The organism is Microbacterium sp. W4I20 (assembly GCF_030816505.1).
GTDB lineage: Bacteria > Actinomycetota > Actinomycetes > Actinomycetales > Microbacteriaceae > Microbacterium.
Window position 1 is genome coordinate 3,559,617 of record NZ_JAUSYB010000001.1, and the last position, 222,003, is coordinate 3,781,619.

The window sequence follows — 222,003 nt, forward strand, 5'->3', positions numbered from 1 at the left end:
CTCTACGCGTTGGTCAGCCCCGCCGCCCCGTACTGGCTCGGCGTCGCGCTGATGATCCTCGCCATCATCGTGGTCGCCCGCGCGCACATCGCGAACACCGCCAAGGGTGCGCCGATCGACGCGCCGGATGCTCCGGCCGAGGCCCTGCCCGCGCCCACTCGCTGAAAACGTCGCAGGACGACACGAACCTCGCAGCAACCCCCGGGATTCCTGCGAGGTTCGTGCTGTGCTGCGCGTCTTCTGCACGGGCGAAGAGGATGATGGATGCATGGCCGCTCCTCACCGCCCCGGTCTCCGGGTGAACTCGGGGGTCACGATCCCGGAGTCGGAGCTGTCGTGGCGGTTCTCCCGGTCGTCCGGCCCCGGCGGACAGGGCGTGAACACCGCGGACTCCCGCGTCGAACTCCTCTGGGATGCCGCGCGATCGGCGGCGCTGTCGCCGGTGCAGCGCGAACGGCTCCTCGAACGGCTCGCCGGTCGCCTCGTCGACGGGATGCTGACGATCGCGGCATCCGAGCACCGTGCGCAACTGCGAAACCGGGAAGCCGCCCGCGAACGGCTGGCCGCGCTGGTCGCCGAAGCCCTGCGTCCGCCGGCATCCTCGCGGCGTGCGACCAAGCCGAGTCGAGGTTCGAAGGAGCGCCGGCTGAAGGCGAAGCAGCGCCGCACCGACGTCAAGCAGCTCCGGCAGCGGCCCCGCGACTCCTGACCCGCTAGTCCGTCCCGCCGCGCACGAGCTCGAGACCTGCCCCCGCGAACTGCCGCAGGGTCGCATCCGGCAGGAAGGCCCGGGTGAGTGCGCCGCCGATGCGGGTGAGGTCGCTCTCGTCGCGGAACAGGAGATACATGGTCTCGTACCGCGGGTGGAACTTCTGCTTGAAGCGGTGTGCAGCGACCCGAAGCCGTAGACGGGCTCGAGGGCGTCGGCGAGCTTGTCGCTGAGGGCCGCGATCACACCGGCATCCGGTGGATAGTCGTGCGCGAGCGGGGCGCCGGAGAGGGACATGATCTCGGCGCCCTCCTCGGAGAACTGCTTCGCCGAGGAGCCGATCAGGTACTCCATGACCGGGCCGAAGCCGCCGTCGCGCCGTCGCATGAGGTCGAGTGTCCAGCCGCGCACGACGCCGTCACCGCCGTAGACGGGAAGCCAGGAGAGGAACCCGTCGACGTCGCCGTTGGGTGCGAGCGCCAGTGCCAGCCGCACGGCCGGGTCCTCGGCCTCGTCGAGGGTGCCGAGGGTGAAGCGCATCTCGGGCAGGTCCTTATCGCCGACCCAGGCCTCCGAGATCGCCCGCACCTGCTGCTGCACACCCCACGGCTCGACCTTCAGCTGCGTCATCCGGAAGGTCATCGACTCGCGGCCCGCCCGGTTGAGGGAGGAGCGCACGGAGTTCCACCGCTTGCCGGTGAACTCCAGTCCTGCGAGGTCGACGATGGTGTCGTCCGCGACGACGATGCTCCGCCAGGTGGAGGGGACCGCGGCGCGCGTCGCCTCGTCGGCGCTGAAGTAGCAGGGCACGAGTCCCGCCTGCTCGGCCGCGCGGATGAACTCCGCGACAGCATCCGCCCTGTCTGCCGCCGGCCCGATCGGATCCGCGAGGGCCAGCGCGACCCCGTTCCGGCGCTGGTAGGCGACCACGCCGCCGGCGACCCGCGCGTAGCTGTTGCCCTCCCAGGTCGTCATCCACGACAGCGTCCCTCCGCCGTGGGCGCGCAGTTCAGTCTTCACCTCGTCGATGGTCGGCGCGGGCTGGATGCCGAGCGTCGACTTGCGTTTGGCATGGAACGCACGCCGCACCCACACCAGGTACACGAGCATGATCAGCCAGAGGAAGCCGTTCGCCAGCGGCAGCTCGGTCTCGCCGTCCCAGCGCACGTCGAGCTCGGCCTGACTGGTCAGTGTGATGAGCGCCAGCACCAGCGCGGCGGTCAGGAGGTTGTAGAGCCCGAGCAGGATCGCCATGATCCAGGCCCACCGGCGCCCTCGACGCAGGCCGGTGACGAGCAACAGGATGACGACGAGGTCGACCGCGAGATCGATGAACCCTCCGGATGCCGGCTCCGTCGGACCGAACGGGCCGTCCGTGGGGACGAACACGCTGATGATCTCGATCGCCCCGAGGACCATCACGGCGACCACGGCGATCAGGCGCTGCTCGCGGACGGTCGTGCGCCGCACGCGCAGCGACCGATCGACGACCAGGATCAGCAGCACGGCCAGCAGGTGCTCGAGGTCGGCGACCTTGCCCCAGAACAGCATCGCGATGAACACGAAGCCGAGCAGGATGAGCCAGCCGCGCACGCGCCACGGCGGCCGGAACAGTCCGACCGCCGCCGCGATACAGGCCATCGTGCCGCCGGAGGCGCCGACATCCAGCGCCTGCGCCTGTGTCGCCGCCCACGCCCACGGAACCTGCGAGGCCAGCAGCAGCACGAGCGCGGTGGCGAGGATCGCGAACAGCTGCCCGATCCAGTAGTACGCGAGCGCCACGCGCGAGCCGCGGACGAACTCCAGGTACGCCATGCCCCAGAAGCCGGAGATCGTGAACACGTACACCCACGGCTCGTTCACGAAGAAGGTTCCGGTCAGCGGCGTCCACCACTTCCCGTCGGTCAGATTCGGCAACCCGTAGGCCACGTTCCGGAACAGCGCGGTGTCCTCGAACGGCGCCCACAGACCCTGCCAGATCACTCCGACGGCGAGGATCAGCAGCACCATCGTCACGGTCGCCGGAATCCGCCGCACGACCGAGAGGACGGGGTGGGTCGTGCGCGCGGGGGCCTCGTTCATGCGCTCAGCGTAGCGAGGGCGGGGCGGCCGTTCGGAGAATTCGGCCGCGGCTGTGGACGTTTCGCCCGGTGCTGCACATATACAGGTATGGAACGCATCGAGGAGAACACCATGTCGGGGGATGGCGAGGATCAGGGCGACCGTGCCCTGCGCGACGCAGGCGCGCTGATCGCACCGCGCTCGCCAGAGCTAGAGGAACAGCTCGCGCGCCTGACGGTCGCCACGAGGTCGGCGGCTCGGTCGCATCGATACCGTCGCCCCGGCATGGTGGCCGCCGGGGCAGGTCTCGCCCTGCTCTTCGCCGGCGGCGCCGTGGCAGCGGCGGCGACCGGACTCTGGCACCCTTGGGCGGAGAGTCCGGACGGCACGTTCCGATACAGCCTCCCGAGCGGTGTCTCGTGCGAAGAGCGAGTGGGCGACATCCGCGCCGAGAACCCCGAGGTGCAGACCGCGATCCAGGAGATCTTCCGGTCCATCGACGTGGTGGCCGCCGCCGACGTCGAAGGAGCCGAGAAAAGGCTGCGCGGCGAGCCGGAAGCGATCGCGATCGCCGAGGACTGGATCGACGCGGGGCACACCGAGCTCACGACCACAGACGACGTGCTGGCGCAGATGGCCACGTCCCGCGCGGTGAACGACGTCGTGATGGCCGAGCTCGAAGAGCGCGGATTCGACACCGATGTTCCGGAGAACATGATCTCCGTCCGCGGTCAGGCGATCTGCGACGGGGGAGCGCAGTGATCCGGCCTGCCTCCCGCGACTCCTCGCCTCGCGGGCTCGACAGCATCGCCGCGAACGCCTCCGACCTGCTCGCGTACTTCGAACGGCGCACGGAGCGGGCGGATGCCGCCGACCTCCTCTCCGAGACCATGCTCACGGCCTGGCGACGCATCGATACCCTGCCCGACGACGAGACCGAGGCGCGGATGTGGCTGTTCGGGGTCGCCCGGGGCATCCTCGCCAACGCTCAGCGCGCGTCGGTGCGTCGGTGGAAGCTCGCGGAGCGGTTGCGCGGTCACCTGGAGTCGCACCCGGCGCACCACGACGATGCCTCGGCGATCGACGTGCGGGATGCCGTACGCCGACTGCCCGATGATCTGCGCGACCTCATCGGCCTGGTGCACTGGGAGGGGTTCACGATCGAGGAGGCGTCGACGATCATCGGCATCCCGTCGTCGACGGCGCGGGGGCGGTATCAGAATGCGCGACGACTTCTGGCGCAGACGCTGTCGCCGGCGCTCACCGACTCAGGTGCTCCCTCGCCGGGAGGCGCCTGAGCCGGTGACGCTGATCAACCGTCGACGGCCTTCTCGATCGCCTGCTCGAGGTCGTCCCAGTCCTGCAGTTCGACCGGCGCCCCGTCGATGAAGAACGAGGGGGTGCTGCTCACGCCGAGCTTCTCGCCGTCGGTCTTGTCCGCCTGCACGCGCTGCAGGGTGGCCGGATCGGCGATCGCCGCGTCGTAGGCGGCCATGTCCAGTCCGAGATCCTCAGCGATGCCGCGGAATGCCGCCGGAGTCTCCACGTCGCTGTGCGCCCACTCGGTCTGGGTCTCGAACAGTGCGTGATACATGTCCTCGAAGCGATCCTGCTGCGCTGCCGCCTCGGCCGCGAGCGCCGCTTGGGTGGAGTTCACGTGACCGGGCAGCGGGAAGTAGCGCACGACGTAGGTGATGTCGCCCTCGAAACTCGCGCGCAGGTCTTCGACGATCGGATAGAAGGCCGCGCAGGCCTCGCACTCGAAGTCGAGGAACTCGACCACGGTCACCGCATCCGCCCCTCCCTCGTCGAGCACGTGCGAGTCGGTGCGGACGGTCTGCAGCTGCCCGCCCTCGGGCGATTCAGGGGTGGCGGCACGTTGGCTGAGGGCGTAGACGATGCCGACGATCAGCAGTACGACCGCGACGGCGATGGCGATCAGGGTCGCCTTGACAGAGGTTTTCATGAGGTCTCCAGACACAGGGTTCGACGAGGAAGGATGCCGCGCGGGCGGCCCGATGCATTCGTCGACGTTCAGGTGCGGGAGATCGAGAGCTGCGTGAGGGTGAGTGCGGAGAAGAAGGATGCCGGACCGGCGCGCCTCAGCCGGATCGCGACGATCCGCGGGCGACCGCGCTCGCCCATGCCGCGTCCGCGGAGCATCCGGTACAGCAGCACGAGCGCGACCACGCAGAGGATGGCGACCAGGCACAGAGCCGTATCCGGCGTCGGCAGGTCGACCGCGGCGCCCGCGTGATCCTGATCCCCGGCGGAGACGCCGGAGTGGGAGACACCGGCCGCGAGGCAGAGCGACGCGTGCACGTGTGCCTTCCCGTGCGCGGTCGACCATGCGCCGACGACCAGCAGGAGTGCGAGGCCGACGGCGATGACGATCCGAGCGATCAGCATCCGTTCGGCACGCACCCGCGGCAGGGGATCAGGCGAGGGAGGGAGCATGTGCGGCGCAGTCTAGCAACGCCGCCTCTGCCCGACGCGGACCGACCCCTTCCCGCACGCTTACACTGGAAGGGTGGCGAGACTACTGATCATCGGCGGCTTCCTGGCGGCGGTGTTCTGGGTGTTCAGCATCGTGGACTGCGCCGTACAGCCGGCGACGCGGCACCGTGGCGTGCCCAAGGCCGCCTGGATCGCGATCGTCGTGCTCATCCCCGTGATCGGCGGCATCCTGTGGTTCGTGATCGGCCGTCGCCGCACGAACGACCAGGGCACCCGCCGGGTGCTCGCCCCCGACGACGATCCCGCGTTCCTGAACAGCATCAGCAAGACCGAGCAGGACGCCCGCATCAAGCGCCTCGAAGAGGAACTCGCCCGCCTGGACGAGGAGACCGACGAGCCTCCCGCCGCGGACCCGCGCCCGTGACCTCATCACCGGCGACGGATGCTGCGGCATCCCTGATCGCCGATCTCGTCGCGCACGGCGTGCGCGACATCGTGCTCTCGCCGGGTTCGCGTTCTCAGGCGCTCGCGCTCGCCGCGGTGCGGTTCGCCGGTGACGGAGCACTGCGCGTGCATGTGCGCGTCGACGAGCGGGTCGCCGGATTCACCGCGCTGGGCATCGGTCGCGAAAGCGGTGTGCCGGCGGCCGTGATCTGCACCTCCGGCACCGCGGTGGCGAATCTGCTGCCCGCGGTCATGGAGTCGTTCCACTCCGGCGTGCCGCTGCTGCTGCTCACCGCCGACCGCCCGCCGGAACTGCGCGGCGTCGGGGCGAACCAGGCGACCCTGCAGGTCGGCCTGTTCGACCGCTGGGTGCGGGAGCAGATCGATGCTCCGGTCCCCGGCGAGGGCGATTGGACCGGTCTCGCCGCGCGCGCCGTCGCCGCTGCCCTGGGCGCGACGGATGCCGCGGGCAAGGTGCCGGGCGTCGCCGGACCCGTGCACCTGAACCTTCCGTCGCGCGAACCGCTCTCCGGTGTTCTGCCTGACATCGCGGCCGCGCCGGGCGATGCCCCGCGGTCTGCAGCGCCCGAGCCATTCCTGCTCGAGCGCGGGCCCCGCACAGTCGTCGTCGCGGGTGCCGATTCCGGACCCGACGCCGAGGAGATCGCCCATGCGGGCGGCTGGCCGCTGATCGCCGAGATCGTGAGCGGCGCACGGTTCGGACGGCAGCTCGTGCACGGCTACCGCTCACTGCTGCGCCGTGAAGAGCTGGGCGGACGGATCGAACGCGTCGTCGTGCTGGGCCATCCCACGCTCAGCCGCGAGGTCACCGGTCTGCTGTCCCGCGCCGAGGTCGATATCGTCGCGGTGCGCCACGGTGGGGAGGAACTCAACCTCAATGGACGCACCCGCGCGGTCGCGGCCGTCGCCGTCGAGCCGGGCGCGACCGATCGGGAATGGCTCGGCGAGTGGCTGGCAGCCTCCGCCGCAGAGGTCATCGACCTGAGCGAGCACGCGCCCGATGCGGATGCCCTCGCCTCGAAGGACTTCAGCGCTCGCCGGGAGGCCGTCAAGGCGGAGCTCGATGCGGTCCGCCGCCCCCTCGACCGAGAGCTGCTCGTCGATGCGGTGTGGCGCGCGACCTGGCCGCACGACCGGCTGATGTTCGGATCGTCGCGGCTGGTTCGGGTCGCCGACGCCGTGCTCGGCGGCAAGAAGGTCCCGGTGCACGCGAACCGCGGTCTCGCCGGCATCGACGGCACCATCGCCACCGCCACCGGCATCGCTCTCGCCAGCCAGGCGGCCGGAGCCCCCGGGATCACTCGTGTGCTGCTGGGCGACCTCGCGTTCCTGCACGACGTCGGCGCCCTGATGCTCCCGCCCGACGAGACCGAACCGCGGCTGCAGGTCATCGTCGGCAACGACGGCGGCGGCACGATCTTCGACGCGCTCGAGGTCGCGGCATCCGCGGCACCGGCCGATCTCGACCGCGCCTTCTACACCCCGCACACCGTACGACTCGAGCAGCTCGCCCTCGCCTACGGCTGGGAGTATCAGCGGGTCACCACGCGCACGGCTCTCGACCAGGCGCTGACAGCGCCGCGCGGCGGTCGCCAGATCATCGAGGTCCCGCTGGCCCGATGACTGGCAGGATGTGCGTATGGACGCGCACACCTGGACCCAGACGCTGCGAGTCGGCGACGGATTCCGCCTCGCCGACATCGACCCCGACGGCAAGCCGGGGTACGACCGGGGCAAGTCCCACGGGGTGAAAGACCTCGCCGCGGGCCTCGAGAAGCTCAACGTCCTGCAGGAGCGCCTCTTCGCCGAGAGCCGCGTCGGCGTGGCGAAGGACTCCGTGCTGCTCGTCCTGCAGGCGATGGACTCCGCCGGCAAGGGCGGCATCGTGCGGCACGTGGTCGGCGGCGTCGATCCGCAGGGCATCTCGCTCGCCGCCTTCAAGGCGCCGACCGAGGAGGAGCGCGCACACGACTTCCTCTGGCGCATCGAGAAGCGCCTGCCGGAGCCCGGATTCATCGGGGTCTTCGATCGGTCGCACTACGAGGACGTGCTGATCGGACGCGTGCGGCAGCTGGCCGAACCGGTCGAGATCGAACGCCGCTTCGGCGCGATCCGCGAGTTCGAGGCGCGAGTCGCCGCATCCGGCACCCGCATCATCAAGGTCATGCTGCACATCTCGCCCGACGAGCAGAAGTCGCGGCTGATGGAACGCCTCGAGCGCCCGGACAAGTACTGGAAGTACAACCCCGGCGATGTCGACGAGCGGATGCTGTGGCCGCAGTACATGGAGGCCTACCAGGCCGTGTTCGATCGCACCTCGACCGACGACGCACCCTGGTACGTCGTGCCGGCGAACTCGAAGTGGTTCGCGCGCCTCGCGGTGCAGGAGCTGCTGCTGGCCACCCTCGAGGACATCGACCCGCAGTGGCCGGGAGCCGACTTCGACGTCGAGGCCGAGAAGAAGCGCCTCGCCGCCAGCTGATCCTTCGTCTCGCGGAGACTCGCGCTGAGCGAGCGGAGCGAGACGAAGTGTCGCTCAGGAACCGCCCTTCGTCTCGCTGCGCTCGCTCAGGAACCGGAGTGCAGGTCAGGCGAGGGCGTCGACCAGCGGGCGGAACTTCACCCGGGTCTCCAGCAGCTCCGACTCGGGGTCGGAGCCGGCCACGATGCCCGCCCCGGCGTAGGCCGTCACGCGGATGTCGTCGGCCGCGGTCGTGAACTGGGCGCACCGCAGCGCGATCGCCCACTCGCCGTTGCCCGCGGCATCCACCCATCCGACCGGTCCGGCGTAACGGCCGCGGTCGAAGGGCTCCAGGTCGCGGATCGCGGCGATCGCCGCCGAGGTCGGCGTGCCGGCGACGGCCGCCGTCGGATGCAGCGCACGCACGAGGTCGAGCGCCGATTCGCCAGTCGCGAGCTCGCCCTCGACGTCGGTCGCGAGATGGAACAGGTTCGGCAGCTTCAGCAGGAACGGCTGCTCGCTCGCGGCGAGGGCGCGAGTGTGCGGTCGCAGCGATGCCAGCACGCTCTGCACGGCGTACCCGTGCTCGTCGAGGTCCTTGGTGCTCGACGCCAGATGAGCGGATGCCGCGGTGTCGGCATCCGCATCCGCGCCGCGCCCGATCGTGCCGGCGAGCACCCGTGCCGTCACCGTGCCGCCCTGCACGGTGACCAGGGTCTCCGGGCTCGCGCCGATGAGTCCGTCCACGGCGAACGCCCACGTGTCGGGGTAGCCGGTCGCGAGCGCGCGCACGAGCCGTCGCAGATCCGAGCCGGCGGGGATGCTGCCGGTGAGGTCGCGCGCGAGCACGACCTTGCTCAGCTCGCCGTCGGCGATGCGGTCGAGGGCGCGGCGCACCGAGTCCTGGTAGCCCTGCGGGCTCTGTGCCCCGGGTCCGACGGTGCCCGCCCAGTGCGGTCCGTACGGCTGCTCGGCGAGTGCCTCTCCGCTCGCGGGCATCGAGGCGAGGCGGATGCGCGTGCGCCAGAAGCGGTCGCCGTGGCGTCCGAGCACCTGCGTCGGCACGATCAGCACACTGTCGGCGGCCGAGTCCTCGTCGAATGCGAAGGCTCCGAAGGCGACGAGGCCAGACCCGGGCAGTCCGACGGCGTCGTCGATCTCGGCGTCTGCCGCCATGTCGCGCCAGAGTGTCGCGAGCGCCGCCCCGCGTGACTCGTCGGCTCCGGTCTGCGGACGGATCTCGGCGAGCGGCTCACCGACCGCGACGATGCCGTCGCCGCGCCGCAACCAGGCGAGCGGCCGGCCGGGATCCGCGTAGGCCAGGAGGTCTTCGACCGGGTCTATCTCGCGGGTCTCCACGACCAGATGGGAGGTGTGCACGCTCCCAGCCTAAGCGGCGCGACCGACGTGCCATCACGCGGTCGTAGGGTGGGCGGATGAGCGATGCACGTCCCGCGGTCGGCGCCGAGATGATCTTCCAGTGGCGCAAGTGGGACGGCTCGCCGCACTGGCGGCACGAGTGCATCTACCTCGGTGCGGACGAGTGGGGCGACTGGATCGGCCAGCCGATCGGATGGCGCAGCGCCCGCCCGGGCGCGGAGTTCGTCGCGGCCGGACCCAACGTCACACTCGTCCCGCCGGCCGGAGACTACGCGCTCACGGTGAATCGCGACCATCCGAAGGGCATGCGCATCTACATCGACCTCGGATGGGACATCCGATGGTCGGACGACCCGTTGCTGGCCACCGGCATCGACATGGACCTCGACGTCGTGCGGGTCGAGGGGGAGCGCGGCACCTGGGTCGACGACCGCGACGAGTGGGCGGAGCACAGCATCCGCTACGGGTATCCGGCCGACGTCATGGCGCGTCTCGAGGCCCTCGCTCTCGACCTCGAGGAGCGCGTGCGGGCGCAGGTCGCGCCCTTCGACGATGCCACCGCCGATCCGTGGCTCGATCGCCTCGAGCGACTCGCCCTCGCGCCTAGACTGGACCCGTGACCTCGAACGAGAAGAACCGCGCCGATCTGGGCAAGGACCCCGCTCGCGTGAGCGGCATGTTCGACCAGGTCGCCGCCGGCTACGACCGCACGAACACCGCGATGACCTTCGGCAACGACGCCCTGTGGCGTGCGGCCACGACGCGGGCCGTCGCACCGAAGCCGGGGGAGCGCATCCTCGATCTCGGAGCCGGAACTGCCTCATCGTCGGCGTCGCTGGCTCGCAGCGGGGCGCAGGTGGTCGCCGCCGACTTCTCGCCGGGGATGCTCGCCGAAGGCCAGCGTCGGCACGGCGCCCTGCGCAATCTCTCGTTCGTGCAGGCAGACGCCACCGATCTGCCGTTCGACGACGCCCAGTTCGACGCCGTCACGATGTCGTATGCGCTCCGCAACGTGAGCGACCCGAAGAAGGCGCTGCGCGAGCTGCTACGCGTCACGAAGCCCGGCGGCCGACTCGTGATCAACGAGTTCTCCACCCCTCCGGGCAAGCTCTTCCGCGGGGCCTACCGCTTCTACAACGACCAGGTGCTCCCGCGGGTGGCGCGGGTCGCCGGCACCAACGGCGAGGCCTACGACTACCTGAACGAGTCGATCAGGGACTGGCCGAACCAGAAGAAGCTGTCCGCGTGGATCCGGGAAGCCGGGTGGACGGACGTCGCCTATCGCAACCTCTCGTTCGGCATCGTCGCCCTGCACAGAGCCCGTAAGCCCGAGTGACACCGCCCGGCGCAGATCGCCGCGCACGACGAAGGTAGGCTGGGACCGTGACTTCGAGCCCCATCGCCCCGGGTTCGCGACTGGCGAGCCGACTGGGCTTCAGCGACCGTGTCTTCATCGGTCCTGCCGCCCGTCGCGTCGCGCGCGCCATCGAAGACGGCCTCGAGCGGGTCGAGACAGGACTGGCGGACGACGTGCGGGTCGCTGATCCGCTGGCCGACGCCGCGAGCCGGTACCTCTACGAGGCCGGTGGCAAGCGCATCCGTCCGGTCCTGACCCTCCTCGCAGCCCAGCTGGGCGACGGCAACACCGATGAGGTGATCGACGTCGCCAAGGCGCTCGAGATCACGCACCTCGGGTCGCTGTACCACGACGACGTCATGGACGGTGCCGACCGCCGCCGGGGGGTTCCCGCGGCGCACGCGGTCTGGGGCAACAGCATCGCCATCCTCACCGGCGACATCCTTTTCTCCCGGGCGAGCCAGCTCATGTCGCGACTCGGTGAGCGGGCGATCCGCCTGCAGGCCGACACGTTCGAGCGCCTCGTGCTCGGGCAGATGCATGAGACCCTCGGTGCGCAGCCCGACGACGATCCCATCGCGTTCTACATCCAGGTGCTCGCTGACAAGACCGGCTCCCTGATCGCCGCGGCGACCCAGGGCGGTGTGATCTTCTCGAACGCTCCGAGCGAGTACGAGGAGCCGATGCGGCTCTACGGCGAGAAGATCGGGGTGGCGTTCCAGCTGCTCGACGACGTGATCGACCTGTCGGCCAAGCCCGAAGACACCGGCAAAGTGCCCGGCACCGACCTGCGCGCCGGTGTCCCGACCATGCCGTACCTCCTGCTGAAGGCCGAATCCGACGCGGCATCCGTCGACCTCGCCGCACGCATCGACGACGGCGTCGCGCTGATCGCCGACGGCGCCGACCCGGCGATCCTCGACGGCCCCCTCGACGAGCTGCGCGACCACGCAGTCACGCAGAAGACCCTGGAACTCGCCCACTCGTGGACTCAGGGCGCGATCGACGCGCTCGGACCCCTGCCGCGCGGCACCGTGCGTGAGGCGCTGACCCGATTCGCAGAGACCCTCGCCGAGCGCTCCAGCTGATCCTGCTCGCGCGGCCGGATGGCTGCGTGACGGACGCGCCGGCATACGAAAGGACCTCCCATGACCAAGCTCAGACTGGCCATCGTCGGTGCGGGCCCCGCCGGCATCTATGCGGCGGACATCCTGCTGAAGGCCGAGCGCAAGTTCGACGTGTCCATCGACCTGTTCGAGCAGCTGCCGGCACCGTACGGACTCGTCCGCTACGGCGTCGCACCCGACCACCCGCGCATCAAGGGCATCATCTCGGCTCTGCGTGACGTGCTGGACCGCGGTGACATCCGCCTGTTCGGCAACGTCCGCTTCGGTGAGGACATCACCCTCGACGACCTCAAGCACCACTACAACGCCGTGATCTTCGCGACCGGCGCGATCCGCGACACCTCGATGGAGATCCCGGGCGTCGATGCCGTCGGTTCCTACGGCGCCGCCGACTACGTCAGCTGGTTCGACGGCCACCCGGATGTGCCGCGCGAGTGGCCGTTGGACGCCGAATCGGTCGCCGTGATCGGCAACGGCAACGTCGCTCTCGACGTGGCCCGGATGCTGGCGAAGCACGCCGAGGATCTGCTCGTCACCGAGGTCCCGGCGAACGTCTACGAGGGGCTCAAGGCCAGCGCCGTCACCGATGTGCACGTGTTCGGTCGCCGCGGCCCCGCGCAGGTGAAGTTCACCCCACTGGAGCTCCGTGAGCTGGGCGAGCTGCGCGACGTCGACATGGTCGTCTACGACGAGGACTTCGACTACGACGAGGCTTCGAAGGAGGCCGTCGCCAGCAACAAGCAGGTCATGGTCATCGACCGCGTGCTCCAGTCGTGGCGCAAGCGGGACTCGGTGAACAATGCCGGCGGCACGGCCTCGCGTCGCCTGCACCTGCACTTCTGGGCGCGCCCCGTCGAGGTGCGCAAGGACGAGAACGGCCGGGTCGCCGCCCTCGTCTACGAGCGCACGCAGCCCGACGGCGAAGGCGGTGCGGTCGGCACCGGCGAGCTGCGTGAGGTCCCGATCCAGGCGCTCTACCGCGCGATCGGCTACTTCGGGTCGCCGCTGCCCGGCGTCCCATTCGACAAGCGGCACGGCGTGATCCCGAACCGCGAGGGCCAGGTGCTCGCGAAGGACTCCAACGAGCGGGTCTCCGGCATCTACGCGACCGGCTGGATCAAGCGCGGCCCCGTCGGCCTGATCGGGCACACCAAGTCCGACGCCATGGAGACCGTCCGTCACATCATCAACGACCAGGGTTCCTGGTGGCACCCGGAGGACCCGTCCGAGGAATCGATCCCGGCACTGCTGCAGGAGCGCGGCGTGAAGTGGACCGATCTGGAGGGGTGGCACCGGCTCGACGAGCACGAGATCGCCCTCGGCGCTCCCGACGAGCGTGCTCGCGTGAAGGTCGTTCCGCGCGACGAGATGGTGCGGGTCTCACGCGGCGAGTGACTCTTCGGATCCGCGCGGGTGCCTGTGCGGCCCGCGCCCTGTGAGGGGCCTCGGCTAGCCTGGCAGCGGGGGTGACCGCATGACCGAGTGGATGGCCGACGTGCTCGGCGACGAGTTCGAACAGCTCACGCTCGAGCTCGGCGACGACGAGCAGGGTCCGGTCGTCGCGACCCTGGTGCGCGCGCTGCCGCCCGAGCAGGAGTGGTGGGACCGCGTCCGTGGGCACCGTCGTCTCCTCGAAGATGTCGACGTGCTCTACGTGCACGGCTGGTCGGACTATTTCTTCCAGAAGCGCCTCGCCCGGTTCTGGACCGCGAGAGGGGCGCGCTTCTTCGCCCTCGACCTGCGCAAGTACGGGCGCAGTCTGCGCGACGGGCAGACCCCTGGTTACATCGCCGACCTCACCACCTACGACGAGGACATCGCGGCGGCTCTCGCGGCGATGGGCCACTCCGCCGAGGGCTCGGGAGGCGGTCGGCGGCTCGTGCTGCTCGGGCACTCGACGGGCGGTCTGACCCTCAGCCTCTGGGCGTCTCGCCATCCGGATGCCGTCGACGCGGTCATCCTGAACAGTCCGTGGCTGGAGTTCCAGGTCGCGCCCGTGCGCGCGGCGATCGCCCCGATGGTCGAGTTCCAGGCGCGGATCCGGCCGCTCGATGTGGCTCCGCAGATCGACCTGGGCTTCTACACGAGGGCGCAGCAGGAGGTGGCGGATGCCGATGATCCGGTCGAGGTCAATCCGCTCTGGCGTCCCGCGCAGACGATGGCCGTGTACGCCGGGTGGCTGCATGCGATCCTGTCCGGCCACAAGAAGGTCGCGGATGGACTCTCGATCGCGGCGCCCGTGTGCGTGCTGCTCTCCGCCCGGTCAGCGCCGCCCACCCGATGGTCCGAGGAGCTCACGTCCGTCGACTCCGTCCTGGTCGTCGATGACATCGCGCGTGCCGCGCTCCGGCTGGGGTCTTCCGTCACGGTCGAGCGGATCGACGGGGCGTTGCACGACGTCTTCCTGTCGCGGCACGACGCCAGAGAAGACGCCTATCGACGCCTGGATCGCTGGGTCACGGGATGGCGCGCGGTCGACGGGACGCCGGTCACACGTAGTGCATCGCGCGGGTGAGGCGCTCGGCTTCGATCCCGTCTCCGCGGAGGACCGCCTCGCGGAAGTCGACATAGATCTGCAGCATGCGCTCGCGGTCTTCGACCGGCACCGTCCACTCGCGCAGGTTGCGGAGCAGTGCCATGGTGTTCTCCTCGATCAAGACGCAGTGCTGCGCGTTTCCGCTGTGCTCGCCGAGGAAGGCGAACACTGCCCAGCGCGTGTCCATCGTCCGGGTGCTGTCGGCGAGCGAGTCGTACATCTGCTCGATGAGCTTCGCGGCGTACTGGCGCTGCGGAGCCGTGAGGCGCGGAACGGCGAGGCGTGCGGCGATGCCGGCCTGGTAGCCGCCGAAAGCCAGCGACTGGGCGACGGTGTCGGATGTGACTTCGGTGACCTCCGTGTACCGGCTGGGGTACATCATGACCATGCCGAGGCGCTCGAGTCGCTGCAGCGCTTCGCGCACCGGCGTGCGTGACACATGGAGCTGCTCGGCGACGTCGAGGTCGCGGATGCGCTGCCCCGGCCCGAGGGTTCCCTCGACGATCTGACTTCCGATGTGGTGGAAGACCTCTTCGGCGAGCAGTTGCTTGCTCTCGCCGATGTTCTTCGCTGCCAGGTTCTCCATGGGTCCGCCCCCAGTTGCACTCTCCGCCCGAGCGCCCCGTGATGCGCCCGGGAGGGCAACTACATCACAGAGCGCGCAGGAAACCAACACTCCACGCGCACCACCGTAGCCGCGCGCAGATGCCCGCGGAGACGACGTCGTGCCGCATTACATACCAAGCTCTCTGTGGCCGACGGACGCGGAGCGCCCGCCGACCACAGACGACGCGAACGCGCGGAACCACCGTGAACCCCGTCCCCACGGGGGGAGGCCCACAATTCGTAGAGCGTGGAGCCGTTCGACGGCAGTGCGTCACATCGGACGCGTCGTCGGCCGCATCGAGAAGCGACCTTGACCAGTCTTGACCACTTGTTCCGATATATCAGAATGCAATTTCTTTGCGACAAACACGATCTCCGGAGGGTGCCGACAGATCGTGCTTGTAGAGTGCCCGCATGAGCGACTCGATCACACTCGAAGACCTTCCCGACCGCGTGACCGAATGGAGCAACGCCAACAACACCTACCGGTTCACCAACGTCGCGCCGGGCGTGTGGGACGTGCACCGGGCGCACGACATCGACTACGTCGCCCACCTCCGACGCTCGGGCGACCTCTACGACTTCGAGGTCGAGGAGGGCGATCCCGCCGGCAGCGGCCTGACGATCTCCCTCGATGATCTGAAGAAGCTGCTCCTCTGATAGGGGCGGTCTTCGTCGGTAGAGTACGGACATGCGCGAACACGACCCGGAAGAGCTCGAAGGCCTCGACGAAGCGATCGCGGAGCGCCTTCGCGACGGTACTGCTACGAAGCTCGACGAGATCGCGAAACTCGAGCACCTGCGGCAGGCTGCGATGGATCACGGAGACGCCGCGCGGGTGCAGGAACTCGACGTGCAGCTGAGCACGATGCGCATCGGCGAATAGCCCTAGGTGCTCGCCGGTATGCCCCGGGTAAGGCCGGCGGGCTCTACCGGTAGTTGATGAACTGCAGATCGACGTCGAGGTCCGATCCCCGAAGCAGCGCCATGACGGCCTGCAGATCGTCGCGGCTCTTGGACTGCACCCGCAGCTCATCGCCCTGGATCTGGCTCTTGACGCCCTTCGGGCCCTCGTCGCGGATGATCTTGTTGATCTTCTTCGCGTTCTCCGACGAGATGCCGTCCTTGAGGGTGGAGACGATCCGGAAGAGCTTACCGCTGGCGAACGGGTCGCCGGACTCGAGGCTCTTGAGCGAGATGCCGCGGCGGACCAGCTTCGACTGGTACACGTCGAGGACGGCCTTCGCGCGCTCCTCGGAGTTGGCGATGATGAGCACCTGCTCGCCGCTCCACGCGATCGAGGCCTCGGTGCCCTTGAAGTCGTAGCGCTGCTCGATCTCCTTGCGCGTCTGATTGAGGGCGTTGTCCGCCTCCTGGTGGTCGACCTTGGAGACGATGTCGAAAGAACTGTCAGCCATGCCGAGAGTCTACCGAGCGCAGCGTTTTCCCGGAGGCCCGGCGGCTGATTCCGCCGGCTGCAGATCGTGCAGGGCTATCCGAGAGCAGGTAGCATGCGTGGCATGCTACCTTGTCATGCATGACAGCCGATGTCGGAGCGCAGATGCGCAAAGGGGTGGTCGAGTACTGCGTGCTCGGCCTTCTCGCGGGCGAGCCGATGTACGGCTGGCAGCTCTCCGACGCGCTCACCCGCGCCGGACTGATCGCCAGCATCGGCACGCTCTACCCCCTGCTCGGCCGGTTGCGCGACAACGGTTGGGTGAGCACCTTCGACCTGCCGTCCGAGAGCGGCCCGGTGCGCAAGTACTACCGCCTCACGGATGTCGGGATCGAGCAGCTCGAGCGCTTCCGCATGCAGTGGAGCCCATTCGCCCGTGTCGTCACGGGCATCGTCGGAGAGGGACGACCATGACAGACACCACCGCTGAACAGCTCCGTGCGGACTACCTCGCTCGGCTCGACGAGGCCATGCGCCACCTGCCGCACGGCGTCGCGTCCGACATCCGCGGCGGAATCATCGAAGAGCTCGAAGGGCTGGATGCCGACGCCACGGCTGCGAAGATCGCGCAGCTGGGCCATCCCGAGAGCATCGCGGAAGAGGCGCAGCGCGAGGTGCCGGCGGGCACCGCCTACGCGGCCGCACCGCCCGTCGCCCCGGCGGTGCGGCGCCTGCCCGCCACCGCCACGAGAGGATTCGCGATCACGGCCGCGCTGACGCTCAGCTTCGGCGGTTTCGTGCTGCCCGTGCTCGGATGGATCGTGGGGATCGCCCTCGTCACCTCGGCGACGCTGTGGAGGAGATGGGAGAAGGCCGTCGCGATCGCGGTGCCGTTCGCGTTCACGGGGCTGTCGCTCTTGATCTCCTGGATCGTGTCCGGCGTCACGGGCGCGGGGCCGGGCGGCGCCTCGTCGGGCGCGTTCGAGGCCCCGGGGAACAATCCGCTCGTTCCCGGCCTGGGGGAGTGGCACCTCCTGATCCTTCTCGGGTTCCTGCTCATCCCGGCATCCGGACTCTGGCTGCTGTGGCGGCTGCGAGGACGCGCCGCCCGCTGACCGGCGTTGCTCCCCGATGACCGCGGGCGTCCGTCGTACCGTGGAGACATGGCACGCGTCGCGGGACGGAACCTCGGGTTCAGCTGGTTCGTCGGCGTGCTGTGCGCGGGCATCATCGCGGGGCTGATGTGGCTGTCGCTGCCCATGCTCCCGTTCCTCGCCGAGTTCGCCGGGAATGCTCTGCGCAGCGCGCTTCCCTGACCAAGACCGCGGCGCCAGGGCGGTGCCGAATGGCGACACGTCGGCACGCCTCCGGGAGCCGCTGCATGCGCGGCGGTAATCTCACAGAGCACATACCCGATGAGAGGCGCACCCCATGAGCGATCCTGAGGTTCACAAGACCGACAAGCCGGCGAACGTCGACGACGTGGTCGGCAGCGCCAACGCGAGCCTCGACGACGCCGCAGCCGCAGGTGCGGACGTTCCGGGCGCCGGCGCCGACGCGCCGCAGAGCACGCCCGCCGACCCGGACCTCGCCGCCTTCGAAGAGGCCGAGCGGGACCACCCCGGCCTGTTCTCCTCTGCGACCCCCGCGGCAACGCCTCCGTCCGACGCGAGCGATCGCTACGCCGACGCCGACGCGACGGCGGTATTCGCTGCGCCCTCCCGCGACGAGTACCGTGCCCCGTCCGCCGACGAGTACCGTGCCCCCGCCGCGAACGAGTACCGAGCTTCGGCGGATGACGAGTACCGCGCCCCGGCGGCCCGCGACCACGAGGACTCGACGCTGGCAGGCAGCGCCTACTCATCGACGGCCGACGACACCGAGACCCGCATCGTCCCGTCCGAGCCGCTGGTCGTCGCCACCTCGCAGGCGCCGCAGCCGATCTTCGTGCAGGCGCCCGAGCCGCCGCGCGACCGGGGCAACCGCGGCACCGCCGGTGCGATCGGGCTCCTCGCGACCCTCGTCTTCGCGATCCTGTACCTCGGCGCCACCCTCGGTCTCGGCGCCCTCGCCGGTGACGTCACGGGCGAGAACATCGGCGAAGCCGTGGTCGCTCCGCTCGTCACCTGGGGCTTCTGGACGCCCGTGGTCGTCTTCTTCCTCGGGTTCTGGCTGCTCGGTGCGATCATCAACCGAGGACGCTGGGGCCTCTGGGTCGTGTTCGGCATCCTGGTCGGTGTCATCGCGTATGCCGGGCATATCCTCGGGCAGCTGTTCGAGGAGCCCTTCTGGAAGCTCACCTCCGCCCAGGGCCTCGAACTCGTCGGCACGCAGCTGCTGGCCCCGCTGGCGATCGCCGCGTTCGTGTTCGCCCGGGAGCTGACCATCTGGTTCGGCGCCTGGGTCGCACGCAGTGGCGCCCGCAAGACCGAGCTGAACGCCGAGGCGCAGCGCGAGTACGAGCGCACCCTCGAAGCCGGTCCGACGCTGGCGAGGTAATCACGGACTCCACCACGCCCGACCCCCGCGGACCCGAGTCCGCGGGGGTTTCGGCTGTCCTCGCGCTGGTGCTGGCCACAGTCGGCTACTTCGCTCTCGCGGTCTTCGGACTCGGAGCGCTGAGCCTGCTGACCGACGCCGACATCATCGCGGTCCCCGGATTGGGCCAGATGCCGGGAGTCATCGGCATGCTGGCGTCGGTCGTCGCGTTCGCTGCGATGCTCTGGTCGACCCTCCGACGCGGGAAGCCGTCCTTCCTCGCCGCGATCACGATCTCGCTGACGGCTGCCCTCGCCCATCTCATCGGCGTGTGGGTCGCCGTCCTCGCAGGTGTTGGCAACGCGGTGATCGCCACGGCGGTCGCCGGCGACCTCGTGCGAGGCGGGGCGAGCGCCGTGCTTCTCCTGGCCGCGGCGGTCGCCGCGTGGGGCGGGATCGCTCTGCGACGGACCCGCGCGGAGAGGCCGCGCTGGCGGTGGGAGCGCGACGACGAGGAATGACGCCCCGCCGCGACGGGGAAATCGCGACGGTGGCGGGCGACGCGCCGTACGCTGGTGGGGTGGAGCGCTCGTTGGAGACGCAGGTGGACCAGGCCGTCGAGGCCTGGCTGCGCTGGGTGCCGCGCTGGGAGCCGGCGACTCATCGCGGCCGCGTCGCGCCCTGCCGTCGCTGCCTGGGATCCCCGATCCTGTCCGCGGCGGGCATCGGCGCCAACACCCCGCACGGCGTGCAGCACGGACTCTCCACCCGCATGAAGACGATCGTCGATCATGCCGTCGCCGATTACACGGCCCGCAACCTTCCGATGCTGCAGCGCGAGCTCGATCAGCAGGCCGCGCGCAATCGTGCGCGGAGCTACCGTCCGGCGGAGAACCTGGAGCCCGAGTTCGACGGGCTTCCGCTCGACCCCGAACCGGTGCCGGGGGCGCCCTTCCTCTTCACGATCGCCGGGATGGCGGACGAGGCAGCCGACGAACTCCCGCCGCTCCCGCCGCTGACCGAGGAGGCCAAGGTCGCGCTGCGGCAGGAGGTGGCCCTCGCCGACGAGTACGCCAACATGATCGGACGCGAGATCTGCGGCATCCTGCTGCGGCATCGGCTGTACATCCAGGCCGCCATCTCACAGCACATCGAGCCGCAGATCGAAGCCCTTCTGGCTGAGCTCACCCAGTCCCTGGACTCGCCCTTCGACCCCGAGGCGCCCTAGTCGCGCCCTGGCGCTCATTTGACCGCCAGGTTACGCGGCATTACACTTGTTCAGGTGTGTGCACGTCTTGACGTGCGCACTGGGCGTCGGCACCTTGCCGGTCCGCCTCCACGGCATACCCACCACACGAAAAAGCACGCCGATTCCGGCGTGCCGGTGGGGCATGATGTGAAACCCATCACGCTGTCACCGTGCAGCACTATGAGGAGAGAACGTGCCAACCATTCAGCAGTTGGTTCGCAAGGGTCGCTCGCCGAAGGTCACCAAGACCAAGACGCCTGCCCTGAAGTCGAACCCGCAGCAGGCCGGGGTATGCACCCGCGTCTACACCACCACCCCGAAGAAGCCGAACTCGGCGATGCGCAAGGTCGCTCGTGTGAAGCTCCGCAACGGGACCGAGGTCACGGCCTACATCCCCGGTGAGGGCCACAACCTCCAGGAGCACTCGCTGGTGCTCGTCCGCGGCGGTCGTGTGAAGGACCTCCCCGGTGTGCGTTACAAGATCGTCCGCGGCGCCCTGGACACCCAGGCTGTCAAGAACCGTAAGCAGGCTCGTTCCCGCTACGGCGCGAAGAAGGGTTGAGTTAGATGCCTCGTAAGGGTCCCGCCCCCAAGCGCCCCGTGGTCAACGACCCGGTATACGGCGCCCCGATCGTCACCTCGCTGGTGAACAAGATCCTCGTCGACGGCAAGAAGTCGATCGCCGAGGCCATCGTCTACGGCGCCCTCAGCGGCGTCGAGGCGAAGAACGGCGGCCAGGACGCCGTCGCCACCCTGAAGAAGGCGCTCGACAACGTGCGCCCGACTCTCGAGGTCCGCAGCCGCCGCGTCGGTGGCTCGACCTACCAGGTTCCGATCGAGGTCAAGCCGCACCGCGCGAACACCCTCGCGCTGCGCTGGCTCGTGAGCTACGCCAAGGGTCGTCGTGAGAAGACGATGACCGAGCGTCTCCAGAACGAGATCCTGGACGCGTCGAACGGCCTGGGTGCCGCGGTCAAGCGCCGCGAGGACACTCACAAGATGGCCGAGTCGAACCGCGCGTTCGCTCACTACCGCTGGTAAACACTTCGCCCGCTCCCGGCCGATCGCCGGGAGCGGGCACCCCCTCCGCGCAGTACCCCTGCACGAAAAGATAAGGACACTCCTGTGGCACAAGACGTGCTCACCGACCTGAGCAAGGTCCGCAACATCGGCATCATGGCGCACATCGATGCCGGCAAGACGACGACGACCGAGCGCATCCTGTTCTACACGGGCGTCAACCACAAGCTCGGCGAGACGCACGATGGCGCCTCGACCACGGACTGGATGGAACAGGAGAAGGAGCGCGGCATCACGATCACGTCTGCCGCCGTCACCTGCTACTGGGACAAGAACCAGATCAACATCATCGACACCCCCGGTCACGTGGACTTCACGGTCGAGGTGGAGCGCTCGCTCCGCGTCCTCGACGGTGCCGTCGCCGTCTTCGACGGCAAGGAGGGCGTCGAGCCCCAGTCCGAGACCGTCTGGCGTCAGGCCGACAAGTACAACGTCCCCCGCATCTGCTTCGTCAACAAGATGGACAAGCTCGGCGCGGACTTCTACTTCACGGTCGACACGATCATCAACCGTCTCGGCGCCAAGCCGCTGGTCATCCAGCTGCCCATCGGTGCGGAGAACGACTTCATCGGCGTCGTCGACCTCGTCGAGATGCGCGCGCTCGTCTGGGCGGGTGACTCCAAGGGTGATGTGACCATGGGCGCCTCCTACGAGATCCAGGAGATCCCGGCCGACCTCAAGGAGAAGGCAGACGAGTACCGTCAGACCCTTCTCGAGACCGTCGCCGAGACCGACGACGCTCTGCTGGAGAAGTTCTTCGGTGGCGAGGAGCTCACGGTCGCCGAGATCAAGGGTGCGATCCGCAAGCTCACCGTGGCTTCGGAGATCTACCCGGTCCTCTGCGGCTCGGCGTTCAAGAACCGCGGCGTGCAGCCGATGCTCGACGCGGTCGTGGACTACCTCCCGAACCCGCTCGACGTGGGCTCGATCGAGGCGCACGACCCCAAGGACTACGACACGATCATCGAGCGTCACCCCGACGCCAAGGACCCGTTCGCGGCCCTGGCGTTCAAGGTCGCGGTGCACCCGTTCTTCGGTCGTCTCACCTACGTGCGCGTCTACTCGGGTCACCTCGACTCCGGCGCGGCCGTCATCAACTCGACCAAGGGCAAGAAGGAGCGCATCGGGAAGATCTTCCAGATGCACGCCAACAAGGAGATCCCGGTCGCCTCGGTCACCGCGGGCAACATCTACGCGGTCATCGGTCTGAAGGACACCACCACCGGTGACACCCTGACCGACCCGGCGCACCCGGTCGTCCTCGAGTCGATGACGTTCCCCGAGCCCGTCATCGAGGTCGCCATCGAGCCGAAGACCAAGGCCGACCAGGAGAAGCTGGGTGTCGCCATCCAGAAGCTCGCTGAAGAGGACCCGACCTTCCGCACGGAGCTCAACCCCGAGACCGGTCAGACGACCATCAAGGGTATGGGCGAGCTGCACCTCGACATCCTCGTGGACCGCATGAAGCGCGAGTTCAACGTCGAGGCGAACGTCGGCAAGCCGCAGGTGGCGTACCGCGAGACGATCAAGAAGGCCGTCGAGAAGCACGACTACACGCACAAGAAGCAGACCGGTGGCTCCGGCCAGTTCGCGAAGATCCAGTTCACCATCGAGCCGATGGACCTGGACTCCGAGAAGACCTACGAGTTCGTGAACGCCGTCACCGGTGGTCGCATCCCGCGTGAGTACATCGGCTCGATCGATGCCGGTTTCCAGGACGGGATGAACGTCGGCGTGCTCGCCGGCTACCCGATCGTCGGAGTGAAGGCCACCATCGTCGATGGTGCCGCTCACGACGTCGACTCCTCGGAGATGGCGTTCAAGATCGCAGGTTCGATGGGCTTCAAGGAAGCCCTCCGTCGCGCGAACCCCGTGCTCCTCGAGCCGCTCATGGCGGTCGAGGTGCGTACTCCGGAGGAGTACATGGGTGACGTCATCGGCGACCTGAACTCGCGTCGTGGTCAGATCCAGTCGATGGAGGACGCCGCAGGCGTCAAGGTCGTCCGCGCACACGTCCCGCTGTCCGAGATGTTCGGATACATCGGCGACCTGCGCTCGAAGACCTCGGGTCGCGCCGTCTACTCGATGGAGTTCAACAGCTACGCTGAGGTTCCCCGCAACGTGGCCGACGAGATCGTCCAGAAGCACCAGGGCGGCGAGTAGTCATCTTCCTGGGAGCCGGGTTACTCCTGAGCCTGTCGAAGGGCCGGCTCCCAGGTCCCCTACAACTTCACATTCCCTCTCTACTAAACTGAGATTCACACCCGTAGAGAACCGGTCGCAAACCAGTGCCCGGCACCCTCTACATGACGTCCTGAGGAGGACCTAGTGGCTAAGGCCAAGTTCGAGCGGACCAAGCCGCACGTCAACATCGGAACCATCGGTCACGTTGACCACGGCAAGACCACGCTCTCCGCAGCGATCTCGAAGGTGCTTGCTGACAAGTTCCCGTCTGACACCAACGTGCAGCGCGACTTCGCTTCCATCGACTCGGCGCCGGAAGAGCGCCAGCGTGGAATCACCATCAACATCTCGCACATCGAGTACGAGACCCCCAAGCGCCACTACGCGCACGTTGACGCCCCCGGCCACGCCGACTACGTCAAGAACATGATCACCGGTGCTGCTCAGATGGACGGCGCGATCCTCGTGGTCGCCGCCACCGACGGCCCGATGGCTCAGACGCGTGAGCACGTTCTGCTCGCCAAGCAGGTCGGCGTGCCGTACCTGCTGGTCGCGCTGAACAAGGCCGACATGGTCGACGACGAGGAGATCCTGGAGCTCGTCGAGCTCGAGGTCTCCGAGCTGCTCGCCTCGCAGGGCTTCGCTGAGGACGCTCCTGTCGTGCGCGTCTCCGCTCTCAAGGCCCTCGAGGGTGACGAGAAGTGGACGCAGTCGATCCTCGACCTCATGGAGGCCGTGGACGAGCACGTTCCGGACCCCGTGCGCGACAAGGACAAGCCGTTCCTGATGCCGGTCGAGGACGTCTTCACGATCACCGGTCGTGGAACCGTCGTCACGGGCCGCGCCGAGCGTGGCACGCTGGCCATCAACTCCGAGGTCGAGATCGTCGGACTGCGTCCGACCGTCAAGACCACGGTCACGGGTATCGAGATGTTCCACAAGCAGCTCGACGAGGCCTGGGCCGGCGAGAACTGCGGTCTCCTGCTCCGTGGTACGAAGCGTGAGGACGTCGAGCGCGGTCAGGTCATCGTCAAGCCGGGTTCGGTCACGCCGCACACCGACTTCGCGGGCACCGCGTACATCCTGTCCAAGGACGAGGGTGGGCGTCACAACCCCTTCTACACGAACTACCGCCCGCAGTTCTACTTCCGCACCACCGACGTCACCGGCGTCATCACGCTGCCCGAGGGCACCGAGATGGTCATGCCCGGCGACACCACCGACGTGACGGTCGAGCTGATCCAGCCGATCGCCATGGAGGAGGGCCTCGGCTTCGCCATCCGTGAGGGTGGACGCACCGTCGGCGCCGGTACGGTCACGAAGATCATCAAGTAAGCATCTGCTTCCTCGCAGAGGGGTCGGGCCTTCGGGCCCGGCCCCTCTGTCGTGCCCGGACCAGCTTCGAAGACTCAGAGGTTCCGTTTCTCCGGGCCTGCGGGCACAATGAGTGGTGCCGCCCCTCCCGGTCGGCGGAACACACCTGAGAAGGGGAATCATGGGTATCGACGACGCCGTGAACAAGGGCAAGGACCTGTACGAGCAGAACAAGGACAAGATCGCCGAGGCCGTCAAGAGCGACCAGGCCGAGGACATCAGCGACAAGGTGCTCGACGGCGTCGCCGACTTCGCCAAGAAGATCGCCCCGGGTGCGGCCGACAAGATCGACGAGATCCGCGACAGCGCGGACAAGTCCATCGGCAACGAGTAGATCTCGACGCAGCCTCCGAACGGCGGTCCACCTCACGGTGGGCCGCCGTTCCTGCATCCCACCAGCGCGCCGGTTCGACCGGACTCGCATTTTGGGTGCCGAACCACGTAGGATGTTCGGGACCGCCTGGGGATCTTGCGGTCGGGGTAGCCGAAGGGGTTCGGCTCCCGAAACACGCGGCTTCCGCGTACAAACTGGGGATAAACGATCTTGGGGATCATCGTGCGACGCGCGCACTCCGTGCGCCTGAGCGTCTCCCTGCCTGCGCGGCGGGTACTCCGCCGCGCCCTCGAACGAGGATCCTGGCGTCCCTTCACGCCGGCATCCTCGCGTTCGGTGTGCCCCCTCGCACTGAACGTCCTCCCCAAGCGGGGCGAGGCATGGGGATGCCTCGCCCCGCTCTCCTTCGCTTCCTGACGCGCAGGCGGGCGCTTTCCGAGGACCTCGGACGGAGCGCGACACGCCCGGGTTTGCAGAAGTGAAATCAGGCATGGCAGAATAGACAGGTTCGATATTCCGTCTGCGCTGTGCGCGTGATGGATCACTGCCAGGGCAGTGCATAGACGGCGTCTCCTCCGGGAGGTGCAGGGTTCTAGGCCGCGGGTAGCAGAACAAATCCCCGACACCTTCTTCCGAGGAGGTTCGCCGTGCGCGGCGGAGGTCGGCATCCGCACGTCCCCGATGTGCGGCTGATACAAGAACAGTGGTGCAGCCCTTCGACAGGCTCAGGAACCCCGGTCCCTGGCCCGAGAAGACGAGTGCCGAAGGCGCGAACAGCGCCGACGTGCGTCCAATGCCCCTGGGTCACCCGGCTCAGGACGGTAAGACGCTTAAAGAGAGTGAGCAGACAATGGCGGGACAGAAAATCCGCATTCGCCTGAAGTCGTATGACCACGAGGTCATCGACTCGTCGGCACGCAAGATCGTCGACACCGTGACCCGTGCGGGCGCGACCGTCGTCGGGCCCGTGCCGCTTCCGACCGAGAAGAACGTCGTGTGCGTCATCCGGTCGCCCCACAAGTACAAGGACAGCCGCGAGCACTTCGAGATGCGCACCCACAAGCGCCTCATCGACATCGTCGACCCGACGCCCAAGGCCGTCGACTCGCTGATGCGCCTCGACCTTCCTGCCGATGTCAACATCGAGATCAAGCTCTGAGGCCCGGCATGGTTGACATCAACTCCAAGATCTCCAAGGGAATGCTGGGCACGAAGCTCGGTATGACCCAGGTGTGGAACGAGAGCGGCAAGCTCATTCCCGTCACCGTCATCGAACTCGCACCCAACGTGGTCACGCAGGTCCGCACCCCCGAGAAGGACGGCTACAACGCCGTTCAGATCGCGTACGGCCAGATCGACCCGCGCAAGGTGAACCAGCCCCTCACGGCTCACTTCGAGGCAGCCGGCGTCACGCCGCGTCGCCACGTCACCGAGATCCGTACGGCTGACGCTGCTGACTACTCACTCGGTCAGGAGCTCACGGTCGACGGCACGTTCGAAGCCGGCCAGCTCGTCGACGTCGTCGGCACGAGCAAGGGCAAGGGCTTCGCCGGTGTCATGAAGCGTCACAACTTCAAGGGCGTCTCGGCATCGCACGGTTCGCACCGCAACCACCGCAAGCCCGGCTCCATCGGCGCATCGTCGACCCCGAGCCGCGTCTTCAAGGGCATGCGCATGGCCGGCCGTATGGGTGGCGAGCGCGTGACCGTCCTCAACCTCACGGTGCACGCCATCGACATCGAGAAGGGTCTGCTGCTCGTCAAGGGCGCCGTCCCCGGTGCTCGTGGCCGCATCGTCTACGTCCGCAACGCAGTGAAGGGTGCCTGATCATGGCTGACTCCACTCTCGCGCTCGACGTCCTCAAGGCAGACGGCAAGAAGGCAGGCTCCATCGAGCTTCCCGCCGCTCTGTTCGACGTCAAGACGAACATTCCGCTCATCCACCAGGTCGTGGTCGCGCAGCTCGCTGCGGCCCGTCAGGGAACCCACTCGACCAAGCGTCGCGGTGAGGTCTCCGGTGCCGGCCGCAAGCCCTTCAAGCAGAAGGGCACGGGTAACGCCCGTCAGGGCTCGATCCGCGCGCCGCACATGACCGGCGGTGGCATCGTCCACGGCCCGAAGCCGCGCGACTACTCGCAGCGCACGCCCAAGAAGATGATCGCTGCCGCCCTCCTGGGTGCGCTGAGCGACCGCTTCCGCGGCGACCGCATCCACGCCATCGAGTCCTTCGGGATCGACGGTGCGCCTTCGACCAAGACCGCGGTGAGCTTCCTCACCAACGTCGTGTCGTCGAAGAACGTGCTCGTCGTGATCGAGCGCGACGACGACGTGACGCTGAAGAGCATCCGCAACCTGTCGAACCTGCACGTGCTGACGTTCGACCAGCTCAACGCCTACGACGTGCTCGTCTCCGACGACATCGTCTTCACCCAGGCCGCTCTCGAGGGCTTCGTCGCCTGGAAGACCGGCGCCAACCAGGAGGTCTCCGCATGAGCGAGCAGGCATCTGTTCTCCAGACGGCCCTGAACAAGGACCCGCGCGACATCATCCTGAAGCCGGTCGTGTCCGAGAAGAGCTACGGACTCATCGACGAAGGCAAGTACACCTTCCTCGTCGACCCGCGCGCTTCGAAGACCGAGATCAAGCTCGCCATCGAGAAGATCTTCGGCGTCAAGGTCGCGGGGGTCAACACCCTCAACCGCGTCGGCAAGGCTCGCCGCACCCGCTTCGGCACCGGCAAGCGCAAGGACACCAAGCGCGCCATCGTCACCCTGAAGTCGGGCACCATCGACATCTTCACGGCAATCGGCTGATCCGGGGGATAAGGACAATAATGGCTATTCGCAAGTACAAGCCCACGACCCCGGGCCGTCGCGGCTCGTCGGTGGCTGACTTCGCCGAGATCACTCGATCGACGCCGGAGAAGTCGCTGCTGCGCCCGCTCTCGAAGACCGGTGGTCGCAACAACCAGGGCCGCATCACGACCCGTCACATCGGTGGTGGCCACAAGCGCCAGTACCGCGTCATCGACTTCCGTCGCAATGACAAGGACGGCGTGGACGCCCGTGTCGCTCACATCGAGTACGACCCCAACCGCACCGCGCGCATCGCGCTGCTGCACTACTTCGACGGCGAGAAGCGCTACATCCTCGCGCCGGCGAAGCTGAAGCAGGGCGACGTCGTCGAGTCGGGTGCCGGGGCGGACATCAAGCCGGGCAACAACCTCCCGCTGAAGAACATCCCCACGGGTACCGTCATCCACGCGATCGAGCTCCGCCCCGGTGGCGGCGCGAAGATGGCTCGTTCGGCGGGCGCCTCCGTGCGTCTCGTCGCGAAGGACGGCAACTACGCCCAGCTGCGTCTGCCCTCGGGTGAGATCCGCAACGTCGATGCGCGCTGCCGCGCGACCATCGGTGAGGTCGGAAACGCCGAGCAGTCGAACATCAACTGGGGCAAGGCCGGCCGCATGCGCTGGAAGGGCGTCCGCCCGACCGTGCGTGGTGTCGCCATGAACCCGGTCGACCACCCGCACGGTGGTGGTGAGGGCAAGACGTCCGGTGGACGTCACCCCGTCACCCCCTGGGGCCAGGCTGAGGGTCGTACCCGTCACGCCAACAAGGAAAGCGACAAGTACATCGTGCGTCGTCGTAACGCCGGCAAGAAGCGTAAGTAGGAGTAAGAGAAGATGCCTCGCAGTCTTAAGAAGGGCCCCTTCGTCGACGATCACCTGCTTCGCAAGGTGGTCGTGCAGAACGAAGCCGGTACCAAGAACGTCATCAAGACCTGGTCTCGCCGGTCCATGATCATCCCGGCCATGCTGGGTCACACGATCGCGGTCCACGACGGACGCAAGCACATTCCTGTGTTCGTGTCCGAGACCATGGTCGGTCACAAGCTGGGCGAGTTCGCGCCCACCCGCACCTTCCGCGGCCACGAGAAGGACGACAAGAAGGGGCGGCGCCGCTAATGGTCGAATCGATCGCACGCGTGCGACACATCCGCGTGACCCCTCAGAAGGCTCGTCGTGTCGTCGCGCTCATCAAGGGCAAGCAGGCCCAGGAGGCTCTCGCGATCCTGAAGTTCGCGCAGCAGAGCGCCAGTGAGCCGATCTACAAGCTTGTCGCGTCGGCCATGGCCAACGCGCAGGTCAAGGCGGATCGCGACGGCGAGTTCCTCGACGAGCAGGACCTGTACGTGGCTAACGCCTACGTCGACGAGGGCACGACGCTCAAGCGTTTCCAGCCCCGTGCACAGGGTCGCGCTTTCCAGATCAAGAAGCGCACGAGCCACATCACGGTCGTGCTCTCGACGCCTGAGGCGGCTCCGGCCGCTACGGGCGACAGCAAGAAGAAGGCGAGCAAGTAATGGGACAGAAGGTAAACCCGTACGGCTTCCGCCTCGGCATCACGACGGACCACGTCTCGCGTTGGTTCTCTGACTCGACGAAGCCGGGTCAGCGTTACGCCGACTACGTGGCCGAAGACATCAAGATCCGCAACCTGCTCAAGACGCAGCTCGACCGCGCCGGAGTCTCGAACATCGAGATCGAGCGCACCCGTGACCGCGTCCGCGTCGACATCCACACCGCCCGTCCGGGCATCGTGATCGGTCGTCGTGGAGCCGAGGCCGAGCGCATCCGCGGCGACCTCGAGAAGCTCTCGGGCAAGCAGATCCAGCTGAACATCCTCGAGGTGAAGAACCCCGAAGCTGACGCTCAGCTCGTCGCGCAGGGCGTCGCCGAGCAGCTCTCTGCTCGCGTGGCTTTCCGTCGTGCGATGCGCAAGGGCATGCAGGGTGCACAGCGCGCAGGCGCCAAGGGCATCCGCATCCAGGTCGCCGGCCGCCTCGGCGGCGCCGAGATGAGCCGGTCGGAGTTCTACCGCGAGGGTCGTGTGCCGCTGCACACGCTCCGTGCGAACATCGACTACGGCTTCTACGAGGCGAAGACCACCTTCGGCCGCATCGGCGTGAAGGTCTGGATCTACAAGGGCGACCTCACCGCGAAGGAGCTCGCTCGCGAGCAGGCCAACGCACCCAAGGCTCGTCGTGACGACCGTGGTGGCGACCGCCGCCGTGCCCCGCGCAACGAGGCACCTGTTGCAGAAGGAGCGTCTGCCTGATGCTTATCCCCCGCAAGGTCAAGTACCGCAAGCAGCATCACCCCAAGCGTGATGGTGCGGCGACCGGTGGCACGAAGGTCTCCTTCGGCGAGTTTGGCATCCAGGCTCTGACGCCCGCGTATGTCACGAACCGTCAGATCGAGTCCGCTCGTATCGCCATGACCCGTCACATCAAGCGTGGCGGCAAGGTGTGGATCAACATCTACCCCGACCGTCCGCTCACGAAGAAGCCGGCCGAAACCCGCATGGGTTCCGGTAAGGGTTCGCCGGAGTGGTGGGTCGCGAACGTCAAGCCGGGCCGCGTCCTCTTCGAGGTCGCCGGTGTCAACGAGGAACTCGCTCGTGAAGCACTGACCCGAGCAATTCACAAGCTGCCGCTCAAGGCACGCATCATCAAGCGCGAGGAGGGCGACGCGTAATGGCGATCGGCACCAAGGAGCTCGCTCCGGCAGAGCTCGACACGTTCGAAGACCAGCGCCTCGTTGAGGAGCTGCGCAAGGCCAAGGAGGAGCTGTTCAACCTCCGTTTCCAGTCGGCCACCGGCCAGCTGGAGAGCCACGGCCGCATCCGCGCCGTCAAGCGCGACATCGCGCGCCTCTACACCGTGATCCGCGAACGCGAGCTGGGCATCCGTGCGACGCCCGCTCCCGTCGAGGCTCCGGCCAAGAAGGCGACCAAGTCGAAGGCGAAGAAAGCGGATGCCGCTGACGACGCCGTGAAGGAAGAGGCTGAGTGATGGCCACCAAGAAGGAAGCGACTGTGGAGACGCAGGCCGCAGGACACGAGTCGTCCGCACACGATGTGCGCGACGAGGCGGCCCGCGGTTACCGCAAGACGCGTCGCGGCTATGTCGTCAGCGACAAGATGGACAAGACCATCGTGGTCGAGGTCGAGGACCGCGTGAAGCACCCGCTTTACGGCAAGGTCATCCGCCGCACCTCGAAGGTCAAGGCGCACGATGAGGCGAACACCGCCGGCATCGGCGACCTGGTCCTGATCAACGAGACCCGGCCCGCTCAGCGCCACGAAGCGCTGGCGTCTGGTGGAGATTCTGGAGAAGGCCAAGTGATTCAGCAGGAGTCCCGCCTCAAGGTCGCCGACAACACCGGCGCCAAGGAGCTGCTCACCATCCGTGTTCTCGGCGGTTCCAAGCGCCGTTACGCGGGTCTGGGCGACACCATCGTCGCGACCGTCAAGGACGCGATCCCGGGCGGCAACGTCAAGAAGGGCGACGTCGTCAAGGCGGTCATCGTCCGCACCAAGAAGGAGACGCGCCGTCCCGACGGCTCGTACATCAAGTTCGACGAGAACGCCGCCGTCATCCTGAAGACCGACGGGGAGCCCCGCGGCACCCGTATCTTCGGACCGGTCGGTCGTGAGCTTCGCGACAAGAAGTTCATGAAGATCGTCTCGCTCGCGCCGGAGGTTATTTAGTCATGGCGAAGATCAAGAAGGGTGACCTGGTTCAGGTCATCACCGGAGCCACGCAGGAGCGTGGCGGCGATCGCGGCAAGCAGGGCAAGGTCCTCGAGGTCCTCGCCGAGAAGAACCGCGTCATCGTCGAAGGCGTGAACTACGTCACCAAGCACACCCGCGTCGGCCAGACGCAGCGTGGCACGAAGACCGGTGGCCTCGAGACCGTCGAGGCCTCCATCCACATCTCGAACGTCGCAGTCGTCGACCCCTCGACCAAGAAGCCGACCAAGGTCGGCCACCGGGTCGAGGAGCAGACCAAGGACGGCGTCAAGCGCACCGTCCGCGTGCGCTTCGCGAAGAAGAGCGGTAAGGACCTCTGATGAGCACCGACACTGCCGCGCCGGCTGGCAAGATCCAGCCGCGCCTGAAGCAGAAGTACAACACCGACATCAAGAAGGCACTGCAGGAAGAGTTCGGCTACTCGAACGTCATGCAGATCCCCGGCTTGGTCAAGGTCGTCGTGAACACCGGTGTCGGTGAAGCGGCACGTGACAGCAAGGTGATCGATGGTGCGGTCGACGACCTCACCAAGATCACCGGCCAGAAGCCGATCGTGACGAAGGCCCGCAAGTCCATCGCGCAGTTCAAGCTGCGCGAGGGCCAGGCCATCGGCGCGCACGTCACCCTCCGTGGTGACCGCGCGTGGGAGTTCGTGGACCGCCTGGTCTCGCTCGCCCTGCCGCGCATCCGCGACTTCCGCGGCCTGTCGCCGAAGCAGTTCGACGGCAACGGCAACTACACCTTCGGTCTCCAGGAGCAGAGCGTGTTCCACGAGATCGATCAGGACAAGATCGACCGCGTTCGCGGTTTCGACATCACTGTCGTCACCACCGCGAAGACGGATGACGAGGGTCGGGCACTGCTCCGCCACCTCGGCTTCCCGTTCCGCGCGGACGACGCACAGGCGTAAGCCTTCGACGGGCTCAGTGGTCACTGGTCACTGAGCCCGTCGGTCTGCACGTACAATTGAAGATTGCGTGTCATCGCAGGCCGTCTGTCGTGTAACGGCAGCCGGAACCTCATGAACAAAGGAAAACAACAATGACAATGACAGACCCGGTCGCAGATCTGCTGACCCGTCTGCGCAACGCGAACTCGGCGCACCACGATTCCGTGACCCTGCCGTCGAGCAAGCTCAAGACGCACATCGCCGAGATCCTCCAGCAGGAGGGCTACATCGCCGGCTGGGAGACCTCCGACGCACGCGTCGGGAAGAACCTCACGCTTTCGCTGAAGTACGGCCCGAACCGCGAGCGCTCGATCGCAGGCATCAAGCGTGTCTCGAAGCCCGGCCTCCGCGTCTACGCGAAGTCCACGGAGCTCCCCAAGGTGCTCGGCGGTCTCGGCGTGGCCATCCTGTCCACTTCCTCCGGTCTTCTCACCGACCGTCAGGCTGAGCAGAAGGGCGTGGGCGGAGAAGTTCTCGCCTACGTGTGGTAATCCCTCATGTCGCGTATTGGACGACTTCCCATCGACGTGCCTGCGGGCGTCACCGTTTCGGTCGACGGCCGCGAGGTCGCGGTGAAGGGCCCCAAGGGTGAACTCACCCTCACGGTGGCCGAGCCCATCGAGGTCGCGGTCGAGGAGAACCAGGTTCTGGTCTCTCGTCCCGACGACGAGCGCGAGTCGCGGTCGCTTCACGGCCTGACCCGCACGCTCATCAACAACAACATCATCGGCGTGACCCAGGGGTACACCAAGGGTCTCGAGGTCGTCGGAACCGGTTACCGCGTCGCGCAGAAGGGGAGCTCGGTCGAGTTCGCCCTCGGCTTCTCGCACCCGGTCCTGATCGACCCGCCCGCCGGCATCACGCTTACGGTCGAGGGCACCAACAAGCTCACCGTCAGCGGGATCGACAAGCAGGCTGTCGGCGAGGCAGCTGCCAACATCCGCAAGATCCGCAAGCCCGAGCCGTACAAGGGCAAGGGTGTGCGCTACGCCGGCGAGAACGTGCGTCGCAAGGCCGGAAAGAGTGGTAAGTAACCATGGCTCTCAAGTCAAAGTCTGACGCCCGCGCGCGTCGTCACGCCCGCCTTCGCAAGAAGGTCGTCGGCACCGAGGTGCGTCCGCGCCTCGTCGTCAACCGTTCGGCCCGCCACGTCTTCGTGCAGCTGGTCGACGACAGCAAGGGTCACACCGTCGCGTCGGCTTCGACGCTCGAGACCGACCTGCGCTCGCTCGAGGGTGACAAGACCGCCAAGGCACGCAAGGTCGGCGAGCTCCTCGCCGAGCGCGCGAAGGCCGCAGGCGTTTCCGAGGCAGTGTTCGACCGTGGCGGCAACCGCTACGCCGGTCGTGTCGCCGCCATCGCCGACGGCGCCCGCGAAGGGGGTCTGGCACTGTGAGTGACAACAAGGAGAACGAAGTGACCGATACGGCTGCTGCCGCTCCCGAGACGGCTCCTGTCGTCTCCGAGACGGCCGCCGGTACGACCCAGGCCGAGCCGGCTCGCGAGGGCCGCCGCGGCGGCGGTCGCGATCGCAACCAGGGTGGCGGCCGTGACCGCAACTCGCGTGACCGTGGCGACAACCAGTTCCTGGAGCGCGTCGTCACCATCAACCGCGTCTCGAAGGTCGTCAAGGGTGGTCGTCGCTTCAGCTTCACCGCTCTCGTGGTCGTCGGTGACGGCAACGGTCTGGTGGGCGTCGGCTACGGCAAGGCCCGTGAGGTCCCTCTGGCGATCTCGAAGGGTGTCGAAGAGGCCAAGCGCAACTTCTTCCGCGTCCCGCGCGTCGGCAGCACCATCCCGCACCCCGTGCAGGGTGAGGCAGCCGCCGGTGTCGTGCTGCTGCGTCCGGCTGCCGCCGGTACCGGTGTCATCGCCGGTGGTCCCGTCCGCGCCGTGCTCGAGTGCGCCGGCATCCACGACGTGCTGTCGAAGTCGCTCGGCTCGTCGAACACGATCAACATCGTGCACGCGACCGTCGCTGCCCTGAAGCAGCTCGAGGAGCCCCGTGCGGTCGCCGCACGTCGTGGCCTCGAGTTCGACCAGGTTGCTCCGGCGCGTCTCGTCCGTGCGGAGGCCGACGCCATCGCCGCACAGAAGGTAGGTGCCTGATGGCTTCGCGCCTCAAGGTCACGCAGATCAAGTCCAAGGTGAGCGAGAAGCAGAACCAGCGTGACACGCTGCGCAGCCTCGGTCTGAAGCGCATCGGTGACAGCACCGTGCGCCCCGACGACGCGCAGAATCGCGGGTACGTCAAGACCGTCGCACACCTCGTCAAGGTTGAGGAGATCGACTAATGGCTGAGAAGAACGACGCCGTCGAGGCCGAGAAGAAGGCCCCGAAGAAGGCTGCTGCTCCCAAGGCTGCCGCCGAGAAGAAGCCGGCTGAGAAGAAGCCCGCCGCGAAGAAGGCGCCGGCCAAGACCGCCGCTGCCGACGCCAAGGCCGACGCTCCTGCCAAGAAGCCCGCCGCCAAGAAGGATGCGCCGAAGAAGGATGCTCCGGCATCCCGCCCCGGCGTCCTGAAGGTGCACCACCTGCGTCCGGTCCCCGGATCCAACACCGCCAAGACTCGCGTCGGCCGTGGTGAGGGTTCCAAGGGTAAGACCGCTGGTCGTGGAACCAAGGGCACAAAGGCTCGCAACACCGTTCGCGTCGGTTTCGAGGGTGGGCAGATGCCTCTGCACATGCGCACCCCGAAGCTGCGCGGGTTCAAGAACCCGTTCCGCGTCGAGTACCAGGTCGTGAACCTGGAGAAGCTCGCCGAGCTGTACCCGAAGGGCGGAGACGTCACCGTCACCGACCTGGTCGCCAAGGGTGCCGTTCGCAAGAACGAGAAGGTCAAGGTTCTCGGAAACGGCGACATCGCCGTCAAGCTCACCGTCGCGGTCGACAAGGTCTCGGGTTCCGCCGAGCAGAAGATCGTGGCTGCGGGCGGTTCCGTCAAGTAACCACTGCACAAGAGGGGCCGGAGATTCTCCGGCCCCTCTTGTGGTTACACCACGCGGGTCAGGTTCGGCCCACGCAGTCCGGGGTTCCCGGATGGGTTACCCTGGTCTTTCAGCCGTCCTTCGGGAATCGGCAACTTTTCAGGAGGAACGTTCTTGTTCAGCGCCATCGCGCGGATCTTCCGCACGCCCGACCTGCGTCGGAAGATCGGTTTCACTCTCGCCATCGTCGCGATCTACCGACTCGGGTCCAACGTCCCCGCACCGTTCGTGAACTTCCCGAACGTCGAAGAGTGTCTGGCGGCCAACAACGGCGCCGACGGCCTCCTCGGGCTCGTCAACCTCTTCTCCGGTGGCGCGCTCCTCCAGCTCTCGATCTTCGCGCTCGGAGTGATGCCGTACATCACCGCGACGATCATCACGCAGCTGCTGCGTGTGGTCATCCCGCACTTCGAGGCACTGCACAAGGAGGGCCAGGCCGGTCAGGCGCGGCTCACCCAGTACACGCGGTACCTCACCATCGCGCTCGCTCTGCTCCAGTCGACCACGCTCGTCACGGTCGCGCGCAGCGGTCAGCTCTTCGGCTCGACCGATCTCGCCGCCTGCCAGCAGCTGCTGACCAACGACGTCTGGTGGGCGCAGCTGCTCATCATCATGGCGATGACCGCCGGCACCGGCCTGATCATGTGGTTCGCCGAGCTCGTCACCGAGCGCGGCATCGGCAACGGCATGTCGCTCCTGATCTTCACGTCGATCGCCGCCACCTTCCCCGGCGCCATGGGTCTCATCTGGCAGACCAAGGGCTTCGAGGTGTTCCTCCTGGTACTCGCGGTCGGCATCATCGTGATGGGTCTCGTCGTCTTCGTCGAGCAATCGCAGCGCCGTATCCCCGTGCAGTACGCCAAGCGCATGGTCGGACGCCGCACCTACGGCGGCACCAACACCTACATCCCGATCAAGGTGAACATGGCGGGTGTGATCCCCGTGATCTTCGCCTCGTCGCTGCTCTACATCCCGGCGCTGATCGCGCAGTTCAACACGCCTCAGGACGGCTCCGTGCCGGCACCCTGGGTGACGTGGATCAGCGCGAACTTCACGACCGGCAACCACCCCGTGTACATGGCGGCGTACTTCCTGCTGATCATCGGGTTCACCTACTTCTACGTCGCGATCACGTTCAACCCGGTCGAGGTCGCCGACAACATGAAGAAGTACGGCGGCTTCATCCCCGGCATCCGCGCAGGACGCCCGACGGCCGAGTACCTCGACTACGTCCTCACCCGCATCACGCTTCCCGGCTCGCTGTACCTCGGCCTGATCGCGCTCATCCCGCTGATCGCCCTGGCCACCGTCGGCGCCAACCAGAACTTCCCGTTCGGTGGCGCATCGATCCTGATCATCGTGGGCGTCGGCCTCGAGACGGTCAAGCAGATCGATGCACAGCTGCAGCAGCGTCACTACGAAGGGCTCCTCCGGTGACCTCATCCGCACGTCTTCTCATCGTCGGCCCGCAGGGCTCGGGCAAGGGCACGCAGGGCGTGCGCATCGCCGAGACCTACGGCATCCCGGTCGTCTCGACCGGAGACATGTTCCGCGCGAACATCAAGGAGGGGACGCCGCTCGGCCAGCAGGTCACGGCCATCCTCGACTCGGGTGATCTCGTGCCGGATGAGCTGACGAGCGAGATCGTGCGCGATCGCCTGGCTCAGGCGGATGCCGCGAACGGTTTCCTGCTCGACGGGTACCCGCGCAACGTCGCCCAGGTGGCGCACCTCGAGGAGTTCCTGGCGGGCCGGGGCGAGTCGCTCGACGCGGTCATCGTGCTCGACGTGCCGCGTGACGAGAGCATGTCGCGCCTCGCGCTGCGTGCTTCCGAGCAGGGGCGATCGGATGACACCATCGAGGCCATCGCGCACCGTCTCGACATCTACGAGCACGAGACGGCCCCGATCATCGAGGTCTACGGCGCTAAGGGCATCGTCGACCGCATCGACGGCGTGGGCTCGCTGGATCAGATCACCGAGCGCATCTCGGCGGCCCTGGCCGCTCGCGGCCTGCGCCTCGCGGCCTGAGGCTCGTGTGATGTTCCGCCGGTCGATCTACAAGACCCCGGCTCAGCTGAAGGCCATGGTCGAGCCCGGGCTCATCACGGCGGCGGCGCTCGACGCCGTGCGCCCGCTGATCCGTCCGGGAATCACGACGCTCCAACTCGATGAGGCCGCGAATCGCGCGATCGTCGAGCGCGGGGCGGAGTCGAACTTCCAGCTCGTGCGCGGCTACCACCACACCATCTGCGTGTCGGTGAACGAGCAGGTCGTCCACGGGATCCCGGGGGAGCGGGTGCTGCAGGCCGGCGACATCGTCTCGGTCGACTGCGGCGCACAGTTCCAGGGATGGAACGGCGACAGCGCCATCAGCGTGGTCGTACCCGACCCGGAGCGCCCGCAGCTCGTCGCACAGCGCGAGGAGCTGTCGCGGGTGACCGAGGGGTCGATGTGGGCCGGGATCGCCGCGATGGCGTCGGCGTCGTACATCGACGAGATCGGCGCCGCGATCCAGGGCTACATCGAATCTCAGGGGCTGTCCGCGGTGTCGGGGGAGCCGTACGGCATCCTCCGCGAGTACGTCGGCCACGGCATCGGACGCAAGATGCACGAGGCCCCCAGCGTCTTCAACTACCGCACGCCGGACCGGGGCGAAGAGATCAAGCCCGGCCTCGTGCTGGCGATCGAACCCATGGTCACCGCGGGTGGCGAGGCCACCTACGTCGAGGACGACGACTGGACCGTCACCACCGTCGACGGCACTGACGGCTCACATTGGGAACATAGCGTGGCCCGGCATGATGGGGGTATCTGGGTGCTGACTGCGCCCGATGGCGGAAAAGCCGGACTCGCCCCGTTCGGGGTCGAGCCTCGAGAGATCGGAAAGTAATGGCAGCGGCGAAGAGCAACACGAACTGGTTCGCGATCGGGGTATCGGCGGCCGTCGTCGTCATCCTCGTCGTTCTCGGCGGACTCGTGGTGTTCCTCAACAACCAGGCCACGAGCCCTGGTGCGACGCCTGGCAGCAACCAGACCTTCAACTCCGAGACGGGTGCGGTCACCGTCGGTGACGGCAAGGCCGAGGACGAGGTCAAGGTCTTCGTCGACTTCCAGTGCCCCGTCTGCAAGAGCTTCGAGGACCAGTACGGTGCCGCGCTCGAGTCCAAGGCTGAAGACGGCAGCATCGTTCTCGAGTACCACCCGATCGCGATCCTCGACCGCTATTCGCAGGGCACCGAGTACTCGTCTCGTTCCGCGGGCGCCGCTGTGTGCGTCGCCGAGTCGAACCCGGAGCTCTACCTCGACTACGCCAAGGCGCTGTTCGCGAACCAGCCCGCAGAGAACTCTTCCGGTCTCACGACGGACGAGCTCGCGGCAATGGCCACGCAGGTCGGCGCGGATGACTCCGTCGAGTGCATCACCGATGAGACCTACCGGAAGTTCGGCGCCGCGCAGGCGAAGAGCAACGACATCCGCGGTACGCCGACCGTCGAGGTCAACGGCACCCGGCTGGACCTGCAGAACCCCGCCGACATGAAGACGTTCACCGATCTGCTCGGTTGACCCGGATCTGCTGACTCGCGCATCCGGCTCAAGTTGCCGGACGGCCACAGAGGGTCTAACATAGATCTTTGGTGCCTTGTGCCTTGATTCGGCGTGTCCGATCGGTTCGGCATCACACACCACCCACCCACCGCAGATCGACCGGTCTGCAGAAGCGTCAGCGAGGCTATGGCTAAGAAAGACGGTGTCATCGAGATCGAGGGCGTGATCTCCGAGGCTCTGCCCAACGCGATGTTCCGCGTTGAGCTCAGCAACGGACACAAGGTCCTTGCAACGATCTCCGGCAAGATGCGGCAGAACTACATCCGCATCATCCCCGAAGACCGCGTGGTCGTGGAGCTCAGCCCCTACGACCTCACCCGCGGCCGTATCGTCTACCGCTACCGCTGATCGGTCGAGAAGTAACGGCCTGCCTCGGTTCCGGGGCGGTACGAAGACAGCGATAAGGAAACATCATGAAGGTCAACCCGAGCGTCAAGCCGATCTGCGATCACTGCAAGGTGATCCGCCGCCACGGCCGCGTCATGGTGATCTGCAAGAGCAACCCGCGTCACAAGCAGCGCCAGGGCTGACCTGCGCTGCGCGGCACTGCTCGCGCACATCTCACAACTCAATACGAAACGGCAGGATCAGATCCCGTGAAAGCGGGGGACACCTCGGGGCGGAGGCCCGGGCACCGATCCTGTTCCATACCTCCACTACATCCAGGAGAACCGCATGGCACGTCTTGCCGGCGTTGACATCCCGCGCGACAAGCGCGTGGTGATCGCCCTTACCTACATCTACGGCGTCGGCCGTACCCGCTCGGTCGAGATCCTCAAGGCGACCGAGATCGACGAGAGCATCCGCGTGAAGGACCTCAGCGACGACCAGCTGATCGTCCTCCGCGACTACATCGAAGGCAACTACAAGGTGGAGGGTGACCTCCGTCGCGAGGTCGCCGCAGACATCCGCCGCAAGGTCGAGATCGGCTCCTACGAGGGCATCCGCCACCGTCGTGGTCTCCCGGTCCGTGGTCAGCGCACCAAGACCAACGCCCGTACCCGCAAGGGCCCGAAGCGCACCGTCGCCGGCAAGAAGAAGGCCCGCTAAACGCGGCCTCAGGGACTAGGAGAACATTTTCATGGCTGCACCCAAGGCCGCCGCGCGCAAGCCGCGCCGCAAGGAAAAGAAGAACATCGCGCTGGGCCAGGCCCACATCAAGTCGACGTTCAACAACACGATCGTCTCGATCACCGACCCGTCCGGTGCTGTCATCAGCTGGGCATCGTCGGGTGGCGTGGGCTTCAAGGGCTCCCGCAAGTCGACCCCGTACGCCGCAGGTCTTGCTGCCGAGTCTGCTGCGCGTCAGGCGCAGGAGCACGGCGTCAAGAAGGTCGACGTCTTCGTGAAGGGTCCGGGCTCCGGCCGCGAGACCGCGATCCGCTCGCTTCAGGCCGCCGGCCTCGAGGTCGGCTCGATCTCGGACGTCACCCCGCAGGCGCACAACGGCTGCCGCCCGCCGAAGCGTCGCCGCGTCTGATCCGGCTTAGTCGAGCCGCTCGGCCCTCCGGGGTCCGAGCGGCTCGACGCCCGCCCTGGGCCATGCTCAGGGGTCGGGCATCGACTTCCACAATTGAAGACCTCACCACACCACATGTCATATAGCGGGCATGTGATCGAAAGGAACACAGAGTGCTCATTGCACAGCGTCCCACACTGACCGAGGAAAAGATCGTCGAGAACCGTAGCCGGTTCATCATCGAGCCTCTCGAGCCCGGCTTCGGTTACACGATCGGCAACGCGCTGCGTCGCAGCCTGCTGTCGTCGATCCCCGGTGCCGCAGTCACCAGCGTTCGTCTCGACGGCGTGCTGCACGAGTTCAGCACCATCCCCGGCGTGAAGGAGGATGTCACCGAGATCATCCTCAACATCAAGCAGCTCGTGGTCTCGTCGGAGCGCGACGAGCCCATCACCGCGTACCTGCGCAAGACCGGTTCGGGCGAAGTGACCGCCGCTGACATCTCGGCTCCGGCCGGTGTCGAGGTCCAGAACCCCGAGCTCGTCATCGCGACGCTCAACGAGACCGCCAAGTTCGAGCTCGAGCTCACGATCGAGCGCGGCCGTGGATACGTCTCCGCGACGCAGAACCGCAACGAGTACGCCGAGGCCGGTCAGATCCCGATCGACTCGATCTACTCGCCGGTCCTCAAGGTCAGCTACCGCGTCGAGGCGACTCGTGCCGGTGAGCGCACCGACTTCGACAAGCTCGTCCTGGACGTCGAGACCAAGTCGTCGATCAGCCCGCGCGACGCTGTCGCTTCGGCTGCGAAGACGCTCACCGAGCTGTTCGGTCTCGCCCGCGAGCTGAACGTCGAGGCTGAGGGCATCGAGATCGGTCCGGCACCGGTGGAGGCAGTGAACTCCAGCGAGCTGTCGATGCCGATCGAAGACCTCGACCTCTCGGTCCGGTCGTACAACTGCCTGAAGCGTGAGGGCATCAACACTGTTTCCGAGCTCGTCGCCCTGTCGGAGACGCAGCTCATGAACATCCGCAATTTCGGCCAGAAGTCGGTCGACGAGGTGCGCGACAAGCTCATCTCGCTCGGTCTGTCGCTCAAGGATTCGGTGCCCGGTTTCGACGGCGCCCACTTCTACGGCGGCAGCGAAGACGAGTCCTTCTGAAACCCGACCTTCCGACCAGGAGTTAGATCATGCCTAAGCCCACCAAGGGTCCCCGCCTCGGAGGCGGCCCCGCCCACGAGCGTCTGCTGCTTGCCAACCTCGCGGCGGCTCTCTTCACCCACAAGTCGATCAAGACGACCGAGACCAAGGCCAAGCGCCTGCGTCCGCTCGCCGAGCGACTGATCACCTTCGCCAAGCGCGGCGACCTGCACGCACGCCGTCGCGTGCTGTCGGTCATCGGTGACAAGAGCGTCGTGCACACTCTCTTCACCGAGATCGCACCGCTCGTCGCCGACCGTGAGGGCGGCTACACCCGCATCACGAAGGTCGGCAACCGCAAGGGCGACAACGCTCCGATGGCTGTCATCGAGCTCGTCCTCGAGCCGGTCAACCCGAAGCCGAAGTCCGCCAAGAAGACGGCTGCCGCCGCTTCGAAGGCCGACAAGCCGGCCGAGGTCGTCGAGGAGGCTCCCGCTGAGGAGGCTCCCGCCGAGGACGCCGCTGTCGAGGAGGCACCCGCGGCTGACGCCGGTGCCGAGTCGCAGGCCGAGGGCGAAGCAGCCGAGGCTGCCGCCGAGGACGCTGTCGAGAAGTAAGCACCTCTCACGACGAAGCCCGCCGCCCCATCCGGGGTGGCGGGCTTCGTCGTTTCTGGGCCGGTTCTGCCGCTGCTGCCGGGACAACTTCTGCGGCCATCCCGAACTTCTGCGGCCGATCGGCCGACAGATGGCCGCAGAAGTTCGGATCGGCCGCAGAAGTCGGGGGCCAGGGCGGGCGAGGTCAGCGGGCGCGGAGGTCCTTGCGGAGGATCTTCCCCGACGCCGACTTCGGGATCGCGTCGATGAACTCGACCTGCCGCACCTTCTCGTGCGGTGCGACGTGGGCGGCCACGTGCGCCATGACGGTATCCGCGTCGAGATCGGCATCCGCCTGCCGCACCACGAACGCCTTCGGGACTTCCTGACCGTCGTCGTCGTGCACGCCGATGACCGCGGCGTCGGCGATGGACGGATGCTCCAGCAGCACGGCCTCGAGAACCGCGGGCGCGACCTGGTAGCCCTTGTACTTGATGAGCTCCTTGAGTCGGTCGACGATCCGGAACACCCCGTCGTGGGTCACGGTGGCGACGTCGCCGGTGTGCAGCCAGCCGTCGGCATCGAGCATCTGCGCCGTCGCATCCGGACGGTTGAGGTAGCCCTTCATGACCTGCGGGCCGCGGATGAGCAGCTCGCCCGGTTCGCTCGCGCCCTCGTCCGGCACGGTCACGTCGACGCCGGTCTCCGCGTCGATCAGTCGCGCCTCGGTGCTGCGGAGCAGCAGTCCGACGGAGGAGCGGTCGATGTCGTCGCGGTCGGCGGGGATGGCATGGGTCACGGGGCTGGTCTCCGTCATGCCGTACCCCTGGCAGACGGTGCAGTTCAGCCGGGTCGCCACCGCGGAGGCGAGGGCGCCGTCGAGCGGAGCCGCACCCGAGAAGATGACCTTGACCGCCGAGAGGTCGAATTCGTCGACCAACGGATGCTTCGCCAGCGCGACCGCGATCGGCGGGGCGATGAACACCCAGGTCGTGCGGTGCTCGGCGACCACCCGCAGGAAGTCGATGAGATCGAACCGCGGCATCGTCACCAGGGCCGCCCGCTGTCGCAGCGCGAAGTTGAGCAGTACCGTCATGCCGTAGATGTGGAAGAAGGGGAGCACCGCCAGGACGCGGTCGTCGTCGGCCAGTGAGATCGTCGACTGGCACTGGCTCACGTTCGCGACGAGATTGCGGTGCGTGAGCATGACGCCCTTGGGGCGCCCGGTCGTGCCCGACGAGTACGGCAGCACCGCGAGGTGCTCGTCCGGATCGAACGTCACAGAGGGGGCGGCGTTCCCTTCGCCGAGCAGCGCGGCAAGGGACGGATGCCCTTCGACACCGTCGAGGACGATGAGGTGGTCGGCGGCGATCCCGACCTTCGCGGCCGCCGCCTCCGCGCCGGGGAGGAGCGGTGACACGGTGATCAGCCAGTCCGCTTCGGCGTCGGTGAGCTGATTGGCGACCTCGTCGGGGGTGTAGAGCGAGTTGATCGTGGTCGCGGTGGCCCCTGCGCGCAGGATGCCGTGGAAGACCGTCGCGAACGCCGGGATGTTCGGGCACAGCACGCCGACGCGCGTCCCGACGGCGACCCCGCGCGCGGCGAGAGCGCCGGCGAACAGGTCGATCTGGGCGATCAGCTGCCGATAGGTCGTCTCGGCGCCGCTGGTGCCGTCGACGAGCGCGGTCGCGTCGAGTCGGGTCTCGTCGAGATCGCCGAAGAGGTATTCGTACACCGAGACCGCGGGGATCTCCGCATCCGGGTAGGTGCTGCGAACCATGAGATCTCCTTCGATCCGGGTGAGGCGGCGGCGGCGCGCGCTGGCATTCAGTGTCGCACAGGGCGGCATCGCGTACCAGGGCGCGAATGCGAAGCCGCGACGCCGATCAGACTACGTCGTTCGCCCGGTAGCGCGTGCTCGGACGCCCCTTCGTCGAGTAGTCGAGCGTGCGGATCGCCCTGCCGGAGCTCGCGAGGTGCTCGAGATAGCGACGCGCGCTGACCCGGGAGATCTGCACGTCGTCGCCGATCTCGGTGGCCGACGCATCGGGGCGGGCGGTGAGGGCGGCGGCGACGCGATCGAGCGTCTCGGCACTCAGACCCTTCGGCAGGCCGAACCGCTGGCGGAACGCGATGATGGCATCGGCCGCTTCGACCCGCCGCACCACGTCGTGCAGCTCGGTGTGGTCGCGCAGCAACAGCGTGGCCTCGACATCGGCGCCGTCGTGGCGGCTTCCGGTACTGCGGGCGACGAGCACATGCGAGCCGACGATCACCGGCCGCCCGGCATCCTCTCCCTCGTGCAGCACCGCCAGCAGGGGTGCGTCGAGCACGTCGGCGGCGACGGCGTCGTCGAGCTCTTCGGCGCTGCGCTCGAGGAGTCGCGCCGCGGCGTCGTTGGCGAGCGTGATGCGACCGGCACCGTTCACCGTGATGACGCCCTCGCTCAAGCGATGCAGAGTCGTCTCCTGGTTCTTCACCAGCGCCGCGATCTGGTGCGGCTCGAGCCGATAGATGCGACGCCGGATCACGGAGGTCACCCACGCAGAGCCGAACACCCCCAGCACAGCGGCGGCGAGCATGGCCGAGATGAGCCAGGAGAGGTTGGCCGTGAACTCCTCGTTGAGCTCGGATTCCAGGATGCCCACGGAAGCTGTGCCGATGACGACGCCGTCGTCGTCGCGGATCGGCACCTTCACCCGCCACGAGGTGCCGAGCGTCCCCGTCTGGGTGCCGACATAGATCTCGCCGGAGAGGGGGATGGACGGGTCGGTCGACACCTTCTCGCCGATGCGGTCGGGATTCGGATGCGAATAGCGGATGCCGTCCTCGTCGGCGACCACGACGTACGCGAGATCGGATGCTTCGCGAATGACCTCCGCGATGGGCTGGATGGCCTCGGCGGGGTCCGCGTCGTCGAAGGCGGCCCGCACCGGGGGCAGCGCGGCGACCGACTGTGCGACCGCCTGCATTCGCTCCTTGTAGGCCTCGCGGAGAGCATGCTCCTGGAACGCGCCGGCGACGATGCCGGTCGCCAGGGTCACCAGGAACACGATCAGCGCCTGCAACAGCAGCAGGTGCACCCGGAGCGTCATCTTCGAGGCCACCTGCTCATTCTCCTCGCAGGTCGCACCGCCCGCGAGACGCGGTCGCCGCCGTTCGCGACCAATAGTTTCAGAACGCGACCAATGGTTTCCGAAGCTTGAGAGCCCGCCCTCACGCCTCCAGAGTGATCCGACACAGCAACACCGACGCTCAAGGAGGAGCGCACATGAAGCACACACGTCTGGCGGCGACAGCCGTCTTCGCCGCCGCCGCATTGGCATTGACCGCATGTTCGGGCGGAGGCACCGGGTCGGGAGGCGGGGGAGGCGACGAAGCCGCGGCCATCGACGATGTCAAGATCATCGTCCCGGCCGACCCCGGCGGCGGATGGGATCAGACCGGACGCGCGATGTCGGAGGTCCTGACCGCAGACAAGGTCGTCGGATCAGCCCCGGTGTCGAACGTCGGCGGCGCGGGCGGCACCGTCGGCCTCGCCCAGCTCGCGAACGAGAAGGACCCGGCGACGCTCATGGTCATGGGGCTCGTGATGGTCGGAGCGATCGAGACGAACGCGTCGACCGTGCGGCTCGAGGACACCACCCCGATCGCCCGGCTCACCGACGAGGCACTCGTCATCGTGGTGCCGGAGGACTCCAAGTACGACACCCTCGAGGATCTCGTCGGGGACATCGTCGAGAAGGGACAGGAGGTGACGGTGACCGGCGGTTCCGCCGGCGGCGCCGACCACATCCTCGCCGGCCTCCTCCTCGAAGCCGCCGGCCTCGATGCGGGTGAGATCCCGGAGAAGCTCAACTACACACCCAACTCCGGTGGTGGCGAGGCCGTCTCGCTCCTCGTCGGCGACAAGGTCTCGGCCGGCATCTCCGGGGTCGGAGAGTTCCTCCAGTACATCGAGGACGGTTCGATGCGGGCGCTGGCGGTCTCGGGCGCCGAGCCGGTCGAGTCGCTGCCCGACGTGCCGACCATCACCGACGAGGGGTACGACGTCGAGCTGACCAACTGGCGCGGGGTGATCGCTCCGGGCGGGATCTCCGACGCGGAGCGCGCCGAGCTCGAGCGCATCGTCACCGAGATGCACGAATCCGGCGCGTGGAAGGACGAGCTCGAGACCAAGGGCTGGGCGGATGCCTTCCTGACCGGTGACGAGTTCGACAGCTTCCTGAAGGACAACATCACCGAGGTGACCGGCACGCTCGAGAACATCGGACTGATCTGACATGAACACCCCGATCCTCGGGGTGAGCGGGCGGGCCGAGACGACTCGGCCCGCCTCGCGGGTTCCCCTCGGTGAACTCGTCTTCGCTCTCCTCATGCTCGCCCTCGGCGTCTTCGCGCTCGTGGGGGTCTTCACGATCCACGTCCCGGTCGGTGTGAAAGCCGGGCCCACGATCTTCCCGCTCTTCGTCTCGATCATCCTGCTGGCGTCGGCCGTGGCCGTGCTGGTGAACGTGCTGCGCGGAAAGCGCGCGGAGGTCGAGGAGGGCGAGGACATCGACCCGAACGCCCAGACCGACTGGCTCACGATCGCCAAGATCGTCGGCGCCGTGGTCGCTCACCTGCTGCTGATCGACCTCATCGGCTGGGCCCCGGCGGCCACCGTGCTCTTCGGCGTGGTCGCGTGGGCGCTCGGTGCCAAGCGCTGGTGGCTGGCCTTCGTCATCGGGCTCGGTGTGAGTCTGGTGATCCAGGTGGTCTTCGGCGGCCTGATGGGGCTGTCGCTGCCCTGGGGACCGGCTCTCGGATGGCTCGGGGAGGTGTTCTGATGGACAGCTGGACCCTGCTTCTCGAAGGCTTCGCGACGGCGCTGCAGCCGCAGTACCTCGGATTCGCGTTCTTCGGCGTGCTCGTGGGAACGGCGGTCGGCGTGCTGCCCGGCATCGGGCCGGCGATGACGGTCGCGCTCCTGCTGCCGCTCACCTACACGCTCGACCCCACCGCGGCACTGATCACCTTCGCCGGCATCTACTACGGCGGCATGTACGGCGGCTCGACCACCAGCATCCTGCTGAACACGCCAGGTGAATCGGCATCCATCGTCACAGCCATCGAAGGCAACAAGATGGCGAAGCTGGGGCGCGGGGCCGCTGCCCTCGCCACCGCCGCGATCGGCTCGTTCGTCGCCGGCACCATCGCCACCGTCGGCCTCACGCTGCTCGCACCCGTGCTGGCGCAGTTCGCCGTCAACCTCGGCCCCGCCGACTACGTCGCGCTCATCGTGATCGCGTTCATCACGGTCGGGGCCCTCATCGGCAGCTCCGTCCCGCGCGGGATGCTGTCGCTCGGCGTCGGCCTGTTCCTCGGACTCGTGGGCACCGACACCCTCACGGCACAGCAGCGCTACACGCTGGGTCTGCTGCCGCTGTCGGACGGGATCGACATCGTGCTCGTCGCGGTCGGACTCTTCGCCGTGGGCGAGACGCTGTACATCGCGGCCCGCTTGCGCCACGGCGGCGTCGACGTGATCCCGGTCACCCGCGGGTGGCGCAGCTGGATGACCAAGAGCGACTGGAAGCGCTCGTGGAAGCCCTGGCTGCGCGGCACGGCGATCGGCTTCCCGATCGGCACCATCCCCGCGGGCGGTGCCGACGTCGCGACGTTCCTGTCGTACGCCACCGAGCGCAAGCTCTCGCGGCACAAGAGCGAGTTCGGGCGCGGAGCGATCGAAGGGGTCGCCGGTCCCGAGTCCGCGAACAACGCGGCGGCGGCCGGTGTGCTCGTCCCGCTGCTCACGCTCGGCCTGCCCACGACCGCGACGGCGGCGATCATCCTCGTCGCCTTCCAGGCGTACGGTCTGCAGCCGGGACCGCAGCTGTTCCAGAATCAGCCGGCACTCGTCTGGGCGCTGGTGGCGAGCCTGTATGTCGGCAACGTCATCCTCATCATCCTCAACCTGCCGCTCGTCGGCATGTGGGTGAAGCTGCTGCAGATCCCGCGGCCGTACCTGTACGCGGGCATCCTGCTGTTCGCCGCCTTCGGCGCCTACGCGCTGAACTTCGCGGTCGTCGACATCCTGATCCTGGCGATCATCGGAGTCCTCGGCTACTTCATGCGACGGTACGGCTATCCGGTGGCTCCGCTCGTGGTCGGCATGATCCTCGGGCCGATGGGGGAGGAGTACCTGCGCAAGGCGCTGCAGTTGAGCCAGGGCAACCTGTCGACGCTGTTCGTGCAGCCCTTCGCCGCGACGGCCTACATCGTGCTGGCGCTCCTCGTCGTCGGTGGGCTGTGGCTGCGTCGGCGTCAGCGTCGTTACGAGCAGGCACTGACCGAGTCGATCGCCGTGCCGATCAGGACCGATTCGGAGGTCTGACGTCGAGAGCGGGAGAGCCCCGCGAGTAGGCTGATCCGGTGAGCGATGCAGAGACCCTGACCCGAGGGCCTCGCGCCTACCTGGCATTCATCGGGATCGGCCTCCTCGCGGGGCTCCTGTCCGGACTCTTCGGCGTCGGCGGCGGCACGGTCATCGTCCCGCTGCTCGTGCTTCTCCTGCAGTTCGACCAGCGCCTCGCGGCCGGCACCTCGCTCGCGGCGATCGTGCCGACCGCCAGCGTCGGAGTCATCTCCTATGCCGTGTCGGGATCCGTGGCGTGGGTCCCCGCCATCATCCTCGCCGCGGGAGCCGTGGTGGGGGCACAGATCGGCACGCGCCTCCTGCCGCGAATCTCGCAGACGGCCCTGCGCTGGGGCTTCGTCGGCTTCCTGCTCGTGGTCATCGTCAGCCTCTTCCTCGTCATCCCCTCGCGGGATGCGGTGCTCGAACTCTCCTGGATCACCGGCATCGCGCTGCTGGTCGTCGGCGTCGGCACCGGCATCCTCGCCGGGCTCATCGGGGTCGGCGGCGGCGTGATCGTCGTGCCGGTGCTGATGCTGGCGTTCGGCACGAGCGACCTCATCGCGAAGGGCACCTCACTGCTGATGATGATCCCGACCGCGATCTCGGGAACCGTCGGCAACATGCGGCACCGCAACGTCGACCTGCGGGCCGCCGCGGTGATCGGCGTCTCCGCGTGCACGACGACCGCTCTCGGCGCGTGGCTCGCGACGCTCCTCGACCCCGCGGTGGGGAACATGCTGTTCGCGGCATACCTCGTCGTGATCGCGGTGCAGATGGCGCTGAAGGCGATCCGGGGGCGCAAGAAGGATGGACCCGCGTCGCCGAAGTAGGATCGAGGGGTGGCAGTGAACCAAGATCTTGTCGGCCGGGAGTTCCCGCCGACCGCCCCGTACCTCGTCGGCCGTGAGAAGGTGCGCGAGTTCGCTCGTGCCGTCTTCGCCGATGCCCCGCAGCACACTGACGTCGAGGCCGCGCGCGCCCTCGGGTTCGCCGACGTGGTCGCTCCGCCGACGTTCGCGATGGTCATCCAGGACCAGACGCTCCAGCAGCTGCTCGCGCTGGAGGACTCGGGCATCGTGCTGGCCCGCACGATCCACGCCGAACAGCGCTTCACCTACACGCGACCGATCGTCGCGGGGGACGAACTCACCGGACAGCTGCGGGTCACGGCCATCCGGATGATGGGCGGCAACGCCATGATCACCAGCGAGGCCGCCATCTCGGATACCGCCGGCGAGCACGTGGTGACCGCGACCAGCGTCCTGCTGGTCGGCGCGGACGAGGGGGAGGGCGCCTGATGGGCTACACCGTCGGAGACGTCATCGCCGAACGCGACGTCCACCTCACCCGGGAGTCGCTGGTGCGCTACGCCGGGGCATCCGGAGACTTCAACCCGATCCACTACCGCGACGACATCGCGGCATCCGTCGGTCTTCCCGGCGTACTCGCCCACGGGATGCTGACGATGGGGGTCGCCTCGTCCGTCGTGGTCGCCGCCCTCGAGCCCGGTGCGAAGATCCTCGACTACGGCGTGCGCTTCACGAAGCCGGTCGTCGTCGACCCGGTCGACGGCGCCGACATCCGCATCGTCGCGACGGTCGGCGCAGTCGATGACACGACGGCCCGCATCGATCTCAAGGTCACGTTCGGCGAGACCACCGTGCTCGTCAAGGCGCAGCTGCGCGTCGCGATCGGATGACGCCCGCCGAGATGCCCCGGACTGAGCCCCTCCGTCTCTCGCAGCTGACGACGCTGCGCACCGGCGCCGCCCCCGAGCGGATGCGGGAGGCCTCGACGACCGCAGCGCTCGTGGAGGCTCTGCGCGAGACCTGGGCGAGCGGCGACGACTGGTTCGTGCTCGGCGGCGGTTCGAACCTGTTCGTCGGGGACGACGAGTTCGAGGGCACCGTGATCCGCGTGCGGACGAGTGGGATCGAAGAGCTGCCGTCGCCGCACGCCGGCCGCATCCGTCTGCGGGTGCAGGCAGGGCACGGCTGGGACGACCTGGTGGCCTACGCCGTCGGCCACGGCTACGCCGGACTCGAGGCGATGTCCGGGATTCCGGGAACGACCGGTGCCGCCCCGGTGCAGAACATCGGCGCCTACGGGCAGGAGATCCAGGAGACCCTGGTCGAAGTCGAACTGATCGATGAATCTTCGGGCGAGATCTCCGTCGTGCCGGCATCCGAACTGGGCCTCGGCTTCCGCACCTCCGTGCTCAAGCACCACTACGGCAGCGTGCCGGCGCGACGGGCGGTCATCCTGTCGGCGACGTTCGACCTGCTCGTGGCCGACGAGCGCGTCGTGCGCGGCGAGCAGCTGCGGCGGGCACTCGGACTGGTCGACGAGGCACCGGTGCCGCTGAGCTGGGTGCGTGAACGCATTCTGGCGACTCGCGCCTCGAAGGGGATGCTGATCGATGACGGCGACCCCGACACCCACGGCGTAGGCTCGTTCTTCCAGAACGCGATCGTCCCCGAGGCGGTGGCCAGGGCCCTTCCGCCGGAGTGCCCGCGCTGGCCTGTCGCGCCCGACCTCGACACCGTAACGGTCATCCCGCTGGCCTCCTACGACGGCCTCATCCCGACGGCGAAGACCGCGGCTCCGGATGTGAAGGTGAGCGCGGCGTGGCTCATCGAGCAGGCCGGCATCCGCAAGGGGTTCAAGCTGCCGCGCTCGCGGGCGGGAGTGTCGACCAAGCACGCGCTGGCCCTGACCAATCGCGGCGGTGCCACGGCCGGTGAGGTCGCCGAGCTCGCACGGTTCATCCAGAGCCGCGTGCACGCCGAGTTCGGGCTCGTGCTGCAGCCGGAGCCCGTCCTCGTCGGCGTCGAGCTGTAGGGGCGTCGGAACCCGGGGCTACACTCGCGGCATGAGCGCACCCATGCCCTACCTCCTGTTCCCCGGCAACGCGGCGGAGGCCCTGCGCCACTACCAGTCGGTCTTCGGCGGCGCGCTGCAGCTGAGGGACTACGCGCAGGCCGGGCGGCACGACGGCCCTGGCGACGCGATCGCTCACGGTCAGCTCAGCGGACCGGTGGCGCTCGCCGGGGCAGATGCCGGCGTCGACGACGACGCCGTGCAGATGAACGGCATGTTCCTGTCGCTGCTGGGCACGGCGGATGCCGTCACTCTCACCGGATGGTTCGACGCGCTCGCAGACGGCGGCCGAGTGATCGACGCGCTGCAGAAGCGGCCATGGGGCGACTTCGACGGCACGCTCAGCGATCGCTACGGCATCCGCTGGCTCGTCGGATTCCGGCTCGAGGACTGACAGGCCGGGCCGCCAGCCCGGCCGGGCCGGTCGGGTTCAGGAGAACAGTCGCTGCAGGCGCTGCACGCCCTCGAGGAGCTGGTCGTCGCCGAGCGCGTACGACATGCGGATGTAGCCCGACGGGCCGAACGCCTCGCCCGGGACGACCGCGACCTCGGCCTGCTCGAGGATGAGATCGGCGAGCTCGAGCGACGTCGTCGGGGTCACGCCGCCCCAGGTGCGACCGAGCAGGCCCTGCACATCGGGGTAGACGTAGAAGGCGCCGAGCGGGTTCGGCACGACGAGGCCGTCGATCTTCGACAGCTCCGACACGATGAGCGTGCGGCGGCGGTCGAAGGCCTCGCGCATCTGCTCGGCCTCGGTCTGCGGCCCGTTGAGTGCCGCGATCGCCGCCTTCTGAGCGACGTTGTTCACGTTGCTCGACAGGTGCGACTGCAGGTTGCCGGCGATCTTGATGGCGTCGACCGGGCCGACCATCCAGCCCACGCGCCACCCGGTCATGGCGTAGGTCTTGGCGACCCCGTTCACGAGGATCGTCTGGCCGGCGACCTCGGGCACGGCCTCGACGATGGACGTCGCCTTGACGGCGGTTCCTGAGCCTGACGAAGCATAGGTGAGGTTCTGATAGATCTCATCGCTGATGATCCAGATGCCGTGCTCGAGCGCCCACTCGCCGATCGCCTTGGTCTCGTCGGCGGTGTAGACGGATCCGGTGGGGTTCGACGGTGACACGAACACGAGCGCGGTCGTGCGCTCCGTGCGGGCGGCCTCGAGCTGCTCGACGGTGACCTTGTACTCCTGCTCGGCTCCGGCGAACACCTCGACCGGGGTGCCGTCGGCGAGGCGGATCGCCTCGGGGTACGTGGTCCAGTACGGGGCGGGGAGCAGGACCTCGTCGCCCGGGTTCACGACCGCCTGGAAGGCCTGGTAGACGGACTGCTTGCCGCCGTTCGTGACGATGACCTGGCTGGGGGAGACCTCGAGTCCCGAGTCGCGGAGCGTCTTCGCCGCGATCGCCTCGCGCAGAGCGGGAAGGCCTGCTGCCGGGGTGTACCGGTAGTTGGCCGGGTCGGCGAGAGCCTCGGCTGCGGCATCCACGATGAACTGCGGCGTCGCGAAGTCGGGCTCGCCGGCGGCGTAGGAGACGACATCCTTGCCTTCGGCCTTGAGAGCCTTCGCCTTGGCGTCGACCTTGAGGGTCGCGGATTCGGCGATCGCGGACAGTTTGCGGGAGAGGGGAGCGCGTTCGGTCACGACTACGAGCGTACTCGGGTCGGTGGTGGGTCCGCCGGGCGAGTCGGCACGAAGAATCCGGGTTCTTTCGTGAGAGCGGTCTGGATCAGAATTGTCGCTGCGCGGACTCGCGGAGCGACAATTCTGATCCAGGCTGCGTTCCGGGAGAACTCAGGCGGTCGCGAAGCCGTGGGCCTGGGCGACAGCATCCAGAGTGATGCGTCCGCCCTGCACGTTGAGCCCCTTCGCGAGTGCCTGATCCTCGGATGCCGCGCGCTCCCAGCCCTTGCCGGCGATCGCGGACACGTAGGGCAGCGTCGCGTTGGTCAGGGCGCGGGTCGCCGTCTCGGGCACGGCGCCGGGCATGTTCGCGACGCAGTAGTAGATGGCGTCGTGCACCGCGAAAGTCGGGTCGTCGTGCGTGGTCGGACGGGAGCCCTCGAAGCATCCGCCCTGGTCGATCGCGATGTCGACGAGCACGGCTCCCGACTTCATGCCGGCGACCATCTCGTCGGTGACGAGCTTCGGGGCAGCAGCGCCGGGGATCAGCACGGAGCCGATCACGAGGTCGGCCGTCGCGAGCTCCTCCGCGATGTCGTAGCGGCTCGAGGCGCGAGTCTCCAATGCCCCGCCGTAGCGGTGCTCGAGCTCGCGCAGGCGCGGCAGCGAGATGTCGATCACGGTGACCTTCGAGCCGAGGCCGAGGGCGTTCGCCGCGGCGTGCTCTCCCGCGACACCGCCGCCGATCACGACGGTCTTCGCGCGAGGGGTGCCGGCGATGCCGCCGAGCAGCGTGCCGCGCCCACCGTTGGAGCGCAGCAGCGAGTAGGAACCCATCGTGACCGAGAGGCGGCCGGCGATCTCGCTCATCGGGATGAGGAGGGGAAGGCTGCGGTCGGGCAGTTGCACCGTCTCGTAGGCCACGGCGGTCGTGCCGGCGTCGATCAGAGCCGTGGTCAGCGCGCGGTCCGCGGCGAGGTGGAGGTAGGTGAAGAGCGTCAGGTCGGGGCGCAGGAAGCCGTACTCCTGGGCGATCGGCTCCTTGACCTTGATCACCAGATCCGCCTCGCCCCACGCCTCGGCGGCAGTCGGAACGATCTCGGCGCCGGCGGCACGGTACGCGTCGTCGTCGATGCGCGACCCCACGCCTGCGCCGGACTGCACCAGCACGCGGTGACCCTCGTGAACCAGGCGGTCAGCACCGGCCGGAGTCAGGGCGACGCGGTTCTCGTTGTTCTTGACCTCGGTGGGCACGCCGATCTTCATCGATCCTCCAGAGTGGGGTGGTGCGCGGACGGTGATTCAGAATCGCAGAAACGTCGACTGCGCACCAGATTCAGTGAAGAAGATTCGCTCAGAGACCGCATCCTGCATAATCATTCGTATGGAGACTGCTGCATCGGCCCCGGAGACGAATACTCTTCGGGCCCCCGCACTGGACGCGATCGACACCAGGATCGTGCGATTGCTCTCCACAGACGGGCGGATGACGAACGCCGAGTTGGCGGGTCACCTCGGGGTCGCGCCGTCGACCGCCCATGCGCGCCTCCGCGCCCTCGTCGACCGGGGCGTCATCAGCGGATTCCACGCGAGTGTCGACGAACGGATGCTGGGCGCAGGACTCCAGGCCGTCATCGGAGTCACGCTGCGCCCGAGCGGGCGCCGGGAGAGCATCGTCGAGTTCGCGGAGCGCGTCCGCGTGCTGCCGCAGGTGATCCAGCTGTTCTTCCTCGGCGGCGATGACGACTTCCTGCTGCACATCGCGGTCGCGGACTCCTCGGAGATGCGCGAGTTCGTGCTCGAGCACCTCTCAGCGCAGAGCAGTGTCGCCTCGACGCGCACCAGCATCGTGTTCGACTATCACCGCAACTCGGTCGCGGCGTCGTTCACCTGATGCCGATCGGCGCTGTGCTGTGAATTGCTCTGGCGTCAGGCGCCGTACGACGCCGGCAGGGCGCAGTAGTCCGCGAAGCGCCGCGTCGGATTCTCCGGATCGGTGACGTCGACGAGGGCGGATGCCACGCTGTGCGGCGGCTCGTCGCCTGCGAGCTGCCACAGGGTGAAGTTCCACATGCCCCGCGCGGTCTCGCTGAGGAGAGCCGCAGGACCCGAGACGACCAGCACGCGATCGTCTCGCGGTGCGGCGCGGAAGGGGGCGATCACGTCCGCGCGGAGCCCGGTCTCATCGCCGTCGGCGCTGTGCGCCCGCGTGACCTGCTGACCCGTCGCTGCGAGGGCGGCGGCGAGAGAGTCGGCGGCGCGACGAGAGCGCTCCGGGTCCTGTCCCGCGACCGCGACTGCTCGCACGCCGGAGCGGGAGAGGTGCAGGAACTCGTCGGCGATGGTCGTCCAGACGTCGGTCATGGATTCAGGCTACGCCTCGGGGAGGACAGCGGGATCGGATCCCCAGGATCACAGGGAGACGCTGCGGAGGAACGCGCTCAGCTCGAAGAGCCGCGGCACGAGATGGCAGAGGAAGGTCAGACCGATCGCGACGATCCCGAGCACGACCGGAAGCGCGTGGAGCTGTCTTCGACGGGGCAGGCCCGCCACGAGCACGAGCGCGACGATGGGTGGCGCGAGCCAGTACGCGGAACTCACATCGAACACCATCATCAGTGCGGTCGCCGCAGACGGCATGAACAGGTCACGCTCCGGTTCGAACACCTGCAAGGCCAGCACCGTCGCGGATGCGACGGCGGCCACCGTGCTGAGAGCGATCGACGACGCGAGGCGGACGCGGATCGCGGCGGGAGTGAGACGGGGCAGTGGGGGTGCTGGCGGGATCGTCATCCGCCGAACCTACGGAGAACGGAGACCGGCGGCAGGCGTTCTCCACAGGTTTCGCAAGGGCGCAGGGAGAAGCCCCCGGCCGATCCGCAGCAGACGGACGACCGGGGGCTTTTCTGGGGAGGATCAGTCCTCGTCGACGAGGAACCGGCTGTATGCGCCCAGGGTCAGGAAGGTGGGGAACTCCTCCCGCAGCGCGACCTCGCGGAAGATCTCCGCTGCGTCATCGAACCGATCCCCGGCGCTCCGGGTCGCCATGCCGAGCACCTGGGCGATGAGGCCCTCGACGTACTCCACGGTGATCGGTGTGCCGTCCTGGGTCGTGCGGTCCTGGTGGATCCACTGCCACACCTGCGAGCGGCTGATCTCGGCCGTTGCAGCATCCTCCATCAGGTTGTCGATCGCGACCGCGCCGAGGCCGCGCAACCAGGCCTCCAGGTAGCGGATCGCGACGGACACGTTGTCACGAACGCCCCGATCGGTGACCGCGCTGCCGATCCGCAGGTCGAGCAGGTCGCGCGCCTCGACGTGCACGTCGTCGCGCTGCCGGTCGACCTGGTTGGGCCGATCGCCCAGCACCGCGTCGAACTCGGCCTGCGCAGTCGCGATCAGGTCGGGATGCGCCACCCAGGTGCCGTCGAAGCCGTCGCCGGCCTCGCGCTTCTTGTCGGCCGACACCTTCTCGATCGCGCGGGCGGTCACTTCGGGGTCGCGGCGGTTCGGGATGGACGCACTCATGCCGCCGATCGCGAAGGCTCCCCGCTTGTGGCAGGTCTGCACCAGCAGATCGGTGTACGCCCGCATGAACGGCACGGTCATCGTGACCTCGCTGCGGTCGGGGAGCACGAAGCGTGCGCCGCGGCCACGGTAGTTCTTGATGATCGAGAAGATGTAGTCCCAGCGTCCGGCGTTGAGGCCGGCGCAGTGGTCGCGCAGCTCGTAGAGGATCTCGTCCATCTCGAAGGCTGCGGGCAGCGTTTCGATGAGCACCGTCGCGCGGATCGTGCCGTGCGGGATGCCGATGTACTCCTCGCTGAACGAGAAGACGTCGTCCCACAGCTTCGCCTCCTCGCTCGACTCGAGCTTGGCGATGTAGAAGTACGGACCGCGCCCGCCGTCGATCAGTGCCTGCGCGTTGTGCAGGAAGTAGAGCCCGAAGTCGACCAGCGAGCCGGATGCCGCGGTGCGGCGGCCCGCCCGATCGATGAACTGCACGTGCTTTTCGGGCAGATGCCAGCCGCGCGGGCGCATCACGATCGTGGGCGTGCGCTCGGCGGTGACGCGGTACTCACGACCGTCGGCGTTCGTGTAGGAGAGCTCGCCGCGGATCGCGTCGCGGAGCGACAGCTGCCCCTCGATGACGTTCTTCCAGGTGGGGCTGGTGGCATCCTCCTGGTCGGCGAGCCAGACCCGCGCGCCGGAGTTCAGCGCGTTGATCGTCATCTTCGGATCGGTCGGACCGGTGATCTCGACGCGGCGGTCCTCGAGCCCGGGACCTGCACCGGCCACGCGCCAGTCCGCATCGTCGCGGATGTGACGGGTGTCGTCACGGAAGCGCGGGTCGTGCCCGTTGCCGATCTCGAAGCGGCGGCGCATCCGGTCGGCGAGCCGGTCATGGCGACGCGACGCGAAACGGTGATGCAGCTCGGTGAGGAACGCGACGGCCTCCGGCGTGAGGATCTCCTCGTAGCGGTCGCGGAGAGGGCCGGTGACGGTGATCGCCGGACCCTGCTGAGTGGTCTGGATGGGAGCGGTGGTGGTGGGAGTGGTCATGATCTGAAGTCCTTTGCGTGGTGGCCCTTCGTCTCGTCGCTGCGCTCCTCGCTCAGGAACCGGTTCCTGAGCGAGCGGAGCGAGACGAAGGATTCGGCTTAGTGGAACTGCGCGGCTTCGGTGGAGCCGGCGAGGGCGAGGGTCGCGCTGTCGGGGTTGAGCGCGGTGGAGATGACGTCGAAGTAGCCGGTGCCTGCCTCGCGCTGGTGCTTGGTGGCGGTGTAGCCGTGGGCCTCGGCGGCGAATTCGGCCTCCTGCAGCTCGACGTAGGCGCTCATGGCGCGTTCGGCGTAGCCGCGGGCGAGGTCGAACATCGAGTGGTTCACGGCGTGGAAGCCGGCAAGGGTGATGAACTGGAACTTGTAGCCCAGGTCGGCCAGCTCCTGCTGGAACGTCGCGATCTCGGCATCCGACAGGTGGCTCTTCCAGTTGAAGCTCGGCGAGCAGTTGTACGCGAGGAGCTTGCCGGGGAACTCGGCGTGGACGGCCGCGGCGAACTCTCGGGCGAGCGCGATGTCGGGCTCGCCCGTCTCCACCCAGAGCAGGTCGGCGTAGGGGGCGAAGGCGAGGCCGCGGCTGATGACCGATTCGATGCCGGGGCGGATCCGGTAGAAGCCCTCGTTCGTGCGCTCGCCGGTGGTGAACTGCTGGTCGCGCTCGTCGACGTCGCTCGTGAGCAGGTCGGCGGCGAGAGCGTCGGTACGGGCGATGATGACGGTCGGCACGCCGGCGACGTCGGCCGCGAGACGGGCGGCGTTCAGGGTGCGGATGTGCTGCTGGGTGGGCACGAGCACCTTGCCGCCGAGGTGGCCGCATTTCTTCTCGCTGGCCAGCTGGTCCTCCCAGTGGATGCCGGCGGCGCCCGCCTGGATCAGCGACTGCGCGAGCTCGTAGGCGTTCAGCGGCCCGCCGAACCCGGCTTCGGCATCGGCGACGATCGGAGCGAGCCAGTCCTGGGTGATCTCGCCCGCGCCGTCGAACGACTCGGCGTGCTCGAGCTGGTCCTGCCGGATCAGCGCGTTGTTGATGCGGCGGACGACCGCCGGCACCGAGTTCGCCGGGTACAGGGACTGGTCCGGGTAGGTCTGGCCCGCGAGGTTGCCGTCGGCGGCGACCTGCCACCCCGAGAGGTAGATGGCCTTGAGTCCGGCCCGCACCTGCTGCACGGCCTGGCCGCCGGTGTAGGCGCCGAGTGCCCGCACGTAGTCCTCGGTGTGCAGGAGGTTCCAGAGGTTCTCGGCGCCGCGGTGGGCGAGCGTCGACTCCTCGCGGACCGAGCCGCGGATGCGGATGACGTCCTCCGCGGTGTAGGTGCGCTCGACGCCGTCCCAGCGGGGGTCGGTCTCCCAGATCTCCTGGAGTTCCGCGGCGGTCTGCACCTGGTCGCCGGCTCGCAGGCCGGCGGGGCGGGGTGCGGGGGTTCCTGTGGTGTTCGTCATGGTGTCTCCTCGGTGAGAGTGGGTGGCTTGGCATCCACTCTGTGTGAAGTTCCGACTCCTGGCTGACCGATCAGGGAGTGAAGAATGCTGGAAATTCTGTTTCTGTGACAGAATCGGCGCCATGGTCACCGCTGACGCCGCAGAAGACACCGACGCCCTCACGATCGGCCGGCGTATCCGCCAGCTGCGCACGGCGCGGGGGATGACCCTCGAAGACCTGGCTGCGGCCGTCGACCGCGCCCCGAGTCAGCTGTCGATGATCGAGACCGGCAAACGCGAGCCGAAGCTCACCCAGCTGCAGGCGATCGCTCGGGCTCTCGGCGTCACGCTCGATGCCCTGCTGGAAGGAGAGCCTCTGGATGAGCGGAGCGCGATCGAGATCGCCCTGGAGCGCGCGATGAAGGGGCAGACCTTCCAGGCGCTCGGCATCGACCCGTTCCGCATCGCCAAGTCCGTGCCGACCGAGGCGCTCAAGGCGCTGCTCGCGCTGCACGGCGAGATCGACCGCCTCCGCGACGAGCGGGCAGCGACTCCGGAAGAGGCCCGCCGCGCCAACGTCGAACTCCGGCACCTCATGCGGCGGCAGGACAACCACTTCGCGGACCTCGAGGCGAAGGCCTCCGAGATACTCGCCGCCGTGCGGCATCCGGGCGGACCGCTCACGCAGCGCACGGCATCCGAGATCGCCGCGTATCTCGGCTTCTCGCTGCACTACGCACCCGACCTCCCGCAGACCACCCGCAGCGTCGCGGATCTGGCGAACGGCCGACTGTATCTGTCGAGCAGCGTGCCCGCGAAGGGGGATGCGCGCACCGCCGTGCTGCAGGCGCTCTCCAGTCGGATGCTGGGGCATGCAGAGCCGCGGAGCTACGCGGAGTTCCTGCGTCAGCGCGTAGAGACCAACTACCTCACCGGCGCCCTGCTCATCCCGGAGGCCCACGTGGTTCCCGCATTGCAGGAGGCCAAGACGCGCCGTGCGATCTCGATCGAAGACCTGCGCGACGCCTACTCGGTGTCGTACGAGACGGCGGCGCACCGTTTCACGAACCTCGCGACCCGCCATCTCGGCATCCCGGTGCACTTTCTGAAGGTGCACGAATCCGGCACGATCACCAAGGCGTACGAGAACGACGACGTCAACTTCCCGACCGACCGGCTCGGCGCCATCGAGGGGCAGATGTGCTGCCGCCGGTGGACCAGCCGCGTGGTCTTCGACGAGGACGACCGCTTCAATCCGTACTACCAGTACACCGACACGGGGAACGGCACGTACTGGTGCACCGCCCGCGTCGAGTCGTCCAGCGAAGGACTGCACTCCGTGAGCGTGGGTGTGCGCTTCGACGACACCAAGTGGTTCGTCGGGAGGGACACTCCGCATCGCGGGGTGTCGAAGCACTCGGTCGAGGTGTGCTGCCGCCGGGCGCCGGCCGACCTCGAGGAGCGCTGGCGGGAGAATTCCTGGCCGAACGTGAAGACCCCGCGCACCCTGCTGGCGACGTTGCCGACCGGCAGCTTCCCCGGGGTGGACACCACCGACGTGTACGAGTTCCTCGAGGCGCACGCGCCGCGCTGAGGGGGAAAGGCTCAGCCGGCGATGGCGGCCGGCGTCCACGCCGGCCAGTCGACTGCGCCCACCGGCGTTCCCTGTTCGTACGTCGCGACGAGGCGGAACGGCGCGCGCGCGGTGCTGTTGTCGAAGAACTCCACGCGATCTGCGACACGACGGGCCTGCGCGATCAGTTCCCACAGCCGAGCATGCCTCTCGCGGATCTTGTGCTCGGGAACATCGTGCCCGCCTGCTCGCACGCGTTCGGCCACGCGGGCCACGCTCACGTCCACCGGAAGCAGCATGACGTGAAGATGCACGAGATAGCCGCGACCGACCGCTTCGGCGACGAGGTCGACCTTGCTGGGGTGGCTGAAGACGGTTTCTGTGATGAACGATCTCTGCGCGACCAGCAACTCGGTGCGAGCGTCGGCCGCACGCCGCGATGCCTCATAGGCATGCTCGGCCGGGTCGGCGGGCCAGTGCTCCGCTGCGATCAGATCTGCGTTGACGAAAGGGAGACCGGTCGCGGGCCCGAGGATGTGGTCGACGTAAGTGGACTTGCCGGAACCGTTCGGTCCGGCGAGCAGGTGGAGGACCGGCACGCGTCAGGAGTCCGCGCTGTCGCCGAGAGTGACGGCGTTCCCGTCGGCATCCGCTTCTGTCCAGCTCCGGCCCGCCCTGGTGAACTCTGCGGCGAGATCGAGCCGAGCGCGCCGGTCGACGATCTGTTCATCCCAGGCTGCTCGGACCACGGCTTGATCGCGTTCGCCGAGATCGTCATAAGAGGCTTCGCCCGCGAGCACGCGACGGATATCGCGGTGGCTCACCCGCGGTGAGGCTTCCAACTCACGCCCGATTCGCGCCCAGTGGTTGATCTGTTGGGCCGCGCTGCGACTCGACTCGGCGCCGATCGACTTCGCGACCTCGAACAGGTCGCCATCCACTCGAGTGGGCATCGTGCTGCTCATGGGTGCCATTGTAGCAAGCTGCTACAGCTCCGAGAGGGGGTTGAGCGAACACTTAACACGTGTTAGGTTTTCGCACATCGGTGCGCTTATTCTGCGGCGCCGTTCTCGATGAGGAGACACGATGAAGCGTTGGATGAGCACAGTGGCGACCGTCGGACTGGTCGTCTCCGGACTGACTCTCGCCGGCCCCGCGGCGGCGGGCGACGACCGATCGGGCACCCGCGACCTGAAGCGATGGGCAGAGGACACCTGGCAATCCCTGGTGGCGATGACCGATGAGGAGACGGGGCTTCCGGCCGACAACGTCACCGGTGACCTCGAGACGGCGAGCGCATACACCTCGCCCACGAACATCGGCGGCTACCTCTGGTCGACCGTCACGGCGCGCGACCTCAAGGTCATCAGCGCCGCCGAGGCGCGCTCCCGCCTCTCGGCCACCCTCGACACCCTGTCGGAGCTCGAGCGCAACGACGCGAGCGGCATGTTCTACAACTGGTACTCCCCGACGACGGGGGAGAAGCTGACGACCTGGCCCGACTCCGGAGACCCCGTGTACCCGTTCCTCAGCACAGTGGACAACGGATGGCTGGCGGCCGCGCTGCGCATCGTGCGCGAGGCCGAGCCCCGGCTCGCGGCCCAGGCCGATGCCCTCTACGACTCGATGGACTTCGCCTCGTTCTTCGACCCCGCGGGTGCGGCCGGGCTCCCCGCCGGCACGAACCGGGGCGGATTCTGGGATGCGGCGCCCCCGGACTGCAGCGTCGAGGCGCCGATGTACAACGGATCGGGCGAGACCGCCTACTACACGTGTCATCACTACGACACGACGGTGAGTGAGAGTCGCATCGCGACCTACCTCGGCATCGCCAACGGGCAGATCCCCGCGAAGGCGCTGAACGGCACGCACCGCACGATGCCCCCTGGCTGCGACTTCGCCTGGCAGGAGCAGCTCCCGCAGGGGGAGTACCGCACCTACGACGGCGTCGAGGTCTGGGAGGGCGCGTACAGCTACGACGGCATGTCCTTCGTGCCCAGCTGGGGCGGCAGCATGTTCGAATCGCTGATGCCCGACCTCCTCGTCCCCGAGACGAAGTGGGGACCGAAGTCCTGGAAGCTGAACCACCCGATCACGGTCGCCGTGCAGAAGCAGCACGGACTCGATGAGGCCGGCTACGGCTATTGGGGCTTCTCGCCCGCCAGCAACCCGTTCGGCGGGTACGCCGAGTACGGGGTCGACATCGCGGGGATGCGGTCCGACGGCTACACCTCCGACGCCGAGCAGACCGACGTCGACATCGACCGCCCCGGGTGCACGGCAGGCACGAATCCCGCGCCCGAGTTCGGCGACGGCGTCGTCACCCCGCACGCCGCGTTCCTCGCCCTGCCCTACGACCGCAAGGGCGTGATGAGCAACCTCCGCGGCATCGAGCACGACCTCGGCGCCTACGGCCCCGGCGGGTTCTACGACGCCGTGGCGGTGCACAGCGGCACGATCGCGGAGCGGTACCTGTCGCTCGACCAGTCGATGATCATGGCGGCGATCGGCAACGAGCTCACGAAAGATAAGCTCAAGGACTACTTCGTCGATCGCGACATGGAGAAGCGTCTTCGGCCCGCGATGAAGCAGCAGGATTTCGGATCGTCGTGGGGCGCCGGAGGCGGCCACAAGGGCTGAAACTCCGCGTCGGCCACGCCGAGGACAGGAGCGCGCAGTGGTCACGGACGATCAGCCCGCGGCGGGTCGTGGGCCGCGAGGGTCCTACGCCACAGGTCAGGCGCGACGGCAGGCGATCGTCGACGAAGCACTCGTGGTGTTCTCCCGCACGGGATTCCATGGCGGATCCCTGCGGGAGATCGCCAAGCGCGTCGGAGTGACGCCCGCCGGCCTGCTGCATCACTTCGCCGACAAGGAGGAGCTCTTCGCCGAGGTGCTCCGTCAGCGTGATGAGAAGGTGCGCGATGCTGCCGGCGATCCCGCGGAGCACACGCTGATCGGGCAGGCGAAGCGGGTCGTCGCCCACAACCAGACCTCTCGAGGGCTCACCTCGCTGTACGCGATCGTCTCGGCGGAGGCGACCGACCCGGAGCATCCCTCGCACACCGACTTCGCCGCTCGTTACCGCACTCGGGCCGAGGAGGCGGAAGAGATCCTCCGCCGCGGTCAGGAAGCCGGCGAGGTGCGGGACGACATCGACCCCGCGCTCGCCGCCCGCCTGATCAGTGCCGTGATGGACGGGATCCAGCTGCAGTGGCTGCTGGACGAGACCGTCGACATGGTCCCGCTGTTCGACGAGTTCGTGCAGCAGTATCTGAACCCCGCCCATCCGTCCTGATCAATCGCGGGCGGTCTGCAGCAGCGTCCAGAGCTCGGCGCGTGCGGGGAACGACGACAGGTCGCCGCCGAGCAGGTCGCCCGCCTGGGCGATCCGCGAGCGGAGCGTGTGACGGTGCACGCCGAGGGCAGCGGACGCCGGCTCGGCTCGGGCATCATGCTCCAGCCAGGTGCGCAGCGTGCGTTCGAGCTCGGCGCCGGTGCGCGCGTCGTGCTCGCGCAGCGGTGCCAGTCGTGACTCGGCGACGAGCCGCGCCTCGTCGGTGGCCAGCGCGGTCAGGATGCTGGAGCCCACGGTGTCGGAGTAACGCACGGCGCCGTGCTCGGCCCGCTGGCGCAGCACGGTCAGGGCCTGGGCGTGTGCGCGGGCGAACGCGTCGTATCCCTCCGGGTCGGAGATCCCGATGCGGACGCCGAAGCGGGACGCGACCTCGTCGAGCAGCGGTTCGTCGTCGCTGGACACGCACATGGTGATGCCGTCCTCGGTCTCGGCCACGAAGAAGGGCGTGCCGTGGTCGGAGCGCTGCCGTTCCCACCAGTCCGTCAGCGGGCCGGCCGGTGCATCCGCCGCCACCGCGACCACGACAGGAGCGGGTGGGAGGCCACCGAGCACACGCCGGGCGAGCCCGGGATCGTCGGCGAGGAGAGACCCGAGCAGCTGAGCGTGCAGACGGCGGCGGCTGCGCGCCAGCTGCTCGTTCTGCTCGAGCGCGAGTCCCGCCATCGCGATGACCGATGTCACGACCGAGCGGGCCTCCGAGTCGAGCACGTCGACCTCGAGCGCGATGACTCCGCGGAGATGACCGCCACGGCCGACCGTGAAGAGCATGAAGGTGTGGTCCTCGAGAGTGAGCGACTGGCCGGCCTCGAGTCCGCGGGTCAGGATGTCGATCACCCGCTCGCCGAGCTCGTCGAGCGCGTGCGTCTCGACGGCATCGCGCGGATGTGAGACGAGAAGCGCCCCCGCCGCGTCGAACATCCCCGCCCAGGCATCGAGGCGCCGGCCGAGTTCGGCGATGGTCGCGTCGAGGCCGCGGGGGCGGAGTGCCGCGAGGGCGAGGGCGCGCTGCGTGTCGAGCGCCCACGATCGTCGGGCGTATGCCTGCGCGGCGATGGCCTCGGAGTGCGCGCGGGCGACAGCGATGAACGGTGTCCGGTAAGGGACCTCGAACAGCGGCATCCCGTTTGCCGCACAGGCTGTCACCAACTCGTCCGGGATGCCGGCTCGATGCACCTCGCTGCCGAACCCGAGTCCCAGCACGCCCCGGTCGGCGAGGCGCCCGACGTAGGTGTCGACGTCGACCGCATCGTCGAACTGCGTGCCGGTCGTGAGGAGCGCGAGGTCTTCGGACAGGAATGGCGTGGGATCGGCGAGGTCGGAGCTGTGCACCCAGCGCAGCGCGCGATCCAGCGAGCCGTCCGGGAGCTCATCTTCACGGGAGACCAGGGAGAGACCGAGGTCGCGCCGGCCGAGGAGCGCACGCAGCGTCGGATCCTCGGCGACGGCCATCCGCACTCCTCCGTTGTACAGTCGGGCGACATCTCTCCCCAGATTGTACAAGCCGGCGAGTGCGGGAGGGTTCAGAGCCGCCGTACGCTCGCGAACATGGCTCTCCTCGACACCGCAGCTGTTGCAGTTCCCCTCGGCGGACCCGAACTCCCCCAGGAGCGACGCCTCGTCACCGAACTCCCCGGCCCTCGGTCGGCCGCGATCCTCGCCCGCAAGGCGGATGCCGTCGCGGCAGGCGTCGGGCACACCGTCCCGGTCGCGACCGTCGCCGCCGGTGGAGGCGTCGTGGTCGACGCCGACGGCAACTCGCTGATCGACCTCGGCTCGGGCATCGCCGTGACGACCGTGGGCAACGCCCACCCGAAGGTCGCCGCCGCCGTCGCCGCGCAGGCCGCGCAGTTCACGCACACCTGCTTCATGATCTCGCCGTACGAGTCCTACATCGAGGTCGCCGAGGCCCTCAACCGGGTCACCCCCGGTGACTTCGCCAAGAAGAGCGCCCTGTTCAACTCGGGCGCCGAGGCCGTCGAGAACGCGATCAAGATCGCCCGCAAGCACACCGGTCGCCAGGCCGTCGTCGCCTTCGACCACGGCTACCACGGCCGCACGAACCTGACCATGGCGCTCACAGCCAAGTCGATGCCGTACAAGAGCGGCTTCGGTCCGTTCGCGCCCGAGGTCTACCGCGCGCCGATGTCCTACCCGTTCCGCGACGGACTGGCCGGCCCCGAGGCCGCCGCCCGCGTGATCCTGCAGCTCGAGAAGCAGATCGGCGCCGACAACCTCGCCGCCGTCATCATCGAGCCCATCCAGGGCGAGGGCGGCTTCATCGTCCCGGCCGAAGGCTTCCTCCCGGCGATCGTCGACTGGTGCCGCGCGAACGGCGTCGTCTTCATCGCCGACGAGGTGCAGACCGGCTTCGCCCGCACCGGACACATGTTCGCCAGCGAGATCTTCGGCATCGAGCCCGACCTGATCACGACGGCCAAGGGCATCGCGGGCGGCCTGCCCCTCGCCGCCGTCACCGGCCGCGCCGAGATCATGGATGCCTCGCACGCCGGCGGCCTCGGCGGCACCTACGGCGGCAACCCGATCGCCTGCGCTGCGGCGCTCGCCGCGATCGACGTCTTCGAGAACGACGGCGTCATCGAGCGGGCCCGCGAGATCGGCGAGATCCTGCTTGCGCGCCTCGGCACCCTCCAGGCCGGTGATGCCCGCGTCGGCGACATCCGCGGTCACGGAGCCATGATCGCCGCCGAGTTCGTGAACCCCGAGACCAATGCACCGGATGCCGCACTCACGGCCGCCGTCGCGAAGGCGTGCATCGCCCAGGGCGTGATCGTGCTCACGTGCGGCACCTACGGCAACGTCATCCGCTTCCTCCCGCCGCTGTCGATCGGCGACGAGCTGCTGAACGAAGGCCTCGACGTCGTCGCCGAGGCGCTCGCCGCCCACTGACGACACACACGTCCGGTCGCGACCCTGAATCGGGGGATTGCGGGTCGCGACCGGCACTTCATCCCCCCAACGAAGGAGTTGCACATGGCTGAGATCACCCGCGACGTACTGATCATCGGCGCCGGAGCCGCAGGCCTCACGGCCGCGAACGACCTGCGCAGGGCCGGACTCTCGGTCGCCGTCCTCGAGGCGCGCGACCGCGTCGGCGGGCGCCTGTGGACCGATGTGATCGAGGGCGCCATGCTCGAGATCGGCGGGCAGTGGGTCTCTCCCGACCAGGATGCTCTCAAAGACGCCATCGAGGAGCTGGGCCTCGAGACGTACAGCCGCTACCGCGAGGGCGACAGCGTGTACGTCGGCCCCGACGGCCAGTCGCACCGCTTCACCGGCGAGATGTTCCCTGTCTCGCCCGAGACCGAGGCGGTCATCGCCGAGATCACCGAGCGCCTCGATGCGATGGTCGCCGAGATCGACCCGGACCGCCCCTGGGCGCACCCCCGGGCCGAGGAGTGGGACACGGTCACCTGGGACGGCTGGCTGCGCGCCCAGACCGACGACGACGAGGCCGTGCGCAACCTGGCCTTCGCCACCGGCAGCGCGATGCTGACCAAGCCCACGCACTCCTTCTCTCTCCTGCAGTCGCTGCTGATGGCAGCATCCGCGGGGTCGTACTCGAACCTCGTCGACGCCGACTTCATCCTCGACAAGCGCGTCGTCGGAGGCCTGCAGCAGGTGCCGCTGCGACTTGCCGAGCGCCTGGGCGACGATGTGCTGCTGAACCAGCCGGTGCGGAGCCTCGAATGGGGCCCTTCGACGGGCTCAGGGACCGAGTACGTCCGCGCCACGACCGACGACCTCACCGTCAGCGCTCGCTACGCGATCCTCGCGCACGCGCCGGTGCTGTACAGCCGCATCTCCTTCGTGCCCCCGCTCCCGCGCCGACAGCACCAGATGCACCAGCACCTCTCGATGGGCTTCGTGATCAAGGTGCACGCCGTGTACGAGAAGCCCTTCTGGCGTGAGCAGGGTCTCAGCGCCACGGCCTTCAGCCCCTACGAGCTGGTGCACGAGGCGTACGACAACACCAACCACGGCGACGACCGCGGCACGCTCGTCGGGTTCGTCTCCGACGCGAACGCCGACGGCGTCTTCGAACTCTCGGCCGAGGAGCGCAAGGAGCGCATCCTCGAATCGCTGTCGCACTACTACGGCGACGAGGCGAAGAACCCCGTCGTGTACTACGAGAGCGACTGGGGCACCGAGGAGTGGACCCGCGGTGCGTACGCCGCGAGCTTCGACATGGGCGGTCTGCACCGCTACGGCGCGGACCTCCGCACCCCCGTCGGCCCGATCCATTTCGCCTGCAGCGACCTGGCCGGCGCCGGATACCAGCACGTGGACGGCGCGATCCGGATGGGGCAGCTCGCCGCAGCGAACATCGTCGACGCCATCCGCGACGCCGCTCCCGCCGAGAGCCGCGGCTGATGACCGGCTCGGTCGTCGTCGGGTACACCGCGACGGACAGCGGAGCGGATGCCGCCGCCCTCGGCGCCCGGCTCGCCCGCAGCCTCGACGCGACGCTGCACCTGGTGATCGTGCTGCCGAACGAGGGCACGCGCAACGCCGCGGTGCCGCCGGAGCGCGCCTACGAGGAGCACATCCGCGGTCAGGCGAAGAAGTGGCTCGCCGACGCCGTGGTGCGTCTCCCGCAGCAGCTCACCCGCACCGGGCACGTGCGCTTCGCCGAGTCGTTCGCCGAGGGGCTCATCGCCGCCGGTGAGGAATTCGACGCCCGCGTGATCGTGGTCGGCGCAGCCGGCGGCGGCATCTTCGGTCGGCACCGGCTCGGCAGCGTGGCCTCCGAGCTGCTGCATTCCTCGACGATCCCGGTCGCCCTCGCGCCGGCCGGATGCGCGCAACAGGACGATCATGTGCTCCCGCGCGTGACCGTCGCCGTCGGCACCCGTCCGGGAGCGGATGCGCTCCTCGATGAGGCGGTGTCGCTCGCCGGTGACAGCGGGGTCGACCTGCGGCTGGTCTCCCTCGTGCCCTTCGACGTTCCTCCCGGGCTCGACACCGGCGCGATCCGCCTGGTCGGCGACGAGCACTCGCAGGAGGTGCTCGCCGTCGCCTCCGAACTGCTGCCCGACGGCCGCACCGCCGCTGTCGAGAAGGCACCGGGCGACAGCGTCGAAGACGCCGTCGCGAACCTCTCCTGGCTCCCCGGCGAGGTCATCCTCGTCGGCTCCAGCCGGCTCGCACAGCCGCGCCGGCTGTTCCTGGGCTCCACGGCAGCGAAGATGCTGCACGAGCTGCCCGTCCCGATGATCGTCGTCCCGCGCACCCGCGCCGAAGCAGGAGTCCGCTGATGAGCAGCACGAATCGGGCGACGGAGCCCGAATCCGGTGTCACCACCGGCATCTCCACCAAGGGCCTGAGGGCCGGCGCCGTCGGCGTGCTCGGCGCCGTCGTGATCGGCGTCTCCACCATCGCTCCCGCGTACACGTTGACCGCGTCACTGGGCCCGACCGTGGCGGAGGTCGGCACCCAGGTGCCGGCGATCATCCTGGTCGGCTTCATCCCGATGCTGCTGACCGCCTTCGGCTACCGCGAGCTCAACCGGGTGATGCCCGACTCCGGCACCTCGTTCACCTGGGGCGTGCGCGCCTTCGGCCCGTGGATCGGGTGGATGACCGGGTGGGGGCTGATCGCCGCCACCGTCATCGTGCTGTCGAATCTCGCCGGCATCGCGGTGGAGTTCCTCTTCCTCCTGATCGCCCAGCTGACCGGCAACGCCGAGATCGCAGACCTCGCGTTCAACCCGATCATCAACGTGGTCGTGTGTCTGCTGTTCATGCTCGGCGCGACCCTGGTGTCGTACCGCGACATGCAGACGACCCAGAAGTTCCAGTACATCCTGGTGACGTTCCAGCTCGTCGTGCTCGTGGTCTTCGCGGTCGTCGCGATCATCAAGGCGGTGTCCGGCGGGGCGCCGGAGCCCACGGCATTCGACTGGGCGTGGTTCAACCCGTTCGAGGTGCCGTCGTTCAGCGCCTTCGCCGCCGGGCTGTCGCTGTCGATCTTCATCTTCTGGGGCTGGGACGTCGTCCTCACCATGAACGAGGAGACCAAGGACCCCGACAAGACCCCCGGCCGTGCCGCGATGCTCACGGTGTTCGTCGTCGTCACCCTGTACCTGCTGCTGTCGATCGGACTCATCATGTTCGCCGGCGTCGGCACCGGCGCCTTCGGACTCGCGAACGAGGACATCTCCGCGAACGTGTTCTTCGCGCTGTCGGATCCGGTGCTCGGACCGCTCGCATTCCTCGTCTCGCTGGCGGTGCTCTCGAGTTCGGCGGCATCTCTCCAATCGACGGCGGTGGGACCCGCGCGCACGCTCCTCGCGATGGGGCACTACGGCGCGCTGCCGAAGAAGTTCGCACAGGTGAGCCCGCGGTTCTTCACGCCGGGCTACTCCACGATCGTGGCCGCCGTCGTGGCGTCCGCGTTCTACGCCGTCATGCGCCTCGTGAGCGAGAACGTCCTCACCGACACGATCCTCTCGCTCGGCATGATGATCTGCTTCTACTACGGCCTCACCGCGTTCGCGTGCGTGTGGTACTTCCGCAAGCAGTGGTTCGACTCGGCGCGGAGCTTCTTCTTCACGTTCCTGTTCCCGCTCGTCGGCGGCGGCATCCTGGCGGTGCTGTTCGTGACGACCCTCATCGACTCGATGGACCCGGCGTACGGCAGCGGCTCCAGCGTCGGAGGTCTCGGCCTCGTGTTCGTGCTGGGTGTGACGATCATCCTCGTCGGCGTCGTGATCATGATCTGGCAGCGGTTCGCCCGCCCCGCCTTCTTCCGCGGCGAGACGCTGAGCATGGACGCCCCGCCCAGCCGCCGCCGTCGCTGACCCGCAACTCCCCACAGAAAGAGAACCCATGAGCACTCAGACCGAGCAGGCGCTGCTCGACAGCATCCCCACCGGCCTCTTCATCGGCGGCGAGTGGACGGATGCCGAGACCGGCGGCACCTTCGACGTGCAGGACCCGGCGACCGGGAAGGTCATCCGGACGATCGCGGACGCGACGCCCGTCGACGGCAAGCGGGCGCTCGACGCCGCGGTCGCCGCGCAGGACTCGTGGGCGGCGACGGCGCCTCGGGTGCGCAGCGAGATCCTGCGCCGGGCGTTCGACCTCGTGCAGGTGCACAAGGAGGACCTGGCGCTGCTGATGACGCTCGAGATGGGCAAGCCGCTCGCCGAGGCGCGCGGTGAGGTCGGATACGGCGGCGAGTTCCTCCGCTGGTTCAGCGAGGAGGCCGTGCGCATCAGCGGCCGCTACGGCATCAATCCCGAGGGCACCGGCCACATGGTCGTGTCGCAGCGTCCGGTCGGACCGTCGTTCTTCGTGACGCCGTGGAACTTCCCGTTCGCGATGGCGACACGCAAGATCGCGCCCGCGCTCGCGGCCGGCTGCACCGTGGTCATCAAGCCCCCGGCACTCACTCCGCTGACGACCATGTTCTTCACCAAGCTGCTCGAGGAGGCGGGTCTCCCCGCCGGTGTCGTCAACGTCGTGCAGACCTCGAAGTCGAGCGCGCTGTCGGCGCCGATCATCGCCGACCCGCGTTTGCGCAAGCTGTCGTTCACCGGCTCCACGGAGGTCGGCCGCAAGCTCATCGCCCAGGCCGCCGAGGGCGTGCTCCGGGTGTCGATGGAGCTCGGTGGCAACGCCCCGTTCGTGGTGTTCGAGGATGCCGATCTCGATAAGGCCGTGGAGGGCGCGCTGCTGGCGAAGTTCCGCAACATCGGTCAGGCGTGCACGGCGGCGAACCGCTTCATCGTGCAGGCATCCGTCGCCGAGGAGTTCGCGCGCAAGGTCACCGAGCGCGTGAACGCGATGAAGATCGGGCGCGGCACGGAAGACGGCGTCGCTATCGGACCGCTCATCGATGCGGATGCCGTCGCCAAGGCGGGCGAGCTCGTCGGCGACGCGGTCGACCGTGGAGCGAAGCTGCTCGCCGGTGGCAAGGCCGTCGAGGGGACCGGAACGTTCTACGAGCCCACCGTGCTGACCGACGTGGTGCCGGGATCCGCGATCCTCCGCGAGGAGATCTTCGGACCGGTGCTCGCCATCGCGACCTTCGAGACCGAGGAAGAGGCGGTCCGCCTCGCGAACGACACCGAGTACGGGCTCGTCTCGTACGTCTTCACCGAGAACCTGCAGCGCGGCCAGCGGATGATCGATGGGCTCGAGACCGGCATGATGGGCCTCAACGTGGGTGTGGTCTCGAACGCCGCGGCTCCCTTCGGAGGCGTCAAGCAGTCCGGCGTCGGGCGCGAGGGCGGCTTCGAGGGCATCCACGAGTACCTGTCGACGAAGTACACGCTGATCCCCGTCTCCTGACCGGCATCCGAACGAGAGGACGAAACATGACCGACTACGCCGTCATCAACCCCGCCACCGGAGAGACCCTGGCGTCCTTCGACACGTTCACCGACGCACAGATCGACGAGGCGGTCGCCGCCGCCGACGAGGCGCACCGCGAGTGGTCGCGCTCATCGACCGTCGAGGAGCGTGCGGCTCTGCTCCGCCGCGCGGCCGAACTGCACCGGGAGCGCCGCGAGGAGCTCGCCGACGTGTTCGTGCGCGAGATGGGCAAGCCCCGAGAGGCGGCTCTCGGCGAGGTGGACTTCGCGGCCGACATCGCGGAATACTACGCCGATCAGGCCGAGGCCATCATGGCGGACCAGCCGATCTCGATCCTCGGCGACGGGTCGGCGATCATCCGCCGTTCGTCGCTCGGCGCGCTCGTCGGGATCATGCCGTGGAACTTCCCGGCGTACCAGATCGTGCGCTTCGCCGCCCCGAACCTGATCGTGGGCAACACGATCCTGCTGAAGCCCGCGCCGCAGTGCCCCGAGTCGTCGACGGCCCTCGAGGCGATCTACCACGACGCCGGCTTCCCGAAGGGTGCCTACCAGAGCGTCCTCGCCACGAACGAGCAGATCGCGACGATGATCGCCGACCCGCGCGTGCAGGGCGTCTCGCTCACCGGTTCCGAGCGGGCGGGCGCGGCTGTGGCCGAGGTCGCCGGTCGCAACCTGAAGAAGGTCGCGCTGGAGCTCGGCGGATCCGACCCGTTCATCGTGCTCTCCACCGACGACCTGGATGCCACCGTGCAGGCGGGCGTGGACGCGCGTCTGGACAACAACGGCCAGGCCTGCAACGGAGCCAAGCGCTTCATCATCGTCGACGGCCTCTACGACTCCTTCGTCGAGAAGTTCACGGCGGCGATGGCGGCGGTGACCGCGACCGATCCGACGCTCGACGACACGGTCCTCGGGCCGGTGTCGTCCGAGACGGCGGCGGAGAACCTGCAGAAGCAGATCGACCAGGCCGTCGAGCAGGGTGCCACGCTGCTCACCGGAGGAACCCGTGAGGGAGCCTTCTTCGCGCCGACCGTGCTCGCCGATGTGACGCCCGAGATGAACGTCTACCGCGAAGAGCTCTTCGGCCCGGCAGCGGTCGTGTATCGCGTGGCCGATGAGGACGCGGCGGTCACGCTCGCGAACGACACGACCTTCGGGCTCGGTTCGTATGTCTTCACGACGGATGCCGAGCAGGCCGAGCGCGTCGCCGACAAGATCGAGGCCGGCATGGTCTACGTGAACCTGGTGCTCGCCGACAGCCCCGAGCTGCCGTTCGGCGGAGTCAAGCGCAGCGGCACGGCGCGTGAGCTGGGCCACCTGGCGGCTGACGAGTTCGTGAACAAGAAGCTCATCCGCATCGGCTGAGCGTTCGGGGCGCGTCCTTCGTCTCGCTGCGCTCGCTCAGGAACCGGAAGTCTCGGTTCCTGAGCGAGGAGCGCAGCGACGAGACGAAGGGCGCGCCCGATCCGCTGTCGTCGGGCGGGCGTAGGGTCGAATCATGGCCAACGTCGCTGAGAACATCGTCAAGACTCTGCACGCCAACGGGATCGAGCGCGTCTACGGGCTCCCCGGCGACTCGCTGAACGGCTTCACGGACGCGATCCGCAAGGACGGCAGCATCCGCTGGGTGCACGTTCGTCATGAGGAGGCCGCCGCCTTCGCCGCCGCTGCGGATGCCGCGACCACGGGCGAGCTCGCCGTCGTCGCAGGCTCCTGCGGTCCCGGCAACCTGCACCTCATCAACGGCCTGTACGACGCGAATCGGTCGCGCGTGCCGGTGCTCGCGATCGCCGCGCACATCCCCACGACCGAGATCGGCACCGGCTACTTCCAGGAGACCCACCCGCAGGAGCTCTTCCGCGAGTGCAGCGTCTACGTGGAGTACGTCGCCGACCCGAAGCAGATGCCGCGACTCCTCGAGATCGCGATGCGTGCCGCCATCGAGCAGCGCGGCGTCGCCGTGCTCGTGATCCCCGGCGATGTCGCGCTCGCCGAGATCGCCGACGACCGCGCCGTCGTGATCGAGCGCGCCCGCCCGGTCATCGTGCCGAGCGGCGCAGAGCTCGACAAGGCGGCGACGCTGCTGAACGCGGCGAAGAAGGTCACGATCCTCGCGGGTGCCGGTGTCGAAGGAGCGCATGACGAGGTCGTCGCCCTCGCCGATCGGCTGGGGGCGCCGATCGTGCACGCCCTCCGCGGCAAGGAGTTCATCGAGTACGACAACCCGTTCGACGTCGGCATGACGGGGCTGCTCGGCTTCGCGTCCGGCTACCGCGCCATGGAAGCCGCTGACGCGCTCCTGGTGCTCGGAAGCGACTTTCCCTACGAGCAGTTCTATCCCGAGAACGCCACGACCATCCAGGTCGACATCCGCGGATCACAGCTCGGCAAGCGGCATCCGCTCGACCTGGGACTCGTCGGCGATGTGCGGGCGACGGCCGAGGCCCTCCTCCCGCGGCTCGCGTCGCGCGACGACCGCGGACACCTCGACGACTCCACCGCGCACTACCGGAAGACCCGGGCGAAGCTCGACGAGCTGGCGGTGCCGGCGAAGGGCAAGCGGCCCATCCATCCGCAGTATCTCGCGCGCCTGTTGAACGAGCAGGCCGACGACGACGCCATCTTCACCGCCGACGTCGGCTCGCCCACCGTGTGGGCCGCGCGCTACCTCTCGATGACCGAGGACCGACGCCTGATCGGATCCTTCACGCACGGTTCCATGGCGAACGCCCTGCTGCACGGCATCGGCGCGCAGGTCGCGCATCCGCACCGCCAGGTGGTCGCGCTCGCCGGAGACGGCGGATTGTCGATGATGCTCGGCGAGCTGATCACGCTCACCCAGAACAAGCTGCCGGTGAAGACGATCGTGGTGAACAACTCCTCGCTGAACTTCGTCGAGCTGGAGATGAAGGCGGCCGGGTTCGTCACGTACGGGACAGGCCTCGAGAACCCGAGCTTCGCGGCGATCGCGGAGGCGATGGGCATCTTCGCGCGGCGCGTGGAGCGCAGCGAAGACCTGCCGGATGCTGTGCGCGAAGTCCTCGCCCACGACGGGCCCGCGCTGCTCGACGTCGTCACCGAGCGGCAGGAGCTGTCGATGCCGCCGGCGATCGAGGCCGCGCAGGTCAAGGGGTTCGCGCTGTACGCCATCCGCACCGTGATGTCGGGGCGCGGCGACGAGCTGCTCGACCTCGCCAAGGCGAACTGGCGTCAGCTGTTCTGACGTCCTTCGTCTCGCTGCGCTCGCTCAGGAACCGGGGGCGCTCAGCTGTCGGCGAGCGCCCGCACCTCGGCGGCCTCGCCGGTCCGGCCGAGTGCCTCGAGGACGTCGCCCAACTCGAGCGCGGTGACCTGTCGCAGCGGCGGGTGCTCCGCGCCGTGCTCGAGGGCGCTGCGGTAGACCGGGACTGCATCAGCGGGGCGTTCGTTCCCGGCGAGCACGCGGGCCGCGAACAGCTCGGAGCCGCCGGCCGCCCCGGTGTCGCCGAGCCCGGCGAATCCGTCGGCCGCGGTCAGCGCCGCGGCCACCGCTTCGTCGATCCGGCCGAGCTGGGCGAGAGCCCGGCCGCGGGAATCCGTCACATCGGCCAGCAGCCAGTGCGCCTCGTGCTCCTGCGCGAGGGCCGCGACCTCGTCGAACAGGCCGAATGCGCGCTCGTCTCCGCGGCCGCCGTACGCCTGCCCGAGGCTGTGCAGCACCTCGGTGAGGGCGCCCGCGGCATCCGGCGCTTTCCGAACGATCTCCGCAGCCGCCTCCAGCAGCGAGATCGCGTCGTCGTTCTCATCGAATCGCGCGAGGATCTTGGCCTGCTCCGTCATCGCCATCGCCTGGTCGGCGTGCTCCTCGGCCTCGCCGAACAGCTGAGCCGCGTATCCGTGCGCGCCGACCGATTGTCCGAACTCGCCGGCGGCGCCGAGCGCTCTGGCGAGCAGAGAGGCGGTGACCGCCCGTGAGCCGGGGGAGACCTCGGCCTGGTCCTCCTGCTGCAGCACCTCGCCGAACAGCTCGGCTGCCTCCTCCGCGTCTCCGGCGCGCAGCATCGCACGCGCGAGGCGGAAGTTCACCGCGGTGGAGTCGCCGCCCTCTTCGCCCAGTCGCGCGGCCAGCCGGTAGCGGGACACGGCCTTCTCGGGCTGGTCCGCGTCTTCCCAGAGAGCGCCGGCGAGCAGATGCGCCTCGGCGAGGGCCCGCGTGGCGCCGAGCTCGGCGAGAAGACGGCATGACTCATCGGCATCCGTCGCACCGTCGTCGTAGGCCCCGCCCCCGCCCCGTACGCGCGCACGTGTCTGGAGCGCCTGCGCGCGGTGGCCCGCGCTCAGGTCGTCCTGCTCGAGGAACCGGTCGAGCAGCGAGGCGCCGGCCTCGAGATCGCCCTTGCTCAGCACGGCCGAGATCGCGACCAGCGTCGTCGTGTTCGACAGGCGGATGTCCTCGGCCTCCGCGAAGGCGCGCGCCGCCACCTCGGCCAGGTCGAGTGCGGCATCCGGCTCGTCGTCCTGCAGGTGCAGGGAGGCGCGACTGATCGCCAGGTCACCGCGCGACCACGTCGGGAGCGCGGCACCGGCCGCGCCGAGCTCGTCCTCCAGGGCCGCCTTCGTCTCGGCGGTGTTCGCGCCGAACGTCGCCAATCCCAGCCGCTCCTCGAGGTCGGCCTGCTCGTGCCGCCCGGCCGCGCGCAGTGCCGCGATCCGCTCGGGGAGCACCGTCAGAGCCTCGTCGGCACGGTCGAGCGCGATGAGGATGCCGAGCCGCATCGAGTGGAGCTGCGCGAGCTTCGCGGGGTCGTCGACCTCCAGGGCGTGCGGCAGAGCCTCGAGCGTCTCGTGCTCCGCGCCGAACTGGGCGAGCTGCATCGCGCGGTCGAACCAGCCCTCGGCATCCGTCGGGGTGGACGATGGCGCCTGCGGGACGAAGGCGTCGGAGCGGATCGGCACATCATAGTTCTCCGCCTCGAGCGCCCGCATGCGCGCCAGGCTCCGGGCATGACCGTCGGTGCCGTCGCGCCGATCGAACTCGGCACCGATCCGCTCGGCCGCGGCCCAGGCGGATGCTGCGAGGTCGGCCGCGTTCCAGACGCCGTCGTGCTCGCCGAAGAACGGGACGAGGGATGCCGCCTCGGCACCGCGTACCGGCGTCTCGCCATGACCGGTGGCCGTGACCCGGTCCAGAGCGACCGCGAACGCCGCCAGCGCCGCGAAGTGCGCGTCCACGTTCAGACCGTCGTGCCCCAGCCACGCGATGTGCCGCTCGACCATCGCGAGCGCGCGGGCCTCGTTGCCGGTGAGTGCCGCGAACACGATGTTGTTCGCCACGATGCGCAGGTTGTCGGGGTTGTCCTTCGCGAGCCGGTAGCTGCGCAGGTGCGCCGTCTTCGCCTCGTCGAAGCGGCCGGCGCGCAGGTAGGGCAGCAGCACGCGCGACAGCGCATGCTCGGGCTCCTCACCGCAGGAGAACCCGCCCTCGATCATCTCCTCGACGAGGCGGATGGCGTCCTCATCGCGGTCGGTCTCGGCGAAGAACCCGGCGAACTGGCTGCGCCCGCAGGCGTCGCAGTGGCTGTGGTCGTCGCGCGGGGTCGCGTCGAGCTGCACGCGGAGCTTCTCGGCGTCGTCGAAGCGACCGGCATCCCAGCGCGTCCTCGAAACGCGCCGTCAGCACGCCGCTCACACCGAGACCGGCAGCGCGGTAGTGCGTCTCCATGTCGTCGAGCACCGCGGCGATCTGCTCCTGCGAGAACGCGGGGGAGGAGCGCAGCGAGGAGGCCATCCACTTGAACTGCCACATCAGGTCGGCGCCGCCGTTGTCGAGGTCGGCGGGGAAGCGCTGCGGGTCGGCGTCATGATGCGCCAGGCACCAGGCGAAGGAGTTGAGCATCACGTCGGTCGCGCCGCCCATGTTGGCGGAGGCCGTCTGCCGCATGCGCGCCTCGTACTCGAGCCGGTCGTCGCCGATCTCGACGGCCAGCGCGACCGCCTCCGAGACCAGTGCCTGCTCGGCCGGCCCCCAGGGCGTGCGGTCGATCTCCTCGATCAGCTGCTGGAAGCGCTTCTTCGGTCGTGCCATGGCGGGGTTCCTTCGAGGGAGGGGTCAGCGGGCTTCGTCGAAGGGGATGGTGTCCCCTTCGAGTCCGGCCGAGAGCGAGACGAGATCGGAGAGCGCAGTGGTCATCAGCGCGCGGTCGGCGTCGCTGAGCGGATGGTGTCCGGCGAGCAGCGCCTGGATGTAGAGCAGCTGCACGGTGCGGGCGAAGACGGCGTCGTCCTGCACGCGCACGAGGGCGCGGACGACGCGGTTGGACCAGTTCAGGCAGAGCCGCGCACTGAGGTCCTCCTCGCGGGAGGACGAGAACGTCTGGTCGATGCGATCGAGCACGCCGCCCCACAGCGCTCCGGTGATGCCCTTGGTGCGGCTGCGGTCGATCGCCCGCAGCACCTCGGGGTCGGCGACGTACAGCGCCGCGAGATCCGGGCGGTCGATCGAACGCACCACGACGGAGCAGTCGGATGCCGTGAGCACGGCACCCGCGCGGGCCTCCAGGGCGACGGCGGCGTCGCGGTCATCGAGCGGCGGAGGGTCGAGCCGGTCGAGCTCGCCGGTCACGTCGACCTGCTCGACCAAGACGTGCGGATGCAGTTCCGGCAGCATCCGCACCAGGTCGGCGTCGTACAGGTAGCCGCCGTTGACGAGCACCTCGTCGGCGGGCGAGATGCCGGCCACCTGCCGGAACTCGTCGACGGTCTGCGCGTAGCGGATGTGCGGATACCGCTCGACGAGGTCGCCGACCCGGATGGTCCCGTGCGTGGTCTCCACCGTGAGCCAGCGGGTGATGAACCGGGCGAGCTCCTCGTCGTGGCGCACCAGCGACTTGAGGCCCACCTCGTGCACCGCGACGAACTGCGCGAGACGGTGCGGTTCGCGCAGACCCAGCTCGAGCACCCAGCGGCGGATGCCGGCGCCGAGCTGTTCGCGGACCCGTTCCAGCGCCGCATCCTCCACCAGCGATTCACGGCTCGCGGTGGGGGCGAGCCCGGTGGAGTCGATGACCGCCCGCACGAAGAACGCCCAATCGGGCAGCACGTCGTCGACACGCTCGGAGAGCAGCATCCGTCCGAGGTACATCCGGGTCGCCTGCCGGGCTCCGGGCGGCGGGGCATAGGGCAGCACGTAAGCGAGGCCACGGGTACCGGTGGCCGGCTCGCTCAGCTCGATCACGTCGAGAGGGCTCGCGCCGAGGAGGTCCCGGCCGTACCGCACCGCCGCCTCGAGGTCTTCGGCCGCGTCGAGGAACGGCGGGTCTCTCGTGATGTCCTGGTCGCCGCCGACGGTGTCGATCGTGACGCGCACCGGAAGGAACTCCCCGAAGGTCGTCGCCAGCTCCCGCACCGCCGCGGGCCGCAGCAGCTCGTCGGCGTCGAAGCGGGGCACGAGGTGCACGCTGGTGCCGATCGGCAGCTCTTCGTCGAGCTCCGCGACCTGGAAGGTGCCGTCGGCGCTGCCGGTCCACTCGACGGATGCTCCGCCCCGGGCGCTCCGGGTGCGGATGACGATCGTGTCGGCGACCATGAAGCAGCTCAGCAGCCCGATCCCGAACTGGCCGAGGTAGTCGCTGCGGGGCAGGTCGAAGATGTCGCGCTTCGAGCTGCGGCCGACGGTCGCGAGCAGATCCGCCACCTCGGACGCGGTCAGGCCGACGCCGTCGTCGCGCAGCACGAACTCGCCGTTCTCCGCCGTCAGCGGGGTGATCCGGATGCGGCCGCCCCCGCCGTCGACCTCGCGGCGGGCCGTGATCGCGTCGCGGGCGTTCTGCAGAAGCTCCCGCAGATACACCCGGGGGCTGGAGTAGATGTGCCTGCTGAGCAGGTCGACGACTCCGCGCAGGTCCACCTGGAACTGCTGCACTTCAGCGCTCACCGGCGCTCCCTCCCACTGCATCCGCTCGCCGAGCCTAACAACAACACCGAGCCTGGCCCGGTTCGGCTTCGTCCGGAGGATGCCGTATGCTGGATCAGCAGTTGTTGTCTGCATTCTTTCGCCGTGCCTGGGGTCTCCCGATCACAGTCCGGTGGCAGGATGAAGGGAACACCCCGAGACTCTCCGGTCTCTAGGGCGGTAGCTCAATTGGCAGAGCAGCGGTCTCCAAAACCGCAGGTTGCAGGTTCGATTCCTGTCCGCCCTGCGCGTCAGCGCAACGCTGACACACGAAAGGTACATTCAGGATGGATCAGGAAGACCCTCGCGGCGAGCTGGTCGCGGCCGGCGGCACGCGTGAGAAGAAGCTCGGCTTCTTCGCGGGTATCGCCCTGTTCCTCCGTCAAGTCATCTCCGAACTGCGCAAGGTCGTCACTCCGACGCGCAAGGAGCTGTTCAAGTTCACCGGTGTGGTGCTCATCTTCGTCGTGATCGTCATGGGCATCGTCTACGGCTTGGACACGCTGTTCGCGTACGTGACGCACTGGGTGTTCGGAATCCCCGGCTGATGACGCCCGCGGCTCACGCCGCAGCTATGGAGAAGAAACAACGTGTCTGAACGATATTCCGACGACGCCGACTGGGCGACCGCCGCAGAGCAGTCCAGCGAGGAAGACGAAGCCCAGGAGGGCAACGTCCTCGCTGCAGAGGAACTCTCGGTCACCTCGGCTGAGCACGTCGCCGTCCACGTCGAAGACGAAGACGGTGACGACGACTCCACGGAAGACCTCGACATCGACATCGACGACCCGGAGGCCGACGCCATCGTGAACGACGCCCTGAACCTGGACGAAGCCGCCGAGACCGAAGCAGCAGCCGAGGTCCTCAACGACGCGGTCGCCGAAGAGACGGCCGAGCACGAGGCCGCCGAGGCCGAAGAGGTCACCCCCTACGACGGTCCCGACGTGAACGGCGAGGACGACCGTCCGGTCGTCGACGCCGACGACGCGGATGACCCCGTGGCCGCCGCCGTCGAGGCGGAAGAGGCTGAAGAGGCGGCCGACGCCTCCGACGAGGACGCCTCCGACGAGGACGCCGCCGACGAGGACGAGGACGCCGAGGAAGACCCGTACGAGGCCTTCCGCATGGATCTCCGCATGCTTCCGGGCAAGTGGTACGTCATCCACTCCTACGCCGGTTTCGAGCGCAAGGTCAAGGCGAACATCGAGCAGCGCAAGTCGACGCTCGAGGTCGAGGACGAGATCTACCAGATCGAGGTCCCGATGGAGGACGTCGTCGAGATCAAGAACGGCCAGCGCAAGATGGTCACCCGCGTGCGCATCCCGGGCTACGTGCTCGTGCGCATGGAACTGACGGAAGACACCTGGTCGGTCGTCCGTCACACTCCGGGCGTCACCGGCTTCGTGGGCAACGCTCACAACCCGACGCCGCTGCGGTTCGAAGAGGCCTTCAACATGCTGAAGTCCCTCGTCGAGGTCAAGGACCTCCCGACCGCCAAGAACATCGCGTCGAAGGGCGGCGTCGCCGTCGCTCGCACGCTTCCCGCCGAGGTCGACTTCGAGGTCGGCGAGACCATCACGATCAAGGAGGGCTCGTTCGCGGGTCTTCCGGGTTCGATCAGCGAGATCAAGCCGGAGAGCGGCAAGCTCACCGTCCTCGTCTCGCTCTTCGAGCGCGAGACCCCGGTCGAGCTGTCGTTCGACCAGGTCACCAAGATGGTCTGACACCCAGACGCACGAGAACGGCCGTCCCTTTCGGGGCGGCCGTTCTTGCGTCGAGGGTCAGTCAGCGTGCTGAGCGGCCCAGTGGGGGCTCTGGATCAGACCCAGCAGGTTGCCGAACGGGTCGCTGACGGATGCCGACCACCAGCCCTCTCCGCGCTGGGTGACCGGGTCGAACGCCGTGGCGCCGAGCTCGATGAGGCGATCGAACGTCGCGCGGACGTCGTCGACGTGGATGCTCATCAGCGCACCGCCCGGCTGGGCGAGGGCCGGACGGAAGCGCGCATCCATCAGGGCGAGCTCGTCGTCGTCATCGCCGAAGCGCCACTCCGCGTACTGCACGGGACCCTGCTCGGGGCGGACGAAGTAGGGCGGGGAGCCGAAGACTTCCGCATACCAGGCGACGGCGGCCGTCATGTCTTCGGCGACGAGGTTGAGGTTTGCGAGACCACGGAACATGATTTCTCCTTCGGTTGAGCGGCTGATACTTCTATGCTTTCGTCTGAAGTGATCACCTATTGATCACTTCAGAAAAGAGTTCGAGATTCGCGCCGACCGCCTCATCCAGGCACTGCTCTTCCTGCAGGGCAAGCCGCAGATCACGGCTTCCGAACTCGCCAGGGAGCTCGAGGTCTCCGTGCCGACCGCCCGTCGAGACCTCGAGGCTCTCGCGATGTCGGGAGTCCCGATCTATCCGACCCGGGGGAGAGGTGGAGGATGGCGCCTGATCGGCGGAGCGCGCACCGATCTCACCGGCCTCACCCAGAGCGAGGTCAGCTCGCTGCTCGTCGCGCTGACGCAGAGCGGCGCAGCGACGCCGGAGCGGATCGCCGCGATGCGCAAGCTGGTCCGGGCAGTGCCCGAGCCGTTCCGGGAGGGCGCGCAGCGCGTCGCAGCGGCGACCGTGCGTGATGCGCCCTGGGGGATCACCGACGGCGACGAACCACCCGTGGTGGTGGCGGAGCTGCAGCGAGCGATCGCCGGATCGTGGCGGGTCGCGCTGCAGTACGAGGGCTCGTCCGGATCGAAGACCTCTGAGCTGGTGCCGCTGATGGTCGGCAGCAGGGGACCGCGCTGGTACCTGATCGCCGCGCCGATCGTGGCGCGGACGGATGCCGCGGACGCCGGGCGACTGCGGACCTATCGGGCCGACCGGATCGTCGACCTGCGCCTGCTGAGCATGCGGGGGACTGCCCCGACCGGGTTCGACCGCGCCCGGGCCTGGTCGGAGATGGTCGAGCGCGTCGAAGGCTTCCGTGGCGCCGCACGCGCGATCGTGCACGTCGAGCCCTGGGCGGTGAGGGCACTCACCGACCGCTTCGGCGCGCAGGCGCGGATGCTCGACGAGGCACCCGATGATGCCGGACGAGTGCGTATGGAGGTGCGCGCGCACCGCGTCGATGCGCTCGCCGAGCAGCTGGCCGGCTGGACCGGCGCCGCCGAGGTCGTCGAGCCCGCCGAGGTACGAGACGCACTCCGCGCTCTCGGCGAGCGGATGGTCGCCCTGTATCGCGAACATCCGTCTCCCTGACATTGCCCGCGACCCGCCCTTTTGTGTGCGACCCGCCCCTTTGTGAACGCGCACAAGGGGGCGGCTCGCACAGAAGCGGCCGGGTCGGTGACTCGCCCGTTCATCGGGTAGACTTGTGTGGTTTGTGCGATACCCGCATGGGTCCCTGAGCTTGTCGAAGGGTGCGCAGACGACCGCAGCCCGGAGATGCCGGGTTCGCGGGAGAAACGGATCGCTTCGGCATCCGATTCGAAGAAAGGAAAGAGAATGGCACCGAAGAAGAAGGTGACCGGCCTGATCAAGCTTCAGATCAACGCCGGTGCAGCCAACCCGGCGCCGCCGATCGGCCCCGCGCTCGGTCAGCATGGCGTCAACATCATGGAGTTCTGCAAGGCGTACAACGCCGCGACCGAGTCGCAGCGCGGCAACGTCATCCCCGTGGAGATCACCGTCTACGAGGACCGCAGCTTCACGTTCATCCTGAAGACCCCGCCGGCAGCGGAGCTCATCAAGAAGGCCGCCGGCATCCCCAAGGGATCCGCGACCCCGCACACCGTCAAGGTCGCGAAGATCACCAAGGACCAGGTCCGTCAGATCGCCGAGACCAAGCAGGCTGACCTGAACGCCAACGACATCGAGGCTGCCTCGAAGATCATCGCCGGCACCGCCCGTTCCATGGGCATCACGGTCGAGGGCTGAGGAGAATAATCATGGCTAAGTCCAAGGCTTACAAGGCTGCCGTCGAGAAGATCGAGGCAGACCGTTTCTACACCCCGTCCGAGGCAGTCGCCCTCGCGAAGGAGACCGGCTCGGCGAAGTTCGACTCGACCGTCGAGGTCGCGCTGAAGCTCGCCGTCGACCCGCGCAAGGCAGACCAGATGGTGCGCGGCACCGTCATCCTGCCCCACGGCACCGGTAAGACCGCCCGCGTCATCGTGTTCGCCACCGGCCCCGCGGCCGAGGCTGCGATCGCCGCCGGTGCTGATGAGGTCGGCGGCGCCGAGCTCATCCAGAAGGTCGCCGATGGCTGGACCGCGTTCGACGCGGCCGTCTCCACGCCGGAGCTCATGGGCCAGGTCGGTCGTCTCGGAAAGGTCCTGGGTCCGCGTGGCCTGATGCCGAACCCGAAGACCGGCACCGTGACCCCGAACGCGGCCAAGGCCGTCGAGGAGATCAAGGGCGGAAAGATCGAGTTCCGCGTCGACAAGCACGCCAACGTGCACTTCGTCGTCGGCAAGGCCTCCTTCACCGCCGAGCAGCTGAACGAGAACATCGACGCAGCGCTCGAGGAGATCGTGCGCCTCAAGCCGTCGAGCTCGAAGGGCCGCTACATCCAGAAGGGTGCGGTGTCGACCACGTTCGGCCCCGGCATCCCGCTGGACGTCAACGCCATCTGAGTCTGACTCATCGAAACGCCCCCGCCTCCCGGCGGGGGCGTTTCTGCATCCCCCCACCTTCGCTCCCGTGGCAGTTTCTGCGGGTTGAACACTGCTGAACCCACAGCATCTGCCACGGGAGTGAGGGGCAGGATCCGAAACCTGGCGTCATCGGATGCGGCCCGGCCCGGTGGGGGCGCGTACTGTGGGTGGGTTCCCTGCATCGCGCCACAGCACGCGCACCACGTACCCCAGGAGGGTCTCCATGTCTCGTCGACTCATCGCCGTCACCGCACTCGTTCTCACCGCTGCGGCGCTCACCGCCTGCAGCGGATCGAGCGCACCGGAGGAGTCGAGCGCGAGCGGCGACGGCGGCTCCGACTTCGGTCTGGTGCAGGACGGCACCCTGACCGTCGCGACCGAGGGCACGTACCGACCGTTCAGCTTCCACGGTGACAACGGCGCCGGCGACCTCACCGGCTATGACGTCGAGATCATCCAGGCCGTCGCCGACAAGCTCGACCTCGAGGTGAAGTTCGAGGAGACGCAGTGGGATGCGATCTTCGCGGGTCTCGACGCCGACCGCTTCGATGTCATCGCGAACCAGGTCACGATCAACGACGAGCGCACCGCGAAGTACCTCTTCAGCGCGCCGTACACGGTCTCGCCCGGCGTCATCGTGGTGGCCGATGACGACGACTCGATCTCGTCCTTCGCCGACCTCGACGGCAAGACCACCGCGCAGTCGCTCACGAGCAACTGGAACGACCTTGCCACCGAGTCGGGTGCCAAGGTCGAGGGTGTCGAGGGCTGGGCGCAGGCCGTCGAGCTGCTGCGCCAGGGCCGCGTGGACGCGACCATCAACGACAAGCTCACGTTCCTCGACTACGAGACGACCAACAGCCCCACGGGTCTGAAGATCGCCGCCGAGACCGACGAAGCGGGCGAGCAGGCCTTCGTCTTCACCAAGGACAAGAAGAGCCTGGTCGAAGCGGTGGATGCTGCGCTCGAGGAGCTCCGCGCCGACGGCACGCTGGCCGAGATCAGCGACAAGTACTTCGGCGAAGACGTCACCGAGTAGCCCATGGAGCCGTCGTCCCCCTGGCAGCTGTTCCTCGACTCGCTCGGCCCCATCGCGCTGGCGGGGCTGACCGTGACGGTGCCGCTCGCGCTGGCATCGTTCGCGCTGGGATTGCTGATCGCGATCGGGATAGCCCTGATGCGGATCTCGGTCAACCCGCTGCTCTCGGGCATCGCCCGGTTCTACATCTCGGTCATCCGCGGTACGCCGCTGCTCGTGCAGCTGTTCGTGATCTTCTACGGCATGCCCTCGATCGGGATCACCATCGATCCGTGGCCGAGCGCGATCATCGCGCTCTCGCTCAACGTGGGCGGTTACGGAGCCGAGGTGGTGCGGGCCGCGATCCTCTCGGTGCCGAAGGGGCAGTGGGAGGCCGCGTACACGGTCGGCATGAACCGCACCCGCACGCTCACGCGCGTCATCCTGCCGCAGGCCGCCCGCGTGTCGGTGCCGCCGCTGTCGAACACGTTCATCTCGCTCGTGAAGGACACATCGCTGACGTCGCTCATCCTCGTGACCGAGCTGTTCAAGGTGGCGCAGCAGATCGCGTCGACGACGTACGAGTTCATGATCCTGTACCTGACGGCGGCGCTGGTCTACTGGGTGCTCTGCCTGGTGCTCTCCTTCGGTCAGAGCGCTCTCGAGAGAAGGCTGGACAGTCGTGTCGCTCACTGACCCCGCCACCGCGTCGACGGCCGAGCCGCTGCTCACCGCGCGCGGCATCCGCAAGAGCTTCGGCGACAACGAGGTGCTCCGGGGCATCGATCTGACACTGCACCGCGGTGAGGTGCTCGTGCTGATCGGGCCGAGCGGTTCGGGCAAGACGACGGTGCTGCGCGCGCTCAACGGACTCGAGACGCCGGATGCCGGCACGATCGAGGTCGATGGCGGCCCGGACATCGACTTCGCAGCGACCGGAGTGCCGGTTCGGGTGAAGAAGCAGCAGCGCCTCGCGCTGCGCGACCGTTCGGCGATGGTCTTCCAGCACCACAACCTGTTCCCGCACTTCACGGTGCTCGAGAACGTCATCGAGGGGCCGTGGCGGGTGCAGGGCCGTCCGAAGGCCGAGGTCGTCGCCGAGGCGCTGGCGCTGCTCGACCGCGTGGGCCTGAGCGACAAGGCGGATGCTCGGCCGCACGAGCTCTCGGGCGGGCAGCAGCAGCGCGTCGGTATCGTGCGCGCGCTCGCGCTGAAGCCCGACCTGCTGCTGTTCGACGAGCCGACCAGCGCCCTCGATCCCGAGCTGGTGGGCGATGTGCTCGTGGTCATCAAGGAGCTTGCTGACGAGGGCTGGACCATGGCCGTGGTCACCCACGAGCTGAGCTTCGCCCGCGAGGTGGGGAATCACGTGCTGTTCATGGACGGCGGTGTCGTGGTCGAGCAGGGGAAGCCTCAGCAGCTGTTCACCGCTCCGCAGCACGAGCGCACGCAGCGGTTCCTGACGCGAATCATGCGCCCGCTCGACGGAGCCTGACGCTCAGGCTTCGGGGCCTCGGGATTCAGTCCCCGAGCACCGGGAGCACGAGGCTCACGGCGATCGTGATCATGACCACGGCGATCACCGCGTCGAGCACGCGCCACGAACGCGGCGTGCGCAGCCAGCGGCCGAGATAGCGGGCGCCGAACCCCAGCGCGGTGAACCACAGGATGCTGGCGGCGACCGCACCGGCGGCGAAGAGCCAGCGCTCCTCGCCGTGCGTGGCGGCGATCGACCCGAGCATCAGCACCGTGTCGAGATAGACGTGCGGGTTGAGCCAGGTGAGGGCGAGGACGGTCAGGACCACCGGGGCGAGGCGTGTGCGCCGGAGGGTCGTGGCGCCGCCGGACGCCGGGGTAGTGGCGGATGCCGCGGCATCCGTCGTGTCCGCATCGAGGGCCCCTTCGCTGCCGGTCCATGCGCGTCGGGCGGCGAGCAGGCCGTACGTCAGCAGGAAGAGCGCACCGGCCCATCGAGCGACGACGACGAGCCAGGGCGCGGCCGAGATGACGAAGCCGAGACCGGCTACTCCGGCGATGAGATCAGGACGGCGTCGGAGATCGCGCAGATCGCGACGACGGCCAGCACATGCTCGCGCCGGATCCCTTGACGTAAGACGAAAACGTTCTGCGCGCCGATGGCGACGATGAGGGAGAGGCCGAGACCGAGGCCGGCGAGAACGGAGAGCATGGTCTCAGCGTAGGAAAGCACGAGCATCAGCACCAGCGATGATTCCTTCCGAACCGTTAGCATCGCTAATGTGATGATCGATCCGGAACTCGCCGCCACCGTCGCCGCCGTCGCCGACGAAGGAACACTGGATGCGGCATCCCGCCGATTGCGGATCACTCCGTCGGCGGTGAGCCAGCGGCTGAAGACGCTCGAGCAGCAGCTCGGCCGCATCCTCGTGGTGCGCACGAAGCCCGCGACACTCACCGAGGCCGGAGAGGCGGTGGTTCGTCTCGCGCGGCAGATCGCCCTCCTCGAGCACGACGCGCTGTCGCGAGTCGGCATCGACGACAGCGGAGGAGCCCAGCGCATCACCGTGCCGCTGGCGGTGAACGCCGACTCGATGGCCACCTGGTTCCTGGCTCCGCTGGCGCGGCTCTCTGCGTCGCAGGGAATCGACTTCGACCTGCATCGCGACGATCAGAACTTCACCGCGCGGCTGCTGGAGTCGGGCGCGGTGATGGCCGCCGTCACGAGCGAGGAGACTCCGGTCGCCGGATGCACGGTCGCCCCGCTCGGCGTGCTCGAATATCGAGCGTTCGCCGAGCCGGGGTTCGCTGAGCGCTGGTTCGCGGCGGGCGTGACCGCGGAGGCGCTGGCAGTCGCACCGTTTGTCGACTTCGATCGGCGCGACGCCCTGCAGCACGAGTGGCTGGGTGCGCAGGGCGTCGCACATCAGGGCGTGCCGCGGCACTACGTCCCGGCATCCCACGATTACGCACTGGCCGTGGAGCTCGGCCTCGGGTGGGGGATGCTCCCGCGTCCGCAGGAGTCGGCGGGACTCGTCTCGCTGGGTGGTCCGACGCTCCGGGTGAAGCTCTACTGGCAGCAGTGGAACCTGCGCTCCGACCTTCTCGACACGATCGCCGAGGAGATCGCCGCGGAGGCTACGCGCGTGTTGCAGCCGTGAGTGTTCGGCGCCGCGCGACTACTCCGCAGCCGGACCGAGGCCGGCGCCGAGCGCGTGCAGCAGCCGCGAGAGGTTGCCGATGTCGTCGACGCTCCAGTCCTGCAGCGTCCGCAACAGCATGCCCTCCTGCGGCAGCCGTGCCTCCGCGAGGCGCTCCGCACCGAGGTCGGTGAGTCGCAGCAGGGAGGAGCGGCCGTCGCTGGGATCGGGCGACCGTTCGACGAGGCCGAGGTCTTCGAGCTCGCGCACGGCGCGGCTGACCTGGCCCTTGTCCATCAGCATCCGCTCGGCCAGCGTCGAGGACGTCACCTGCTCGCACCGGGCGATCGTGGTGAGCGTCTTGTAGGCACCGGGCAGCATGCCGGGACTGACCCGGTTGGCGTTCTCCAGGATGAGCCGCCGGAAGTGCGTGATCAGCTCGCCGAACTCCGCCTCCAGGGCGCGGACCGCTGCGGCCCGCGCCTCGGGAGTGTCGGAGTCGTGCTCAGCGACGGTCATCGGATGCCGCGTCGCCTCGACGGTCGTTCGTCCCGCCCACGACGGTGACGGTGCCGGTCGTCGCACCCGAGAGCGCGGTCGCATCGGCGATCGCCACGTCGGAGGCGGCGTCGACGGCACTGCCGGATGCCGGATTCGCAGCATCCGCCGTCGCGCGTTCGCTCGTCGTCAGGGTCGTGAGTGGACGGTTCGGCAGGAACAGGATCGCGATCAGGCTGATCACCGCGAGCGGGATGCCGATCAGGAACGAGTGCGCGATGGCCTGCGCGTAGAAGTCCTCCACGATCGAGCGAACAGGCTCCGGCAGCAGCCGGACCTCGGGGAGCGTGCCGCTGGAGAGCTGCGCCGCGACGTCTGCGCCCTTCTCGCCGAGCTGCCCGATGGCCGCGCCGAGGCGCTCCTTGCCGTCGGTGAACAGTCCGGTGAGGCTGTTCGCGAGTACGGCGCCCATGACCGAGACGCCGACAGTGCCGCCGAGGCTGCGGAAGAAGGTGACGCCCGAGCTCGCGACGCCCATCTCGCTGGGCTTGGCGACGTTCTGCACGATGAGCACGAGGTTCTGCATCGTCATGCCGACGCCCGCGCCCATCATGAACATGTAGAGCGAGACGAGGACGAAGTTCGTGTCGTAGTGCAGAGTCGACAGCGTCACGGAGCCGGCGATCAGCAGCAGGGAGCCGAGGATCAGGTACCCCTTCCACTTGCCGAAGCGCGTGACCAGCTGCCCGACGACCATCGAGGCGATCAGCAGCCCCGCCATCATCGGCAGCGTCATGAGGCCGGCCTCGGTGGGCGTGGCGCCGCGCGCGAGCTGCATGTACTGCGCGAGGTAGACCGCGGTGCCGAACATGGCGACGCCGATCGAGATCGACGCGAGCACCGACAGGGTGAAAGTGCGCCCCTTGAACAGGGAGAGTGGGATCAGCGGCTCGCGCACCTTGAGTTCGACGATGATGAAGGCGATGGTCGCGACGACGGCTCCGCCGACCATCAGCACCGTCTCGGTGCCCCACCAGTCGAAGGTCGAACCGGCGTTGGTGATCCAGATGAGGATGAGCGAGACGGCTGCCGAGAGCAGCACGATGCCGGTGTAGTCGATCGAGGCCTTGCGGGTGCGGGCGGTGCTGATGTGCAGGGTCTTCTGCAGGATGATCAGCGCGGCGACCGCGAAGGGCAGGGAGACGAAGAAGTTCCAGCGCCAGTTGGCGGCATCCGTGATCCAGCCTCCGAGGAGCGGTCCGCCCACGGTGGCGACGGCCATGACCGCACCGAACAGACCCATGTACCGGCCCCGCTCACGCGGGCTGATGATGTCGGCCATGATGACCTGGCTGAGGGCTGCGAGGCCGCCGCCGCCGATGCCCTGGAGGGCGCGGAACGCGATGAGGGTGTTCGTGTCCTGTGCGAAGCCGGCTGCGGCCGTGGCGCCGACGAAGATCACGATCGCGAGCTGGATGAGCAGCTTGCGATTGAACAGGTCGGCGAGCTTGCCCCAGATCGGTGTGGAGATCGCCGTGGTCAGCAGCGTGGCGGTGATCACCCAGGTGTAGGCGGCCTGGTCGCCGCCGAGGTCGTGCACGATGACCGGCATCGAGGTCGAGACGACGGTCGTGGCGATCATCGAGACGAACATGCCGAGCAGGAGTCCGGTGAGGGCCTCGAGCACCTGGCGATGCGTCATCTTGGCGGGGGAGTCGGTGGTCATGCGTGACCTCTCGTGAGTCGCGGGTGGATGCAGCGACGGCTCTGGCGCAGGCAAGATGGTTGAACTTCGTCAACTATATGCACGTCGTTGACAATCGTCAACCATTTCGTCGAGATCAGATCGATACCTCCTGCGCATCTTGGAGCATGGCTCTGCGCGCAATCGTTCGTCGTCCGTTCACCCTCTCGAAGAGACTGAGGGAACCGACGCGGATGCGGCCTCCGGAGGATGGCCGGTCCCCAGAACATCCGCGCGGTGGAGATTCCTGAGGGGGAGATCGCATGGCTATCAACGACACGAGACGCAAGGTCCTCGCAGTGCTGGCAGGGGGGCTCGTGCTCGGCGTCGGCGTCGCAGTGACCCTCGCCGCCTGGAACGATTCTGAGTTCGCGACCGGCACATTCACCGCCGGTTCGTTCAACCTCGAGGGATCGGTGGCCGGAGACGTGGACGCGAGTTACAGCGACCACAACGTCGACGACGGAGATGCCGCGGCCACGCTCGCCTTCGATCTTCCCGCGAACATCGTCGGGAACATGTCGCCGGGTGACGTGGTCTACGAGGGCTTCTGGGTACGGCTGGCGGCCGGCACCACGACCGGGGCCGACCTGGTCGCCGCCGGCACGACATCGAGCCCTGCAGCCACCTCCAACACCGACCACCTCGGCTACTCCATCTATGCACTCGCACCGGGCGCGACGTGCAACGCGGCCAGCGCGGTGGGCACGCCGATCGCGACCGGAGCGACTCTCGACGCCCAGGCCGGCGTCACGACCACTCCGCTCCTGGAAGGTGCGACGGCGACTGCTGCCGGAACCGCCGTGCAGTTGTGCTTCGCCGTGACCGCCGATGCGACCCTCGAGCAGGGACTCGCGACGACGGCGACGTGGGAGTTCACGGCGACCTCGACGGACTGAGTCCGTGATGGACACCCGCAGAAGCGTGCGGGAGGCGAAGCGACTGCGCTCCCGCCGGATCCGTGCTGTGCTCGCGGGCGGACTGGTGCTCGGGATCGGTGCGACGGCGACTCTTGCCGCCTGGAACGACTCCGAGTACTCCAGCGCGACCTTCACGGCCGGACGCTTCGACATCGTCGGAGCCTCGGACGGCACGACGTTCACCAGCCATGCCGCCCTCGGCACGCCGGCCGCGCTGAGCTTCGTGGCGACGCCGACGGCGATGGCTCCCGGAGCGACGACGTACGCGCTGTTCAGCGTGCGGACGGCGAACCCGTCGATCGCGGGCACGCTGCAGTGGAACGCCATCGCACCGGGGACCACAGGGCTCGCGGCGGCACTGCGGTACGGCGTGCGCACCATCGCCGGCACGTCCTGCACCTCGACCACCTACGCGGCCGGGACGTCCGTCGTGCCGGACAGCTCTCCGCTCGCGACCAACGGCACGGCGACCCAGGTGGTGGCAGCCAACGCAGCCTCGACGGTGAACTATTGCGTCGCGGTGACCCTGATCGCTGCCGCGGATCCGGCCGTTCAGGGAACCTCCACCACGCTCACCTGGCAGGTGCTCGGCACCTCCTCCATCCCATGATCGTCCGGGCCGCGCCAGCAGGATGAGGAGTTAGTGATGACCGCCCCGGTGACGAGACGGAGCCTGCGCTCGCAGCTCGGCCGCACTGACGCGCCCGCATCCGAGCCCAGGCTCTCGGGACGAGCGGCTCGTTCCCGAGCGGGCAGCGTCATCGCGGACGTGCTGCTGTGGGTCGCGGCGCTCGCCGGCGTCATCTGCATCGTCCTAGTCATCCTGGCCTTCACCGCGCAGATCACCCTGATCATGTTCCGGACCGGATCCATGTCGCCCACGATCCCGGCCGGATCGGTCGCGGTCTTGCAGCGCATCCCTGCCGACCAGATCGCCGTCGGCGACGTCGTCACGGTCGACCGCCCCGGAGAGCTGCCCGTGACTCACCGGGTGACCTCGATCACCCCCGGTTCCGGCGCCGAGGAGCGCACCATCACCATGCGCGGTGATGCGAACGCCGGCGATGATCCGTTCCCCTACCCGGTGACCAGTGTGCGCCTCGTGCTCTTCTCGGTTCCCGGCATCGCGACTCTGATCGTGGGAATGGGTGATCCGCTGGTTCTGGGCGGGCTCACCGCGGCCGCAACCGGGCTCGTCGTCTGGGCGTTCTGGCCGCGTTCCGGCAGAAGGCGACGCGACAGGGTCGCCGGAGGTGTCACATGAGACCGCGCCTGTCGCGACGGGTGGCCGCTGCCTTGGCTGCCGGGACCGCCGTCGGGATGCTCCTCGCGCCCGCCGTCGCGTGGGCTGCGCCCTCCACGCAGGTGATTCAGGGTGATGTCCTGCGTCTGGTGTCGGTCGCGGACTGGGACGCTGCGTCCAGTCTGCTCCCGGGGGCATCGGTGCGATGGGACGTCGAGGTGAGCGCCGATGCTCCGGATCCCGGTGTGGTGCACATCGGCGTGAGCGCACGAGGATCCGCGCGGCTCATCCTCGACGTCGCGACGTGCGCGCGAGAGTGGGCTGCGACCGGTTGCCCCGGCGGTGCGACCGTGCTTCGCACCGGCTGGAGCGTTCCGCGTGACGGAGCCGAGATTCCGCTCACCCGGATCGCCGACACGGAGACAGCCCACCTGAGGCTCGCCATCACCCTGGATCCCGCGGACGGCGCAGGCAGCACCGACCTCCGAGTGCATGCGGCGGGCGCGGGCGAGAGCGCGGTCGTCGGCCCGGATGGCGGCCTGGCGACGACCGGTCTGTCGTCGTCGACCCCGTGGGCCGCCGCGGGCGGCGCGGTGCTCGTGCTCGCGGGGGCGACCATGGCGCTGGTGCGACTCCGGCGAGCCGACCGGAAGGCGGAGCCCTCGTGACCGGGCGGCGCGGGCGCAGGATGCTGGCCGGAGTCGTCGGGCTCTCGGTCCTCGTCGGCGTTGTCGGGATGCCGTCGGTGCAGCCGGTCGAAGCATTGTTCACGGACCCGGAATATGCTTCGGCCACGATCCGAGCCGAGCTGAAGCCGCCCACGCTGATCAGCGTGGTGTGTGTGCGTCCGCCCGTAGGTGGGGGTTCCGTCGTGACGATTCAGTGGCGATGGCCCACGACGGTTCCCTACAGCGGCTTCACTGCCACGAACGCCCGCTGGAAGGTGGGCACCATCGACCCCTACACGATGCCGACGACGGGTCCGGTTTCCGGGGTGTACACGTCGACGATCACCACGAGCGGTCTCGGGGCGCTGCTCGGGTCACTGCTCGGAGCCAATCTGGTGATCGACGCGCGGGCCACCACCACAACATCGTGGACATCGCTGCAGGCCTCGTCCATCACGTACAACGCACCGCTCCTCGGCGGAGATCCGACCTGCCCGATCACCAACAGGTGACCAGCGGCCTGCTGTGAACCGGGTGACTCAGTCGGCCAGTGCCAGTGCGCGGAACGCGTCGCGCTCTCTGAGCTGCTCGCGACGGCTCGCGGCGGCATCCGCGATGCGGGTCGGCGGCTGCTGGCCGGTGGTGCGGCGGTAGAGCTCGTCGATCAGGTCGGTGGCGAGGCCGATCAGCTTCGCGATCTCCCGGTCGTCGCGATCGATCCAGACGCAGCGGGGCTCATCGTGGATGGGGGAGAAGTCGACGTGCTCCTCCCAGACGAAGAGCGTGCGCTCCGCGCCGAGCACGTGCTGCTGCCACCAGATCTGGCGGAGGTAGGTGCGGGGGATACCGCGGAAGGCTTTGTTGGTGGTCTTGATCTCGGCCAGCTTCACGCGTCCGGCGGAGTCCACGGCGATGCCGTCGGGAGTGGCCAGATGACGGTGCTCCACCTCGGCGCGGAAGAGTGCGGATGACGGAAGGATGCCGTGGGTTGCGGCGACCCACGCGGCGATCTCCGGTTCACGACGACGCCCGTGGTCCGTGTAGGCGTTGCCGCCGAAGCGCGGTCCGCCGCCGAGCTTCGCGTCGGCTGCCCGGGCGATCGATTTCTCGCTGGTGAGCCCGGCGACATCGGTCGCGGTGATGCCGCGTGAGCGGGCCCGCATCCACGCCACTCGATCGCGCGAGTCCGCGACGATGCGTGCAGCGAGTTCGGGGTTCACTCCTCGACCCTAACCCCGTCCGCCGACGTCATCCTCCGTACACGCCGCCGAGCGGCATCGATCACTCTCAGATGGCCGGACGGTCAGGTGAGAGCGGGCCAGGACTCGGGGCCCGCCGAGCCCGCGGCGTAGTCCTCGAGCGGCACGTCGCCGCGGCGCCAGGCCTGCAGTATCGGCTCGACGATCCGCCAGCACTGCTCGGCCGCGTCGCCGCGCACCGCCAGCATCGGATCGCCGTCGAGCACGCCCGAGAGCACTTCGGCGTAGGCCTTGAGCGCGCCCTCGCCCAGGTCGGCGGCGAGCGTGGAGCGCTCCAGCTCGAAGGGGTCTTCGGCGGCGTTGAGGTTCAGCTCGAGCGACATGCGGTCAGGCCCGAGCGAGAAGCGCAGCACCGCGCCGTCGGACGATCCGGTCAACCCCGTGGGGATGTGCCGGACCGGGCGGAAGTGCACGACGATCTCCCGCGCCGGGTCGCCGAGGGCCTTGCCGGAGCGCAGCCGGAAGGGCACCCCCGCCCAGCGGGCGTTGCGCACCTCGAACGTCGCCTCGGCGAGCGTCTCGGTCTGGCGATCCGGGTCGACTCCCGGCTCGTCGACGTACGACGGCTTCTCGACGCCCTCGATCGCGCCCGCCGTGTACCGGGCACGGCGCGACGAGTTCGCCGGGTCACCGCCCCACACCGAGGTCGCGCGCAGCACCGCACTGGTCGCCTCGCGGAAGTCGACCTCGTCGAGGGTGGCGGGCTCCTCCATCGCGAGCACCGCGAGCACCTGGAGCAGGTGGCTCTGGATCATGTCGACGAGCGCGCCGGCCGCGTCGTAGTACCCGGCGCGGCCTTCCAGCGCCAGCGACTCGTCGTAGACGATGTCGACGGATTCGATGCTCTCCGCCGACCAGAGCGGTTCGAGGATGCGGTTCGCGAATCGGGCGCCGAGCAGATTCAGCGTGGTCGATCGACCGAGGAAGTGGTCGACGCGGAACACCTGGCTCTCCGGCACGAGCGCGGTGAGCGTCTCGTTCAGCGCGCGCGCGCTCGCTTCGTCGATGCCGAACGGCTTCTCCATCACGAGCACCGCGCCCTCGGGCAGCATGTCGGGCGTCATGGCGGTGATGGATGCGGCGGCGATCGACGGCGGCACCGCGAAGTACAGCGCGACCTGGCCCGAGCAGTCCTTCAGCAGCGCGCTCAGGTCGTCGGCGCGGGTGATGTCGGTCTTGCGGTAGACGACCTCGACGCGGGATGCCGCCACTTCGGCATCCATCGTCGCGAAGGACGCACGGACCACGGCCTCCAGGTCGGCATCCGTCCAGTCCTCCCGGTCGGCGCCGATGATCCGCACCGCGCGGGACGGCTCCCGGGTCAGCAGCTGGCCCAGGGCGGGGAGGAGGAGACGGGAGGCGAGATCGCCACCGGCTCCGAAGATCACGAGGGTGGTCGGATCGGTCATGAACCCACCGTAATCGCTCCTCCCCATAGCGGGACATGTCAGACTCGGGCGATGCCCGCCCCGATCGAGGACTACGCCCTGCTCAGCGACTGCCGCACCGGAGCCCTGGTGTCGCTGGAGGGCAGCATCGACTGGCTCTGCCTTCCCCGCTTCGACTCGCCGTCGCTGTTCGGCGCGCTGTTGGGCGCACCGGTCAACGGATGCTGGAGCCTGCGTCCCGCCGATGACACCGCCGTGCCGCACCGGCACTACATCTCCGACACGTTCATCCTCGTGACCCGGTGGGAGACCGCGGGCGGCGTCGCCGAGGTGCACGAGTTCATGCCGCTGCATCCGAGGCGCACCGAGGTCGTGCGCCGGATCGTCGGGATCTCCGGGGAGGTCGACTTCGTCACCGAGCTCCGCCTGCACTTCGACTACTCCCGGCGCCTGCCCTGGGTGCGCCAGGTCGGCACGCCGGAAGAGCCGGCACTGCGCGGCTCGGCGGGGCCGGAGGCCGTGATCGTGCGCGGCGTGCGCCTCGTCGCGGAGGATCACCTGCACCGCGGGGCCTTCACGATCGCGGCGGGCGAGACCCGCGACCTCACCCTCAGCTGGTTCCCTTCGCACGAGCACCCGCCCAAGCCGCTCGACATCGAGGAGGCCATCGCGGCGACGCGCTCGTGGTGGCAGGGTTGGGCGAGCGGGATCGAGCACGACGGCCCGCACCGCGACGAGGTCGTCCGGTCGCTGCTGGTGCTGCGGGCGCTCACCAACAAGGACACCGGGGGCATCGTCGCGGCGGCCACGACCTCGCTCCCCGAGCAGTTCGGCGGCTCGCGCAACTGGGACTACCGCTTCGTCTGGTTGCGGGATGCCGCGCTGACGCTCGAGGCACTGATCTCGCACGGCTTCCTGGAGGAGGCGCACCACTGGCGTCGCTGGCTGCTCCGCGCTGTCGCCGGGGAGCCGAGCGAGGTGCAGATCATGTACGGCATCGCGGGCGAGCGCGACCTGCTCGAGCGTGAGCTGACGAGCCTGCCCGGCTATGAGGGCGCGGCACCCGTGCGCATCGGGAACGGCGCCGTCGACCAGTACCAGGGCGACGTGATCGGCGAGGTGCTGGTCGCGCTGGAGGCGGCGCGCATCGCGTGCCTCGAGGAGGGCGACTTCTCCTGGCCGCTGCAGCGCGCGCTCATCGAGCAGGTCATCGCCTCGATCGACCGCCCGGACAACGGCATCTGGGAGATCCGGGGCGAGCCGCAGTGGTTCACCCACTCCCGGGTCATGATGTGGGCGGCGGTCGACCGCGGGGTGCGTGCCGTGCGGGAGCACGGTCTCGCCGGAGACGCCGACCGATGGGAGACCGTCCGCGACCGGCTGCGCGCTGAGATCGACGAGCGCGGCGTGGATCCGGACGGCGGCTACTTCACCCAGCACTACGGCTCGACCGAGGTCGACGCGTCGCTGCTGGTGCTGCCGCAGGTCGGCTACTGCGCCCCCGACGATCCCCGGATGCTGCGCACGGTCGAGCAGATGGAGCGGATGCTGCTCCGTGACGGCTTCCTGCTGCGATACCGCACGGAGTCCGGCGTCGACGGACTCGCCGGCGACGAGCATCCGTTCATCGCCTGCAGCTTCTGGCTCGTCGAGCAGTACGCGGCGACCGGTCGCAGCGACGAGGCCCGCGATCTGATGGCACGACTGCTCGCGATGACCAACGACCTCGGGCTCTTGTCCGAGGAGTACGACGTCGGGAACGACCGCCAGGCGGGGAACACCCCGCAGGCGCTCTCGCATCTCAGTCTCATCCGCGCGGCGGACGCCCTCGCCGGGCACAGGGGCCGCGCCGCCGACCGCCGGTGATCCCCTCGGCGCCACGATTTGGGGCCTGGCGGTGGGGTGAGGTAGCCTTGTCGTAACCGAAGACCGCTGGTCATCGTCGTGCGCGCAAGTGCGAGGCGATCGAAGCTCTGCACAGCAGGGGCCCGCGCAGGACACGAACTTCTCGAAGCTCCGTGCGCTTGCGCCGGAGCTTCTTTCTTTTGCAGGGGGTCCGAGGTCGGCGCCCCACCACCGTGCGGCGCCTCGTACACACCAAGGAGTGACCATGGCGCAGAAGGATGCATCGGTCGCCGAGCTCACGAAGTCATTCGAGAACTCGAACGCCGTCCTGCTGACCGAGTACCGCGGTCTGACGGTTGCCCAGCTCAAGGAGCTGCGCAACAGCATCCGTCAGAATGCCGAGTACGCCGTGGTGAAGAACACGCTGACCAAGATCGCCGCCAACAAGGCCGGGATCACCACGCTGGACGACGACCTCAAGGGTCCGTCGGCCGTCGCGTTCGTGCATGGCGACTTCGTCGCCACTGCCAAGGCTCTGAGTGACTTCGCCAAGGCCAACCCGCTTCTCGTGATCAAGTCCGGCGTCTTCGAGGGCAACGCCCTCTCCGCCGACGAGGTCAGCAAGTACGCCGCGCTGGAGAGCCGTGAGGTTCTGCTGGCGAAGGCTGCGGGCATGATGAAGGCGACGATGGGCAAGGCTGCCGCCACCATCGACGCGCTTCGCGAAAAGCTGGAGACCGCTGAGGCCGCGTAAGCGTCCGGCGATCTTTTTCACAAAACCCCATCTATTAGGAGATACATCATGGCGAAGCTTTCCACTGAGGAGCTGCTCGAGCAGTTCGCTGGCCTGACCCTCGTCGAGCTCAACGACTTCGTGAAGGCGTTCGAGGAGAAGTTCGAGGTCACCGCTGCTGCACCCGTCGCCGTTGCCGGCGCAGGTGGCGGCGCTGCTGAAGAGGTCGAGGAGAAGGATTCCTTCGACGTCGTCCTCGAGGCTGCCGGAGACAAGAAGATCCAGGTCATCAAGACCGTTCGCGAGCTCACCTCGCTCGGTCTCGGCGAGGCCAAGGCCGTCGTCGACGGTGCTCCCAAGGCTGTGCTCGAGGGCGCGACCAAGGAAGCAGCCGAGAAGGCCAAGGAAGCCCTCGAGGCTGCCGGCGCGACCGTCACCCTCAAGTAATCCGGTCCGGGACGAGGCGCACGGCGTCTCGTCCCGGCGGATCACGCTTCATCGAAGGCCCCGGGTCCGCCCGGGGCCTTCGTGCGTCCCCGGTGCGGGAAGGTCACTGACGCGGGGCGGCCGTGGAGCTGCGCACCACGAGGGCGGATGCCGCGGCGATGTGCTCCGCCGGCGCGTCGGGGTCGCTCATTCGGAGCGTCAGCAGTCGGACGGCTTCGTGCCCCTGCTCTCGCGGGGACTGCTTGATCGTCGTCAGTGAGAACATCTCGGCGTGCTCGTGGTCGTCGATGCCGACGACGCTGAGCTCGGCGGGCACGGCGATGCCGAGTCGCCGCGCCGCGATCACGGCGCCGATCGCCGCCTCGTCGCAGACGCCGACGATCGCCGTGGGACGATGCCTGCGGTCGCCGAGCAGCCCTGCCGCTGCCGCGTAGCCGCCGGGCATGGTCGGGGAGGCGTGGGTGACGCGCGCCTGGGCCGTGAGCCCGGCGGCGTCGAGGGCGTCACGGTAGCCGTCGAGGCGTCGGGCGTCTCCGATGCTCAGCTCCGCGGCATCGGCCGAGCCGCCGATGAACGTGATGTCGGTGTGCCCGAGGTCGAGGAGATGCTCGGTGGCGATGCGCGCGGCGGCCGTGTCGTCGATCGACACGGCGCTCGACCCGGCGCTGTACGGTCCGACGCTCACCAGCGGGCGGTCGGCGCGCTGCAGGCGCTCGAGCTCGCGTGCGCTCGGCTGGATGCCGACGGCGATGATGCCGTCGAAACGCCGACGGGGGAGGACCTGATCGAACAGTCGCTCCCGGGCGCGCGAGCCTTCCGGCACACCGTAGAGGGATAGGTCGTAGTCGAGCGCGAACAGGGACTCCTGGATGCCGGCGAGTAATTCGGCGAAGAACCACCGGTCGACGGGCGGCATGACGACGCCGACGGTCTGCGTCCGCCCGGTCGCGAGGCTGGTTGCGGACGAGTGCGCGACGTACGAAAGGCCGCGGGCTGCATCCTCCACGCGGAGCCGGGTCTCTGCGGAGACGTAGCCGTTCCCGCTCAGCGCGCGACTGGCCGTCGCCTTCGACACGCCGGCACGTGCCGCGACATCCGCGATCGTGCTCATCGGTCCTCCTCGACCTGCCCACGCTGCAACGCGAGTGGCGACGCGCGGACGCGTGCCGGGTCACAGCGTAGCCGTTACGAGTGAGAAAAGGAACCGGTTCCACAACCGATTCGAGGGAGCGCTCCCATGAGGCGACGACGATGCGGCCGAAAGGTTGCGAGCTTGTGACCGTTGCTTATTGTGCGGGGCGTCGAAAGGCAAGTAGGTTGGCCTGGAATCGGTTCCTGAACGACGCCAGGGGTGGCGTCGGATGAGGGAGGAACCATGTACTCGAAGAGGAGAATTCACATGACTCTGTCACAGCGTTCACGGCGGCTCGTGCCGCTCGCCCTGCTGGGCGTGACGGGAATCACACTTGCTGCCTGCGGTGCTCCGGGCGGTGCTCCCGGAGGCGGCGAAGGCGGTGGCGGAGGCGGCGACAACACCGTCACGATCTACGGCACGATCGTGGAGGGTGAGGCGGAACTTCTCGCACAGTCCTGGGAGGACTTCGAGAAGGAGAACGACATCAAGATCAAGTACGAGGGCAGCCAGGACTTCGAGACGCAGCTCGGCACCCGCGCACAGGGCGGCAACCCGCCCGACATCGCGATCTTCCCGCAGCCGGGTCTGTTCGCCGACTACGCATCGCGCGACCTGCTGAAGCCGGCTCCGGATGCCGTCAAGAAGAACGCCGAAGAGGGCTGGACCCAGGGCTGGGTCGACTTCGGCACCTACGACGGCACGTTCTACGGCGCACCGCTGATGGCGAGCGTCAAGGGCTGGATCTGGTACTCGCCGGCGAAGTTCGCCGAGTGGGGTGTCGAAGAGCCGAAGACCCTGGACGAGCTGATGACGCTCACCCAGACGATCAAGGACAAGAGCGGCGCCGCTCCGTGGTGCGCCGGCTTCGAATCGGGAGTCGCCACCGGCTGGCCGGGCACCGACTGGATCGAGGACTTCGTCCTCCGTAACGCGGGTACCGACGTCTACGACCAGTGGGTCAAGAACGAGATCCCCTTCACCGACCCGCAGATCAAGGAAGCGTTCGACGCGACCGGTGAGATCCTCCTGAACCCCGAGTACGTCAACGCCGGACTCGGCGACGTGCGCTCGATCAACTCGACCGCGTTCGGTGACGTGGCCGCGAAGGTCGCCAGCGGCGAATGCGCTCTGACCCACCAGGCTTCGTTCCTCTCGGGCTTCTACCCCGAGGGCACGAACTTCGCCGAGGACGGCGACGTCTGGGCGTTCCTGATGCCGAGCACGAACGCGGACGAGACGCTCATCACCGGTGGTGGCGAGATCGTCGGCGCGTTCAGCGACGACGAGGCGACGCAGAAGGTGCTGGAGTACCTGTCCAGCCCGGAGTGGGCGACCAGCCGCCTCGCACTCGGCGGCGTGACCTCCGCGAACAAGGGCCTCGACCTCGACGTCGTCAAGGACCCGATCCTGCAGGAGTCGATCAAGCTCCTCCAGGACGACGAGGTCACGTTCCGCTTCGACGGTTCGGACCAGATGCCGGGTGCGGTCGGCTCCGGCACGTTCTGGAAGGGCATCGTGGCCTGGGTCAACGGGACCTCGACCGACGACGTGCTCACGCAGATCCAGACCGGCTGGCCTTCCAGCTGATCGGATGAGGAGGGCCGCCCTGGTGGGCGGCCCTCCTTCTCACACCCGGCCGGCGCACTGACGCTCCGGTCGATGATCAGCTCCGTCCCATGAAGGGGAATCCGTGAACGCGACTGTGTTCTTCCAATGGATCGGGTCACTTCCGCCGATCCTCCAGGCAATCGCCGTGGTCATCGCATTCGCGGTGGTCGTGGTGGTGATCCTGCTTCTCGTCGACATCGCGCCCCGCAAGGGTGCGCTCTACACCGGCATCCGCCTCGCGATGTGCCTGCTCATCCCGCTCGGGGTGATGTGGTTCTTCAACTCCTACTACTGGGCGATGGGCGTGGCGGTCGCGGTCGGCGCCGTGTTCTTCTTCCTCGACTATCGGTCCCGCGACGGTGCGGGCTACCTCATCCAGCTGGTCGCCTTCATGGCTCCGGCGATGCTGCTGCTTCTGGCCGGGCTCATCCTCCCGTCCATCCAGACCGTGTACGCGTCGTTCTGGAACTCGACCGGCAGCGACTTCGTCGGCTTCTCGAACTACCTCTGGATCTTCACGCAGTCCGACGGCGTCTCATCGGTCGTGAACACGATCGTCTGGGTGCTGCTCGTCCCGACGCTGTCGACTCTCATCGGTCTCGCGTACGCCGTCTTCATCGACAAGACCCGCGGCGAGAAGATCTACAAGCTCCTGGTCTTCATGCCGATGGCGATCTCGTTCGTCGGCGCGAGCATCATCTGGCGCTTCGTCTACGCCTACCGCGGCGGCGAGTTCGAGCAGATCGGCCTCCTCAACCAGATCCTGGTGTGGTTCGGCGGCGAGCCGCAGCAGTTCCTGCTCAACGGGCCGTGGAACAACCTGGCACTCATCGTGGTGCTGATCTGGGTGCAGACCGGTTTCGCGATGGTCGTGCTCTCGGCATCCATCAAGGGCGTGCCGCAGGAGCTGCTCGAGGCCGCAGAGCTCGACGGTGCGAACGCCTGGGAGAGGTTCTGGTCGGTGACCATCCCCTCGATCCGCCCGGCGCTCATCGTCGTGCTCACCACGATCTCGATCGCCTCGCTGAAGGTGTTCGACATCGTGCGCACGATGACCGGTGGAAACTACGGGACCTCGGTGCTCGCGAACGAGATGTACACGCAGTTCTCCAAGTTCGAGGCGGGACGCAGTGCTGCGCTCTCCGTCATCCTGTTCATCCTGGTGCTGCCGATCGTCATCTACAACGCGCGCCAGATCAAGAAGCAGCGGGAGATCCGATGACCGACACCATGAAGTCAGAGAACACGGCCAGCACGAAGGCGATCACGACCGGCGGCAGGTTCGAAGCCTCGGCCGGGCGTGCGCGCAAGCGCCTCAGCCGGCCCTGGGCGACGGTCGCATCGATCGTCATCGCCGTGCTGTGGACGATCCCGACGGTCGGGCTGTTCATCTCGTCGTTCCGCGAGCGCGAAGCGATCGAGACGTCGGGCTGGTGGACGATCTTCACCAACCCGCAGTTCACCCTCGACAACTACGGGGCTGTGCTGGAGTCGGGCACGACCCAGCTGACGATCCTCGAATCCTTCTTCAACTCCATCGTGATCACGATCCCGGCCACGATCATCCCGCTGATGATCGCGGCCATGGCGGCGTACGCCTTCTCGTGGATCGAGTTCAAGGGGCGCAACGCGCTGTTCATCTTCGTGTTCGCGCTGCAGATCGTGCCGATCCAGATGGCGCTCGTGCCGCTGCTGTCGTCGTTCTCGCGGGGGATCAACCTCTTCGGAGTCCAGGTGACGCTGGGCCTCGACGTCGCAGGCGGTTACGCGCAGGTCTGGTTCGCCCACACCATGTTCGCGCTGCCGCTGGCGATCTACCTGCTGCACAACTTCATGTCGGAGATCCCGGGCGAGATCATCGAGGCCGCGCGCGTCGACGGCGCCTCGCGCGGCCAGATCTTCTTCCGGGTCGTGCTGCCGCTGACGATGCCGGCGATCGCCTCGGTCGCGATCTTCCAGTTCCTGTGGGTCTGGAACGACCTGATCGTCGCGCTCGTCTTCGCCGACGGGGCGGCATCCCCGATCACGAAGGTGCTCGCCGAGATCACCGGTCGCGGTGAGGGCTGGTACCTCCTCACGGCCGGCGCGTTCGTCTCGATCATCGTTCCGCTCATCGTGTTCTTCTCACTGCAGCGGTTCTTCGTGCGCGGGCTCCTGGCGGGGTCCACCAAGGGCTGACCTTCGTCAGCTCAGGGACCGGCCCTTCGTCAGGCTCAGGGACCGCGCTTCGAGCGAAGCGAGACGAAGGACGGATGCCGCGGGCGGCGCAACATGGCCCCGCCCGCGGCATCCGTCCCCGTACCCTGAAGTCATGAAGTACGCAGACTCGATCGTCGACCTCGTCGGCGACACGCCCCTCGTGAAGCTCCAGCACGTCACCGAGGGCGTCGCGTGCACGGTGCTCGTCAAGCTCGAGTACATGAACCCCGGAGGGTCGTCGAAGGATCGCATCGCCGCGCGGATCATCGATGCCGCGGAGGCATCGGGAGACCTGAAGCCCGGTGGCACGATCGTCGAGCCGACCAGCGGGAACACCGGCGTCGGCCTGGCCCTGGTGGCACAGCAGCGCGGGTACAAGTGCGTCTTCGTGGTGCCCGACAAGGTCGGCGAGGACAAGATCGACGTGTTGCGGGCCTACGGCGCGGAGGTCGTGGTGACCCCGACGTCGGTCGCCCCGGACAGCCCGGAGTCGTACTACAGCGTCAGCGATCGGCTGACCCGGGAGATCCCCGGCGCGTTCAAGCCCAACCAGTACGAGAACCCGAACGGTCCGCGCAGCCACTACGAGACGACGGGCCCCGAGATCTGGCGCGACACCGACGGGACGGTGACCCACTTCGTCGCGGGGGTCGGCACCGGCGGCACCATCACCGGCACCGGCCGCTACCTGCGCGAGGTGTCGGATGGCCGCGTACGCATCGTCGGCGTCGACCCCGAGGGCAGCGTCTACAGCGGCGGCACCGGACGCCCGTACCTCGTCGAGGGTGTGGGCGAGGACATCTGGCCCGGAGCGTACGACCCGAGCATCCCGCACGAGATCGTGGCGGTGGGCGACGCGGAGTCCTTCGCGATGACCCGTCGGCTGGCCAGGGAGGAAGCCATCCTCGTGGGAGGATCCAGCGGCATGGCGGTGGTCGGCGCGCTGCGCGTCGCGCGCGAACTGCCGGCGGATGCCGTGATGGTCGTGCTGCTGCCGGACGGCGGCCGCGGCTACCTCGGCAAGATCTTCAACGACGGCTGGATGCGCTCATACGGCTTCAGCGACGTGGAAGAAGGGGAGACCGTCGCCGACGTGCTCGCCGCCCGTACCGTGCGCCAGGCCGAGGGACCGCATCCCATGCCGGATCTCGTGCACGCGCATCCGACCGACACCGTGCTCGAGGCGATCAGGATGATGACCGAGTACGACGTCTCGCAGCTCGTCGTGCTGAGCGCCGAGCCGCCGGTGATGATGGGCGAGGTCGTCGGAACAGTCGACGAGAAGGGGCTGCTCGACCTGCTGTTCCGCGGCGAGGCCGAACCGACCGATGCGGTGGGCGCGCACGTGGAGGAGCGGCTGCCGCTCGTCGGCATCCACGCCTCCGTCGCGCAGGCGCGGGCCGCGCTCGCCGAAGCGGATGCGCTGCTCGTCACGGAAGACGGCAAGCCGCACACCGTGCTCACCCGTCAGGATCTGCTGGCGTACCTGTCCCGCTGACGCGCGACGTAACGGGTCGGCCGGGGTCGACCGGCCGCACGTAGGCTGAGGAGCATGTCCGAGCACTCCTTCGCCACCCGAGCCATCCACGCCGGCCAGGCGCCCGACCCCGTCACCGGCGCGATCATCCCGCCGATCTATCAGGCATCGACGCATGTGCAGGACGGCATCGGCGGATTCCGCGAGGGATTCGAGTACAACCGCGCGGCCAACCCGACGCGATCGTCGCTGGAGACGCAGCTCGCCGCGCTCGAGGGTGGAGCGCACGCGCTGTCCTTCGCGTCGGGCCTCGCCGCGGAAGATGCGCTGCTGCGCGGCATCCTCAAGCCGGGCGATCACATCCTGCTCGGCAACGACGCCTACGGAGGCACGTACCGACTGCTGACCAAGGTGCTCGCGCCGTGGGGGATCGAGACGACCACGGTCGAGCTCGGCGATGTCGCGGCGATCCGGGACGCGATCCGTCCCGAGACGAAGATCGTGTGGCTGGAGACCCCGAGCAACCCGCTGCTGAAGATCGTCGACATCGCGCAGATCGCCGAGATCGCCCACGCGGCAGGGGCCATCGCGGTCGTGGACAACACCTTCGCGTCGCCCGCGCTGCAGCAGCCGCTCTCGCTCGGCGCCGACCTCGTGATCCACTCCACGACGAAGTACCTCGGCGGACACTCCGACGTGCTGGGCGGGGCAGTGGTTTTCGGTGACGACCGCTTCTACGACCAGGTGAAGTTCCAGCAGTTCGCGGTCGGCGCGGTCTCGGCGCCCTTCGACGCGTGGCTCACCACCCGGGGCATCAAGACGCTCGCGGTGCGCGTGCGGCAGCACTCCGAGAACGCGCAGGCGATCGCCGAATGGGCCCAGGGGCGCCCCGAGTTCGCGCAGGTGTACTACCCCGGCCTGGAGTCGCACGCCGGGCACGAGATCGCGGCGCGGCAGATGAGCGGATTCGGCGGGATGCTGTCGCTGGGGCTCGCCGCCGGTGCGGATGCCGCGCGGGCCTTCGCCGAGAGCACCTCGCTGTTCCAGCTCGCGGAATCGCTGGGCGGGGTCGAGTCGCTCATCGGCTACCCGCCGGACATGACCCACGCGTCGGTGCGCGGCACTCCGCTCGCGGTTCCGGAGAATGTGGTGCGGCTGTCGGTCGGCATCGAGGACGTCTCCGACCTGATCGCGGATCTGGAGCAGGGGATCGCCCGCGTCGGTCGCTGATCAGCGGGTCTGAGGTGGGCGGGTCCCGGTTCTGAGGAGCCCGGTCGGAGGACGACTCCGATAGCATGGACCCTTCCCCCGTTCGAATCGTTTCGATCTCGTGCGCCCTCAGCCAGACCCGGAAGGACCGTCGTGTCCGACGCTCCACGCACTGACCCCACCCCGACGACCCCGCAGCCCGAAAGCACGGCGACCGGCAGCATCCGCACGTCCACTCCCACCGGGGCCATCCGCACCCTGGGGAGCAATCCGGCGACCGCGCCGATCATGCTGCACCCGGGAGATGCGATCTCCCTCGGCCGCAGAACGCTCTACATCATCCTGCTCGGCGCGCTCACGGCGCTCGGACCGTTCACGATCGACCTGTACCTCCCGGCCTTCCCGGTGCTGGAGGAGGACTTCCAGACCACGTCCGCCGCGATCCAGCTGACCCTCACCGGCACGATGATCGGCTTCGCCGTCGGCCAGCTCGTCGTCGGACCGCTGAGCGACAAGGTCGGTCGACGCCTTCCGCTGATCGCCGTCACGGCTCTGCATGTGCTCGCCAGCTTCGCAGCTGCCTTCGCTCCCGACCTCGCACTGCTCAGCGCCTCGCGGGTGCTCATGGGCATCGGCGCGGCGGCCGGCGGCGTCGTGGCCATGGCTATCGTGCGGGACCTGTTCGGCGGCAAGCGCCTGGTCGTGATGCTCTCCCGGCTCGCGCTCGTGTCGGGCGTCGCGCCGGTGGTCGCCCCGCTGATCGGCTCCTGGCTCCTCACCCTCATGCCCTGGCGCGGCATCTTCGGCGTGCTCGCCGTCTACGGCATCGTGATGCTGGTGTCGGCGATCATCTTCGTCCCCGAGACCCTGCCCGCGGCTCGACGCCAAGGACGCGGCGGCGCCTCGATGCTGCAGCGCTACCGCTCCGTGCTGTCGGACCGCGTGTTCATCGGGGTGCTCATCATCGGCGGCATGAGCTTCTCCGGACTGTTCTCGTACCTGTCGGCATCCCCCTTCCTCTTCCAGGAGACGCACGGCCTCGATGCCCAGCAGTACGGGCTACTCTTCGCGGTGAACTCGCTCGGCGTGGTCACGGGTGTGCAGGTCGCATCGCGGCTCGCCGCGCGCTTCGGTCCGCAGTGGGTGCTGGCCTACTCGACCGCCGTTCTTCTGCTCGCGGGCGTCGCGATCATCGTCACCGACCAACTCGGCCTCGGCCTCTGGGGCACGGTCGTGCCGCTGTTCGTGTTCATGACCGCCTGCGGGTTCACCCTGCCGAACGTGCAGGTGCTGGCGCTCGACAGGCACGGCAAGGCGGCCGGCACCGCGGCATCCATCCTCGGCGCGGCCAACTTCGGTGTCGCCGGGCTGATCTCGCCGGTGGTCGGCTGGATCTCGAAGGATGCCGGGATCACCGCCACGACCATGGCGTCCGTGATGGTCGGATGCGCCGTGATCGGCCTCCTCTCGCTGTGGTTCGTCGTGCGCCCGCGCACCGTGGGCATGCTCACTCCCTGAGCGTTCAGGGTCTAGCTCCCTGAGCATTCAGGGTCCTTCCGACAGAATGGGACGATGAACAGGCGGAAGCTTCTCTGGTGGGGTGTGGGCTGTCTCGCGCTCGCCACGGCTCTGGGAGCCGCGATCGTGTTCGGCTTCGAAGAGCCGCCGGCCCTCGATCAGTGGTGGAATGAGACGGTCGCGAGCGTCCGCGGCGACTGGATGTACGGCTTCGCGCTGGCGTTGAACTGGATCGGCGGCGGGTGGGTCGCGATCCTCGGTGTCCCCCTGCTCGCGATACTGGCGCTGCTGCTGGCCCGCCGCTGGCGGGGCGCCCTGTTCGCGGCGATCTGCTTCGCGCTGAGCGCCGGGGCCGTGCAGCTGCTCAAGCAGCTCTTCGGACGCGCCCGCCCCGAGGACATGCTGGTCCTGAGCGACTACGGCTCCTTCCCCTCGGGGCATACGGCCAACGCCGCGACCATCGCCCTCGTCGTCTGGGTGCTGTTCCCGAAGGCGTGGACCGCGATCGTCGGCGCCGTCTGGATCCTGGCGATGGCGCTGTCGCGCACCTTCCTCTCGGTGCACTGGGCGAGCGACACCCTCGGCGGAGCCCTCGTCGGAGCGGGCGTCGTGCTGGTGCTCGCCGCCTGGCTGCTGCCCTGGGCGCAGCGGCGGAAGGGCGAGACGGTCCCCGATAGGCTGAGGGCTCCCCGAACCACCTGAGGAGACCTCGTGCCGAGCATCCGCCCCTACCGTCCGACGGATCGTTCAGCCCTGTACGGGATCTGCGTGAAGACGGCCGACGCGGGCGGTGACGCGACCGGCATCCTCTCGGACGATTCGCTGTGGGGCGACCTGTTCGCGGTTCCCTACGCCGAGCGGCATCCCGACCTCTGCTGGGTGGTCGAGACCGACGACGGACGCGCGATCGGCTACATCGTGGCGACCGACGACACCGACGCGTTCTACACCTGGTTCCGCGACGAGTGGTGGCCGCCGCTGCGCGAGCGGTTCCCGCGACCGGAAGAGCCCGCCACGCGCGAGGACCACATGGTCGACTACGGCTACACCCGGATGCCGGGGATCGAGCCGAACGCCGCCGAGTACCCGGCGCACCTGCACATCGACCTGCTGCCCGAGACGCAGGGCCACGGGTTCGGGCGACGCCTGATGGAGACGCTGTTCGCCGAGCTGACGCGCCGCGGCGTGACCGGGCTGCACCTGGGCATCGACCCGAAGAACGCCGGCGCCGCCGCCTTCTACGAGCGGATCGGGATGCACCGGTTGGAGTCCGCACCCGGCGGGCAGCTGTACGGAGTGCGGTTCCCGCAGACGGACTGAAGAAACCTTCCCGCTGGTCGACGAAAGCCGGAGACGCAGCCACCCGGGTGTTGGATCAGCCTCCTATGCCCAGCCCCCTCAACACCGTCATCGTCGCGCTCCAGGCGCCGGTGCCCTTCGAGATGAAGTCGAAGAGCACGTTGGCTTTCCTGGCTGCGCTGGACAGTCGGCCCGCATTGAGGTCGGCTTCCAGGGCTTCAGCTGCCGACTCCGCTTCCTCGGCATCCGTATGGTCCTGTGGCATGGAGCGAACATCGGACCTGAGAGCCGTGATGAGCAACGACAGTTGGTCGGGCGTCAGGGTCTCGATACGTGACGTGCGGTTCTTGGACTTCGCGTGATCGCCGATCGCCACGGCGCTCTGGGAGGTGTCTCCGACCCTGACGTCGATGTTCTTCTGCTTGGCGATCTTCTGCTTTCCGATGAGAGTCTCGATGGCGATGTTGATCGGCTGCCCGTTGGCGAGCTGGTTCCAGTCGCGGTCGCTGAGCTTCACGTATACCGGCGGGCGGGCGAGGACACTCCACCACAGCACCTGGAAGAAGTTGCTCGCGGGATCACCAGAGTATGCCGGGTGAAGGATCTTCTTCTCGAACAGCGAATCGAGGACGACGAACTTGTTCGGTGCCGACATCTTCTGGCCGCGCCAGAACCGTCCCAGTCCGACGGGGTTGCCCCGTGACGGAGACTGCTCCTTCACATAAGTGAGGAGCTCTTTCGTAAGGCGGTACTTCTTCGCGTCGTCAAGGGTGGCCTTTCGCATCATCCTGCGCCGCAGCAGGAATGGCGTGATCACGAAGACGAGCAGCAAGATGGTCAGCAGCGTTCCGACCAGAACCGCGGGAATCCCCCAGACCGGCCACTGAGAGACAGCGGTCAGGAAACTATTCGGCGCCGGCGTCTGCGGCGGTGTGGGAACGGGGGTCATGCGATTTCCTCCAGCGATGTGCCCGGCGGGCGTTGAGCTCCGGTGGCCGACACGGTGGACCTGAAGGTATCTCGACTCAGTGCAACCTGTCTGTCCTCATTTCGGCGGACAGACGAAGGTGCACAGGCAGCAGGACCGTCGTCCACCGGCGTCCGCGGTACTCGCCGAGTCCCCAGTGCTCGATAAACGTCAGAAGGGCCCCCGCTGGCGCGGAGACCCTTCTGACGTTTGGCGGTGACGGCGGGATTCGAACCCGCGGTTGCTTGCACAACACACGCTTTCCAAGCGTGCTCCTTCGGCCGCTCGGACACGTCACCAGGAACAACCTGTTCATCTTATCCGATCGGCCGGGTGCCGCGTGACCGGGCTATGCGGCCGGGATCTCCTCGACCCGGTGGTAGACCGGCAGTCCACGCTCGCGGGCGATCGCGACGTCGTTGTCGGCACCGGCGGAGGCGCCCGGCAGCCGGAGCACGGCATCGCAGTGCTGGAGCAGGCGGGCGGCGGTCTCGTACATCACGTCGGTCTGCGCGGCCTCGGTCTCGTCGAGGCCGCGGAGGGTCGGCAGCGCGACCCATTCGCCGATCATCGGCACGTGGCCGAGGCGGTGGAGGGGAGCAGCCGCGGCCTCGAGCGTCTCGAGATTGCGGGCGATGGCAGCGGGGTCTCCGCCGGTGCCGGAGCGGTAGGGGCCGGCGATCAGGATCAGGAGTGGCTTCTTCATGCTCGACACTGTAGCGTTAACCATGCAGAAACGTGAAACAACAGGAGGAAGTGCGAATGCTGAGTGCACAGCGCAAGGATCATCTGCTCGAGCTCCTCGCCGCGGACGGGCGCGTCGTCGCCAAGTCGGTCGCGATGGATCTGGGTGTGTCCGAGGACTCCATCCGACGTGATCTGCGAGAACTCGCGGAAGCCGGGTCCTGCATCCGCGTCTACGGCGGGGCGCTCCCGGTGCCGGCGGCCGACGCGCCCGTCGCTCAGCGGCTGAGCGTTGCGAGCGACAGCAAGGAGCGCGTGGCACGGGCCGCCGTCGCCCGCATCCGTCCGGCGTCGACGATCATCCTCGATGCCGGCACGACCACGCTGGCGATGGCGCGAATGCTGCCGCACGGAGCCGACCTGACCGTGATCACCCCGAGTCCCGCTGTCGCGCTCGCTGCGATGGAGCATTCGGCGGCCCGCGTGCTGATGGTCGGTGGCGAGCTCAACAGGCACTCCGGCGTGGCGGGCGGCGCCCTCGCCCAGGAGGCGATCGCGCGCCTCGCGGCTGACGTGTTCTTCCTCGGCGTGACCGGCGTCGACCCGGAGCAGGGTCTCACCACCGGCGAGCTGGACGACGCTGTGACGAAGCGGGCACTCGCCGCCCGCAGCGCGGAGGTGCTCGTGCTCGCGAGCGCCGAGAAGATCGGGGCGGTCTCTCGCTTCCCGGTACTCGCACTCGATGAGGTATCGGGCGTGATCGTCGATCCCGGTGATCAGAACCCGCTCGTCAGTGCTCTTCATGGCGTCGGGCGCGGTGGCCGCTGACGCCTCGCCGACGCCCACTTCTCCTGCACAACACCGCCTCCGCTGAAATATTGCACTCGGTGGAGTAACTCTTCTACCCTCAGGTGAGGACATAAAGTCCTCAATCGACTTCTGGGGGGAAGATGAGCGTGCACTCGACGATGCCGCCGCGGAGCAGTCACCGGATCGCCGCCGCGTTCGAACAGTATGTGAGCGGACGCCGCGCAGGCGCCGAAGGGACGGTCTTCTTCCTCGAGTCCGCCGCGCACCTCGACGAGGTGCGACGCATCGCTCTGCCCGGCGACGCCGTGATCGCGCCCACGACGATCGCGCCGGACGACGCCGACGACCGGGTCACCGCCGTGGCCTACGACGGCGCGTGGCGCGAACCGGGCGACGAGATGACCCTCGACGGCCGCCACACGTTCGAGCTGCAGGACTATCTGGCGGCGCCGTTCATCTCCATCGTGGGACTGACTGTCGTGCGGCATGGTTCGGCCGCGGGCATCGCGGCGTTCTTCAGCGACGCCGATTCGGCCCGTTCTTCGGGGGCGTTCGTCGACCAGCTGCTGAGCAGCGCGGTGCTCCTCGACTCCCGAGCATCGTTGGCCGGTGGCGCGGCGAGCGAGCTCACACGGGTGCACGTCACGGCCGAGGGGGAGTACCGCGATGGACCCGACGGGCTGCTGCTCGGCCGGGCCGGCGACTCTCGCGCCGACATCGAGGCGGCAGCCCTCACGGGTGCGGGGCCAGGGCGCTCGTTCGCGCGGATCATCGGCGACGGCGATCTCGGTTCGGCGCTCGACGCGCGCCCCTGGTTCGCCCGCTACGTGGCTGCCCTCGAGCTCCTTCGCCAGTGGGACCGGCGCGAGGCGCCGACCAAGATATCCGGCTTCGGCGGCCATCTCGTCACCGCGCTCGACCACGACGGACCGGCGATCACCTCGGCTGACGCCCCGTTCCTCATCGCCGACCAGGACGGTGATCACGTACTGGTGGAGCGCGCGACGCGGCGCCGATTCCGGCTGGGACTCGATGCCGCCAGGGCCGCGGAGTGCCTGATCGCCACCGGCGACGAGGCCGCGGCATCCAGGCTCCTCGGGGCCGAGATCGGCCGGCGCGAAGGCGAGGTCGAGGGCGTGGTGCGCGAGATCCGTGCGCGCTTCGCTGTAGCCGGCATCGATCTCGCATCGTTCGCGCGGAGCCCCCGGTGAGGCGCGCTCCGTCTCTCCCTCGCCGTCCGCTGTGGGAGGGGCTGACCGCGCCCAGTGCCTGGGACCGCCCGACCGAGCAGGCCGTGGGCGCCACCGGCGTGCGGGTCCTCACGGCCGACGGCGCCTCGCTGCTGTGCGCGACCAGCGGGCTCTGGAACGTCCCGCTCGGATACGGCAACGAAGCCGTGGCGGATGCCGTCGGTGCGGCCCTGCGTTCTGCCTCCTACCTGTCGCTGTTCCGCTCGTCGCACTCCTACGCGCAGCAGACGGCAGAGACCCTCCTGTCGCTCACGGGTGAGGATCGCTATGCCCGCGTGGTGTTCTCGACCTCGGGCGCCGCTGCCAACGACCTCACCATGAAGCTGGTCCGGCACACGGCGGCGCTCCGCGGCGCACCGCACCGCAACCTCGTGGTCGGGCTTCAGGGCGGATACCACGGGCTGACCTACGGGGCCTTGAGCCTCAGCGGTGACGCCCTCGGCCAGTCGGTGTACTCCGCCGACCGGAGGGGCGTGCGGCACGTGTCGGCGCAGGACGGCGGGGAGCAGCTCCGGCAGCTCTTCGCGCGAGAGGGGGATCGGATCGCCGCGCTCGTACTGGAGCCGGTGCTCGGCTCGGGCGCCGTCGTGCTCGACGACGCATTCCTCGCCGCGGTCGCCGAGGTGCGGGCGGTGTTCGACTTCGTGCTGGTCGCCGACGAGGTGGCCACCGGGTTCGGACGCACCGGGTCGTTGTTCGCGTCGGAGCGCTGGCCGGTCGCACCCGACGTGCTCGTGCTGTCGAAGGCGCTGACCAACGGGGCCGCCGCGGCATCCGCTGTTCTGGTGTCGGAAGCGGTGTGCGAGGTCTTCGATCGCAGGGATGCGGTCTTCGTCCATGCCGAGACGCAGGCGGGCACCCCGGCCTCTTGCGCCGCCATCCTCGCCACCGCGGCCGAGTTCGAGCGCCTCGATGCTCTTCGGCTGGCGCAGGATCTCGGCGACGCCCTCGATACGACCATCGCCCGCATCGGCGAGCACCCCGGTGTCGTCGGCACGCGGGGCGCCGGCTGCTTCCGCTCCCTGTTGCTCGCCCGCGACGGGCGGGCGCTCGACGGTGCGGAGGTCGCGCAGGTCGTGGCCGCGACGCGTCGAGCCGGTGCGATCGTGCAGCCCGGGCCGAGCTGCATCCAGCTCGTGCCCGCCTACGTCTACGAGCGCCGAGACCTCGACGAACTCGAGACCGCGGTCCTGCACGGCCTCGACGACTGTGAGGTCGCCGCGTGATCACCATCATGGAGTCCTACGAACCGGTGCGGGTGACGGCCGGCGCAGGGTCCACTGCTGCGGCTCTCGCCCGCTTCCCCCTCGGCGACCGGCCGCTGGTGATCCGTGATCCCGCTGTCGGACCCGTCGGGCTGGCGATGCTTCCGGGGGCCATCGACCTGAGCGTGGATGCCGCGGCGGGCGATGCACACCTCGTGGCCGCCATCCTCGCGGCCGGTCGGAACGCGACAGCGGTGGTGGCCCTGGGCGGCGGCTCGACCATGGATGCGGCGAAGATCGCCCGGATGCTGCTCGTCGCACCCGAACTGGCCACGCCGCTGCGGGCGCTCGCCGAGCGGAGCGGCTTCGTGCGCATCCCCGAACTCGTCTCCTCGCGGAACGCGGGAATACCGCTGATGGCCATCCCGACGACCCTGGGCACCGGCGCCGAAGTCAGCAGCGTGGCGTGCCAGGTGACTCCGTGGGGTCGTCGGCTCCTGGCCGGTGCGCGTCTGCGCCCCGATCATGCGGTCCTCGACCCGGTGCACACCTCCACGCTTCCGTGGCTGCTGCAGATGGAAGGACTGCTCGAGGTGATCCTCCGGGTCGTGGGGCCCCTGATCGGGAGCGCGCGCTCGCTCGCCGCCGATCACGACGCGCACGCCATCGTCACGGGCGCAGCCGGGCTGGCCGAGTCGCTGCGGACAGGGTTCCTCGGCGCCGACGAACGGCTCCTGGCAGCACAGCTGAGCGCGGCGAGTCACCGCAGCTGGGCGCTCGTCGGCCGCGCGAGCTACGCGGCCAAGCACTGGTACCTCGCCAATGAGCTCTCGTGGGCGACCGGCACGAGGAAGATCCCGGCGACGGTCACCGTGCTGCCTGCGATCTGGGGTCGCATCACCGACGGCGACGAACGCTGGGGATCGCGTGACCGCCTCGCTCTGGCCTGGTCCTGGGTGCGTGCCGCTGTTCCCGACCTCCCCGCCGAGGTGCGTGAGGGGCTGCCGGTGCTGTTCGACCGGTGGGGCCTGCGCCCGATCGATGCACCCGGCGCGGCGCGAGTTCAGGAAGCGACGGCGCGCGCCCATGAGTCCTGGGGTGGGCGCCTCCCCGCCCTCGGCCGCATCAGCTCCGCGGAGATCCACGAGGTGTTCGCGGAGTCCGCCCTCGCGGCTGCGGATCCTCTCATCGACCACCGGGAGGAGGTGATAGCGAAATGAGTGCACTGGACCTGCGCATCGAGGAACTCCCGGCGATGGACGCCCCCTCGGAATGGGGCGACTTCGTCAACGGAGTACTGACCGGACTGGCCATCGTCGCCATCGGCGCCGCCGTCACCTAGACGCCGGCGGGCACGAGGCCACCGAACGACACGGAGGAGGTGAAACACATGGAGATCTCGAACGAACTGCGATTCGAAGAGCTCGAGTCGATGGACGCCCCCGACTTCTGGACCTGGTACGCCGCGGTCAAGATCGGCGTCGTCGTCGGCATCATCGGGCTGGCCGCGACCTGATCCCCGGCCGGAACCGACCGAAACCCACCGTCATCGAGAGGAGAGGAGGTGAGCACATGGATCTGAGCTTCGAGGAGATCGAGGCGATGGATGCACCCGAGCCCTGGTACATCATCGTCGGCGACATCATCATCATCGTCGGCGCCGCCGTCGCACTCACCTGACGAAGTCGAGGGCGTAGCGGGTGTCACATCCGCTCGGCAGCAATTCGTGCATCCGCTATGCCCCCGACTTCGCCGTCCAGCATCCCATGTCAACCCGGAGAGGAGTCCGGCATGTGCCCCCTGAGCCGCACGGCAGCGCAGCTGCTCGCCGCCCTCGACCCGCACGCGGTCGTCGGCGAGCTCTACAGCGAACGAGGATCCGAGATCTACGACGCGATGACAGCGGGCGACGACAGCGAGGTCCGTGAGATCCTGCGTGCCGGCGGCCGGACCCGGGGGAGCATCCTCGAACTCGCCTGCGGGTCGGGACGACTGACCCTGCCGCTCGCACGCCTCCAACGCGAGGTGGTGGCTCTCGACAACTCGCCGCGGATGCTGCAGCTGCTCGAGGCCAGAGCGCGGGATGCCGGCATCGAGCGCATCCGCCCGGTGCTCGGCGACATGAGCGCCTTCGATCTCGACGAGCAGTTCGGTCTGATCGTGCTCGCGACGACCTCGGTCACGCTGCTCGATGCGGCGCAGCGGCGGGGTCTGTTCGATGCCGTGCGTCGGCACCTCGCACCGGACGGGGTCTTCCTCGTCTCGGTGCACGCCGTCGAGGTCGGACGCGGCCGCGCCGAGACGCTGCTCGTCCCGCTCTCTGTCGACGAGCCCGACGTGGTGCTCCTGACCGAAGACGTGAACGAGTCGGGTGGATACCGGGACGTGAGCGTCCTGCGCCTACGCCGGATGCAGGGCGAGCTCGTGACCGAGGCGTTCGCCTCGCGCGTGCACCTGATCGAGGAGAGCCGGCTTCGTGAGGAGCTGCACGACGCCGGGCTGGTCGTGGGCGACGTCGCTGCGGTCCGCTTCACCGAGGGCATGCGGAGCGTGTCGATGATCGAGTGCTCCCGATGACCCCCGCGCTGCAGACCCTCGCCGCGGAATCCGGCCTCGCCCGCGATTTCGCGGTCATCGCTCCCGACGGTGCCCGCGCGGCACTCTGGAAGGTGCTCGTCGATGTCGGTCTCGGCGACAGCGACGAGTACCCGCTCGCCTACGTCGGCGCCTACGATCTCCGTCGACGCCATGCTCTGGAGCGGGGTGCGGGTGAGGCCGTCGAACGCTTCGCTCTCGCGCAGCGCAGCGCGCCCGATGTTCGCGGCGCCCTCGGCGCGCTGCGGGCCGCTGCGGAGCACGACGTGTGGTGGCCGCGGTGGGTGTGCGCCGATGCGTTCCGAACGGTACCGCTGGACTGGTACCGCGCGACTCGCCTGACCGACGCTCGCCCGGTCCTCGTGCCGGGTGCCGCCATCGATGACGACGGGGGTCGACGCCGGCGGTCGGCGGGCACGGATCCCGCGCTCTTCGACCCTTCGCCGTCCGGAGCCGCCGCCGGACTCGACGCCGGATCGGCGGTGCGTGCCGCCCTTCTCGAGGTGATCGAGCGGGATGCCGTGCTGTGCGCCTGGCGGACAGGGCTCGGAGTCTCGATCATCGAACCCGCCGGCGGCGATCCCGACCTCGACCGGCTCGCCGCGGAGGCCGCACGCATCGGGCTGCAGCCGATCTTCGGTGAGATCTCGGGCGCCGTACCGGGGGTGCGCGTGATCTGCTGCGCCATCGTCGACCGATCGGGGGATGAGGCCCTGACCTCGTTCGGCGCCAAGGCGTCGGCATCCGGCTCCGCGGCGGCGCGCGGAGCACTGCAGGAGGCACTGCAGATCCATGAACTGCTGGGCAACCTCCGCACACGCATCTCGCGCCCTGCAGCCTTCGAGCAGCCGCATCCCGCGCTGGTCGTGGACGACGTGGCGCGTGCCTGGTGGTGGACGACAGGGTCGGCTGCCGTCTCGATGGAGGACTGGATCGCCGGGTGGGCGCGCACGGCTCGGCATGCGGCTGCGCCGGACACCGCGCCCACGGTCGAGGGCCTCGTCGCCCACATCGTCCGCGACGGCGGCAGCCCGCTCCTCGTGGACCTCACCCTGCGACTGCCTCAGCCGATCCAGGCGCTCGGCTGGCATGCGGTCAAGGTCGTTTGCCCGGGGTACCAGCAGCTGCGGCTCGATGAATCGATCGACGAGACGTGGGACAACGATCGCCTGGCCGCGTGGGCCCGCCGCCACCGCCGAGCCTCCCCTGACACCTCGATCCTCCCGCACCCGCTGATCTAGGAGACGAGTCATGACCGACACCCGACGCGCCCGCACCACGCCACCGGCCTCCGCCTCGTCGCGCCCGGCCCTCGCAGTCGACGTCACGGTCGACGCCCCGCTCCGTGGCGCCGCCCCTGACGCCAGCTGGATCATCGCGCACGACGGAGTGCCGAAGGCGCGCGTCTCCGCCCCGGTCGCCATCGTCGCACGGCGATTCACGGGCGCAGCCACGATCGACGAGATCGCCACCGGACTCGGCGACCCCTGGACCTCGGGAGATGTCGAACGCGTCGCACGACAGCTGGCCGGCGCCGGGTTGTTGGCCCGCGAGGGGGCCAGCCGACCGCGTCGGCGCTCGCCGCTGCGATTCCGGCCTCCGCTCACCGTGCAGCTCAGCTTCGGCGACCCCCGGACGCTCTTCGCCGCCCTGCGGCCCGTGACGCGCCTCCTCCTCGGCGCACCGGGACTCGTCGTCGCGGTCGCCGTCCTGCTCGGAGGGATCGTCGCCCTGATCCTCGGCTGGGGAGAACTGGTCGGCGCGCTTCAGCGCCCGCTGCCGTTCCCGATGCTGCTCGGGCTGGCGGCCGCGATCGTGCTGACCACTCTCGTGCACGAGCTCGGTCATGGTGCCGCGCTCAGCAGGTTCGGCGGCGCCCCTCGACGCATCGGCGCGATGCTGTTCTACCTGGCACCCGCCTTCTTCTGCGATGTCACCGACGGGTGGCGCCTCTCGCGACGTCGTCAGCGGGTCGCCGTCGCGCTCGCCGGCCCCGCCGTGCACCTGCTCCTCGCGGCGGCGAGCCTGATCGCCGCGCGCATCGTATCCGACGCGCAGCTGCACGCGGGGCTCGTGCTGTACGCGCTCTCCTGCCTGGTGATCACGTTGCTCAATCTGCTTCCGTTCGTGCAGCTGGACGGCTACCTGGCGCTGATGTCGGCGCTCGACCACCCGCACCTGCGTCGCGATGCCATGGATGCGGCGGCGCGGGCAGTCGGCGCGGTGCTCCTCGGCGCCCGGATCGATGAACCCGTGGCGCCGCAGCGCGCAGACCGGCGCGGGTGGCTCATCGCCTACGGCATCGCGTGCCGGGTGTTCCCCGTCGGACTGGTGGCCTTCGTGCTGTACCGCTACTCGATCTCGATCGCGGGGCTCGGGCCGGCGCCGGCACTCGCCTACCTGGCGACGCTGGCACTGGTCGCGGGAGTGGTCATCGTCGGCATCGTCCGCGGTCTGCGGCGGATCAGGGCAGCGCGGCTCGACTGGCGGCGCACCTCCGTCACGGTCGCCGTGACGAGCGCGCTCGCCGGCGCGGTGCTGTTCCTCATCCCGGTGCAGTCGGTCGAACACATCGGCTTCGCCGCGGGGGATGACGGGGTGAAGCTCGTGGCGAGCAGCCCCGCGCAACTGCCGGCCGCAGGCACACCGATCGCACTCGAGACGAACGGCATCCTGCTGCAGCAGCCGCTGGGCACCGCGACCCTCGCCGCCGGAGAGGCCCAGCCGGACGAGGTCGACCTCGCAGCGCTCGTCCCACTGACCGAGTCCGCTCTCGTGGCCCCCGCCTGGACGACGGGTGCGGTCGAGGTCGAAAGCTCCACGACGCTGCCGGAGTTCGGTCGCGCCCGCTTCGAGCGCTCCGGCGCCACGGGCCTCGGCGTCTGGCTCTGGCAGACCTTCCTCCTCCGCCCGATCGGCGCGCTCGGATCGGAGGCCGACGGATGACACCGGATGCTCTGCGCGACGAGATCGAGATCGAGACCGCACCTGAGTCCGAGGTACGGCGGATGCTGCGCCACGCACTGACCCGATCCGTCGAAGAACTCGGTGCGAGCGCCGTCGGCGAGGTCGTGTTCGGATGGCGCGACCGCTCCATCGGCTGTGCTGTCACGCGCGGCGACCAGCGGCTCTGGCTCCGCGTCGTCTGGTCCCGTGCCGAATGGGCGCGGGGTCACTGGTGGACGGGGAACCGCGATGCGGGCGAGATCCGCTCGGTGGCGAAGCCGACGGTGCTGGAGGTCAGCGAGCGAGGAGAAGGACCCACCGTCGTGCGTGCCGAGCTGATGACGCTGGCGGCCGGCGTTCCCGTCTCGCCGACGCCGGAGCTCCGAGCCGCGCCGGTCGTGGACGATGCCTGGTGGAGCGACCTGCGGCACAGCCTGCAGATGGTCTCCCGCACGTCGACGACGCGGACCGCCGTCGACCCGGTCGGAGTGCGCCGTCGGATCGCGGTGTTCTTCGGGCGCGAGGTCCGCACGGACGTGCGCCGGTGGCGCGCGAGTCACGGCGATCTCCACTGGAACAATCTGCACGCCGCACCGTTCTCGATCGTCGACTGGGAGGCGTGGGGATCGGCCCCGCGAGGCTACGACGCCGCCTTCCTCCTCTGCCATTCGCTCGCGATCCCCGAGGTGGCGGAAGAGATCGCGCGTCGCTTCCGCCACGACCTCGAGACCTACGACGGCGTCGTGTCCCAGCTCTACGTGCTCACCAAGCTCCTCACCCGCGCGGACGGCGGCGAGCACCCCGAGCTCGTCGCCCCGATCCACCGCCACGCGGACCGACTCCTCGGTCGGCCCTCCCTCACCCGCCCCCTCACGCAAGGAGTGACCCCATGACCGCGGTCGTCAGCTTCGACGGATTCAGCAAGAGCTACGGCGGCGATGCCGTCGTGAGAGACCTGAGCTTCACGGTGCGACAGGGCTCGGTGGTCGGACTGCTCGGTCCGAACGGAGCCGGAAAGAGCACCGCCCTGCGCGGCCTCGTGGGGCTGCTGCACCCGACCGCCGGTCGTGCGACCGTGTTCGGTGAGCCGTTCGCCGCGCTGAGCTCGCCTGCCCGCCGGGTCGGCGTGCACATGGATGGCCTGGGCTTCGAGACCGGGATCACCGCTCGTCGGCATCTGGACATCTATCGCCTGGCGGCCGGGATGCCGCGGTCGCGCGTCGACGCGGTCCTCGAGCAGGCCGATCTCGCAGCTCATGCCGGCAAGCGGGTGCACCGGTTCTCGACCGGCATGCGTCAGCGACTCGGGCTGGCGACGGCGCTGCTCGGCGACCCCGAGCTCCTCGTGCTCGACGAACCGGCGAACGGACTCGATCCGAGCGGCATCCGCTGGCTCCGCGGCTTCATCCGCTCCTTCGCCGCGCAGGGCGGCACGGTCCTCGTCTCCAGTCACCAGCTCGCCGAGCTGGAGCAGACGGTCGACGAGGTCGTGGTGATGCGCCGGAGCATGCTGTTCCACGGACCCCTCGAGTCTCTGACATCCGGGGGAGCAGCCACCCTGGAAGAGGGATACTTCGAACTCGTCGACGGCTCCGAGGGAGGGGCGTTCCGTGCCTGACGTGCTCAAGAGCGAGCTCCTCCGCAGCTTCAGCGGGTTCGCGATGCTCGGTGTCGCGTCGTTCGCCATCCTGATCCCCTCGCTGATGCTCACGGTGGGTCCGCCGGTCGACGGTCTGCGGCAACTCGACGATGGCCCCGCGACCCGCATCGTCTTCGGATTGATCGCGTCGATCGGGGTCGTCGCCATGTACCTCGGCAGCTACGCCGTGTCGCGCGAGCACTATTACCGGTCGATGCCGCGATCCCTCGTGATCACCTCGCTGCGCCGCGTCTTCCTGTCGAAGCTCGTCGCCAGCGCGATCACGAGCGTGCTGCTGTGCCTGCTGGGGGCCGCCATCTGGGCGGTCGTCACGGGCGTGGTGCTCGCCTTCCACGGGCGACAGCTGCAGGTCGACGGAGCTTTCTGGGCGATTCTGCTCGGCTCCCTCTTCGCGGCGACGAGCGGGGCCGCGATCGGCGTCTCGCTCGGCTGGGTCGTCCGCAACTACTACGCCGTCTCGGGTGTGGTGCTTCTCATCCCGCTGATGATCGAGCTGCCGTTGCTCTTCACCGTCCCCCAGCTCGAGCGCTTCCTGCCGGTGGGTGCCTTCGCCGGTGTCACGGGGGCGCCGATCGACGGTCTCCTGCCGTGGTGGGGGAGTGCGCTCGTCCTCGCCGGATGGGCGGTCGCGACGGCCGTGCTCGCCGTCGTCACCGTGCGGCGGCGCGAGCCGTGACCGTGCTCGTCGGGCGAGCATCCGCGGTCGGCGGCTCGCTGATCGCACGGGGAGTCGCGGCGGAGTGGCGGCGACTGCGCGGCGACCTCCTCCCGTGGGCATTCCTTCCGCTCGCTCTGCTCTCGGCGCTGTCGCTGGCAGCATCGCTGCCGCCCGATCTGCGTGCGGCGCCGCCGGCGATCATCGAGTCGCTGGGGGCTGCGCTCGCCACCTCGCTGTTCGGAGGACTGTTCATGATCGCGGCCGTGCTGGGGGCGCTCGGGGTCGCGCTCGCCGACAAGACAGGCGTGCTGGCCCGCGAGCAGCTCTTCACCTCGCCGATCGTGAGCTTCGCGGCGCGCGCCGGGTCCAGCGTGGTCGCGACGGCGTTCTTCGGGGCGTTCGGCGTCGCGGTCGTGCAGGTGGCGTTCCTGGCGCTGGCAGGCGAGACGCTGCTGACAGCTCTCGAAGCGGCCTCTGTCGTGGCGGCGACGGCCGGAGCAGGACTCTGGGGGTACTTCGTCGGCATCCTGGTCCGCAGCCCGATCCTCGTCCTGTTCATCGTCCCCGCGACGCTGATGCCGGCTCTCGTCCTCGCGGAGGTCGTGCCGGATGTCGCCGCTGCCCTCCCGCTCTCCGCTCTGCTCGCGATGTCGGGGATGGATGCGGACGGCCTCGGCCTGGGAGCCGGCACGACGGCCACGCTGGCCTGGCTCGCAGCGCTCGCCGCCGTCGTGGTCGTCGTGCTGCGCCGGCGCGATCGGCTGTGACCGGAATCGGAGCCTCGGCGAGGGAAGCGTAAAATCCTCAGGTGGCAACCCCCAAGATCGTCCTGTTCTACGTCTTCACCCCGCTCGCCGACCCCGAGGCCATCCGGCTCTGGCAGCGTGACCTCGGTGAAGCGCTGGGGCTGCGTGGGCGCGTGATCATCTCGGAGCACGGCGTCAACGGCACGCTCGGCGGCGATGTGCGCGCGCTGAAGAAGTGGGCGCGCTCTTTCCGCTCCTACGCCCCCTTCTCGAACGCCGACATCAAGTGGAGCGAGGGGACAGGGCTCGATGCCGACGGGCGGAGCCTCGACTTCCCGAAGCTCAGCGTCAAGGTGCGCGACGAGATCGTCTCGTTCGGAGCCCCGGGTGAACTCCGGGTCGACGAGGACGGCGTCGTCGGCGGCGGAACGAAGCTGACGCCCGAGGCGCTCCACGACCTGGTCGGCGAACGCGGCGACGACGTGGTGTTCTTCGACGGCCGGAACGCCCTCGAGGCGCAGATCGGACGCTTCCGCGGCGCGGTCGTGCCCGACACCGAGACCACCCGGGACTTCGTCGAGCTGCTCGATTCGGGCGCCTACGACGACCTCAAAGGAAAGCCCGTCGTCACGTACTGCACCGGCGGCATCCGATGCGAAGTGCTCTCCAGTCTGATGACCGCCCGCGGATTCGGCGAGGTCTATCAGCTCGAGGGCGGGATCGTCCGCTACGGCGAGAAGTACGGCGACGAGGGGCTGTGGGAAGGATCGCTGTACGTCTTCGACGGCCGCGGCTCCGTCGACTTCTCGGATCACGCGCAGGTCGTCGGCGAGTGCGTCGGATGCGGCGCGGCGACCAAGCGCACCGCGAACTGCCCCGACCGCTCCTGCCGCGCACAGTTCGTCGTGTGCGACGACTGCGAGTCGGTGCCCTGCACCGCGCACGCCGCCTGATCACAGGGCTCGACGTCACGCGGCCTGACGTCACGCGGTGAGCGCGGCATCCGATCCTCGCGTCGCGAACAGAGAACGGGGCAGGAGCAGCGCGCGCACTCGACCCGGTCGGTCGACGCTGCGGTGCAGCCGCGCCAGCACCACGCGGAGCGGCTCGGCGAGGTCGGCCGCATCCGCACCGGCCCGGGCGTAGTTCGCGCGTTCGACGGCATCCGTCAGTCGGCGCATCGCCGCCGCATCCACGTCGTTCTCCCGCACGAGGTCTGCGCCGCGTTCGCGCGGAGTGTCGGCATCCGACATCGGCAACCGCAGGTCGAGCAGAGTGTCTCGCAGCTCCGCCCAGGCGGCAGCGGGATCACCGGCTCGGGCACGGCGAAGACGGATCAGGCGCTCGACGCGGCGGATGAGCGCGGGGAGAAGAAGCAGCAAGACGACGCCCGTGAAGCCGAGCACCACCGGCATCGCGTCCAGACGCCGCAGCTCTCCCGTCGATCCGGCGGTCTCCTCGGTGTCGCCGCGATCGATCTCGGGGTCGGTGGTCTCCTCGGCGTCGGGTGCGGCGGTCGGAGCCGGTGTCGACGGGCCGTTCGGGCCGCCGCCCTCGACGGCGCCGGCTTCGAAGGCGGTCGGAACGCCGAGCGACGCCGTCGGCTCGAACGGGATCCATCCGACACCCGGGAAGAGCACCTCGGGCCAGGAGTGCAGCTGATCGCTCGACACCGAGAAGACGGATTCATCGCCGCGCTTCTCATCGGTGAGCGAGCCGGGCAGGTAGCCGACCACGATGCGCGCCTGCATGCCGAGGGTCTCCGCCATGAGGGCGAACGCTCCGGCGAAGTGCACGCAGTAGCCCGACCGCTCGTCGAGGAACTCTGCGACCGCCTCCGCACCCGTGCCGTCGAATCCCTCGTCGACCGGGGTCTCGAGCGAGTAGGTGAACTCCGAGCGGAACCAGCTCTGCAGGGCGATGAGCCGGTCGTAGTCGGTGCTCGCCACTGCCGTCACGTCGTCGGCGAGGCTCGCCACGATCTCGGGGATCTCCACCGGCTCCTCGCGCTCGACCGGCGGCGCGGCATCGAGAGCACGGATCTGCTCGAGGGTCGGACGCACACGGGTCGAGCCGACCGTGTAGTCGTTGCCCGCGGCATCCGCGCTGCGCGACACGAGTGTGCGATTGTCGGTCGCGACCCGCCAGGCGCCGCTGAGGCCCTGCACGCGGGTGGCGGGATAGGGGACCGGCAGCCAGGAGCTCGACATGCGCAGGATGCGGATCGAGGTGGTCTCGTCCTCCGCGGCGACGTCGGCACCCCACTCGGCATCCCCGAATCCGTCGGCCTGCGACTGCAGGTCTCCGCGGTCGGGCTGCCACACCCGACCATCGAAACGCGAGAGCGTCGTCAGGCGGAGATACGGCGCGATCTCGCCCTTCGTCGCCACCGTCAGCACCTCGACGGGGTTCGGCTGCCGCAGGTCGTCGCCGAGGCGGAGGGAGGCGTCGACGGTCACTCCGACTCCGGTCCCGGCGAGGCTCGCCGTCACCGGCAGCGCGGGTGCGATCGCGACCGCCGCCGCCAGGGCCGCGGCGCCGACGGCCACGGCCAGCGAGGTCGACGAACGGCGGGGGGAGAGCGGATGCCGTCGGGCAGTGAACCGGAACACGAGGAGTGCGATCACTCCCAGCATCACGAACCAGACGATGTTGGCGTCGCCGAGCGTCACGATCATGGGGACCGCGCCGATCACCGCCGTCACCACCGTCGCGAGCACCGCGGCGCGATCGGCGACCAGATGGTCGAGCGCGATCGCGACGACGGCGAAACCCACGCCCATCGCGGCGGTCAGACCGGGGGAGGGCTCGAGCGGGGCGGTGCCGAAGGCGATCTCGTCCCAGACCGCCATCCCGAGTCCTCCGAACAGCGAGACGGTGGACGAGGTCGGGACGACGCCGAGGAATGCCGTGTCGCCGGCGACGAGTTGCGTGATGACGGCGACCGCGACGGCGAGTTGGGCGCCGAAGGTGCCGACGCCGCGCACCCAGGGCGCTTTCCGGCGCAGCAGCCAGCGGAGCAGCATCCCGGTGCCGGCTGTCGCGAGGATGACAGCGACGACGGTGAACGACCAGGCTCCCGGCTGGATGACCGAGGTATACGGCCACATCGCGACGAAGCCCGCGGCCGCGGCCAGAGCCCCCGGGGCGACGACGCCGGTCGGGTCGTCATGGTCGCGATGCCAGCGTGGAACGCCGCGGGCCTCAGCCGCACCCGAGGCGGCCGATGTCGCCGCGGTGCGCTCAGCCCGGAACATCGCCGACTCCGATCCGTGCGGAGACCGCGTCTTCCCACGCCTCGGCGACGTCGGATCCGAGCGGGGAGACGGTCCAGCCGTGCTGGCCGGCGGCTTCGGCGGCGCCGGGGAGAAGGTCGGTGCTGAACAGCATCGGCGCGGCGGCACCGGACGGTCGCAGCAGCGCGGCATCCTCCTCGTCCAGACGGCCGGTGATGTACACGAGAGGTCCCGGCGGTGTTCCGCCGATGAGCGACGCGAGATCCCTGCTCTCTCCGCGCGGAGACACCATCGCGAGGGCGACGAGCAGGCCGTCCCGATCGTCTTCGTGGCCCCGGAGCGTGCCCAGCAGGGTGCCGGCGCTGTCGAGCACGTCGACGCTGTAGCCCTCTGCGGCGAGGTGCACGGCAGAGGACGCGCACAGCGACACGGCGGCCTCGAACTCCGGGTCGGCGTCTGCCCCGGCGACGGGCCAGCGGCTCCTGCTGCGGTCGATGACGACCACGGCATCGGGGCTGGACTCCTCTTCCTCCTGCCGCACCATCAGGTGGCCGCGATGCGCCGTGGCGCGCCAGTGGATGCGCCGCATCGAGTCGCCGGGGATGTAGCCGCGCGGCGAGAGGTTGTCGCTGCCCTGACCGAGGCGGGCGGATGACGTGTGGGCGGTGCCGCCTGCCGCGCCCACCCGCACGGCCAGCGGGGCGAGGGTGAGGATCTCAGGCACCACCGTGATGCTGCGGGTATCGCCGAAGGCCTCCTCGCGCTGCGCCAGTCCGAAGGGATCGACCGTGCGGAGCATCAGGGGCCCCAGCGACCAGACACCGCGTCGCACGCCGGTGATCGGGTAGCTGAGCTGACCGGTCTCGGGCGGATACTCGCCGCCGGAATCTCCGGACACGGCATCCGGCAGCACGTCGTACCAGAGTCCGCGAGGCACCCGCAGCGCGCGCAGGGTGAATCGCACCGAGACCCGCGACGTCTCCGACACGGTGAGCAGGTCGGTGGAGATCTGGCGGGTGACGACTCCGGAGCGACGGGGTGCGCGCACCGCGATCACCGAGAAGACGGTGAGAAGGGCGAGGAGGAGTCCGATGTAGAGCAGGATGCGGGCACCGACGAGGTTCGCAGCGATCATGCAGCAGAGGGCGGCGACGAGCGCGCCGGCACCGCGGGCGGTGAGGGTTCGGCGGCGGCGCATGGCTGATCCGTCAGGAGCGCGTCGCGACGGGCACGCGCACCCGCTCGACGATCTGGGTGAGCGCGGCCTCGACGGGCTGCGCCCCCGCGCGGTGCGCTCCGCGGGCGGGGAGCAGGCGGTGCGCGAGGACCGGGATGAGAAGCGCGGTGATGTCGTCGGGGATGACGAAGTCGCGGCCGTCGAGCGCCGCCCACACCTTGGCCGAGCGGATCAGTTGGAGCGTGGCGCGAGGGCTCGCGCCCAGGTGGAGGCTCGGGTCGGAGCGGGTGGCGTGGGCGAGTGAGACGGCGTACTCCTCGAGCGCGGGTGCGACGTGCACCGCGCGCGCCCAGGCGATGAGCTGCGAGATGGATGCCGCGTCGGCGACCGGCGACACGGCCGCGAGCGGGTTCACGACGTCGCGCTGACGGAGCATGAGCGCCTCGGCGGCGGCATCCGGATACCCCATCGAGATACGCATCATGAATCGATCGCGCTGCGCTTCGGGCAGGGCGTAGGTGCCCTCCATCTCCAGCGGATTCTGCGTGGCGACGACGAGGAACGGGCGGGGGAGAGGATGCGTGGCGCCGTCGACCGTGACCTGTCCCTCCTCCATCGCCTCGAGCAGCGCGGACTGCGTCTTGGGGGAGGAGCGGTTGATCTCGTCGGCGATCACGATGTGCGCGAAGATCGCCCCGCGCTTGAACTCGAACTCGCGGTCGACCGGGTTGTAGACGGAGACGCCGGTGACATCGCCGGGCAGCAGGTCGGGCGTGAACTGGATGCGGCGCACCGTGGCGTCCACGCTCGCCGCGAGAGCCCGAGCCAGCATGGTCTTGCCGACGCCGGGGACGTCCTCGATCAGCAGGTGGCCCTCGGCCAGCAGGCAGACGAGGGCGCTGCGCACGGCATCCGGCTTCCCGTCGATCACCTGCGCGATGGACGCCAGGATCGCCGAGGTCTGCACGGCGAACGGCTCGGCGTCGATCGTCGCCGGGATCAGGGGGGCGTTCTCTGGCATGCGTTCCCTCTCGCGTGGGCGCATCGGTGCGCGTGAATCGATCGTAACCCGCCCGGACGGCAGCGCACCCGGCATCGGCTAGACTTGTCGACGGCTCTCCGCGTGGCGGCATCCAGGCCAATTCCCCCAGGGCGGAAACGCAGCAAGGGTAACCGGGCTCTGCTGGGTGCGCGGAGGGTCATTTCTTTGCCCTCTGAGTGGTGAAGGCTCGCAGTGCTTACCGGTTGTCGAGGGAGCGGAGCGAGACGAACGCGCCGTGGTCTCCCCGGCTGTTGGGTCCCTGAGCTTGTCGAAGGGTCTGGATCTGCGCTCCGGTATGAGCGTATGCCGGCATATCGGAAATGCGCCTTTGATCTGGTGCTTTTCGGGGTCGGAATGTCGGTGGCCCTCGGTTGACTAGGGGGTATGAACAGCACCACGGAAGCGTTGGATCGGGTCATCGTCGACCTCGATGCGGTGCTGTCCGGTGACGTGCTGGCGGGTTTGCCGGATGCGGACCGCATGGATGTGCTCCGGGTTGCGGGGGAGGCGTTCCGTCGCATCGAGGCGGTGGTGGTGGAGTCGGTCGCGTCGGCGGATGTGGACTTCTCGCACTCGTTCGGATGCCGCGGGCAGAACGAACTCCTGCAGCGGGCGTTGCGCACGGATGTGGCGGGCGCTACGAGGGTCGGGAAGGCCGCGGATGCGGTGCGCCGTCAGATCAGCCCCTCGTCGGGGGAGCGGCTGGAGGCCCGGTACCCGGCTCTGCGGGAAGCGTTGATGGACGGGGTGATCGGGGTCGCGGGGTTGTTGGCGGCGATCGGTCCGATCGATAAGGCCGCGCACAAGGTCGGGCGGGCGGCGATGCTTGCGGCGGATGCCCTGTTGGCGGACCATGCCCGCGGGTACCGGGCGGATGACAACGGCGGCGATGTTGACGCGGATGCTGACCCGGACGCGGACCTGGATGCGGGTGCGGGTGCGGAGGACGTTCCGGGTCCTCCGGTGACGCCGGAGGATCTGCGGCAGTTCGCACAGTCGGTCGCGATGACCCTGGATCCTGATGGCCCGGAGCCGTCGGATCGTGGTGCGCAGAATCACCGGTTCTTGACGATCGGGCGCCTTCGTGACGGGTTGCATTCGATCCGGGGGAATGTGCTTCCGGATGTTGCGGCGCAGTTCCAGTCCGTGATCGATGCGCAGAACAATCCGAAGACGGATGGACCCCCGCATCCGGGCGTGCATTTCGAAGACTCAGAGGGTGACGGCTCAGAGCACCCCGGTCACGACGATGGTTTCGAGGATGAGCCGATCGATCGGCGCACTGCCGGCCAGAAGCGTCATGATGCGTTCGCCGCGGCGTTGGGAATCGCGGCCCGGCACGCGGACATGCCTTCACTCGGTGGGGCAGCCCCGACCCTGGTCGTCCATGTCGACGCCAAAGACCTCGCCGCAGGGCGTGGATGGGCGACGATGGCCGGGTCGCAAGCCCCCGTCCCGCTGCATGTCGCCGCGCACACCGCGTGCAACGGGGCGATTCAACGCGTGCTGTTCGACGAAGGACGAATCGTCGGGATCTCGGTCACGGATCGGGTGTTCACGGTGCATCAACGGCGGGCGATCATCGCCAGAGATCGAGAATGCCTCGTTCCCGGGTGTCATGTTCCGGCATCCTGGTGTGAGATCCACCACGTGACCGAACATGCCCGCGGCGGTCCGACGCATACCGACAACGGGGTCCCCTTGTGCTGGTGGCACCACCGATCCCTGGACTGGTCGGGGTGGGAAATCCGTATGAACGACGGTGTCCCCGAGATCCGGGGACCGGAGTGGTGGGACCCCTCCGGGACCTGGCGCACGTCACGACCACGGGTTCCCGACCTCGCCCGAGCATGAACACCCTCGCGCGCGTGAACAATTTCGCCGCGATCGCCGCGTCGACCGATCGTTGATCGACGCTCTGCTCAGTCGACTCCGGGAAACGACTGCGACAATCAGGACGTGACCGTCATGCCGCCCCGCAGCACACCGAACGCCCCGAGCACCAGCCGGGCACTCGGCCGTTTCCTCTCGCCGGTCGTCCTGCTGGCGGTCATGTGGCTGATCCAGATCCTCGACGCGATCCTCCCCGGCTCGTTCTCCGGGTTCGGACTGCGATCGTGGGATCTCGAGGGCCTCGGCGGCATCGTCCTCGGACCCTTGCTGCACGCGAACTGGGCGCACCTGATCGCCAACTCGGTGCCCTTCCTCGTACTGGGCTGCCTCGTGGCCGTCGAAGGCACACGTCGATTCTGGGCCGTCACCGCGATCGCGGCGATCATCGGCGGACTCGGCACCTGGCTCGTGAACGCGCCCGGAACCCTCACGGTCGGCGCCTCCGGTCTCGTGTTCGGCTACTTCGGCTACGTCGTGTTGCGCGTCTTCGTCCGCGGGCGGGTCGCGCACCGCATCCTCTACGCCGTGATCGCGCTGATCGTCATCTCCGTCTACGGCGGATCGATGTTCGCCGGAGTGTTCGGTGCCGCAGAGGGCGTCTCCTGGCAGGGGCATCTGTTCGGGGCGATCGGCGGCGGGATCGCCGCGTTCATCGGCCGGAGCCGGCGACCGGACCGCGAAGTCCGAGCCCCGTGAGCGCACGACGAGCAAAGCCCGGGAACGCTGCCCGACGCCGGAGCAGCACGAGATCGTCGCCCCAGAGGCGGAACGCGAAACCTCCCGCCCGCAGGAAGCCGGCAGCGAAACGGCGCAAGCCCGGCAGTCGGCGTCAGGCGGCGATCCGCCTGCGTCGCCGTCGGATGCTGCAGCGCATCCTGCTGTCGACCGGGGCCGTGGTCGTGGCCGCCGCGCTCCTGGTGCTGATCCCGCTCGGGCTCGCCCGCGATCCCGAGCTCTGCGTCGACGATCCGCGCACGTTCCCGAAAGCGGGCGTCGCCGGCTGGAGCGGTGAACAGCTCGAGAACGCCGCGACCATCGTGCGCACGGCATCCGCTCTCGGTCTGGGCCACGACGGGCAGGTGCTCGGCGTGATGACCGCGATGGGCGAGAGCAGCCTGCGCAACATCGACTACGGCGACTGGGAGACCACCGGCTTCACCAACCCGGACGGATCGCGGACGACCAGCATCGGGCTGTTCCAGCAGCAGGAGTGGTGGGGCAGCGTCGAGGAGCGCATGGATCCGGCGACGGCGGCGACGAAGTTCTACGAACGACTCGTGCGACTGCCCGACTGGCAGCGGATGGAACCCTCGCATGCGATCCACCGGGTGCAGATCAACACCGACCGCGACTACTACGCCCGCTTCGAAGCCGACGCGACGGCCGTCGTCGATGCCCTGTCCGGCACCTGTACGGCCGGGCGCGCCTAAGCTGAACCCGTGGCGCGGAGCATCTACATAACCTCGGCCGAAGGCCATACCGGAAAATCGACGATCGCCCTCGGGGTGCTCGACGCGCTGATGCGCGTGACACCGCGAGTCGGGGTGTTCCGACCGATCGCCCGGTCGGTCACGGAGCGCGACGAGATCCTCGAGCTGCTCCTCGCACATGACGGGGTCCACCTCGACTACGACGACTGCATCGGCGTCACCTACGACGACGTGCGCCACGAGCCCGAGAAGGCGCTGTCGACCATCGTCGCCCGCTTCAAGGCGGTCGAGGCGCAGTGCGATGCGGTCGTCATCATCGGCAGTGACTACACCGACGTCGCGAGCCCCGCCGAGCTCGGCTTCAACGCCCGGATCGCCGCCAACCTCGGAACGCCCGTGCTGCTCGTACTCAGCGGACGCGACCAGCAGCGGCAGGCCGAGCAGCTCGGCACGACCACCGCGCGCACCGCGGCGGCCGTCGGGCAGATCGCCGCCCTCGCCCTGTCCGAGCTCTCCACGGAGCGGGCCGAACTGTTCGCCGTGATCGTGAACCGCGCAGACCCCGAAGCCTTCGACGGCATCGTGGCCGAGGTCTCCGGCGTCCTCCCGGAAGACCGCACTCCGGTGTGGACGATCCCCGAGGACCGCAATCTGGTCGCGCCCTCGATCCGCGGCATCCTCGCCGCCGTCGACGGGAAGCTTCTCAAAGGCGATGACGACCGACTCACCCGGGAGGCCCTGACGATCGTGGTCGCGGGCATGTCGATGGTGAACGTGCTCCCTCGACTCACCGAGGAGGCGGTCGTGGTGATTCCGGCGGACCGCACCGAAGTGCTCCTCGCCGCGCTCCTCGCCGATTCGTCCGGCACCTTCCCGCGCATCGCGGGCATCATCCTCAACGGACCGTTCCCCCTGCCGGAGCCGATCGTGCGCCTGCTGGACGGCTTCGCCTCCTCGGTGCCGATCATCACCACCGATCTCGGAACGTACGACACCGCCGTGCGGGTGATGGGCACCCGCGGACGGATCTCACCGGATTCCCGCGCCCGCTACGACCGCGCGCTCGGCCTCTTCCAGACGCATGTCGACGTCTCCGAGCTCACGACGCAGCTCGGTCTCGCGGAGTCGCGCGTCGTGACCCCGCTGATGTTCGAGTACGGCCTCATCGAGCGTGCACGCGCCGACCGGCGGCGCATCGTGCTGCCCGAGGGTGATGACGACCGCATCCTCCGCGCCGCGGCGACCCTGCTCGCGCGGGAGGTGGCCGATCTGACGATCCTGGGCGACGAGGCAGCGATCCGGGCGAGGGCGATCGAGCTCGGCGTCGACATCGCCGCAGCCCAGGTGATCAGCACGACGGACCCGGAACTGGTCGAGCGCTTCGCCGCGGAATACGCCCGACTGCGGGCACACAAGGGCATCACGCTCGCCCAGGCCGCCGACACCGTGACGGACGTGTCGTACTTCGGCACGATGATGGTGCACCTCGGCCTCGCCGACGGCATGGTCTCCGGCGCCGCGCACACGACCGCTCACACGATTCGTCCGTCGTTCGAGATCATCAAGACCAAGCCGGGCGTGAACGTCGTGTCCAGCGTGTTCCTGATGGCTCTGGCCGACCGGGTGCTCGTCTACGGCGACTGCGCCGTGATCCCCGATCCGACCAGCGAGCAGCTCGCCGACATCGCGATCTCGTCTGCCGCGACCGCCCGCCAGTTCGGCATCGATCCGCGGGTGGCGATGCTGTCGTACTCGACGGGGGAGTCGGGCTCCGGCGCCGACGTCGACAAGGTGCGCGCAGCCACCGCACTGGTGCGCGAGCGTGCACCCGAGCTGCCGGTGGAGGGCCCGATCCAATATGACGCGGCTGCCGACGCCGCGGTCGCGAAGGCCAAGCTGCCGGATTCCGCCGTGGCCGGGCGGGCGACGGTGTTCGTCTTCCCCGACCTCAACACGGGCAACAACACCTACAAGGCGGTGCAGCGCTCGGCCGGCGCTGTCGCGATCGGACCGGTGCTCCAGGGTCTCAACAAGCCGATCAACGACCTGTCGCGCGGAGCGCTCGTCGACGACATCGTGAACACCGTGGCGATCACCGCGATCCAGGCCCAGAGTGCGACAGGCGACGGCGCAACAGAGGAGGGCAGCGCATGAGCGCGATCCTGGTGATCAACAGCGGGTCCTCCTCGCTGAAGTACAGCCTGATCGACGTCGAGAGTGAGAACGAGCTCGCCAGCGGGCTGATCGAGCGAATCGGCCAGGACGCGAGTCCCGTCGCGCACACCGTGCGGCCGGAGACGGATGCGGATGCCGTGCCGACCATGCTCGACGCGACGTATCGCAGCGAGCAGCCGGTGGCCGACCATCACGCCGCGTTCAGCGTGATGCTGGCGCAGTTCGCCGAGCACGGCCCGTCCCTCGAAACCCGAGCTCCCGTCGCCGTCGGCCACCGCGTGGTGCACGGCGGCGCCCGCTTCTTCGCCCCGACTCGCATCGATGCCGACGTCGAGCGGCAGATCGACGAGCTCGCCGTGCTCGCGCCGCTGCACAACCCCGCCAACCTCGCCGGCATCCGCGCCGCGAAAGCCGTGTTCACCACCGTGCCGCACGTCGCCGTCTTCGACACCGCGTTCCACCAGACGCTTCCGCCCGCGGCCTACACCTACGCGATCGACGCGGAGCTCGCCGCCGAGCACCGCGTGCGCCGCTACGGGTTCCACGGCACGAGCCACCAGTACGTGAGCGAGAAGGCGGCTGCCTTCCTCGGACGCGATCTCGCCGACCTCCGGCAGATCGTCTTCCATCTCGGCAACGGCGCCTCGGCCACCGCGATCGACGGAGGCCGCTCGGTCGAGACCTCGATGGGCCTCACACCGCTCGAGGGCCTGGTGATGGGCACCCGCTCGGGCGACCTCGATCCCGCCGCGCTCGTGCACCTCTCCCGGCGCGCGGGCCTCTCGATCGACGAGCTCGATTCGCTGCTGAACAGCCGCAGCGGTCTCCTCGGACTCGCCGGCCGCAGCGACATGCGCGACATCCTCGCCGGCGTCGAGGAGGGCGAGGACGCCGCCACCCTGGCCTACGACGTCTACATCCACCGGCTACGGGCCTACGCGGGCGCGTACATCGCGCAGCTCGGCGGCGTCGACGTGATCTCCTTCACCGCGGGCGTCGGCGAGAACGCCGCGCGGGTCAGGGCCGATGCTCTGGCGACCCTCGGATTCGCGGGGGTCGAGATCGATCCCGCGCGCAACGAGGCGCGCGAGCGCGGCATCCGTCGGATCTCCTCCGAGGCGTCGCGCGTGACGGTCCTCGTCGTCCCGACGAACGAGGAACTGCAGATCGCCCGGCAGGCCGCCGAACTGCTCTGATCGGATGCCCGCGAAAGGTTACCCGAGCGGGCTGGACCGCATTACGCTTGCACAGTGGCACGGAGAGGTGCCGAACTCTCATCGCCCCTTCTCCTGGAGGCTCCTGTGCCCGAAGCCCTGCCCGATCTGTTCCATGCCGACGGTGTGCTCTTCGACCTCGACGGCGTGCTCACGCCGACCGCCGAGGTGCACATGCGGGCGTGGAAGGTCGTCTTCGACGACGTCTTCGAGCGGTGGGGCATCACGCCTCCGTACACGGATGCCGATTACTACGACTATGTCGACGGCAAGAAGCGCTACGACGGCGTCGCCAGCCTGCTGCACAGCCGCAACGTCGAGGTGCCCTGGGGTGAGGTCGACGACGAGCCGGAGGCCGAGACGATCTGCGGCATCGGCAACCGCAAGAACGCCGCGTTCGCGATCTCGCTGCGGGGTGAGGGCATCGCGCCGTATCCGGGTTCCCTCGCCCTCGTCGAGGCTCTGCATGCCGCCGGCGTCCCGCTCGGAGTGGTCTCGAGCTCGAAGAACGCCGAAGAGGTGCTCGGCGCCGCCGGCATCCGCTCCTTCTTCTCGATCGTCGTCGACGGCGTCGTGGCCGAGCGCGAAGGTCTCGCGTCGAAGCCCGCAGCCGACATGTTCGCGGCGGGCGCCGTCGCCCTCGGCGTCGAGCCTGCGCGGGCCGTCGCCGTCGAGGACGCCACTTCCGGCGCAGCGTCCGCTGCCGCAGCGGGCATCGCGATCGTCATCGGCGTCGATCGCGGCACCGGTGCCGACGCACTGCGCACCGCCGGTGCAACCGTGGTCGTCGACGACCTCGCCGTCCTGCTTAACGACACCCGTGACAACACCCGCACCGACACCCGCGACAACACCTCGGAGACCGCATGATCGACCGCGACCGCTTCCCCGTCGACCCGTGGCGTCTCATCGAGACGAGCTACTCCGAGGAGGGCGTGGGGGAGACGCTGTTCACCGTCGGCAACGGCTACCTCGGTCTGCGCGGCAACCACATCGAGGGCCGTGGTGCGCACGAGCACGGCACGTTCATCAACGGTCTGCATGAGACCTGGCCGATCCGTCACGCGGAACAGGCGTACGGCTTCGCCGAGGTCGGGCAGACCATCGTCAACGCACCCGACGCCAAGATCATGCGCGTGTACGTCGATGACGAGCCGATTTCGTTTGACGAGGCGGACGTGCGCGAGTACCAGCGCACGCTCGACATGCGCACCGGTGTCCTCGAGCGCGTGGTCGTGTGGGAGACCCCGTCGGGCAAGCGCGTCCGCATCCGCGACGAGCGCATCGTCAGCTTCGAGGAGCGCCACCTCGCGATCCTCCGGCTGGAGGTCACGGTCGAGAACTCCGACGCTCCGGTGACGATCAGCTGCCAGCTGCTCAACCGCCAGGACGGCGGCAACGTCTACGCCGGCACCCCGGTCTCCGCCCAGAAGAAGGGCGGATTCGATCCCCGCAAGTCGGAGAAGATCGCCGATCGCGTGCTGCAACCCGACGAGTTCTGGCAGGACGGACTGCGCGCGGCACTGTCGTACCGGGTCGCCGATTCCGGCATGACGGTCGCCGTCGTCGCCGATCACATCATCGAGACCGAGAACGAATACGACGCCCGGAAACTGATCGAGGGCGACATCGCGAAGAATGTCTTCCGCGTGCAGGCTAAGGCCGGCGTGCCGATCCGTATCACCAAGCTCGTCAGCTATCACACCTCGCGCGGCGTTCCGCCGCGCGAACTCGTCGACCGGTGCCGCCGCTCTCTCGACCGGGTCACCGTCGAGGGCGTCGAGACCCAGTTCCGGCAGCAGGAGAAGTGGCTCGCCGCGTTCTGGGAGCGCAGCGACGTGCAGATCGGCGGCCGCGACGACATCCAGCAGGCGACCCGCTGGTGCCTGCTGCAGCTGGCCCAGGCCGCCGCACGCGCCGACGGCACCGGAGTCCCCGCGAAGGGCGTCTCCGGCTCGGGCTACAGCGGGCACTACTTCTGGGACACCGAGATCTACGTGCTCCCGTTCCTCACCTACACGTCTCCGCAGTGGGCGCGCAACGCGCTCCGCGCCCGCGTGCAGATGCTTCCCGCCGCGCGTCGGCGCGCCGGTCAGCTCAACGAGGCGGGGGCGCTGTTCCCCTGGCGCACCATCAACGGCGAGGAGGCCTCGGCGTATTACGCCGCCGGCACCGCGCAGTACCACATCAACGCCGACGTGAGCTTCGCGCTCGGCAAGTACGTGCGCGCCACCGGCGACGAGGACTTCCTCCGCCGAGAAGGTGCGGACATCGCGATCGAGACCGCGCGCCTGTGGGCGACCCTCGGCTTCTGGCGGGCGTCCCGGCTCGTCGGAGAGCCGCAGGCGGGCGACGGCCTCGAGACGTTCCACATCCACGGCGTCACCGGCCCCGACGAGTACACGACGGTGGTGAACGACAACCTCTACACGAACGTCATGGCGCGGTACAACCTGCGGTACGCGGCGAGGATCGTGCGCGAGATCGAGGAGACGTACCCCGAGGAGTACCTCCGGCTCGTCGAGCGCACCGGACTCGGAGCGGGCGAAGCCGAGGCCTGGGAGCGTGCGGCCGAGGCCATGTTCATCCCGTACAGCGAGGCCCTCGGCATCCATCCGCAGGATTCCCTGTTCCTCGAGCGCGAGGTCTGGGATCTCGCGCAGACGCCGGCCGATCAGAGGCCGCTGCTGCTCCACTTCCACCCGCTGGTGATCTACCGGTTCCAGGTGCTCAAGCAGGCTGACGTCGTGCTGGCGCTGTTCCTGCAGGGCAACCACTTCACGCCCGAGGAGAAGAAGGCCGACTTCGACTACTACGACCCGCTGACGACGGGCGACTCGACTCTGTCGGCCGTCGTGCAGTCGATCCTCGCGGCAGAGGTCGGCTACCAGGACCTCGCGCAGCGGTACTTCGAGCAGTCGCTCTTCGTCGACCTGCATGACCTGCACCACAACGCGGCCGACGGCGTGCACGTCGCCTCCGCCGGCGGCGTGTGGACCGCGCTCGTCTGCGGGTTCGGCGGGATGCGCGACTACGCGGGCGAGCTCAGCTTCGACCCGCGGCTCCCCGCCGGCTGGCCCTCGCTGTCGTTCCCGCTGCAGTGGCAGGGCTCTGATCTGCAGGTCACCCTGACGAAGGACGAGCTGCAGGTGCGCGTACGCAGCGGTGCCCCGGTGCCCTTCACGGTGCGCGAGGAGGCCTACATCGCGACCGCCGACGAAGCGGTCGTGGTGCCGCTGGCCGATCAGGGGCCGATCATCCCCGGGCGTCCGACGCTGCGGCAGTTCGCCGACGCGTTGCGGGAGGACGGCACACGGCTCTCCGCGTCCGTTCCGGTCATCACGACGGCGATCCCGATCATCGAGTCCGTCGACTGATCCGACGACCCGCCGAGTGTCGGCGGCACGCCGTAGGCTGTCAAGGTGACCACAGCCCTGTACCGCCGCTACCGACCCGAGACGTTCGGCGAGATGATCGGGCAGTCGCAGGTGACCGATCCCCTGATGACCGCGCTGCGCGGCGACCGCGTCGGCCACGCTTATCTCTTCTCCGGACCGCGCGGGTGCGGCAAGACGACATCGGCGCGCATCCTGGCGCGCTGCCTGAACTGCGCGGCCGGCCCGACCGACACCCCGTGCGGCACGTGCGACAGCTGCGTCGAGCTGTCGCGCGCCGGCGGCGGGTCGCTCGACGTGGTCGAGATCGACGCGGCGAGCCACAACGGCGTCGATGATGCCCGCGACCTGCGTGAACGGGCGACGTTCGCCCCGAGCCGCGACCGCTACAAGATCTTCATCCTCGACGAGGCGCACATGGTCACCCCGCAGGGGTTCAACGCGCTGCTGAAGCTCGTCGAAGAGCCGCCGGAGCACGTCAAGTTCATCTTCGCGACCACCGAGCCCGAGAAGGTGCTCGGCACCATCCGCTCGCGCACGCACCACTACCCGTTCCGTCTCGTGCCGCCCGCGGCGATGCTCGAGTACGTCGCGAAGCTGTGCGGCGAAGAGGGCGTGATCGTCGAGCAGGGCGTGCTTCCCCTCGTCGTCCGCGCCGGCGGCGGATCGCCCCGAGACACCCTGTCGCTGCTCGATCAGCTGATCGCCGGTTCCGACGCGCCTGCCGGATCCGAGACGGTCACCGTCGGCTACGCCCGCGCGGTGTCGCTGCTCGGCTACACGCACGGGGCACTGCTCGACGAGATCGTCGACGCGCTGGCCGCGGGTGACGCCGCAGCCGCCTTCCCGGCGATCGACCGCGTCGTGCAGACGGGCCAGGACCCTCGGCGATTCGTCGACGACCTGCTCGAGCGCCTGCGCGACCTCATCGTCATCGCGGCCGTCGGTGCGGGAGCATCCGCCGTGCTGCGCGGCATCGCCGAAGACGACCTGGAGCGCATGCGCGGTCAGGCGGCGGCCTTCGGCTCGGCGCGCCTGTCGCGCACGGCCGACGTCGTGAGCGCGGCTCTCGACGACATGTCCGGGGCGACCTCGCCTCGCCTCCACCTCGAGCTCATGGTCGCGCGCGTGCTCGCCGGAGCGACGGATGCCGCGGCTGCGGCGCCGACAGCTGCGGCAGCGGCACCGACGCGTACACCGGCCGCCGCGCCGGAACGCGCGGCAACCCCTGCGGCTGCGCCGGCAGCGGCGGCGCAGGCAACGGCATCTGTGGCAGCCCCAGCGCCGGCCCCCGCCGCGAAGCCGACCGCCCCGGAACCGGTCGCCGCCGAAGAACCGGTCGCCGCCGAGCCGGCCGCCGCCGAGCCGGCCGCTGCCGCCGCGTCGCCGCGAGGACCCGTCACGCTCGCCAGCGTCCTCGCCGCGTGGCCCGCCGTGCTGACCCGTCTCGAGGGCATCAGCCGAACCTCCTGGCTGCTCGCCACCGCCGTGCAGCCGCTGGCGTACGTGACCGACACCGAGGTGCTGACTCTCGGCTTCACGAGCCAGCACGATGTGGGGAAGTTCAAGGGCACGACGCCCGGATCCGGTCCGTCCGATCACTTGCGCACGGCGATCGAGCAAGAGCTCGGCGTCCGCGTGAAGTACGTGCCGGCGCCGATGCCGTCGGGGGGCGGTGCGTCCGGGGGTGCTCCGCGCCAGCCGGCGGCATCGGCCCCGCCGACCGCCGCCGACGCCGCCCCTGCATCGGAGCCTGCGTCAGCGGGATCATCCCGCCCGAAGGTCCTCGGCCAGTCGGCATCCAGCGTCACCGAGTGGGCGGTCGCACCGATCCCCACGGCGGAGGAACCGCCGAGCGCGCCCCCGGCACCGGCCGCTCCGCTTCCGGTCGACGACGAGCCCGAAGAGGTCGAGGCGGCAGCATCCGCTCCGGTCCCTCCGGCAGACGGCATCGTCGACCGCGACGAGCCGCCGCTCCCCGGCGACGACGAGGCGCCCGCCTTCGATGACGAGCCTCCGTACGATCCGTCGTACGAACCGCCCGCACCGCGCCAGGGGCCACTCGTGCCCAGCCAGGCTGCCGTGTCGACGCAGGCGACGATGTCCACGCACGCGACCACGGCCGTGCGGCGCGACGCGCCGGCCGCGACCGCTCCGCAACCTCCCCGCGCCGCGCCCTCCGCCTCACCGGTGGTGACCGAGCGCGCCCCCTCCATCGGGGGAGTGCAGCGCTACGGCGAGGCCGTGATCCGCCAGGTGCTCGGCGCGACGTTCCTGCGCGAAGAGCCCTACGAGCCCCCGACGAGGTTCTCCTGATGTACGACGGCATCGTTCAAGAGCTGATCGACGAGTTCGGCCGACTCCCCGGCATCGGACCGAAGTCGGCGCAGCGCATCGCGTTCCACATCCTGCAGACGCCGACGTTCGACGTCGCGCGCCTCTCCGAACTCCTCACCGAAGTCCGCATCCGCGTGCGATTCTGTGAGATCTGCGGAAACGTCGCCGAGCAGGAGCGCTGTGCAATCTGCCGTGACCCGCGACGCAGCCAGGCGCTGATCTGCGTCGTCGAGGATGCGAAGGACGTCGCGGCCATCGAGCGCACGCGGGAGTTCCGCGGCCTGTATCACGTGCTCGGCGGTGTGATCAGCCCCATCGCCGGCATCGGGCCCGACGACCTGCGCATCGCCCAGCTCATGACCCGTCTCGCGGACGGCACGGTGCAGGAGGTCATCCTGGCGACGAACCCCAACCTCGAGGGCGAGGCGACGGCGAGCTATCTCAGCAGGCTGCTCACCACGATGCAGATCACCGTGTCGCGCCTGGCCTCGGGGCTCCCCGTCGGCGGCGACCTCGAGTACGCCGACGAGGTCACGCTCGGCCGAGCCTTCGAGGGCCGGCGCGTCCTGTGAACGCCCAGGGCGGGTTCTCCCGTCGTGGCTGGCTGCTCTTCGGCGCGATGGCGATGCTGTGGGGCGTGCCCTACCTGTTCATCAGCATCGCGGTCGAATCGCTGTCGCCGCCCGCGATCGTGGCCGGTCGCACACTCATCGCCGCGCTCCTCCTGTTGCCGTTCGCCTTCCGCGGCGGAGCCCTACGCACGGCCCTGAAGCACTGGCCGTGGGTGCTCCTCTTCGGGCTCGTCGAGATGGCGGGGCCCTTCGTCCTCCTCGGGCACGCCGAGATCACGCTTCCGTCCGGCATGACCGGTCTGCTGGTCGCCACCGTGCCGCTGTTCGCCGCGCTGATCGCACTCGGCGGCGGCGATCGCGGCGTGCTCCGCCCCGCGCGGGGGATCGGACTCCTCATCGGCTTCGTGGGCGTCGCGATCGTGGTCGCAGGACCGGGGCTGTTCGGCGGGGAGGTCAGCCTGCTCGCCGCCGGAGAGGTGCTGCTCGTCGCCATCCTCTACGCGATCGCTCCGTTCATCGTGGCCCGCAAGCTCGCCGACGTTCCCTCGATGGGGACGATCACGCTCTCGCTGCTCATGATCGGGATCATCTACCTCCCGATCGGTCTGCTCACCCAGCACGAGGTGCCGACGCTGCCGTCGCTCGGCGCGTTGCTCGCCCTCGCTGTGATCTGCACCGCCGTCGCCTTCCTCGCGTTCTTCGCGCTCATCCGCGAGGTGGGTCCGGTGCGCGCCCCGCTGTTCACCTACGTCAACCCCGTGGTCGCGATCATCCTCGGCGCGATCGTGCTGTCCGAGCCGCTCACGCCCGGCCTCCTGATCGGCTTCCCGCTGATCATCGCCGGATGCTGGTTCGCCGGGACCGGCGGGCGGCTGCGACCCGCGGCATCCGCTCCGCTCCCTGCCACGAGCCCGGCCGCGGCGACGCTTCCGCCTGCTCCGTGAGCAGCACGGCGACAGCGCCGAATCCGTCACATGCACGGCCGAGCATATGGGCCGATCGTAGAATGAGCGTGGGCGGATCCGCCCGACATCCCAGGGAGTGAACGTGGCCCTCATCGTGCAGAAGTACGGCGGCTCGTCCGTCGCCGACGCAGAGAGCATCAAGCGCGTCGCCAAGCGCATCGTCGACACCCGACGAGCAGGTCACGACGTCGTCGTCGCCGTGAGCGCCATGGGCGACACGACGGATGAGCTCCTCGAGCTCGCGAACCAGGTCGCGCCGATCCCTGCCCCGCGCGAACTCGACATGCTGCTCTCCAGCGGTGAGCGCATCTCGATGGCGCTGCTCGCGATGGCGATCCACTCGATGGGTTTCGAGGCTCGGTCGTTCACCGGCAGCCAGGCCGGCATGATCACCGATTCGCAGCACGGCGCCGCGCGCATCGTCGACGTCACGCCGGTGCGCCTGCGCGAGGCGCTCGATGAGGGCGCGATCGTGATCGTCGCCGGCTTCCAGGGCTTCAACCGCGACACGCGCGACATCACGACGCTCGGTCGCGGCGGCTCCGACACGACGGCCGTCGCCCTGGCGGCAGCGCTCGACGCCGACGTCTGCGAGATCTACAGCGACGTCGACGGCGTCTTCACCGCCGACCCTCGAGTCGTTCCGAAGGCGCAGAAGCTCGACCACGTCTCCACGGAGGAGATGCTCGAGCTCGCCGCCAACGGCGCCAAGGTGCTCTACATCCGCGCCGTCGAGTACGCACGCCGTCACGGCGTCCTGATCCACGCCCGGTCGACCTTCTCGTCGGCCGAGGGCACGTACGTTCTGGGCGAGGGTATGAACAACCCCCGCGAAGCCGAGGGAGCAGTCATGGAAGAGCCCATCGTCGCCGGTGTCGCCACCGACTTCAGCCACGCCAAGATCACCGTCGCCGGTGTTCCCGACGTGCCGGGCAAGGCCGCGGACATCTTCAAGATCGTGGCCAAGTCCGGTGCCAACGTCGACATGATCGTGCAGAACGTGTCGGCGACCGGACGCACCGACATCTCGTTCACCGTTCCCAAGGCGGATGCTGCGGCAGCACTCAAGGCTCTCGCGGCCGAGCAGTCCGAGGTCGGCTTCCAAAACCTCGTGCACGACGACCAGATCGGCAAGCTCTCGGTCGTCGGCGCGGGCATGCGCACGCACTCCGGGGTGTCGGCGACGCTGTTCGAGGCGCTGTCGGAGGGCGGCATCAACATCGAGATGATCTCGACTTCGGAGATCCGCATCTCGGTCGTGCTGCGTGGCGACGACCTCGCCGAGGCCGCCCGCACTGTGCACACCGCTTATGGCCTCGACGGCGACGCCGAGGCGACCGTCCACGCCGGTACCGGCCGCTGACAGCCCGACCCTGCCGCCTTTGCCTCGCTGCGAGCGCGGTAGACTCGCCGCAACCCTGACACCGGCGCCAGGCGCGGCATCCGCACCCCGACGCTGCGCCCGACGCTTCGTACGCAGCCCCGCACGACGCCAAGGAACATCATGACCCGCATCTCCGAATCAGGACTCTCCGTCGCCATCGTCGGCGCCACCGGCCAGGTCGGCACCGTCATGCGCGAGATTCTCGCCGAGCGGTCGTTCCCGATCCGCGAGCTGCGGCTGTTCTCGTCGTCGCGCTCGGCCGGAACGGCCATCGAGTACGGCGGCGTGACCGTCATCGTCGAGGATGTCGAGTCGGCGGATGCCGCGGGCATCGACATCGCGCTCTTCTCCGCCGGCGCCACCGCGAGCCGCGCCTACGCGCCCCGATTCGCCGCAGCCGGTGCTGTCGTCGTCGACAACTCCAGCGCCTGGCGCAACGACCCCGAGGTTCCCCTCGTCGTGAGCGAGGTCAACCCGCATGCGATCGACGACCGCCCCAAGGGCATCATCGCGAACCCGAACTGCACGACCATGGCGGCGATGCCCGTGCTCAAGGCGCTGCACGCCGAAGCCGGGCTCGAGCGCCTGATCGTCTCGACCTACCAGGCCGTCTCCGGGTCGGGTCTCGCGGGCGCCCAGGAGCTCCTCGGTCAGATCGAGGGCGTCCTCGCGCAGGGCGACACGCTCCGCCTGGTGCACGACGGCTCCGCGATCGACTTCCCGGAGCCCGAGAAGTACGTCGCCCCGATCGCCTTCGATGTCATCCCGTTCGCGGGAAACCTGGTCGACGACGGCCAGAACGAGACCGACGAGGAGAAGAAGCTCCGCAACGAGAGCCGCAAGATCCTCGAACTCCCCGATCTCCGCGTCGCCGGTACCTGCGTACGCGTTCCGGTCTTCACCGGTCACTCGCTCTCGATCAACGTCGAGTTCGCGCGCGACATCACCCCGCAGCGCGCCGCCGAGGTGCTGTCTTCCGCTCCCGGCGTCGTCCTCGACGAGGTGCCGACCCCCCTGCAGGCCGCGGGCAAGGACCCGAGCTTCGTCGGCCGCATCCGCGCCGACCAGTCCGCCCCCGAGGGCAAGGGGCTCGTGCTGTTCATCAGCAACGACAACCTGCGCAAGGGCGCGGCGCTCAACGCGGTGCAGATCGCCGAGGTGCTCGCCGAGCGCCTCGCCGTCACCGCCTGACGTCGCCTCCTCTTCCTCCTCCTCTCGTTTCGCCGGGAGTCTTCCGCATCCGCCCCATGGTCTGCCGTGTCGCGACCGCGAACTAGACTGTTCTGGTGACTGAAAACGTCGATGTCGTCCTGATCGGCGGTGGCATCATGAGCGCCACCCTGGGTACTCTGCTGCACGAACTGCAGCCGGAGTGGAAGATCGTCGCCTTCGAGCGACTCTCCGATGTGGGCCAGGAGAGCTCGAACCCCTGGAACAACGCCGGCACCGGCCATGCCGCGCTGTGCGAGCTGAACTACATGCCGCAGCAGGGCGATGCGCCGCTCGATCCTGCCAAGGCCGTCTCAATCAACGAGCAGTTCCAGCAGAGCCGCCAGTTCTGGTCGTCGCTGGTCGACAAGGGCGTGCTCGACGCGCCGTCGACGTTCATCAACGCCACGCCGCACATGACCTTCGTCCGCGGCGAGAAGGACGTCGCGTACCTCAAGAAGCGCTACGAGGTGCTCAAGGAGCAGCCCCTGTTCGCGGGCATCGAGTACAGCGAGGACTCGCGCGTCATCAACAAGTGGGCGCCGCTGCTCATGCAGCAGCGTCGCAAGGGCGAGCCGTTCGCCGCGACCCGCGTGCCGGCCGGCACCGACGTCGACTTCGGCGCGCTGACCCATCAGCTCTTCGACCACCTCACGGACTCCGGTGTCGTGCTGCGCACGAACCACGAGGTCCGCAACTTGAAGAAGCAGAAGGACGGCGGCTGGCTGGTCAACTACCGCACGACCATCGGCCGCACGCCGAACCAGGTGAAGGCCCGCTTCGTCTTCGTCGGTGCCGGCGGATGGGCCCTCAAGCTGCTGCAGAACTCCGGCATCCCCGAGATCAAGGGCTACGGCGTCTTCCCGATCGGTGGTCAGTTCCTGAAGACCACGAACCCGAAGGTCGTCGAGCAGCACAAGGCGAAGGTGTATTCGCAGGCGTCGGTCGGCGCACCGCCCATGTCGGTGCCGCACCTCGACACCCGGGTGGTCGGCGGCGAGGCCTCGCTGATGTTCGGGCCGTTCGCCACGTTCAGCCCGAAGTTCCTCAAGAACGGATCGATGCTCGACATCGTCACGCAGGTCCGTCCGCACAACCTGCTGCCGATGCTGCAGGTCGCGGTCAAGAACCCCGACCTGATCACGTATCTCGTCAGCGAGCTGTTGAAGAACCACGCGAAGAAGGTCGACAGCCTCCGTACCTTCATGCCGACCGCGAAGGATGAGGACTGGACGCTCATCGACGCCGGTCAGCGCGCGCAGGTGATGAAGAAGGATCCCCAGAAGGGCGGCATCCTGCAGTTCGGGACCGAGGTCGTGTCTGCGGCCGATGGTTCGATCGCCGGCCTGCTCGGTGCGTCGCCGGGAGCCTCGACTGCCGTGCCGATCATGCTCCAGCTGCTCGAGACCTGCTTCCCCGACCAGTACCCCGGGTGGGAGCCCACGCTGCGGGAGCTGATCCCGACCTTCGGCGAGAAGCTCAACAAGGATGCGGCGCTGGCCGAGGAGTCCACCGCAGCGACGGCTGCCACCCTCGGCATCAACGCCTGAGACCTCACCGTGGCGAAGCTCTACTTCCGCTACGGCGCGATGAACTCCGGGAAGTCGACCTCGCTGCTGCAGGCTGCCTACAACTACGAGGAGCGCGGGCAGCACGTGCTGCTCGCCAAGCCCGCCATCGACACCAAGGGTGCGTCGGAGATCGCCAGCCGCCTCGGCGTGACGCGGGCCGTGGACTTCCTGATCGGTCCGGATGACGATGCGCGGGTTCTGTTCGCGGAGCACCGCGAGCGCGTCCGGCGTTCGGCGGAGGAGGAGCTGATCCCGAGCGGTCCGATCGATGTGGCCTGCCTCCTCATCGATGAGGCGCAGTTCCTCACCCCGTCGCAGGTCGACGATCTCTTCCGGATCGCGGTCGAGGATGGCACACCTGTGATGGCGTACGGCATCCGCAACGACTTCCTCACCCACGCCTTCCCGGGCTCTGCGCGTCTGCTCGCGATCGCGCACTCGCTCGAAGAGCTCAAGACGATCTGCCGATGCGGGCGCAAGGCCGTGTTCAACGGACGGGTCATCGGGGGCCGGTTCGTGTTCGACGGCGACCAGGTCGCGATCGACGAAGGAGCCGACGGCTCTGCGGCTCCCGAGCTCACGACGTACGAGTCCCTGTGCGGCACCTGCTATCTCGAGGAGTCCGGCGGCCGCCTGGGCTGAAGCCCCCGCTCTCACCATCACGGCGCTGCGCTAGCACGCCCTCTTGCGTGGTCTGACCACAGCCGCTAATGTGGTCAGACCACACGAACGCGAGGGGACCGGATGTCGGAGCAGCAGCCTGCACGCGCCTGGCGCCTCGTTCTCGAGCACATCGAACGCGACCTCCTCGACGGGCGGCTCGGACCCGGCGACCGACTCGCATCGGAGCGGGACCTCGCCACGGAACTCGGCGTCGGACGCTCCAGTGTGCGCGAGGCCTTCCGGGTGCTCGAGGTGATGGGTCTCATTCGCACCGCGACCGGTTCGGGCCCGCAGTCCGGGGCCATCGTCATCGCCACGCCGACCGGCGGGATGTCGGCCCTGCTGCGGCTGCAGGTCGCCGCCCAAGGGTTCCCGCTCGCCGATGTCGTGCAGACGCGTCTCGTGCTCGAGGACGCTGTCGTCGGCGCGATGGCGGCTTCGCCCGAACGCGACACCTCCGTCGCTCATGGCCTGCTCGAGGCGATGGACGCCGACGATCTGTCCCCGGCTGAGTTCCTCGCGCTCGACGCTCAGCTGCACCTGTCGCTCGCGGAGGGGAGCGGCAACACGGTGATCGCGGCGATGATGGGCGGTCTGCGCTCGTCCATCGAGTCCTACGTGCAGGGCGGCGTCGACGCGATCGTCGATTGGGATGCCATGGCGACGCGACTGCGCCGGGAGCATCGCGCGCTGGTCGAGGCCATCGATACGGGCGATGCCGACGACGCCCGCGCGATCGTCCACGCGCATATCACCGACTACTACACGCAGATTCTGACTCCCTGAACTCCGGCTCCCATCGACGGGCGCACGGGTATACCGAAACCACACCGAGAGGCACACCATGGTCCAGCGCCAGGTTCCGAACCCCCGCGAGCTGCTCGAGCTCATGCAGTTCAAGAAGCCCGAACTCGACGGCCGCAAGCGCCGCCTCGATGCGGCCCTCACGATCGACGATCTGCGGAAGATCGCGAAGCGCCGCACCCCGAAGGCCGCCTTCGATTACACAGACGGCGCGGCGGAGGGCGAGCTCTCCCTCACCCGCGCGCGTCAGGCGTTCCAGGACGTCGAGTTCCACCCCGGCATCCTGCGGCCGGCGCCGACCATCGACACGAGCGTCGACATCCTCGGTGGTCCGTCGGCGCTGCCGTTCGGCATCGCGCCCACCGGTTTCACCCGGCTCATGCAGACCGAGGGAGAGGTCGCGGGCGCGGGCGCTGCTGCTGCCGCCGGCATCCCCTTCACGCTCTCGACTCTCGGCACCACGTCGATCGAGGGTGTGAAGAAGGCGAATCCGCACGGGAGGAACTGGTTCCAGCTCTACGTGATGCGTGATCGCGAGATCTCGTACGAGCTCGCCCGCCGCGCCGCCACTGCCGGATTCGACACCCTGCAGTTCACGGTCGACACCCCCGTGGCAGGCGCCCGTCTGCGCGACAAGCGCAACGGGTTCAGCATCCCACCGCAGCTCACTCTGGGGACGATCATCAATGCCATCCCGCGGCCGTGGTGGTGGTTCGACTTCCTCACGACGCCGAAGCTCGAGTTCGCGTCGCTGAGCACCACCGGCGGTACGGTCGGGGAGTTGTTGGATGCCGCGATGGACCCGACGATCGGCTACGACGACCTCGCCGTGATCCGTGACCTGTGGCCCGGCAAGATCGTCATCAAGGGCGTGCAGACGGTCGAGGACTCCCTCCGGCTGCGCGACGAGGGCGTCGACGGCATCGTGCTGTCGAACCACGGCGGGCGCCAGCTCGATCGGGCTCCGATCCCGTTCCACCTGCTCCCCGAGGTGCGCAAGGCCGTCGGCGACGACTTCACCGTGATGATCGACACCGGCATCATGAACGGTGCCGATATCGTGGCCGCCGTCGCACTGGGCGCCGACTTCACCCTCATCGGCCGCGCGTACCTGTACGGGCTGATGGCCGGCGGGCGACAGGGGGTCGACCGCACGATCGCGATCCTGCGCAGCGAGATCGAACGCACGATGCGCCTGCTCGGGGTCGCCTCGCTGGCGGAGCTCGAACCGGGCCATGTCACGCAGCTCGCGCGGCTCGTGCCCGTCACGCGGGCGGCATCCGAGGTCGTCCCTCGCTGATCGCGCGCCGTCGCGCGGATCGCGGACACCACGATCAGCGATGCGGAACGGCCGCCCGGGTCCGGGGAGGCCAGGGGATCAGCATCGAGGTGGTGCGCCGGTACTCGGCATAGGCCGGGTACTTGCCGGCGGTGAGGGACTCGGTGAAGATCGTGGATCCGATGAACAGCACGGTCAGCAGCGCGGCGCCGATGATCGTGCTGTTCAGCACTCCGCCGAGGAGGCCGGCGCCGCCCGACACTGCGGCCGTCGCACCGATCGCGTAGAACATCCACCACTGCGCCTGCTCGAAGAAGAAGTTCGGGTGGCGGCTGAAGCGGAACAGCCCGGTCGTCACGAAACCGGGCGCGAGGGTGCCACCCGCCTGCTTCTTCCGCTGGTGGAAGAGCCACTGCTGCTGGTCGGCGATCGTCTCCCCGATCAGGAACCCCAAGAACGCGATCACGAAGACGGCGTCCCATCCGGTGAGCGCCGACGGATGCTGCGCGGCGAGGTACGCGGGAAGGGTGATGAGCACGAGCAGCGTCATCTGGTAGCCGATGATGAACAGCACGTTGAAGACCTGGAACTGCCAGGGACGCATCCGCTGCCGGAGGATCGCCCACCGGTAGTCCTCCATGCCGGTGTAGCCGCCTTTGCGCGCGAAGTTGAACGTGAGCCGCACACCCCAGGCCGTCGCCAGGAGTCCCATGACCACGGCGCGCACGGAGCCCTCGCCCTGGACGAAGGCGCCGGCCACGAAGATCCACACATAGACGACGGGAACGATCGACCACGCGCGATCGACCCAGGACGTGTCTCGGGTGATCAGCGAGAGCAGCCAGCATGCCGCGCTGGCCAGCGCAGCCACGACGACGACGATCAGCAGGGGATCCATGACGCCATGCTAGGTGCCGGCGCGGGATCCGCGGCGATTCAGAGCGTCGGCAGCAGCGCCTCGAGTTTCGCTGCGGTGTCCTCCCAGCCCTCCACGGCGACCGAGGGGACCCCGATCGCCAGGACCGGGTAGTCGTTGCCGCCCTCGTCGAGGCGGTCACCGTAGAACAGCATGGCGGTGAGCGGGATGCCGGTGTGCTCTGCGAGCTGTCGCATGCCGAAGGCCTTGTCGATCCCGGCCAGGGTGATGTCGATCGAGGTGGACCCACCCGAACGCACCTCGAGCCCCGGGAGCCGGGCGGCGACGGCATCGCGCAGCGCACCGCGCTTGGACCCGGTCGGGTCCCACTCGTGCTTCGCCTCGCGCGGTGCTCGCTGCCCGAGGGCCGAGAAGGTGATCTGCGAACCGCGGTCCTCGAGGATGTCGCCCCAGGGCTCCGGCTCCCAGAGCCCGAGCCGTTCGGCCTCCTCGCGAAGGGCGTTCAGCGCGGCGGACTTCTCCTCATCGCTCAGGTCATGGGCGTAGACCGGCATGAAGTCCGCGCCGTCGTGCCGGAGATAGCGGGTGCCGCAGGTGGGCAGCAGGTGCAGGCGGGCGAGGTCCGCGGCATCCGCATCGCCGAGCCGGGCGATCACCTGGGTGCGGAACTGCGCCTCGTTGCCGCCCGAGATGATGGCGACGTCGACGGAGCGGAGGAGAGCGCGCAGGAGGTCGGCGATGCGTAGATCGATCACGCCCTTGGACGGAGCAAGCGTGTCGTCGAGGTCGAAGGCGACGAGAGCGGGAGCGGTCATGATGCCTCCAGCGTAGGAGATGGATCCGAAGAGCGGCGCGGTGCGAAGACGAGCGTGCACAGAACGGCCAGCACCACGCCGGCCGTGGCGCCGACGGAGTTGGCGAGCACGTCGGTCACGGTCGCTGCTCGGTGCGGCAAGGCGATGCGCTGCGCCCCCTCGATCGCGAGGGACAGGGCCGGTCCGACGAGCAGGGTGAGCGGCCAGGCCCGACGGGGCAGGAGCATGAACGCGAGGACGCCCACCGGCACGAACACCAGGACGTTCGCGATGATCTCGAAGCGATGGAAGTCCAGACCCGTCCAGCCGAGCCGATGGATGACGCCGAGCGTGAGGTCGAGCAGATTCGGCATCACGTTCTCGATGCGGGCCGGCGTCAAGGTGAGCAGGGCGAGGGATCCGAGGAACGGGATGCCGATCACGAGTGCCCAGACGCGTGTGAAGCGGCGCGGCGGAGGGAGCAGAGAGCCCATGTGTCCCTTTCGCGCATTCCCGGTACAGAGAAGGCCGCCCCGCAGGGCGGCCTTCCGGTGTCACTGGTCGGGGTGACAGGATTTGAACCTGCGACCTCTTCGTCCCGAACGAAGCGCGCTACCAAGCTGCGCCACACCCCGTTTTGCAACCCTCCGAGTCTACAGGGAAATGCTCCCGGCACCGAATCGAACAGGCGATCAGACCCGGGCGGTCAGCGTCAGCAGCGTCGCCTCGGGCCGGCAGGCGAATCGCACCGGCGCGTAGATCGAATGACCGCACCCGGCGCTGACGTTCAGCGGAACGGTGCGAGCATCCCGTGACCATGTGCTGAGACCCTTGGCCTGCTTCAGCGGGATGTCGCAGTTCGCGACCAGTGCGCCGTAGCCGGGAAGACAGACCTGACCGCCGTGCGTGTGACCGCCGAAGATGGCGTCGGCACCGAGATCGATGAACCCGTTCAGTACACGCTGGTAGGGGGCATGCGTGACGCCGAGTCGCGTGGTGCCGGCGTCGGGCGTACCGAGCGCATCGAGCGCTGCGGGCAGCACGTCCAGACGATCCCAGTCGCGGTGAGCATCGCTGACACCGAACAGGTCGATGGAGCTGCCGGCGATGCGCAGCCGCGCGGCCGCGTTGTTGAGATCGGTCCAGCCCAGCTCATCGGTGAAGTAGGCATCCATCGCGGCGGTGTCGAGGAGGGCCGGTTCCCGGTGCTTCTTCGACGGGCCGAGGAAGTACCGCAGGGGGTTGCGCGGCGAGGGAGCGGTCACGTCGTTCGAACCGTGCACGAAGACGCCGGGGATGCCGGCGAACGGCTCGAACGCGCGACGGATACCGTCGAGCCCCTCACGGTGGCCGAGGTTGTCGCCGGTGTTGACGATGAGATCGGGCTTCAGCTGCGCGAGGGATGCCAGCCAATCCTGCTTTCGGTGCTGCCAGGGCGCCATGTGCGCGTCCGAGATGTGCAGCACACGGATCGGTGCCGAGCCGGGAGCGAGAGCGGATGCCGTGGCCTCCCGCACCGTGAACAGATAGCGCTCGATGCCGATGCCCCAGACAGCCGCCGCGACACCGGCGGCCCCCACCGCGCCGAGCGCGATGAGGGCCGGGTGAGCGGACCGTGCAGCGGTCAACAGGCCACCGAGATCTTTTTCGTCTTGTTCGCCGCGGTTCCCCCGGGCGGGTTCGTCGCCGATACCGTCGCCCCTGGCGCGTTGCACGACCCGGCCACATCGACCGAGGTGAATCCGGCGCCGAGCAGCTGGGCCGTGGCCGCTGTCGCCGTCTGACCCGTGACGTCGGGAACCGTCGCTCCGAGCCCGTTGCTGGGCGAGATCGTCACCGTTCCGCCGCCGGCCGTCTGCCCGGACGGATCCTGTGCGGCGACGATGTTGGTCGCCTTGTCGCTGTCGACGGGCTCGCCCTCGGCCACGCTGAATCCGGCGGCCTCGAGCTGGGCCTTGGCCTCGTCCATGGTCTTGCCGACCACATCCGGAACGTTGGTCAGAACGCGCCGCGTGAGCTTGTTGTCGGGCTGGGGGAAGGCCTCGCCGGGATACGCCGCGTTGGCTGCTCTCTGGGTCTCGCGTGCGAGCGGGTAGCGCAGTTCGTTGAGCAGGCCAGCCGGTGACCACACGTTGAAGATGTTGGCCTCGTTCTTCCAGCGGCCCACCCAGGCGGCTGTCGCGACCTTCGTGCTGGATTCGATCATCATCGTCTGGTAGCGATTATGCGTTCCCGTCTTGCCGATCAGCGGGGTGCCGTCGCCGGGGTTCGCCCTCTGGCCGGTTCCGCCCGGCGACATCACGCCCTGGAGTGCATAGGCGGCCGTCGCGGCGACCTCCTTGGAGATCACTCCCTCGGTGCAGGAGGACTTGGGCAACGGGCGCTCGTCGCCTTCGGGGCCGACGACCTTCTCGATCGCGCGGGGCGTGCAGTACGTGCCGCCGCTGGCGACCGTCGCGTAGGCGTTCGCCATGGCGAGAGGAGAGATGGCCTTCGAGCCGAGGACGTCGTAGGCGTTGTTCTTCTCGTAGGTCTTCTCGCCGGTCGCCAGCGTGACGCCCATCCGATCAGCCACCTTGTTGATCTCGCAGATGTCGAGCTTCGAGGCCATGGCGAAGTAGCCACTGTTCAGCGACTGAGCGGTGAAGTTCATCACCGAGTTGGTGGATCCGCCTCCGCCGCCGAAGTTACCGATCTCGCTCGTGTCCGCCTCTAGCGGACCGCCGCCCTCACACGCCGCGGAGGTGAACTTCATGTTCTTCTGCACGCGACCGTTGAGTACCTCGTTCACCGAGTGGCCCTTCTCGAGCCAGTCGATCAGGGTGAACAGCTTGTACGCCGAGCCGACGGCGAAGCCGCCGGATCTGCCGTGCAGCGCATCGCCGGCGAATACGAGGGATGTCTTGGCGAGATCCTTCGTCGGGGTCTCGACGAACTGCGTGTTCTGCGTCATGGACAGGATCCGACCGGTGCCCACCTCGACTGAGACGCCGGCGGCGCCGAAGTACTGGTTGTCGAAGTTCGCCGGCACGGTGTCCCTCATCACCGTCACCGCAGCGTTCTGGATGCGGTAGTCGAGGGTCGTGTAGATCTTGAGACCGCCACGGCGCAGCAGATCGGTCCGATCCTGCTTCTCGGCGCCGAAGGCTTCATCGTTCTCGATGATCGACTTCACGTACTGGCAGAAGTAGGCGTTGACCTTCGCGGCCGCGCAGCCCTGGGTCGGTGCCTTGATGGCCGGCGTGATCTCGGCGGCCTTCGCCTCGTCGTACTGAGCCTGAGTGATCTTGCCGTCGTCGAGCATGCGGTACAGCACGTAATCACGACGTTCCTTGGTGCTCGCGTACCCGTCGGCGGCGCTGTTGTGCGCAACACCGTCCTTGTCGGTCCAGGAGCCGTCCTTGAGGTCGATGCGGAACGTGTTCGGGTTCTGGACGATGCCGGCGAGGACCGCGGACTGGCCGACGGTGAGCTTCGCGGCGGTGGTGGAGAAGTAGTACCGGGCAGCCGCCTCGATGCCGTACACCGTGCCGCCGAAGTTCGCGATGTTGAGGTATCCGAGGAGGATGTCGTTCTTCGAGTAGTCCTTCTCGATCTGGATCGCGTAGCGCATCTCCTGCAGCTTGCGCTCGACGCCCTCGGCGCCCGTCGCCTGAGTGGCGGCTTCCCAACAGGCCTTGAGCTCCTCCGAGTAGGTCTCCGACTGCGTGTCGACCTTCTGCTCGCACTCCTGGATCCGCACGTTCTTCACGAACTGCTGGCTGATCGTCGATGCCCCACGGCTCGACGTTCCCTTGACGTTGTCGATCAGAGCCTTCACCGTCGCGCCGAGGTTCACTCCGCCGTGGCTGTAGAAGCTCTTGTCCTCACTGGAGAGGATCGCGTCGTAGAGAACAGGGGAGACCTGGTCGTAGGTGACGGGGACGCGGTTCTGCTCGAAGAACGAGGCGAGGACGATCTCCTTGCCGTCGGGGTCCTTCGCGTAGATGGTCGACTGCTCCATCGGGGCGTCGACCTTGAGGACCTCGGGCAGCTCTTCGAAGATGGTGAGGGCCTTGTTGCCGGCGACACCGGTCATCGCCAGGACGGGCGTGACGCTCGCGGTGACCAGGAGACCGGCGACGGCGCTCAGACCGACGAGCCCGACGAGACCGCCGAGCACGCCTCTCACCGTGCGATTCTTTTGGGGCATACGCTTGATCGTAGGGGAGTTCCCTGAATACCGCCTTTGACGAGCCTGCACCCTCTCCCGGGCAATCGAGCCCTCCGGAAGGCAGCGCCGCAATCGACAGGAGTGCCATGACCACGTGGGAATACGTCACCACGCCGTTGCTCATCCACAACACGGCCGCGATCCTCAACAACTGGGGCAAGCAGGGCTGGGAGCTGGTGCAGATCGTGCCGGGTCCCGAGGGTGGTCTCGTCGCGTACTTCAAGCGGCCGGTGACTTCCGACGCCTCGGCCAACGCAGGCCTCGCGGCCGCGGCCGAGGCTGCACGCCAGTTCGAAGGAGGTGCCGCGTGAGCGTCTCCGCGCGCCTGGCCGAGCTCGGCATCGAACTGCCGGCGGTCGCTGCGCCGGTCGCGGCCTACGTTCCTGCCGTCGTGCACGGCGGACTCGTCTACACCTCCGGCCAGCTCCCGTTCACCGACGGCGCTCTCCCGGCCGTCGGCAAGGTGGGCGCCGAGGTCGCCGCGGACGATGCGAAGGCGTACGCCCGCACCTGCGCGCTGAACGCGCTGGCTGCCGCCGCGGATGCCGCCGGCGGCGTCGACCGCATCGCGGGCGTGCTGCGAGTCGGCGGCTTCGTGGCATCGGTCCCCGAGTTCTCGGGCCAGCCCGGCGTGATCAACGGGGCCAGCGAGGTGCTCGGCGAGATCTTCGGTGACGCCGGTCGGCATGCCCGCGCGGCTGTGGGCGTGCCGGTGCTCCCCCTCGACAGCCCGGTCGAGGTCGAGGTCACCTTCATCCTCGGCTGACGTTTCCGCGCAGCATCCACATGCAGAACGCCCCCTCCCGTCCGGGAGGGGGCGTTCTCCTGTATCCCTACTTGACCTGCGCCGAGATGATGCTCATCACCGCGGTGTCGGCCAGCGTCGTCGTGTCGCCGACCTCGCGACCCTCCGCGACGTCGCGCAGAAGACGGCGCATGATCTTGCCGGAACGCGTCTTCGGCAGCTCGCCGACGATGTACACGTCGCGCGGCCGGGCGATGGCGCCGATCTGCTCGCCGACCCAGAGCCGCAGCAGCTGAGCGAGGCCCGCCGGGTCGTGTCCGGCGAGGTAGCTCTCCTTGATGATCACGAAGGCGACGACCGCCTGCCCCGTCGTCTCATCCGATGCGCCGACGACTGCGGCCTCCGCGGTGGCCTCGTGCGCCACCAGCGATGACTCGATCTCGGCGGTGGAGAGGCGGTGGCCGGAGACGTTCATGACGTCGTCGACGCGGCCGAGCAGCCACAGATCGCCGTCGTCGTCGAGTCGGGCGCCGTCGCCGGCGAAGTAGTAGCCCTGCTCCTCGAACTTCTCCCAATAGGTCTCGCGGAAGCGTTCGGGGTCGCCCCAGATCCCGCGCAGCATGCTCGGCCACGGCTCGGTCACGACGAGCAGCCCGCCGCTGCCGTTGCCGACCTCGGCACCCTTCTCGTCGACCACGTCGATCGTGATGCCGGGCAACGGCACCTGAGCGGAGCCGGGCTTGGTGGCGGTGACTCCGGGGAGCGCCGAGACCATGATCGCGCCGGTCTCGGTCTGCCACCAGGTGTCGACGATCGGCGCCAGGCTCGCGCCGATGACCTCGCGGTACCACATCCAGGCCTCGGGGTTGATGGGTTCGCCCACCGACCCCAGCAGGCGCAGCGACGACAGATCGAACTTCGCCGGGATGCTGCGTCCGATCTTCATGAACGAGCGGATCGCGGTCGGGGCGGTGTAGAAGATCGAGACCTTGTACTTCTCGATGATCTCCCACCAGCGACCCGGGTGGGGAGCATCCGGGGTTCCTTCGTAGAGCACCTGGGTCGCGCCGTTCGCGAGCGGACCGTAGGCCACATAGGTGTGCCCGGTCACCCAGCCGATGTCGGCGGTGCACCAGTAGACATCGCTCTCGGGATGCAGGTCGAAGACGTACTTGTGGGAGTAGGCCGCCTGGGTGAGGTATCCGCCGGATGTGTGCAGGATGCCCTTCGGCTTTCCCGTGGTCCCCGACGTGTAGAGGATGAAGAGCGGGTTCTCAGCGGGGAAGGCCTCGGCGGTGTGGTCGGCGGATGCCGCGGGAACGGCCTCGTGCCACCAGACATCGCGTCCGTCCACCCAGTCCACGTCGTTGCCGCCGCGCTTCACGACGAGCACGTGCTCGACGGTCTGCTGCTCGCCCTCGCCCCGGTCGCCGAGTGCCTGGTCGACGGCCGGCTTGAGAGCCGAGACCTTGCCCTTGCGGTAGCCGCCGTCGGCCGTGATGACGACCTTGGCGCCCGCGTCGTCGATGCGCGCACGGAGGCTGTCGGCACTGAATCCGCCGAACACCACCGAGTGGATCGCGCCCAGACGCGCGACCGCGAGCATCGACGCGATGGCCTCGGGGATCATCGGCAGATAGATCGCGACGCGGTCGCCCTGGCCGACGCCGAAGCCGGCGAGCACGTTCGCCGTGCGCTTGACCTCGTCAGTGAGCTCGGCGTAGGTGATGCTGCGCGAGTCGCCGGGTTCGCCCTCCCAGTGCAGGGCGACGCGGTCGCCGTTGCCCTCCTCGACGTGGCGGTCGAGGCAGTTGTAGGCGACGTTCAGCTCGCCGTCATCGAACCACTTGGCGAACGGAGGAGTGGTCCAGTCGAGAACCTGGGTGAAGGGCTTGTGCCAGTGCAGGAGGTCGCGGGACTGGTCGCCCCAGAAACCCTCGCGGTCGGCGGCGGCACGCTCGTAGAGCGACGGCGACGACACGGACTGGGCGACGAACTCCTCCGACGGCGGGAACTTCCTGGTCTCATCGAGAAGGTGGTCGATCTGGCTGCTCATCGGCAGGCGCTCCTTTGCGGCATCACGGGTCATGCGGGCTCGGTCGTGGTCATGGCACCACCGGGTCAGGGCGAATCTATCCCCGAGGTACGACGCCGCATACTGCCGAAAGTCGGTATCGGAGCGGGTTTTGTGCGGACGGTCGCCTTGCGTACACTCGACGCGAGCCGAATTCTGATTCGTGCCTTTGCGCGTCCGATTCCCCCGATCGTGACCCGCAGTGGGCGGCATCTCATTCCCCCCGTGAGATGCCGCCCTTTCCGTGGGAGCGCTCCCCGGAGTCGTGCTGGGTACTGCACATGTCGCGGTCCTCGGGGCTTGTGCACAGGCAATGGCCGCCCCGGTCATCGGAGCGGATCGCCGTCGATGCCCGCGTCTAACGTCGCGATATGCCCGATTTCTTCGTCATCCGCCCTCGAGGCGTGGAGCACTCGCCGCACGCCGTGGCCACCGGAGCGCAGCCGCTGCGCCTCGACCCGGCGTTCGGTCCGCTCGCCGAGCACTGCGAAGACGATGCCGTCACCGACGTCTTCGTCAACGGCGCCGACGGGCTGTTCGTCGACCGGGGGAGCGGTACCGAGGCGATACCCGGCTGGAGGGCATCGGAGCGTGAGGTGCGGGACCTCGCCGTCGCCCTCGTCGCGCTCGGCGGACGTCACCTCGACGATCAGGCACCCTGCGTCGACGTGCGTCTGCACTCCGGCATCCGGGTGCACGCGGTGCTCGCACCGGTCTCGACGACGGGCACCGCGCTCTCCATCCGTATCCCCCGCGTCCGCGCCGCCGACCTCGATGCGCTCGCCGCGCTCGGCTCCTTCGACGCACGCCAGCAGACCTGGCTGATGGGGCTGGTCGCCGAACGGGCGAACATCCTGATCACCGGCGGCACGGGTACCGGCAAGACGACCCTGCTCTCCGCGCTCCTGTCCGAGGTGTCCGCCGCGGAGCGCATCGTGACCATCGAGGACGTCGCCGAGCTGCGGCCACGGCATGCGCACCACGTCGCGCTCGAAGCGCGGCAGGCGAACCTCGAGGGCGCCGGCGGCATCAGTCTGGCCCGGCTGGTCCGGGAGTCCCTGCGCATGCGACCGGACCGACTGGTCGTCGGGGAGTGCCGAGGAGAAGAGGTGCGTGAGCTGCTCACCGCGCTCAACACAGGACATGACGGTGGCGCCGGCACGCTGCACGCGAGTGGACTCCGCGACGTGCCCGCGCGTCTCGAGGCGCTCGGCGCGCTGGCCGGCATGGATGCCACGGCGCTCGCGCGTCAGGCCGTCAGCGCTTTCACCATGGTGCTGCACCTCGAACGCGCACCCGGAGGAGAGAGGCGCATCGCCCAGGCCGGAACCTTCGTGCTGACCGGTGAACGGCTCGGCATCGAGGAGGTGCGACCGTGGTGAATCCGTTCCGACGGTCGCCGACGGCCGTCATCTCGGGAGCGGCGGATGCCGCCACCTCGGTGCAGACGCTGGCGGTGCTGCTGCAGGCCGGAGCCGTTCCGCTGGTCGCCTGGCGCCATCTCGCCGACACCGGTGATGCCCCCGCGGCCGCCATCGTCTCCCGGGTCGACGACGGTGAGCCCCTGCTCGCCGCGATCGAGGCCGAAGGTGGAGCCTGGGCCGATCTCGCTGCCGCGTGGGAGATCGCGACGACCGTCGGCGCGCCCCTTGCCGAGGTGCTGCGGATGATCGCTGAGACGCTGCGCGACGCCGCGTCCGCCGCCGACGATGTGCGCATCGCCCTCGCCGAACCGGCCGGCACGGCCCGACTGCTCCTCTGGATGCCGTTCGCCGGTCTGCTCCTCGGATTCGCCCTCGGATTCGACACCCTCGGGGTCATCGTCGGGAATCCGCTCGGAGCCGCGTGCGTCGTCGCGGGGCTCCTCCTCGTACTGGCGGCCCGGCGCTGGACCAGGAGGCTGCTGCGGCGAGCGAGTCGCGCGCCGGGGACACCGGGAATGCGTGCGGAGCTGGTCGCGGTCGCGCTCGCCGGAGGGGCGTCCATCGACAGGGCGCTCCGACTCGTCGCGGAGAGCTCGGCGTCCGGAGTCGGCGACGACGAACGCATCCGTGCCGTGCTCGACCTGTCACGTGCGGCGGGCGTCCCGGCGGGGGAGCTGCTCCGGGCGTCTGCGGCTCAGGAGCGGCATGCCTCCCGCATCCAGGGGCGCCTTCGCGCGGCGAAGCTCTCCACCAGCCTGCTCATCCCGCTCGGGGTGTGCACGCTGCCGGCCTTCCTCCTGCTGGGAGTGGCTCCGCTGCTGCTCAGCGTGCTCTCCTCGACCCCGTTGCCGTTGTGAACGAAAACCCTGTGAACGATCACCAGATGCGTCCGCATCCTCAGAGAAAGAAGGAACACCATGAACACCATCCCCTCCCTCACCCGCGGCCGCGCCGCGTCGCTCTTCGGCGACGACTCCGGTGCGGCCACCGCCGAGTACGCGATCACCACCATGGCCGCCGTCGCCTTCGCGGGGCTGCTGGTCGTCATCATGCGGTCCGATGAGGTGCGCGGCATCCTCACGGATCTTGTGCGGCGGGCGTTGACGGTGTCGTGATGCGGGCGACTCCCAGGAAGCCGTTGCTCCGGGAGGATCGCGGTTCGGTCGCGGCCGAACTCGCGCTCGCGCTTCCCGCCGTCGTGCTCGCGCTGTTGCTGGGCGCGGGTGCGCTGGGAGCAGCCTCCCGACAGGTCGCACTGCAGGATGCCTCTGCCGATGCGGCTCGTCTGCTCGGACGGGGAGAGGGGGCGGATGCCGCGGCGGGAACGGTGCAGCGGGCGGTCCCCGGCGCCACGGTGTCATCCTCTCTCTCCGGCGACCTGGTCTGCGTCACGACCTCGCTCGAGGTCACGATCGGTGCCGTCATCCGGATCCCGGTGCGGGCGTCGAGCTGCGCGCTCGCCGGGGGGCTCTGATGGCGGGCTCGGCGCTCGCCGCGGGCGTCCTCGCCGCGGCCGCGGCGCTGTCCCTAGGACTCACCGTGGTCGGCGGCGCGGCGGTGGTCGCGCAGCGCACGGCCGGGGCGGCGGATGCGGCAGCGCTTGCGGCCGCCGATGCCGCCAGCGGTGCGGTGCCCTCCGCAGACGAGCCCTGCACGCTGGCCGGGAGGGTGGCGCGGGCAGCCGGCGCCACCCTCACCGGCTGCCGGGTCGAGGGCTTCGTGGCGACCGTGGAGGTGCAGGCGGCGTACGCTGGTCTGGCTGCCGTCTCCCGCGCCCGTGCCGGGCCACCCGAGGGTCAATGACGGCGGCGCGACCTCACTCACTGTGAATGACCCCGCACAGTGGTGTGTATGGTGTGCTTCGAAGAAAGGACGCCCCCTTGGCTGAAGGCAAGAAGCTCGTCATCGTCGAGTCCCCGACGAAGATGCGGTCTATTCAGGGATACCTCGGCGACGGTTACGAGGTGCTCAGCTCGGTCGGGCACATCCGCGACCTCGCCGACAAGAAGGACATCCCGGCCGCCGACAAGGAGGCATACGGGAAGTACTCGATCGACATCGAGAACGGCTTCGACCCCTACTACGTCGTCTCCGACCGCAAGACGAAGACGGTCGCCGAACTCAAGCGGGCGCTGAAGACCGCCGACGAGCTCCTGCTCGCCACTGATGAGGACCGCGAAGGCGAGGCGATCGCCTGGCACCTGCTGGAGACGCTGAAGCCCAAGGTCCCGGTCAAGCGGATGGTGTTCCACGAGATCACCAAGGATGCGATCCAGGCCGCGGTCGGCAACACCCGTGAGCTCGACCATGACCTCGTCGATGCCCAGGAGACCCGTCGGATCCTCGACCGCCTGTACGGCTGGGACGTCTCGCCGGTGCTCTGGTACAAGGTGAAGACCGGTATCTCCGCGGGCCGCGTGCAGTCCGCCGCGACGCGCCTGATCGTCGACCGGGAACGCGAGCGCATGGCGTTCACCTCTGCCGAGTACTGGGACGTCGATGCCGACGCCGCCGCGACCGGCACGCACTTCAAGATCCGGCTCGTCCGCGTGGACGGCGGGCAGCTCGCCCGGGGAACCGACTTCGACGACGAGGGAAAGCTGAAGAAGGCCGTCGTCATCCTCGACGAGGCCACCGCGGCCGCACTCGCGCAGGCGGTCGACGCGGTGGGCGCGGGAACCGTCACCAAGGTCGAGGCGAAGCCCGGCACGCGCAGCCCGTACGCGCCGTTCACGACCTCGACCCTGCAGCAGGAGGCCGGCCGCAAGCTCTCGATGGGTGCGAAGCAGGCGATGGGCGTCGCCCAGCGTCTGTACGAGAAGGGGTACATCACCTATATGCGAACGGACTCCACGGCGCTGAGCACCCAAGCGGTGCAGGCGGCGCGGAGCCAGGCCGTCGCGCTGTACGGCGACGCCGCCGTGCCGCTGAAGCCGCGCGTCTACAAGTCCAAGAGCAAGAACGCCCAGGAGGCGCACGAGGCGATCCGTCCCTCGGGTGAGAACTTCCGGAAGCCCTCGTCGCTCTCTGGCGAACTCGACCGAGACGAGCAGCGGCTGTACGACCTGATCTGGAAGCGCACCGTCGCCAGCCAGATGGCCGACGCGAAGTATGAGACGACCACGGTCACGATCGCCGTCGACACGTCGTCCGAGCTCAAGGGAGCGAGCGCCGCCCAGCTGGCCGAGTTCACGGCATCCGGCACCGTGTACACCTTCAAGGGATTCCTCGAAGCGTACGAAGAGGGGCGCGACGAGAAGCGCGGCGATGCGGATGCCGCCGAGAACCAGTCCCTCCCCGCCGTCGCCGTGGGCGACGAACTCGCCGTGGCGGATGCCGAGGCGAAGGGCCACCGCACGACGCCCAAGCCCCGCTACACGGAGGCCTCGCTCGTCAAGGTCCTCGAGGAGAAGGGCATCGGCCGCCCGTCGACCTTCGCCTCCATCCCCGAGACGATCCTCGATCGCGGCTACGCCGTCAAGCGCGGTCAGGCGCTCGTGCCCACCTGGCTCGCCTTCAGCGTCGTGCGCCTCCTCGAAGAGCACTTCGCCGACCTCGTCGACTACGACTTCACGGCCGCACTCGAAGACGACCTCGACACCATCGCCCGTGGAGAGCGCAACCGGGTGGAGTGGCTGAAGTCGTTCTACTTCGGCTCGGACTCGCGCACCGGTCTGCGTCAGGTCGTCGACAACCTCGGCGAGATCGACGCCCGCGCGCTGAACTCGACGCGGATCACCGACACGGCGACGTTGCGGTTCGGCAAGTACGGCCCGTACCTCGAGATCGCCGACCCGGAGAACCCCGAGGCGAAGCCGCGCATCGTCAACGTGCCGGAAGACCTCGCTCCCGACGAACTGACCGCGGCCAAGGCGCAGGAGCTCATCGATGCTCCGGTCGCCGGAGACCGCGTGCTGGGAGAGAACCCCGAGAACGGCAAGATCGTCGTCGTGAAGGACGGCCGGTTCGGTCCGTACGTGCAGGAGAACGATCCGGTGTCCGAAGATGCCGCGGTGGACGAGTCCACCGGAGAGGTCGTCGACAAGCCCAAGCCGAAGCGCGGGGCGAAGAAGGACACGGCCCCGAAGCCGCGCACCGGATCGCTCTTCCGTTCGATGTCGGTTGACTCGATCGACCTCGACACCGCTCTCCAGTTGCTGAGTCTCCCGCGCGTCGTGGGCGTCGACCCGGAATCGGGCGACGAGATCACGGCGCAGAACGGCCGATTCGGTCCGTACCTGAAGAAGGGCACGGACTCCCGCTCGCTCGAGAGCGAATCGCAGATCTTCGACGTCACGCTCGAGCAGGCGCTCGAGATCTACGCGCAGCCGAAGTACGGAGCGGGTCGCCGTGCGTCCAGCGCGCTCGCCGAGTTCGAGGCAGACCCGGTCAGCGGCAAGCCGATCCGCATCCGCGACGGCCGTTTCGGCGCGTATGTGACCGACAGCGAGACGAACGTGACGATCCCGCGCGGGCAGAAGGTCGAGGACATCACGTTCGAGGTCGCTGTGGAGATGCTGGCGGAAAAGCGCGCGAAGGGTCCGGCTCCCAAGCGCGGTGCCCGGACGGCCGCGAAGAAGGCACCCGCGAAGAAGGCACCCGCGAAGAAGACACCGGCGAAGAAGACGGCAGCGAAGAAGCCCGCCGCCAAGACGACGGCCGCGACCTCGACGGCGAAGAAGCCCGCCGCCAAGAAGGCCACCGGCACCGCGACCGCCGCAGCCCGGTCGGCGGCAGCCAAGAAGGCGGCCGCCACCCGGGCGGCGAATGCCGCTGCCAAGGCGGACTCGTGACCGCAGGTCCCGGTGTGTGGATCACGCTCGAAGGCGGAGACGGCTCGGGCAAGACCACACAGTCGAACCTGCTCGCCTCGTGGCTGACGGATGCCGGACACACGGTCGTGCGTACCCGTGAACCGGGTGGCTCAGAGGTCGGGCAGCTGATCCGCGACATCGTGCTGCACCACCGCGGCGACATCGCGCCCCGCGCCGAGGCGCTGCTGTATGCGGCCGACCGCGCCCATCACGTCGCCGCGGTGGTCCGCCCGGCTCTCGCCCGCGGTGAGGTGGTGCTGCAGGACCGCTACCTGGACTCCTCGGTCGCCTACCAGGGCGCCGGACGGGTGCTCGATGCGACCGAGATCCGCGAGCTGTCGCTCTGGGCCGCCGAGGGTGCGCTGCCCGACCTGACCGTGCTGCTCGACCTCGATCCGGCCGCGGCCCGCGTCCGTCTCGACTCGGCGGACAAGCCGTTCGACCGCCTCGAGGCCGAGAAGGCCGAGTTCCACGGTCGCGTCCGCGACGCATATCTCGCGCTCTCCGCCGCAGAGCCGGAGCGGTTCCTGGTGGTGGATGCTGCGGCATCCGCCGATGAGATCGCCACCCGCATCCGAGACCGCGTCGACGAACTGCTCGCCTCCCGCTGACCCGCGCGTCCCACCCGGGGTGGGTGCCGTGGGTGTCGGTGCTCCCGATTAGGCTGAGGACATGCCCCAGACCGTCGCCGCCCCGTTCCCGTGGGCCGACGTATGGGGGCAAGACGCCGCTGTCGAGACACTGCGCGCCGCCGCATCCGATCCCGCCGCCCTCTCGCACGCCTGGCTCATCACGGGCCCACCCGGTTCCGGTCGTTCCACGCTCGCGCACGCGTTCGCCGCGGCACTGATCGCGGACCACCCCGAAGACGAGAACACCATGCGGCAGGTGCTGGCCGGCACCCATCCCGATGTCACGGCGCTCCGCACCGACAAGGTGATCATCACGATCGCCGAGGCCCGCGCCCTCGTGGAACGGTCGTACTTCGCGCCGTCCGCCGGCCGCTACCGGGTCATCGTGGTCGAAGACGCCGACCGCATGGTCGAGCGCACATCGAACGTGCTGCTCAAGGCCCTCGAGGAGCCGCCCGAGCAGACGGTCTGGGTCCTGTGCGCCCCGAGCGAGGCCGATCTGCTGCCGACCATCCGTTCCCGCGTGCGCTCGCTGCGACTCCGCGAGCCCGACGTCGCCGACGTGGCACGGTTGATCAGCCTCCGCACCGGTGTCGACGAGACCATCGCCGAGCAGGCCGCCCGCCACGCGCAGCGCCACATCGGCATGGCGCAGCGGCTCGCGACCGACGAATCCGCGCGACGCCGTCGCGACGACACGCTCCGGTCCGTGCTGGGAGTACGCGGCGTCGGCGACGCGGTCGAGGTCGCCGGTCGTATCATCCAGGCAGCGACAGAAGACGCCAAGGCCCTCACCGCTGAGCGTGACGCGACCGAACGGGCCTCGCTGCTGCACACGATCGGCATCGCCGAGGGACAGGCCGTGCCGCCGGCACTGCGCACCCAGCTGTCCGCGCTCGAAGACGATCAGAAGAAGCGGGCCACCCGCAGCCTGCGCGACGGCATCGACCGCGTGCTCACCGATCTGCAGTCGCTCTTCCGCGATGTCGTGATGCTGCAGTTCGGCCGGGGGGACGATCTGATCAACCGCGAGCTGCGTGACGAGCTGAGCGCGCTCGCGTCCGCCTGGCCTGAGACCCGTACTCTTGTCGTACTTGACCACCTTGCCGAGACGCGGCAGTCGCTGGAGCGCAACATCGCCCCGCTGCTCGCCCTGGAGAGCTTGCTCGTGACCATCACGAGCGGGAGGAAACCGTGAACACTCGATCCACTTCCCGCTTCCGTCGCCTCGCCGTCGTCATCGCGGGTCTCGCTGCGGCATCCGTGGCGCTCTCGGGGTGCCTGTACGCGATGATCCCCGAGCAGGCCGCACCGCGTCCCTCGAAGACGAACACGCCCGACACCGAGGGTGTCGCCGCCGATCTGCTTCCGTTCTACTCGCAGAAGCTGGAGTGGACCGACTGCGGCACCGGCTTCGACTGCACCGAGGTGACGACGCCCCTCGACTGGGAGAACCCCGGCGAGGGAGACATCACCCTGTCGGTCGTGCGTCACCAGGCCGAGGGCACGGCGATCGGCTCGCTGCTCACCAACCCGGGCGGACCGGGCGCCAGCGGCGTCTCACTCGTGAAGGACAGCCTTGACTTCGCCGTCGGAGCCGACCTCATCGAGAACTACGACGTGATCGGATTCGACCCCCGCGGAGTCGGGGAGTCGACGCCCGTGACCTGCTACGACGCGACCGACATGGACGCCTACCTCTACACGATCCCGGCCGCGAAGCGGGGGAGCGCCGAGTGGGAGGCCGAGCTGCTCGATGCGCACACGGCGTTCGCCGAGGCGTGCGACGCCAACAGCGGCGGCATCCTCCCGCACATCACGACGATCAACGCGGCCCGCGACATGGACCTCATCCGCGCTTTGCTGGGCGACAAGGAGCTGAACTACCTCGGCTACTCGTACGGCACGTTCCTCGGTGCGACGTACGCCAAGCTCTACCCCGAGAAGGCCGGCCGACTGGTGCTCGATGGCGCGATCGACCCCGCCGTCCCCGGGCTCGAGGTCGGCGCCACCCAGGCTCTCGGCTTCGAATCGGCGCTGCGCGCCTTCATGCAGAGCTGCCTCGACTCCGGCTCCTGCCCTTTCAACGGTTCGGTCGACGATGCCATGGCCGATCTCGGAGCGCTGCTCGCCAGCGCCGATCGAGCGCCGCTGGAGAACGGCGACGGACGCCTGCTGGGCGCGGACTCGCTGATGACCGCCGTCATCGCCGCCCTGTACTCGGAGGACAACTGGAGCTTCCTCTGGGAGACGCTGGGCGAGGTGCTCCAGGGTGATCCGACGAACGCGTTCTACCTCGCGGACTTCTACAACTCGCGCGAGGACGGCACGTACACCGACAACTCGACCGAGGCGTTCCGCGCGTACAACTGCATGGACTACCCGGTCGAGGACGACCCTGACGCCGAGGCCGCGATCGAGAAGAAGATCGCCGAGGGGGCGCCGACGATCGCGCCGTATTGGACCGGTCCCGACTCGTGCTCCGTCTGGCCGTACCCGCCCACCGGCACCCGCGCCGAGATCACGGCCGAGGGGGCGGGCCCCATCCTCGTGATCGGCACGACGAACGACCCGGCGACTCCGTACGAGTGGTCCGAATCGCTCGCGGGTCAGCTCGAGGAAGGCGTGCTCATCACCCGCGTCGGTGAGGGGCACACCGGCTACAACAAGGGCAACTCGTGCGTCGACGATGCCGTCGAGGGCTTCCTCCTCGACGACGTGGTTCCGGAAGACGGTCTGCGCTGCGAGTGATCGCGGCTCGATTCGCGACGAGCCGCGAGACAGGGTAATATCGGTGATCGTGCCGCTCACGCGTCGCACGCCGCCTTAGCTCAGTCGGCAGAGCATCTCACTCGTAATGAGAAGGTCGTCAGTTCGATTCTGACAGGCGGCTCCGAAGGCCCCGTGATGCGAAGAACATCACGGGGCCTTTCCCGTTCCCACCGCGTACCCTCGAAGCATGAGCAGAGCACTTCTCATCATCGACGTGCAGAACGACTTCACCGAGGGTGGCGCTCTCGCGGTCGCCGGAGGGGATGCCGTGGCATCCGCTGTCTCCGCCTTCCTGGCGGCGCACGCCTCCGACTACGCGGTGATCGTCGCCTCCCGCGACTGGCACCACGCCGACGGTGACAACGGCGGGCACTTCGCCGCGGCTCCCGATTTCATCGACACCTGGCCGCGGCACTGCGTCGCGGGGACCGACGGGGCCGCGTACGATCCGCTCCTCTCGACGGATGCCGTGACCCATCATGTGCAGAAGGGGCAGGGGAAGCCGGCGTACTCGATGTTCGAGGGCACGACGCAGAACGGCGACACCGTCGGCGCCGTGCTGACCGCCGCGGGCGTGCTGAGCGCGGATGTCGTCGGAATCGCCACCGATCATTGCGTGCGTGCCTCGGCGCTCGACGCGATCACCCACGGAGTCCACGTGCGGATCCTCACCGACCTCGTGGCGGGTGTCGGGGCGGAGTCGAGCGAGGCGGCGCTGGCCGAGCTGGCACACGCGGGCGCCGAGCTCGTCCCGAGCACCGACGGATGAGTCGCAGCGTCCTGCTGCTGCGTGCCGTGAACGTCAACGGGCGCAACAGCGTGCCGATGGCGCGGCTGCGAGAGGTGCTCGCCGACGAGACCGACCTGACCGACGTCGCCACGTACATCGCCAGCGGGAACATCGTGTGCGCGACTCCCCGGAAGCCCGCCGCCGCCTGCGCCTCCGTGCAGAAGGCGATCGCCGCGGAGTTCGGCGTCGACACCCCGGTGATCCATCGGACTCACGCGCAGCTCGTGGCATCCGAGAAGGCTCAGCCGTTCCCGGACGGCGAGGAGAAGTTCGTTCATGCCATGTTCCTCGCGGGGGCCGCGAGCCCCGGAGCCGTCGCGGCCCTGGAGGAACGACTGCAGCCAGGTGAGCACCTCGCCCTCGTGGGCGACGATCTGTGGATCGACTACGGACCGGGCGGCGTGCACTCGACGAAGCTCACCAAGGCCGTGCTGGATCGTGCGCTCGGCGTCGCCGGCACGGCACGGAACCTGCGCACCACGCGCAAGCTCATCGAGCTCACCGTCTGATGCCGACCGGGCCGGTCGAGCTGTCGCTGCCGTTCACTGGCCGCTGGACGGTGCAGAACAGCCCCGCGTCCCGAGTGCCCAGCCACGGGACGACGCTCTTCGGCACCTCCCACGCGATCGACTTCGTGCCGGTGGGAGCCGACGGGCGCAGTGCGCCGCGGACAGTGAGGAGCCTGTTCGCGACCGAGTCCCCGGAGGCTTTCGTCGGTTTCGGGCGGCCACTCCTCGCCCCCGTGTCGGGTGAGGTCGTCGCCGTCCTCGACGGGGAGCAGGATCACGCTGCACGCCGTTCGCTGCCCGCGCTGATCGGCTACGCGCTCACCCAGGGTGCCCGGATTCGGCGAGGAGCTGCCGCCATCGCGGGCAATCACGTGATGATTCGCGCGGGTGGCTCGTTGGTGTTGCTCGCGCACCTGCGGAATGGATCCCTGCTCGTGCGGCCGGGGCAGCAGGTGGCTGCGGGGGAGCAGGTCGGCGAGTGCGGCAACTCCGGCAACAGCACCGAGCCGCACGTGCACGTGCAGGTCTCAGCATCCTTCGACCGCCAGGCGCAGGGGATACCGCTGTGCTTCCGGCATCCGTCTGGCGGATGCTGGGTCCCGAGGAACGGCGAGATCGTCGAGGCCTGACGGCTCGGTCACGGTCTCTCCACCTGCACCTCGGTCGAGAGCGCCATCGGCGGCGCGGATGGATTCTGCTGCATGTCGACGCGCCGCGTGCTGCACCCGGCGCAGCGCACGTAGACGACCGTGCCCTCGCTCGTCGGATGCCGTGACTCGACGAGCCAGGCATGCTCGTGGGCGGGGACGGGTGGCGAGATGCGGCGGATCGGGAGGGTGTTCGATGAGGTCATGCCTCCAGCGTGATGTAATGCTCTTATGCATCTCAACCCTTACGGTGAATATGCCGTACTGCTGGCTGCATCACTCGCCAACGACTGGCCGGCGGATCGCGCGGGTATCGAGGCCCGCACGCTCGAGCTCGGCATGACGCAGACCTTCCCACCCGCGCCCGGCGATCACTCCGCGGTCAGGGGCGTCATCGACGACTGGCTCCGGATCGTCGACGAACCCGATGCGGATGCGCGCGCTGAGCTGCTGAACACGCAACTCGCCGCCGCCGCTGCCTACCCGCGCCTGACGAACCACGACGGGGAGGGCTGGCATCTGCACTACCGGGACGACGTACCATCGCTGCCGTACGTGCTCCGCGCGATCATCAACCTCGGAACGTCGCTGCACCTGGTCACCCGAGGCATGAGCCGACTGGGGCGCTGCCAGGCAGCTCCGTGCACCAACGTCGTCGCCGACGTCACGCGCAACGGTCGCCAGCGGTTCTGCTCCGTGCGCTGCGCCAACCGCGCGGCCGTGCGTCGTCACAGGGCGCGGGCTGCCTGACCCGCCGGAGCCGGACAGCAGAAGACCGCCGGTCGGCCGACCGGCGGTCTTCGCGTCTCAGGCTCAGGCTCGTGATCAGGCCGTCTGTCCGGCGTGCGGGCCTTCGCCGATCTCCTCGACGAGCTTCGCGTTGAACGCAGGCAGGTCGTCCGGGGTACGGCTCGAGACCAGGCCCTCGTCGACCACGACCTCCTCGTCGACCCAGGTGGCCCCGGCGTTGCGGAGGTCGGTCGTGAGGCTGGGATAGCTGGTGAGGGTGCGTCCGTCGACGACGCCGGCCTCGATGAGGATCCAGGCGCCGTGGCAGATCACACCGACCGGCTTGTGCTGCTCGAAGAACGCGCGCGCCAGGGCGATGGACGCCTTGTCGAGTCGCAGGTGATCTGCGTTCACGACGCCGCCGGGAAGCACCAGCGCATCGAACTGATCCGCCTGCGCGTCGGCCGCGGCAAGGTCGACGGACTGCTCATGCCCGTTCTTGCCGGTGATCCGGCCGCTCTCGGGGGCGATCAGGGTGGCGCTCGCGCCTTCTCCGGTCACGGCGTCCCACGGGCTCGTGAGCTCGCTGTCCTCGAATCCGTCTGTCGCCAGGAATGCCACTCGGCTACCGGTGAGAGTCATCATTCATCCTTTCCGTGGGGGAGTCGCATCCCGATATCGGGATGTCACTCGACCCTCTCGCGAAGCGCGCAACGGGTGAAGGGGGTGGCCGATCGGAGTCGGCGATGATACGACGTTCTCGTCCTCGAACGTATCCGAGTCTGTGCGGTGGGCCCCGTGGGGCTCGAACCCACGACCCGCGGATTAAAAGTCCGATGCTCTGCCAACTGAGCTAGAGGCCCCTGGGATCAAGTCTAGTGCGCACAGAAGGGCCCGCCGGTGATCAGATCACCGACGGGCCCTTCTCCTTCTCGCGTTCCTCCCCCGAGACGAGAGAAGGTCGCTTGCCGGGAAAACCCCTCCCAGCAGGTTCAGTCCGAAATTACATCGGGGGCATCAGAACCGTGTCGATGAGGTACACGGTCGCGTTGGCGGTCTGGACGCCACCGCAGATGACGGCCGACTCTCCGTTGACCATCAGGTCGTCGCCGCTGCCGGTGACCTCGAGGTCCGCACCGTTGACCGTCGGGTGGGTGCCGGCGATGGCATCCGGAGCGATCTGGCCGGGGACGACGTGGTACGTCAGGATCGCGCTGAGGGTGTCAGCGTCGGTCTTGAGGGCCTCGATGGTGGCCGGGTCGATCTTCGCGAAGGCGTCGTCCACCGGAGCGAACACCGTGAACTCGTCACCGTTGAGCGTGTCGACGAGGTCGACGTCAGGGTTCAGCTGGCCGCTCACTGCAGCGACGAGCGTCTTGAGGAGCGGGTTGTTGGAGGCGGCCACGGCGACCGGGTCCTTCGACATGCCCTCGACCGAGCCTGCGCCGTCCGGCACTGCTTCGGCGTATGCGGCGCAACCGGAACCGACGAGGTTCGCGGCCGGGTCCATGGGCTCCGTCGACGGCTCCGACGACTCCGAGCTCTCCGGGGCCGTGGATTCCTCCGCGGGGGTGCTGCCCATCGAACAGGCGGAGAGCAGGAATGCGCTCGCCAGCGTGAGGGTGATTGCTGCGGTGACCTTCTTCTTGGTGCTGAACATCTCGAGCTCCTTCAGAACTGAGCCACGGCCTCTCCGTGGCGTTGACAGCTGTTCGGAGCCCCCCCTCGATCGGATGGGAGAAATCTGAGATTGATTGAAATCCCCCTCATCCATTAGTCACGTTCGGGTGACGTCTGCACGGGAATGATGCGGAAATACGGCATGCTGGAGGGGATGGTCATTGACGGGATAGACGTACCCGAGGACGGAACGGCGAGCGATGCGGTCGCGGCTCTCCTCGTGCGCATCGGCGACGGCGACCAGCGGGCCTTCGCAGAGCTGTATGACGTGCTCTCCTCGCGCGTGTTCGGTCTGATCCTGCGCGTACTCGTGAACCGCTCGCAGAGTGAAGAGGTGCTGCAGGAGGTCTTTCTCGAGATCTGGCAATCCGCTTCGCGCTTCGCTCCGAATAAGGGTCAAGGACGATCGTGGGTGATGACAATCGCACATCGTCGGGCCGTGGACCGGGTGCGTGCATCCCAGTCGAGTGCGGACCGTGATGTGCGGGCGGGTCTCAGGGACATCGGTGTGGCGCACGACAGTGTGGCCGAACAGGTGGAACTCGGGATCGACGGTGAGAAAGTCGTCGAAGCACTCACGGGACTGCCGGAGGTGCAGCGCGAAGCACTCGTGCTGGCGTACTACGGCGGTTACAGTCAAAACGAAATATCGGCGCTCGTGGGAGCGCCGTTGGGGACGATCAAGACACGGATGCGGGACGGTCTCAGCCGTCTGCGTGCAGCCATGGGGGTGACAGCATGAACGAGCAGGACTTCGCAGAACTGGCGGCAGGCGCTGCCCTTCACGCGCTGTCGCCCGACGATGAGCGGCGCTTCCGGGAGGCGCTCGACGCCCGTCCGGAGTGGCGCGCGATCGCAGAGGCGGATGCCGAGACGGCAGACTTCCTGGCCGGCGGCGCCGCGCTCGTGACCCCGCCCGCCGGCATCCGCTCGGCACTGCTCGCGCAGATCGCCGTGACGCCGCAGAACGGCGACGCACAGTCTTCCGGGCACGACGACGGTTCGTCCGCCGCTACCGAAACCTACGCCGAGGCTTCGGCCGACGACGCGGAGGTCCCGAAACCTCCGACGCCCGCTCGTCGACGCTGGACGCGCACGATCTTCGCCCTTGCCGCATGCCTCGCCGTGCTGGTCGGCGTCGGAATCGCCGCCGCTGCCCTCAACGGGCAGCTGAACCGTCCGGAATCCGTGATCGCACTGGAGCAGATCCAGGCCGCTGATGATGCGGAGCGGGCCACGGTCGAGCTCCCCGACGGTGGCACGGCGACCGCGCACTGGTCGGCTTCCGCCGGCGCAGCCGTGCTCGTCACCGACGGCATCCCGGCCCCGGCAGACGGCAAGGACTATGAGCTCTGGTATGTGCGCGGCGATGACGCCATCCCGGCCGGTGTCTTCGACGTCGAAGACGGCCGCGCGACGGCGGCCCTCGACGGGGACATGCAGGCGGGCGACGTCATCGCGGTGACCGTGGAACAGGCCGGAGGCTCGCCCACCGGCACGCCGACGACCGACCCGGTGATCGTGATCCCCACGGCCTGAGCGGCGCCGTTCGCGGGTAGCCTGGTTCGATGCCCGAACAGCACCACCGCCCTGTCCGTCGACCGACCAGCTCGTTCGACAACCTCGTCGGCGCGCACGACCCGGCCGAGGAGACGCGGGTCGCGCACGCGACGGCATCCGCTCTCCTCACCCGTGTGCGGGCGGACGAGAGCGGCGCGAGTGCCGAACGTCTGGTCGCGTTCACCGCCGAGCACGGGATCGACGCGATCGCGGAACTGTGGTCGAAGGCGCCGTCCCGCACCCTGCCGGGAGCGCTGTGGCGGCTGTACATCCTGCAGTTGGCGATCCACGGCGACCCGCGCACGGCGGCGCTGCTGTACGAGCGCGGCCGCATCGAGCTGCCGTCGGCGGATGTCGTCGTCGCCGGCGCGCCGGTCCCGGCCGACCCGGATGAACTCGTCGCGCTCATCGACACGATCCTGCGCGGGGCGTTCCGCGGCGACTTCGCCGTGGCACTCGACCGCGCCGCGGCGTTCTGCCGTGTGCAGGCTTCGGGCGCCACGCACACCGCTGACGACTACGAGCCCACGGAGCCGTCGCGGGCCAGCGAGCTCACGACACGCGCGCTCCGGCTGAGCAGCTACGGACAGGATCTGTCGGCGGGCCGCCGTTCTGTGGCGGACGGGGATGCTGGCCTGAGGCCGCGCCGCCGATTCGCACCGCCTCCGGGCAGAGAAAGACCGGGCCGCAAAAACGCCTCACGGCGGAAGGCCGCTCAAAGCGGCAAAAAATGGAGCCCGGGGTTATGCGGCCCGGCCACTCAATTATAACGCCATGCCCCCGTCGGTATTCCCGGCCTCTAGGCTCGGAACATGACCCGGCGCTTCGCACTGATGATCGATCCCGTCACCGCCGACGAGGACCGCCCCGACTTCCGCGGCACCTTCACCTCGGTGGATGCCGCGGCGCCGGCACTGAGCGTGGGGGAGCTGAGCACACAACGCGGAGACGGTGTCTTCGAGTCCATCGGCGTGGTCGACGGGCACGCGCAGGAGGTCGTGCCGCACCTCGAGCGGTTGGCGCATTCGGCGCGGCTGTGCGACCTGCCGGCTCCGAATCTCGCGCAGTGGCGGCAGGCGATCGAGCAGGCTGCGGCGGAGTGCGGTGACGGCGAGGCGGTCATCAAGCTCATCCTCAGTCGCGGCGTCGAGCACGGACCCACCCCGACGGCATGGGTCACCGCCGCCCCGGCATCCGACTTCCGCACTGTGCGCACCGAGGGTGTGCGCGTCGTCACCCTCGACCGCGGCTACGACCTCGGCGCGGCCGAACGGGCGCCCTGGCTCCTGCTCGGAGCGAAGACGCTCTCGTACGCGGTGAACATGGCTGCTCTGCGCGAGGCGCACCGCCGCGGCGCGGACGACGCGATCTTCCTCTCCAGCGACGGGTTCGTGCTGGAGGCGCCGACGGCGTCCCTTGTGCTCCGGTTCGGTGACCGCTTCGTGACGCCGGCGCCCAACGGCGGCATCCTGCACGGCACGACCCAGCTCAGCGTCTACGAGCACCTGGCGGAACGAGGCTTCGAAGCCGGATACGACCGCATCCCCGCCGACGATCTGCCCCGCGCGGATGCTGCGTGGCTGGTCTCGAGCGTGCGCCTCGCCGCCCCGATCACCGCGATCGACGATGCTGTGCTCCCGGTGGATCACGCGCTGACGGGGGAGCTGAACGCGTACCTGCTGTCGCCGCGCGACTGACACCGGGGGCGTCTTGCTGGTTCCGTCCGAGCACGACTTCGGACGGCCGGGGCGACACGCCGACGGCAGGCGGCTGGACGCGGCGCGTCGCGCCTCGGCTCCGAAGTCATGCACGGCGGGCGGATGCCGGTGGGCGATCCCGACGGCGGATCGTCGCGACGACTGCCCGCTCGACCAGGTCCCAGTCGTGCACGACCATCGCGTAGTCGAACCGCAGAGTGGGGTGTCCCCAGAATGCCGCGTTGGCATCCCGCACGAGATCCTTGTGTCGATGTGACGGTCCGTCGTGATTGCCCTGCCCGTCGGTCTCGATGATGAGCCATCCATCGATGAGCAGGTCGACACGACCGGTTCCGACGATCGGTGCCTGCGTGCGAACCGTCCAGCCGAACGGGCGCAGCCGGAGCCGCACAAGGGATTCGAGCCCGCTGTCGGAATCGGCGCGCGAGAACATCACGAGGTCTCGGCCCCTCGCGCTCAGCGACTTGCGCAGCCATCGGAGTCCGGCAGTGTCGATGACGCCCTGCCGCCGGGCGGACTCCAAGGCGACGAAGAAGTGCTCGTCACCGCGGCAGCGGAAGATCTGGACGAGTATTCGGGGGACAGTCGGAAGCGCGAACGGCGACGTCGCGGATCCGTCATCCCAGTGCGCGACGCAGGCGCAGGTCTCCTCGTCGTGCGGGTACTGATGGCGATCCGAGTGCATCCATACGTGGAGCTCCGGGTCGCCGAGCACCCAGAGGCCGAGGTGTCGGGCCGCCGACTCGCAGCCGAGAGCTCCACCGTGCGCGGCGGCCGTGATCACCGCCGCGCAGGCGTGCGCCCCGGCATACACGCCCCGCCGAACTCGGGAGATTCCACCGCGGCGCAGCCGGCGCTCTATCTCGCGGCGGGTCATCCTCTCTCTCAGCGCTCGGTAGGTCCACACTTGATCGCCGTCCATCGTGCACATCGATCGAGGATGCCGCGCCCCCGGCATCCGCATCCGCCCTCGTGCCACTCTTCGGGGATGACCTCTTCGTCTTCCCTTCTGTGGAGGAACAGTCGCGCGTGCACAGCTTCGGAGTTGCAGCCGCACACCCCGCAGAACCGGGCTTTCGAGCGGCGAGTCGCGCGTCCAGTCCGAAGTCGTGCACGGCGGCCGGCGGTCGGCCCGGGGCGGGGACGGAGAAAGGGCTCGGATGCCGAAGCATCCGAGCCCTTCCCGAGGTCCAGCGACCTATCCGAAGCGACCCGAGACGTAGTCCTCGGTGGCCTGGATGGACGGCGTGGTGAAGATGGTCTTCGTGTCGTCGTACTCGATGAGCTTGCCGGGCTTGCCGGTGCCGGCGATGTTGAAGAACGCCGTCCGGTCGGAGACGCGGCTCGCCTGCTGCATATTGTGCGTGACGATGACGACGGTGTACTGCTGCTTGATCTCGGCGATCAGCTCCTCGATCGCGAAGGTCGAGATCGGGTCGAGGGCGGAGCAGGGCTCATCCATCAGGATCACGTCGGGGGACACCGCGATCGCACGGGCAATGCACAGACGCTGCTGCTGACCGCCGGAGAGACCGGAGCCCGGCTTGTCGAGACGGTCCTTGACCTCGTTCCAGAGGTTGGCGCCCTTCAGCGACTGCTCGACCAGGGCATCCTGGTCGCTCTTGGCCATGCGCGTGTTGTTGAGCTTGACGCCCGCCAGCACATTCTCCTTGATCGACATCGTCGGGAACGGGTTCGGCCGCTGGAAGACCATTCCGACGCGACGGCGTACGAGCACGGGGTCGACGTTGGAGTCGTAGAGGTTGCGTCCGTCGATCAGGACCTCGCCCTCGACGCGCGCTCCGGGAATGACCTCGTGCATGCGGTTGAGCGTGCGGAGGAAGGTCGACTTGCCGCAGCCGGACGGGCCGATGAACGCCGTCACGGTGTTCGGCTTGATGTCGATGCTCACGCCCTCGACGGCGAGGAAGTCGCTGTAGTAGACGTTGAGGTCGTTGACTTCGATGCTCTTGGACACCTGGGATCCTTCTTCTCGATCGGGAAAGGGGAGCCGGTTCAACGGCCGTTGGTCTTGGGGGCGAACACCTTGGCGATGACGCGCGCCAGGAGGTTCAGGAGCATCACGATGACGATCAGCGTGAGCGCCGATGCCCAGGCGCGCTCGATGAACGCGTCGGACGGGATGCCGGGGTACTTGGCCTGCATGTACGAGAACACCGGCAGGGTCGCCATCTGTCCGCTGAACATGTTGAGGTTCAGGCTCGGCACGATGCCGACGGTGAGGAGCAGCGGAGCCGTCTCGCCGATGACGCGGGAGATGGCGAGCATGATGCTCGTCGTGATGCCGGCGATCGCGGTGGGGATCACGACCTTGAGGATCGTGAGCCACTTCGGCACACCGAGGGCATAAGCGGCCTCGCGCAGCTCGTTCGGCACGATGCGCAGCAGCTCCTCCGAGCCGCGGACGACGACCGGGATCATCAGCACCGACAGGGCAAGCGAGCCCATGATGCCCATTCGTGTTCCGGGCCCCATGATCAGGGCGAACACCGAGTAGATGAACAGACCGGCGACGATGGACGGGATGCCCGTCATGACGTCGACGAGGAAGGTGATGCCGCGGGCGAGCCGGCGACCCTCACCGTATTCGACGAGGTAGATCGAGGTCATCAGGCCGATCGGCACGGAGATGATGGTCGCGCCGAGGGTGATGAGCACGGTGCCCCAGATGGCGTGGATCGCGCCACCGCCCTCGCCGACGACGTTGCGCATCGAGAAGCTGAAGAACTCTCCGTCGAAGCGGGTGAGTCCGTTGACGACCACCGTGTAGAGGAGCGAGATCAGGGGGAGCAGAGCGACCACGAACGCGGAGGAGACCAGGGCCGTCATCAGCCGGTCAGTCGCGTGGCGGCGGCTCTCGACGACCGTCGACAGCGCGAAGATGGCGACCATGTAGATGAGCAGGCCCACCACCAGGGTGAGTGCGATGTTGAAGTCGGCCGGGTCGCCACCGCTGTTCGCGAGAGCGAAGATCACGGCCGAGACCGCGAAGCATCCGAGGAGCAGCGCCCAGGGCGCCCACTTCGGCAGGTGGCCGGCGGTGGTCGACATGGTCGTCGACGCCGGGGCGATGGGGGTGGCAGTGGCGGTCATGTCAGTTGGCTCCCGAGAACTCGGCGCGACGCGAGACGATCCAGCGAGCGAGGAAGTTGACCGCGAAGGTCACGATGAACAGGATCAGACCGGCGGCGATGAGCGTGTTGACGCCCTCATCGTGCGCCTCCGGGAACCGCAGGGCGATGATCGCGGGGATCGTCGTCGGGTTCTCCGGATTGATGAGGTTGAAGGTGACGATGCCGAGCGGCGACAGCACGAGCGTCACCGCCATGGTCTCGCCGAGAGCGCGGCCGAGGCCGAGCATCGCGCCCGACACCATGCCACTGCGGGCGAAGGGCAGCACCGCCATGCGGACCATCTCCCAGCGCGTCGCCCCGAGGGCCAGAGCTGCTTCCTCGTGCAGCCGCGGCGTCTGCAGGAAGACCTCGCGGCAGATCGCGGTCATGATCGGCAGGATCATTACCGCGAGCACCAGGGAGGCGGTGAGGATCGTCTTGCCGGTACCAGAGGGCGTGCCGGAGAAGAGCGGGATGAAGCCGAGGTTCTCGTTCAGCCACTTGTAGAAGGGCACCAGCATCGGGGCGAAGGTGAGCGCGCCCCAGAGACCGAAGACGACCGAGGGCACGGCGGCCAGGAGGTCGATGACGTAGCCGAGCACCCCGGCGAGGCGGCGCGGGGCGTAGTGCGAGATGAACAGTGCGATGCCGATCGCGATCGGCGCCGCGATGACGAGGGCGATGGCGCTCGACCAGAGAGTTCCGAAGACGAAGGGCCAGACCCAGGAGGCGAAGGCCTCGCCCTCGAGGATGTGGTTGCCCGAGGTGTCGGGGGCGAGCGCGGGCAGGGCCTGGATGATCAGGAAGATCGCGACGGCCGCGAGGGTGACGAGGATGATGATTCCGGCGCCGAGAGCGGTTCCGGAGAAGATGCGATCGCCGCGCCGGCGCAGGGTGGGGCGCGCTTCGGACGGACGGACGTCGCTTTCGGGATCCGTCGTGGTGGTTGTCATCGGAGCGGCTCCACTGGTTCGGCGGGACGTTCGGGCTTTTCATGGGGGTGCCCCCGCGTGTGCTGAGCTGCTGTCGCGCAGCACACGCGGGGGCGACGGGGTCCTCAGCGCGGGGCCGAGGACCGGATCACTCGGTGACGATCGCGTCGATCGCGGCGCTGACCTGGTCGCGCAGCTCGCCCGAGATGGGCGCGCTGCCGGCGGCCTCGGAAGCGACCTTCTGGCCGTCCTCCGATGCGACGTACTCGAAGTAGGCCTTCACCACGGCGGCGGCCTCGGCGTCGTCGTACTCGACGCAGCCGATCAGGTACGAGACCAGTGCGATCGGGTAGGAGCCGGCGGGGGCGGCGGCCGGGTCGACGTCGTAGGCGAGGTCGTGGTCCGAGCGGCCCTCTTCGAGCGGCGACGCGGCGACGAGCGCGGCGGCGGCATCGGCCGAGTAGGGCACGTACTCGCCCTCGACCTCGACGGCGACCTGGCCGAGGTCCTTCGCCTGCGAGGCGTCGGCGAAGCCGATGTAGCCGACGCCGTTGGTGATGGCGTTCACGACGCCGGAGGTGCCGTCGCCGGCCTCACCGGTCTGCAGCGGCCACTCGTCGGCGGCTTCGTAGGTCCAGACGTCGGGAGCGACGGCGCTGAGGTACTTGGTGAAGGTCTCCTGCGTGCCCGACGGGTCTGCGCGGTGCACGGGGACGATGGCCTGGTCGGGGAGCTCGACGCCCTCGTTCTGCGAGGCGATGGCCTCGTCGTTCCAGTTGGTGATCGTGCCGGCGAAGATGCCCGCGATGGTCTTGCCGTCGAGGTTCAGCTCGTCGATGCCCTCGAGGTTGAAGGCGACGGCGACCGGGGAGATGTAGACCGGGATCTCGACGATCTCGTCCGACGCGCACGAGCCGAAGCCGCCGGCGGCGAGCTCGTCGGCGTTGAACGCGCGGTCCGAGCCGATGAAGTTGGAGGAGCCGGCGATGAAGTTCTCGCGGCCGGTGCCGGAGCCCGTCGCCGTGTAGTTGACCGTCGTGTCGGGGTTCGCGGTCTGGAACGCGGCGACCCAGGCCTGCTGGGCGGCTTCCTGCGAGGAGGCGCCGGTGGCCTCGATCGTGCCGGAGAGGGTGGACTCGGAGGGGGCGTCGGAGCTTCCGCCCGTTCCGCCTTCGTTCGCGGCACAGCCGGCGAGTGCGAGAGCGGCGACGGCGCCGATGGCGCCGATTCGTGCGATTCGGGAGATCTTCACTGTGGATCCTTCGATCTTGGATGGGTGGGGCCCGGTGCAGGGCACACAGTGACGCTATGTGCGGCGGTTAACGAGACTCTCCCGCACAGGTGAACGGCAGGTGAACGACGGACGACTCTCTGGGGCCGATCCCAGCGTCCGTGCGGGCGCGCGGCGGGGCCCGCCGACGCGATGCGACGACGTGACGCTCGGCGGCGAGAACTCAGACCTTGGGGATGTGCGTCTCGATCGCGATGATGCCGGAGCCCGGGTTCGTGGCCGAGAGGTGCACCACCGAGAACGCGCCGGGCTCGAGGTCCGCAGCGCTGCTGAGGTAGGAGCCCTGGATCGTGCCGGTGGCGAGAGCGATCTCGGACAGCAGCCCGGGAAGGACGGGGCCGTGGCTGCAGAGGATGGCCGCCTTGCCGGAGCGCACGCGTCGTCCGACCACATGACGGAGGTCGTCCGTGCCGTCCTCCCAGGCGTCCTGACTGATCTTCTCCGTCGTGACGAACTTCCGCTCGAGCTCCTGCGCGAGGGGAGTCACCGTCTCGACGCAACGCACCGCGTCGCTGGTCACGATCTTGCGCACGCCGAAGGCACGCAGCGGCCCCACGATCGACGTTGCCTGTCGGCGCCCGCGCTCGGTCAGCGGCCGGGCGGCATCCGCTCCGTCCCATTCCGAGCGGGGCATGGCCTTCGCGTGCCGCAGCACGATCACCGGGAAGGTGCGCAGCGCCCCGTCGTCGACGAGGTGCGCGAAGAAGTCGAGGATCTCGAGATCGACCGGGTAGCTGAGCTTCGCCCGGGCCTTCTTCACGCTCACCCATTCGACCGCCGCGATCTCGCGGTTGGGCACGAAGGTCGACTCCCGGATCGCCCGGTCGGTGGCCTCGGCGGCCCAGTAGTGCACGACCTTCTGCTTCTGCGAGGCGAGGTGATAGCGGCTCACCCCGACCGGCACGCCCAGCGAGACGCGGATGCCGGTCTCCTCATGCACCTCGCGCACCGCGGTCTCGGCGAGCATCTCGCCTGGATCCACCTTGCCTTTGGGCAGGGTGACGTCGCGATACTTCGTGCGGTGGATCAGCAGGATGCGGAGCTTCCCGTCCACGATGCGCCAGACCACCGCCCCGGCGGCGTACACCGCCTTGTCGGTCCACTTCGAGGACGGCGACTGCGTCTTGCCGTGGGCGCTCTGCGTCTGCCGGACGCTCATCGAGCCGCCCGCGCTCGCCGTCGTCGCTGGATCAGTCCCATCGTCTTGTCCTGCAGGTCGACGAGCGGGTTGCCGTCGGCATCCTCGGCGTGCCGCTCCCAGACTCCGCCGGCACCGAGGTGCCACGACGTGGTTCCGGGGTCCATCGCCAGGTCGAAGAACGACTGCAGCTCCTTGAGGTGGTCCGGGTCGGTGACCCGCACCAGCGCCTCGACGCGACGGTCGAGGTTGCGATGCATCATGTCGGCACTGCCGATGTAGACCTGGGGGTCTCCGCCGTTCTCGAACGTGAAGATGCGCGAGTGCTCGAGGTATCTGCCCAGGATGCTGCGCACCGTGATGTTGCCGCTGATGCCGTCGAGGTCGGTGCGCAGACTGCAGATCCCGCGCACCCAGACGTCGACCTTCACGCCCGCGGCACTCGCGCGGTACAGCGCGTCGATGATCTCCTCGTCGACCATCGAGTTGACCTTGATGCGGATGTGGGCGGGCTTGCCGGCCTCGGCGTTCTTGCGCTCGGCGTCGATCTGCCGGACCAGGCCCTTGCGCAGATGCAACGGGGCGACGAGAAGGCGCTTGAACTTCTTCTCGATGGCGTAGCCGCTGAGCTCGTTGAAGAGGCGGGTGAGGTCCTTGCCCACCTGCGCGTCGGCTGTGAACAGTCCGAAGTCCTCGTAGATGCGGCTGGTCTTCGGGTTGTAGTTGCCGGTCCCGACGTGCGAGTAGTGCTGGAGCTTGCCCTCTTCCTCGCGGATCACGAGGGCGAGCTTGCAGTGGGTCTTGAGCCCCACCAGACCGTAGACGACGTGCACACCGGCCTTCTCGAGCTTGCGCGCCCAGACGATGTTGTTCGCCTCGTCGAAGCGTGCCTTGACCTCGACCAGCGCCAGCACCTGCTTGCCGGCCTCGGCGGCGTCGATCAGCGCCTCGACGATCGGGCTGTCGCCGGAGGTGCGGTAGAGCGTCTGCTTGATGGCGAGCACGTGCGGGTCGCGCGCGGCCTGCTCGAGGAAGGAGACGACGCTGGTGGTGAACGACTCGTAGGGGTGGTGCACGAGCACGTCCGCCTTGCGGATCGCCTTGAAGATGTCGGCGCGCGTGTTGCTGCCGGTGGGCTGGAAGGGCACAGCCGTGGTCGGGAGATGCGGCGGATACCGCAGGTCGGGGCGGTCGATGCGCGACAGGTCGAAGAGTCCTCGCAGGTCGAGCGGGCCGGGGAGGCGGTAGATCTCCTGGTCGGTGATGTCGAGCTCGCGCACCAGGAGGTCCATCGTGACCTCGTCCATGTCGTCGGTGATCTCGAGACGGATGGGCGGACCGAAGCGGCGGCGCAGCAGCTCGGCCTCGAGCGCCTGGATCAGGTTCTCGCTCTCGTCCTCCTCGATCTCCACGTCTTCGTTGCGGGTGAGGCGGAACGCGTGGTGATCGAGCACCTCCATCCCGGGGAACAGGTCTCCGAGGTGGTTCGCGATGAGTTCTTCGAGGGTCAGGAAGCGCTTGATCTCCGAGGAGCCCGGCACCTCGACGAAACGGGGCAGCATCGGCGGCACCTTGAGACGCGCGAACTCCTGGCGGCCGGTGCGGGCGTTGCGGATGCGGATCGCGAGGTTCAGCGAGAGGCCCGAGATGTACGGGAACGGGTGCGCCGGGTCGACCGCGAGCGGCATGAGCACCGGGAACACCTGTGCGCCGAAGTACTCGGAGAGCTTGGCGCGTTCCTCGTCGGTGAGCTCGGACCACACCGTGATCTCGATGCCCGACTCCGCGAGCGCCGGACGCACGAGCGACGTCCACGCCTCGGCGTGCCGCACCTGCAGGGCGTGCGCCTCGCGGGCGATGTCGGCGAGGGCGTCGGCGGGGGAACGGCCGATGTTGGTGGGTACCGCGAGACCGGTGAGGATGCGGCGCTTCAGGCCGGCGACGCGGACCATGAAGAACTCGTCGAGGTTGCTGGCGAAGATCGCGAGGAAGTTCGCCCGCTCGAGCTCGGGCAGCGACGGATCCTCCGCGAGCTCCAGCACCCGCTGGTTGAACGCGAGCCAGCTCAGCTCCCTGTCGAGGTAGCGGTGGTCGGGAAGGTGGGCGTCCGGCGCCTCGACGGCGTCGAAGTCGTCGTCTTCGGCGTCACCGAGGCCTGCGTCGGCGAGTGCGGGATCGATCATGGGGTACATCTAAGCACCGGCAGGTGACGCACGCGTGAACGGGGCGCTTCCGTCACCTCGCACCGGCCAGGGTCTCGTCCTCGTACACGTTGAACCGATAGCCGACGTTGCGCACCGTGCCGATGATCTGCTCCTGATCGCCGAGCTTGGCCCGCAGTCGTCGCACGTGCACGTCGACCGTGCGGGTGCCGCCGAAGTAGTCGTAGCCCCACACCTCGCTGAGCAGCTGCTCGCGGGTGAACACCCTCGAGGGGTGCGTGGCCAGGAAGTGCAGGAGCTGGAACTCCTTGTAGGTGAGATCGAGCGGCTTGCCGTGCAGCTTCGCCGAGTAGGACTGCTCGTCGATCGAGACGCCGGAGGCCTGTACGCGCGACGGCTCGGCGACCTCGTCGCGGCGCGCGAGACCGAGGCGCACACGGGCGTCGATCTCGGCGGGTCCGGCGTTCGCGAGGAGCACGTCGTCGATGCCCCAGTCCCCGGACAGCGCGCTCATGCCGCCCTCGGTGACGACGAGCAGCAGCGGTGCGTCCTGCCCCGTGGCGCGCAGCAGACGGCACAGCGACTTCGCGCCGACCAGGTCGTGGCGACCGTCCACGATCACGACGTCGTAGTCCGGCGCGCTGACCAGCTGCGCGGGCTCTGCGGGGATCTGTCGCACTCGGTGGCTGAGCAGCTCGAGGGCGGGCAGCACCTGCTCCGTGAGGGGAGCGTTGGTCAGAACCAGCACCACAGCCACGCGCACTCCTCACCGGCGCGGGGGTCGACGCCGTGCCGCCATGATACCGGCAGCCGATGCGCAACAATGGAGTCATGTCGGATCCAGCTCTCGCACCGCGTAACGCCGTCGGCGGCGTGGTCGCCGTCTGGGCGACGGCCTTCGTCGCGACCGTCGCCGTCGGAATCCTCGTGCCGGAGGAGTGGCGCATCCCGTGGCTGCTCGTCGCTTTCGGCGGTGTCGTGCTGCTCTCCTTCGCGGTGCAGCTCTGGTACGGACGCACCCAGGGATTCATCTTCCGCGTGGCGGGGAGCGTCACCGGCGCACTCCTGCTGATGGGGATCATCTCCGTGGGCTTCGGCCTGGCCGCGCTGATCCCGACCTGAGTTCTGCCCGGCGCCTGTCGGGCGCGGTAAGGTGGAGGGCATGGATCTCATGGCGCTCGAACTCTTCTACATCGGCCTTCTGGGCCTCGCGAGCCTCGCTATCGTCTTCGTCTCCGCCGTGGTGCTGGTCAACCTCTTCCGCGGCCAGCGCTGACGCTCGTGATCGACCTTCCCACCGACCTTCCCGCCGACCTCGCCCCGCTCGCGTGGCTGATCGGCGTCTGGGAGGGGACCGGCGTCATCGACTATCCCGTGGGGGACGAGCGCCTGCAGGGCGAGTTCGTGCACCGGGTCAGCTTCAGCCACGACGGCGGCCCGTTCCTCAACTACTCGGCCACGGCGACCTTCACCGGTGAAGATCAGGCCGTCTCGATCCCGTTGATCGCGGAGTCGGGCTTCTGGCGCCTCTCGCGACCCGCCGAGGCGACGGATGCCGGTCCGGCCCTGCTGCCGCCCCAGGCTCCCTCCGCCCCGCGCACCGTCGATGACGTCGAGAGCCTGCGCAGCGAGAACGGCTCCTTCCCGATCGAGGTGTCGATCGCGCACTCGGACGGGATCCTCGAGTTCTACCTCGGCGAGATCGCCGGTCCGCGAGTCGACATCGCCTCGGACGCGATCGTCCGCGGAGCGGGCACGAAGGACTACGGCGCTGCGTCGCGCATGTACGGTCTGGTCGACAACCACCTGCTCTGGGCCTGGGACATCGCGGCGCTCGGCACACCGTTGCGCGCCCACGCCTCCGCGCGACTGGCGCGGGTCTGACATGGCCGTCTTCGAGAGCATCGAGGGTGCCGTCGCGGGAGAGCTCGGCACCGCGCACTTCGGCGATCCTTTCCGCGAGCAGCGGCGGCTCGCCGCCGGGGACGCGATCGCCCCGCTCGAAGACCGCACGGTGATCGAGGTCTCGGGCCCCGAACGCCTCGCCTGGCTCGATTCGATCACCTCTCAGTCCGTCGGACGGCTGGCCGCCGGCGACAGCACCGAGCTGCTGGTCCTCGACCCCCAGGGTCGGGTCGAGCACGCGGCCGGAGTCGTCGACGACGGGTCCACGACCTGGCTGATCGCGGATGCCGCCGACGCCGAGGGCCTCGCGACCTGGCTGACGCGCATGAAGTTCCGCACGCAGGCGACCGTCGAGCTCCGACCCGACCTCGTCCTGTTCGGCTACGTCGACGGCGGCTCCGCTGCCCGCGCGGTGCACGCGGCGGCATCGTCCGACGGCCGCCCTCCGCTCGTCTGGGAAGACCCCTGGCAGCACGTGGCGGTCGGCGGACACCAGTACTCCGAGATCGTCGACCACCCCGGTGCCGCGCTCGCCTGGCGCATCGGCATCCTCTCCGCCGCGGAGGCGGAGGCGCTGTCGGCCGCCGTCGACCAGAATTCCGTGGCCGGTCTTCTCGCGGCCGAAGCCCTGCGCATCGCCGCGTGGCGGCCGCGCTGGGCTGCCGAGGTCGACGACCGATCGCTGCCGCACGAGTCCGACTGGCTCCGCACCGCGGTGCACCTGAGCAAGGGCTGCTACCGGGGTCAGGAGACGGTCGCCAAGGTGCACAATCTCGGGCACCCGCCGCGCCGGCTCGCCGCGCTCCAGCTCGACGGCAGTGAGGGCGGTGCTGCCGGAACCCGGCTCGCCCGTGTTCGCCGGCGACGACGAGATCGGTCGCGTGACCTCGGTCGCCCGTCACCACGAAGACGGCCCCATCGCGCTCGCCATCCTGTCCCGGCGCGCCCCGATCGGCGACCTCGTCGTGCGGGCCGACGGCATCGAGATCGCGGCCTCGCAGCAGGTCATCGTGCCGGCGGATGCCGGTGCAGTCGCCGACATCCCCCGTCTCACGCGGCTCTCGCGTCGCCCGTCCGCTCCCGATCCCCGGGACGCCCGCTAGCGGATTCTCCGAGTCCCGCGTTCGGTCATCACTCGACCGGCGCGACGGCGCCCCACGGCAGCGTGAGCTCGCCGAGACGCCAACGGCTTCGGCCGCCCAGCACCGGCCAGCCTTGAGCGCGGAGTGCGCTGACCGCGGCCAGGAACCGCTGCGTCGCGCCGAATGTCGCCAGCGCGGCTGCGCGATCCCATTCCCGGTCGAGGTCGACCAACAGAGCGTGGATGCGCTCGCCGGGGACGTTCCGGTGGATCAGCGCCTTCGGCAGCCGCTCGGCCACGATGCTCGGGTGCTCGAGCCCGGACAACCGCAACGAGATCGTGAAGCGGACGGGCGCAGCATCCGGCTCCACATCGATCCAGCTCGACACGCGACCGATCTCGTCGCAGGTGCCCTCGACGAGTAGACCGCCCGGTGCCAGGCGTGCCGCCATCGTGCGCCAGGCCGCCGGCACATCGCCCTCCTCGTACTGCCGCAGCACATTCATCGCCCGGATGATCGCCGGCCGTCGACTGTCCGGCAGCGGCACCTCGAAGCCCCCGCGGCCGAACGAGACGCGGAGGTCGCTCGGGAAAGCGGTGCGGCCCGCGCGCACCTCCGCGAGCTGGCGGTCGGCGGTCGCCACGCGGACCGGGTCGATCTCCAGGCCGCGCACCTCGGCATCCGGTCGTGCGTCGCGCAACCGCGCCGCCAGCTCGAGGGCGGTCACGCCACTCGCGCCGTACCCGAGGTCGACGACCAGCGGATCGGCAGCGCGGCGGAAAGAGGGACTCGCGGCGATCCAGCGATCGTTGCGGCGCAGACGGTTGGTCCCGGTCGTCCCGCGCGTCGGCCGGCCGAGGGGAGATGACGCCATGCGTCAATCCTCCTCCCTGGATGCGCCTCGAACGAATCCGCAGCGGCCGTCGCGGATAAACTGACGGCATGACTGCGACCCGCACCCTGATCCTGCTCCGCCACGGCCGGAGCGAGTGGAACGAACTGAACCTGTTCACCGGATGGGTGGATGTCCGCCTGAACGAGCAGGGCATCACCGAGGCTCGCCGCGGCGGCGAGCTGCTGGCCGAGGCCGGCATCCTCCCCGACGTGCTGCACACCTCGCTGCTGAGCCGCGCGATCCAGACCGCGAACATCGCTCTGGATGCCGCCGACCGCCTGTGGATCCCCGTCACGCGCTCGTGGCGTCTGAACGAGCGCCACTACGGCGCGCTGCAAGGCAAGGACAAGGCGCAGACCCTCGAGGAGTTCGGGCCGGAGCAGTTCCAGCTGTGGCGCCGCTCGTTCGACGTGCCGCCGCCCGTGCTCGACGACCACAGCGAGTTCAGCCAGGTAGGTGACCCCCGCTACGCCGGCATCGACGGAGAGGTGCCCCGCACCGAGTCGCTCAAGCTGGTCATCGACCGCCTGCTCCCGTACTGGGAGGACGCGATCGTGCCCGACCTCGAGGCCGGCAAGACCGTGCTCGTCACGGCGCACGGCAACTCGCTCCGCGGACTGGTGAAGCACCTCGAGGGCATCAGCGACGACGACATCGCCGAACTCAACATCCCCACCGGCATCCCGCTGGTCTACGAGCTCGACGAGAACAACGTCCCCACCGGCCCCGGCCGCTACCTCGACCCGGAGGCCGCCGCCGCGGGCGCCGCCGCCGTCGCCGCGCAGGGCAAGAAGTAACCACGCACACGAGAGGGGCGGATGCTGTGACAGCATCCGCCCCTCTTCGCGCCCGCAGGTCGCAGGGTATCTGCAGGTCTCAGGCGTGCCCGAGCTCCTGCTGCTGCTCGACGGCCAGGGCGATCTCCGCCTCGGACACGTGCCAGTCGCCGGTGGCGAGGTAGACCATCTTCTTCGCGATGGCGACCGCGTGGTCGGCGAAACGCTCGTGGTAGCGGCTCGCGAGCGTGGCGTCGACCGTGGCGGTGGTCTCACCCTTCCAGTTGTCGCTGAGCACCTTCTCGAAGACGTTCGCGTGCAGCTCATCGACATCGTCGTCCGCGTTGCGGATCTGGTCGGCGAGGCGCAGGTCGCCGGTGCGCAGCAGTTCGGAGAGCGTGCGGGAGATCTCGACGTCCAGCTCGCCCATCTTCACGAAGGTGCCCTTGAGGCCCTTCGGGATGGCGCGCTCCGGGAAGCGCAGACGCGCGAGCTGGGCGATGTGCTCGGCCATGTCGCCCATGCGCTCGATCGAGGCGCTGACGCGCAGCGCGGTGACGACGATGCGCAGGTCGCGGGCGACCGGCTGCTGGCGGGCCAGGATCTCGATGGCCTGCTCGTCGAGCTGCACGGCCAGCGCGTCGATCTTGGCGTCATCGGCGATGACCTCTTCGGCCAGGGCCACATCACTGGTCGCGAACGAACGGGTCGCCTTGTCGATCGCGATGGTGACGAGGTCCGCGATCTCGACGAGGCGGTTCTGCAAGTCCTCGAGGGACTGGTGGAAGACTTCGCGCATGGTGGGGCGCACCCTTTCATTCGGATCTCGGCTGTGAGCACGGCGCGAGACGGTTCGTCCGCACGAGAGCAGGTCTGCTCGCACGCGCAGGCCCGAGGAGATTGTCTGCCCCGAAGGTTAACGAACGGTGCCCAGCATGTGAATAGTAGTTCGCCGGTCGCCGCCAGCGCGCAGAAACCCGCCGGATGGACGGTGAACGCACTCTACGCTGGTGACATGACCCTGCCGCAGCTCGCGCTGTCTTCGCTCGCCATCGGGCTGGTGATCGGCGTCGGCGTCTCCCTTCTGGTGGCGTGGGCGTATCGGGCACGGGCCCGGGCGGAGGAGGAGACCTCGCTCGCTCTTCCTCCCGGCATCACCGACGTCCTGGGCAGCATGGATGACGCGGCCTGCGTCGTGGACTCCTCCGGCATGGTCCTCGCCGTCTCGCACGCCGCGACCCGATTCGGCATCGAAGTCGGTTCGACGCTCGACAATCCGGAGCTCCGGCAGCTGGTGCGCGGCGTCAAGGTCGCAGGCGGTTCGCACACCGAATCGTTCCGGATGACCCGCGGGGGGCTGAGCCTCGATCCGCGACTCGTCTCGGCACGGGCAAGCATCATCGCGGCGCGGCTGGTCCTGTTGATCATCCGCGACGTCACCGAGCAGGAGCGCCTCGATCAGATGCGCCGTGACTTCGTCGCCAACACCAGTCACGAGCTCAAGACCCCGGTCGGTGCCGTGAGCCTCCTCGCAGAGGCGATCGAGTCCGCCGCCGAGGACCCGGCGCAGGTGCGCATCTTCGCCGCCCGGATCTCTGCGGAGGCCGGTCGCCTCGGGCAGCTCACCGGGCGGATCATGAGCCTGTCGCGGCTGCAGGCCGAAGGCGGCCTCACCGAGGTCGGCCCGGTCTCGATCGATGAGGTCATCGCGTCGTCCATCGAGGCGCACGTCGTACAGGCCGATTCCGCCGGGGTCGAACTCGCGCGCGGCGGCGACCGCGGCATCTGGGTGCGCGGAGACGCGCAGATCCTGATCGAGGCCGTCGGCAACCTGATCGCGAACGCGATCGTGTACTCGCCCCGGGGATCGCGCGTCGGCGTCGGCGTGAAGGCCGACGACCAGGTCGTGGAGATCGCCGTGTCCGACCAGGGCATCGGCATCGCCGAGGGCGACCGGGAGCGCATCTTCGAGCGGTTCTACCGCGCCGACGAGGCGCGCTCGCGGCGCACCGGAGGCACCGGCCTGGGGCTGTCGATCGTCAAGCACGCCACCCAGCGGCACGGCGGCGAGGTGCGCCTCTGGTCGCGCCCCGGGCGCGGTTCCACCTTCACCATCAGACTTCCTCGCATCGACGCCCCGGCGCACGCCGACGAGGGCAAGAAGAGCAAGAAGAAGCGCGCGCGCAAGGCCGCCAAGACCGCAGCCCCCGCTCGCATCCGAAACGGAGAGAACGCATGACCCGAATCCTTCTCGTCGAAGACGAGCCCGACCTCGCCGACCCGCTCGCCTACCTGCTGCGGCGGGAGGGGTACGAGGTCGAGATCGCCGAGGACGGTCCCGGCGCGCTCACCGCCTTCCGCGACCGCGGAGCCGACATCGTCCTGCTCGATCTGATGCTCCCGGGGATGCCCGGCACCGAGGTCTGTCGTCAGATCCGGTCGACGTCGGCCGTGCCGATCATCATGCTCACGGCCAAGGACTCCGAGGTCGACATCGTCGTGGGGCTGGAGCTCGGCGCCGACGACTACATCACCAAGCCGTATTCCTCGCGGGAGCTGCTGGCGAGGATGCGGGCGGTGCTGCGCCGGATCGTGCAGGCCGACAGCGAGCTCGACGAGCGGGTGCTCGACGGCGGTCGCGTCACGCTCGACATCGACCGGCACACCGTCTCGGTCGCCGGAGCGCAGATCAACATGCCGCTCAAGGAATTCGAGCTGCTCGAGGTGCTGATGCGCAACTCCGGCCGGGTGCTCACGCGCGGCCAGCTGATCGACCGCGTCTGGGGCAGCGACTACTTCGGCGACACCAAGACGCTCGACGTGCACATCAAGCGCATCCGCTCCCGTATCGAGGAGAACCCGAGCGAACCGGTCATGCTGGTGACCGTCCGCGGCCTCGGATATCGCTTCGAGGGCTGAGCGCCGGAAATACAGGGAGGCCGGTCACCCAGGGGTGACCGGCCTCCCTGCGTACGTCTGGGTGCAGATCACTCCTGCGGAGCAGGGGCTGCGGTGTCGGTGGGCATCGGCGACGGGGTGGGCGTGCTCGTCACCATCTCCGGAACCAGGTCCGCGTAGTAGGGGAGAGAGCCGTCGAGCACGGGCACGTCGGTCTTGACGCCCGTGGAGTCGCCGGACTGGAAGTGCATCTCGACGGTCGCGCCGGGGATGGTGTCGAGGTCTACGATCCGCAGCGGGTCTTCGCCGTCCTCGGCCCCGAGGCTCACGGTCTTGCCGGCCGGGACGGTGATGGTGAACGGCTCGCTGCCCGCGAGGGCGATCCTGATCGTGGCGCTCTCGCCGGTCGGGTTCACGATGGCCCCGATGAAGTTGCCGACCGATCCGTCTTCGGTGGCCACGATGAAGGCGTTCCGGACATCGAGAGGCCCGTCGGCGTCCGAGACGTTCACGCCGTCCGAGGCGGAGTACTCGATCGTCGTCGCCTGGGGCGAGATGAACGTGCAGCCCGTGGCGCCGAGAAGAACGAGGGCGCTGAGGGCGGCAGACGCAACAAGGCGCGATTTCACGGGTCCTCCTGAGGTCCGGCGGGGTATCCGCAACCATTCTACGGGTATGCGGCCGCGGCCTCAGGGACGCCGAGGCGCGAACCTTAGCGCATATTCCCTGTGGTATCCTTGAGGTTGCCGAAAGGACACGTTTTTATGCTTTTTGAGGTTGGCGAAACAGTCGTCTATCCGCACCATGGCGCCGCGACCATCATCGAGGTCAAGGAACGCATCATCAAGGGTGAGGCGAAGAAATATCTGAAGCTCAACGTCACGCAGGGTGATCTCATCATCGAGGTCCCGGCGGAGAATGTCGACCTGGTCGGCGTTCGCGACGTCATCGGCAAGGAGGGTCTCGACCACGTGTTCGAGGTTCTGCGTGCGCCCTTCACCGAGGAGCCCACGAACTGGTCGCGCCGTTACAAGGCCAACCTGGAGAAGCTCGCCTCGGGCGATGTGATCAAGGTCAGCGAGGTCGTCCGCGACCTCTGGCGTCGTGATCAGGACCGCGGTCTCTCCGCGGGCGAGAAGCGGATGCTGGCGAAGGCTCGTCAGATCCTCATCTCCGAGCTCGCACTGGCCGAGAAGACCGACGAGGACAAGGCGGGCGCACTGCTCGACGAGGTCCTCGCTTCCTGAGTCGTCCACGAAGGGGCGGATGCAGCGCGCATCCGCCCCTTCGTCGTACCCGGTCGCGCGGTAGCGTGAGGCGGTGAGCATTCTTCCCGTTCCCGATACCGCGATCATCGTCGTCGCCGCAGGTTCCGGCACCCGTCTGGATGCCGGGGCGCCGAAGGCGCTGGTCGGCATCGACGCGCATTCGATCCTCCGCCACGCGCTCGACGGCGTGTTCGCCGCAGCGCCCGCACAGGTGGTCGTGGTCGCGCCCGCAGGGTACGAGGGCGACGCGTTGACGGAGCTCGAGGCCGCAGCCGGGGAACGACGGGATCTCGGACGCGTGGTCACCGGCGGTGCCAGCCGTCAGTTGTCGGTCGCCGCCGGGCTCGCCGCACTCTGGGGTGATGTGACGACCGTTCTCGTGCACGACGCGGCCCGCGCGCTGACGCCGGCGACCCAGATCGACGCGGTGGCCGCGGCGGTGACGGCAGATGCCGGGGTCATTCCGGCGCTGCCGGTCATCGACACCCTGAAGAGGGTCGACGCCGACGCGGTCGTCGGGATGGTCGATCGCGCCGAACTCGCCGCCGCGCAGACGCCGCAGGGATTCCCCCGCGCTCTTCTCGAAGCCGCATATGCGGGGGCACTCGAATCGGGCGTCGAGTACACCGACGATGCGGCGCTGTTCGCGGCGGCGGGGCATTCGGTCCGCCGCATCGACGGCGCTGCCCGTGCCTTCAAGATCACGACGCCCGCCGACCTCGATCGGGCGCGGCATCTGCTCGCGGAGGCCGTCGACGCGCCCTCGATGCCCGCTGTCCCGCGCCCTGCGCCTCCGCTGCTGCCGCGGGTCGGTCTCGGCACTGACGTGCACGCCTTCGGTGGGGAGGGCAGCCTGTGGCTCGCCGGCCTCGAGTGGCCGGGGGAGCCCGCGCTCTCGGGGCACTCGGACGGCGACGCGGTCGCCCACGCGATCGTCGATGCGCTGCTCGGCGCCGCAGGGCTCGGCGACATCGGCGAGCACTTCGGCACCTCGCATCCGGAATATGCGGGGGCGCATGCCGACGTCTTCCTCGCCCGCACGCGGGAACTGCTGACGGACGCCGGTTTTACGATCGGCAACGTCTCCGCGCAGTTCCAGGGGAATCGGCCGCGGTTCAGTGCGCGTCGCGCCGAGGCCGAGGCCGTGCTGTCGGGTGCGCTCGGCGGAGTCCCGGTGACGGTGACGGCGACGACGACGGACGGGCTCGGATTCTCCGGGCGGGGGGAGGGCATCTCGGTCACGGCGATCGCCCTCGTGATGCCCGACGAATCACGGAGACTGTGACGTTTCACGGAGCCTTTCCCCCGATCGGTCCGTGAATCGTCATATCGTCCGCGAATCGTCGTCCGGCGGCGGGCGTCCAGCCGCGCCCGAGTAGGCTTGAGCGGTGACAGTCCGCCTCTATGACACCCGCGCACAGCAGCTGCGCGACTTCGTGCCTCTCGACTCCGAGAACATCACGATGTACGTGTGCGGACCCACGGTGCAGTCGGGCCCGCACATCGGACACGTCCGGGCGGCGCTGAGCTTCGATCTGCTGCGCCGCTGGCTGGCGCATCGCTACGGCCGTGTCACCTTCGTGCGCAACGTCACCGACATCGACGACAAGGTCATCGCCAACGCGACGGATGCCGAGCCGTGGTGGGCTCTCGCCTACCGGATGGAGCAGGAGTTCACCGCGGCCTACCGCGCGGTCGGCATCCTGGCGCCGACCTACGAGCCGCGCGCCACGGCATCCGTTCCTCAGATGCAGGAGATCATCGCCACCCTCATCGACCGGGGCCACGCGTACCCGGCGCCGGACGGCTCGGGCGACGTCTACTTCGACGTGCGCTCCTGGCCGACCTACGGTGAGCTCACCAACCAGTCGGTGGATGCGATGGAGGCGGCGGAAGACGCGGATCCCCGAGGCAAGCGCAACCCGCAGGACTTCGCGCTCTGGAAAGGCGGCAAGCCCGACGAGCCCGAAGACGCGAAATGGGCATCGCCCTGGGGAGCCGGACGTCCGGGGTGGCACATCGAGTGCTCCGCGATGTCCAAGCGCTATCTCGGCGCGGAGTTCGACATCCACGGCGGCGGTCTCGACCTGCGCTTCCCGCACCACGAGAACGAACTCGCGCAGTCGACAGCGGCGGGCGACGGCTTCGCCCGCTACTGGGTGCACAACGGCCTCGTGACCGTCGACGGCCAGAAGATGTCGAAGTCCGTGGGCAACTTCACCCTCGCCGCCGAGGTCCTGGCCGAGCGTGATCCGCTGGTCGTCCGCTACGCACTCGCCGCGGCCCACTACCGCTCGAGCCTGGATCTCACCGAGTCGTCGTGGGCCGAGGCCGAGGCCGCGCTCGCGCGCATCCGCACTTTCCTCGACCGTGCCCAGCGACTCGTGAAGCCCGGGTGGGCGGAGTACAAAGAGGGCCTGCCGACCGAGTTCGTGGAGGCGATGAACGACGACCTCGCCGTGCCGCGCGCCCTCGCGGCCATCCACAACAGCATCCGCTCGGGCAACGCCCTGCTCGATGCAGGCAAGCACGACGAGGCGAAGCAGGACGTCATGGATGTCATGCAGATGACCCGCGTCCTCGGCCTCAACCCGCGCTCGTCCGAGTGGAACTCGACCGGGGCGGGCGCCGAGGCATCCGCTCTGGACGCACTTGTGCAGACGATGATCACCCAGCGCGCCCAGGCGCGCGCTGACAAGGACTGGGCGGCGGCGGATCGCATCCGCGACGCGATCGCCGCCGCAGGAATCACGCTGGAGGATACTCCGGCCGGAACTCATTGGAGTATCGATGGTTAAGCCACAGCGCCCCGGCGCGAGCAAGGGAAACAAGAAGGGCCCGACCAAGGGCACCGGAGGACTCGGACGGAAGGCCCTCGAAGGTCGCGGACCGACCCCGAAGGCGGAGGACCGCGCCTGGCACCCCGCCGGCAAGCGCAAGGCCGCGGCCGAGCGCTACGCGGCATCCGGTGGCAAGGGCAAGCCGAACCAGCGGCAGGCGGCCGGTGGAAACCCGAACCGTTCCGCTCGGGCGAAGGACAACACCTCGGAGGCCGAGACCGTCACCGGTCGCAACTCGGTGCTCGAGGCCCTTCGCGCCAAGATCCCGGCGACCGCATTCCACATCGCGCAGCGCGTGGAGATGGACGACCGCGTCAAGGAGATGCTGTCGATCGCGACGAACCGCGGCATCCCCGTCATGGAGGTCACCCGCCAGGAGCTCGACCGGATGGCCGGGTTCGACGGCGTGCATCAGGGCGTGGCCATCAAGGTGCCGCCGTACGAGTACGCGCACCCGCAGGACCTGCTGGAGCAGGCGATCGATCGCGGCCAGGTGCCGCTGTTCGTCGCCCTCGACGGCATCACCGATCCGCGCAACCTCGGGGCCGTCATCCGCTCGGCCGCCGCATTCGGAGCGCACGGCGTCATCCTGCCGCAGCGTCGCTCGGCCGGCGTCAACTCCGCTGTGTGGAAGACCAGCGCCGGAGCGGTCGCCCGCACGCCCGTCGCCCTCGCGACGAATCTCACGACGCAGCTCAAGGAGTTCAAGAAGCAGGGCGTCTTCATCCTCGGGCTGGCCGGCGACGGCGACGTCTCGCTGCCGGACCTGCAGCTCGCCGACCGCCCGGTCGTCATCGTCGCAGGCTCCGAGGGCAAGGGTCTCTCTCGCCTGGTCCGGGAGACCTGCGACCAGATCGTCTCGATCCCGATCTCGGCGTCGACCGAATCGCTGAACGCCGGGATCGCCACCTCGGTCGCGCTGTACCAGGTGGCCACGGTCCGCGCCAGCAAGAAGAAGGCCTAGGAAGGGAAGCGCATGACCCGCATCGTCGTCCTCGGAGGAACCGGCTACGCCGGCCGTCACATCGTCGCGGAGGCGGTGGCGCGCGGACACGCGGTCATCGCCGTCTCGCGCTCCGAACCGTCCGACCCGGTGGCGGGTGCCGCCTACCTGCAGAGATCGGCCCTCGACTCCGAGGCGATCGCGGCGACCTTCGACGGTGCGGATGCGGTCGTGTGGGCGGTCGCTGCGCGCGGTGACATGGAGGACAAGGCGCTCGGCGCGTTGGAGAACATCGCCGCCGCGCTCACCGGCACCGAGACCCGCCTCGGTGTGATCGGCGGCGCCGGGGGCAGCCTCGTCGCCCCGGGCGGGCCGCGCCTGTTCGACCAGGGTTTCCCCGAGGAGTACAAGGCCGAAGCGCAGGTCGGCATCGACTCGCTCGCACTGCTCGAGGGCACGGATGCCGGACTCGACTGGTTCTTCGTGCACCCGGCCGAGGAGTTCGGCCCCTGGGCCGAGGGGGAGCGTACCGGGCACTACCGCGACGGTGGCGACGTGATGGTGCGGGATGCCGACGGCAAGTCGTGGATCTCGGGCGCCGACCTCGCGGTCGCCATCGTCGACGAGATCGAGCAGGGCAACCACCGACGCGAGCGGTTCACCGTCGGCTACTGATCTCGGCTGCTGACGTCGGCTGCTGACGTCGGCTGCTGAGCCGGCCGCTCAGACCAGGTCGCGCCAGTCGATCGCCTCGTCGTCGTCGTCCTCATCGCCGAGCGACAGCGATCCGGTGATGACGGGCAGGCTCATCGTCTCGGTGGGCGGCCCCATGATGGTGGCCTCGTCGCGCCGGTGCCGCAGCACCTCGTTGATGTAGCTCGTGAGCACTTCGGCGAGAGGCACGGAGCGGCCCGACGCCTGTGACAGGTACCAACGGTGCTCGAGCACCTGGTGGAACACCTCGGCCGGTTCGAGCTTGGTGCGCAGCTCATACGGGATCGCGCGCACGACGGGCTCGAACACGCGGGTCAGCCACTCGTGCGCGTACATCTCCTCGTCGGACCACTGCTTCGTCGAGCGGGCACGGAACTCGTCGAGATCGTTGAGCAGGCGCCGCGCCTGGTTCTCCTCGACGTCGAGTCCGGTGAGGCGGATGAGACGACGCTGGTGATGCCCCGCGTCGACGACCTTGGGCTGGATCTCGACGACGGTTCCGTCACCCGCCGTCGACATGGACATCTCGTCGATGTCGAATCCGAGGGCGTTGAGCCGCTCGACGCGCTCCGTGATGCGCCAGGTCTCGGCCGCGGAGAAGGACTCCTGCGCGGTGAGCTCGGCCCACAGCGAGCGGTACGACGAGACGATGCCGTCGGCGATCGCCACGGCATCCACTCCGTGCTCGAGCCGGCCGCCGGCCGCGAGGTCCATGATCTCCCCGGCGATGTTCGTGCGGGCCAGGTCGAGGTCGTAGGCGCGCTGTCCGTCGGTGAGCCCCTCCTCGTGCAGCTCGCCGGTCTCGGCGTCGACGAGGTAGGCGGCGAAGGCGCCCGCATCGCGCCGGAAGAGCGTGTTCGACAGCGAGACGTCTCCCCAGTAGAAGCCCACGTTGTGCAGACGCACGAGCAGCAGCGCCAGGGCATCGACGAGGCGGGTGGCGGTGTCGGGTCGCAGCACCCGGGTGAACAGCGCGCGGTACGGCATCGAGAACCGCAGGTGGGAGGTGACCAGGGCGGCGGGGAGCGGTTCGCCCCCGGCATCCGTCCGTCCGGCGATCACCGCCACCCGGTCGACGCAGGGCACGTCGAGGCGAGCGAGGTTGCCGAGCATGTCGTACTCGCGCTGCGCCATCTCGGCCGTGGTCTCCTTGATCGCGATGACGCGACCGGACAGGTCCGCGAAGCGCACCAGGTGACGGGAGAGACCCTTCGGCAGCGACACGATGTGCTCGGACGGCCACCTGGCGAGCGTCGTGGACCACGGAAGCGCGAGCAGTCCCGGGTCGACCTTGCTCGCGGTGATGCGCAGTGAGTCCTTCATGGCGCTCCTGGGAGGGGGAGTCGGGGAAAAGCAGACGCGGCGCGGGCGACCCGAGGGTCGGCCCGCGCCGCGTCTGAGGGAATTACGAGGCCGAGATGACCGGCTTGTCGTTGAGGCGCTCGCCCGACTCGATGTCGAACGCGTGCACGTGACCGGCGGATGCCGCGAGCGTGACCGTCTCGCCGGCGTTCGGGTGGCTGCGACCGTCGACGCGGGCGACCAGGTCGGCGCGCTTGCCGTTGATCTCCGTGTGGCCGTAGAGGTAGCCGTCGGCGCCGAGCTCTTCGACGAGGTCGACCGTGACCGAGAGGCCCTTGCCGTCGGCCGGGCCGACGACGATGTCCTCGGGGCGCACGCCGACCGTGACCTGCGAGCCGTTCGCGCGGCCCACGGTGTCGCGGTCCAGCGGCACGACCTCGTCGCCGAAGCGGATGCCGCCCTCGGCGAGGTCCGCCGAGAAGAGGTTCATCGCGGGCGAGCCGATGAAGCCGGCGACGAACACGTTGTTCGGCTTCTCGTAGAGGTCGCGCGGGGTGCCGACCTGCTGGAGCAGACCGTCCTTGAGGACCGCGATGCGGTCACCCATGGTGAGTGCCTCGGTCTGGTCGTGCGTGACGTACACCGTGGTGACACCGAGACGACGCTGCAGCGAAGCGATCTGCGTACGCGTCTGCACGCGCAGCTTCGCGTCGAGGTTCGACAGCGGCTCGTCCATGAGGAACACCTGCGGCTGACGGACGATCGCGCGGCCCATCGCGACGCGCTGACGCTGACCACCCGAGAGGGCCTTCGGCTTGCGGGTCAGGTAGTCCTCGAGGTCGAGGAGCTTGGCGGCCTCGAGAACGCGGGTCGCACGCTCTTCCTTGTTGACGCCGGCGATCTTGAGCGCGAAGCCCATGTTCTCGGCGACCGTCATGTGCGGGTACAGCGCGTAGTTCTGGAACACCATCGCGATGTCGCGGTCCTTGGGCGGCACGTCGGTGACGTCGCGGTCACCGATGAGGATGCGGCCGGCGTTGACCTCTTCGAGGCCGGCGAGCATGCGGAGCGACGTGGACTTACCGCAACCGGAGGGGCCGACCAGGACGAGGAACTCGCCGTCTCCGACCTCGAGGTTGAGCTTGTCGACGGCCGGACGGGTGCCGCCGGGGTACAGGCGGGTTGCGTCGTCGAAAGTGACAGATGCCATTATTGTTTCTCCTCACCGGCAGGTACGTGCCGGACGATCCGTAGTGATGGAAGTGGCGGAATGAACCGCCATGACCCGTCTTTGGGTCGGGATCAGTATGACATGAACTGCGGCACCTGGGTATTTCTCAGCCTGGCTGGTTAACATCGAACCTGGCCGCGCATCGCGGCGATCATCGTTCCGAGCGATGGTCGGGGCCAACCCGGACCCCCTCAGACTCTCAAGAGGAACGATGTCGAGCGACGAAACGCCGAACGTCCCCCCGGCTCGCAATTCCCGCGAGGCCGTGCGGGAGAAGGCACAGCAGGTGCACGCCCAGCAGTCCAGGGCGCGCCTCATGCGACGGATCATCATCGGCGCAGTCGCCGTGGTCGCGGTCGGCGCGATCGGCACGGCGGTCACCCTCGCGGTCTCCGCCCAGGTGTCCAAGCCGCAGCTCACCCCGACCGGGATGGAAGCCGACGGCGTCGTCGTCAACGACATCGCTGCCGTCACGGCAGCCGAGGAGACCCCCGCCACGTCTGCTCCCGGCGCGGACGAGACGGGTGCGACAGCATCACCCAGCCCCGAGCCGACGGCACCGGAGCGCGTCGAGATCCACGTCTACGTGGACTACCTGTCGCCCGACGCGGGCGAGTTCGAGCGCGCGAATTCGCGTCAGCTGGCGAACTGGATCACCGAGGGCGCGGCGACCGTCAGCTACCACCCGGTCGCTCTTCTCACCGCCAGCTCCAACGGCACCAAGTACTCGCTCCGCGCGGCGGCCGCAGCGGCGTGCGTCGCGACCCACTCTCCCGACCAGTTCTACGCGTTCAACCACGATCTTCTCGAGAACCAGCCCGAGGTGGGCAGCGACGGTCTCTCGGATGCCCAGCTGGCCGACGCTGCTGCCGCGGTCGGGGTGGACAACGTCAAGGCCGTCAGGTCCTGCATCCGGGACGGCGACTTCGTGACCTGGGCGAAGGATGCGACGACTCGCGCTCTGGACGGGCCCCTCGCGGGATCCGACGACCTCGTGCTCTCCTCGGCGCCGATGATCGTCGCGAACGGCGAGGCCTACGTCGGTGCGCTCGACGACCCGGCGGAGTTCTCGAACTTCATGCTCACGATCGACAGCGACGCATCCCTGGAGTCGAACGAGACGCCGAACCCGACGCCCAGCCCGACGGCCACGCCCACACCCTGATTCGAGGCAGGGTCGATGCCGTCGCTGAGCACCGATGACCGGCCGACTCCTAGGGTGTGTATATGACTGAGCCCGATGCCAAGCCGACCCGATCGCTGATCCAGCAGCGAATCGATCTCGGACGTCGGCGTCTGGGTGCATTGATCATGATGATCGGATGGGGCGTGTTGGCCGTTCTCCGCGTCGTCTTCCTCGATGTCGCTGACGTGGTCGACTGGGTCATGCTCGTGGTCACGCTGGCACTCGCGTTGTACGGCGTGAAGCTGTGGTTCGATTACCGCCGTAAGCTTCGCGCGTTCGAGGACCGGCACGGGGCCGACGCAGGCCGACAATAGCGGCGCGCTCACCACTCCTCTCCGTCCTGCACCACCGCGGCTAGACTCTGCCGATGAGCGATGGTGACCCGAGCCCGGCGCCTCTTCCGTGGGAGAGCGAATCCTCGCTCCGGACTCGACGCGTGGTCGTGTGGACACTGCGAGACGAGCCGCGCGTCGACGAGGGTCGCTAGGCTCGGCGCATGAGCGAGCCCGGGCATCAGCCCGATCCAAGCCTGATCCGGCTGCGACGAGCGATCCGACGCAGCACGATTCTCTGGTCGGTGGTCGTCCTGGGACTGGTGGTTTTCGCGCTGGGGAACTGGATGACCCTCGCCTGGGACGGTGGTGGCAGCCCGTACACGTGGGCGATGGCGATCGGCGGCACTGTCATCGCGGCCGCCACCGCGGTGTTCGTAGCCGCGATCCGGTACATGACACGAGATCTCAGGCGTCAGGACGCGTGTCCCTGATCGATGACGATTCTGTAGACTCTGATCCAGCGTTTATTCAGTGTAAATGCGCGGGGTTTATGCGGGATCGGCTACCACCGGACTGCCGCCGACTCTGCAAGATCCGCGGAATACCGCGGCTCGCCGACTTGGCGCAATTGGTAGCGCACCGTACTTGTAATACGGGGGTTACGGGTTCGAGTCCCGTAGTCGGCTCTCTGCGGTGAGCCTGATGTCGTGGCGTGCGTGCGATGAGATCTGACACACGCCGTCATGAGGAAATACCTCGCCTCCGCTCACCGTTGTCCCGAAGCATGACCCGCATCGGAAACAGTGACCTCGACGTCCTCCCTCTCGCCCTCGGCGGCAATGTGTTCGGCTGGACGGCCGACCGCGACGCCTCGTTCGCCGTCCTCGACGCGTTCGTGGAGGGAGGCGGCGACTTCGTCGACACCGCCGACTCGTACAGTTCCTGGGTGCCCGGAAACTCGGGCGGCGAGAGCGAGACGATCATCGGGGAGTGGCTGGCCTCGCGGAAGCCGTCGGGTGTGGTCGTCGCCACCAAGGTGAGCCAGCATCCGGATTTCTCCGGACTCTCCGGAACGAATGTCCGCAAGGCCGCCGAGGCGTCGCTCGCCCGGCTCGGGGTCGACGCGATCGACCTCTACTACGCACACTTCGACGATGAGACCGTTCCTCTCGAGGAGACGGTCGCCGCGTTCGGACAGCTCGTGACCGACGGCCTGGTCCGCAACGTCGCCGTCTCGAACTACACCGCCGAGCGCATCCGCGAATGGTTCGACATCGCCCAGCGCATCGGCGCCGCGCTGCCGGTCGCCGTGCAGCCGCACTACAACCTCGTGCACCGCAACGTCGTCGAGGAGACGATCATCCCGGTCGCGCAGGAGTTCGGACTCGGGCTGGTGCCGTACTACTCCCTCGCCAGCGGATTCCTCACGGGCAAGTACCGGTCGACGGATGCCGCCGGCCAGGCGTCGCCGCGCGCCCAGGGCGCCGCGAAGTACGCCACCGAGGCGGGACTGCGCGTGATCGACGCCCTCGAAGAGGTCGGCGATGCACACGGTGCGTCGATCGCGACGACGGCACTCGCCTGGTTGCGCGCCCAGCCGACCGTGGTGGCTCCGATCGCCAGCGCGAGCACGGTGGAGCAGGTTCCTGATCTGCTGGCCGGCGCACGACTGGAACTCTCGGACGACGAGGTGCAGCTCCTGAACCGCGTCTCGGAGTGGGCGCCCGCTCAGGGCTGACCGGCTGCCTTCCTCGCCGAGCCGGACTCTCCCAGCTCGGCGAGGAAGGATCGCACGACCGGTGTCTCCGTAGCGGGATTCCAGACGGCGCCGACCGCCCATGCGGCATCGAGCCCGGAGAGCGGGACCAGGTGCACGCTGGGCGGCGCGATGTTCTCAGCACTCCGGGGAACGATCGCGGCGCCGATGCCGCCGGCGACCAGAGCGAGGACGGTCTGCAGGTCGTCGGCCTCCTGCACGATCGCCGGCGCCGCGCCGATCCCGCCGAGGAACCGCGAGATCTGGCCGGCGAGACCGGGTCCGCGGGCGGTGGACAACCGGATGAGCGACAGCGTGTCGAGCCAGGCCCCGACCATCGACTCGTCGCCAGGGGTCTCCCGGCCGTGGGGGAGCGCTACGGCGAGCCGGTCGGACAGCACCGTCACGCTGCGGAGGTCGCCGGCGACCGGCAGCCGTGTGAAGGCGACGTCGAGGCGCCCGGCGCGCACTCTCTCCAGCTGCGTCAGGGACGACATATCCTCCAGTCTCACGGAGACGGCGGGCGACTTCGCGCGGAAGCGGGCGACGGCGCGGGGTGCCACGGTGATGCTGGACAGACCGAAGCCGACCGAGAGATGTCCCTCCTCACCCGACGCGATCCGGTCGGCACGCTCGCGGAACCGTGCGGTGAGGTCGACGATCTCCTGCGCGTCATCGATGAGAGCCGCGCCGACGGCGGTCAGCTCCGATCCATGGCGACCGCGTCGGAAGAGCGGCGAACCCACGACGGCTTCCAGCTGCTGGATCTGTTTGGTCAGCGCCGGCTGCGTCACGTGTAGTGCGGCCGCGGCCTCACTGAACGTGAGTGATCGAGCGGTCTGCACGAACGCGCGGAGCAACCGGCTTTCCATTCCTCCAGCTTATGGCAGCCGCCCCTTTCTTTATTGGACGTTATGCTCCCGTGCCGCTTGACTGGGACGCATCCGAACCAGAGGAGATCCGATGACCGCTGAGAAACCCGCCCTTCGCGTATCGGTGGTCCAGTTCGAGGCCGTGCCGTCCGACACGGAGGCGAATCTGGCGATCGTGCGGCGGCTGGCAGGGAACGCGGCCGACGAGGGTGCGGAGCTGGTCGCCTTCCCCGAGATGTGCCTGCTCGGGTACTGGCATCTCACGAAGATGACGACCGATCGGCTCCGAAGCCTCGCGGAGCCGGCCGACGGTCCTGTCGTCCGCGCGCTGCAGCAGATCGCCGCCGAGCTGCGGGTCGGGGTCGGCGCCGGCTTCCTCGAGGCGGACGGCGACGCGCTGTACAACTCCTACGCCGTCTGCCTTCCCGACGGCGCCGTGCACATCCACCGCAAGCTGCACGCTTTCGAGCATGTCGCCGTCTCCAGTGGCGACCGGTTCACCGTCTTCGACACTCCGTGGGGCGTGCGCATGGCGATCCTCATCTGCTGGGACAACAACCTCGTGGAGAACGTGCGGGCCGTGACGCTGCTCGGCGCGACCGTGCTGATCGCCCCGCACCAGACCGGCGGCACCAGCTCACGCAGTCCGCACGGGATGAAGGTCATCCCCGCGCACCTGTGGCACGAGCGTCGGACGGATCCGGAGGCGCTGCAGGCCGCGGTGAACGGGCCGTCGGGTCGCGGCTGGCTGATGCGCTGGCTGCCGTCCCGCGCGCACGACAACGGCATCTTCGTGCTCTTCAGCAATGGCATCGGCGTCGACGACGACGAGATCCGCACCGGCAACGCCATGATCATCGACCCGTATGGCCGGATCGTCGCAGAGACGCCGGTGGCCGATGAGGCGGTGGTCACCGCGGACCTCGACCTCGGCCTTCTCCCGCTCTCGACGGGGCGTCGTTGGCTGCTCGGGCGTCGCCCGGAGCTGTACGGAGTTCTGACGCGGCCGTCCGGGCTGGAGCGGGATGCGCGAACCGCGCGGCACTCCGACGAACCGGTTCCGGACGGCTTCCGGGTCGAGGCGGACGACACTGACGACCGCGAGGGCTAGTCGTCTCCGACGAGTCCGAGCCGGTGCGCGAGGATCACCGCATGGATGCGGTCGCGCGCCTCGAGCTTCGCCAGCACGCGGCCCACGTGCGTCTTGACGGTGGATTCGCCGACGTAGAGCGTCTGCGCGATCTCGGCATTGGTCAGCCCGCGGCCGATCGCGAGGAACACGTCGCGCTCTCGGTCGGTGAGCTCCGCGAGCCGGGCGCTGTCGGCGGCGTCCGCGACGGGCCGGGCGGCACCGAGCTGCGGGGTCACGTGCTCGAGGAGCGTCCGCGTGATCCGGGGGGAGAGCACGGCATCGCCGCGGTGCACGGCGCGCACGGCGGCGATCATCTCGTGGCGCTGCGCATCCTTCAGCAGAAAGCCGCTCGCCCCCGCGCGGATCGCGCCGAAGGCGTACTCGTCGAGATCGAAGGTCGTCAGCACCAGCACCTTCGTGGCCGGATGCTCGCGCACGATCGCCTCGGTCGCCGCGATGCCGTCCAGTCCCGGCATCCGGATGTCCATCAGCACGAGGTCGGGGGCCAGGGCGGCGGTCTGCGCGATCGCGTGCCGACCGTCGACCGCCTCGCCGACGACGGCGATGTCGGGCTCCGCCTCGAGCACCATCCGGAAGCCCACCCGGATGAGCTCCTGATCGTCCACCAGCAGCACTCGGATCGAATCGGTCATGCGGGGTCCTCCGTCGTCGGGTTCTGGGCAACCGGGCCGGTCCCTCCGGTGGGCAGCACAGCGTGCAGCTTCCAGCGACCGCCGTCGGCGGGGGCGGAGTCGACGCGACCGTTGACGTGCGCGGCGCGCTCGGCGAGGCCGCGCACGCCGAATCCGTCGGAGCCGATCGGCCCGGTCACGCCGTCGTTCATGATCTCGATGGTCACGGTCTCCGGTGTGTAGCCGAGCCGCACCGAGATCGTCGTGGCGCGTGGCGCGTGGCGCATCGCGTTGGTCAGGCCTTCCTGCACGATGCGGCCGATCGCGTGCGCCACGGCGGGGGACACCTCGGCGCTTCCCGCCACCGAGAGCGTCACCGGATACCCGGCGCGCTGAGCTGCCGCCACGGTGTCGCGGGGCGGGGTCGGCTCCATCGGCGCCAACGGCAGGGGTGAGTCGTCGGCGCGCAGCACCCCGAGCATCGCGCGCATCTCGGTGAGCGCGCCGCGGGCCGTCTCGGCGGCCGTGGCAGAGGCCTTGCGCGCCTGGGCGTGATCGGGGGTCGCGACCGCACCCTCTGAGAGCGCAACGATGACGGTGAGGGAATGAGACACGATGTCGTGCATCTCGCGAGCGATACGAGCGCGTTCGTTCGCCGCCGCGAGCTGCGCCTGCTGGTCCCTCTCGACCAGGAGCTGACGGGAACGATCGATGATGGCGGAGACATAGCGCTTGCGTCCGCCGACGTTCACCCCGACGAGGGTGCCGATGAGTCCGAGAACGACGCCGTTGAGCAGCGAGTTGACCGCGTTCTGCAGCGGGACGACACCGAACCAGGCCAGGGGGAACACGACCAGGGCGATGGCGATCACGCTGGCCCCGTAGCCGATCCAGGCCGCGCGGGTCGAGGCGTAGACCGCGAGCGCGTAGCAGGCGGCGAGAACGAGGGGACTTCCGCCCGGGCGCATCGTGAACAGGAACGCGAGCTCGAGCACGACGGCGGCGACGAACGGCACCAGCGGCGCCCGCCGGCGTACGAGCAGCGTGGCGCAGCCCAGGATGACGAGGACCTGCACGAGAACGTCGAAGGCGGAGGCGTCGCGTTCGGCGATGCCGGAATCCGAGATGCCCACCGTCCCGATGGAGAGCAGCAGGCAGACCGCCGTGATCAGGATGTCGGCGACGACCGGGTGCCGTGCCCAGAAGCGCCGGAACACCCCCGGAGGACGCGGAAGCCGCAGCTCCTCGTCCTCACGGATCGAGGTGCTGCGGCTTCGCGTTCTGCTCACAGGCCGACTTTACGCGTCGCGCGTGCGGAGCACTGCCCAGGCGGACAGCAGTCCGGCGGCGACCCAGCACCCGAGGGTGAGGTAGGCCACCGGGCCCTCCAGCCCGGAGCCGGGGAGGATGATGCTCTGCGAGGCGAACGACGGCAGGTACTGGGCCGCCTCCATGACCCAGCGTCCGCCCTCTCCGGCGATGGCGAACATGCTGGCCACGATCGGGAGCACGAACAGCAGACCGACGGTCGCGGCGATGGCACCGGCGCCGGAGCGCAGCAGGAAGCCGAAGGACACACCGATCAGGGTGAAGAGCGCCATCGAGAGCGACGCCGTGAGGATCGGCAGGGAGGACGCCGCGGGGTCCGACCAGTCGATGCTCTGGTCGCGCGACGACACGATCAACGTGACGGCGAGCGTCGCGATCGCGAAGATCACCAGCGACGAGATGAACATCACCGAGGCCATCATCACGGACTTCGCCGCGAGGACGGAGCCACGGACGGGATTCGCGGTGAGCGTCGAGCGGATCATGCCGGTGGAGTATTCGCCGGTGACCGAGATCGCGCCGAGGATGCCGGCGAGCAGCATGGTGAACTGGATCGGAGACACGACCGCCGCGATCGGAGCGAAACTCGGATCGGTCACGTTCTGCGCGATCAGGACGGCGATGGCCACGGTGAGCAGGCCGGTGATGCCGATGGACCACCAGGTGGAGCGCAGGGTGGCGAGCTTGATCCATTCGCCGTGCAGCGCATGGATGAAGGACAGTCGGTGGTGCGTGTCCACTCGGTGCGGAGTGACAGCGGATGCCACGGCGGTCATGAGATCTCCTTGGTGCGGTACTCGACCGAATCGCCGGTGAGGGCGAGGTAGGCGTCTTCGAGCGATCCGGTGGTCGGGGTCAGTTCGTGCAGCGGGATGCCGCGCTCGGCGGCGAGGTCGCCGATCCGGGCTGCAGGGAGTCCCGCGATGTCGAGGAGGTCGGGAGCCGAGCTCACGATCTCGACGTCGGGGCCGCCGACGGCCGCGGCGAGATCGGCCGCGCGCGGGGTGCGCACGCGCACCGTGTTCGTCGTCCAGGCTCGGACGAGCTCGGCCAGCGGAGCATCCGCCAGCACCTTGCCGCGGCCCATCACGATCACGTGGTCGGCGGTCTGCGCCATCTCGCTCATCAGGTGACTCGAGAGGAGCACGGTGCGCCCCTCGGATGCCGCGAATCGCACGAACTGGCGGACCCAGCGGACGCCCTCGGGGTCGAGGCCGTTGACCGGCTCGTCGAGGATGAGTGTGTGCGGGTCGCCGAGCAGTGCTGAGGCGATGCCCAGGCGCTGACCCATGCCGAGCGAGAACCCGCCTGCCCGCTTGCGGGCGACAGAGCCGATACCGGCGAGGTCGATGACCTCGTCGACGCGCGACGCGGGGATGCCGTGCGTGGCGGCCATCGCCCGGAGGTGGTTGCGCGCGGTCCGGCCGGTGTGCACGGCCTTCGCGTCGAGCAGCACGCCGACCTCGGTGAGCGGTGCCCGCAGCTTGCCGTACTCGTGGCCGGCGACGACGGCACGCCCGGACGTGGGCCGGTCGAGGCCGACGATCATGCGCATGGTCGTCGACTTGCCCGCGCCGTTGGGGCCGAGGAAGCCGGTGACGCTCCCCGGCTGGACGGTGAACGACACGTCATCGACGGCCGTCTTGTCTCCGAATCTTTTCGTGAGGCCTTCTGCTGTGATCATGTCGTCCACGCTACGGACCGTGCTGCGGGGGCCGCGTCCTCCCCAGGTACAGTTCTGGCGACCGCGGGTCCACCCGGTGGTGGATGTCGGTGGTGGATGCCGGTGGTGGACGCCGATGGTGGATGTCGGTGGTCAGGCGCGCGGCCGCGCCTGCACTCGTGCTGCCATCTCGTCGGATGCGACGATCGCCTCGTCGATGATCTCTCTGGTCGGCGGAGCCGTGAGCCAGTCGTGGCTGAGGGATGCGGGGACGAGCAGCGGCATGCGGTCGTGCAGGTCGACGAGGTGCGCCGGAGCCGGACGCATGACGATGGAGTAGCACGTGAACCAGGTGCCGTCGGTGGTGCGACCGCGCTGGGTCACGGCCGCCATGCCGAACAGGGCGCCGTCGTCGACGAGGAACTCGTGCCACTGCCGCGAGGGCTTCTGCATCTCGTACCAGCTGGTCGCGGGAACGATCGCGCGGGCCTTGGCGCCACCGGGGCGGTCCTGCAGGCGCTCCGAGCGGGTGTTGATCGAGGGGAACTTCGCCGGCTCGCCGTTCACGAGGAACCCCCACCAGGCCGGCTCGAGAGTCGGAGCGGTCTCGGGCTGGACGACGATCGGATTGAGGTTGCGAAGGTTCTTGCCGGTCGGACGCACGGTCTCGCCGGCGTTCTCCTCGGCCCACGTGCGCAGGCCGTCGAGCACGGCGTCGTCGGCAGCTTCGAGGAGTTCCGCGTCGGTGAACCGGGGATCGAGGCCATAACTCGCGCACATGCGGCCAGCGTAGACCCGGCCGCGGACATCCGCTCCGGCTCGGCCGGATCCGCCGCTCGGGTAGGGTCGATGAGTGACCGACACCCGCCGAATCCCCGCCCCGGTGGCGCTCGGCGGAGCGGTCGCGATCGGCGCGATGACGGCGATCCAGGCGCGCGTCAACGGAGTCCTGGGCGTCGCGGTCGACGACGGCATCGTCGCCGGACTGATCTCGTTCGCGATCGGCCTTCTCGCGCTCATCATCGTGATCCCCTGCCTCCCGTTCGCGCGTCGAGGTGTCTCGCGTCTGTGGGGCGGCATCCGGCAGCGACGCATCCCGGTCTGGATGCTGCTCGGCGGCGCCTGCGGCGCCCTCACCGTGTCGACGCAGGGCGTCACGGCCGGTGTGCTCGGCGTCTCGCTGTTCACGGTCGGAGTGGTGGCCGGACAGACCCTGCACGGACTGGTCCTCGACCGGATCGGGTTCGGGCCCGCCGGCGTGGTCGCGGTCACGCCGGGCCGTGTCGCCGGGGGAGCACTGGCGCTCGCCGCCGTCGTCATCTCGCTCTCCGGCGACGTTCTCGCGGCCGCTCCGCTGTGGATGCTGCTGCTGCCGTTCGCCGCGGGAGTCGGCATCGCGTGGCAGGCGGCGACCAACGGACGTCTCGCTCAGCGGGTGCAGTCGCCGATCGCCGCGACTCTGATGAGCTTCGTCGCCGGCACCGTCGTGCTGCTGCTGGCCGCCGGGGTGAGCGTGGCCGTCCGCGGTATGCCGGAAGCCCCGCCCGCCGAGCCGTGGCTGTACCTCGGCGGGTTCCTGGGCGCCGCCTACATCCTGCTCGGCGCGTTCATCGTCGCGCACACGGGAGTGCTCCTGATGGGGCTGGGGTCGGTGCTGGGGCAGCTGGCGGCATCCGTCGTCATCGACCTGTTCTGGCCCACGGCGGTCGGCCCGGCGCCGTGGCAGACCATCGCGATGGTGATCGTCGCCGTGGCGTCGGTCGTGGTCGCCGTCCCGCGCACCCGCCGCCGCCGCTGACGGCTATTCGGCCTTCTCGGCCTTCTTGCTCTTCTTCGTCTTCTTGGGCAGCCGGGTGATGAGCTTGCGGGCATCGACCGCCTTGCGTCGGCCCGGCCTGCGCCCCACCGGCTTGCCGCCGACGTAGAGCCACCCGAGGAGCTCCTCGTCCTTGCCGAGGCCGTGGACCTTGGCGACGGCTTTCGAACGCGTGTAGTGACCGGTGCGCCAGAGCACGCCCCAGCCGGCCTCGTCGAGCAGCAGGCTCAGCATGTGGGCGACGCCCGAGGCGACCGCCTCCTGCTCCCAGCGCGGCACCTTGTCGCTCTTGCGGTAGCTGGCGACCACCGCGATCAGCAGCGGCGCGCGCAACGGCTTCGAGGAGGGGCTCTTGTCGCCCTCCGCCTTCGCGATCGCCGCTCCGAGCGCCTCGCGGTCGGCTCCACGCAGCTCGATCAGACGCCACGGGCGAAGAGAAGAGTGGTCGGCGACCCGACCGGCCGCGGTCACGTACGTGAGCAGCTCCTCCCGAGTCGGTGCCGTGTCGTCGACCTTCGACCAGGACTGGCGAGCGCGGACGGCCTCGAGGGCGCTCACGACTCGTCGGGCGTGAAGTTCATGGCGATCGAGTTCATGCAGTAGCGATCGCCGGTCGGGGTGCCGAACCCGTCCGGGAAGACGTGTCCGAGGTGCGAGCCGCAGTTCGCACAGCGGACCTCGGTGCGCTCCATGCCGAGGCTCGTGTCCTCGATCAGCTGCACCGCATCGGGACGGATCGACTCGTAGAAGCTCGGCCACCCGCACCCGGAGTCGAACTTGGTGCCGCTCTTGAACAGCTCGGCATCGCATGCCCCGCAGGTATAGAGGCCCGACCTCGCCTCGTCGAGCAGCTCGCCCGTCCAGGCGCGCTCGGTCGCGGCCTGACGCAGCACGGCGTACTGCTCGTCGCCGAGTTCGCGGCGCCACTCGTCTTCGGTCTTGTCCACGCTGTACGACATGTGTCCTCCTGAGTCCCCTCCATTCTCCATGCTCGAGCAGGGCGTCGGGTGCTCCGCGTCACAATGGACGGATGACGGATGCTGTTCAGCAGCGCTTCGCGCGATTCGCCCGGGACGAGGCGCCGGGCCGGAGCGCCCTGTATGCGGAGTGGGCCGGGGGCATCGCCACCGACCCCGAGGTGCAGGAGCTCCTCGCCCGCATTCCCGAGAACCGACGGCAGCCCCCGCTGGTCTTCGCGGTCGCCCGTCTGCTCGGCGCGGTGCTCGGCCCCTACGCCGGCCTTCGCGATTTCCTCCTCACGCACGCCGACGAAGTCGTCGCGGAGTGTGCGGCACGGCAGCTGCAGACGAACGAACCGCTGCGGCTCGCGGCGCTGCTCCCGGTCCTGTCCGAGATCGACGGCCCGATCGCCCTGCTCGAGGTCGGTGCCTCCGCCGGGCTGTGCCTGTACCCGGATCGGTACTCGTACCGCTTCCGCGGGGCCGATGGCACACTGCGCGCGGCGCTGGATCCCGTCGACGGGACCTCCACCGTCATCCTGGAGAGTCGCGTCTCCGGGGAGCTCCCTGCGCTGCGGATGCCCGACGTCGTCTGGCGTGCGGGCATCGATCTCGCACCCCTCGACGCATCCGACGAGCATGACCGGCGTTGGCTGCGCGGGCTGGTGTGGCCGGGGGAGACCGGGCGGGAGGCCCGGATCGAGGCGGCGCTCGACATCGCCGCATCCTCTCCGCCGCGAATGGTGGCAGAAGACGCGCTGGCGGGCATCGACGCGCTCGCCGCGGAGGCGCCGGACGGCTCGACCCTGGTCATCACGACGCCGGGTGTGCTCGTGCACCTCCCGCGGGCCGACCGGAACGCCCTGATCGAGCGCATCTCCCGGCTCCCCGCCCGGTGGATCACGATCGATCCGCCGGGACTGCTCGATGTGTGGGAGCACCCGGTCGACGTCGCTCAGTGGGAGGGCTTCGTCGTGGCCCTCGACGGGCGCGTGCGCGCCGCTGCGGATCCGCTCGGTCGATGGTGGGAGTGGCGCGCGGGTCAATCGGCCGACGAGTCCTAACCTGGAGCCATGCTCGGAGACCTCACGGAGCGCGATCGCGCGATGCTTGCCCTCGAATCGTCGTGGCCGCGTCATGGCGGAGCGAAGGAAGAGGTCATCCGTGCCCAGCTCGGCATGAGCGCGACTCGCTACTACCAGCTGCTCGGCCGGCTGATCGAATCGGACGTCGCCCTCGAGTACGATCCCATGCTGGTCCGCAGGCTCCGCCGCATCCGCGATTCCCGGGCGGCCAGCCGTACGGCACGCACCCCTCGATTCGTGGGCTGATCGCCGCCTCCGACGAGCAGGTCCGTGCCGAGGCGCGGACTGCCAGGTGCGTGCCGCTAGCATCGAGGGGTGTCTCAGCCAAACCGTGATCGCTTCGATGACGTCCCCCGCTCATCCGGACGCGTCGGGGCGCACCGTGCCGAAGCCCCGGGCATGAACGGATGGATCGTGCTGCTGTGGTCGTTCGTGGCGGCTCTGGTCCTCATCATCGCCGGCATCTTCGGCGCACTCGTGGTCATGGATCGCATCTCGCTGTTCCCGGAGGCGCAGCCCTCCGCGACGCCCACGCCGGAAGAGACCGGGGTCGTCGACACCGCCGTCTCGGTGATGATCCTGAACGGGACGCCTGACGAGGGTCTCGACGAGCGGATGCGGGACACGCTCATCAACAACGGCTGGACGGCCGACAAGGTGTTCGCGACCCCCAGCGACACCCAGGACTTCGCCGCGACGACGGTGTACTACGTCGCGGACGAGGATGAACTCGCGGCCATCGGCCTCGCGCGCGTTCTCGGCGGGGCCGCCGTGCAGCAGAGCGACTTCTACGTGTCGTTGAACGACACCGGCGCAACGCAGCTCACCGTGGTGATCGGCCTCGATCGATCCACCTCCGCACCGGAGACCCCGGACGAGACTCCCGCCTCCTGACGTCGCCGTGATGGCCGCGTGGCGCGGCTTGCACTCGAAGGTGTCGAGTGCCAGAATGGCGTTAGCACTCGCACACTCTGAGTGCTAAACCCAACGTCTACGTCCAGGAGGGACGAAAAAACTCATGGCAAAGATCATTGCTTTCGATGAGGAGGCCCGCCGCGGCCTCGAGCGCGGCCTCAACATCCTCGCCGACGCGGTCAAGGTGACCCTCGGCCCGCGCGGCCGCAACGTCGTCCTCGAGAAGAAGTGGGGCGCCCCCACGATCACGAACGACGGTGTCTCCATCGCCAAGGAGATCGAGCTCGACGACCCGTACGAGAAGATCGGTGCGGAGCTCGTCAAGGAGGTCGCCAAGAAGACCGACGACGTCGCGGGTGACGGCACCACCACCGCCACCGTCCTCGCCCAGGCTCTGGTCCGCGAGGGCCTGCGCAACGTGGCCGCCGGCGCCGACCCGATCTCGCTCAAGCGCGGCATCGAGAAGGCCGTCGCCGCGATCACCGAGGAGCTCCTCGCCAGCGCGAAGGAGATCGACTCCAAGGAGCAGATCGCCGCGACCGCTTCCATCTCCGCCGCAGACCCCGCCATCGGCGAGCTGATCGCCGAGGCGATCGACAAGGTCGGCAAGGAAGGCGTCGTCACCGTCGAGGAGTCGCAGACCTTCGGCACCGAGCTCGAGCTCACCGAGGGCATGCGCTTCGACAAGGGCTACCTGAACCCGTACTTCGTCACGGACCCCGACCGCCAGGAGGCGGTGTTCGAGGACGCGTACATCCTCATCGCGAACCAGAAGATCTCCAACATCAAGGACCTTCTGCCGATCGTCGACAAGGTGATCCAGGACGGCAAGGAGCTCGTCATCATCGCCGAGGACGTCGAGGGCGAAGCCCTTGCGACCCTGGTGCTGAACAAGCTCAAGGGCATCTTCAAGTCGGTCGCCGTGAAGGCTCCCGGCTTCGGTGACCGTCGCAAGGCGCAGCTGCAGGACATCGCCATCCTCACCGGTGGTCAGGTCATCACCGAAGAGGTCGGTCTCAAGCTCGAGAACGCCACGCTCGACCTGCTGGGTCGCGCGCGCAAGGTCATCGTCACGAAGGACGAGACCACGATCGTCGAGGGTGCCGGTGAGGCAGACCAGATCGAGGGTCGCGTCACGCAGATCCGCCGCGAGATCGAGAACACCGACAGCGACTACGACCGCGAGAAGCTCCAGGAGCGTCTCGCCAAGCTCGCCGGCGGCGTCGCCGTCATCAAGGCGGGTGCGGCGACCGAGGTCGAGCTCAAGGAGCGCAAGCACCGCATCGAAGACGCCGTGCGCAACGCGAAGGCTGCCGTCGAAGAGGGCATCGTCCCCGGTGGTGGCGTCGCGCTCATCCAGTCGGGCACGAAGGCTCTCGACGCTCTCTCGCTCACGGGCGACGAGGCGACCGGCGCGAACATCGTCCGCGTCGCGATCGAGGCTCCGCTGAAGCAGATCGCGCTGAACGCCGGTCTCGAGCCGGGCGTCGTGGCGAACAAGGTCTCCGAGCTCCCCGCGGGCCAGGGCCTGAACGCAGCGACCGGTGAGTACGTCGACATGTTCGCCGCCGGCATCATCGACCCGGCGAAGGTGACCCGCTCGGCGCTGCAGAACGCTGCGTCGATCGCGGCGCTGTTCCTCACCACCGAGGTCGTCGTCGCCGACAAGCCCGAGAAGGCTTCGGCGCCGATGGGTGACCCGTCGGGCGGCATGGACTTCTGACGCTTCGACAAGCTCAGCGAGCCAATCGCTGAAGAACGCCCCCGGCTTCGGCCGGGGGCGTTCTTCGTGTCACGAGCCACTCGGCCGTGGCGCCGACAGGGTCAGCGGAACAGGCTCGCCGAGTACTGATCCGCGTCTGCGTACTGCGTGGCGGCCGAACCGAGCGATGTGCCGATCGAGTCCAGAACCTGCTCGACGTGCAGCTGCGCACCCTGCCACTGCTCGGCGCAGCCCTGGAACGCGGTCGATGCGCTGCCGACCCAGGACGACTGCAACTGCCGCAGCTGGGCCATGAGTGTCGCGGATTCGCTGCGCAGCCGCTCGATGGTGGCGCGGGTCGCGGCGTGCGCCGCCTGGACCGCTTCGGTGTCGACGGTGAAGACGGACATGGGAACTCCTTCTCGTTGGGGTTCCGACGCTAGGGAAACGATCGACGTCGTATCCGCCCGGCCCCACGGTTCCTCCGCGCGCTGTGCGCAATCGCTCGACGGGAGCGGCTGTGCAGGAGGGTCTACAGCTCCAGCCGGTCGAGCGGCTGCGTGTCTTCGAGCAGGTGCGCGGGCGTCGCGCGCGACGGAGCGAGCGGGAGCGTGACCGTGAAGGTCGCCCCACCTCCGTCGGTCTCCGAGACGGTGACCGAGCCGTGGAGCGCCTTCACGATGGATGCGACGATCGCGAGCCCCAGACCGGACCCGCCCGTCTCCCTGGCGCGCGAGGTGTCGGCACGCCAGAAACGCTCGAAGATCTGGTCGCGGATCTGGGCCGGGATCCCCTCGCCGTGATCGACGACCGAGATGCTCCCCGTACCGCGGACGCGGTCCGAGTCCACGACGATCTCGATCGGTCCGTCCTCGGGGGAGAAGCGGCGCGCATTGCCGAGGAGATTGGTGACGACCTGACGCACCTTGTTCTCCTCGCCCAGCACGATCGGCGGAGTACGCACCGGGATGTCCGGCACCTCGGTGAAGTCGATCGCCGGATGCTGCTCGGCCGATCGGGGCCGGCGCCTCAGCCGGGCCAGCGTCGCCCGCGACAGTCCCCGCGGTGCGGGCGTGGTCTGCGGCGGTGCGGCGACCAGCCGGATGGTCGTGGACGGCGTGGCGTCCACCGTGCGGTCGATCACGGACACCGTGCGCCCCGGTGCGGCGGCGCGCAGATCGAGCGCGGCATCCCTGGCGATGGGCCGAAGGTCGAGCGGCTCGATCTCGGGCTCGCGTTCCTCGTCGAGGCGCGCCAGCGCGAGCAGGTCCTCGACCAGCACGCCCATGCGGATCGCCTCCTTCTCGATGCGCTCCATGGCCCGCGCCGTGTCCTCCTCGCCCTGGATGGCACCCATCCGGTACAGCTCCGCGTAGCCGCGCACGCTGACGAGCGGAGTCCTCAGCTCATGGCTGGCGTCGCCGATGAAGCGGCGCATGTGCTGCACGGTGCGATCGCGTTGTGCGAGGGATCGGTCGACCCGGTCGAGCATGGTGTTGATGGCCCCGTTGAGCCGGCCGACCTCGGTGGTCGGCTCGAGATCCGTGAGTCGCTGCCGGAAGTCCCCGGCAGCGATCGACATGGCCGTCGCTTCGACCTGGCCGAGCCGGCGGAACGTGAGGGTGACGAGTCCCCGGGTGAGGAGCGCCGCGATGATGATGGTGATCAGTGCGATGGTGATGTAGATGCCGAAGTACTGGCTGATGATGCGATCGACCTCGGAGAGCGGCATCGCGACCATCTGCACCCGCAGCCCGCCGCCCTCGGCGTTCTGGGTCGCCGCCGCCGCCCGGTGCATGGTCTTGTCGGCGCCGGGGAGGTCGAACACGGTGTCGGCCTCGGACTGCGCCTTCTGCAGCGAATAGGTCTCCGGGAAGTCCGGCGCCTCATCGGGTGAGCCCCCTGTCGAAGCCTGCAGGACGCCCTCGGCGTCGTACACGGCGAAGGCGAAGTCCCGGGGGCGCTCATCCTTCGGCGTGTAGATCGTGGTTCCTTCGACGACCGCCGTCTCGAAGTAGCGTTCGACGAGGTCACTGGAGACGAGAGCCGGAAGTTGCGCGTCGATGTTCTGGATCAGCGCGGAGCGCAGGATCGGGACGGTGCCGATGCCGGCGACGAGCAGTCCGAGCGCGAGCACGGCGACGGTCACTCCGGTGACCTTGGCCCGAAGGCTGGTGCGCCGCCACCAGCTGGTGACCGCATCCGGCTTGTGCGCCATGCGATCCTCCCGGGTCCGGCTTCGTCGCCGGCTCGGCGGCGTCGATGGTGTCGCGGTCGATCAGACCGTCTTGCCGACCTTGAGCATGTAGCCGAAACCGCGCTTGGTCTGGATCAGCGACTCCTCGGTGTGCGGGTCGATCTTGCGCCGAAGGTAGGAGATGTAGCTCTCCACGATCCCGGCGTCGCCGTTGAAGTCGTACTCCCAGACGTGGTCGAGGATCTGCGCCTTCGACAGCACGCGGTTGGGGTTCAGCATCAGGTAGCGCAGCAGCTTGAACTCGGTCGGGCTGAGCTCGATCGCCTCCTTGCCGGCATGCACATCGTGGGTGTCCTGATCCATCGCGAGCTCGCCGGCGCGGATGACCGACTCCTCGTCGGCCTGCATCGTACGGCGGAGGATCGCCTGTGCCCGGGCGACGATCTCGTCGAGGCTGAAAGGTTTGGTGACGTAGTCGTCGCCGCCGGCGTTGAGTCCCTCGATCTTGTCGTCGGTGCCGTCTTTGGCGGTGAGGAACAGGATGGGAGCCGTGAACCCGGCGCCGCGGAGGCGCTTGGTCACGCTGAAGCCGTTCATGTCGGGGAGCATGACGTCGAGGATGATGAGGTCGGGCTCCTCCTCGAGGACGGCCGAGATCGTGGCGGCGCCGTTGGCGACGGTCTTCACCTGGAATCCGGCGAAGCTGAGGCCTGTGGAGAGCAGGTCACGGATGTTCGGCTCGTCATCGACGACCAGGATGCGCGCAGCAGTCATGACCCCATTATGGTGACTTCGGCCATGGGGATGCTGACATTGTCCGGAACGGCGCGGAGTCGGGCCCTTCTCCGGTGCGCCGAGGGGCAGCGCAGGGCGGGATATCCTCCCGCGGTCGGATGCGCGGAGCGGGCGCATTGGAGAGGATCGAGGGATGAGCTCGAACGAGGACGACACCGCCGCCCCCGCATCCGCCCCGCACTTCGACACGCCTCCGCCGGCCGAGCAGGTCGCGTTCCACCGTCTCGCGCGCCTGCGCCCGCGGTACCGGTGGTGGCGCCTGCTCCTGACGGGACTCCTCGGCATCGCCTTCTACGCGGTGCTCATGCTGCTGCTGATCGTGCCGTTGACGATCTCTGCCGCGCTCATTCCCGCCTGGGGCGTCGAGGTGCAGACGCTCCTGGTCACGGCGGAGTACTTCGATCTCGACCGCCCCTGGTTCCTGATCGCGCTGGTGCTCCCGCTGATCCTGATGATCCCGGCGCTCCTGCTGGCCTCGCGGATCGTGGAGGGACGCGGGGTGGGGCTGCTGTCGTCGGTCACCGGGCGGCTGCGTATGGGCTGGCTGGGCAAGAGCCTCCTGCTCGCGTTCGTCGTGTTCGCGATCTCCTTCGGCCTGCTGCTCGGCTGGTCGGCGGCGACCGGGGAGGGCATGGCTGCGGACTTCTCGCACCCGAACCTCTGGGTCATGGTCGTGCTCGTCCTGCTGCTGATCCCGTTCCAGGCCGCCGCCGAGGAGTACGTCTTCCGCGGCTACCTGATGCAGCTGGTCGGGGGCTGGTTGCGCCACCCCGCGTTCGCCATCCTGCTGCCGGTACCGTTGTTCGTCCTCGGACACGGCTACGACGTCTGGGGTGCGGCGAGCGTCGGCGTCTTCGCAGTGGTCGCCGCCTGGCTCACCTGGCGCACCGGCGGTCTCGAGGCCGCGATCGGGCTGCACATCGCCAACAACGTGTGCATCTTCCTGCTCGGCTCGGTGGGGATGGTCGACGCGAACGCCACCTCCGGCACGCCGATCGACCTGCTCACCTCGACGGTGACGATGGTCGTGTTCGCGCTGCTGGCCGATCTCTGGGCGCGACGGCTGGGTGTCGTCCGCACCGTTGCCGTCCCGCGGCCCATCGCGCCTGCCGGAGCGATGGGCACGCATCAGCTGGCTCCGATGCTCCGCGGCTGAGTGCTCCGGGGCTGAGGGCTCCACGGCTGAGTGCTCCGCCGCTGAGAGCGTGCGCCGCTTTCAGGCTGCGATCGCGTCAGCGTCCATGATCGTGTAGCTGTAGCCCTGTTCCGCAAGGAACCGCTGCCGGTTCTGGGCGTAGTCCTGATCGATCGTGTCGCGGGCGACCAGCGTGTAGAAGCTGGCGGTGTGCCCGGATTCCTTCGGGCGCAGCAGCCGTCCGAGACGCTGGGCCTCCTCCTGGCGTGAGCCGAAGGAACCCGAGACCTGGATGGCGACGGACGCCTCCGGCAAGTCGATCGAGAAGTTCGCCACCTTCGACACCACGAGCAGAGAGATGGAGCCTTCGCGGAACGCCTGGTACAGCTCCTCGCGCTCGTCCACGGGCGTCGCACCGGTGATCTGCGGGGCGTTCAGCGCCTGCGACAGCGTCTCGAGCTGGTCGAGGTACTGCCCGATCACGAGGATCCGCTCGCCCTCGTGCTTCGCGATCAGCTCGCGGACGGCCTGGACCTTCGCCGGTGCGGATGCCGCCAGCCGGTAGCGCTCGTCGTCGGTCGCCGCGGCGTACTCCAGCCGATCGCTCGGCGGCAGGTCGACGCGCACCTCGTAGCAGGCGGCGGGGGAGATGAATCCCTGCGCCTCGATCTGCTTCCACGGGGCGTCGAACCGCTTGGGGCCGATCAGGCTGAACACGTCGCCCTCGCGACCGTCCTCGCGGACGAGGGTCGCGGTGAGTCCGATGCGTCGGCGCGCTTGCAGATCAGCGGTCAGCTTGAACACCGGTGCGGGCAGGAGGTGGACCTCGTCGTACACGATGAGTCCCCAGTCCAGCGCGTCGAGCAGAGCCAGGTGCGCGTACGCGCCCTTCCGCTTCGCCGTGAGGATCTGGTACGTCGCGATCGTGACCGGCTTGACCTCCTTGGCCTGGCCGGAGTACTCGCCGATCTCCTCGGCGGTCAGGCTCGTGCGCTTGAGCAGTTCGTCTCGCCACTGTCGGGCCGAGACCGTGTTCGTCACGAGGATCAGCGTGGTGGTCTTGGTCGCCGCCATGGCCCCGGCGCCCACGATGGTCTTCCCCGCACCGCAGGGGAGCACCACGACTCCGGAACCGTCCTTCGAGAAGGCGTCGACCGCATCCTGCTGGTACGGCCGGATGTGCCAGCCGTCTTCGGCCAGGTCGATCTCATGCGGGGTGCCCGGTGTGTAGCCGGCGAGGTCCTCCGCCGGCCAGCCGATCTTCAGCAGCTCCTGCTTGATCTGGCCGCGCGCCCACGCATCGACCACGAAGGTCTCGGGGTTCGGATGTCCGATCAGCAGCGGCTGGATGCGCTTGTTGTTCGCCACCTGGGCGAGTACCGCGGGGTCGGTGGAGCGCAGGATGAGGGCGCCCTCGTCGTCGCGCTCGATCACGAGCCGGCCGTACCGGTTGACGGTCTCGCGCAGATCGACCGCCACGGAAGGCGGTACCGGGAAGCGCGACCAGCGGTCGAGCGTCTCCAGCATGTCCTCGGCGGTGTGGCCC

The 222,003-nt window shown here is 68.8% G+C and carries 232 protein-coding genes, 6 tRNA genes, 1 other RNA gene and 5 pseudogenes (2 of these 244 running past the window's edge); 175 read left to right on the forward strand and 69 right to left on the reverse strand.

Going from position 1 to position 222,003, the window contains the following annotated elements; all coding sequences use genetic code 11:
• Both QFZ21_RS17215 and arfB read left to right on the forward strand, forming a co-directional pair.
• On the forward strand, window positions 1-165 hold the final stretch of the coding sequence (locus QFZ21_RS17215; RefSeq protein ID WP_307380035.1) for an MFS transporter. It extends 1,119 nt beyond the left edge of the window; the window shows 165 of its 1,284 coding nt (coding positions 1,120-1,284); the start codon falls outside the window, past its left edge; its stop codon occupies window positions 163-165.
• A 103-nt stretch (window positions 166-268) separates the two neighbouring features.
• Complete coding sequence (arfB, locus tag QFZ21_RS17220) at window positions 269-709, forward strand: alternative ribosome rescue aminoacyl-tRNA hydrolase ArfB (protein WP_307381339.1); 441 nt, start codon at window positions 269-271, stop codon at window positions 707-709.
• Window positions 710-940: 231 nt separating this feature from the next.
• On the opposite strand, the pseudogene QFZ21_RS17225 reads toward arfB, so the two are convergent.
• Window positions 941-2,791, reverse strand: a pseudogene (locus QFZ21_RS17225) (bifunctional lysylphosphatidylglycerol flippase/synthetase MprF); the annotation flags it as partial.
• 87 nt (window positions 2,792-2,878) lie between these two features.
• Here QFZ21_RS17225 and QFZ21_RS17230 point away from each other — a divergent pair.
• Together QFZ21_RS17230 and QFZ21_RS17235 are read left to right on the forward strand one after the other, a co-directional pair.
• Window positions 2,879-3,532, forward strand: coding sequence for a hypothetical protein (locus QFZ21_RS17230; protein ID WP_307380037.1), 654 nt, complete (start codon window positions 2,879-2,881; stop codon window positions 3,530-3,532).
• Window positions 3,529-4,068 (forward strand): RNA polymerase sigma factor, encoded by a 540-nt coding sequence (locus QFZ21_RS17235; protein ID WP_307380038.1) that lies wholly within the window; start codon window positions 3,529-3,531, stop codon window positions 4,066-4,068. Before QFZ21_RS17230 ends, QFZ21_RS17235 begins: the two co-directional genes overlap by 4 nt.
• 14 nt (window positions 4,069-4,082) lie before the next feature.
• On the opposite strand, the gene QFZ21_RS17240 is transcribed toward QFZ21_RS17235, so the two are convergent.
• Window positions 4,083-4,736: a thioredoxin domain-containing protein gene (locus QFZ21_RS17240; RefSeq protein WP_307380039.1), complete on the reverse strand. Its 654-nt coding sequence runs from the start codon at window positions 4,734-4,736 to the stop codon at window positions 4,083-4,085.
• 68 nt (window positions 4,737-4,804) lie between these two features.
• Entirely contained in the window at window positions 4,805-5,227 is a 423-nt protein-coding gene (locus QFZ21_RS17245; RefSeq protein WP_307380040.1) for a hypothetical protein, read from the reverse strand.
• A 73-nt stretch (window positions 5,228-5,300) separates the two neighbouring features.
• Between QFZ21_RS17245 and QFZ21_RS17250 the strand changes: the two genes are divergently transcribed.
• The 3 genes from QFZ21_RS17250 to QFZ21_RS17260 are packed head-to-tail and all read left to right on the forward strand — an operon-like array spanning window position 5,301 to window position 8,174.
• Window positions 5,301-5,651, forward strand: a complete 351-nt coding sequence (locus QFZ21_RS17250) for a PLD nuclease N-terminal domain-containing protein (RefSeq protein ID WP_307380042.1) — start codon at window positions 5,301-5,303, stop codon at window positions 5,649-5,651.
• A complete protein-coding gene (gene menD, locus QFZ21_RS17255; protein ID WP_307380043.1) occupies window positions 5,648-7,315 on the forward strand; it encodes a 2-succinyl-5-enolpyruvyl-6-hydroxy-3-cyclohexene-1-carboxylic-acid synthase in 1,668 nt (555 codons plus the stop codon). The genes QFZ21_RS17250 and menD overlap by 4 nt, the downstream gene beginning before the upstream one ends.
• Window positions 7,316-7,331: 16 nt before the next feature.
• Window positions 7,332-8,174, forward strand: coding sequence for a polyphosphate kinase 2 family protein (locus tag QFZ21_RS17260; RefSeq protein ID WP_307380044.1), 843 nt, complete (start codon window positions 7,332-7,334; stop codon window positions 8,172-8,174).
• Window positions 8,175-8,279: 105 nt separating this feature from the next.
• On the opposite strand, the gene QFZ21_RS17265 is transcribed toward QFZ21_RS17260, so the two are convergent.
• Complete coding sequence (locus QFZ21_RS17265; RefSeq protein WP_307380045.1) at window positions 8,280-9,533, reverse strand: isochorismate synthase MenF; 1,254 nt, start codon at window positions 9,531-9,533, stop codon at window positions 8,280-8,282.
• 56 nt (window positions 9,534-9,589) lie between these two features.
• Between QFZ21_RS17265 and QFZ21_RS17270 the strand changes: the two genes are divergently transcribed.
• The 5 genes from QFZ21_RS17270 (at window position 9,590) to QFZ21_RS17290 (ending at window position 14,532) form a co-directional block, all read left to right on the forward strand.
• The gene (locus QFZ21_RS17270) at window positions 9,590-10,153 is read left to right on the forward strand and encodes a hypothetical protein (protein WP_307380046.1); all 564 of its coding nucleotides are present in this window, start codon (window positions 9,590-9,592) and stop codon (window positions 10,151-10,153) included.
• A complete protein-coding gene (locus QFZ21_RS17275) occupies window positions 10,150-10,869 on the forward strand; it encodes a class I SAM-dependent methyltransferase (RefSeq protein ID WP_307380048.1) in 720 nt (239 codons plus the stop codon). The genes QFZ21_RS17270 and QFZ21_RS17275 overlap by 4 nt, the downstream gene beginning before the upstream one ends.
• A gap of 47 nt (window positions 10,870-10,916) precedes the next feature.
• Entirely contained in the window at window positions 10,917-11,978 is a 1,062-nt protein-coding gene (locus QFZ21_RS17280; RefSeq protein WP_307380050.1) for a polyprenyl synthetase family protein, read from the forward strand.
• A 60-nt stretch (window positions 11,979-12,038) separates the two neighbouring features.
• Window positions 12,039-13,412 carry an FAD-dependent oxidoreductase gene (locus QFZ21_RS17285; RefSeq protein WP_307380052.1) on the forward strand — a complete coding sequence of 458 codons (1,374 nt, stop codon included), beginning with the start codon at window positions 12,039-12,041 and terminating at the stop codon, window positions 13,410-13,412.
• Between the two features lie 79 nt (window positions 13,413-13,491).
• Window positions 13,492-14,532, forward strand: a complete 1,041-nt coding sequence (locus QFZ21_RS17290) for an alpha/beta hydrolase (RefSeq protein WP_307380054.1) — start codon at window positions 13,492-13,494, stop codon at window positions 14,530-14,532.
• On the opposite strand, the gene QFZ21_RS17295 is transcribed toward QFZ21_RS17290, so the two are convergent.
• The gene (locus QFZ21_RS17295) at window positions 14,507-15,139 is read right to left on the reverse strand and encodes a GntR family transcriptional regulator (protein ID WP_307380055.1); all 633 of its coding nucleotides are present in this window, start codon (window positions 15,137-15,139) and stop codon (window positions 14,507-14,509) included. The genes QFZ21_RS17290 and QFZ21_RS17295 overlap by 26 nt on opposite strands.
• A gap of 434 nt (window positions 15,140-15,573) precedes the next feature.
• Between QFZ21_RS17295 and QFZ21_RS17300 the strand changes: the two genes are divergently transcribed.
• Together QFZ21_RS17300 and QFZ21_RS17305 are read left to right on the forward strand one after the other, a co-directional pair.
• A complete protein-coding gene (locus QFZ21_RS17300; protein WP_307380058.1) occupies window positions 15,574-15,819 on the forward strand; it encodes a hypothetical protein in 246 nt (81 codons plus the stop codon).
• Window positions 15,820-15,850: 31 nt separating this feature from the next.
• A complete protein-coding gene (locus QFZ21_RS17305) occupies window positions 15,851-16,045 on the forward strand; it encodes a hypothetical protein (RefSeq protein WP_307380060.1) in 195 nt (64 codons plus the stop codon).
• Between the two features lie 43 nt (window positions 16,046-16,088).
• Here QFZ21_RS17305 and QFZ21_RS17310 read toward each other — a convergent pair whose 3' ends face one another.
• Entirely contained in the window at window positions 16,089-16,577 is a 489-nt protein-coding gene (locus QFZ21_RS17310; protein WP_307380062.1) for a YajQ family cyclic di-GMP-binding protein, read from the reverse strand.
• Between the two features lie 119 nt (window positions 16,578-16,696).
• On the opposite strand from QFZ21_RS17310, the gene QFZ21_RS17315 reads away from it, so the two are divergent.
• The 41 genes and pseudogenes from QFZ21_RS17315 (at window position 16,697) to rplQ (ending at window position 42,610) form a co-directional block, all read left to right on the forward strand.
• Window positions 16,697-17,029 (forward strand): PadR family transcriptional regulator, encoded by a 333-nt coding sequence (locus tag QFZ21_RS17315; protein ID WP_307380064.1) that lies wholly within the window; start codon window positions 16,697-16,699, stop codon window positions 17,027-17,029.
• Window positions 17,026-17,670 (forward strand): hypothetical protein, encoded by a 645-nt coding sequence (locus tag QFZ21_RS17320; protein WP_307380065.1) that lies wholly within the window; start codon window positions 17,026-17,028, stop codon window positions 17,668-17,670. The genes QFZ21_RS17315 and QFZ21_RS17320 overlap by 4 nt, the downstream gene beginning before the upstream one ends.
• Window positions 17,671-17,718: 48 nt before the next feature.
• Entirely contained in the window at window positions 17,719-17,871 is a 153-nt protein-coding gene (locus QFZ21_RS17325; RefSeq protein WP_307380066.1) for a hypothetical protein, read from the forward strand.
• A gap of 115 nt (window positions 17,872-17,986) precedes the next feature.
• Entirely contained in the window at window positions 17,987-19,054 is a 1,068-nt protein-coding gene (locus QFZ21_RS17330) for an ABC transporter (RefSeq protein WP_307380067.1), read from the forward strand.
• Window positions 19,055-19,122: 68 nt separating this feature from the next.
• Window positions 19,123-19,554, forward strand: a complete 432-nt coding sequence (locus QFZ21_RS17335; protein ID WP_307380068.1) for a hypothetical protein — start codon at window positions 19,123-19,125, stop codon at window positions 19,552-19,554.
• A 59-nt stretch (window positions 19,555-19,613) separates the two neighbouring features.
• Window positions 19,614-20,261: a spermidine/putrescine ABC transporter substrate-binding protein gene (locus tag QFZ21_RS17340; RefSeq protein WP_307380069.1), complete on the forward strand. Its 648-nt coding sequence runs from the start codon at window positions 19,614-19,616 to the stop codon at window positions 20,259-20,261.
• 214 nt (window positions 20,262-20,475) lie between these two features.
• Window positions 20,476-20,844: a 30S ribosomal protein S12 gene (rpsL, locus tag QFZ21_RS17345; protein ID WP_028502478.1), complete on the forward strand. Its 369-nt coding sequence runs from the start codon at window positions 20,476-20,478 to the stop codon at window positions 20,842-20,844.
• Between the two features lie 5 nt (window positions 20,845-20,849).
• Complete coding sequence (gene rpsG, locus QFZ21_RS17350; protein WP_223622188.1) at window positions 20,850-21,323, forward strand: 30S ribosomal protein S7; 474 nt, start codon at window positions 20,850-20,852, stop codon at window positions 21,321-21,323.
• A gap of 84 nt (window positions 21,324-21,407) precedes the next feature.
• Window positions 21,408-23,525 carry an elongation factor G gene (fusA, locus tag QFZ21_RS17355; RefSeq protein ID WP_307380070.1) on the forward strand — a complete coding sequence of 706 codons (2,118 nt, stop codon included), beginning with the start codon at window positions 21,408-21,410 and terminating at the stop codon, window positions 23,523-23,525.
• 165 nt (window positions 23,526-23,690) lie between these two features.
• The gene (gene tuf, locus QFZ21_RS17360; protein WP_046013402.1) at window positions 23,691-24,881 is read left to right on the forward strand and encodes an elongation factor Tu; all 1,191 of its coding nucleotides are present in this window, start codon (window positions 23,691-23,693) and stop codon (window positions 24,879-24,881) included.
• 160 nt (window positions 24,882-25,041) lie between these two features.
• Window positions 25,042-25,254 (forward strand): hypothetical protein, encoded by a 213-nt coding sequence (locus QFZ21_RS17365; RefSeq protein WP_307380071.1) that lies wholly within the window; start codon window positions 25,042-25,044, stop codon window positions 25,252-25,254.
• Window positions 25,255-26,104: 850 nt separating this feature from the next.
• On the forward strand, window positions 26,105-26,413 hold the full coding sequence (gene rpsJ, locus QFZ21_RS17370) for a 30S ribosomal protein S10 (protein WP_030147986.1): 309 nt from the start codon (window positions 26,105-26,107) through the stop codon (window positions 26,411-26,413).
• 8 nt (window positions 26,414-26,421) lie between these two features.
• Window positions 26,422-27,081: a 50S ribosomal protein L3 gene (gene rplC, locus QFZ21_RS17375; RefSeq protein WP_307380073.1), complete on the forward strand. Its 660-nt coding sequence runs from the start codon at window positions 26,422-26,424 to the stop codon at window positions 27,079-27,081.
• Between the two features lie 2 nt (window positions 27,082-27,083).
• A complete protein-coding gene (gene rplD, locus QFZ21_RS17380) occupies window positions 27,084-27,746 on the forward strand; it encodes a 50S ribosomal protein L4 (protein ID WP_307380074.1) in 663 nt (220 codons plus the stop codon).
• Window positions 27,743-28,066, forward strand: coding sequence for a 50S ribosomal protein L23 (rplW, locus tag QFZ21_RS17385; protein ID WP_017829206.1), 324 nt, complete (start codon window positions 27,743-27,745; stop codon window positions 28,064-28,066). The genes rplD and rplW overlap by 4 nt, the downstream gene beginning before the upstream one ends.
• Window positions 28,067-28,086: 20 nt before the next feature.
• Window positions 28,087-28,926, forward strand: coding sequence for a 50S ribosomal protein L2 (rplB, locus tag QFZ21_RS17390; protein ID WP_307380075.1), 840 nt, complete (start codon window positions 28,087-28,089; stop codon window positions 28,924-28,926).
• Window positions 28,927-28,938: 12 nt separating this feature from the next.
• A complete protein-coding gene (rpsS, locus tag QFZ21_RS17395; protein ID WP_017829205.1) occupies window positions 28,939-29,220 on the forward strand; it encodes a 30S ribosomal protein S19 in 282 nt (93 codons plus the stop codon).
• Complete coding sequence (gene rplV / locus QFZ21_RS17400) at window positions 29,220-29,618, forward strand: 50S ribosomal protein L22 (protein WP_307380078.1); 399 nt, start codon at window positions 29,220-29,222, stop codon at window positions 29,616-29,618. Before rpsS ends, rplV begins: the two co-directional genes overlap by 1 nt.
• A complete protein-coding gene (gene rpsC, locus QFZ21_RS17405; protein WP_307380079.1) occupies window positions 29,618-30,373 on the forward strand; it encodes a 30S ribosomal protein S3 in 756 nt (251 codons plus the stop codon). The genes rplV and rpsC overlap by 1 nt, the downstream gene beginning before the upstream one ends.
• A complete protein-coding gene (rplP, locus tag QFZ21_RS17410) occupies window positions 30,373-30,792 on the forward strand; it encodes a 50S ribosomal protein L16 (protein ID WP_184215346.1) in 420 nt (139 codons plus the stop codon). Before rpsC ends, rplP begins: the two co-directional genes overlap by 1 nt.
• Window positions 30,792-31,109 carry a 50S ribosomal protein L29 gene (rpmC, locus tag QFZ21_RS17415; protein ID WP_067121112.1) on the forward strand — a complete coding sequence of 106 codons (318 nt, stop codon included), beginning with the start codon at window positions 30,792-30,794 and terminating at the stop codon, window positions 31,107-31,109. The genes rplP and rpmC overlap by 1 nt, the downstream gene beginning before the upstream one ends.
• A pseudogene (gene rpsQ, locus QFZ21_RS17420) lies at window positions 31,109-31,442 on the forward strand (30S ribosomal protein S17). The gene rpmC and the pseudogene rpsQ overlap by 1 nt, the downstream one beginning before the upstream one ends.
• Window positions 31,439-31,807: a 50S ribosomal protein L14 gene (rplN, locus tag QFZ21_RS17425; RefSeq protein WP_307380081.1), complete on the forward strand. Its 369-nt coding sequence runs from the start codon at window positions 31,439-31,441 to the stop codon at window positions 31,805-31,807. Before rpsQ ends, rplN begins: the two are co-directional and overlap by 4 nt.
• Before the next feature lie 2 nt (window positions 31,808-31,809).
• Window positions 31,810-32,169, forward strand: a complete 360-nt coding sequence (rplX, locus tag QFZ21_RS17430; RefSeq protein WP_307380082.1) for a 50S ribosomal protein L24 — start codon at window positions 31,810-31,812, stop codon at window positions 32,167-32,169.
• Complete coding sequence (gene rplE / locus QFZ21_RS17435) at window positions 32,169-32,759, forward strand: 50S ribosomal protein L5 (RefSeq protein WP_307380084.1); 591 nt, start codon at window positions 32,169-32,171, stop codon at window positions 32,757-32,759. Before rplX ends, rplE begins: the two co-directional genes overlap by 1 nt.
• 131 nt (window positions 32,760-32,890) lie before the next feature.
• Window positions 32,891-33,289, forward strand: coding sequence for a 30S ribosomal protein S8 (rpsH, locus tag QFZ21_RS17440; protein ID WP_046013414.1), 399 nt, complete (start codon window positions 32,891-32,893; stop codon window positions 33,287-33,289).
• A gap of 6 nt (window positions 33,290-33,295) precedes the next feature.
• Window positions 33,296-33,832 carry a 50S ribosomal protein L6 gene (rplF, locus tag QFZ21_RS17445; RefSeq protein ID WP_307380086.1) on the forward strand — a complete coding sequence of 179 codons (537 nt, stop codon included), beginning with the start codon at window positions 33,296-33,298 and terminating at the stop codon, window positions 33,830-33,832.
• Window positions 33,833-33,834: 2 nt separating this feature from the next.
• Window positions 33,835-34,194, forward strand: coding sequence for a 50S ribosomal protein L18 (gene rplR / locus QFZ21_RS17450; RefSeq protein ID WP_029260926.1), 360 nt, complete (start codon window positions 33,835-33,837; stop codon window positions 34,192-34,194).
• Window positions 34,191-34,907: a 30S ribosomal protein S5 gene (gene rpsE, locus QFZ21_RS17455; RefSeq protein ID WP_373426027.1), complete on the forward strand. Its 717-nt coding sequence runs from the start codon at window positions 34,191-34,193 to the stop codon at window positions 34,905-34,907. Before rplR ends, rpsE begins: the two co-directional genes overlap by 4 nt.
• Window positions 34,907-35,092, forward strand: coding sequence for a 50S ribosomal protein L30 (gene rpmD / locus QFZ21_RS17460; RefSeq protein ID WP_307380089.1), 186 nt, complete (start codon window positions 34,907-34,909; stop codon window positions 35,090-35,092). The genes rpsE and rpmD overlap by 1 nt, the downstream gene beginning before the upstream one ends.
• Window positions 35,092-35,745 carry a 50S ribosomal protein L15 gene (gene rplO, locus QFZ21_RS17465; protein WP_307380091.1) on the forward strand — a complete coding sequence of 218 codons (654 nt, stop codon included), beginning with the start codon at window positions 35,092-35,094 and terminating at the stop codon, window positions 35,743-35,745. The genes rpmD and rplO overlap by 1 nt, the downstream gene beginning before the upstream one ends.
• A gap of 153 nt (window positions 35,746-35,898) precedes the next feature.
• Entirely contained in the window at window positions 35,899-37,221 is a 1,323-nt protein-coding gene (gene secY, locus QFZ21_RS17470; protein ID WP_307380093.1) for a preprotein translocase subunit SecY, read from the forward strand.
• Complete coding sequence (locus tag QFZ21_RS17475) at window positions 37,218-37,814, forward strand: adenylate kinase (RefSeq protein WP_307380094.1); 597 nt, start codon at window positions 37,218-37,220, stop codon at window positions 37,812-37,814. Before secY ends, QFZ21_RS17475 begins: the two co-directional genes overlap by 4 nt.
• 10 nt (window positions 37,815-37,824) lie before the next feature.
• The gene (map, locus tag QFZ21_RS17480; protein ID WP_307380096.1) at window positions 37,825-38,676 is read left to right on the forward strand and encodes a type I methionyl aminopeptidase; all 852 of its coding nucleotides are present in this window, start codon (window positions 37,825-37,827) and stop codon (window positions 38,674-38,676) included.
• The gene (locus tag QFZ21_RS17485; RefSeq protein ID WP_307380098.1) at window positions 38,676-39,350 is read left to right on the forward strand and encodes a thioredoxin domain-containing protein; all 675 of its coding nucleotides are present in this window, start codon (window positions 38,676-38,678) and stop codon (window positions 39,348-39,350) included. Before map ends, QFZ21_RS17485 begins: the two co-directional genes overlap by 1 nt.
• 168 nt (window positions 39,351-39,518) lie before the next feature.
• On the forward strand, window positions 39,519-39,740 hold the full coding sequence (infA, locus tag QFZ21_RS17490; protein ID WP_017201569.1) for a translation initiation factor IF-1: 222 nt from the start codon (window positions 39,519-39,521) through the stop codon (window positions 39,738-39,740).
• 65 nt (window positions 39,741-39,805) lie between these two features.
• Entirely contained in the window at window positions 39,806-39,922 is a 117-nt protein-coding gene (gene rpmJ, locus QFZ21_RS17495; protein WP_005050492.1) for a 50S ribosomal protein L36, read from the forward strand.
• A 145-nt stretch (window positions 39,923-40,067) separates the two neighbouring features.
• Window positions 40,068-40,442, forward strand: a complete 375-nt coding sequence (gene rpsM / locus QFZ21_RS17500) for a 30S ribosomal protein S13 (RefSeq protein ID WP_036276001.1) — start codon at window positions 40,068-40,070, stop codon at window positions 40,440-40,442.
• 31 nt (window positions 40,443-40,473) lie between these two features.
• Entirely contained in the window at window positions 40,474-40,872 is a 399-nt protein-coding gene (gene rpsK, locus QFZ21_RS17505; RefSeq protein ID WP_046013422.1) for a 30S ribosomal protein S11, read from the forward strand.
• A gap of 152 nt (window positions 40,873-41,024) precedes the next feature.
• A complete protein-coding gene (locus QFZ21_RS17510; protein WP_120773743.1) occupies window positions 41,025-42,014 on the forward strand; it encodes a DNA-directed RNA polymerase subunit alpha in 990 nt (329 codons plus the stop codon).
• A 29-nt stretch (window positions 42,015-42,043) separates the two neighbouring features.
• Window positions 42,044-42,610 carry a 50S ribosomal protein L17 gene (rplQ, locus tag QFZ21_RS17515; protein ID WP_307380101.1) on the forward strand — a complete coding sequence of 189 codons (567 nt, stop codon included), beginning with the start codon at window positions 42,044-42,046 and terminating at the stop codon, window positions 42,608-42,610.
• A gap of 184 nt (window positions 42,611-42,794) precedes the next feature.
• On the opposite strand, the gene QFZ21_RS17520 is transcribed toward rplQ, so the two are convergent.
• Together QFZ21_RS17520 and QFZ21_RS17525 are read right to left on the reverse strand one after the other, a co-directional pair.
• Window positions 42,795-44,369, reverse strand: coding sequence for an AMP-binding protein (locus tag QFZ21_RS17520; protein ID WP_307380103.1), 1,575 nt, complete (start codon window positions 44,367-44,369; stop codon window positions 42,795-42,797).
• Window positions 44,370-44,475: 106 nt separating this feature from the next.
• Window positions 44,476-45,696 (reverse strand): PAS domain-containing protein, encoded by a 1,221-nt coding sequence (locus QFZ21_RS17525; protein ID WP_307380105.1) that lies wholly within the window; start codon window positions 45,694-45,696, stop codon window positions 44,476-44,478.
• Window positions 45,697-45,860: 164 nt separating this feature from the next.
• On the opposite strand from QFZ21_RS17525, the gene QFZ21_RS17530 reads away from it, so the two are divergent.
• Genes QFZ21_RS17530 through QFZ21_RS17565 form a run of 8 tightly spaced genes read left to right on the forward strand, consistent with a single transcriptional unit; the run spans window position 45,861 to window position 52,263 of the window.
• A complete protein-coding gene (locus QFZ21_RS17530; protein ID WP_307380107.1) occupies window positions 45,861-46,871 on the forward strand; it encodes a tripartite tricarboxylate transporter substrate binding protein in 1,011 nt (336 codons plus the stop codon).
• Window position 46,872: 1 nt separating this feature from the next.
• Window positions 46,873-47,418 (forward strand): tripartite tricarboxylate transporter TctB family protein, encoded by a 546-nt coding sequence (locus QFZ21_RS17535; protein WP_307380109.1) that lies wholly within the window; start codon window positions 46,873-46,875, stop codon window positions 47,416-47,418.
• Window positions 47,418-48,965, forward strand: coding sequence for a tripartite tricarboxylate transporter permease (locus tag QFZ21_RS17540; RefSeq protein ID WP_307380111.1), 1,548 nt, complete (start codon window positions 47,418-47,420; stop codon window positions 48,963-48,965). Before QFZ21_RS17535 ends, QFZ21_RS17540 begins: the two co-directional genes overlap by 1 nt.
• A gap of 38 nt (window positions 48,966-49,003) precedes the next feature.
• Window positions 49,004-49,819: a sulfite exporter TauE/SafE family protein gene (locus QFZ21_RS17545; protein ID WP_307380113.1), complete on the forward strand. Its 816-nt coding sequence runs from the start codon at window positions 49,004-49,006 to the stop codon at window positions 49,817-49,819.
• Between the two features lie 9 nt (window positions 49,820-49,828).
• Complete coding sequence (locus QFZ21_RS17550) at window positions 49,829-50,287, forward strand: MaoC family dehydratase N-terminal domain-containing protein (protein ID WP_307380115.1); 459 nt, start codon at window positions 49,829-49,831, stop codon at window positions 50,285-50,287.
• The gene (locus QFZ21_RS17555; RefSeq protein WP_307380116.1) at window positions 50,287-50,688 is read left to right on the forward strand and encodes a MaoC/PaaZ C-terminal domain-containing protein; all 402 of its coding nucleotides are present in this window, start codon (window positions 50,287-50,289) and stop codon (window positions 50,686-50,688) included. The genes QFZ21_RS17550 and QFZ21_RS17555 overlap by 1 nt, the downstream gene beginning before the upstream one ends.
• 11 nt (window positions 50,689-50,699) lie before the next feature.
• Window positions 50,700-51,830 carry a UDP-N-acetylmuramate dehydrogenase gene (locus QFZ21_RS17560; RefSeq protein ID WP_307380118.1) on the forward strand — a complete coding sequence of 377 codons (1,131 nt, stop codon included), beginning with the start codon at window positions 50,700-50,702 and terminating at the stop codon, window positions 51,828-51,830.
• Between the two features lie 31 nt (window positions 51,831-51,861).
• A complete protein-coding gene (locus QFZ21_RS17565; RefSeq protein WP_307380120.1) occupies window positions 51,862-52,263 on the forward strand; it encodes a VOC family protein in 402 nt (133 codons plus the stop codon).
• A gap of 36 nt (window positions 52,264-52,299) precedes the next feature.
• On the opposite strand, the gene QFZ21_RS17570 is transcribed toward QFZ21_RS17565, so the two are convergent.
• Window positions 52,300-53,517: a pyridoxal phosphate-dependent aminotransferase gene (locus QFZ21_RS17570; RefSeq protein WP_307380122.1), complete on the reverse strand. Its 1,218-nt coding sequence runs from the start codon at window positions 53,515-53,517 to the stop codon at window positions 52,300-52,302.
• A 150-nt stretch (window positions 53,518-53,667) separates the two neighbouring features.
• Entirely contained in the window at window positions 53,668-54,762 is a 1,095-nt protein-coding gene (gene ald, locus QFZ21_RS17575; protein ID WP_307380124.1) for an alanine dehydrogenase, read from the reverse strand.
• A gap of 118 nt (window positions 54,763-54,880) precedes the next feature.
• Between ald and QFZ21_RS17580 the strand changes: the two genes are divergently transcribed.
• Entirely contained in the window at window positions 54,881-55,390 is a 510-nt protein-coding gene (locus QFZ21_RS17580; RefSeq protein WP_307380126.1) for an Lrp/AsnC family transcriptional regulator, read from the forward strand.
• Between the two features lie 35 nt (window positions 55,391-55,425).
• Here QFZ21_RS17580 and QFZ21_RS17585 read toward each other — a convergent pair whose 3' ends face one another.
• From QFZ21_RS17585 to aceA, 4 genes are all read right to left on the reverse strand, one after another.
• Entirely contained in the window at window positions 55,426-55,860 is a 435-nt protein-coding gene (locus tag QFZ21_RS17585; RefSeq protein ID WP_307380127.1) for a hypothetical protein, read from the reverse strand.
• 48 nt (window positions 55,861-55,908) lie between these two features.
• Complete coding sequence (locus QFZ21_RS17590; RefSeq protein WP_307380129.1) at window positions 55,909-56,289, reverse strand: hypothetical protein; 381 nt, start codon at window positions 56,287-56,289, stop codon at window positions 55,909-55,911.
• Window positions 56,290-56,412: 123 nt separating this feature from the next.
• Window positions 56,413-58,059 (reverse strand): malate synthase A, encoded by a 1,647-nt coding sequence (gene aceB / locus QFZ21_RS17595; RefSeq protein WP_307380131.1) that lies wholly within the window; start codon window positions 58,057-58,059, stop codon window positions 56,413-56,415.
• 98 nt (window positions 58,060-58,157) lie between these two features.
• Window positions 58,158-59,498: an isocitrate lyase gene (gene aceA, locus QFZ21_RS17600; protein ID WP_307380132.1), complete on the reverse strand. Its 1,341-nt coding sequence runs from the start codon at window positions 59,496-59,498 to the stop codon at window positions 58,158-58,160.
• 121 nt (window positions 59,499-59,619) lie between these two features.
• On the opposite strand from aceA, the gene QFZ21_RS17605 reads away from it, so the two are divergent.
• Window positions 59,620-61,071 (forward strand): helix-turn-helix transcriptional regulator, encoded by a 1,452-nt coding sequence (locus QFZ21_RS17605; RefSeq protein WP_307380135.1) that lies wholly within the window; start codon window positions 59,620-59,622, stop codon window positions 61,069-61,071.
• Between the two features lie 11 nt (window positions 61,072-61,082).
• Here the strand turns inward: QFZ21_RS17605 and QFZ21_RS17610 are convergent, their stop codons facing one another.
• Window positions 61,083-61,649, reverse strand: coding sequence for an AAA family ATPase (locus QFZ21_RS17610; RefSeq protein ID WP_307380136.1), 567 nt, complete (start codon window positions 61,647-61,649; stop codon window positions 61,083-61,085).
• Window positions 61,650-61,652: 3 nt separating this feature from the next.
• On the reverse strand, window positions 61,653-62,015 hold the full coding sequence (locus QFZ21_RS17615) for a hypothetical protein (protein WP_307380138.1): 363 nt from the start codon (window positions 62,013-62,015) through the stop codon (window positions 61,653-61,655).
• 133 nt (window positions 62,016-62,148) lie between these two features.
• Here QFZ21_RS17615 and QFZ21_RS17620 point away from each other — a divergent pair, with 133 nt between their 5' ends.
• Window positions 62,149-63,690 (forward strand): glucoamylase family protein, encoded by a 1,542-nt coding sequence (locus QFZ21_RS17620; RefSeq protein ID WP_307380140.1) that lies wholly within the window; start codon window positions 62,149-62,151, stop codon window positions 63,688-63,690.
• Window positions 63,691-63,727: 37 nt separating this feature from the next.
• Complete coding sequence (locus QFZ21_RS17625) at window positions 63,728-64,348, forward strand: TetR/AcrR family transcriptional regulator (protein WP_307380142.1); 621 nt, start codon at window positions 63,728-63,730, stop codon at window positions 64,346-64,348.
• Here the strand turns inward: QFZ21_RS17625 and QFZ21_RS17630 are convergent, their stop codons facing one another.
• Complete coding sequence (locus QFZ21_RS17630; RefSeq protein ID WP_307380144.1) at window positions 64,349-65,857, reverse strand: PucR family transcriptional regulator; 1,509 nt, start codon at window positions 65,855-65,857, stop codon at window positions 64,349-64,351.
• A 96-nt stretch (window positions 65,858-65,953) separates the two neighbouring features.
• Between QFZ21_RS17630 and gabT the strand changes: the two genes are divergently transcribed.
• The 7 genes from gabT (at window position 65,954) to poxB (ending at window position 75,972) form a co-directional block, all read left to right on the forward strand.
• Entirely contained in the window at window positions 65,954-67,315 is a 1,362-nt protein-coding gene (gabT, locus tag QFZ21_RS17635; RefSeq protein ID WP_307380146.1) for a 4-aminobutyrate--2-oxoglutarate transaminase, read from the forward strand.
• An 84-nt stretch (window positions 67,316-67,399) separates the two neighbouring features.
• Window positions 67,400-68,800 (forward strand): NAD(P)/FAD-dependent oxidoreductase, encoded by a 1,401-nt coding sequence (locus QFZ21_RS17640; protein ID WP_307380148.1) that lies wholly within the window; start codon window positions 67,400-67,402, stop codon window positions 68,798-68,800.
• Complete coding sequence (locus tag QFZ21_RS17645) at window positions 68,800-69,684, forward strand: universal stress protein (protein ID WP_307380150.1); 885 nt, start codon at window positions 68,800-68,802, stop codon at window positions 69,682-69,684. The genes QFZ21_RS17640 and QFZ21_RS17645 overlap by 1 nt, the downstream gene beginning before the upstream one ends.
• Entirely contained in the window at window positions 69,684-71,228 is a 1,545-nt protein-coding gene (locus tag QFZ21_RS17650; protein ID WP_307380151.1) for an APC family permease, read from the forward strand. The genes QFZ21_RS17645 and QFZ21_RS17650 overlap by 1 nt, the downstream gene beginning before the upstream one ends.
• A gap of 28 nt (window positions 71,229-71,256) precedes the next feature.
• Window positions 71,257-72,723 carry an NAD-dependent succinate-semialdehyde dehydrogenase gene (locus QFZ21_RS17655; RefSeq protein WP_307380153.1) on the forward strand — a complete coding sequence of 489 codons (1,467 nt, stop codon included), beginning with the start codon at window positions 71,257-71,259 and terminating at the stop codon, window positions 72,721-72,723.
• A gap of 26 nt (window positions 72,724-72,749) precedes the next feature.
• Complete coding sequence (locus tag QFZ21_RS17660) at window positions 72,750-74,114, forward strand: NAD-dependent succinate-semialdehyde dehydrogenase (RefSeq protein WP_307380154.1); 1,365 nt, start codon at window positions 72,750-72,752, stop codon at window positions 74,112-74,114.
• A gap of 133 nt (window positions 74,115-74,247) precedes the next feature.
• Window positions 74,248-75,972 carry a ubiquinone-dependent pyruvate dehydrogenase gene (gene poxB, locus QFZ21_RS17665; protein ID WP_307380155.1) on the forward strand — a complete coding sequence of 575 codons (1,725 nt, stop codon included), beginning with the start codon at window positions 74,248-74,250 and terminating at the stop codon, window positions 75,970-75,972.
• Window positions 75,973-76,013: 41 nt separating this feature from the next.
• Here poxB and QFZ21_RS17670 read toward each other — a convergent pair whose 3' ends face one another.
• The 3 genes from QFZ21_RS17670 to QFZ21_RS17680 are packed head-to-tail and all read right to left on the reverse strand — an operon-like array spanning window position 76,014 to window position 80,682.
• Complete coding sequence (locus QFZ21_RS17670) at window positions 76,014-78,341, reverse strand: hypothetical protein (protein ID WP_307380157.1); 2,328 nt, start codon at window positions 78,339-78,341, stop codon at window positions 76,014-76,016.
• Window positions 78,244-78,813: a hypothetical protein gene (locus QFZ21_RS17675; RefSeq protein ID WP_307380158.1), complete on the reverse strand. Its 570-nt coding sequence runs from the start codon at window positions 78,811-78,813 to the stop codon at window positions 78,244-78,246. Before QFZ21_RS17675 ends, QFZ21_RS17670 begins: the two co-directional genes overlap by 98 nt.
• 24 nt (window positions 78,814-78,837) lie before the next feature.
• Entirely contained in the window at window positions 78,838-80,682 is a 1,845-nt protein-coding gene (locus QFZ21_RS17680; protein WP_307380159.1) for an HSP90 family protein, read from the reverse strand.
• A gap of 171 nt (window positions 80,683-80,853) precedes the next feature.
• Here QFZ21_RS17680 and QFZ21_RS17685 point away from each other — a divergent pair.
• From QFZ21_RS17685 to nusG, 3 genes are all read left to right on the forward strand, one after another.
• A tRNA-Trp gene (locus QFZ21_RS17685) sits at window positions 80,854-80,926 on the forward strand.
• Window positions 80,927-80,966: 40 nt separating this feature from the next.
• Window positions 80,967-81,227, forward strand: coding sequence for a preprotein translocase subunit SecE (gene secE, locus QFZ21_RS17690; RefSeq protein WP_307380161.1), 261 nt, complete (start codon window positions 80,967-80,969; stop codon window positions 81,225-81,227).
• 42 nt (window positions 81,228-81,269) lie between these two features.
• Window positions 81,270-82,403: a transcription termination/antitermination protein NusG gene (nusG, locus tag QFZ21_RS17695; RefSeq protein ID WP_307380162.1), complete on the forward strand. Its 1,134-nt coding sequence runs from the start codon at window positions 81,270-81,272 to the stop codon at window positions 82,401-82,403.
• A 57-nt stretch (window positions 82,404-82,460) separates the two neighbouring features.
• Here the strand turns inward: nusG and QFZ21_RS17700 are convergent, their stop codons facing one another.
• A complete protein-coding gene (locus QFZ21_RS17700; protein ID WP_307380164.1) occupies window positions 82,461-82,859 on the reverse strand; it encodes a VOC family protein in 399 nt (132 codons plus the stop codon).
• Between the two features lie 103 nt (window positions 82,860-82,962).
• Between QFZ21_RS17700 and QFZ21_RS17705 the strand changes: the two genes are divergently transcribed.
• The 6 genes from QFZ21_RS17705 to QFZ21_RS17730 all read left to right on the forward strand — a co-directional run bounded on the left by QFZ21_RS17705 (window position 82,963) and on the right by QFZ21_RS17730 (window position 87,841).
• Entirely contained in the window at window positions 82,963-83,931 is a 969-nt protein-coding gene (locus tag QFZ21_RS17705; protein ID WP_307381340.1) for a YafY family protein, read from the forward strand.
• 246 nt (window positions 83,932-84,177) lie between these two features.
• Window positions 84,178-84,609, forward strand: coding sequence for a 50S ribosomal protein L11 (rplK, locus tag QFZ21_RS17710; RefSeq protein ID WP_223622146.1), 432 nt, complete (start codon window positions 84,178-84,180; stop codon window positions 84,607-84,609).
• An 11-nt stretch (window positions 84,610-84,620) separates the two neighbouring features.
• Complete coding sequence (gene rplA, locus QFZ21_RS17715) at window positions 84,621-85,307, forward strand: 50S ribosomal protein L1 (RefSeq protein WP_307380165.1); 687 nt, start codon at window positions 84,621-84,623, stop codon at window positions 85,305-85,307.
• Window positions 85,308-85,551: 244 nt separating this feature from the next.
• Window positions 85,552-86,367, forward strand: coding sequence for an amino acid ABC transporter substrate-binding protein (locus QFZ21_RS17720; RefSeq protein ID WP_307380167.1), 816 nt, complete (start codon window positions 85,552-85,554; stop codon window positions 86,365-86,367).
• A gap of 3 nt (window positions 86,368-86,370) precedes the next feature.
• Window positions 86,371-87,042 carry an amino acid ABC transporter permease gene (locus tag QFZ21_RS17725; protein WP_307380168.1) on the forward strand — a complete coding sequence of 224 codons (672 nt, stop codon included), beginning with the start codon at window positions 86,371-86,373 and terminating at the stop codon, window positions 87,040-87,042.
• Complete coding sequence (locus QFZ21_RS17730) at window positions 87,029-87,841, forward strand: amino acid ABC transporter ATP-binding protein (RefSeq protein ID WP_307380170.1); 813 nt, start codon at window positions 87,029-87,031, stop codon at window positions 87,839-87,841. The genes QFZ21_RS17725 and QFZ21_RS17730 overlap by 14 nt, the downstream gene beginning before the upstream one ends.
• 25 nt (window positions 87,842-87,866) lie before the next feature.
• Here QFZ21_RS17730 and lysE read toward each other — a convergent pair.
• Window positions 87,867-88,534: pseudogene (gene lysE / locus QFZ21_RS17735) on the reverse strand (L-lysine exporter).
• Window positions 88,535-88,604: 70 nt separating this feature from the next.
• Here lysE and QFZ21_RS17740 point away from each other — a divergent pair.
• Window positions 88,605-89,483: a LysR family transcriptional regulator ArgP gene (locus tag QFZ21_RS17740; RefSeq protein ID WP_307380173.1), complete on the forward strand. Its 879-nt coding sequence runs from the start codon at window positions 88,605-88,607 to the stop codon at window positions 89,481-89,483.
• An 18-nt stretch (window positions 89,484-89,501) separates the two neighbouring features.
• Here QFZ21_RS17740 and QFZ21_RS17745 read toward each other — a convergent pair whose 3' ends face one another.
• On the reverse strand, window positions 89,502-89,981 hold the full coding sequence (locus QFZ21_RS17745) for a MarR family winged helix-turn-helix transcriptional regulator (RefSeq protein ID WP_307380175.1): 480 nt from the start codon (window positions 89,979-89,981) through the stop codon (window positions 89,502-89,504).
• Window positions 89,968-91,686 (reverse strand): MDR family MFS transporter, encoded by a 1,719-nt coding sequence (locus QFZ21_RS17750; protein WP_307380177.1) that lies wholly within the window; start codon window positions 91,684-91,686, stop codon window positions 89,968-89,970. The genes QFZ21_RS17745 and QFZ21_RS17750 overlap by 14 nt, the downstream gene beginning before the upstream one ends.
• A gap of 281 nt (window positions 91,687-91,967) precedes the next feature.
• Between QFZ21_RS17750 and QFZ21_RS17755 the strand changes: the two genes are divergently transcribed.
• Genes QFZ21_RS17755 through QFZ21_RS17775 form a run of 5 tightly spaced genes read left to right on the forward strand, consistent with a single transcriptional unit; the run spans window position 91,968 to window position 95,047 of the window.
• Window positions 91,968-92,603: a SipW-dependent-type signal peptide-containing protein gene (locus QFZ21_RS17755; protein WP_307380179.1), complete on the forward strand. Its 636-nt coding sequence runs from the start codon at window positions 91,968-91,970 to the stop codon at window positions 92,601-92,603.
• Window positions 92,604-92,610: 7 nt separating this feature from the next.
• On the forward strand, window positions 92,611-93,234 hold the full coding sequence (locus QFZ21_RS17760; RefSeq protein WP_307380180.1) for a SipW-dependent-type signal peptide-containing protein: 624 nt from the start codon (window positions 92,611-92,613) through the stop codon (window positions 93,232-93,234).
• 36 nt (window positions 93,235-93,270) lie between these two features.
• Window positions 93,271-93,888, forward strand: coding sequence for a signal peptidase I (locus QFZ21_RS17765; protein ID WP_307380183.1), 618 nt, complete (start codon window positions 93,271-93,273; stop codon window positions 93,886-93,888).
• Entirely contained in the window at window positions 93,885-94,535 is a 651-nt protein-coding gene (locus QFZ21_RS17770; RefSeq protein WP_307380185.1) for a hypothetical protein, read from the forward strand. The genes QFZ21_RS17765 and QFZ21_RS17770 overlap by 4 nt, the downstream gene beginning before the upstream one ends.
• Window positions 94,532-95,047, forward strand: coding sequence for a hypothetical protein (locus QFZ21_RS17775; RefSeq protein ID WP_307380187.1), 516 nt, complete (start codon window positions 94,532-94,534; stop codon window positions 95,045-95,047). The genes QFZ21_RS17770 and QFZ21_RS17775 overlap by 4 nt, the downstream gene beginning before the upstream one ends.
• A gap of 27 nt (window positions 95,048-95,074) precedes the next feature.
• Here the strand turns inward: QFZ21_RS17775 and QFZ21_RS17780 are convergent, their stop codons facing one another.
• Together QFZ21_RS17780 and QFZ21_RS17785 are read right to left on the reverse strand one after the other, a co-directional pair.
• A complete protein-coding gene (locus QFZ21_RS17780; RefSeq protein ID WP_307380189.1) occupies window positions 95,075-95,755 on the reverse strand; it encodes a YqaJ viral recombinase family protein in 681 nt (226 codons plus the stop codon).
• An 83-nt stretch (window positions 95,756-95,838) separates the two neighbouring features.
• Window positions 95,839-97,203, reverse strand: a complete 1,365-nt coding sequence (locus QFZ21_RS17785) for a glucose-6-phosphate dehydrogenase (protein ID WP_307380190.1) — start codon at window positions 97,201-97,203, stop codon at window positions 95,839-95,841.
• Window positions 97,204-97,254: 51 nt separating this feature from the next.
• Here QFZ21_RS17785 and QFZ21_RS17790 point away from each other — a divergent pair, with 51 nt between their 5' ends.
• The 3 genes from QFZ21_RS17790 (at window position 97,255) to rplL (ending at window position 100,207) form a co-directional block, all read left to right on the forward strand.
• Window positions 97,255-99,048: a glycoside hydrolase family 15 protein gene (locus QFZ21_RS17790; RefSeq protein ID WP_307380192.1), complete on the forward strand. Its 1,794-nt coding sequence runs from the start codon at window positions 97,255-97,257 to the stop codon at window positions 99,046-99,048.
• 244 nt (window positions 99,049-99,292) lie between these two features.
• Window positions 99,293-99,781: a 50S ribosomal protein L10 gene (gene rplJ, locus QFZ21_RS17795; protein WP_307380193.1), complete on the forward strand. Its 489-nt coding sequence runs from the start codon at window positions 99,293-99,295 to the stop codon at window positions 99,779-99,781.
• Window positions 99,782-99,829: 48 nt separating this feature from the next.
• Window positions 99,830-100,207, forward strand: a complete 378-nt coding sequence (gene rplL, locus QFZ21_RS17800; RefSeq protein ID WP_046013469.1) for a 50S ribosomal protein L7/L12 — start codon at window positions 99,830-99,832, stop codon at window positions 100,205-100,207.
• Window positions 100,208-100,310: 103 nt separating this feature from the next.
• Here the strand turns inward: rplL and QFZ21_RS17805 are convergent, their stop codons facing one another.
• Entirely contained in the window at window positions 100,311-101,318 is a 1,008-nt protein-coding gene (locus tag QFZ21_RS17805) for a LacI family DNA-binding transcriptional regulator (protein WP_307380196.1), read from the reverse strand.
• Between the two features lie 288 nt (window positions 101,319-101,606).
• Between QFZ21_RS17805 and QFZ21_RS17810 the strand changes: the two genes are divergently transcribed.
• From QFZ21_RS17810 to QFZ21_RS17845, 8 genes are all read left to right on the forward strand, one after another.
• Window positions 101,607-102,929 (forward strand): ABC transporter substrate-binding protein, encoded by a 1,323-nt coding sequence (locus QFZ21_RS17810; RefSeq protein WP_307380199.1) that lies wholly within the window; start codon window positions 101,607-101,609, stop codon window positions 102,927-102,929.
• Window positions 102,930-103,032: 103 nt separating this feature from the next.
• Window positions 103,033-104,172, forward strand: a complete 1,140-nt coding sequence (locus QFZ21_RS17815; protein ID WP_307380202.1) for a carbohydrate ABC transporter permease — start codon at window positions 103,033-103,035, stop codon at window positions 104,170-104,172.
• Window positions 104,169-105,128, forward strand: coding sequence for a carbohydrate ABC transporter permease (locus tag QFZ21_RS17820; RefSeq protein WP_307380203.1), 960 nt, complete (start codon window positions 104,169-104,171; stop codon window positions 105,126-105,128). Before QFZ21_RS17815 ends, QFZ21_RS17820 begins: the two co-directional genes overlap by 4 nt.
• A 133-nt stretch (window positions 105,129-105,261) precedes the next feature.
• Window positions 105,262-106,647, forward strand: coding sequence for a cystathionine beta-synthase (locus tag QFZ21_RS17825; protein WP_307380206.1), 1,386 nt, complete (start codon window positions 105,262-105,264; stop codon window positions 106,645-106,647).
• Between the two features lie 54 nt (window positions 106,648-106,701).
• Complete coding sequence (locus QFZ21_RS17830; RefSeq protein WP_307380209.1) at window positions 106,702-107,856, forward strand: cystathionine gamma-synthase; 1,155 nt, start codon at window positions 106,702-106,704, stop codon at window positions 107,854-107,856.
• 132 nt (window positions 107,857-107,988) lie between these two features.
• Window positions 107,989-109,353 (forward strand): multidrug effflux MFS transporter, encoded by a 1,365-nt coding sequence (locus QFZ21_RS17835; RefSeq protein ID WP_373426028.1) that lies wholly within the window; start codon window positions 107,989-107,991, stop codon window positions 109,351-109,353.
• Between the two features lie 54 nt (window positions 109,354-109,407).
• Complete coding sequence (locus tag QFZ21_RS17840; protein WP_307380211.1) at window positions 109,408-110,055, forward strand: phosphatase PAP2 family protein; 648 nt, start codon at window positions 109,408-109,410, stop codon at window positions 110,053-110,055.
• Between the two features lie 9 nt (window positions 110,056-110,064).
• The gene (locus QFZ21_RS17845) at window positions 110,065-110,673 is read left to right on the forward strand and encodes a GNAT family N-acetyltransferase (RefSeq protein ID WP_307380214.1); all 609 of its coding nucleotides are present in this window, start codon (window positions 110,065-110,067) and stop codon (window positions 110,671-110,673) included.
• A gap of 55 nt (window positions 110,674-110,728) precedes the next feature.
• Here the strand turns inward: QFZ21_RS17845 and QFZ21_RS17850 are convergent, their stop codons facing one another.
• The 3 genes from QFZ21_RS17850 to QFZ21_RS17860 form a co-directional block, all read right to left on the reverse strand.
• Entirely contained in the window at window positions 110,729-111,601 is an 873-nt protein-coding gene (locus tag QFZ21_RS17850) for a hypothetical protein (RefSeq protein WP_307380216.1), read from the reverse strand.
• Window positions 111,602-111,830: 229 nt separating this feature from the next.
• Window positions 111,831-111,918 (reverse strand) — tRNA-Ser (locus QFZ21_RS17855).
• Between the two features lie 50 nt (window positions 111,919-111,968).
• Complete coding sequence (locus QFZ21_RS17860) at window positions 111,969-112,325, reverse strand: DUF4406 domain-containing protein (RefSeq protein WP_307380218.1); 357 nt, start codon at window positions 112,323-112,325, stop codon at window positions 111,969-111,971.
• A gap of 56 nt (window positions 112,326-112,381) precedes the next feature.
• Between QFZ21_RS17860 and QFZ21_RS17865 the strand changes: the two genes are divergently transcribed.
• The 15 genes from QFZ21_RS17865 to QFZ21_RS17935 all read left to right on the forward strand — a co-directional run bounded on the left by QFZ21_RS17865 (window position 112,382) and on the right by QFZ21_RS17935 (window position 125,126).
• The gene (locus QFZ21_RS17865) at window positions 112,382-113,131 is read left to right on the forward strand and encodes a DeoR/GlpR family DNA-binding transcription regulator (RefSeq protein WP_307380219.1); all 750 of its coding nucleotides are present in this window, start codon (window positions 112,382-112,384) and stop codon (window positions 113,129-113,131) included.
• A gap of 122 nt (window positions 113,132-113,253) precedes the next feature.
• Window positions 113,254-114,324: a daptide biosynthesis RiPP recognition protein gene (gene mpaB, locus QFZ21_RS17870; RefSeq protein WP_307380220.1), complete on the forward strand. Its 1,071-nt coding sequence runs from the start codon at window positions 113,254-113,256 to the stop codon at window positions 114,322-114,324.
• Window positions 114,321-115,589 carry a daptide-type RiPP biosynthesis aminotransferase gene (mpaD, locus tag QFZ21_RS17875; RefSeq protein ID WP_307380222.1) on the forward strand — a complete coding sequence of 423 codons (1,269 nt, stop codon included), beginning with the start codon at window positions 114,321-114,323 and terminating at the stop codon, window positions 115,587-115,589. Before mpaB ends, mpaD begins: the two co-directional genes overlap by 4 nt.
• Entirely contained in the window at window positions 115,586-116,788 is a 1,203-nt protein-coding gene (mpaC, locus tag QFZ21_RS17880; protein ID WP_307380223.1) for a daptide-type RiPP biosynthesis dehydogenase, read from the forward strand. The genes mpaD and mpaC overlap by 4 nt, the downstream gene beginning before the upstream one ends.
• Window positions 116,785-116,910, forward strand: a complete 126-nt coding sequence (locus QFZ21_RS17885) for a daptide-type RiPP (protein WP_307380225.1) — start codon at window positions 116,785-116,787, stop codon at window positions 116,908-116,910. Before mpaC ends, QFZ21_RS17885 begins: the two co-directional genes overlap by 4 nt.
• A 48-nt stretch (window positions 116,911-116,958) precedes the next feature.
• Window positions 116,959-117,084 (forward strand): daptide-type RiPP, encoded by a 126-nt coding sequence (locus QFZ21_RS17890; protein WP_307380228.1) that lies wholly within the window; start codon window positions 116,959-116,961, stop codon window positions 117,082-117,084.
• A gap of 56 nt (window positions 117,085-117,140) precedes the next feature.
• Window positions 117,141-117,248: a daptide-type RiPP gene (locus QFZ21_RS17895; RefSeq protein WP_307380230.1), complete on the forward strand. Its 108-nt coding sequence runs from the start codon at window positions 117,141-117,143 to the stop codon at window positions 117,246-117,248.
• 111 nt (window positions 117,249-117,359) lie between these two features.
• Window positions 117,360-118,145 (forward strand): daptide-type RiPP biosynthesis methyltransferase, encoded by a 786-nt coding sequence (gene mpaM, locus QFZ21_RS17900; protein ID WP_307380233.1) that lies wholly within the window; start codon window positions 117,360-117,362, stop codon window positions 118,143-118,145.
• A complete protein-coding gene (locus tag QFZ21_RS17905) occupies window positions 118,142-119,404 on the forward strand; it encodes a YcaO-like family protein (protein ID WP_307380236.1) in 1,263 nt (420 codons plus the stop codon). Before mpaM ends, QFZ21_RS17905 begins: the two co-directional genes overlap by 4 nt.
• Window positions 119,405-119,414: 10 nt before the next feature.
• Window positions 119,415-121,109, forward strand: a complete 1,695-nt coding sequence (gene mpaP / locus QFZ21_RS17910; RefSeq protein WP_307380238.1) for a daptide biosynthesis intramembrane metalloprotease — start codon at window positions 119,415-119,417, stop codon at window positions 121,107-121,109.
• On the forward strand, window positions 121,106-122,002 hold the full coding sequence (locus tag QFZ21_RS17915; protein WP_307380240.1) for a hypothetical protein: 897 nt from the start codon (window positions 121,106-121,108) through the stop codon (window positions 122,000-122,002). Before mpaP ends, QFZ21_RS17915 begins: the two co-directional genes overlap by 4 nt.
• Entirely contained in the window at window positions 121,999-122,727 is a 729-nt protein-coding gene (locus QFZ21_RS17920) for an ABC transporter ATP-binding protein (RefSeq protein ID WP_307380242.1), read from the forward strand. Before QFZ21_RS17915 ends, QFZ21_RS17920 begins: the two co-directional genes overlap by 4 nt.
• Complete coding sequence (locus QFZ21_RS17925; RefSeq protein WP_307380245.1) at window positions 122,720-123,445, forward strand: hypothetical protein; 726 nt, start codon at window positions 122,720-122,722, stop codon at window positions 123,443-123,445. The genes QFZ21_RS17920 and QFZ21_RS17925 overlap by 8 nt, the downstream gene beginning before the upstream one ends.
• Entirely contained in the window at window positions 123,442-124,194 is a 753-nt protein-coding gene (locus QFZ21_RS17930; RefSeq protein ID WP_307380247.1) for a hypothetical protein, read from the forward strand. The genes QFZ21_RS17925 and QFZ21_RS17930 overlap by 4 nt, the downstream gene beginning before the upstream one ends.
• Window positions 124,195-124,235: 41 nt before the next feature.
• Complete coding sequence (locus tag QFZ21_RS17935) at window positions 124,236-125,126, forward strand: rhodanese-related sulfurtransferase (RefSeq protein ID WP_307380249.1); 891 nt, start codon at window positions 124,236-124,238, stop codon at window positions 125,124-125,126.
• Between the two features lie 30 nt (window positions 125,127-125,156).
• Here the strand turns inward: QFZ21_RS17935 and QFZ21_RS17940 are convergent, their stop codons facing one another.
• Genes QFZ21_RS17940 through QFZ21_RS17950 form a run of 3 tightly spaced genes read right to left on the reverse strand, consistent with a single transcriptional unit; the run spans window position 125,157 to window position 129,607 of the window.
• The gene (locus QFZ21_RS17940) at window positions 125,157-127,430 is read right to left on the reverse strand and encodes a DUF3488 and transglutaminase-like domain-containing protein (RefSeq protein ID WP_307380251.1); all 2,274 of its coding nucleotides are present in this window, start codon (window positions 127,428-127,430) and stop codon (window positions 125,157-125,159) included.
• Window positions 127,417-128,607 (reverse strand): DUF58 domain-containing protein, encoded by a 1,191-nt coding sequence (locus QFZ21_RS17945; RefSeq protein ID WP_307380253.1) that lies wholly within the window; start codon window positions 128,605-128,607, stop codon window positions 127,417-127,419. Before QFZ21_RS17945 ends, QFZ21_RS17940 begins: the two co-directional genes overlap by 14 nt.
• 10 nt (window positions 128,608-128,617) lie before the next feature.
• A complete protein-coding gene (locus tag QFZ21_RS17950) occupies window positions 128,618-129,607 on the reverse strand; it encodes a MoxR family ATPase (protein WP_307380255.1) in 990 nt (329 codons plus the stop codon).
• Between the two features lie 89 nt (window positions 129,608-129,696).
• Here QFZ21_RS17950 and ffs point away from each other — a divergent pair.
• The 17 genes from ffs (at window position 129,697) to QFZ21_RS18035 (ending at window position 150,540) form a co-directional block, all read left to right on the forward strand.
• An RNA gene (gene ffs / locus QFZ21_RS17955) (signal recognition particle sRNA small type) lies at window positions 129,697-129,793 on the forward strand.
• Window positions 129,794-130,012: 219 nt separating this feature from the next.
• Entirely contained in the window at window positions 130,013-131,482 is a 1,470-nt protein-coding gene (locus tag QFZ21_RS17960) for an HNH endonuclease signature motif containing protein (protein WP_307380258.1), read from the forward strand.
• A 114-nt stretch (window positions 131,483-131,596) separates the two neighbouring features.
• Window positions 131,597-132,217 (forward strand): rhomboid family intramembrane serine protease, encoded by a 621-nt coding sequence (locus tag QFZ21_RS17965; RefSeq protein WP_307381343.1) that lies wholly within the window; start codon window positions 131,597-131,599, stop codon window positions 132,215-132,217.
• Window positions 132,218-132,381: 164 nt separating this feature from the next.
• Window positions 132,382-132,951 carry a hypothetical protein gene (locus QFZ21_RS17970; protein ID WP_307380261.1) on the forward strand — a complete coding sequence of 190 codons (570 nt, stop codon included), beginning with the start codon at window positions 132,382-132,384 and terminating at the stop codon, window positions 132,949-132,951.
• Between the two features lie 9 nt (window positions 132,952-132,960).
• The gene (gene pta, locus QFZ21_RS17975; RefSeq protein WP_307380264.1) at window positions 132,961-135,105 is read left to right on the forward strand and encodes a phosphate acetyltransferase; all 2,145 of its coding nucleotides are present in this window, start codon (window positions 132,961-132,963) and stop codon (window positions 135,103-135,105) included.
• A complete protein-coding gene (locus QFZ21_RS17980) occupies window positions 135,102-136,322 on the forward strand; it encodes an acetate/propionate family kinase (RefSeq protein ID WP_307380265.1) in 1,221 nt (406 codons plus the stop codon). The genes pta and QFZ21_RS17980 overlap by 4 nt, the downstream gene beginning before the upstream one ends.
• Window positions 136,323-136,427: 105 nt before the next feature.
• The gene (locus QFZ21_RS17985; RefSeq protein ID WP_307380267.1) at window positions 136,428-137,210 is read left to right on the forward strand and encodes an HAD family phosphatase; all 783 of its coding nucleotides are present in this window, start codon (window positions 136,428-136,430) and stop codon (window positions 137,208-137,210) included.
• Window positions 137,207-139,717 carry a glycoside hydrolase family 65 protein gene (locus QFZ21_RS17990; RefSeq protein ID WP_307380269.1) on the forward strand — a complete coding sequence of 837 codons (2,511 nt, stop codon included), beginning with the start codon at window positions 137,207-137,209 and terminating at the stop codon, window positions 139,715-139,717. Before QFZ21_RS17985 ends, QFZ21_RS17990 begins: the two co-directional genes overlap by 4 nt.
• A 45-nt stretch (window positions 139,718-139,762) precedes the next feature.
• On the forward strand, window positions 139,763-142,051 hold the full coding sequence (locus QFZ21_RS17995; RefSeq protein ID WP_307380271.1) for a DNA polymerase III subunit gamma and tau: 2,289 nt from the start codon (window positions 139,763-139,765) through the stop codon (window positions 142,049-142,051).
• Window positions 142,051-142,644: a recombination mediator RecR gene (gene recR, locus QFZ21_RS18000; RefSeq protein WP_307380274.1), complete on the forward strand. Its 594-nt coding sequence runs from the start codon at window positions 142,051-142,053 to the stop codon at window positions 142,642-142,644. Before QFZ21_RS17995 ends, recR begins: the two co-directional genes overlap by 1 nt.
• Window positions 142,641-143,588 carry a DMT family transporter gene (locus QFZ21_RS18005; RefSeq protein WP_307380275.1) on the forward strand — a complete coding sequence of 316 codons (948 nt, stop codon included), beginning with the start codon at window positions 142,641-142,643 and terminating at the stop codon, window positions 143,586-143,588. The genes recR and QFZ21_RS18005 overlap by 4 nt, the downstream gene beginning before the upstream one ends.
• A gap of 103 nt (window positions 143,589-143,691) precedes the next feature.
• Window positions 143,692-144,972 (forward strand): aspartate kinase, encoded by a 1,281-nt coding sequence (locus QFZ21_RS18010; protein WP_307380277.1) that lies wholly within the window; start codon window positions 143,692-143,694, stop codon window positions 144,970-144,972.
• Between the two features lie 141 nt (window positions 144,973-145,113).
• Window positions 145,114-146,184, forward strand: coding sequence for an aspartate-semialdehyde dehydrogenase (locus tag QFZ21_RS18015; RefSeq protein WP_307380278.1), 1,071 nt, complete (start codon window positions 145,114-145,116; stop codon window positions 146,182-146,184).
• A 95-nt stretch (window positions 146,185-146,279) separates the two neighbouring features.
• A complete protein-coding gene (locus tag QFZ21_RS18020) occupies window positions 146,280-147,752 on the forward strand; it encodes a malate:quinone oxidoreductase (protein WP_373426029.1) in 1,473 nt (490 codons plus the stop codon).
• 9 nt (window positions 147,753-147,761) lie between these two features.
• The gene (locus QFZ21_RS18025; protein WP_307380280.1) at window positions 147,762-148,415 is read left to right on the forward strand and encodes a thymidine kinase; all 654 of its coding nucleotides are present in this window, start codon (window positions 147,762-147,764) and stop codon (window positions 148,413-148,415) included.
• 102 nt (window positions 148,416-148,517) lie between these two features.
• Window positions 148,518-149,222 carry a FadR/GntR family transcriptional regulator gene (locus tag QFZ21_RS18030; protein ID WP_307380283.1) on the forward strand — a complete coding sequence of 235 codons (705 nt, stop codon included), beginning with the start codon at window positions 148,518-148,520 and terminating at the stop codon, window positions 149,220-149,222.
• Window positions 149,223-149,280: 58 nt separating this feature from the next.
• A complete protein-coding gene (locus QFZ21_RS18035; protein ID WP_307380284.1) occupies window positions 149,281-150,540 on the forward strand; it encodes an alpha-hydroxy acid oxidase in 1,260 nt (419 codons plus the stop codon).
• Between the two features lie 34 nt (window positions 150,541-150,574).
• Here the strand turns inward: QFZ21_RS18035 and QFZ21_RS18040 are convergent, their stop codons facing one another.
• From QFZ21_RS18040 to QFZ21_RS18065, 6 genes are all read right to left on the reverse strand, one after another.
• Window positions 150,575-151,417: a DUF1295 domain-containing protein gene (locus tag QFZ21_RS18040; protein ID WP_307380286.1), complete on the reverse strand. Its 843-nt coding sequence runs from the start codon at window positions 151,415-151,417 to the stop codon at window positions 150,575-150,577.
• 38 nt (window positions 151,418-151,455) lie between these two features.
• Window positions 151,456-152,211, reverse strand: a complete 756-nt coding sequence (locus QFZ21_RS18045; protein ID WP_307380288.1) for an HAD-IIB family hydrolase — start codon at window positions 152,209-152,211, stop codon at window positions 151,456-151,458.
• Window positions 152,208-152,684, reverse strand: a complete 477-nt coding sequence (locus QFZ21_RS18050) for a VanZ family protein (RefSeq protein WP_307380291.1) — start codon at window positions 152,682-152,684, stop codon at window positions 152,208-152,210. Before QFZ21_RS18050 ends, QFZ21_RS18045 begins: the two co-directional genes overlap by 4 nt.
• Before the next feature lie 64 nt (window positions 152,685-152,748).
• A tRNA-Pro gene (locus QFZ21_RS18055) sits at window positions 152,749-152,825 on the reverse strand.
• A 57-nt stretch (window positions 152,826-152,882) separates the two neighbouring features.
• Window positions 152,883-153,818 carry a metallophosphoesterase gene (locus QFZ21_RS18060; RefSeq protein ID WP_307380294.1) on the reverse strand — a complete coding sequence of 312 codons (936 nt, stop codon included), beginning with the start codon at window positions 153,816-153,818 and terminating at the stop codon, window positions 152,883-152,885.
• Complete coding sequence (locus QFZ21_RS18065; RefSeq protein WP_307380297.1) at window positions 153,815-156,382, reverse strand: transglycosylase domain-containing protein; 2,568 nt, start codon at window positions 156,380-156,382, stop codon at window positions 153,815-153,817. Before QFZ21_RS18065 ends, QFZ21_RS18060 begins: the two co-directional genes overlap by 4 nt.
• 107 nt (window positions 156,383-156,489) lie before the next feature.
• Here QFZ21_RS18065 and QFZ21_RS18070 point away from each other — a divergent pair, with 107 nt between their 5' ends.
• Together QFZ21_RS18070 and QFZ21_RS18075 are read left to right on the forward strand one after the other, a co-directional pair.
• Window positions 156,490-156,714 carry a DUF4177 domain-containing protein gene (locus tag QFZ21_RS18070; protein ID WP_307380299.1) on the forward strand — a complete coding sequence of 75 codons (225 nt, stop codon included), beginning with the start codon at window positions 156,490-156,492 and terminating at the stop codon, window positions 156,712-156,714.
• Window positions 156,711-157,169: a RidA family protein gene (locus tag QFZ21_RS18075; protein ID WP_307380301.1), complete on the forward strand. Its 459-nt coding sequence runs from the start codon at window positions 156,711-156,713 to the stop codon at window positions 157,167-157,169. The genes QFZ21_RS18070 and QFZ21_RS18075 overlap by 4 nt, the downstream gene beginning before the upstream one ends.
• A gap of 67 nt (window positions 157,170-157,236) precedes the next feature.
• On the opposite strand, the gene acs is transcribed toward QFZ21_RS18075, so the two are convergent.
• Window positions 157,237-159,204 (reverse strand): acetate--CoA ligase, encoded by a 1,968-nt coding sequence (acs, locus tag QFZ21_RS18080; RefSeq protein ID WP_307380303.1) that lies wholly within the window; start codon window positions 159,202-159,204, stop codon window positions 157,237-157,239.
• Between the two features lie 389 nt (window positions 159,205-159,593).
• Between acs and QFZ21_RS18085 the strand changes: the two genes are divergently transcribed.
• From QFZ21_RS18085 to QFZ21_RS18145, 13 genes are all read left to right on the forward strand, one after another.
• On the forward strand, window positions 159,594-160,604 hold the full coding sequence (locus QFZ21_RS18085) for a TadA family conjugal transfer-associated ATPase (RefSeq protein ID WP_307380306.1): 1,011 nt from the start codon (window positions 159,594-159,596) through the stop codon (window positions 160,602-160,604).
• On the forward strand, window positions 160,598-161,503 hold the full coding sequence (locus tag QFZ21_RS18090; protein ID WP_307380308.1) for a type II secretion system F family protein: 906 nt from the start codon (window positions 160,598-160,600) through the stop codon (window positions 161,501-161,503). The genes QFZ21_RS18085 and QFZ21_RS18090 overlap by 7 nt, the downstream gene beginning before the upstream one ends.
• Before the next feature lie 60 nt (window positions 161,504-161,563).
• Window positions 161,564-161,761 carry a DUF4244 domain-containing protein gene (locus tag QFZ21_RS18095; RefSeq protein WP_307380309.1) on the forward strand — a complete coding sequence of 66 codons (198 nt, stop codon included), beginning with the start codon at window positions 161,564-161,566 and terminating at the stop codon, window positions 161,759-161,761.
• Entirely contained in the window at window positions 161,761-162,120 is a 360-nt protein-coding gene (locus QFZ21_RS18100; protein WP_307380312.1) for a TadE family type IV pilus minor pilin, read from the forward strand. Before QFZ21_RS18095 ends, QFZ21_RS18100 begins: the two co-directional genes overlap by 1 nt.
• On the forward strand, window positions 162,120-162,449 hold the full coding sequence (locus QFZ21_RS18105) for a helicase (RefSeq protein WP_307380315.1): 330 nt from the start codon (window positions 162,120-162,122) through the stop codon (window positions 162,447-162,449). The genes QFZ21_RS18100 and QFZ21_RS18105 overlap by 1 nt, the downstream gene beginning before the upstream one ends.
• A 77-nt stretch (window positions 162,450-162,526) precedes the next feature.
• Window positions 162,527-165,439 carry a type I DNA topoisomerase gene (topA, locus tag QFZ21_RS18110; RefSeq protein WP_307380316.1) on the forward strand — a complete coding sequence of 971 codons (2,913 nt, stop codon included), beginning with the start codon at window positions 162,527-162,529 and terminating at the stop codon, window positions 165,437-165,439.
• Complete coding sequence (gene tmk / locus QFZ21_RS18115; protein WP_307380317.1) at window positions 165,436-166,071, forward strand: dTMP kinase; 636 nt, start codon at window positions 165,436-165,438, stop codon at window positions 166,069-166,071. The genes topA and tmk overlap by 4 nt, the downstream gene beginning before the upstream one ends.
• 61 nt (window positions 166,072-166,132) lie before the next feature.
• Window positions 166,133-167,290 (forward strand): DNA polymerase III subunit delta', encoded by a 1,158-nt coding sequence (locus tag QFZ21_RS18120; RefSeq protein WP_307380319.1) that lies wholly within the window; start codon window positions 166,133-166,135, stop codon window positions 167,288-167,290.
• Window positions 167,287-168,843, forward strand: coding sequence for an alpha/beta hydrolase (locus QFZ21_RS18125; protein ID WP_307380321.1), 1,557 nt, complete (start codon window positions 167,287-167,289; stop codon window positions 168,841-168,843). The genes QFZ21_RS18120 and QFZ21_RS18125 overlap by 4 nt, the downstream gene beginning before the upstream one ends.
• A 69-nt stretch (window positions 168,844-168,912) precedes the next feature.
• A tRNA-Thr gene (locus QFZ21_RS18130) sits at window positions 168,913-168,985 on the forward strand.
• 66 nt (window positions 168,986-169,051) lie between these two features.
• Complete coding sequence (locus QFZ21_RS18135) at window positions 169,052-169,633, forward strand: isochorismatase family protein (RefSeq protein ID WP_307380324.1); 582 nt, start codon at window positions 169,052-169,054, stop codon at window positions 169,631-169,633.
• Window positions 169,630-170,163 carry a DUF1697 domain-containing protein gene (locus tag QFZ21_RS18140; RefSeq protein ID WP_307380327.1) on the forward strand — a complete coding sequence of 178 codons (534 nt, stop codon included), beginning with the start codon at window positions 169,630-169,632 and terminating at the stop codon, window positions 170,161-170,163. Before QFZ21_RS18135 ends, QFZ21_RS18140 begins: the two co-directional genes overlap by 4 nt.
• Complete coding sequence (locus QFZ21_RS18145) at window positions 170,163-170,792, forward strand: M23 family metallopeptidase (protein ID WP_307380329.1); 630 nt, start codon at window positions 170,163-170,165, stop codon at window positions 170,790-170,792. The genes QFZ21_RS18140 and QFZ21_RS18145 overlap by 1 nt, the downstream gene beginning before the upstream one ends.
• 8 nt (window positions 170,793-170,800) lie before the next feature.
• Here the strand turns inward: QFZ21_RS18145 and QFZ21_RS18150 are convergent, their stop codons facing one another.
• Window positions 170,801-171,016 (reverse strand): hypothetical protein, encoded by a 216-nt coding sequence (locus tag QFZ21_RS18150; protein WP_307380331.1) that lies wholly within the window; start codon window positions 171,014-171,016, stop codon window positions 170,801-170,803.
• A gap of 25 nt (window positions 171,017-171,041) precedes the next feature.
• Between QFZ21_RS18150 and QFZ21_RS18155 the strand changes: the two genes are divergently transcribed.
• The gene (locus tag QFZ21_RS18155) at window positions 171,042-171,560 is read left to right on the forward strand and encodes a CGNR zinc finger domain-containing protein (RefSeq protein ID WP_307380334.1); all 519 of its coding nucleotides are present in this window, start codon (window positions 171,042-171,044) and stop codon (window positions 171,558-171,560) included.
• A gap of 75 nt (window positions 171,561-171,635) precedes the next feature.
• On the opposite strand, the gene QFZ21_RS18160 is transcribed toward QFZ21_RS18155, so the two are convergent.
• The 3 genes from QFZ21_RS18160 to QFZ21_RS18170 all read right to left on the reverse strand — a co-directional run bounded on the left by QFZ21_RS18160 (window position 171,636) and on the right by QFZ21_RS18170 (window position 173,199).
• Window positions 171,636-172,181: a type 1 glutamine amidotransferase domain-containing protein gene (locus QFZ21_RS18160; RefSeq protein ID WP_307380336.1), complete on the reverse strand. Its 546-nt coding sequence runs from the start codon at window positions 172,179-172,181 to the stop codon at window positions 171,636-171,638.
• Window positions 172,182-172,329: 148 nt separating this feature from the next.
• Window positions 172,330-172,402: transfer RNA gene (locus tag QFZ21_RS18165), tRNA-Lys, on the reverse strand.
• A 140-nt stretch (window positions 172,403-172,542) separates the two neighbouring features.
• On the reverse strand, window positions 172,543-173,199 hold the full coding sequence (locus QFZ21_RS18170) for a fasciclin domain-containing protein (RefSeq protein ID WP_307380338.1): 657 nt from the start codon (window positions 173,197-173,199) through the stop codon (window positions 172,543-172,545).
• A 162-nt stretch (window positions 173,200-173,361) separates the two neighbouring features.
• On the opposite strand from QFZ21_RS18170, the gene sigK reads away from it, so the two are divergent.
• The 4 genes and pseudogenes from sigK to QFZ21_RS18190 all read left to right on the forward strand — a co-directional run bounded on the left by sigK (window position 173,362) and on the right by QFZ21_RS18190 (window position 176,476).
• Window positions 173,362-173,961, forward strand: coding sequence for an ECF RNA polymerase sigma factor SigK (gene sigK / locus QFZ21_RS18175; RefSeq protein WP_307381349.1), 600 nt, complete (start codon window positions 173,362-173,364; stop codon window positions 173,959-173,961).
• Entirely contained in the window at window positions 173,958-174,758 is an 801-nt protein-coding gene (locus QFZ21_RS18180) for an anti-sigma factor (protein ID WP_307380340.1), read from the forward strand. Before sigK ends, QFZ21_RS18180 begins: the two co-directional genes overlap by 4 nt.
• Window positions 174,759-174,787: 29 nt before the next feature.
• Window positions 174,788-175,418 (forward strand): annotated as a pseudogene (locus tag QFZ21_RS18185) (DNA-directed RNA polymerase subunit beta).
• Between the two features lie 173 nt (window positions 175,419-175,591).
• Window positions 175,592-176,476, forward strand: coding sequence for an aminodeoxychorismate lyase (locus QFZ21_RS18190; RefSeq protein ID WP_307380345.1), 885 nt, complete (start codon window positions 175,592-175,594; stop codon window positions 176,474-176,476).
• 106 nt (window positions 176,477-176,582) lie between these two features.
• Here the strand turns inward: QFZ21_RS18190 and QFZ21_RS18195 are convergent, their stop codons facing one another.
• The 8 genes from QFZ21_RS18195 to QFZ21_RS18230 all read right to left on the reverse strand — a co-directional run bounded on the left by QFZ21_RS18195 (window position 176,583) and on the right by QFZ21_RS18230 (window position 185,911).
• Window positions 176,583-177,374 carry an endonuclease domain-containing protein gene (locus tag QFZ21_RS18195; protein WP_307380348.1) on the reverse strand — a complete coding sequence of 264 codons (792 nt, stop codon included), beginning with the start codon at window positions 177,372-177,374 and terminating at the stop codon, window positions 176,583-176,585.
• A gap of 321 nt (window positions 177,375-177,695) precedes the next feature.
• On the reverse strand, window positions 177,696-178,475 hold the full coding sequence (gene pstB, locus QFZ21_RS18200; protein WP_307380352.1) for a phosphate ABC transporter ATP-binding protein PstB: 780 nt from the start codon (window positions 178,473-178,475) through the stop codon (window positions 177,696-177,698).
• Between the two features lie 38 nt (window positions 178,476-178,513).
• Window positions 178,514-179,611: a phosphate ABC transporter permease PstA gene (gene pstA / locus QFZ21_RS18205; RefSeq protein ID WP_307380354.1), complete on the reverse strand. Its 1,098-nt coding sequence runs from the start codon at window positions 179,609-179,611 to the stop codon at window positions 178,514-178,516.
• 1 nt (window position 179,612) lies between these two features.
• Window positions 179,613-180,584 (reverse strand): phosphate ABC transporter permease subunit PstC, encoded by a 972-nt coding sequence (gene pstC / locus QFZ21_RS18210; protein WP_307380356.1) that lies wholly within the window; start codon window positions 180,582-180,584, stop codon window positions 179,613-179,615.
• Between the two features lie 127 nt (window positions 180,585-180,711).
• The gene (gene pstS, locus QFZ21_RS18215; protein WP_307380359.1) at window positions 180,712-181,815 is read right to left on the reverse strand and encodes a phosphate ABC transporter substrate-binding protein PstS; all 1,104 of its coding nucleotides are present in this window, start codon (window positions 181,813-181,815) and stop codon (window positions 180,712-180,714) included.
• A gap of 202 nt (window positions 181,816-182,017) precedes the next feature.
• Window positions 182,018-183,013: an NUDIX domain-containing protein gene (locus QFZ21_RS18220; RefSeq protein WP_307380361.1), complete on the reverse strand. Its 996-nt coding sequence runs from the start codon at window positions 183,011-183,013 to the stop codon at window positions 182,018-182,020.
• Window positions 183,010-185,175: an RNA degradosome polyphosphate kinase gene (locus QFZ21_RS18225; RefSeq protein ID WP_307380364.1), complete on the reverse strand. Its 2,166-nt coding sequence runs from the start codon at window positions 185,173-185,175 to the stop codon at window positions 183,010-183,012. Before QFZ21_RS18225 ends, QFZ21_RS18220 begins: the two co-directional genes overlap by 4 nt.
• Before the next feature lie 52 nt (window positions 185,176-185,227).
• On the reverse strand, window positions 185,228-185,911 hold the full coding sequence (locus tag QFZ21_RS18230; protein ID WP_307380367.1) for a response regulator transcription factor: 684 nt from the start codon (window positions 185,909-185,911) through the stop codon (window positions 185,228-185,230).
• 74 nt (window positions 185,912-185,985) lie between these two features.
• Between QFZ21_RS18230 and QFZ21_RS18235 the strand changes: the two genes are divergently transcribed.
• The 3 genes and pseudogenes from QFZ21_RS18235 to QFZ21_RS18245 all read left to right on the forward strand — a co-directional run bounded on the left by QFZ21_RS18235 (window position 185,986) and on the right by QFZ21_RS18245 (window position 188,162).
• Window positions 185,986-186,276 carry a hypothetical protein gene (locus QFZ21_RS18235; protein WP_307380369.1) on the forward strand — a complete coding sequence of 97 codons (291 nt, stop codon included), beginning with the start codon at window positions 185,986-185,988 and terminating at the stop codon, window positions 186,274-186,276.
• A gap of 159 nt (window positions 186,277-186,435) precedes the next feature.
• The gene (locus QFZ21_RS18240) at window positions 186,436-187,038 is read left to right on the forward strand and encodes an FABP family protein (protein WP_307380372.1); all 603 of its coding nucleotides are present in this window, start codon (window positions 186,436-186,438) and stop codon (window positions 187,036-187,038) included.
• A gap of 1 nt (window position 187,039) precedes the next feature.
• Window positions 187,040-188,162 (forward strand): annotated as a pseudogene (locus QFZ21_RS18245) (folate-binding protein YgfZ).
• A 28-nt stretch (window positions 188,163-188,190) separates the two neighbouring features.
• Here the strand turns inward: QFZ21_RS18245 and QFZ21_RS18250 are convergent.
• Window positions 188,191-189,015, reverse strand: coding sequence for a class I SAM-dependent methyltransferase (locus tag QFZ21_RS18250; RefSeq protein WP_307380378.1), 825 nt, complete (start codon window positions 189,013-189,015; stop codon window positions 188,191-188,193).
• Between the two features lie 68 nt (window positions 189,016-189,083).
• Between QFZ21_RS18250 and QFZ21_RS18255 the strand changes: the two genes are divergently transcribed.
• Window positions 189,084-189,833 (forward strand): phosphoglyceromutase, encoded by a 750-nt coding sequence (locus QFZ21_RS18255; RefSeq protein ID WP_307380381.1) that lies wholly within the window; start codon window positions 189,084-189,086, stop codon window positions 189,831-189,833.
• A gap of 79 nt (window positions 189,834-189,912) precedes the next feature.
• Here the strand turns inward: QFZ21_RS18255 and phoU are convergent, their stop codons facing one another.
• On the reverse strand, window positions 189,913-190,611 hold the full coding sequence (gene phoU / locus QFZ21_RS18260) for a phosphate signaling complex protein PhoU (protein WP_307380384.1): 699 nt from the start codon (window positions 190,609-190,611) through the stop codon (window positions 189,913-189,915).
• Window positions 190,612-190,827: 216 nt separating this feature from the next.
• On the opposite strand from phoU, the gene QFZ21_RS18265 reads away from it, so the two are divergent.
• Complete coding sequence (locus tag QFZ21_RS18265; RefSeq protein ID WP_307380387.1) at window positions 190,828-192,051, forward strand: cell wall metabolism sensor histidine kinase WalK; 1,224 nt, start codon at window positions 190,828-190,830, stop codon at window positions 192,049-192,051.
• Window positions 192,048-192,731 (forward strand): response regulator transcription factor, encoded by a 684-nt coding sequence (locus QFZ21_RS18270; RefSeq protein ID WP_307380389.1) that lies wholly within the window; start codon window positions 192,048-192,050, stop codon window positions 192,729-192,731. The genes QFZ21_RS18265 and QFZ21_RS18270 overlap by 4 nt, the downstream gene beginning before the upstream one ends.
• A 68-nt stretch (window positions 192,732-192,799) precedes the next feature.
• On the opposite strand, the gene QFZ21_RS18275 is transcribed toward QFZ21_RS18270, so the two are convergent.
• Window positions 192,800-193,339 (reverse strand): DNA modification methylase, encoded by a 540-nt coding sequence (locus tag QFZ21_RS18275; protein WP_307380390.1) that lies wholly within the window; start codon window positions 193,337-193,339, stop codon window positions 192,800-192,802.
• 135 nt (window positions 193,340-193,474) lie between these two features.
• Between QFZ21_RS18275 and QFZ21_RS18280 the strand changes: the two genes are divergently transcribed.
• The 5 genes from QFZ21_RS18280 to QFZ21_RS18300 all read left to right on the forward strand — a co-directional run bounded on the left by QFZ21_RS18280 (window position 193,475) and on the right by QFZ21_RS18300 (window position 198,436).
• Window positions 193,475-193,957, forward strand: coding sequence for a CarD family transcriptional regulator (locus QFZ21_RS18280; protein ID WP_017201416.1), 483 nt, complete (start codon window positions 193,475-193,477; stop codon window positions 193,955-193,957).
• Window positions 193,958-194,030: 73 nt separating this feature from the next.
• The gene (gene ispD / locus QFZ21_RS18285) at window positions 194,031-195,263 is read left to right on the forward strand and encodes a 2-C-methyl-D-erythritol 4-phosphate cytidylyltransferase (protein WP_307380406.1); all 1,233 of its coding nucleotides are present in this window, start codon (window positions 194,031-194,033) and stop codon (window positions 195,261-195,263) included.
• Between the two features lie 103 nt (window positions 195,264-195,366).
• Window positions 195,367-196,776: a cysteine--tRNA ligase gene (gene cysS / locus QFZ21_RS18290; RefSeq protein WP_307380408.1), complete on the forward strand. Its 1,410-nt coding sequence runs from the start codon at window positions 195,367-195,369 to the stop codon at window positions 196,774-196,776.
• Entirely contained in the window at window positions 196,769-197,782 is a 1,014-nt protein-coding gene (rlmB, locus tag QFZ21_RS18295; RefSeq protein WP_307380411.1) for a 23S rRNA (guanosine(2251)-2'-O)-methyltransferase RlmB, read from the forward strand. Before cysS ends, rlmB begins: the two co-directional genes overlap by 8 nt.
• Before the next feature lie 12 nt (window positions 197,783-197,794).
• Window positions 197,795-198,436 carry an NAD(P)-dependent oxidoreductase gene (locus tag QFZ21_RS18300; protein ID WP_307380414.1) on the forward strand — a complete coding sequence of 214 codons (642 nt, stop codon included), beginning with the start codon at window positions 197,795-197,797 and terminating at the stop codon, window positions 198,434-198,436.
• A gap of 48 nt (window positions 198,437-198,484) precedes the next feature.
• Here the strand turns inward: QFZ21_RS18300 and QFZ21_RS18305 are convergent, their stop codons facing one another.
• Both QFZ21_RS18305 and QFZ21_RS18310 read right to left on the reverse strand, forming a co-directional pair.
• Window positions 198,485-199,798 (reverse strand): DUF4032 domain-containing protein, encoded by a 1,314-nt coding sequence (locus QFZ21_RS18305; RefSeq protein ID WP_307380416.1) that lies wholly within the window; start codon window positions 199,796-199,798, stop codon window positions 198,485-198,487.
• 82 nt (window positions 199,799-199,880) lie between these two features.
• Window positions 199,881-200,987 (reverse strand): ABC transporter ATP-binding protein, encoded by a 1,107-nt coding sequence (locus QFZ21_RS18310; protein ID WP_307380418.1) that lies wholly within the window; start codon window positions 200,985-200,987, stop codon window positions 199,881-199,883.
• A gap of 232 nt (window positions 200,988-201,219) precedes the next feature.
• Between QFZ21_RS18310 and QFZ21_RS18315 the strand changes: the two genes are divergently transcribed.
• From QFZ21_RS18315 to QFZ21_RS18335, 5 genes are all read left to right on the forward strand, one after another.
• Window positions 201,220-202,173, forward strand: coding sequence for a thioredoxin domain-containing protein (locus QFZ21_RS18315; protein WP_307380420.1), 954 nt, complete (start codon window positions 201,220-201,222; stop codon window positions 202,171-202,173).
• Between the two features lie 62 nt (window positions 202,174-202,235).
• Window positions 202,236-202,508: a hypothetical protein gene (locus tag QFZ21_RS18320; RefSeq protein WP_307380422.1), complete on the forward strand. Its 273-nt coding sequence runs from the start codon at window positions 202,236-202,238 to the stop codon at window positions 202,506-202,508.
• Between the two features lie 182 nt (window positions 202,509-202,690).
• Window positions 202,691-202,960 (forward strand): hypothetical protein, encoded by a 270-nt coding sequence (locus QFZ21_RS18325; protein ID WP_307380425.1) that lies wholly within the window; start codon window positions 202,691-202,693, stop codon window positions 202,958-202,960.
• Window positions 202,961-203,082: 122 nt separating this feature from the next.
• A tRNA-Thr gene (locus tag QFZ21_RS18330) sits at window positions 203,083-203,155 on the forward strand.
• 98 nt (window positions 203,156-203,253) lie between these two features.
• A complete protein-coding gene (locus QFZ21_RS18335) occupies window positions 203,254-204,207 on the forward strand; it encodes an aldo/keto reductase (RefSeq protein ID WP_307380427.1) in 954 nt (317 codons plus the stop codon).
• Here QFZ21_RS18335 and QFZ21_RS18340 read toward each other — a convergent pair.
• Window positions 204,198-205,097, reverse strand: coding sequence for a LysR family transcriptional regulator (locus QFZ21_RS18340; protein ID WP_307380430.1), 900 nt, complete (start codon window positions 205,095-205,097; stop codon window positions 204,198-204,200). The genes QFZ21_RS18335 and QFZ21_RS18340 overlap by 10 nt on opposite strands.
• Before the next feature lie 91 nt (window positions 205,098-205,188).
• Here QFZ21_RS18340 and QFZ21_RS18345 point away from each other — a divergent pair, with 91 nt between their 5' ends.
• On the forward strand, window positions 205,189-206,208 hold the full coding sequence (locus tag QFZ21_RS18345; protein ID WP_307380433.1) for a nitrilase family protein: 1,020 nt from the start codon (window positions 205,189-205,191) through the stop codon (window positions 206,206-206,208).
• Here QFZ21_RS18345 and QFZ21_RS18350 read toward each other — a convergent pair.
• From QFZ21_RS18350 to QFZ21_RS18370, 5 genes are all read right to left on the reverse strand, one after another.
• Window positions 206,205-206,882 carry a response regulator transcription factor gene (locus QFZ21_RS18350; protein ID WP_307380434.1) on the reverse strand — a complete coding sequence of 226 codons (678 nt, stop codon included), beginning with the start codon at window positions 206,880-206,882 and terminating at the stop codon, window positions 206,205-206,207. The genes QFZ21_RS18345 and QFZ21_RS18350 overlap by 4 nt on opposite strands.
• On the reverse strand, window positions 206,879-208,150 hold the full coding sequence (locus QFZ21_RS18355) for a sensor histidine kinase (protein ID WP_307380437.1): 1,272 nt from the start codon (window positions 208,148-208,150) through the stop codon (window positions 206,879-206,881). The genes QFZ21_RS18350 and QFZ21_RS18355 overlap by 4 nt, the downstream gene beginning before the upstream one ends.
• Before the next feature lie 9 nt (window positions 208,151-208,159).
• Window positions 208,160-208,966, reverse strand: coding sequence for an ABC transporter permease (locus QFZ21_RS18360; protein WP_307380440.1), 807 nt, complete (start codon window positions 208,964-208,966; stop codon window positions 208,160-208,162).
• The gene (locus tag QFZ21_RS18365) at window positions 208,963-209,874 is read right to left on the reverse strand and encodes an ABC transporter ATP-binding protein (RefSeq protein WP_307380441.1); all 912 of its coding nucleotides are present in this window, start codon (window positions 209,872-209,874) and stop codon (window positions 208,963-208,965) included. Before QFZ21_RS18365 ends, QFZ21_RS18360 begins: the two co-directional genes overlap by 4 nt.
• Before the next feature lie 132 nt (window positions 209,875-210,006).
• Entirely contained in the window at window positions 210,007-210,633 is a 627-nt protein-coding gene (locus QFZ21_RS18370) for an SOS response-associated peptidase family protein (protein ID WP_307380443.1), read from the reverse strand.
• Window positions 210,634-210,736: 103 nt separating this feature from the next.
• On the opposite strand from QFZ21_RS18370, the gene QFZ21_RS18375 reads away from it, so the two are divergent.
• A complete protein-coding gene (locus QFZ21_RS18375; protein WP_307381351.1) occupies window positions 210,737-211,651 on the forward strand; it encodes a DMT family transporter in 915 nt (304 codons plus the stop codon).
• A gap of 3 nt (window positions 211,652-211,654) precedes the next feature.
• On the opposite strand, the gene QFZ21_RS18380 is transcribed toward QFZ21_RS18375, so the two are convergent.
• Together QFZ21_RS18380 and msrB are read right to left on the reverse strand one after the other, a co-directional pair.
• Window positions 211,655-212,227: a nitroreductase family protein gene (locus QFZ21_RS18380; protein WP_307380445.1), complete on the reverse strand. Its 573-nt coding sequence runs from the start codon at window positions 212,225-212,227 to the stop codon at window positions 211,655-211,657.
• Window positions 212,224-212,628: a peptide-methionine (R)-S-oxide reductase MsrB gene (gene msrB / locus QFZ21_RS18385; RefSeq protein ID WP_307380446.1), complete on the reverse strand. Its 405-nt coding sequence runs from the start codon at window positions 212,626-212,628 to the stop codon at window positions 212,224-212,226. The genes QFZ21_RS18380 and msrB overlap by 4 nt, the downstream gene beginning before the upstream one ends.
• Before the next feature lie 71 nt (window positions 212,629-212,699).
• Between msrB and QFZ21_RS18390 the strand changes: the two genes are divergently transcribed.
• The 4 genes from QFZ21_RS18390 to groL all read left to right on the forward strand — a co-directional run bounded on the left by QFZ21_RS18390 (window position 212,700) and on the right by groL (window position 216,351).
• Complete coding sequence (locus QFZ21_RS18390) at window positions 212,700-213,692, forward strand: DUF2332 domain-containing protein (protein ID WP_307380447.1); 993 nt, start codon at window positions 212,700-212,702, stop codon at window positions 213,690-213,692.
• Window positions 213,693-213,701: 9 nt separating this feature from the next.
• Complete coding sequence (locus QFZ21_RS18395) at window positions 213,702-213,959, forward strand: DUF3263 domain-containing protein (RefSeq protein ID WP_307380449.1); 258 nt, start codon at window positions 213,702-213,704, stop codon at window positions 213,957-213,959.
• A gap of 69 nt (window positions 213,960-214,028) precedes the next feature.
• Entirely contained in the window at window positions 214,029-214,607 is a 579-nt protein-coding gene (locus tag QFZ21_RS18400; RefSeq protein WP_307380451.1) for a LytR C-terminal domain-containing protein, read from the forward strand.
• A 124-nt stretch (window positions 214,608-214,731) separates the two neighbouring features.
• The gene (groL, locus tag QFZ21_RS18405; RefSeq protein WP_307380453.1) at window positions 214,732-216,351 is read left to right on the forward strand and encodes a chaperonin GroEL; all 1,620 of its coding nucleotides are present in this window, start codon (window positions 214,732-214,734) and stop codon (window positions 216,349-216,351) included.
• A 101-nt stretch (window positions 216,352-216,452) separates the two neighbouring features.
• On the opposite strand, the gene QFZ21_RS18410 is transcribed toward groL, so the two are convergent.
• The 3 genes from QFZ21_RS18410 to QFZ21_RS18420 all read right to left on the reverse strand — a co-directional run bounded on the left by QFZ21_RS18410 (window position 216,453) and on the right by QFZ21_RS18420 (window position 219,301).
• On the reverse strand, window positions 216,453-216,740 hold the full coding sequence (locus QFZ21_RS18410; protein WP_307380456.1) for a WXG100 family type VII secretion target: 288 nt from the start codon (window positions 216,738-216,740) through the stop codon (window positions 216,453-216,455).
• Window positions 216,741-216,862: 122 nt separating this feature from the next.
• Window positions 216,863-218,548 (reverse strand): cell wall metabolism sensor histidine kinase WalK, encoded by a 1,686-nt coding sequence (locus tag QFZ21_RS18415; RefSeq protein ID WP_307380457.1) that lies wholly within the window; start codon window positions 218,546-218,548, stop codon window positions 216,863-216,865.
• A gap of 60 nt (window positions 218,549-218,608) precedes the next feature.
• Window positions 218,609-219,301: a response regulator transcription factor gene (locus QFZ21_RS18420; protein ID WP_307380458.1), complete on the reverse strand. Its 693-nt coding sequence runs from the start codon at window positions 219,299-219,301 to the stop codon at window positions 218,609-218,611.
• 154 nt (window positions 219,302-219,455) lie between these two features.
• Between QFZ21_RS18420 and QFZ21_RS18425 the strand changes: the two genes are divergently transcribed.
• Complete coding sequence (locus QFZ21_RS18425) at window positions 219,456-220,478, forward strand: CPBP family intramembrane glutamic endopeptidase (RefSeq protein WP_307380461.1); 1,023 nt, start codon at window positions 219,456-219,458, stop codon at window positions 220,476-220,478.
• Between the two features lie 60 nt (window positions 220,479-220,538).
• Here the strand turns inward: QFZ21_RS18425 and QFZ21_RS18430 are convergent, their stop codons facing one another.
• Window positions 220,539-222,003, reverse strand: partial view of a DNA repair helicase XPB gene (locus QFZ21_RS18430; RefSeq protein ID WP_307380463.1) — the 3' portion only. It continues 176 nt past the right edge of the window; only the last 1,465 of its 1,641 coding nucleotides appear in the window; the start codon falls outside the window, past its right edge; its stop codon occupies window positions 220,539-220,541.

Bases quoted from the DNA above. Each gene is read 5' to 3' on its own strand.
- QFZ21_RS18420 (WP_307380458.1), bottom strand. From the start codon at position 219,301: ATGACTGCTGCGCGCATCCTGGTCGTCGATGACGAGCCGAACATCCGT.
- QFZ21_RS18390 (WP_307380447.1), top strand. From the start codon at position 212,700: ATGACGGATGCTGTTCAGCAGCGCTTCGCGCGATTCGCCCGGGACGAG.
- QFZ21_RS18410 (WP_307380456.1), bottom strand. From the start codon at position 216,740: ATGTCCGTCTTCACCGTCGACACCGAAGCGGTCCAGGCGGCGCACGCC.
- QFZ21_RS17885 (WP_307380225.1), top strand. From the start codon at position 116,785: ATGAGTGCACTGGACCTGCGCATCGAGGAACTCCCGGCGATGGACGCC.
- QFZ21_RS17660 (WP_307380154.1), top strand. From the start codon at position 72,750: ATGACCGACTACGCCGTCATCAACCCCGCCACCGGAGAGACCCTGGCG.
- rpmD (WP_307380089.1), top strand. From the start codon at position 34,907: ATGGCTTCGCGCCTCAAGGTCACGCAGATCAAGTCCAAGGTGAGCGAG.
- QFZ21_RS18050 (WP_307380291.1), bottom strand. From the start codon at position 152,684: ATGGGCTCTCTGCTCCCTCCGCCGCGCCGCTTCACACGCGTCTGGGCA.
- rplD (WP_307380074.1), top strand. From the start codon at position 27,084: ATGGCTGACTCCACTCTCGCGCTCGACGTCCTCAAGGCAGACGGCAAG.
- QFZ21_RS17290 (WP_307380054.1), top strand. From the start codon at position 13,492: ATGACCGAGTGGATGGCCGACGTGCTCGGCGACGAGTTCGAACAGCTC.
- QFZ21_RS18040 (WP_307380286.1), bottom strand. From the start codon at position 151,417: ATGGATCCCCTGCTGATCGTCGTCGTCGTGGCTGCGCTGGCCAGCGCG.
- QFZ21_RS17620 (WP_307380140.1), top strand. From the start codon at position 62,149: ATGAGCACAGTGGCGACCGTCGGACTGGTCGTCTCCGGACTGACTCTC.
- QFZ21_RS18315 (WP_307380420.1), top strand. From the start codon at position 201,220: ATGTCGAGCGACGAAACGCCGAACGTCCCCCCGGCTCGCAATTCCCGC.
- QFZ21_RS17230 (WP_307380037.1), top strand. From the start codon at position 2,879: ATGGAACGCATCGAGGAGAACACCATGTCGGGGGATGGCGAGGATCAG.
- mpaM (WP_307380233.1), top strand. From the start codon at position 117,360: ATGTGCCCCCTGAGCCGCACGGCAGCGCAGCTGCTCGCCGCCCTCGAC.
- rplR (WP_029260926.1), top strand. From the start codon at position 33,835: ATGGCTCTCAAGTCAAAGTCTGACGCCCGCGCGCGTCGTCACGCCCGC.
- QFZ21_RS18335 (WP_307380427.1), top strand. From the start codon at position 203,254: ATGACCCGCATCGGAAACAGTGACCTCGACGTCCTCCCTCTCGCCCTC.
- rpsH (WP_046013414.1), top strand. From the start codon at position 32,891: ATGACAATGACAGACCCGGTCGCAGATCTGCTGACCCGTCTGCGCAAC.
- QFZ21_RS17940 (WP_307380251.1), bottom strand. From the start codon at position 127,430: ATGTTCCGGGCTGAGCGCACCGCGGCGACATCGGCCGCCTCGGGTGCG.
- rplQ (WP_307380101.1), top strand. From the start codon at position 42,044: ATGCCTAAGCCCACCAAGGGTCCCCGCCTCGGAGGCGGCCCCGCCCAC.
- map (WP_307380096.1), top strand. From the start codon at position 37,825: ATGTTCCGCCGGTCGATCTACAAGACCCCGGCTCAGCTGAAGGCCATG.
- QFZ21_RS18105 (WP_307380315.1), top strand. From the start codon at position 162,120: ATGGCGGGCTCGGCGCTCGCCGCGGGCGTCCTCGCCGCGGCCGCGGCG.
- QFZ21_RS17535 (WP_307380109.1), top strand. From the start codon at position 46,873: ATGAACACCCCGATCCTCGGGGTGAGCGGGCGGGCCGAGACGACTCGG.
- QFZ21_RS17565 (WP_307380120.1), top strand. From the start codon at position 51,862: ATGAGCGCACCCATGCCCTACCTCCTGTTCCCCGGCAACGCGGCGGAG.
- rplX (WP_307380082.1), top strand. From the start codon at position 31,810: ATGGCGAAGATCAAGAAGGGTGACCTGGTTCAGGTCATCACCGGAGCC.
- rplJ (WP_307380193.1), top strand. From the start codon at position 99,293: ATGGCGCAGAAGGATGCATCGGTCGCCGAGCTCACGAAGTCATTCGAG.
- QFZ21_RS17630 (WP_307380144.1), bottom strand. From the start codon at position 65,857: ATGGCCGTCGCCGAGGATCCGACGCTGCGTGCGCTCCTCGGCCGGCGC.
- QFZ21_RS18325 (WP_307380425.1), top strand. From the start codon at position 202,691: ATGAGCGAGCCCGGGCATCAGCCCGATCCAAGCCTGATCCGGCTGCGA.
- QFZ21_RS18095 (WP_307380309.1), top strand. From the start codon at position 161,564: ATGAACACCATCCCCTCCCTCACCCGCGGCCGCGCCGCGTCGCTCTTC.
- QFZ21_RS18305 (WP_307380416.1), bottom strand. From the start codon at position 199,798: ATGAAGGACTCACTGCGCATCACCGCGAGCAAGGTCGACCCGGGACTG.
- mpaB (WP_307380220.1), top strand. From the start codon at position 113,254: ATGAGCGTGCACTCGACGATGCCGCCGCGGAGCAGTCACCGGATCGCC.
- rpsC (WP_307380079.1), top strand. From the start codon at position 29,618: ATGGGACAGAAGGTAAACCCGTACGGCTTCCGCCTCGGCATCACGACG.
- recR (WP_307380274.1), top strand. From the start codon at position 142,051: ATGTACGACGGCATCGTTCAAGAGCTGATCGACGAGTTCGGCCGACTC.
- rpmJ (WP_005050492.1), top strand. From the start codon at position 39,806: ATGAAGGTCAACCCGAGCGTCAAGCCGATCTGCGATCACTGCAAGGTG.
- QFZ21_RS17270 (WP_307380046.1), top strand. From the start codon at position 9,590: ATGAGCGATGCACGTCCCGCGGTCGGCGCCGAGATGATCTTCCAGTGG.
- QFZ21_RS17605 (WP_307380135.1), top strand. From the start codon at position 59,620: ATGGTCACCGCTGACGCCGCAGAAGACACCGACGCCCTCACGATCGGC.
- QFZ21_RS17920 (WP_307380242.1), top strand. From the start codon at position 121,999: ATGACCGCGGTCGTCAGCTTCGACGGATTCAGCAAGAGCTACGGCGGC.
- QFZ21_RS17650 (WP_307380151.1), top strand. From the start codon at position 69,684: ATGAGCAGCACGAATCGGGCGACGGAGCCCGAATCCGGTGTCACCACC.
- rplC (WP_307380073.1), top strand. From the start codon at position 26,422: ATGGTTGACATCAACTCCAAGATCTCCAAGGGAATGCTGGGCACGAAG.
- QFZ21_RS17260 (WP_307380044.1), top strand. From the start codon at position 7,332: ATGGACGCGCACACCTGGACCCAGACGCTGCGAGTCGGCGACGGATTC.
- phoU (WP_307380384.1), bottom strand. From the start codon at position 190,611: ATGCGCGAAGTCTTCCACCAGTCCCTCGAGGACTTGCAGAACCGCCTC.
- QFZ21_RS18150 (WP_307380331.1), bottom strand. From the start codon at position 171,016: ATGACCTCATCGAACACCCTCCCGATCCGCCGCATCTCGCCACCCGTC.
- QFZ21_RS17945 (WP_307380253.1), bottom strand. From the start codon at position 128,607: ATGCGCCGCCGCCGAACCCTCACCGCCCGCGGTGCCGGCGCGCTCGTC.
- QFZ21_RS18415 (WP_307380457.1), bottom strand. From the start codon at position 218,548: ATGGCGCACAAGCCGGATGCGGTCACCAGCTGGTGGCGGCGCACCAGC.
- QFZ21_RS17300 (WP_307380058.1), top strand. From the start codon at position 15,574: ATGAGCGACTCGATCACACTCGAAGACCTTCCCGACCGCGTGACCGAA.
- rplE (WP_307380084.1), top strand. From the start codon at position 32,169: ATGAGCACCGACACTGCCGCGCCGGCTGGCAAGATCCAGCCGCGCCTG.
- QFZ21_RS18310 (WP_307380418.1), bottom strand. From the start codon at position 200,987: ATGGCATCTGTCACTTTCGACGACGCAACCCGCCTGTACCCCGGCGGC.
- QFZ21_RS18255 (WP_307380381.1), top strand. From the start codon at position 189,084: ATGACTGCGACCCGCACCCTGATCCTGCTCCGCCACGGCCGGAGCGAG.
- QFZ21_RS18280 (WP_017201416.1), top strand. From the start codon at position 193,475: ATGCTTTTTGAGGTTGGCGAAACAGTCGTCTATCCGCACCATGGCGCC.
- QFZ21_RS17750 (WP_307380177.1), bottom strand. From the start codon at position 91,686: ATGACCACCGACTCCCCCGCCAAGATGACGCATCGCCAGGTGCTCGAG.
- rlmB (WP_307380411.1), top strand. From the start codon at position 196,769: ATGGTTAAGCCACAGCGCCCCGGCGCGAGCAAGGGAAACAAGAAGGGC.
- QFZ21_RS18225 (WP_307380364.1), bottom strand. From the start codon at position 185,175: ATGATCGATCCCGCACTCGCCGACGCAGGCCTCGGTGACGCCGAAGAC.
- QFZ21_RS18100 (WP_307380312.1), top strand. From the start codon at position 161,761: ATGCGGGCGACTCCCAGGAAGCCGTTGCTCCGGGAGGATCGCGGTTCG.
- QFZ21_RS18135 (WP_307380324.1), top strand. From the start codon at position 169,052: ATGAGCAGAGCACTTCTCATCATCGACGTGCAGAACGACTTCACCGAG.
- QFZ21_RS17950 (WP_307380255.1), bottom strand. From the start codon at position 129,607: ATGCCAGAGAACGCCCCCCTGATCCCGGCGACGATCGACGCCGAGCCG.
- rpmC (WP_067121112.1), top strand. From the start codon at position 30,792: ATGGCGATCGGCACCAAGGAGCTCGCTCCGGCAGAGCTCGACACGTTC.
- QFZ21_RS17295 (WP_307380055.1), bottom strand. From the start codon at position 15,139: ATGGAGAACCTGGCAGCGAAGAACATCGGCGAGAGCAAGCAACTGCTC.
- QFZ21_RS17890 (WP_307380228.1), top strand. From the start codon at position 116,959: ATGGAGATCTCGAACGAACTGCGATTCGAAGAGCTCGAGTCGATGGAC.
- QFZ21_RS18360 (WP_307380440.1), bottom strand. From the start codon at position 208,966: ATGACCGCCGTGGCATCCGCTGTCACTCCGCACCGAGTGGACACGCAC.
- msrB (WP_307380446.1), bottom strand. From the start codon at position 212,628: ATGTCGTACAGCGTGGACAAGACCGAAGACGAGTGGCGCCGCGAACTC.
- QFZ21_RS18070 (WP_307380299.1), top strand. From the start codon at position 156,490: ATGACCACGTGGGAATACGTCACCACGCCGTTGCTCATCCACAACACG.
- QFZ21_RS17980 (WP_307380265.1), top strand. From the start codon at position 135,102: ATGAGCGCGATCCTGGTGATCAACAGCGGGTCCTCCTCGCTGAAGTAC.
- rpsK (WP_046013422.1), top strand. From the start codon at position 40,474: ATGGCTGCACCCAAGGCCGCCGCGCGCAAGCCGCGCCGCAAGGAAAAG.
- sigK (WP_307381349.1), top strand. From the start codon at position 173,362: ATGCTGGAGGGGATGGTCATTGACGGGATAGACGTACCCGAGGACGGA.
- groL (WP_307380453.1), top strand. From the start codon at position 214,732: ATGGCAAAGATCATTGCTTTCGATGAGGAGGCCCGCCGCGGCCTCGAG.
- QFZ21_RS17485 (WP_307380098.1), top strand. From the start codon at position 38,676: ATGGCAGCGGCGAAGAGCAACACGAACTGGTTCGCGATCGGGGTATCG.
- rplB (WP_307380075.1), top strand. From the start codon at position 28,087: ATGGCTATTCGCAAGTACAAGCCCACGACCCCGGGCCGTCGCGGCTCG.
- QFZ21_RS17305 (WP_307380060.1), top strand. From the start codon at position 15,851: ATGCGCGAACACGACCCGGAAGAGCTCGAAGGCCTCGACGAAGCGATC.
- QFZ21_RS17325 (WP_307380066.1), top strand. From the start codon at position 17,719: ATGGCACGCGTCGCGGGACGGAACCTCGGGTTCAGCTGGTTCGTCGGC.
- arfB (WP_307381339.1), top strand. From the start codon at position 269: ATGGCCGCTCCTCACCGCCCCGGTCTCCGGGTGAACTCGGGGGTCACG.
- QFZ21_RS18425 (WP_307380461.1), top strand. From the start codon at position 219,456: ATGAGCTCGAACGAGGACGACACCGCCGCCCCCGCATCCGCCCCGCAC.
- QFZ21_RS17615 (WP_307380138.1), bottom strand. From the start codon at position 62,015: ATGAGCAGCACGATGCCCACTCGAGTGGATGGCGACCTGTTCGAGGTC.
- QFZ21_RS18170 (WP_307380338.1), bottom strand. From the start codon at position 173,199: ATGTTCAGCACCAAGAAGAAGGTCACCGCAGCAATCACCCTCACGCTG.
- QFZ21_RS17590 (WP_307380129.1), bottom strand. From the start codon at position 56,289: ATGACGATCCCGCCAGCACCCCCACTGCCCCGTCTCACTCCCGCCGCG.
- ald (WP_307380124.1), bottom strand. From the start codon at position 54,762: ATGAAGATCGGCGTGCCCACCGAGGTCAAGAACAACGAGAACCGCGTC.
- QFZ21_RS18140 (WP_307380327.1), top strand. From the start codon at position 169,630: ATGAGTCGCAGCGTCCTGCTGCTGCGTGCCGTGAACGTCAACGGGCGC.
- QFZ21_RS18045 (WP_307380288.1), bottom strand. From the start codon at position 152,211: ATGACCGCTCCCGCTCTCGTCGCCTTCGACCTCGACGACACGCTTGCT.
- QFZ21_RS17830 (WP_307380209.1), top strand. From the start codon at position 106,702: ATGTCCGAGCACTCCTTCGCCACCCGAGCCATCCACGCCGGCCAGGCG.
- pstC (WP_307380356.1), bottom strand. From the start codon at position 180,584: ATGACAACCACCACGACGGATCCCGAAAGCGACGTCCGTCCGTCCGAA.
- QFZ21_RS17770 (WP_307380185.1), top strand. From the start codon at position 93,885: ATGAGACCGCGCCTGTCGCGACGGGTGGCCGCTGCCTTGGCTGCCGGG.
- QFZ21_RS17960 (WP_307380258.1), top strand. From the start codon at position 130,013: ATGAACAGCACCACGGAAGCGTTGGATCGGGTCATCGTCGACCTCGAT.
- QFZ21_RS18270 (WP_307380389.1), top strand. From the start codon at position 192,048: ATGACCCGAATCCTTCTCGTCGAAGACGAGCCCGACCTCGCCGACCCG.
- rpsM (WP_036276001.1), top strand. From the start codon at position 40,068: ATGGCACGTCTTGCCGGCGTTGACATCCCGCGCGACAAGCGCGTGGTG.
- acs (WP_307380303.1), bottom strand. From the start codon at position 159,204: ATGAGCAGCCAGATCGACCACCTTCTCGATGAGACCAGGAAGTTCCCG.
- QFZ21_RS17840 (WP_307380211.1), top strand. From the start codon at position 109,408: ATGAACAGGCGGAAGCTTCTCTGGTGGGGTGTGGGCTGTCTCGCGCTC.
- QFZ21_RS18365 (WP_307380441.1), bottom strand. From the start codon at position 209,874: ATGATCACAGCAGAAGGCCTCACGAAAAGATTCGGAGACAAGACGGCC.
- QFZ21_RS17245 (WP_307380040.1), bottom strand. From the start codon at position 5,227: ATGCTCCCTCCCTCGCCTGATCCCCTGCCGCGGGTGCGTGCCGAACGG.
- QFZ21_RS18035 (WP_307380284.1), top strand. From the start codon at position 149,281: ATGGTCCAGCGCCAGGTTCCGAACCCCCGCGAGCTGCTCGAGCTCATG.
- QFZ21_RS18350 (WP_307380434.1), bottom strand. From the start codon at position 206,882: ATGACCGATTCGATCCGAGTGCTGCTGGTGGACGATCAGGAGCTCATC.
- QFZ21_RS17990 (WP_307380269.1), top strand. From the start codon at position 137,207: ATGATCGACCGCGACCGCTTCCCCGTCGACCCGTGGCGTCTCATCGAG.
- QFZ21_RS18120 (WP_307380319.1), top strand. From the start codon at position 166,133: ATGCCCCAGACCGTCGCCGCCCCGTTCCCGTGGGCCGACGTATGGGGG.
- QFZ21_RS17895 (WP_307380230.1), top strand. From the start codon at position 117,141: ATGGATCTGAGCTTCGAGGAGATCGAGGCGATGGATGCACCCGAGCCC.
- mpaP (WP_307380238.1), top strand. From the start codon at position 119,415: ATGACCGACACCCGACGCGCCCGCACCACGCCACCGGCCTCCGCCTCG.
- QFZ21_RS17860 (WP_307380218.1), bottom strand. From the start codon at position 112,325: ATGAAGAAGCCACTCCTGATCCTGATCGCCGGCCCCTACCGCTCCGGC.
- QFZ21_RS17825 (WP_307380206.1), top strand. From the start codon at position 105,262: ATGAAGTACGCAGACTCGATCGTCGACCTCGTCGGCGACACGCCCCTC.
- QFZ21_RS17765 (WP_307380183.1), top strand. From the start codon at position 93,271: ATGACCGCCCCGGTGACGAGACGGAGCCTGCGCTCGCAGCTCGGCCGC.
- QFZ21_RS18030 (WP_307380283.1), top strand. From the start codon at position 148,518: ATGTCGGAGCAGCAGCCTGCACGCGCCTGGCGCCTCGTTCTCGAGCAC.
- QFZ21_RS17820 (WP_307380203.1), top strand. From the start codon at position 104,169: ATGACCGACACCATGAAGTCAGAGAACACGGCCAGCACGAAGGCGATC.
- QFZ21_RS17905 (WP_307380236.1), top strand. From the start codon at position 118,142: ATGACCCCCGCGCTGCAGACCCTCGCCGCGGAATCCGGCCTCGCCCGC.
- QFZ21_RS17745 (WP_307380175.1), bottom strand. From the start codon at position 89,981: ATGACCGTCGCTGAGCACGACTCCGACACTCCCGAGGCGCGGGCCGCA.
- QFZ21_RS17320 (WP_307380065.1), top strand. From the start codon at position 17,026: ATGACAGACACCACCGCTGAACAGCTCCGTGCGGACTACCTCGCTCGG.
- aceA (WP_307380132.1), bottom strand. From the start codon at position 59,498: ATGACGAACACCACAGGAACCCCCGCACCCCGCCCCGCCGGCCTGCGA.
- QFZ21_RS18395 (WP_307380449.1), top strand. From the start codon at position 213,702: ATGCTCGGAGACCTCACGGAGCGCGATCGCGCGATGCTTGCCCTCGAA.
- QFZ21_RS17310 (WP_307380062.1), bottom strand. From the start codon at position 16,577: ATGGCTGACAGTTCTTTCGACATCGTCTCCAAGGTCGACCACCAGGAG.
- infA (WP_017201569.1), top strand. From the start codon at position 39,519: ATGGCTAAGAAAGACGGTGTCATCGAGATCGAGGGCGTGATCTCCGAG.
- rplL (WP_046013469.1), top strand. From the start codon at position 99,830: ATGGCGAAGCTTTCCACTGAGGAGCTGCTCGAGCAGTTCGCTGGCCTG.
- QFZ21_RS17755 (WP_307380179.1), top strand. From the start codon at position 91,968: ATGGCTATCAACGACACGAGACGCAAGGTCCTCGCAGTGCTGGCAGGG.
- secE (WP_307380161.1), top strand. From the start codon at position 80,967: ATGGATCAGGAAGACCCTCGCGGCGAGCTGGTCGCGGCCGGCGGCACG.
- QFZ21_RS18155 (WP_307380334.1), top strand. From the start codon at position 171,042: ATGCATCTCAACCCTTACGGTGAATATGCCGTACTGCTGGCTGCATCA.
- QFZ21_RS17865 (WP_307380219.1), top strand. From the start codon at position 112,382: ATGCTGAGTGCACAGCGCAAGGATCATCTGCTCGAGCTCCTCGCCGCG.
- pstA (WP_307380354.1), bottom strand. From the start codon at position 179,611: ATGACCGCCACTGCCACCCCCATCGCCCCGGCGTCGACGACCATGTCG.
- QFZ21_RS17720 (WP_307380167.1), top strand. From the start codon at position 85,552: ATGTCTCGTCGACTCATCGCCGTCACCGCACTCGTTCTCACCGCTGCG.
- QFZ21_RS18085 (WP_307380306.1), top strand. From the start codon at position 159,594: ATGCCCGATTTCTTCGTCATCCGCCCTCGAGGCGTGGAGCACTCGCCG.
- QFZ21_RS17520 (WP_307380103.1), bottom strand. From the start codon at position 44,369: ATGGTTCGCAGCACCTACCCGGATGCGGAGATCCCCGCGGTCTCGGTG.
- rplO (WP_307380091.1), top strand. From the start codon at position 35,092: ATGGCTGAGAAGAACGACGCCGTCGAGGCCGAGAAGAAGGCCCCGAAG.
- QFZ21_RS17675 (WP_307380158.1), bottom strand. From the start codon at position 78,813: ATGGCACGACCGAAGAAGCGCTTCCAGCAGCTGATCGAGGAGATCGAC.
- QFZ21_RS18265 (WP_307380387.1), top strand. From the start codon at position 190,828: ATGACCCTGCCGCAGCTCGCGCTGTCTTCGCTCGCCATCGGGCTGGTG.
- aceB (WP_307380131.1), bottom strand. From the start codon at position 58,059: ATGACCACTCCCACCACCACCGCTCCCATCCAGACCACTCAGCAGGGT.
- QFZ21_RS17790 (WP_307380192.1), top strand. From the start codon at position 97,255: ATGCCCGCCCCGATCGAGGACTACGCCCTGCTCAGCGACTGCCGCACC.
- rplF (WP_307380086.1), top strand. From the start codon at position 33,296: ATGTCGCGTATTGGACGACTTCCCATCGACGTGCCTGCGGGCGTCACC.
- poxB (WP_307380155.1), top strand. From the start codon at position 74,248: ATGGCCAACGTCGCTGAGAACATCGTCAAGACTCTGCACGCCAACGGG.
- QFZ21_RS17585 (WP_307380127.1), bottom strand. From the start codon at position 55,860: ATGACCGACGTCTGGACGACCATCGCCGACGAGTTCCTGCACCTCTCC.
- rpsS (WP_017829205.1), top strand. From the start codon at position 28,939: ATGCCTCGCAGTCTTAAGAAGGGCCCCTTCGTCGACGATCACCTGCTT.
- rplA (WP_307380165.1), top strand. From the start codon at position 84,621: ATGGCTAAGTCCAAGGCTTACAAGGCTGCCGTCGAGAAGATCGAGGCA.
- rplW (WP_017829206.1), top strand. From the start codon at position 27,743: ATGAGCGAGCAGGCATCTGTTCTCCAGACGGCCCTGAACAAGGACCCG.
- QFZ21_RS17850 (WP_307380216.1), bottom strand. From the start codon at position 111,601: ATGACCCCCGTTCCCACACCGCCGCAGACGCCGGCGCCGAATAGTTTC.
- rplP (WP_184215346.1), top strand. From the start codon at position 30,373: ATGCTTATCCCCCGCAAGGTCAAGTACCGCAAGCAGCATCACCCCAAG.
- QFZ21_RS17915 (WP_307380240.1), top strand. From the start codon at position 121,106: ATGACACCGGATGCTCTGCGCGACGAGATCGAGATCGAGACCGCACCT.
- QFZ21_RS18300 (WP_307380414.1), top strand. From the start codon at position 197,795: ATGACCCGCATCGTCGTCCTCGGAGGAACCGGCTACGCCGGCCGTCAC.
- QFZ21_RS17365 (WP_307380071.1), top strand. From the start codon at position 25,042: ATGGGTATCGACGACGCCGTGAACAAGGGCAAGGACCTGTACGAGCAG.
- QFZ21_RS17540 (WP_307380111.1), top strand. From the start codon at position 47,418: ATGGACAGCTGGACCCTGCTTCTCGAAGGCTTCGCGACGGCGCTGCAG.
- rpsJ (WP_030147986.1), top strand. From the start codon at position 26,105: ATGGCGGGACAGAAAATCCGCATTCGCCTGAAGTCGTATGACCACGAG.
- QFZ21_RS17530 (WP_307380107.1), top strand. From the start codon at position 45,861: ATGAAGCACACACGTCTGGCGGCGACAGCCGTCTTCGCCGCCGCCGCA.
- QFZ21_RS17725 (WP_307380168.1), top strand. From the start codon at position 86,371: ATGGAGCCGTCGTCCCCCTGGCAGCTGTTCCTCGACTCGCTCGGCCCC.
- QFZ21_RS17640 (WP_307380148.1), top strand. From the start codon at position 67,400: ATGGCTGAGATCACCCGCGACGTACTGATCATCGGCGCCGGAGCCGCA.
- QFZ21_RS18370 (WP_307380443.1), bottom strand. From the start codon at position 210,633: ATGTGCGCGAGTTATGGCCTCGATCCCCGGTTCACCGACGCGGAACTC.
- QFZ21_RS18320 (WP_307380422.1), top strand. From the start codon at position 202,236: ATGACTGAGCCCGATGCCAAGCCGACCCGATCGCTGATCCAGCAGCGA.
- QFZ21_RS18190 (WP_307380345.1), top strand. From the start codon at position 175,592: ATGACCCGGCGCTTCGCACTGATGATCGATCCCGTCACCGCCGACGAG.
- QFZ21_RS18180 (WP_307380340.1), top strand. From the start codon at position 173,958: ATGAACGAGCAGGACTTCGCAGAACTGGCGGCAGGCGCTGCCCTTCAC.
- QFZ21_RS18015 (WP_307380278.1), top strand. From the start codon at position 145,114: ATGACCCGCATCTCCGAATCAGGACTCTCCGTCGCCATCGTCGGCGCC.
- QFZ21_RS17555 (WP_307380116.1), top strand. From the start codon at position 50,287: ATGGGCTACACCGTCGGAGACGTCATCGCCGAACGCGACGTCCACCTC.
- QFZ21_RS17760 (WP_307380180.1), top strand. From the start codon at position 92,611: ATGGACACCCGCAGAAGCGTGCGGGAGGCGAAGCGACTGCGCTCCCGC.
- QFZ21_RS18160 (WP_307380336.1), bottom strand. From the start codon at position 172,181: ATGACTCTCACCGGTAGCCGAGTGGCATTCCTGGCGACAGACGGATTC.
- rpsG (WP_223622188.1), top strand. From the start codon at position 20,850: ATGCCTCGTAAGGGTCCCGCCCCCAAGCGCCCCGTGGTCAACGACCCG.
- QFZ21_RS17680 (WP_307380159.1), bottom strand. From the start codon at position 80,682: ATGCAGTGGGAGGGAGCGCCGGTGAGCGCTGAAGTGCAGCAGTTCCAG.
- QFZ21_RS17810 (WP_307380199.1), top strand. From the start codon at position 101,607: ATGACTCTGTCACAGCGTTCACGGCGGCTCGTGCCGCTCGCCCTGCTG.
- QFZ21_RS17580 (WP_307380126.1), top strand. From the start codon at position 54,881: ATGGAGACTGCTGCATCGGCCCCGGAGACGAATACTCTTCGGGCCCCC.
- QFZ21_RS18065 (WP_307380297.1), bottom strand. From the start codon at position 156,382: ATGCCCCAAAAGAATCGCACGGTGAGAGGCGTGCTCGGCGGTCTCGTC.
- QFZ21_RS17970 (WP_307380261.1), top strand. From the start codon at position 132,382: ATGCTGCAGCGCATCCTGCTGTCGACCGGGGCCGTGGTCGTGGCCGCC.
- QFZ21_RS18145 (WP_307380329.1), top strand. From the start codon at position 170,163: ATGCCGACCGGGCCGGTCGAGCTGTCGCTGCCGTTCACTGGCCGCTGG.
- QFZ21_RS18235 (WP_307380369.1), top strand. From the start codon at position 185,986: ATGTCGGATCCAGCTCTCGCACCGCGTAACGCCGTCGGCGGCGTGGTC.
- QFZ21_RS17785 (WP_307380190.1), bottom strand. From the start codon at position 97,203: ATGACCGATCCGACCACCCTCGTGATCTTCGGAGCCGGTGGCGATCTC.
- QFZ21_RS17285 (WP_307380052.1), top strand. From the start codon at position 12,039: ATGACCAAGCTCAGACTGGCCATCGTCGGTGCGGGCCCCGCCGGCATC.
- rplV (WP_307380078.1), top strand. From the start codon at position 29,220: ATGGTCGAATCGATCGCACGCGTGCGACACATCCGCGTGACCCCTCAG.
- QFZ21_RS18195 (WP_307380348.1), bottom strand. From the start codon at position 177,374: ATGACCCGCCGCGAGATAGAGCGCCGGCTGCGCCGCGGTGGAATCTCC.
- QFZ21_RS18345 (WP_307380433.1), top strand. From the start codon at position 205,189: ATGACCGCTGAGAAACCCGCCCTTCGCGTATCGGTGGTCCAGTTCGAG.
- QFZ21_RS17315 (WP_307380064.1), top strand. From the start codon at position 16,697: ATGACAGCCGATGTCGGAGCGCAGATGCGCAAAGGGGTGGTCGAGTAC.
- QFZ21_RS17805 (WP_307380196.1), bottom strand. From the start codon at position 101,318: ATGAGCACGATCGCGGATGTCGCGGCACGTGCCGGCGTGTCGAAGGCG.
- QFZ21_RS18220 (WP_307380361.1), bottom strand. From the start codon at position 183,013: ATGAGCGTCCGGCAGACGCAGAGCGCCCACGGCAAGACGCAGTCGCCG.
- QFZ21_RS17240 (WP_307380039.1), bottom strand. From the start codon at position 4,736: ATGAAAACCTCTGTCAAGGCGACCCTGATCGCCATCGCCGTCGCGGTC.
- QFZ21_RS17560 (WP_307380118.1), top strand. From the start codon at position 50,700: ATGCCCCGGACTGAGCCCCTCCGTCTCTCGCAGCTGACGACGCTGCGC.
- QFZ21_RS17965 (WP_307381343.1), top strand. From the start codon at position 131,597: ATGCCGCCCCGCAGCACACCGAACGCCCCGAGCACCAGCCGGGCACTC.
- QFZ21_RS18250 (WP_307380378.1), bottom strand. From the start codon at position 189,015: ATGGCGTCATCTCCCCTCGGCCGGCCGACGCGCGGGACGACCGGGACC.
- QFZ21_RS17700 (WP_307380164.1), bottom strand. From the start codon at position 82,859: ATGTTCCGTGGTCTCGCAAACCTCAACCTCGTCGCCGAAGACATGACG.
- gabT (WP_307380146.1), top strand. From the start codon at position 65,954: ATGGCTCTCCTCGACACCGCAGCTGTTGCAGTTCCCCTCGGCGGACCC.
- QFZ21_RS17330 (WP_307380067.1), top strand. From the start codon at position 17,987: ATGAGCGATCCTGAGGTTCACAAGACCGACAAGCCGGCGAACGTCGAC.
- QFZ21_RS17645 (WP_307380150.1), top strand. From the start codon at position 68,800: ATGACCGGCTCGGTCGTCGTCGGGTACACCGCGACGGACAGCGGAGCG.
- QFZ21_RS17655 (WP_307380153.1), top strand. From the start codon at position 71,257: ATGAGCACTCAGACCGAGCAGGCGCTGCTCGACAGCATCCCCACCGGC.
- QFZ21_RS18340 (WP_307380430.1), bottom strand. From the start codon at position 205,097: ATGGAAAGCCGGTTGCTCCGCGCGTTCGTGCAGACCGCTCGATCACTC.
- rplK (WP_223622146.1), top strand. From the start codon at position 84,178: ATGGCACCGAAGAAGAAGGTGACCGGCCTGATCAAGCTTCAGATCAAC.